The organism is Anderseniella sp. Alg231-50, assembly GCF_900149695.1.
In the GTDB taxonomy this organism is placed as follows: Bacteria; Pseudomonadota; Alphaproteobacteria; order Rhizobiales; family Aestuariivirgaceae; genus Anderseniella.
This window is the reverse complement of the sequence record NZ_LT703003.1, coordinates 1773429-2004114: the sequence shown is the minus strand read 5'-3', so window position 1 is coordinate 2004114 and position 230686 is coordinate 1773429. Positions and strand designations below refer to the sequence as shown.

217 protein-coding genes, 2 tRNA genes and 1 other RNA gene (2 of these 220 only partly in view) are annotated in these 230686 nt (G+C 58.1%); 95 read left to right on the top strand and 125 right to left on the bottom strand.

Going from position 1 to position 230686, the window contains the following annotated elements; translation table 11 throughout:
- Both DHN55_RS09445 and DHN55_RS09440 read right to left on the bottom strand, forming a co-directional pair.
- On the bottom strand, positions 1-533 hold the 5' portion of the coding sequence (locus DHN55_RS09445; RefSeq protein ID WP_337660100.1) for a hypothetical protein. Its footprint begins 496 nt before the window's first position; only the first 533 of its 1029 coding nucleotides appear in the window; its start codon is at positions 531-533; its stop codon lies beyond the left edge, outside the window.
- Positions 534-1111: 578 nt separating this feature from the next.
- The gene (locus DHN55_RS09440; RefSeq protein WP_337660099.1) at positions 1112-1549 is read right to left on the bottom strand and encodes a hypothetical protein; all 438 of its coding nucleotides are present in this window, start codon (positions 1547-1549) and stop codon (positions 1112-1114) included.
- A 105-nt stretch (positions 1550-1654) separates the two neighbouring features.
- Here DHN55_RS09440 and DHN55_RS09435 point away from each other — a divergent pair, with 105 nt between their 5' ends.
- On the top strand, positions 1655-2002 hold the full coding sequence (locus DHN55_RS09435) for a helix-turn-helix domain-containing protein (protein WP_108881037.1): 348 nt from the start codon (positions 1655-1657) through the stop codon (positions 2000-2002).
- Positions 2003-2471: 469 nt separating this feature from the next.
- The gene (locus tag DHN55_RS09430; protein ID WP_337660098.1) at positions 2472-2771 is read left to right on the top strand and encodes a hypothetical protein; all 300 of its coding nucleotides are present in this window, start codon (positions 2472-2474) and stop codon (positions 2769-2771) included.
- A gap of 169 nt (positions 2772-2940) precedes the next feature.
- On the opposite strand, the gene DHN55_RS09425 is transcribed toward DHN55_RS09430, so the two are convergent.
- The 4 genes from DHN55_RS09425 to mnmA all read right to left on the bottom strand — a co-directional run bounded on the left by DHN55_RS09425 (position 2941) and on the right by mnmA (position 7118).
- A complete protein-coding gene (locus DHN55_RS09425; protein ID WP_108881035.1) occupies positions 2941-4779 on the bottom strand; it encodes a tyrosine-type recombinase/integrase in 1839 nt (612 codons plus the stop codon).
- 92 nt (positions 4780-4871) lie between these two features.
- Positions 4872-4948: transfer RNA gene (locus DHN55_RS09420), tRNA-Met, on the bottom strand.
- A gap of 161 nt (positions 4949-5109) precedes the next feature.
- Positions 5110-5862, bottom strand: coding sequence for a CDP-alcohol phosphatidyltransferase family protein (locus DHN55_RS09415; protein ID WP_108881034.1), 753 nt, complete (start codon positions 5860-5862; stop codon positions 5110-5112).
- A gap of 86 nt (positions 5863-5948) precedes the next feature.
- Positions 5949-7118, bottom strand: coding sequence for a tRNA 2-thiouridine(34) synthase MnmA (gene mnmA, locus DHN55_RS09410; protein ID WP_108881033.1), 1170 nt, complete (start codon positions 7116-7118; stop codon positions 5949-5951).
- A gap of 276 nt (positions 7119-7394) precedes the next feature.
- Between mnmA and sciP the strand changes: the two genes are divergently transcribed.
- The 3 genes from sciP (at position 7395) to DHN55_RS09395 (ending at position 9412) form a co-directional block, all read left to right on the top strand.
- On the top strand, positions 7395-7679 hold the full coding sequence (gene sciP, locus DHN55_RS09405) for a CtrA inhibitor SciP (RefSeq protein WP_337660097.1): 285 nt from the start codon (positions 7395-7397) through the stop codon (positions 7677-7679).
- 300 nt (positions 7680-7979) lie between these two features.
- On the top strand, positions 7980-8576 hold the full coding sequence (locus DHN55_RS09400; RefSeq protein WP_108881031.1) for a tetratricopeptide repeat protein: 597 nt from the start codon (positions 7980-7982) through the stop codon (positions 8574-8576).
- A 110-nt stretch (positions 8577-8686) separates the two neighbouring features.
- Complete coding sequence (locus DHN55_RS09395) at positions 8687-9412, top strand: hypothetical protein (RefSeq protein ID WP_337660096.1); 726 nt, start codon at positions 8687-8689, stop codon at positions 9410-9412.
- A gap of 190 nt (positions 9413-9602) precedes the next feature.
- On the opposite strand, the gene DHN55_RS09390 is transcribed toward DHN55_RS09395, so the two are convergent.
- Positions 9603-10001 carry a flagellar export protein FliJ gene (locus DHN55_RS09390; protein WP_337660095.1) on the bottom strand — a complete coding sequence of 133 codons (399 nt, stop codon included), beginning with the start codon at positions 9999-10001 and terminating at the stop codon, positions 9603-9605.
- Between the two features lie 451 nt (positions 10002-10452).
- Here DHN55_RS09390 and ctrA point away from each other — a divergent pair, with 451 nt between their 5' ends.
- Positions 10453-11142: a response regulator transcription factor CtrA gene (ctrA, locus tag DHN55_RS09385; RefSeq protein WP_108881028.1), complete on the top strand. Its 690-nt coding sequence runs from the start codon at positions 10453-10455 to the stop codon at positions 11140-11142.
- A 217-nt stretch (positions 11143-11359) separates the two neighbouring features.
- A complete protein-coding gene (locus DHN55_RS09380; RefSeq protein ID WP_337660094.1) occupies positions 11360-11839 on the top strand; it encodes an L-2-amino-thiazoline-4-carboxylic acid hydrolase in 480 nt (159 codons plus the stop codon).
- Here the strand turns inward: DHN55_RS09380 and DHN55_RS09375 are convergent.
- Together DHN55_RS09375 and chpT are read right to left on the bottom strand one after the other, a co-directional pair.
- The gene (locus tag DHN55_RS09375) at positions 11820-12326 is read right to left on the bottom strand and encodes a GNAT family N-acetyltransferase (RefSeq protein WP_108881026.1); all 507 of its coding nucleotides are present in this window, start codon (positions 12324-12326) and stop codon (positions 11820-11822) included. The genes DHN55_RS09380 and DHN55_RS09375 overlap by 20 nt on opposite strands.
- 3 nt (positions 12327-12329) lie before the next feature.
- Entirely contained in the window at positions 12330-12968 is a 639-nt protein-coding gene (chpT, locus tag DHN55_RS09370) for a histidine phosphotransferase ChpT (RefSeq protein ID WP_108881025.1), read from the bottom strand.
- A 195-nt stretch (positions 12969-13163) separates the two neighbouring features.
- Between chpT and cysQ the strand changes: the two genes are divergently transcribed.
- From cysQ to DHN55_RS09355, 3 genes are all read left to right on the top strand, one after another.
- The gene (gene cysQ / locus DHN55_RS09365) at positions 13164-13973 is read left to right on the top strand and encodes a 3'(2'),5'-bisphosphate nucleotidase CysQ (RefSeq protein ID WP_108881024.1); all 810 of its coding nucleotides are present in this window, start codon (positions 13164-13166) and stop codon (positions 13971-13973) included.
- 158 nt (positions 13974-14131) lie between these two features.
- A complete protein-coding gene (locus DHN55_RS09360; protein ID WP_108881023.1) occupies positions 14132-14767 on the top strand; it encodes an EipA family protein in 636 nt (211 codons plus the stop codon).
- A 342-nt stretch (positions 14768-15109) separates the two neighbouring features.
- Positions 15110-16510 carry a hypothetical protein gene (locus DHN55_RS09355; protein ID WP_337660093.1) on the top strand — a complete coding sequence of 467 codons (1401 nt, stop codon included), beginning with the start codon at positions 15110-15112 and terminating at the stop codon, positions 16508-16510.
- A 17-nt stretch (positions 16511-16527) separates the two neighbouring features.
- Here DHN55_RS09355 and DHN55_RS09350 read toward each other — a convergent pair whose 3' ends face one another.
- Entirely contained in the window at positions 16528-16896 is a 369-nt protein-coding gene (locus DHN55_RS09350) for a hypothetical protein (protein ID WP_108881021.1), read from the bottom strand.
- Between DHN55_RS09350 and DHN55_RS09345 the strand changes: the two genes are divergently transcribed.
- The 3 genes from DHN55_RS09345 to DHN55_RS09335 all read left to right on the top strand — a co-directional run bounded on the left by DHN55_RS09345 (position 16895) and on the right by DHN55_RS09335 (position 21025).
- Positions 16895-17881, top strand: coding sequence for an RluA family pseudouridine synthase (locus DHN55_RS09345; RefSeq protein ID WP_108881020.1), 987 nt, complete (start codon positions 16895-16897; stop codon positions 17879-17881). The two genes, DHN55_RS09350 and DHN55_RS09345, sit on opposite strands and share 2 nt — an antisense overlap.
- A 149-nt stretch (positions 17882-18030) precedes the next feature.
- Complete coding sequence (gene rpoH / locus DHN55_RS09340) at positions 18031-18915, top strand: RNA polymerase sigma factor RpoH (protein ID WP_108881019.1); 885 nt, start codon at positions 18031-18033, stop codon at positions 18913-18915.
- A 265-nt stretch (positions 18916-19180) separates the two neighbouring features.
- Complete coding sequence (locus DHN55_RS09335) at positions 19181-21025, top strand: putative bifunctional diguanylate cyclase/phosphodiesterase (RefSeq protein ID WP_337660092.1); 1845 nt, start codon at positions 19181-19183, stop codon at positions 21023-21025.
- A gap of 15 nt (positions 21026-21040) precedes the next feature.
- On the opposite strand, the gene DHN55_RS09330 is transcribed toward DHN55_RS09335, so the two are convergent.
- Positions 21041-22342: an adenylosuccinate synthase gene (locus tag DHN55_RS09330; protein WP_108881017.1), complete on the bottom strand. Its 1302-nt coding sequence runs from the start codon at positions 22340-22342 to the stop codon at positions 21041-21043.
- 339 nt (positions 22343-22681) lie between these two features.
- The gene (locus tag DHN55_RS09325; RefSeq protein WP_108881016.1) at positions 22682-24361 is read right to left on the bottom strand and encodes a mucoidy inhibitor MuiA family protein; all 1680 of its coding nucleotides are present in this window, start codon (positions 24359-24361) and stop codon (positions 22682-22684) included.
- A gap of 173 nt (positions 24362-24534) precedes the next feature.
- On the opposite strand from DHN55_RS09325, the gene DHN55_RS09320 reads away from it, so the two are divergent.
- Positions 24535-24885 (top strand): c-type cytochrome, encoded by a 351-nt coding sequence (locus DHN55_RS09320; protein WP_337660091.1) that lies wholly within the window; start codon positions 24535-24537, stop codon positions 24883-24885.
- A 2-nt stretch (positions 24886-24887) separates the two neighbouring features.
- Here the strand turns inward: DHN55_RS09320 and serA are convergent, their stop codons facing one another.
- The 18 genes from serA to ruvC all read right to left on the bottom strand — a co-directional run bounded on the left by serA (position 24888) and on the right by ruvC (position 44476).
- Positions 24888-26474, bottom strand: coding sequence for a phosphoglycerate dehydrogenase (gene serA / locus DHN55_RS09315; RefSeq protein ID WP_108881014.1), 1587 nt, complete (start codon positions 26472-26474; stop codon positions 24888-24890).
- Positions 26475-26528: 54 nt separating this feature from the next.
- Complete coding sequence (locus DHN55_RS09310; RefSeq protein ID WP_108881013.1) at positions 26529-27695, bottom strand: phosphoserine transaminase; 1167 nt, start codon at positions 27693-27695, stop codon at positions 26529-26531.
- 273 nt (positions 27696-27968) lie between these two features.
- A complete protein-coding gene (locus tag DHN55_RS09305; protein ID WP_108881012.1) occupies positions 27969-28559 on the bottom strand; it encodes an outer membrane beta-barrel protein in 591 nt (196 codons plus the stop codon).
- 370 nt (positions 28560-28929) lie between these two features.
- Positions 28930-29691, bottom strand: coding sequence for an outer membrane beta-barrel protein (locus DHN55_RS09300; protein ID WP_108881011.1), 762 nt, complete (start codon positions 29689-29691; stop codon positions 28930-28932).
- A gap of 261 nt (positions 29692-29952) precedes the next feature.
- Positions 29953-31299, bottom strand: a complete 1347-nt coding sequence (glmM, locus tag DHN55_RS09295) for a phosphoglucosamine mutase (protein WP_108881010.1) — start codon at positions 31297-31299, stop codon at positions 29953-29955.
- Positions 31300-31397: 98 nt separating this feature from the next.
- Positions 31398-32456: a dihydropteroate synthase gene (gene folP / locus DHN55_RS09290; protein ID WP_108881009.1), complete on the bottom strand. Its 1059-nt coding sequence runs from the start codon at positions 32454-32456 to the stop codon at positions 31398-31400.
- A 118-nt stretch (positions 32457-32574) separates the two neighbouring features.
- Entirely contained in the window at positions 32575-34494 is a 1920-nt protein-coding gene (ftsH, locus tag DHN55_RS09285) for an ATP-dependent zinc metalloprotease FtsH (RefSeq protein WP_337660090.1), read from the bottom strand.
- A 132-nt stretch (positions 34495-34626) separates the two neighbouring features.
- Complete coding sequence (gene tilS, locus DHN55_RS09280; RefSeq protein ID WP_337660089.1) at positions 34627-35928, bottom strand: tRNA lysidine(34) synthetase TilS; 1302 nt, start codon at positions 35926-35928, stop codon at positions 34627-34629.
- Positions 35912-37240, bottom strand: coding sequence for a tol-pal system protein YbgF (gene ybgF / locus DHN55_RS09275; protein WP_108881007.1), 1329 nt, complete (start codon positions 37238-37240; stop codon positions 35912-35914). Before ybgF ends, tilS begins: the two co-directional genes overlap by 17 nt.
- A gap of 226 nt (positions 37241-37466) precedes the next feature.
- Positions 37467-37970: a peptidoglycan-associated lipoprotein Pal gene (gene pal, locus DHN55_RS09270; protein WP_108881006.1), complete on the bottom strand. Its 504-nt coding sequence runs from the start codon at positions 37968-37970 to the stop codon at positions 37467-37469.
- A 167-nt stretch (positions 37971-38137) separates the two neighbouring features.
- A complete protein-coding gene (gene tolB / locus DHN55_RS09265) occupies positions 38138-39478 on the bottom strand; it encodes a Tol-Pal system beta propeller repeat protein TolB (RefSeq protein ID WP_108881005.1) in 1341 nt (446 codons plus the stop codon).
- A gap of 22 nt (positions 39479-39500) precedes the next feature.
- Complete coding sequence (locus DHN55_RS22275; RefSeq protein ID WP_337660088.1) at positions 39501-40460, bottom strand: hypothetical protein; 960 nt, start codon at positions 40458-40460, stop codon at positions 39501-39503.
- A 31-nt stretch (positions 40461-40491) separates the two neighbouring features.
- Positions 40492-40956 carry a protein TolR gene (tolR, locus tag DHN55_RS09250; RefSeq protein WP_108881003.1) on the bottom strand — a complete coding sequence of 155 codons (465 nt, stop codon included), beginning with the start codon at positions 40954-40956 and terminating at the stop codon, positions 40492-40494.
- A 33-nt stretch (positions 40957-40989) separates the two neighbouring features.
- Entirely contained in the window at positions 40990-41697 is a 708-nt protein-coding gene (tolQ, locus tag DHN55_RS09245; protein WP_108881002.1) for a protein TolQ, read from the bottom strand.
- A 196-nt stretch (positions 41698-41893) separates the two neighbouring features.
- Complete coding sequence (ybgC, locus tag DHN55_RS09240; protein WP_108881001.1) at positions 41894-42313, bottom strand: tol-pal system-associated acyl-CoA thioesterase; 420 nt, start codon at positions 42311-42313, stop codon at positions 41894-41896.
- The gene (ruvB, locus tag DHN55_RS09235) at positions 42310-43353 is read right to left on the bottom strand and encodes a Holliday junction branch migration DNA helicase RuvB (RefSeq protein ID WP_108881000.1); all 1044 of its coding nucleotides are present in this window, start codon (positions 43351-43353) and stop codon (positions 42310-42312) included. The genes ybgC and ruvB overlap by 4 nt, the downstream gene beginning before the upstream one ends.
- On the bottom strand, positions 43350-43964 hold the full coding sequence (ruvA, locus tag DHN55_RS09230; RefSeq protein ID WP_108880999.1) for a Holliday junction branch migration protein RuvA: 615 nt from the start codon (positions 43962-43964) through the stop codon (positions 43350-43352). The genes ruvB and ruvA overlap by 4 nt, the downstream gene beginning before the upstream one ends.
- Entirely contained in the window at positions 43961-44476 is a 516-nt protein-coding gene (gene ruvC, locus DHN55_RS09225) for a crossover junction endodeoxyribonuclease RuvC (RefSeq protein ID WP_108880998.1), read from the bottom strand. The genes ruvA and ruvC overlap by 4 nt, the downstream gene beginning before the upstream one ends.
- Positions 44477-44648: 172 nt before the next feature.
- Here ruvC and DHN55_RS09220 point away from each other — a divergent pair, with 172 nt between their 5' ends.
- Both DHN55_RS09220 and DHN55_RS09215 read left to right on the top strand, forming a co-directional pair.
- Positions 44649-45380 (top strand): CBU_0592 family membrane protein, encoded by a 732-nt coding sequence (locus DHN55_RS09220; RefSeq protein ID WP_108880997.1) that lies wholly within the window; start codon positions 44649-44651, stop codon positions 45378-45380.
- A gap of 179 nt (positions 45381-45559) precedes the next feature.
- A complete protein-coding gene (locus tag DHN55_RS09215) occupies positions 45560-46291 on the top strand; it encodes a CBU_0592 family membrane protein (protein WP_108880996.1) in 732 nt (243 codons plus the stop codon).
- Here the strand turns inward: DHN55_RS09215 and DHN55_RS09210 are convergent.
- On the bottom strand, positions 46288-46704 hold the full coding sequence (locus DHN55_RS09210) for a Rid family hydrolase (protein ID WP_108880995.1): 417 nt from the start codon (positions 46702-46704) through the stop codon (positions 46288-46290). The two genes, DHN55_RS09215 and DHN55_RS09210, sit on opposite strands and share 4 nt — an antisense overlap.
- Positions 46701-47597 (bottom strand): LysR substrate-binding domain-containing protein, encoded by an 897-nt coding sequence (locus tag DHN55_RS09205; RefSeq protein WP_108880994.1) that lies wholly within the window; start codon positions 47595-47597, stop codon positions 46701-46703. The genes DHN55_RS09210 and DHN55_RS09205 overlap by 4 nt, the downstream gene beginning before the upstream one ends.
- 120 nt (positions 47598-47717) lie before the next feature.
- Between DHN55_RS09205 and DHN55_RS09200 the strand changes: the two genes are divergently transcribed.
- The 3 genes from DHN55_RS09200 to DHN55_RS09190 all read left to right on the top strand — a co-directional run bounded on the left by DHN55_RS09200 (position 47718) and on the right by DHN55_RS09190 (position 51446).
- Positions 47718-48704, top strand: coding sequence for a fatty acid desaturase (locus DHN55_RS09200; RefSeq protein WP_108880993.1), 987 nt, complete (start codon positions 47718-47720; stop codon positions 48702-48704).
- Positions 48697-49560 (top strand): xylose isomerase, encoded by an 864-nt coding sequence (locus DHN55_RS09195; RefSeq protein WP_108880992.1) that lies wholly within the window; start codon positions 48697-48699, stop codon positions 49558-49560. The genes DHN55_RS09200 and DHN55_RS09195 overlap by 8 nt, the downstream gene beginning before the upstream one ends.
- Positions 49561-49652: 92 nt before the next feature.
- Positions 49653-51446 (top strand): NAD(P)-binding domain-containing protein, encoded by a 1794-nt coding sequence (locus DHN55_RS09190; RefSeq protein ID WP_108880991.1) that lies wholly within the window; start codon positions 49653-49655, stop codon positions 51444-51446.
- Positions 51447-51543: 97 nt separating this feature from the next.
- Here the strand turns inward: DHN55_RS09190 and DHN55_RS09185 are convergent, their stop codons facing one another.
- Positions 51544-53385, bottom strand: a complete 1842-nt coding sequence (locus DHN55_RS09185; protein ID WP_108880990.1) for an adenylate/guanylate cyclase domain-containing protein — start codon at positions 53383-53385, stop codon at positions 51544-51546.
- A 67-nt stretch (positions 53386-53452) separates the two neighbouring features.
- Positions 53453-53809: a hypothetical protein gene (locus DHN55_RS09180; RefSeq protein WP_108880989.1), complete on the bottom strand. Its 357-nt coding sequence runs from the start codon at positions 53807-53809 to the stop codon at positions 53453-53455.
- 194 nt (positions 53810-54003) lie between these two features.
- On the opposite strand from DHN55_RS09180, the gene DHN55_RS09175 reads away from it, so the two are divergent.
- Positions 54004-55407, top strand: coding sequence for an amidase (locus DHN55_RS09175; protein WP_108880988.1), 1404 nt, complete (start codon positions 54004-54006; stop codon positions 55405-55407).
- A complete protein-coding gene (locus DHN55_RS09170) occupies positions 55408-56202 on the top strand; it encodes a hypothetical protein (RefSeq protein WP_108880987.1) in 795 nt (264 codons plus the stop codon).
- 6 nt (positions 56203-56208) lie between these two features.
- On the opposite strand, the gene DHN55_RS09165 is transcribed toward DHN55_RS09170, so the two are convergent.
- The gene (locus tag DHN55_RS09165) at positions 56209-56958 is read right to left on the bottom strand and encodes a YebC/PmpR family DNA-binding transcriptional regulator (RefSeq protein WP_108881801.1); all 750 of its coding nucleotides are present in this window, start codon (positions 56956-56958) and stop codon (positions 56209-56211) included.
- A gap of 270 nt (positions 56959-57228) precedes the next feature.
- Here DHN55_RS09165 and DHN55_RS09160 point away from each other — a divergent pair, with 270 nt between their 5' ends.
- Positions 57229-57498: a hypothetical protein gene (locus tag DHN55_RS09160; protein WP_337660087.1), complete on the top strand. Its 270-nt coding sequence runs from the start codon at positions 57229-57231 to the stop codon at positions 57496-57498.
- A gap of 15 nt (positions 57499-57513) precedes the next feature.
- On the opposite strand, the gene DHN55_RS09155 is transcribed toward DHN55_RS09160, so the two are convergent.
- Together DHN55_RS09155 and DHN55_RS09150 are read right to left on the bottom strand one after the other, a co-directional pair.
- Complete coding sequence (locus DHN55_RS09155; protein ID WP_108880985.1) at positions 57514-58332, bottom strand: YmdB family metallophosphoesterase; 819 nt, start codon at positions 58330-58332, stop codon at positions 57514-57516.
- Positions 58329-58925 (bottom strand): 5-formyltetrahydrofolate cyclo-ligase, encoded by a 597-nt coding sequence (locus DHN55_RS09150; protein ID WP_108880984.1) that lies wholly within the window; start codon positions 58923-58925, stop codon positions 58329-58331. The genes DHN55_RS09155 and DHN55_RS09150 overlap by 4 nt, the downstream gene beginning before the upstream one ends.
- 101 nt (positions 58926-59026) lie before the next feature.
- On the opposite strand from DHN55_RS09150, the gene ssrS reads away from it, so the two are divergent.
- Positions 59027-59188: non-coding RNA, 6S RNA (gene ssrS, locus DHN55_RS09145), on the top strand.
- A 26-nt stretch (positions 59189-59214) separates the two neighbouring features.
- On the opposite strand, the gene DHN55_RS09140 is transcribed toward ssrS, so the two are convergent.
- The 3 genes from DHN55_RS09140 to DHN55_RS09130 form a co-directional block, all read right to left on the bottom strand.
- Positions 59215-60771, bottom strand: a complete 1557-nt coding sequence (locus DHN55_RS09140; protein ID WP_108880983.1) for a trimethylamine methyltransferase family protein — start codon at positions 60769-60771, stop codon at positions 59215-59217.
- Between the two features lie 144 nt (positions 60772-60915).
- Positions 60916-61275, bottom strand: a complete 360-nt coding sequence (locus DHN55_RS09135) for a cell division protein ZapA (protein ID WP_108880982.1) — start codon at positions 61273-61275, stop codon at positions 60916-60918.
- 4 nt (positions 61276-61279) lie between these two features.
- Positions 61280-61558: a DUF4164 family protein gene (locus DHN55_RS09130; protein ID WP_108880981.1), complete on the bottom strand. Its 279-nt coding sequence runs from the start codon at positions 61556-61558 to the stop codon at positions 61280-61282.
- A 233-nt stretch (positions 61559-61791) separates the two neighbouring features.
- Between DHN55_RS09130 and tkt the strand changes: the two genes are divergently transcribed.
- The 9 genes from tkt (at position 61792) to DHN55_RS09085 (ending at position 71235) form a co-directional block, all read left to right on the top strand.
- Positions 61792-63840 (top strand): transketolase, encoded by a 2049-nt coding sequence (gene tkt, locus DHN55_RS09125; protein ID WP_108881800.1) that lies wholly within the window; start codon positions 61792-61794, stop codon positions 63838-63840.
- A 33-nt stretch (positions 63841-63873) separates the two neighbouring features.
- Positions 63874-65046: a phosphoglycerate kinase gene (locus DHN55_RS09120; RefSeq protein ID WP_108880980.1), complete on the top strand. Its 1173-nt coding sequence runs from the start codon at positions 63874-63876 to the stop codon at positions 65044-65046.
- 33 nt (positions 65047-65079) lie between these two features.
- On the top strand, positions 65080-66111 hold the full coding sequence (locus DHN55_RS09115) for a class I fructose-bisphosphate aldolase (RefSeq protein WP_108880979.1): 1032 nt from the start codon (positions 65080-65082) through the stop codon (positions 66109-66111).
- Positions 66112-66123: 12 nt separating this feature from the next.
- Entirely contained in the window at positions 66124-67155 is a 1032-nt protein-coding gene (locus DHN55_RS09110; RefSeq protein WP_108880978.1) for a trans-3-hydroxy-L-proline dehydratase, read from the top strand.
- 113 nt (positions 67156-67268) lie between these two features.
- Positions 67269-67877, top strand: a complete 609-nt coding sequence (locus DHN55_RS09105; RefSeq protein WP_337660086.1) for a thiamine phosphate synthase — start codon at positions 67269-67271, stop codon at positions 67875-67877.
- Positions 67874-68842, top strand: a complete 969-nt coding sequence (locus DHN55_RS09100; RefSeq protein WP_108880976.1) for a tetratricopeptide repeat protein — start codon at positions 67874-67876, stop codon at positions 68840-68842. The genes DHN55_RS09105 and DHN55_RS09100 overlap by 4 nt, the downstream gene beginning before the upstream one ends.
- Positions 68835-69713, top strand: coding sequence for a glycine/sarcosine/betaine reductase selenoprotein B family protein (locus DHN55_RS09095; protein WP_108880975.1), 879 nt, complete (start codon positions 68835-68837; stop codon positions 69711-69713). Before DHN55_RS09100 ends, DHN55_RS09095 begins: the two co-directional genes overlap by 8 nt.
- Before the next feature lie 89 nt (positions 69714-69802).
- Entirely contained in the window at positions 69803-70564 is a 762-nt protein-coding gene (locus DHN55_RS09090; RefSeq protein WP_337660085.1) for a sulfite exporter TauE/SafE family protein, read from the top strand.
- 44 nt (positions 70565-70608) lie between these two features.
- Positions 70609-71235 (top strand): LysE family transporter, encoded by a 627-nt coding sequence (locus DHN55_RS09085; RefSeq protein WP_108880973.1) that lies wholly within the window; start codon positions 70609-70611, stop codon positions 71233-71235.
- Positions 71236-71260: 25 nt separating this feature from the next.
- On the opposite strand, the gene DHN55_RS09080 is transcribed toward DHN55_RS09085, so the two are convergent.
- Entirely contained in the window at positions 71261-72388 is a 1128-nt protein-coding gene (locus tag DHN55_RS09080; RefSeq protein ID WP_108880972.1) for an iron-containing alcohol dehydrogenase, read from the bottom strand.
- 188 nt (positions 72389-72576) lie between these two features.
- Here DHN55_RS09080 and efp point away from each other — a divergent pair, with 188 nt between their 5' ends.
- The 4 genes from efp to DHN55_RS09060 all read left to right on the top strand — a co-directional run bounded on the left by efp (position 72577) and on the right by DHN55_RS09060 (position 76241).
- The gene (gene efp / locus DHN55_RS09075; RefSeq protein ID WP_108880971.1) at positions 72577-73146 is read left to right on the top strand and encodes an elongation factor P; all 570 of its coding nucleotides are present in this window, start codon (positions 72577-72579) and stop codon (positions 73144-73146) included.
- A gap of 9 nt (positions 73147-73155) precedes the next feature.
- Positions 73156-73956 (top strand): inositol monophosphatase family protein, encoded by an 801-nt coding sequence (locus DHN55_RS09070; protein WP_108880970.1) that lies wholly within the window; start codon positions 73156-73158, stop codon positions 73954-73956.
- Positions 73957-74180: 224 nt separating this feature from the next.
- Positions 74181-75200: a flagellar motor protein MotA gene (locus DHN55_RS09065; protein ID WP_108880969.1), complete on the top strand. Its 1020-nt coding sequence runs from the start codon at positions 74181-74183 to the stop codon at positions 75198-75200.
- A gap of 3 nt (positions 75201-75203) precedes the next feature.
- A complete protein-coding gene (locus DHN55_RS09060; RefSeq protein WP_108880968.1) occupies positions 75204-76241 on the top strand; it encodes a peptidoglycan -binding protein in 1038 nt (345 codons plus the stop codon).
- A gap of 44 nt (positions 76242-76285) precedes the next feature.
- On the opposite strand, the gene DHN55_RS09055 is transcribed toward DHN55_RS09060, so the two are convergent.
- Complete coding sequence (locus DHN55_RS09055; protein WP_337660084.1) at positions 76286-76729, bottom strand: BA14K family protein; 444 nt, start codon at positions 76727-76729, stop codon at positions 76286-76288.
- Positions 76730-76991: 262 nt separating this feature from the next.
- Positions 76992-78764: an ABC transporter transmembrane domain-containing protein gene (locus tag DHN55_RS09050; protein ID WP_337660247.1), complete on the bottom strand. Its 1773-nt coding sequence runs from the start codon at positions 78762-78764 to the stop codon at positions 76992-76994.
- A 443-nt stretch (positions 78765-79207) separates the two neighbouring features.
- Between DHN55_RS09050 and rpmE the strand changes: the two genes are divergently transcribed.
- Positions 79208-79429, top strand: coding sequence for a 50S ribosomal protein L31 (gene rpmE / locus DHN55_RS09045; RefSeq protein ID WP_108880966.1), 222 nt, complete (start codon positions 79208-79210; stop codon positions 79427-79429).
- A 103-nt stretch (positions 79430-79532) separates the two neighbouring features.
- Here the strand turns inward: rpmE and rcdA are convergent, their stop codons facing one another.
- Positions 79533-80036, bottom strand: coding sequence for a protease adaptor protein RcdA (gene rcdA / locus DHN55_RS09040; protein ID WP_337660083.1), 504 nt, complete (start codon positions 80034-80036; stop codon positions 79533-79535).
- 379 nt (positions 80037-80415) lie between these two features.
- Positions 80416-80601, bottom strand: coding sequence for a DUF1192 family protein (locus DHN55_RS09035; protein ID WP_108881798.1), 186 nt, complete (start codon positions 80599-80601; stop codon positions 80416-80418).
- A gap of 89 nt (positions 80602-80690) precedes the next feature.
- On the opposite strand from DHN55_RS09035, the gene DHN55_RS09030 reads away from it, so the two are divergent.
- The 4 genes from DHN55_RS09030 (at position 80691) to DHN55_RS09015 (ending at position 84373) form a co-directional block, all read left to right on the top strand.
- Positions 80691-81704 carry an NAD(P)H-quinone oxidoreductase gene (locus DHN55_RS09030; RefSeq protein WP_337660082.1) on the top strand — a complete coding sequence of 338 codons (1014 nt, stop codon included), beginning with the start codon at positions 80691-80693 and terminating at the stop codon, positions 81702-81704.
- A gap of 216 nt (positions 81705-81920) precedes the next feature.
- Positions 81921-82736 (top strand): cyclase family protein, encoded by an 816-nt coding sequence (locus DHN55_RS09025; RefSeq protein ID WP_108880964.1) that lies wholly within the window; start codon positions 81921-81923, stop codon positions 82734-82736.
- A 77-nt stretch (positions 82737-82813) separates the two neighbouring features.
- The gene (locus DHN55_RS09020) at positions 82814-83467 is read left to right on the top strand and encodes an RraA family protein (RefSeq protein WP_337660081.1); all 654 of its coding nucleotides are present in this window, start codon (positions 82814-82816) and stop codon (positions 83465-83467) included.
- A 120-nt stretch (positions 83468-83587) separates the two neighbouring features.
- Positions 83588-84373, top strand: a complete 786-nt coding sequence (locus DHN55_RS09015) for a cell cycle transcriptional regulator TrcR (protein ID WP_108880962.1) — start codon at positions 83588-83590, stop codon at positions 84371-84373.
- Between the two features lie 84 nt (positions 84374-84457).
- On the opposite strand, the gene DHN55_RS09010 is transcribed toward DHN55_RS09015, so the two are convergent.
- From DHN55_RS09010 to DHN55_RS09000, 3 genes are all read right to left on the bottom strand, one after another.
- Positions 84458-85420, bottom strand: a complete 963-nt coding sequence (locus DHN55_RS09010) for a DMT family transporter (protein ID WP_337660080.1) — start codon at positions 85418-85420, stop codon at positions 84458-84460.
- Positions 85421-85572: 152 nt separating this feature from the next.
- Entirely contained in the window at positions 85573-86049 is a 477-nt protein-coding gene (locus DHN55_RS09005; RefSeq protein WP_108880960.1) for a DinB family protein, read from the bottom strand.
- A gap of 23 nt (positions 86050-86072) precedes the next feature.
- Positions 86073-87980 (bottom strand): AMP-binding protein, encoded by a 1908-nt coding sequence (locus DHN55_RS09000; RefSeq protein ID WP_108880959.1) that lies wholly within the window; start codon positions 87978-87980, stop codon positions 86073-86075.
- 870 nt (positions 87981-88850) lie between these two features.
- On the opposite strand from DHN55_RS09000, the gene DHN55_RS08995 reads away from it, so the two are divergent.
- Positions 88851-90479 (top strand): long-chain-fatty-acid--CoA ligase, encoded by a 1629-nt coding sequence (locus DHN55_RS08995; RefSeq protein WP_108880958.1) that lies wholly within the window; start codon positions 88851-88853, stop codon positions 90477-90479.
- 130 nt (positions 90480-90609) lie between these two features.
- On the opposite strand, the gene DHN55_RS08990 is transcribed toward DHN55_RS08995, so the two are convergent.
- Positions 90610-91791 (bottom strand): tyrosine-type recombinase/integrase, encoded by a 1182-nt coding sequence (locus DHN55_RS08990; RefSeq protein ID WP_337660079.1) that lies wholly within the window; start codon positions 91789-91791, stop codon positions 90610-90612.
- A gap of 642 nt (positions 91792-92433) precedes the next feature.
- On the opposite strand from DHN55_RS08990, the gene DHN55_RS08985 reads away from it, so the two are divergent.
- A complete protein-coding gene (locus DHN55_RS08985; RefSeq protein ID WP_108880956.1) occupies positions 92434-92670 on the top strand; it encodes a hypothetical protein in 237 nt (78 codons plus the stop codon).
- 399 nt (positions 92671-93069) lie between these two features.
- On the opposite strand, the gene DHN55_RS08980 is transcribed toward DHN55_RS08985, so the two are convergent.
- Both DHN55_RS08980 and DHN55_RS08975 read right to left on the bottom strand, forming a co-directional pair.
- Complete coding sequence (locus DHN55_RS08980; RefSeq protein ID WP_108880955.1) at positions 93070-94140, bottom strand: FAD-dependent oxidoreductase; 1071 nt, start codon at positions 94138-94140, stop codon at positions 93070-93072.
- 109 nt (positions 94141-94249) lie between these two features.
- A complete protein-coding gene (locus DHN55_RS08975; RefSeq protein ID WP_108880954.1) occupies positions 94250-94429 on the bottom strand; it encodes a DUF465 domain-containing protein in 180 nt (59 codons plus the stop codon).
- 213 nt (positions 94430-94642) lie between these two features.
- Here DHN55_RS08975 and DHN55_RS08970 point away from each other — a divergent pair, with 213 nt between their 5' ends.
- The 5 genes from DHN55_RS08970 to DHN55_RS08950 all read left to right on the top strand — a co-directional run bounded on the left by DHN55_RS08970 (position 94643) and on the right by DHN55_RS08950 (position 98634).
- On the top strand, positions 94643-94822 hold the full coding sequence (locus DHN55_RS08970; protein WP_337660078.1) for a YdcH family protein: 180 nt from the start codon (positions 94643-94645) through the stop codon (positions 94820-94822).
- A gap of 169 nt (positions 94823-94991) precedes the next feature.
- Complete coding sequence (gene purE, locus DHN55_RS08965; protein ID WP_108880953.1) at positions 94992-95489, top strand: 5-(carboxyamino)imidazole ribonucleotide mutase; 498 nt, start codon at positions 94992-94994, stop codon at positions 95487-95489.
- A gap of 8 nt (positions 95490-95497) precedes the next feature.
- On the top strand, positions 95498-96586 hold the full coding sequence (locus DHN55_RS08960; RefSeq protein ID WP_108880952.1) for a 5-(carboxyamino)imidazole ribonucleotide synthase: 1089 nt from the start codon (positions 95498-95500) through the stop codon (positions 96584-96586).
- Between the two features lie 206 nt (positions 96587-96792).
- On the top strand, positions 96793-97020 hold the full coding sequence (gene rpsU / locus DHN55_RS08955; RefSeq protein ID WP_108881795.1) for a 30S ribosomal protein S21: 228 nt from the start codon (positions 96793-96795) through the stop codon (positions 97018-97020).
- A 273-nt stretch (positions 97021-97293) separates the two neighbouring features.
- Positions 97294-98634: a hypothetical protein gene (locus DHN55_RS08950; RefSeq protein WP_337660077.1), complete on the top strand. Its 1341-nt coding sequence runs from the start codon at positions 97294-97296 to the stop codon at positions 98632-98634.
- A gap of 62 nt (positions 98635-98696) precedes the next feature.
- On the opposite strand, the gene DHN55_RS08945 is transcribed toward DHN55_RS08950, so the two are convergent.
- A complete protein-coding gene (locus DHN55_RS08945; RefSeq protein ID WP_108880950.1) occupies positions 98697-99500 on the bottom strand; it encodes a class II glutamine amidotransferase in 804 nt (267 codons plus the stop codon).
- 17 nt (positions 99501-99517) lie between these two features.
- Complete coding sequence (locus tag DHN55_RS08940) at positions 99518-99736, bottom strand: DUF6356 family protein (protein WP_108880949.1); 219 nt, start codon at positions 99734-99736, stop codon at positions 99518-99520.
- A gap of 131 nt (positions 99737-99867) precedes the next feature.
- Here DHN55_RS08940 and DHN55_RS08935 point away from each other — a divergent pair, with 131 nt between their 5' ends.
- Entirely contained in the window at positions 99868-100326 is a 459-nt protein-coding gene (locus DHN55_RS08935) for an Lrp/AsnC ligand binding domain-containing protein (protein ID WP_108880948.1), read from the top strand.
- A 17-nt stretch (positions 100327-100343) separates the two neighbouring features.
- Here the strand turns inward: DHN55_RS08935 and DHN55_RS08930 are convergent, their stop codons facing one another.
- The 8 genes from DHN55_RS08930 to DHN55_RS08890 form a co-directional block, all read right to left on the bottom strand.
- Complete coding sequence (locus DHN55_RS08930; protein WP_337660076.1) at positions 100344-101171, bottom strand: alpha/beta hydrolase; 828 nt, start codon at positions 101169-101171, stop codon at positions 100344-100346.
- A 401-nt stretch (positions 101172-101572) separates the two neighbouring features.
- Complete coding sequence (locus tag DHN55_RS08920) at positions 101573-102979, bottom strand: NAD(P)(+) transhydrogenase (Re/Si-specific) subunit beta (protein ID WP_108880945.1); 1407 nt, start codon at positions 102977-102979, stop codon at positions 101573-101575.
- Positions 102979-103449, bottom strand: a complete 471-nt coding sequence (locus DHN55_RS08915) for a proton-translocating transhydrogenase family protein (RefSeq protein WP_108880944.1) — start codon at positions 103447-103449, stop codon at positions 102979-102981. Before DHN55_RS08915 ends, DHN55_RS08920 begins: the two co-directional genes overlap by 1 nt.
- Before the next feature lie 4 nt (positions 103450-103453).
- Positions 103454-104584, bottom strand: coding sequence for a Re/Si-specific NAD(P)(+) transhydrogenase subunit alpha (locus DHN55_RS08910; protein ID WP_108880943.1), 1131 nt, complete (start codon positions 104582-104584; stop codon positions 103454-103456).
- A 54-nt stretch (positions 104585-104638) separates the two neighbouring features.
- Positions 104639-104941 (bottom strand): aa3-type cytochrome c oxidase subunit IV, encoded by a 303-nt coding sequence (locus DHN55_RS08905; RefSeq protein ID WP_108880942.1) that lies wholly within the window; start codon positions 104939-104941, stop codon positions 104639-104641.
- 141 nt (positions 104942-105082) lie between these two features.
- Entirely contained in the window at positions 105083-106477 is a 1395-nt protein-coding gene (locus tag DHN55_RS08900) for an AarF/UbiB family protein (RefSeq protein ID WP_108880941.1), read from the bottom strand.
- Positions 106474-107397: a heme-dependent oxidative N-demethylase family protein gene (locus DHN55_RS08895; RefSeq protein ID WP_337660075.1), complete on the bottom strand. Its 924-nt coding sequence runs from the start codon at positions 107395-107397 to the stop codon at positions 106474-106476. The genes DHN55_RS08900 and DHN55_RS08895 overlap by 4 nt, the downstream gene beginning before the upstream one ends.
- Before the next feature lie 13 nt (positions 107398-107410).
- Positions 107411-109258, bottom strand: coding sequence for a M3 family oligoendopeptidase (locus DHN55_RS08890; RefSeq protein ID WP_108880939.1), 1848 nt, complete (start codon positions 109256-109258; stop codon positions 107411-107413).
- 275 nt (positions 109259-109533) lie between these two features.
- On the opposite strand from DHN55_RS08890, the gene DHN55_RS08885 reads away from it, so the two are divergent.
- The 3 genes from DHN55_RS08885 (at position 109534) to DHN55_RS08875 (ending at position 115349) form a co-directional block, all read left to right on the top strand.
- Positions 109534-111060 (top strand): sigma 54-interacting transcriptional regulator, encoded by a 1527-nt coding sequence (locus DHN55_RS08885; RefSeq protein WP_108880938.1) that lies wholly within the window; start codon positions 109534-109536, stop codon positions 111058-111060.
- Positions 111061-111466: 406 nt separating this feature from the next.
- Entirely contained in the window at positions 111467-113569 is a 2103-nt protein-coding gene (locus tag DHN55_RS08880) for a L,D-transpeptidase family protein (protein ID WP_108880937.1), read from the top strand.
- 391 nt (positions 113570-113960) lie between these two features.
- Positions 113961-115349 (top strand): DUF882 domain-containing protein, encoded by a 1389-nt coding sequence (locus DHN55_RS08875; RefSeq protein ID WP_337660074.1) that lies wholly within the window; start codon positions 113961-113963, stop codon positions 115347-115349.
- A gap of 39 nt (positions 115350-115388) precedes the next feature.
- Here DHN55_RS08875 and DHN55_RS08870 read toward each other — a convergent pair whose 3' ends face one another.
- From DHN55_RS08870 to DHN55_RS08855, 4 genes are all read right to left on the bottom strand, one after another.
- A complete protein-coding gene (locus tag DHN55_RS08870) occupies positions 115389-116147 on the bottom strand; it encodes a tetratricopeptide repeat protein (protein ID WP_337660073.1) in 759 nt (252 codons plus the stop codon).
- Positions 116148-116248: 101 nt separating this feature from the next.
- Entirely contained in the window at positions 116249-116536 is a 288-nt protein-coding gene (locus DHN55_RS08865; RefSeq protein WP_108880934.1) for a GapR family DNA-binding domain-containing protein, read from the bottom strand.
- Positions 116537-116687: 151 nt separating this feature from the next.
- Positions 116688-116990, bottom strand: coding sequence for a DUF1244 domain-containing protein (locus DHN55_RS08860; protein WP_337660072.1), 303 nt, complete (start codon positions 116988-116990; stop codon positions 116688-116690).
- The gene (locus DHN55_RS08855) at positions 116987-117796 is read right to left on the bottom strand and encodes an N-formylglutamate amidohydrolase (protein WP_337660071.1); all 810 of its coding nucleotides are present in this window, start codon (positions 117794-117796) and stop codon (positions 116987-116989) included. Before DHN55_RS08855 ends, DHN55_RS08860 begins: the two co-directional genes overlap by 4 nt.
- A 327-nt stretch (positions 117797-118123) precedes the next feature.
- Here DHN55_RS08855 and DHN55_RS08850 point away from each other — a divergent pair, with 327 nt between their 5' ends.
- A complete protein-coding gene (locus DHN55_RS08850) occupies positions 118124-118567 on the top strand; it encodes a DUF1036 domain-containing protein (protein WP_108880931.1) in 444 nt (147 codons plus the stop codon).
- A gap of 39 nt (positions 118568-118606) precedes the next feature.
- A complete protein-coding gene (pyk, locus tag DHN55_RS08845; protein ID WP_108880930.1) occupies positions 118607-120034 on the top strand; it encodes a pyruvate kinase in 1428 nt (475 codons plus the stop codon).
- A 69-nt stretch (positions 120035-120103) separates the two neighbouring features.
- Here the strand turns inward: pyk and DHN55_RS08840 are convergent, their stop codons facing one another.
- Positions 120104-120739 (bottom strand): hypothetical protein, encoded by a 636-nt coding sequence (locus tag DHN55_RS08840; RefSeq protein ID WP_108880929.1) that lies wholly within the window; start codon positions 120737-120739, stop codon positions 120104-120106.
- Between the two features lie 187 nt (positions 120740-120926).
- Positions 120927-121052 (bottom strand): type B 50S ribosomal protein L36, encoded by a 126-nt coding sequence (gene ykgO / locus DHN55_RS08835; RefSeq protein WP_108880928.1) that lies wholly within the window; start codon positions 121050-121052, stop codon positions 120927-120929.
- A gap of 179 nt (positions 121053-121231) precedes the next feature.
- Here ykgO and DHN55_RS08830 point away from each other — a divergent pair, with 179 nt between their 5' ends.
- From DHN55_RS08830 to DHN55_RS08815, 4 genes are all read left to right on the top strand, one after another.
- On the top strand, positions 121232-121447 hold the full coding sequence (locus DHN55_RS08830; RefSeq protein WP_108880927.1) for a hypothetical protein: 216 nt from the start codon (positions 121232-121234) through the stop codon (positions 121445-121447).
- Between the two features lie 85 nt (positions 121448-121532).
- Positions 121533-121754: a hypothetical protein gene (locus DHN55_RS08825; protein WP_108880926.1), complete on the top strand. Its 222-nt coding sequence runs from the start codon at positions 121533-121535 to the stop codon at positions 121752-121754.
- Between the two features lie 78 nt (positions 121755-121832).
- Positions 121833-123071, top strand: a complete 1239-nt coding sequence (locus DHN55_RS08820; protein WP_108880925.1) for an FAD-dependent oxidoreductase — start codon at positions 121833-121835, stop codon at positions 123069-123071.
- Positions 123072-123215: 144 nt separating this feature from the next.
- Complete coding sequence (locus tag DHN55_RS08815; protein WP_108880924.1) at positions 123216-123914, top strand: RraA family protein; 699 nt, start codon at positions 123216-123218, stop codon at positions 123912-123914.
- A 45-nt stretch (positions 123915-123959) separates the two neighbouring features.
- Here the strand turns inward: DHN55_RS08815 and guaD are convergent, their stop codons facing one another.
- Positions 123960-125267, bottom strand: coding sequence for a guanine deaminase (gene guaD / locus DHN55_RS08810; protein WP_108880923.1), 1308 nt, complete (start codon positions 125265-125267; stop codon positions 123960-123962).
- Positions 125264-126508 (bottom strand): urate hydroxylase PuuD, encoded by a 1245-nt coding sequence (locus DHN55_RS08805; RefSeq protein ID WP_108881794.1) that lies wholly within the window; start codon positions 126506-126508, stop codon positions 125264-125266. Before DHN55_RS08805 ends, guaD begins: the two co-directional genes overlap by 4 nt.
- A 114-nt stretch (positions 126509-126622) precedes the next feature.
- Here DHN55_RS08805 and DHN55_RS08800 point away from each other — a divergent pair, with 114 nt between their 5' ends.
- Positions 126623-127567 (top strand): LysR substrate-binding domain-containing protein, encoded by a 945-nt coding sequence (locus DHN55_RS08800; protein ID WP_108880922.1) that lies wholly within the window; start codon positions 126623-126625, stop codon positions 127565-127567.
- A 22-nt stretch (positions 127568-127589) separates the two neighbouring features.
- Here DHN55_RS08800 and DHN55_RS08795 read toward each other — a convergent pair whose 3' ends face one another.
- The gene (locus DHN55_RS08795; protein WP_337660070.1) at positions 127590-128618 is read right to left on the bottom strand and encodes a GlxA family transcriptional regulator; all 1029 of its coding nucleotides are present in this window, start codon (positions 128616-128618) and stop codon (positions 127590-127592) included.
- A gap of 143 nt (positions 128619-128761) precedes the next feature.
- Between DHN55_RS08795 and DHN55_RS08790 the strand changes: the two genes are divergently transcribed.
- Together DHN55_RS08790 and DHN55_RS08785 are read left to right on the top strand one after the other, a co-directional pair.
- Positions 128762-130156, top strand: a complete 1395-nt coding sequence (locus DHN55_RS08790) for an FAD-binding protein (RefSeq protein ID WP_108880920.1) — start codon at positions 128762-128764, stop codon at positions 130154-130156.
- 1 nt (position 130157) lies between these two features.
- Positions 130158-131114 (top strand): homocysteine S-methyltransferase family protein, encoded by a 957-nt coding sequence (locus tag DHN55_RS08785; RefSeq protein ID WP_337660069.1) that lies wholly within the window; start codon positions 130158-130160, stop codon positions 131112-131114.
- 95 nt (positions 131115-131209) lie between these two features.
- Here DHN55_RS08785 and DHN55_RS08780 read toward each other — a convergent pair whose 3' ends face one another.
- From DHN55_RS08780 to uraH, 10 genes are all read right to left on the bottom strand, one after another.
- Positions 131210-131977, bottom strand: coding sequence for a prephenate dehydrogenase/arogenate dehydrogenase family protein (locus DHN55_RS08780; RefSeq protein ID WP_108880919.1), 768 nt, complete (start codon positions 131975-131977; stop codon positions 131210-131212).
- 252 nt (positions 131978-132229) lie between these two features.
- Positions 132230-133102, bottom strand: a complete 873-nt coding sequence (locus DHN55_RS08775) for a GNAT family N-acetyltransferase (RefSeq protein WP_108880918.1) — start codon at positions 133100-133102, stop codon at positions 132230-132232.
- 161 nt (positions 133103-133263) lie between these two features.
- Complete coding sequence (locus DHN55_RS08770) at positions 133264-134337, bottom strand: BMP family ABC transporter substrate-binding protein (RefSeq protein ID WP_108880917.1); 1074 nt, start codon at positions 134335-134337, stop codon at positions 133264-133266.
- A gap of 40 nt (positions 134338-134377) precedes the next feature.
- Positions 134378-135301 carry an ABC transporter permease subunit gene (locus DHN55_RS08765; protein ID WP_108880916.1) on the bottom strand — a complete coding sequence of 308 codons (924 nt, stop codon included), beginning with the start codon at positions 135299-135301 and terminating at the stop codon, positions 134378-134380.
- Positions 135298-136380: an ABC transporter permease subunit gene (locus tag DHN55_RS08760; RefSeq protein WP_108880915.1), complete on the bottom strand. Its 1083-nt coding sequence runs from the start codon at positions 136378-136380 to the stop codon at positions 135298-135300. Before DHN55_RS08760 ends, DHN55_RS08765 begins: the two co-directional genes overlap by 4 nt.
- Positions 136370-137929 (bottom strand): ATP-binding cassette domain-containing protein, encoded by a 1560-nt coding sequence (locus tag DHN55_RS08755; protein ID WP_108880914.1) that lies wholly within the window; start codon positions 137927-137929, stop codon positions 136370-136372. Before DHN55_RS08755 ends, DHN55_RS08760 begins: the two co-directional genes overlap by 11 nt.
- A complete protein-coding gene (xdhC, locus tag DHN55_RS08750) occupies positions 137926-138792 on the bottom strand; it encodes a xanthine dehydrogenase accessory protein XdhC (RefSeq protein WP_108880913.1) in 867 nt (288 codons plus the stop codon). Before xdhC ends, DHN55_RS08755 begins: the two co-directional genes overlap by 4 nt.
- A 3-nt stretch (positions 138793-138795) precedes the next feature.
- Positions 138796-141120, bottom strand: a complete 2325-nt coding sequence (gene xdhB / locus DHN55_RS08745) for a xanthine dehydrogenase molybdopterin binding subunit (protein WP_108880912.1) — start codon at positions 141118-141120, stop codon at positions 138796-138798.
- The gene (gene xdhA / locus DHN55_RS08740) at positions 141117-142589 is read right to left on the bottom strand and encodes a xanthine dehydrogenase small subunit (protein WP_108880911.1); all 1473 of its coding nucleotides are present in this window, start codon (positions 142587-142589) and stop codon (positions 141117-141119) included. Before xdhA ends, xdhB begins: the two co-directional genes overlap by 4 nt.
- A 5-nt stretch (positions 142590-142594) precedes the next feature.
- Positions 142595-142954: a hydroxyisourate hydrolase gene (gene uraH / locus DHN55_RS08735; RefSeq protein ID WP_108880910.1), complete on the bottom strand. Its 360-nt coding sequence runs from the start codon at positions 142952-142954 to the stop codon at positions 142595-142597.
- A gap of 179 nt (positions 142955-143133) precedes the next feature.
- On the opposite strand from uraH, the gene puuE reads away from it, so the two are divergent.
- The 3 genes from puuE to DHN55_RS08720 are packed head-to-tail and all read left to right on the top strand — an operon-like array spanning position 143134 to position 145870.
- Complete coding sequence (gene puuE / locus DHN55_RS08730) at positions 143134-144549, top strand: allantoinase PuuE (protein WP_108880909.1); 1416 nt, start codon at positions 143134-143136, stop codon at positions 144547-144549.
- Positions 144546-145376, top strand: a complete 831-nt coding sequence (locus tag DHN55_RS08725; RefSeq protein WP_108880908.1) for a bifunctional allantoicase/(S)-ureidoglycine aminohydrolase — start codon at positions 144546-144548, stop codon at positions 145374-145376. The genes puuE and DHN55_RS08725 overlap by 4 nt, the downstream gene beginning before the upstream one ends.
- Positions 145373-145870 (top strand): ureidoglycolate lyase, encoded by a 498-nt coding sequence (locus DHN55_RS08720; RefSeq protein WP_108880907.1) that lies wholly within the window; start codon positions 145373-145375, stop codon positions 145868-145870. Before DHN55_RS08725 ends, DHN55_RS08720 begins: the two co-directional genes overlap by 4 nt.
- Positions 145871-146095: 225 nt before the next feature.
- On the opposite strand, the gene DHN55_RS08715 is transcribed toward DHN55_RS08720, so the two are convergent.
- Positions 146096-146965, bottom strand: a complete 870-nt coding sequence (locus DHN55_RS08715) for a LysR family transcriptional regulator (RefSeq protein WP_108880906.1) — start codon at positions 146963-146965, stop codon at positions 146096-146098.
- A 129-nt stretch (positions 146966-147094) separates the two neighbouring features.
- On the opposite strand from DHN55_RS08715, the gene DHN55_RS08710 reads away from it, so the two are divergent.
- Together DHN55_RS08710 and DHN55_RS08705 are read left to right on the top strand one after the other, a co-directional pair.
- Positions 147095-147955 (top strand): HalD/BesD family halogenase, encoded by an 861-nt coding sequence (locus tag DHN55_RS08710; protein ID WP_108880905.1) that lies wholly within the window; start codon positions 147095-147097, stop codon positions 147953-147955.
- A gap of 8 nt (positions 147956-147963) precedes the next feature.
- Positions 147964-148515 (top strand): isochorismatase family protein, encoded by a 552-nt coding sequence (locus DHN55_RS08705; RefSeq protein ID WP_337660068.1) that lies wholly within the window; start codon positions 147964-147966, stop codon positions 148513-148515.
- Between the two features lie 189 nt (positions 148516-148704).
- Here the strand turns inward: DHN55_RS08705 and DHN55_RS08700 are convergent, their stop codons facing one another.
- The 4 genes from DHN55_RS08700 to DHN55_RS08685 form a co-directional block, all read right to left on the bottom strand.
- Positions 148705-149577, bottom strand: coding sequence for a DMT family transporter (locus DHN55_RS08700; protein WP_337660246.1), 873 nt, complete (start codon positions 149575-149577; stop codon positions 148705-148707).
- A 394-nt stretch (positions 149578-149971) separates the two neighbouring features.
- On the bottom strand, positions 149972-150502 hold the full coding sequence (locus tag DHN55_RS08695) for a hypothetical protein (protein WP_337660067.1): 531 nt from the start codon (positions 150500-150502) through the stop codon (positions 149972-149974).
- A gap of 115 nt (positions 150503-150617) precedes the next feature.
- Positions 150618-151034: a nuclear transport factor 2 family protein gene (locus DHN55_RS08690; RefSeq protein ID WP_108880902.1), complete on the bottom strand. Its 417-nt coding sequence runs from the start codon at positions 151032-151034 to the stop codon at positions 150618-150620.
- Between the two features lie 292 nt (positions 151035-151326).
- Positions 151327-151782 carry a YHS domain-containing (seleno)protein gene (locus DHN55_RS08685; RefSeq protein ID WP_108880901.1) on the bottom strand — a complete coding sequence of 152 codons (456 nt, stop codon included), beginning with the start codon at positions 151780-151782 and terminating at the stop codon, positions 151327-151329.
- 275 nt (positions 151783-152057) lie between these two features.
- Between DHN55_RS08685 and DHN55_RS08680 the strand changes: the two genes are divergently transcribed.
- Complete coding sequence (locus tag DHN55_RS08680; RefSeq protein WP_108880900.1) at positions 152058-152564, top strand: hypothetical protein; 507 nt, start codon at positions 152058-152060, stop codon at positions 152562-152564.
- Between the two features lie 75 nt (positions 152565-152639).
- Here DHN55_RS08680 and DHN55_RS08675 read toward each other — a convergent pair whose 3' ends face one another.
- The gene (locus DHN55_RS08675; protein ID WP_108881791.1) at positions 152640-153986 is read right to left on the bottom strand and encodes an 8-oxoguanine deaminase; all 1347 of its coding nucleotides are present in this window, start codon (positions 153984-153986) and stop codon (positions 152640-152642) included.
- 178 nt (positions 153987-154164) lie between these two features.
- On the opposite strand from DHN55_RS08675, the gene DHN55_RS08670 reads away from it, so the two are divergent.
- A complete protein-coding gene (locus DHN55_RS08670) occupies positions 154165-155115 on the top strand; it encodes an EamA family transporter (protein ID WP_108880899.1) in 951 nt (316 codons plus the stop codon).
- A gap of 8 nt (positions 155116-155123) precedes the next feature.
- Here DHN55_RS08670 and DHN55_RS08665 read toward each other — a convergent pair whose 3' ends face one another.
- The 6 genes from DHN55_RS08665 to DHN55_RS08640 all read right to left on the bottom strand — a co-directional run bounded on the left by DHN55_RS08665 (position 155124) and on the right by DHN55_RS08640 (position 161160).
- The gene (locus tag DHN55_RS08665) at positions 155124-155450 is read right to left on the bottom strand and encodes a DUF2160 family membrane protein (protein WP_108880898.1); all 327 of its coding nucleotides are present in this window, start codon (positions 155448-155450) and stop codon (positions 155124-155126) included.
- A 32-nt stretch (positions 155451-155482) separates the two neighbouring features.
- Positions 155483-156283: an ABC transporter permease subunit gene (locus tag DHN55_RS08660; RefSeq protein ID WP_108880897.1), complete on the bottom strand. Its 801-nt coding sequence runs from the start codon at positions 156281-156283 to the stop codon at positions 155483-155485.
- Positions 156283-157146, bottom strand: coding sequence for an ABC transporter permease subunit (locus DHN55_RS08655; protein ID WP_108880896.1), 864 nt, complete (start codon positions 157144-157146; stop codon positions 156283-156285). The genes DHN55_RS08660 and DHN55_RS08655 overlap by 1 nt, the downstream gene beginning before the upstream one ends.
- Positions 157143-158219, bottom strand: a complete 1077-nt coding sequence (locus DHN55_RS08650; protein WP_108880895.1) for an ATP-binding cassette domain-containing protein — start codon at positions 158217-158219, stop codon at positions 157143-157145. The genes DHN55_RS08655 and DHN55_RS08650 overlap by 4 nt, the downstream gene beginning before the upstream one ends.
- A gap of 1 nt (position 158220) precedes the next feature.
- The gene (locus DHN55_RS08645; RefSeq protein WP_108880894.1) at positions 158221-159300 is read right to left on the bottom strand and encodes an ATP-binding cassette domain-containing protein; all 1080 of its coding nucleotides are present in this window, start codon (positions 159298-159300) and stop codon (positions 158221-158223) included.
- A gap of 123 nt (positions 159301-159423) precedes the next feature.
- The gene (locus DHN55_RS08640) at positions 159424-161160 is read right to left on the bottom strand and encodes an extracellular solute-binding protein (protein WP_108880893.1); all 1737 of its coding nucleotides are present in this window, start codon (positions 161158-161160) and stop codon (positions 159424-159426) included.
- Between the two features lie 180 nt (positions 161161-161340).
- Between DHN55_RS08640 and DHN55_RS08635 the strand changes: the two genes are divergently transcribed.
- From DHN55_RS08635 to glpK, 3 genes are read left to right on the top strand one after another with little or no spacing between them, the layout of a single operon-like run.
- Entirely contained in the window at positions 161341-162111 is a 771-nt protein-coding gene (locus DHN55_RS08635; RefSeq protein ID WP_108880892.1) for a DeoR family transcriptional regulator, read from the top strand.
- Positions 162108-163670, top strand: a complete 1563-nt coding sequence (gene glpD / locus DHN55_RS08630) for a glycerol-3-phosphate dehydrogenase (RefSeq protein WP_108880891.1) — start codon at positions 162108-162110, stop codon at positions 163668-163670. Before DHN55_RS08635 ends, glpD begins: the two co-directional genes overlap by 4 nt.
- 24 nt (positions 163671-163694) lie before the next feature.
- The gene (gene glpK, locus DHN55_RS08625) at positions 163695-165197 is read left to right on the top strand and encodes a glycerol kinase GlpK (RefSeq protein WP_108880890.1); all 1503 of its coding nucleotides are present in this window, start codon (positions 163695-163697) and stop codon (positions 165195-165197) included.
- A 33-nt stretch (positions 165198-165230) separates the two neighbouring features.
- On the opposite strand, the gene DHN55_RS08620 is transcribed toward glpK, so the two are convergent.
- Positions 165231-166082, bottom strand: a complete 852-nt coding sequence (locus DHN55_RS08620; protein WP_108880889.1) for a LysR family transcriptional regulator — start codon at positions 166080-166082, stop codon at positions 165231-165233.
- Between the two features lie 114 nt (positions 166083-166196).
- Between DHN55_RS08620 and DHN55_RS08615 the strand changes: the two genes are divergently transcribed.
- From DHN55_RS08615 to DHN55_RS08585, 7 genes are read left to right on the top strand one after another with little or no spacing between them, the layout of a single operon-like run.
- The gene (locus DHN55_RS08615; protein WP_337660066.1) at positions 166197-166691 is read left to right on the top strand and encodes a flavin reductase family protein; all 495 of its coding nucleotides are present in this window, start codon (positions 166197-166199) and stop codon (positions 166689-166691) included.
- Between the two features lie 10 nt (positions 166692-166701).
- Positions 166702-168177 (top strand): aldehyde dehydrogenase family protein, encoded by a 1476-nt coding sequence (locus DHN55_RS08610; protein ID WP_108881789.1) that lies wholly within the window; start codon positions 166702-166704, stop codon positions 168175-168177.
- Entirely contained in the window at positions 168143-169219 is a 1077-nt protein-coding gene (locus DHN55_RS08605; protein WP_337660065.1) for an LLM class flavin-dependent oxidoreductase, read from the top strand. The genes DHN55_RS08610 and DHN55_RS08605 overlap by 35 nt, the downstream gene beginning before the upstream one ends.
- Positions 169220-169245: 26 nt before the next feature.
- Positions 169246-169842, top strand: coding sequence for an amino acid synthesis family protein (locus tag DHN55_RS08600; RefSeq protein ID WP_108880887.1), 597 nt, complete (start codon positions 169246-169248; stop codon positions 169840-169842).
- On the top strand, positions 169814-170629 hold the full coding sequence (locus tag DHN55_RS08595; protein WP_108880886.1) for an alpha/beta fold hydrolase: 816 nt from the start codon (positions 169814-169816) through the stop codon (positions 170627-170629). The genes DHN55_RS08600 and DHN55_RS08595 overlap by 29 nt, the downstream gene beginning before the upstream one ends.
- Positions 170626-172314, top strand: coding sequence for a thiamine pyrophosphate-dependent enzyme (locus DHN55_RS08590; protein WP_108880885.1), 1689 nt, complete (start codon positions 170626-170628; stop codon positions 172312-172314). Before DHN55_RS08595 ends, DHN55_RS08590 begins: the two co-directional genes overlap by 4 nt.
- 5 nt (positions 172315-172319) lie before the next feature.
- Entirely contained in the window at positions 172320-172655 is a 336-nt protein-coding gene (locus tag DHN55_RS08585) for a hypothetical protein (RefSeq protein ID WP_108880884.1), read from the top strand.
- 22 nt (positions 172656-172677) lie between these two features.
- Here DHN55_RS08585 and DHN55_RS08580 read toward each other — a convergent pair whose 3' ends face one another.
- From DHN55_RS08580 to DHN55_RS08555, 6 genes are all read right to left on the bottom strand, one after another.
- Positions 172678-173652 (bottom strand): dipeptide ABC transporter ATP-binding protein, encoded by a 975-nt coding sequence (locus DHN55_RS08580; protein WP_108880883.1) that lies wholly within the window; start codon positions 173650-173652, stop codon positions 172678-172680.
- Complete coding sequence (locus DHN55_RS08575; protein ID WP_108880882.1) at positions 173649-174647, bottom strand: oligopeptide/dipeptide ABC transporter ATP-binding protein; 999 nt, start codon at positions 174645-174647, stop codon at positions 173649-173651. Before DHN55_RS08575 ends, DHN55_RS08580 begins: the two co-directional genes overlap by 4 nt.
- Positions 174648-174779: 132 nt before the next feature.
- Positions 174780-175325, bottom strand: coding sequence for a hypothetical protein (locus DHN55_RS08570; RefSeq protein ID WP_108880881.1), 546 nt, complete (start codon positions 175323-175325; stop codon positions 174780-174782).
- A gap of 4 nt (positions 175326-175329) precedes the next feature.
- Positions 175330-176241, bottom strand: a complete 912-nt coding sequence (locus tag DHN55_RS08565) for an ABC transporter permease subunit (RefSeq protein ID WP_108880880.1) — start codon at positions 176239-176241, stop codon at positions 175330-175332.
- A gap of 7 nt (positions 176242-176248) precedes the next feature.
- A complete protein-coding gene (locus DHN55_RS08560; RefSeq protein ID WP_108880879.1) occupies positions 176249-177259 on the bottom strand; it encodes an ABC transporter permease subunit in 1011 nt (336 codons plus the stop codon).
- 73 nt (positions 177260-177332) lie between these two features.
- A complete protein-coding gene (locus DHN55_RS08555) occupies positions 177333-178931 on the bottom strand; it encodes an ABC transporter substrate-binding protein (protein ID WP_108880878.1) in 1599 nt (532 codons plus the stop codon).
- Positions 178932-179183: 252 nt separating this feature from the next.
- Between DHN55_RS08555 and DHN55_RS08550 the strand changes: the two genes are divergently transcribed.
- A complete protein-coding gene (locus DHN55_RS08550; RefSeq protein ID WP_108880877.1) occupies positions 179184-180422 on the top strand; it encodes an MFS transporter in 1239 nt (412 codons plus the stop codon).
- Positions 180423-180464: 42 nt separating this feature from the next.
- Here the strand turns inward: DHN55_RS08550 and DHN55_RS08545 are convergent, their stop codons facing one another.
- Entirely contained in the window at positions 180465-181448 is a 984-nt protein-coding gene (locus DHN55_RS08545) for an aldolase/citrate lyase family protein (RefSeq protein WP_108880876.1), read from the bottom strand.
- A gap of 206 nt (positions 181449-181654) precedes the next feature.
- On the opposite strand from DHN55_RS08545, the gene DHN55_RS08540 reads away from it, so the two are divergent.
- The 5 genes from DHN55_RS08540 (at position 181655) to DHN55_RS08520 (ending at position 186424) form a co-directional block, all read left to right on the top strand.
- On the top strand, positions 181655-182080 hold the full coding sequence (locus tag DHN55_RS08540) for a hypothetical protein (protein ID WP_108880875.1): 426 nt from the start codon (positions 181655-181657) through the stop codon (positions 182078-182080).
- A gap of 13 nt (positions 182081-182093) precedes the next feature.
- Entirely contained in the window at positions 182094-183290 is a 1197-nt protein-coding gene (locus DHN55_RS08535; RefSeq protein ID WP_108880874.1) for a malate--CoA ligase subunit beta, read from the top strand.
- Positions 183287-184177, top strand: a complete 891-nt coding sequence (gene sucD, locus DHN55_RS08530; RefSeq protein ID WP_108880873.1) for a succinate--CoA ligase subunit alpha — start codon at positions 183287-183289, stop codon at positions 184175-184177. The genes DHN55_RS08535 and sucD overlap by 4 nt, the downstream gene beginning before the upstream one ends.
- A gap of 10 nt (positions 184178-184187) precedes the next feature.
- Positions 184188-184943 (top strand): NAD(P)-dependent oxidoreductase, encoded by a 756-nt coding sequence (locus tag DHN55_RS08525; protein ID WP_108880872.1) that lies wholly within the window; start codon positions 184188-184190, stop codon positions 184941-184943.
- Between the two features lie 68 nt (positions 184944-185011).
- Complete coding sequence (locus DHN55_RS08520) at positions 185012-186424, top strand: short-chain fatty acyl-CoA regulator family protein (RefSeq protein WP_108880871.1); 1413 nt, start codon at positions 185012-185014, stop codon at positions 186422-186424.
- Positions 186425-186492: 68 nt separating this feature from the next.
- Here the strand turns inward: DHN55_RS08520 and DHN55_RS08515 are convergent, their stop codons facing one another.
- The 3 genes from DHN55_RS08515 to DHN55_RS08505 form a co-directional block, all read right to left on the bottom strand.
- Entirely contained in the window at positions 186493-188748 is a 2256-nt protein-coding gene (locus DHN55_RS08515) for an EAL domain-containing protein (RefSeq protein ID WP_108880870.1), read from the bottom strand.
- A 131-nt stretch (positions 188749-188879) separates the two neighbouring features.
- The gene (locus DHN55_RS08510) at positions 188880-190274 is read right to left on the bottom strand and encodes a diguanylate cyclase (protein WP_108880869.1); all 1395 of its coding nucleotides are present in this window, start codon (positions 190272-190274) and stop codon (positions 188880-188882) included.
- 209 nt (positions 190275-190483) lie between these two features.
- Positions 190484-190915: a VOC family protein gene (locus DHN55_RS08505; RefSeq protein WP_108880868.1), complete on the bottom strand. Its 432-nt coding sequence runs from the start codon at positions 190913-190915 to the stop codon at positions 190484-190486.
- A 497-nt stretch (positions 190916-191412) separates the two neighbouring features.
- Here DHN55_RS08505 and DHN55_RS08500 point away from each other — a divergent pair, with 497 nt between their 5' ends.
- Both DHN55_RS08500 and DHN55_RS08495 read left to right on the top strand, forming a co-directional pair.
- A complete protein-coding gene (locus tag DHN55_RS08500) occupies positions 191413-192474 on the top strand; it encodes a pyridoxal-phosphate dependent enzyme (RefSeq protein ID WP_108881788.1) in 1062 nt (353 codons plus the stop codon).
- 427 nt (positions 192475-192901) lie between these two features.
- On the top strand, positions 192902-193693 hold the full coding sequence (locus DHN55_RS08495) for a methyltransferase domain-containing protein (RefSeq protein ID WP_108880867.1): 792 nt from the start codon (positions 192902-192904) through the stop codon (positions 193691-193693).
- Positions 193694-193782: 89 nt separating this feature from the next.
- On the opposite strand, the gene DHN55_RS08490 is transcribed toward DHN55_RS08495, so the two are convergent.
- Both DHN55_RS08490 and cpdR read right to left on the bottom strand, forming a co-directional pair.
- A tRNA-Val gene (locus tag DHN55_RS08490) sits at positions 193783-193857 on the bottom strand.
- Positions 193858-193976: 119 nt separating this feature from the next.
- Positions 193977-194336, bottom strand: coding sequence for a cell cycle two-component system response regulator CpdR (gene cpdR / locus DHN55_RS08485; protein ID WP_108880866.1), 360 nt, complete (start codon positions 194334-194336; stop codon positions 193977-193979).
- Between the two features lie 326 nt (positions 194337-194662).
- Here cpdR and DHN55_RS08480 point away from each other — a divergent pair, with 326 nt between their 5' ends.
- From DHN55_RS08480 to DHN55_RS08470, 3 genes are all read left to right on the top strand, one after another.
- Positions 194663-195553, top strand: coding sequence for an N-formylglutamate amidohydrolase (locus tag DHN55_RS08480; protein ID WP_108880865.1), 891 nt, complete (start codon positions 194663-194665; stop codon positions 195551-195553).
- The gene (locus tag DHN55_RS08475) at positions 195553-196044 is read left to right on the top strand and encodes a GNAT family N-acetyltransferase (RefSeq protein ID WP_108880864.1); all 492 of its coding nucleotides are present in this window, start codon (positions 195553-195555) and stop codon (positions 196042-196044) included. Before DHN55_RS08480 ends, DHN55_RS08475 begins: the two co-directional genes overlap by 1 nt.
- Before the next feature lie 372 nt (positions 196045-196416).
- Positions 196417-197223 (top strand): inositol monophosphatase family protein, encoded by an 807-nt coding sequence (locus DHN55_RS08470; protein WP_108880863.1) that lies wholly within the window; start codon positions 196417-196419, stop codon positions 197221-197223.
- Positions 197224-197245: 22 nt separating this feature from the next.
- On the opposite strand, the gene DHN55_RS08465 is transcribed toward DHN55_RS08470, so the two are convergent.
- Positions 197246-198193, bottom strand: a complete 948-nt coding sequence (locus tag DHN55_RS08465) for an alpha/beta hydrolase (RefSeq protein WP_337660064.1) — start codon at positions 198191-198193, stop codon at positions 197246-197248.
- A gap of 251 nt (positions 198194-198444) precedes the next feature.
- Between DHN55_RS08465 and DHN55_RS08460 the strand changes: the two genes are divergently transcribed.
- Positions 198445-198897, top strand: coding sequence for an Hsp20 family protein (locus DHN55_RS08460; RefSeq protein ID WP_108881787.1), 453 nt, complete (start codon positions 198445-198447; stop codon positions 198895-198897).
- A gap of 54 nt (positions 198898-198951) precedes the next feature.
- On the opposite strand, the gene DHN55_RS08455 is transcribed toward DHN55_RS08460, so the two are convergent.
- A complete protein-coding gene (locus DHN55_RS08455; RefSeq protein ID WP_108880861.1) occupies positions 198952-199344 on the bottom strand; it encodes a hypothetical protein in 393 nt (130 codons plus the stop codon).
- Positions 199326-200390 (bottom strand): beta-eliminating lyase-related protein, encoded by a 1065-nt coding sequence (locus tag DHN55_RS08450; protein ID WP_108880860.1) that lies wholly within the window; start codon positions 200388-200390, stop codon positions 199326-199328. The genes DHN55_RS08455 and DHN55_RS08450 overlap by 19 nt, the downstream gene beginning before the upstream one ends.
- Before the next feature lie 552 nt (positions 200391-200942).
- Here DHN55_RS08450 and gltB point away from each other — a divergent pair.
- A complete protein-coding gene (gene gltB, locus DHN55_RS08445) occupies positions 200943-205640 on the top strand; it encodes a glutamate synthase large subunit (protein ID WP_108880859.1) in 4698 nt (1565 codons plus the stop codon).
- Between the two features lies 1 nt (position 205641).
- Positions 205642-207060 (top strand): glutamate synthase small subunit, encoded by a 1419-nt coding sequence (locus DHN55_RS08440; RefSeq protein WP_108880858.1) that lies wholly within the window; start codon positions 205642-205644, stop codon positions 207058-207060.
- A 63-nt stretch (positions 207061-207123) separates the two neighbouring features.
- Here DHN55_RS08440 and DHN55_RS08435 read toward each other — a convergent pair whose 3' ends face one another.
- The 3 genes from DHN55_RS08435 to galE are packed head-to-tail and all read right to left on the bottom strand — an operon-like array spanning position 207124 to position 210517.
- Positions 207124-208248 carry a DUF459 domain-containing protein gene (locus DHN55_RS08435; RefSeq protein WP_108880857.1) on the bottom strand — a complete coding sequence of 375 codons (1125 nt, stop codon included), beginning with the start codon at positions 208246-208248 and terminating at the stop codon, positions 207124-207126.
- 11 nt (positions 208249-208259) lie between these two features.
- Positions 208260-209510: a lytic murein transglycosylase gene (locus DHN55_RS08430; RefSeq protein WP_108880856.1), complete on the bottom strand. Its 1251-nt coding sequence runs from the start codon at positions 209508-209510 to the stop codon at positions 208260-208262.
- A 20-nt stretch (positions 209511-209530) separates the two neighbouring features.
- Complete coding sequence (gene galE, locus DHN55_RS08425) at positions 209531-210517, bottom strand: UDP-glucose 4-epimerase GalE (protein WP_108880855.1); 987 nt, start codon at positions 210515-210517, stop codon at positions 209531-209533.
- Between the two features lie 179 nt (positions 210518-210696).
- Between galE and galU the strand changes: the two genes are divergently transcribed.
- Complete coding sequence (gene galU, locus DHN55_RS08420; protein ID WP_108880854.1) at positions 210697-211587, top strand: UTP--glucose-1-phosphate uridylyltransferase GalU; 891 nt, start codon at positions 210697-210699, stop codon at positions 211585-211587.
- Positions 211588-211621: 34 nt separating this feature from the next.
- On the opposite strand, the gene DHN55_RS08415 is transcribed toward galU, so the two are convergent.
- The 12 genes from DHN55_RS08415 to DHN55_RS08360 all read right to left on the bottom strand — a co-directional run bounded on the left by DHN55_RS08415 (position 211622) and on the right by DHN55_RS08360 (position 227219).
- Positions 211622-212068: an NfeD family protein gene (locus DHN55_RS08415; protein ID WP_108880853.1), complete on the bottom strand. Its 447-nt coding sequence runs from the start codon at positions 212066-212068 to the stop codon at positions 211622-211624.
- Positions 212069-212080: 12 nt separating this feature from the next.
- Positions 212081-213064, bottom strand: a complete 984-nt coding sequence (locus DHN55_RS08410; RefSeq protein ID WP_108880852.1) for an SPFH domain-containing protein — start codon at positions 213062-213064, stop codon at positions 212081-212083.
- A gap of 138 nt (positions 213065-213202) precedes the next feature.
- Positions 213203-214249 (bottom strand): ferrochelatase, encoded by a 1047-nt coding sequence (gene hemH / locus DHN55_RS08405; RefSeq protein ID WP_108880851.1) that lies wholly within the window; start codon positions 214247-214249, stop codon positions 213203-213205.
- Positions 214250-214306: 57 nt separating this feature from the next.
- Complete coding sequence (locus DHN55_RS08400; RefSeq protein WP_108880850.1) at positions 214307-215542, bottom strand: AMP-binding protein; 1236 nt, start codon at positions 215540-215542, stop codon at positions 214307-214309.
- Between the two features lie 50 nt (positions 215543-215592).
- The gene (locus DHN55_RS08395; RefSeq protein ID WP_108880849.1) at positions 215593-216438 is read right to left on the bottom strand and encodes an ATP-binding cassette domain-containing protein; all 846 of its coding nucleotides are present in this window, start codon (positions 216436-216438) and stop codon (positions 215593-215595) included.
- A gap of 100 nt (positions 216439-216538) precedes the next feature.
- Complete coding sequence (locus tag DHN55_RS08390) at positions 216539-217846, bottom strand: ABC transporter substrate-binding protein (RefSeq protein WP_108880848.1); 1308 nt, start codon at positions 217844-217846, stop codon at positions 216539-216541.
- Positions 217847-217978: 132 nt separating this feature from the next.
- Complete coding sequence (locus DHN55_RS08385; protein WP_108880847.1) at positions 217979-219058, bottom strand: ABC transporter permease subunit; 1080 nt, start codon at positions 219056-219058, stop codon at positions 217979-217981.
- Between the two features lie 21 nt (positions 219059-219079).
- Entirely contained in the window at positions 219080-220036 is a 957-nt protein-coding gene (locus DHN55_RS08380; RefSeq protein WP_337660063.1) for a branched-chain amino acid ABC transporter permease, read from the bottom strand.
- Positions 220037-220058: 22 nt separating this feature from the next.
- Positions 220059-220877 carry an ATP-binding cassette domain-containing protein gene (locus tag DHN55_RS08375; protein WP_108880846.1) on the bottom strand — a complete coding sequence of 273 codons (819 nt, stop codon included), beginning with the start codon at positions 220875-220877 and terminating at the stop codon, positions 220059-220061.
- Positions 220874-222850, bottom strand: coding sequence for an AMP-binding protein (locus tag DHN55_RS08370; RefSeq protein WP_108880845.1), 1977 nt, complete (start codon positions 222848-222850; stop codon positions 220874-220876). Before DHN55_RS08370 ends, DHN55_RS08375 begins: the two co-directional genes overlap by 4 nt.
- A 184-nt stretch (positions 222851-223034) precedes the next feature.
- Entirely contained in the window at positions 223035-223706 is a 672-nt protein-coding gene (locus DHN55_RS08365) for a cyclic nucleotide-binding domain-containing protein (RefSeq protein ID WP_108880844.1), read from the bottom strand.
- 27 nt (positions 223707-223733) lie between these two features.
- Complete coding sequence (locus tag DHN55_RS08360; RefSeq protein ID WP_108880843.1) at positions 223734-227219, bottom strand: indolepyruvate ferredoxin oxidoreductase family protein; 3486 nt, start codon at positions 227217-227219, stop codon at positions 223734-223736.
- A gap of 284 nt (positions 227220-227503) precedes the next feature.
- Between DHN55_RS08360 and DHN55_RS08355 the strand changes: the two genes are divergently transcribed.
- Both DHN55_RS08355 and chrA read left to right on the top strand, forming a co-directional pair.
- Complete coding sequence (locus tag DHN55_RS08355; RefSeq protein WP_337660062.1) at positions 227504-228313, top strand: chromate resistance protein ChrB domain-containing protein; 810 nt, start codon at positions 227504-227506, stop codon at positions 228311-228313.
- Positions 228314-228325: 12 nt separating this feature from the next.
- Positions 228326-229618, top strand: a complete 1293-nt coding sequence (gene chrA, locus DHN55_RS08350) for a chromate efflux transporter (RefSeq protein ID WP_108880841.1) — start codon at positions 228326-228328, stop codon at positions 229616-229618.
- 18 nt (positions 229619-229636) lie between these two features.
- Here the strand turns inward: chrA and DHN55_RS08345 are convergent, their stop codons facing one another.
- Both DHN55_RS08345 and DHN55_RS08340 read right to left on the bottom strand, forming a co-directional pair.
- Positions 229637-230464 carry a hypothetical protein gene (locus tag DHN55_RS08345; RefSeq protein ID WP_108880840.1) on the bottom strand — a complete coding sequence of 276 codons (828 nt, stop codon included), beginning with the start codon at positions 230462-230464 and terminating at the stop codon, positions 229637-229639.
- 99 nt (positions 230465-230563) lie between these two features.
- A protein-coding gene (locus DHN55_RS08340) for an acyl-CoA dehydrogenase family protein (protein WP_108880839.1) crosses the window boundary here: on the bottom strand, positions 230564-230686 show its final stretch. The gene runs 1101 nt beyond the window's last position; only the last 123 of its 1224 coding nucleotides appear in the window; its start codon lies off the right edge, out of view; the stop codon is at positions 230564-230566.

Below are 230686 nucleotides of genomic sequence, written 5' to 3'. Positions count from 1 at the left end.
TTAGCATAACAAACCAATTTCCGATTTGCATTCAGGGGAGCAATTCCAATCTGGGATTTCCGACCATCAGGTGTCCTTTCGCTTTTGACTTGTGCCCCGGGAGTGGCGTCAAGCATTGCATTCGAAACATCCCGAGCCGTCCTCAATGCTTCACCTGCCTTGCGGCATCGAAACTCCCATACTGCTTCAAGTTGCCTCAGTGTCCAGCCGTCCCATAGCAACTCCAATACGGGAGAACCGTCATCATAAGCAAACTCATCTTGCAGGAGTTCTGCGACAGCCTCCATGTAGCTGAGCATCACGGATGGCCAATCAGCGTTGTGAGCAGCTCTAGCCGCTTGCTCTCTCAAATGGTTGTCGTTCTTGTTGAATGTAATTCCTTCGATGGCCTCCCGGACACTCGACCGTCTTTCCAACAATTCGCAGATCTCAAATTCATCGAGGTTTGCAATGTAACGATAATTGTAAGCAAGAAACCTGATCCCATTTAGGATGAGGGTCACTTTCACAGTCAGGCAATCTTCCCGATCCATACTCCGTGTTACATCGATATAACCACCTACCAACCATCGCCCACTATCGACAGTCAGCCGAGTTCTGTTACCCCACTCAGTTAGTTCAAACACATCGCTTTGCCTGCCCAGCCGTTGGATATGCAACTGGAACTGGTCTACTTCGTCAGTCTGGATTGTTTGCGCAGCGAAGGCCACTTCAAATCGATCAATCCAACAACGATTTGGCTCCACAGAGTACCCAGGTACAAGCTGACGAAGAGGCGCTAGTCGATGTTTCGGTTTTCGTGACAATGATTGAAGATTTTGTTGAAGCTTGTTTACCCACTATAGAAGCAGGCGATACAAGCGATGTCACGAACTCATATTCGTTGGAACAACGCCTCCAGGTAAGACCAAGTTGGTTGCTGTTTTCACAGGCGCTTGACGCTCTGTTTCAGCGCAAACACCTCATGGTCCACCGGCAATCTAGAAGAACTAAGCCGAGCACGTTTGCTCTCAGTCTGCCACTTTTGCCATTTAGACGTTGCATGCGGCAAACTGCATTCACTGTCATCAAAGTGCTTTTGTTACGAGCTGATACTGCAAGGCCGCAAATCCTATTCCTTCGACATGAGCTTCTCACAGCTCGCGATTGCAATCTTGTATTTTGAAATGTGGTAGTCACGGGTTTCTGCAACTTCCGCATCATCAGGTTCTAGCATCAACTCCGCCATATTGCGCAGATGGTCAGCCGCATCGTTACAAGCGAAGAGAGGAATTTCCGTTTTTACCGCTTCCGCATATGTTGGCCAATCTCCCATCAGGCGGAGGAGCGGCCAGACTACACGGTCTTTGATAGCTGCGGCATCGCGGGATTTGATCGCGTAATACAAGACCTTCTCTGCGTCTTGGATGCCCTTCAGCGTTTTCTCGGCAAGCGGCCTTACGGACACTTCATTCGCGGCTTTCGCCGGGGCGGCGCTGCTGCCAATGACAACTGTTACAAAAAACATCGCCATCTTCAATTTCATAAAACTGCCTTTCACTCGCTTCATTAATCGGTGCCGGCACCATATTACCGGAATGAAAACACGAATGACAGTCTAAATACGTAGTTTAATTCGGTTCATACGTAATGTAGCCGGGTTCAATCTACGGATATGGACCTCAAACAAGCACTGGGAAACAGAGTGAGCACGCTGCGTAAAGAGCGCGGGTACACACAGCAGCAATTTGCAGAAAAGATTGATCGTTCGGTGGACGGCTTGTCCCTCATCGAAAGAGGAGAAACTTGGCCTTCCGTCATCACAATAGAAGCAATGTCGGACGCGTTATCCTTGGAGCCAGTTGATTTGTTTGATGGGCTTAGGCTCGGAGCACGAAAACATGAAAGCGATGCATTCACAAAAGCGAGTGACATTCTGCGCCAACTCAGCCAACAGGACCTGCTGGTTGCAGTTGGGTTACTTGAGGCGCTTCAGTCGCGCGACGATAGTGAAAGAGACTAACCGCAATATCGAGCATCGTGGTCCAAAGAGCCACCACGCCGATGGAGAATGCGCAGATGGGGCAGCGATTTTCTTAAGATTACCTGTTGTCCAGAGCTCTCTGTTTGCTTATGGCACTGCTCTCAGTCGGCCATAGCTGCCATAAGGAATGCTTGCTAGTCTGATATGTTCAGTCCAATTGTACCCATTTGATCTCTGAATGGACCATCTATTGTACCTAGGGTCATGGCCGTTGATCGAATAAGTGCGGATGACCGCAGCGCGGACAAACCTGCCACACTCATTGGGGTCTCCGATGTCCACCTTGGGTCGGAGCGGACATGTGAGCTACTCATCCACGCAGATCATTGTATGCTCTCATTCGAGCCTCGATGGGCTCACACCGATGGAATTTGCAACTCGTTCCAGGATGGATCACAACATGAACAGAGCTAATTTGTGAACAAGGTAACTTGGGGGCAGATCAATTGTGATCGATGATCGCACTGAAAACGCCGTCGCCTGGATGGCGTACAACACCTATCTCTACGGTATCTGGCCCCTAGGAGCAGTCCTATCGGGAATGTTGGGCGAGGGCATGGTCTGGTCAGCCATCGGCGCAGCTCCTTTAGTGTTGATCACCTTCTTGGATGATCGCCGTACCCAGAAGCTCAGTGACGACCCACGGTCGATCACAAACTCATTGGTCGTGGTATTGCTTCTGTTTGTATCGCTGACGCTGAGTCTTTACTTTCTTGGCAGATTGTTTGGTTGGCTGTTGAGTGAGTAGGCAGAGTTTCTAGACGGGTGGATAACTCGATGTCAGGCATGATGCACGCTTCATAGAAGGATGTCGAACGGCTGCATTGGGGCGGATCGCCAACTCGCATCCTAGTTCCCTAAGTCTGCGAAGGGCTCGGAGCGGTCGTCCGCGCCTGCCCGGTTATTGGATCTTGTTCCTAGTCCAATAACAGATGATGGTCCACGAGATGGTCAAGATCCGAGCCATCGTATGTAACTTTTACAATCTCTTTGTAGAGCATCGTCATCGGGAAACCTCGACCGTACTTCGCGTCCATCGCACGTTGCGGCTGCCAGCCATTCAGTGCTTCACGTATTTCACCGGACACACCAACCCTTCGCAGTTCGTCATTGAATGTGTTCCTGAAGCTATGAAACACCTTTCGCCTAGGGACGTACACACCTGCGGCCTTCGCAAAGGATCGATACTTCTTGGAGAAATTATCTGATAGTTTTTCGGCACCGCCTAAAACCGCTTCCGGGAACAATCGTCCGTCAACAGGCCGCCTTGCTACCCATTTTTGAAACCCTATCTGCAAAAGGAACGGATGAACTGGTATATCTCTGTGAGAGTTGTCCGTCTTCAACCGCTTGTTGTAAGTACCCTGCTCATAAGCACCCACAATTTCATCGTTCACACTGATGTACCAAATTCCTTCCTCTTGGTTTCGAACATCTGCGGTTTCAAGTTGGAGTATTTCGTTCAACCTCATTCCGGTGAACAGTGAGATGATAGGTGCCCAGTACCTGGCTCGTCGGATGATCTGGTCGCCGGGCCTGTTCACGCCGTTTCCGTCATTCAAGCAACCGCAATACAACGGCGTACTGAAGAGCATTCTTAAGTCCTCTATGTCGTACGGCTCATAAGTCTCACGCGATGCGGCAGATTTGGACTGCCTTGCAGGCGACCTTTTGAGCTTCAATCGCTCGACTGGTGAAGTTTCTATCCAACTTTGGTCAGCGGCAAATTCAAACATCTGCTTAATGACCTGAAGGTGTTTTCGAGCTTCTTTATGTCGATTGGCAGGCTCACCATTTTCCTTTTCAAAGGCCACTGATGCCTGCTCCAGTGAACAGTTTTTGTAGTGCCTTGTTACGTAGGCCGGTATCCGTGGCAACAATTCCAAAACCGATTTGAAGTCATTGGGCTTAAGCTCACTAATGTTACGAGTTGGGCCGAGACACTCCGATATCGCTCTGCCCGGAATGACATACTGATCCCGCCTAGAACGAGTTACTCCGTGTCCTTGATATTCAATGAATTCATCAACCAGTTGTTTCAAGGTTGTGGATGTTGGTGGTGACGATTTTCGCTGCTGTTCTAAATATCCGTCAAACAGCTCGTCAGAAATCGGCGCGATACTACCATTTACTAAAGATGTCAGTCGACGCTGCGCCAACTCGACATCCGCACGTGCAAGATAGTCGCTGAGTTTCCGGAAGCCGGGTTTTGATACCCAGAATTTTGAGAGTTCTCGATAATCTTTACTTCGTCGTTCTGGCAATGCATCCAGAAGCCCGGCTTCGTGCATTATTCTCAACGCTGCGGCCTCAGCGTATCGCCACTCTCCGGACTTGTTCAGCTCTGCTTCACGAAGTTCAGCAGCAACATCAAGGGCAATGTCGTCGAATGCCTCTTCATCTTCATCAACAACGTAAAAAGATGAACTCAACATCTCATCTTGACGAGAACCAAAATACCCAACTGCAAGCTCCCGAGCTTGATTATCAGATAGGTCCCAGTCATCGGAAATGGTAGGTGTGGAACTTTCACTCGCAGCCTTTGCCAAACGCCGTTCCAAAACATCGATCTGTTGATTGGTCTCCACTGCAAATAAGGGAGCTCGACGCTTCAATTCAGCGCTGGACAAATTTGAAACTCGCTCAACCCAAGCAGTTTTTTCAACAAATTTTCGCAGATGTTTTGGCACTGCACGCTTAAACTTTGCAGTTGGCCCTGAACCTGTCAGATAACGTAATTTTGGCACGTCTTCCATACCTCAATTAGTACCACAAAATGGTACCAGCAGCACGAAAAAAGACGTTCTAAATCAACGTTTTGATTGCCAAACAAACACTTAGGAAAATTTGGTAGCGGGAGAGGGACTTGAACCCCCGACACGCGGATTATGATTCCGCTGCTCTAACCACCTGAGCTACCCCGCCCCAATATACCGGTTCCTTGTGCAAAAACATCTGATCTGCAAGGTTTTTGAACCGGTGCCGGAGACAGAAAAACAATGGCCTCCGGCAAGGACATGCGCGGTATAATAGGCTCCGGCCATCCAAGTCAAGCACTGGTCACACAATGCCGGCCAACACTGTGCCTATTCCTCGGCCTCATCGGCTTCAGGGCGCAGTGACCGCACGATGCAGATCACCAGGAAATACGTCGACGCGGCCACCCACAGCCAGAAAATAATCGGCGATGCGTTCAGCGCCGTGTCATCCTTGGACACAATCAGCAGCCGCAGCGTCGTACCACCCCACAGCACCGTCATCGGAATGGTGACCGCGCGCCAGTCCCGAACCCGCAACGGATGCACGTACTTCCACGGCACGAAGGTCAGCACGCCACATATGGCGATCACCGTCAGGTTGACCCACGGATCGGTCTGCATGATGTGAAAATACAGCACCACCAGGTTCCACAACGCCGGAAAACCGGCAAAATAATAATCAGACGTCTTCATGCCGGCATTGGCAAAGGTGTATAGGGACACCGCCATGATACCGGCCGCCGTGGCGGTTTCCCAGCCTGCCGGCACCAGGTCGAACCAGTACACCATCATCGCCGGCACCACGACATAGGTGAAATAATCAATCACATTGTCCAGTGTCGCCCCGTCGAACTGCGGCGTCACCTCGCTGACCCGGGCGCGCCGGGCAAGGGTGCCGTCAATTCCGTCGACGAACAGGGCCAGCCCCAGCCACAGGAAAGCAGCTATGCGGTCACCTTCCAGGATGGCAACCAGCGCCAGAAAGCCCAGCACAATGCCGGATGCGGTAAAGGCATGCACCGCCCAGGCGGCAGCCACATCCTTCTTGGGCAAATCCTTGTGATCACTTTTGTCACTCATGGAACCGGGATGTCATATATTCGGTCAAATGTCACTAGTCGGCACGCCGCTCGACCACAAGCTGGCCATGCCGGCCCGCGACACTACTATCGAAGTGTGCCCGCAATATAGCCGCCGCCCAGCACCCGGGACCCCTGCCCCTGCGCTTCGTAGAATACACAGGCCTGGCCGGGGGAAATGCCAAAATCCGGTTCATCGAGCACCACCTGGACTTCATCTGCTTCGCCTGCAACGAGACGGGCCGCCACGGCCGGCCTGGTGGAGCGTATCTTGACGAACACATTCTCCGACCTGACCTGGCCGTGTGAACCGGTCGATCCAAGCCAGTTTACGTCGCGAAGCCTGATGACCCGCCGGGCCAGCGCGTCTTTCGGGCCGACAATTACCCGTGCCGCCGCCGGCTCAAGGCCGGTCACATACAACGGTTCACTGGCCGCCACGCCGATGCCGCGACGCTGCCCGATGGTGAAATGAATTATGCCGTCATGGCGGCCAAGCACGCGGCCGTCTTCATGCACGATATCGCCAGGCTCACCGGCTTCCGGCCGCAACCGCTCGATGACAGACACATAATTGCCGTCCGGCACGAAGCAGATGTCCTGGCTGTCCGGCTTGTCGGCGATTGAAAGCCCCATGGCGCGCGCCATGTCACGGGTTTCGTCCTTGGTGAACGACCCCAGCGGAAAGCGCAGGTAGTCGGCCTGGGCCTGTGTCGTCTGAAACAGGAAGTAACTCTGGTCACGGCCCATGTCTTCCGGGGTCCTGAGATCACGCGCACCGGTTCCGTCATCACGGGCGACCGACCTTATATAGTGACCGGTGGCCAGGCACGCAGCGCCCAGCGCCCGGGCACGCGTCAACAGGTCGGCAAACTTGACCGTCTGGTTGCAGGTAACACACGGGATCGGCGTTTCGCCACGCACATAGGCATCGGCAAACTCCTCGATCACGGCGTCCCTGAAGCGGTTTTCGAAATCCAGGACATAGTGCGGGATATCAAGCGCTGCGGCCGCCTTGCGGGCATCATGAATATCCTGGCCTGCACAACAGGCACCTTTTCGGCGCACCGCTTCGCCATGATCGTACAGCTGCAGCGTAATGCCGGCCACACCGTAGCCTGCCGCCTTCAAAAGCCCGGCCACAACCGTTGAGTCCACACCGCCCGACATGGCCGCAACCACAAGCGTGCGTCCACCATCCGGATCAAGCCCGATGGCGTCGCGCACTCGTTCAATTATCGCTCCGTCGATATTCATAATGCCTCGATGGTCGACTGGGCAGGCCTGACGTGCTGCACGCCTGTGAAAGGCGCAGGTCAGGACCCTTTGGTCAAGACACTAGATATGGTCAGCGCGTACCTGGCTGCAACAGTTTTCTTTTTGTCCGTAAGCACACGGTGTTTCAGTCGGACTGTACCGTTTTGATCCAGTTCCGCCGGTTTGTTTGCCAATTGTTCGTATCTGATTAGACCTTTATAAACGCCAACCCGGTAAATTGATCTCCAGTTAGTACCAGCGTATCAGGTGAAGTTAGTGAGTAATTCAGGTCAGTTGCGTTCCCGTATAAATTACGTCATCGGTCCAGATGGCAGTCCTCTTACGATTGCTGATTTGCCGCCGCCGGGCACCCATCGTTGGGTGATCCGTCGCAAGGCAGAAGTTGTCGCCGCCGTTCGCGGTGGGTTGCTCAGCCTCGAAGAAGCATGCGGGCGATATAAACTGACGGTTGAGGAATACCTCAGCTGGCAGCGTTCTATCGACCGGCATGGTCTTGCGGGTCTGCGTACAACACGCATTCAGGACTATCGCGTAAACTGATAGTCCCTGCTTCGGCAGATTAGAGGTTAAGGCTTGGTGGCGTGGCAGCTTCCCGAAACGGGGCTGCCGCGCCACTGTCATTTCAGCCATATGACGTCTTGCAGGCGTAACACTGTTCAGTGGGCGCAGAAAACCGGCCTTCGGTGGGCCCATCGGCAGCGTCGCAAAGCTTGTCCGATGCCCCCATATCGCGCTTCATACTGTGCCTGGCGGAGTGAGCTGATTTTCTCCATCAAACCCTTCTATTTAGGTCGGAAAGGCTCTAGGTTCACCTGCAATTTTCGCAGGAACGAATGACCCATGAAATCCGACAAACTCTCAATGTCCGGCGTCGGCACCCGTGCCGGCTCGCAGGAAATCGAAAACCTGATGAAGCAGCTGCACGCGTCCAAGACACCCGAGGCTGCTTTAAACCTCGCACGCCGCGCTGTTGAACTGCGGCCCAAGAACCCGGACCTGCGGCTGATGCTGGCCGTCACTCTGCACAACCAGGGCAAGGCGCAGGAGGCCGAACGCGCCTATGCAGAGTGCCTGCTGCTGGATTCGGAAAACCTGCTGGCGCTGGTGAACCTGGGCAGCCTGCAGATATCAGCCGGACAGCCCGCTGCCGGCCTCAAGGCACTGGAAGGCGCTCTGCATCTTGACCCGGACAATTCCCAGGCACGCTTCCACAAGGGCCGTGGTCTCGGCAAACTTGGCAGGGCAGACGAAGCACTGAAGATCTTTGACGAACTTGCCGCCCAGCAGCCCGACAATGTGGAACTCATCAAGGCGCAGGCCCTGTGCCACATGGATATCGGACACAAGACAAAGGCTGCCGAGCTGTTGTTTCGCGCCGCAGAACTGGCGCCGGACGACAAGGCCGTCAGAAACGCCATGAAAAAAGTCACCAGCTAGAAACCGGGCAACGGGTTCAGAACAGGGGTTCGTGCGGACATGTGTGAAGTTGTGAGCTCCGCACCCGGATTGCGCCCTCCATCACCGGTCTTCAACAAGGTCACGAACCGATGACAACTATCGCCATGTGGTCAGGCCCGCGCAACATTTCCACCGCGATGATGTATTCGTTCGCCAGTCGCGCGGATTGCAGGGTTTGGGATGAACCTTTCTACGCGCATTATCTGGCGGCGAGCGGCATCAGCCATCCCGTCGGCGAAGAGATAATTGCCGCCGGTGAAACCGGTTATGAAGCCGTCGTGGACATGTGCCTGGCAAAACCTGGTGCGGCAACACCGGTATTTTATCAAAAGCATATGACCCATCACATGCTGCCCGGTCAGGACTGGCGCTGGTGCCTGCCGCTTTCAAATGTCTTCCTGATCCGCAGCCCTGAACGGGTTCTCGCAAGTTATTCGGCCAAACGCGAGGAGGTCACGCTCGCCGATATCGGGTTCGAGCGTCAGCTGGACCTGTTCAACATGGTGGCGGACAAACTCGGTGAAGCGCCACCAGTCATCGACTGCGAGGATGTCCTTTCCAACCCGGCCGGCAGCCTGCGAACCCTGTGTGACAAAATCGGCATTCCGTTTGAGCCGGCGATGCTGTCATGGACGCCCGGTCCCAAGCCCTATGACGGCGTGTGGGCAAAACACTGGTACAACGCTGCATGGAAGTCGTCGGGCTTTGCTGATCCGAAAACCGATTATCCGGCACTCGGCGCGGATCTGGCCCGCATCGCCGACCTGGCGCGGCCGATATACGACAAACTGCGCCCCCACTGTCTGGTTACATAGACTACAACAGCCCCGGCACACAAAACCGTGTGAACCGGGGCCGTCGATGTTGAACCTTGAGGCGGGCTGACCCCGCCATAACCTGGAACTAGATCAGTATGATTTTTGATTGAATCAATCAAAAATCATAAAACTGATCGCTTTCAGAGTGCTAGAGCAACTTTATGGGTTCAAGTGAACCCATGTTGCTCTAGTGCTTCGTGCGGCTGGCAGTATTGTCTGCCGGGCGGCCGATCATCTTGATGTCGTTGCGGTGACTTGCATCTTTTTCCGCCAGCAGCTCGACCTTGCGAAGTTCCGATTCTTCTTCCGCAACCGCTTCATTGGCCCGGTCAAGCTGTGCCTGCAGATCGTCTATCGTTGCCAGCAGGTTTTCCCGCCGCTTGCGAATTGACTTGGCAGTCATTGAATAATTGAAATTTGCCGGATCGCTGACACCGGTCTTTTGCTCTTCATAAGCAATCTGCTGGTCCAGATCGTCCTGCTTGCGGCGAAAGTCCGCCATCATCATTTCTATATCGCCAACCTGGCGCCGTTTCTCCTCAACGTGGAAACGATGCAGGCGCAAAAGCGTGTCTTTAGACCGCATGGAATGCCTCACTCACTAAACGCAACAAACAAAATCAACCAGAAGAACCAGTATTTGAGAAACCTCCGCTGGCCAGATTCAATCGAATCAACTAGCGTCGGTTCATCCAGTTATCACGAGTATGATGAACGATCAGGCTTAAGGGGCGGTAAACGAAAACACCGTGCCTGGTTTTTTGATTCCGACTACGGCTTTTTGAGAATTCGGCCTTTATGAATATGCAATCCGCAAAATCAGCGACGGCGAGCTGAAAAAGTGACAAGCAGTCTGAACAAATGAACCCAACCGGTTCTAATTTTTGAGGGAATTAGGTTTTGTTAACCATTTGGCGTTTATCGTGACCATAGAGTTAATCAGGCGTTTTGATCTGGTCACGATGGCCAACTAATTCAGGCGGAAAGTTCCACAGGGCCGTCGCCCGGTGCGGGACAAGCATACTAAGGGGTTACGGATGAGAGTTCTGTTGATTGAAGACGACTCTGCAACAGCGCAGAGCATCGAGCTGATGCTCAAGTCGGACGGCTTTAACTGTTACACTACGGACTTGGGTGAAGAAGGCGTCGATCTCGGCAAGCTTTACGATTACGATATTATCCTTCTCGATCTCAACCTGCCCGACATGAGCGGCTATGACGTGCTCAAGACGTTGCGGGTGGCGAAAATCAACACACCGATCCTGATATTGTCCGGCATGGCCGGCATCGAGGACAAGGTACGCGGTCTCGGCTTCGGCGCGGACGACTACATGACCAAGCCGTTCCACAAGGACGAACTGGTTGCCCGCATCCATGCAGTTGTACGACGTTCGAAAGGCCATTCGCAGTCGGTCATCATCACCGGCGAGCTGCAGGTCAACCTGGATACCAAGACTGTGGAAGTCGGTGGCCAGCGCGTGCATCTGACCGGCAAGGAATACCAGATGCTGGAACTGCTGAGTCTGCGCAAGGGCACTACGCTGACCAAGGAAATGTTCCTGAACCATCTTTATGGCGGCATGGACGAGCCGGAACTCAAGATCATTGACGTGTTCATCTGCAAGCTGCGCAAGAAACTGGCTGCAGCAGCAGATGGCCAGAACTTCATCGAAACGGTTTGGGGTCGCGGTTATGTACTGCGCGAAACTGAAGACGTTGCCGCCTGACAGCACCGAAAACCGAGTGCGGACCTGAAGGGTGCCATGTGCACCATGACGGCACCAGAACACCCCCGGCGAGGCTCTGCCGGGGGTTTTTTGGTTGTTGGGGCACAATATCCATCTGGCGCGTGCACCGGCTGGTCCGCAAAAACCAGGCTTGTAACCCGCCCGCCCCCATGGCACTGGTACAACAAGCAATCAGAACCCCATGAGGTTTTCATCAATGAGCAAAACCGACCTGCCGATTCTTGAGCAACGCCGCATAGAAGCCAATATCATCAAGCCGATCTACGAAGAGATGAAGGCTGAAATCGGTGACGAAAAGGCCCGCAAGATCATTTCAGCAGCCATCACCAAAAATGCCATCGAGCAAGGTGCCGCTTACGCAAAAACCGAAGGTGGCGACACCTCTCTGGAAAGTTTCCATGCCCTGCTGCCCCAGTGGAAAGCCAATGGCGCCCTTGAGGTTGATATGCTGGAAGAAACCGAAAGCAACGTGAATTACAATGTAACGCGTTGCCAATATGCTGAAATGTATAAGGAAATGGGATTAGCCGACATTGGCCACCTGCTGTCGTGCGGACGCGACGGCACGTTCTGCAAAGGTTATGATGCCCGTATTTCGCTGATCAGAACCCAGACCATCATGCAGGGCGCATCCCATTGCGACTTTCGTTATTCGATCAGGGATGAGGATGCCTGAGCCACAATTGCTCGTGCACAGTCCGTCCCCAGGTCTCGCCTTCGACTTCGCTTGCCAGATGGAATCCGAAATCTTCATACAACCGCCGGGCCGCGCCCAGGCCGCGAAATGTTGTGAGCCACACCCTGCCGCCTGCAGCCTCGTCTGCAAATTCGACAGCCCGTTTCATGAGCGCCCGCCCGGAACCGGTCCCGCGCAGCCTGTCTGACATGATGAACCATCTGAGGTGCAGGCCATCATGCATTTCGCCGGACTTGTCATGGTCCAGTATCAAAGATCCTTCAATTGCGCCATCCCGGACCACCAGCCAGACCCGGTCGAGCCGCTCATCATAGCGTTGAAGGAACGCCGCACACTCAATTGCCACCTTGGTTTCAAACGCCAGCCCGAACCCCCATTCCTGGGCGTAATAGTTGATGTGGTGAGCGGTAATCGCCGCCACGGCTCCCGGCCTGTATCCTTCAACGATCTGAAGCTCAGGGTCCATTGCTCAAGCAGGCAGTGCTGAGTATTCAACCGCATCCTCACCGGTATTGGCGGCCGTGAGATCAAGCTCGCACTCATTTGCCAGTCTCAGAGTGTAGTAAACCTGGGCAAGACGGGCATCCATGGCATCTTGCTGCGCATCGCCTTCCAGCATGACCAGGGTCTTTTCGGGCACCTTGGCGTTCTTGCCTTCGGCCCGCGCGGTCAACCCGCCGCCATCAGCCACACCCATGGTGATCTTTCCGCCGCGGGGAATGGATGAAATCGCCAGCATGACCAGGTTCAGGATCAGCTTGACCTGGTTCTTCGGGCGAATTTCGCGCGGAACTTCCCATTCAAGCGTGATCTTGTCTTCACCGATGAACTTCTTGGCCACGTCTTCCGCGTCACCTGTATCGATGCTGGATCCCGCAGAGCCGGCGGCTCCAAAGGCGATGCGGCAAAACTGAAGCTTTGCCGATGCCTGCCGCGATGACCGGCGCACCAGATCAAAGGCAATGTCACGCATTTCAGCGTCCTGTTCGTCCTCCAGTACTTCGAGCCCGTTGGCAATGGCGCCAACCGGTGAAATGACATCGTGGCAGACTTTCGAGCATAGCAGTGCTGCAAGGTCGAGATCACTCAACACAGCGTTGAATTTCATGAAACAGGGTCCCTCTTACGGTTGTCTTCTGTTGATTTCCCGGCGTGAGTCTAGCGGGGTGTGCCAAGCCCTGCCAACCCGGCAATACCGGATTGCAACAACACCTTGTTCCGACTCAACAATTCAACTACAGAACATCCAGCGCCTTGTTTACGGCAAAGTCAAAATTGTGAAAATGTGAGCCGAATCAACTTCATGACCATCCCCGAACCATCACAGCACCTGCTGTCGCTGATGAAAATCGCGCATGCGGCGGGCGCGCGCATCATGGAAATCTACAATGACGATTTCGAGGTCGCCAGCAAGGCGGATGCCTCGCCTGTAACCGAGGCGGACATCGCAGCAGAGGCCATCATTCTGGAAGGCCTGAACGGGCTGGACCCGACCTCCAACATAATCGCGGAAGAAGCCGTATCTGCCGGTGCAACGCCTCAGGTCACGCAGGAATTTTACCTGGTGGACCCGCTTGACGGCACGCGCGAGTTCATCAGCCGCAATGGCGAGTTTACCGTCAACATCGCACTTGTACGCGATGCCGCCCCGATTGCCGGCGTGGTGTATGCACCAGCCCTGTCGACCCTGTACGCAGGTGAGTTGGTTTCAGGCGCCTTTGAAACTTCCTTGGAAGCTGACGAGAGTTTTCCGGCGGCCCCGGCGCTGCAGCGTATCGAATGCCCGGCATTGCCGGCATCAGGTATCAAGGTGGTTGCCAGCCGCTCACATCGTGATGAAACAACCGATGCCTGGCTGGCACAACGCGATGTTGCGGAAATTGTGCCTGCCGGTTCGTCCCTGAAATTCTGCCTGCTGGCCAGCGGCAAGGCCCACCTGTATCCGCGCTTTGGCCGCACCATGGAGTGGGACACCGCGGCCGGTCATGCGGTGCTGGCTGCCGCAGGTGGCGAGGTATTCGAGGCAGCCGGAGAACCGCTTCGGTATGGCAAGGCAGGCCGCGGTTTCGACAATCCCGCTTTCATTGCGTCGGTGTCGGCGCAAGGCTGCTGAACCTTGCATGCTGAACGCATTCTTAATCTTCTGTTTCAGCAATATTTTGTTAATCGTATACGGTCCATTAACGCCTCATCACGCATACTGATCTGAGTTTACTGCCCTTGATGGCTGGGCAGTTGTTTGAGTTTGTCAGTATCAGGTGAGTAAAACATATGAAACGTATCCTCGCGCTCGCTGCGTTTGCGAGCCTTTCCATCACAGCATTTTCAACATTGTCAGGCCTGGAAAACCGTGCCCAGGCGCGCGGCGCAGATGCCGACGACGGCACGTCATACTCGCGCTCGGGATATGAGCAGTCCGAGGCAAACACATACAGCCCGGAAGAAATTGTCCAGGGCGGCCATCGCTGGTTCGGCACCACCACCAAGGGCGTTGCCAAGGCTGTCGAGACCGTGTTTTCACAGGCAGGCCGTCCGTCCGGCTATATCATCGGTGAAGAGGCCTCCGGCGCATTCTTTGGCGGGCTGCGCTACGGGGAAGGCATCCTGTTCATGAAGGACGGCACCCGCAAGAAGGTTTACTGGCAGGGCCCGTCTGTCGGGTTTGATCTTGGCGGCAACGGCTCCCGGGTCCTGGTTCTGGTGTACAACATCAACCGCGAAACCCAGATTTATGACCGTTTCATTGGCATTGAAGGGTCCGCTTACATGGTCGGTGGGCTGGGTGTGAACTTTCAGTCGAACGAAGAACTCAAACTGGCGCCGATCCGCACCGGCGTCGGCGCTCGCCTCGGTGCCAATGTGGGATACCTAAAATACACCGAATACCCCACACTGAACCCGTTTTGACGCTCGCCATAGTTGTATGGTGCAGATAACGCCGGGATGGGGACAGGCGGAAGTATACTTGCCTTCGCACACGTCCCCGCCCAAGCCGGCCTTTGGGAAAAGGCATGGAATCCGGTTGTGAGTTACATGCTTGCTAAGTGGGAGTTTTGCTTTTCAACACGATAAACACGGGCTATCGCACAATTAACCTTCACACCAATCGTGCAGTGTACTACGATTGACGCTCTGGCAATCTAATTCGACAGGTAGGTTGCCGGAACTACCATTTGTTAGTCGTTTGTGGCGCACCGCATGTTTGGGTCCCATCCGACAATTGTGTGGTCATTGCCCTCTGGAGGACTCATGTCTCAAATTGAGACTATCATGCTGGTTGCACTGGGGTTTGTCGGTGCGCTTCTGGTTGGATTGCTGGTTGTACGCGGGCTTTGGACTTACGCAGTCAGTCTCGGGAAACGCCGGGTTGAACGTCGCGCGCCGTCGGCCATTGCCGAGCTCAGGGCAGACAGGGACCGGTTGAAGGCGGAATACGCCATGCAGGGCCGACGCCTGCAGCTGCGGCTCGATGATTTGAAAACCCGCATGGCCGAGCAGATGGCTGAAGCGTCCCGGAACAGAAACCGCATCGAACACCTGGCTGATGAAATCAGCCGCCGCGATGATGAACTGACCAAGCGTGACGAGGACGCCGACAATCTCCGCTTGCAGATAACTGCACTCGAGCGTGAATTGACGGACCGGACTGAATTGCTCCAGCAGGCGAAGGATCTTCTGCAGGCCAAGGAAGAAATATCCATCGAATTGCAAAGCAAGCTGAAAGTTGCCGAAGCCAAGGTCTCGGATCAGTGGTTCATCATTGAGACGCTCAAGAGCGACAACCCTCCGGCCTCGGCCGACCTGACGGGAATGGCGTCGTCAAAGTTCGAGAATGCCCAGGAAAGACTGCGCCAGCGTATTGAGGAAATGAACTCCCTCACCCGTCAAATTGACGAACAACGCCAGGATTTGTCAGTGCAGCAGGATGAACTGGCAATCTTGCGCGAGCAGATAAACCGGTCACGCGAAGCCGATGCCAGGGTCGCTGCCGCCGGCAAGACAAAATCCAAGCAGACGAATGAAAAGTCGGCCACTCCTAATCAGGACATGCTGCTCAAGTCCGGTCAGGTAAACGCGAGCGAGCAGCTTGAGCAGAAAATCATCGAGACCGAGCGTGAAACTGAAACCCTGACCGAAGAGTTGTCCCGCCTGGACGAAATGTGGAACAAGAACAACACCGATATGGATGCTGACGCCGCCGAAAACCCTGCCACTTCCGAAAAACCGGAGGATAAAAAGGCAGAGGATGAAAAGGCAGAGGCAACCAAGAAATCCACTAAAGCCCGCAAGGCGAATCCGAAGTCCGATCCCGCAGACACCGCCAAGGACAAGGCCGCAAAGAAACCGGCTGACGATGCGAAATCAGATGCTGACGGCCCGCAGGAAAAATCGGCTGAACAACAGCAACAGTCTGCGTCTGCGAAAGCCAGCAAGGCTAAATCTGGAGCTGAAACCGAGATTGCCGAACCTGTCGCAATGGCTGAAGTCAAGTTGCCGGGTTCGTCCATGGAGGTCACGGCGGTGGCCCAGGACAACAGTCAGCCTGTCGGCAAGACCCTGGCAGCAGGCGCGAATGCGGGAAACAACAATATCATCTCGCTGGCCCAGCGCATCAGGGCGCTGCACAGCGATGTGCCCGGAAATTCATGACGCAGCCGCTTTTGGCGTTACTGCGGCTTGATGTTGAGGCGCTGCACGATGCCCTGCCTGGCAAGGCTGTAGACAATAATGGCTTCGCTGCCGTCAGGGCGGCGCACATGAATGGCCAGAGAGCCTCTGTTCAGCGACACTGACTGCACTGTTTCTCCTGGCCCCACCGCGAGTTCTATCGCTTCTTCCGCACTCACCATCGGAGGCGGCAATGTACTGGCCCGATTGACCAGCGTGTAGATAAGAAACGCAAAACCCGCTACAATCATCAGACCCATCGTGTAGACGGCAATCTTGAGAAAGATAAACCCCGGTGAGTCTCCTACCGGCAGGTCATCATCATCATCTGGCTTTGTTGAATTTTTTGAAACCTGGTTATTGACCATGCCTGATCCGGAAGAAATATTCGAATTGACCCACGATGGACCAGCCACCGAACGGCTGGATAAACTACTTGGTCAGGCCAGTGACGACCATTCCCGCGCCCGCTTCCAGATGCTTATTTCGCAAGGCCATGTGAACGTGGACGGCACATCCATAGTCGACGCCTCATTCAAGGTCAAACCCGGATCTGTTGTTTCCGTCATTCTTCCCGAAGCGGAGGACCCCGAACCTCGTGCAGAAAACATCCCGCTGACAATCGTGCATGAAGACGATCAGGTAGTTGTTGTCGACAAGCCTGCCGGTCTGGTTGTGCATCCGGGTCCGGGCAACTGGACCGGTACACTCGTCAATGCACTGATCGCACATTGCGGCAGCAGCCTGTCGGGTATAGGCGGTGTCAAGCGGCCCGGCATCGTTCACCGCCTCGACAAGGAAACCTCAGGCCTGCTGGTGGTTGCCAAGACCGACAAGGCACACCGTTCATTGTCGGAACAGTTTGCCGCGCACGGGCGCGACGGCCGGCTGTCCAGACAATATCTCGCTATAGTGTGGCGCGAGCCCCAGCCGCGCCGCGGCACCATCGACACGCTCATCGCCCGCAGCACCGCCAACCGGATCAAGATGGCGGTGGCAAAGTCCGGAGGACGCCAGGCGATCACCCACTACGAAACCATACGTTCATTGCCGGCGTCCGGAGAAACAACAGCCTCCCTCGTGCGCTGCCGGCTGGAAACCGGCAGAACCCACCAGATCCGGGTCCACCTGGCCCATATCGGTACCCCCTTGCTGGGAGACAGGGTTTACGGGTCCAGCCACACGGCGTCCGCCAGCAAACTCAATGATGCAGCACGTGAGAGCCTCGCAACACTGTCTCGCCAGGCGCTGCACGCCGAAACTTTGGGTTTCGAGCACCCCGAAACAGGTGATCCAATGCTGTTCCGGTCTGCGTTACCAGACGACATGCAGGATCTTTTGGATAAAATTTGACCTTGACGTAAAGGTTTAAAGTCATGCAAACGTGACCAAACTGTAATGCTATTACGCCGCTGAAGCCTTTAAATCAGACGCTTCACTGCCTATATCGAGGTTAACTTAGGGCAGAAATTACCCCTGCCGGGGTGAAAGGTACAAAAACAATGACAACAACAGGTAGCAATCTGCCGGTACTGTCCGGTGAAAGCGGCTTGCAGCGTTATCTGCAGGAAATCCGTAAATTCCCCATGCTGCAACCCGATGAGGAATACACGCTCGCCAAGAACTGGCGCGATAACGAAGATCGTGACGCAGCGCACAAGCTGGTAACCAGTCATTTGCGCCTGGTGGCGAAAATTGCCATGGGTTACCGCGGCTACGGCCTGCCGGTGTCGGAAGTCATTTCCGAAGGCAATGTCGGGCTCATGCAGGCGGTCAAGCGCTTTGAACCTGAAAGAGGTTTCCGCCTGGCCACCTATGCCATGTGGTGGATCAAGGCATCCATCCAGGAATATGTCCTGCGCTCCTGGTCACTGGTGAAAATGGGCACGACTGCCAGCCAGAAGAAACTTTTCTTCAAGCTGCGCAAGGTAAAGGGCCAGATTCAGGCCCTTGAGGACGGCGATCTCAAACCGGATCAGGTGACCGAGATTGCAACCCGTCTTGGCGTGCCGGAACAGGATGTGATTTCGATGAACCGTCGCCTGGGTGGTGATGCATCGCTCAACGCTCCGCTGTCGAAAGACGGCGAATCCGGCGGCGAATGGCAGGACTGGCTGGTCGACGATACCGAAACGCCGGATGTGGCCTATGAGCAAAGCGAAGAACAGGATATGCGCTCCAAGCTGCTGCATCAGGCCATGAACGGGTTGAACGAACGCGAACGGCGTATTTTTGAAGCCCGCCGCATGTCGGAAGATCCATTGACACTGGAAGACCTGTCGCAGGAATTTGAAGTTTCGCGTGAACGCATTCGCCAGATTGAGGTGAAGGCCTACGAAAAAGTGGAAAAAGCCGTCAGGAAGGCATCAGCCGAAATGCTGGCCTGACCCCAGGGCGAAACGGTTTCGGCAGACCCCGTGCAGCTGCCCCGACACTCCGTACACGATCAAGGGATGATTTTTGGTTGATTCAGCCAAAAATCATCCTGATTTGATGCAAAATGCGACCCGGAAAGTTACTCTTTCGAAACCCCGATCCGCTATTGTTCAACGGCACGCATGAACAATCGGGGCGGTTGGCTCACCAGCTGAAATAGCTTTGCTGAAGGTTCTGGGATTCCAAAAAACACCGCGTTTTCTGACAAACGCGTTTTTGTTTTGTGTCGGTGCCCTGCTGCTGGTCGTCGGGATCAACTTCGCGCGGATTGAAATCAACCGCCTCTCTCATGAAAAAGCTGTTGAACTGGCCCACGCCTGGTCCACCCAGATCGCTGAAACCACTCCGTATCTTCCGCAACTCCTGACAACGCCACGACGAAATGCTCAACCGGTTCGAAGCCTTGGCAACGTCCAGTCTGTCGGCCCGATCCTGGGATATCGCATTTATGATAAAGCCGGAACTCTGAGGGTTCTGGTTGATGACGCCGCATCGCCGCCCAATGCGGCAAGGCCGGCATTCCACACCAGGATTACCTTGCCGATCACCAACGGTGGCAGGAAAATCGGCACGATCGTAACTGACGTGGACGCCAGTGGTTTCCATGATGTTTTGGTGGTTGGAGCGATCAAGATTGGCGCCATATTTTCAATCGCAATCAGTTTTCTGCTGTTTGTGAGTTTGATGGCCAGGCTCGCATCCCGCCAGGAAGCGCTGCGCAACTCGAACCGTTCGAACGAGAACGATTCAATAACCGGCATGCCCAACCAGCCCGCATTTCTGGAGATGCTGGCAACGGCTCATTCGCAGGAGGTGGCGCAACATACGACGACCAATCTGTACCTGCTCAACCTGGACCGCTTCACCCGCGTCAATGAACGGCTGGGCAACTCGGTCGGCAACATGTTGCTGAGACTGGTGGCGGAGAGACTGCGCCTTGCCTGCGGCAACTCCGTTGTTTGCGCGCACATCAATGGCGATACGTTTGGCGTCATCGCCGACGAGACAACCGGCAAGCGCATGCACAAGACGCTGCAGCAGGCATTCCTGCAACCCTTCAACTTCGGACAGAACGTTATTCGCCTGTCTGCCAGCATTGGCGCGGCAACATCAACCGCTGGTCTTCACAGCTGTGATGAACTGCATCACCACGCCGAACTCGCACTGCGCGCAGCAAAGACCAATGGTGGTCATCAATTGGTCACCTATGACAGCGACACCGTTTTGGAATTCCGTGAAATTGACCGTATCGCGGCAGCTGTCGAAGACGCCTGCCAGAACAATGAATTCGAACTGCACTATCAGCCTGTCGTAGAGTCCAGAACCCGCAAGCTGTGCAGTTTCGAAGCCTTGCTGAGACTGACCACCGCCGATGGTGAAAAAATCGGCCCGGACAAGTTCATCCCTGTCGCTGAACGCATCGGCCGCATTGAGGAAATCGGCCTGTGGACACTGCGCGAGGCCTGCAAAACTGTCGCCGGCCTCCCCAAACACATCGGCATGGCGGTCAATCTGTCGGTCCAGCAGTTCAACTCCGGAAATCTTGTTTTCGAAGTGCAGAAAATCATCAAGGACACCCGCGTCGATCCCGGTCGCATCGAACTTGAAGTGACCGAAGGCATCATGATCGGCGACACTGATCCAGTATTCAAGCAGCTCTCCGAGCTGCAGGCACTGGGCATCAAGATCGCACTGGACGACTTCGGAACGGGATACTCCAGTCTCAACTATCTGTGGCGCTTCACCTTCGACAAACTGAAGGTGGACCAGGCATTCATTCGCGCATCCGACCACAACCCAAAAGCCCATGCCCTGCTGTCCAAGATTGTCGAAGTTGGACGCCTGCTGGACATGAAGGTCACAGCGGAAGGCATTGAAACCGAGAACCACGCAACGCGGGTCGCGGACCTCGGTTGCGACTATTCACAAGGATATCTGTTCGGAAAAGCCATTCCGCAGACCTCGCTGGCATCGGTTGTTATCAGTGAATTCGCTGAATACATACGCCGCCAGACCGGCGGCCAGGCTGACGTCGATGGCGCCGAGGTGGTTTCAGGCTAGACGGGCCGGTTTTGGCTATCTTACCTGGTCCTCGAACGGATCGCGCATCAAGATGGTGTCTTCACGCTCAGGGCTGGTGGACAGAAGCGCAATCGGACAATCAATCAGTTCCTCGATCTGGCGTACATACTTCACTGCCTGGGCCGGCAACTCCGCCCACGAACGTGCGCCGGCTGTCGTATCACTCCAACCTTCAAAGCTGGAAAACACCGGTTCGACCCGTGCTTGCGCGCCCTGCCCCGCCGGCAGCCGCTCGATCGTTTCACCATCAAGCTTGTAACCGGTGCAAACCTTGATTTCCTCAAAGCCATCCAGGACATCAAGCTTGGTCAGCGCAATACCGGAAATACCGGCGGTTTTGATCGCCTGACGCACCATCACCGCGTCAAACCAGCCACAGCGCCGCTTGCGGCCGGTGACAGTCCCGAATTCGCGGCCGCGCTCGCCGAGCTTCTCGCCGGTTTCATCAAACAGCTCTGACGGGAACGGGCCTGAACCGACCCGCGTCGTATAGGCCTTGGCGATGCCAAGTACATAATTCAGCATATCGGGGCCAACACCGGAACCGGTTGCTGCCTGAGCTGCAACCGTGTTGGACGATGTCACAAATGGATAAGTGCCGTGGTCAATATCCAGCATGATACCTTGCGCCCCTTCAAACAGGACGCGCTTTTGCTGCCGCCGTGCATCGTCCAGCAAGCCCCATGTGGTATCCATGAAGGGAAGTATACGCGGAGCGATGGCCAGCAGCTCCTCGCGCAGCGCACGTCCGTCCACTTCGGCTTCGCCCAACCCGCGCCGCAGCGCATTGTGATGCGCCAGCAGCCGTTCGATCTTGGCGTCCAGCGTTGCCTGGTTTTTCAGGTCATACACACGGATTGCACGCCGGCCCGTCTTGTCCTCGTACGCCGGCCCGATGCCGCGCCCCGTGGTACCGATCTTGCCGGCACCGGCGGCGACTTCGCGCATGCCGTCCAGCTCACGATGCAGCGGCAGAATGAGCACTGCGTTTTCCGCGATACGCAGATTGTCCGGCGTTACGTCCACGCCCTGCGACACCAACCGGTCTATCTCGTCACCAAGTGCCCAGGGATCAATTACCACGCCGTTGCCGATAATCGACAACTTGCCGGGGCGCACAATGCCGGATGGCAACAGGGACAGCTTATAGGTCACTCCGTCAATGACCAGTGTGTGACCCGCATTGTGCCCACCCTGGAACCGCGCAACCACATCTGCGCGCTCAGACAGCCAGTCGACCAGCTTGCCCTTGCCCTCGTCGCCCCACTGAGCGCCAACCACCACTACATTTGCCATCTCCAGGCCCACCCAAGTTGCATTAAGAAAAGCGAACGGCCCTCACCGCGTTCAAGCAGCAGGGCCGTTGCAAGTCTTTACACTGCTACCAATACCAAAGGAACCGATTATTGACACCTTTGACCAATTTTTCGCGTTTACTGGCTAGGCATGCTTCACGCCGTGGCCTGGCCGACCACAAGTGGAGCATGACAATGTCCAGTGGACGCGAAAAACTGGCCTTTGGTATCACCCGTTTGGAAAGCAAAATGCCTGCTGCGCAGTGCCGCAGCGGCAATCCTGTGGACAGTCTGCGACCTTTATCCGCTGAACTGTACCTGAACCGGGCAGGTTTGTGGTCTAGCGCGGTATCGCCAGCTTCATCTGGGAGGGATGCACGACGGTGTAACCGAACCTGATTTCGGACTTTGCCTGAGGTTCAAGCGGCACATCCCATACCACAATCCCTTTTTTGTTGTCCGGTTCAGTCACGCTCGGCTCGGTTGTCTCACGCAACATGTCCACCACGACCTCTTCGTGGGTGGAATAGGGCATTCTGTCTGTAACGTGCACCTGGACAGCAAACGTATGCAGGTTTTCGATACTGGTCACATACAATCGCCTCAGGGTGCTCTGTTCGGTAATGATGCCACTGGAGCCTGCGGTGTTCTCAACTTCCCGTCGGATGACGCGAACCAGATCATCACGGCCAAACCCGAGTTCGGTTTCTTCTCCAGGTGCAATCTGGCGCATGCGGGCCTTGCCCGCAAACACGCCGTCCCGAAACAGCGAAACCTCACCGGCAAGCAACGGGGTCTCGCCCGCAATCGTGAAAACGCCTGTCAGGTAGCCGACCGGATCGACGTGCGGTGCTGTATCAACTCGTATTGCCGGTTCAACCGTCCGGGCACCAATGCGCACAGATTTCAAGGCACCGCTGTTGGGCACGCTTGTCTGCCCGGCAATTGAATAAACCGCATGAAACCCGGCATTGCTGACTTCGGCCTGACGCTGTCGAACCGGCGCTGGCGCCGATGCGGCAAGTCCAGCGGCAGTCTTTGACCGCATTTCCTGCGTACCGGTTGTATCGGAAAAGCTTTCAAGCGCCGGTTGAGCTGGCCGCACCTTGTCCGGCTGTGGCCCGATGGCGACAGGCTGCAGGATGGGAGAAGCCGTCCGCCCGGTCACTGTGGCTGTGGACAGCTTCAGGGCCACGCCGTCCCACGCCTCTCCGGACCGCTGATACACAAGGGCGCGCTGCACCAGCTTCAACTCCGCCGGTTTTCCGCCCGCCGGCAATTTCAGGCGAGCATCATATACCGGGCGCCAGCCTGCATCAGACACCGAATACTTCACGGACAATGTCATTTTCGCAGGTGCCGATGCGCTGACCTGAATAGCAACTCTCGTGCGTGCCTTCGGCGTTGTTGCAAGCAATTGCAACTGGCGCCGCAAAACCTGTTCGCGCTTGCCGATCTGCACAATCGCCTGGTCTGCCTCCAGCACCACGGAAGAGATTTCCGACAGCTCGCGACTGGTCAGCAGCAACAGGTTTCCGATCTGCTCAGGCGACAGCACCGGTTTGTCACCGCTGGCAAACGGTATCGCTGCAAAGCCGCCTGTCAGTCGTTCAAGCGTTGCCCGGCGAAACTGGGCATCGACACGTACACGCTCATGCCTTGCCCGGTCCCGTGCCAGCGCTTCCAGTTCGTCCTGCAAGGACTTGCGCTTGCCGGTTGCTTCCTGCTCGGGATCGAGCGCTATCCTTGAGACATCAACAGTTCCGATTTCAGCGTCGCTGACAGACACTGCCTCGACCTGCACCGATGCTGCCATGATCCCCTGCGGCAGCGTGTCGAGGACCAGTTCATGCGCCCCGGCCGGCAGCTCAACCAGCCCGGTTCGCGTCAATTGTGCACCGCGGGGGTTCACCGTCACTTCCACAAGATCAAGCTCGGTTCGAATTTCATCCGCCAGCGCCGGTACGAGACTTAACGACAGAAAAACACCAGACAGCAGTACGCAATGCAATTTCATCATTTGACTTCCCTCAAAGTCGCCACTCTCGACCTGAAGTAGGTTATGCTAGAGCATCATCGGCTCAATTGAACCCACAAAGTTCTTCCGGAACCTGGGCGGTGACCGAAATAGGCCGCCTGAATTGAAACATCTGGCCATGCCAGAATACCGCTTTGCGCCGGGAAAGTTACATCTTGCTGTCTTTCAAGTTCACACCTGTCATGTCCGGATTGGTGATCCTGGCAATGACCGTCGCGCAGGCACCGGCGCGCGGCGACGATGAAGCAGCCGTCATTCAGCGCGGCAAGGAACTCGCGCAACTGTTATGCATGCGCTGCCACGCAATTGAGGGTCCCGGGCCCGGTAAAGAGGAAAAATCCCCGCCGTTTTCCACCCTGGTGCCAAACCTGACACTGGAAGGCGTGGCCGACCAGCTGCTGGAAGGCCTTCCGCTGGGCCATGATCCGATGCCCAAATGGGAGTTTTCCGAACAGCAGGCCGAAGACCTGCTGTTCTACATTGAATCGGTAAAGGCCGAAGATTAGCCTCAGAAGGTCAGGCACTTGGCCTGTTGCACCTGAGGCAGCGCCTCGATCTTGGCAAGCAGGTCCGGCGTTACGCGACCATCTATCTCTGCCAGGCAGATGGCATTGCCGCCCGCTTCGTCACGACCGAGGTTAAACGTCGCGATATTGACATCTGCATCACCCAAAAGGCGCCCAAACGCGCCGATAAATCCAGGCTTGTCCGCGTTCGTCACATAAATCATCTGCTTGCCGAGTTCAGCTTCCATATTGATGCCCTTGATCTGGATGATACGCGGCTTGCCGTCGGAGAAAACCGTACCTGCCACCGAACGCCCCTGATTGGTGGTTCTGACGGTCAACCGGATATAATTCTCATAAACGCCGCGCTTGGTCTGGCGCACTTCATCCACCTTGATCGAGCGCTCCTTGGCCATGACAGGCGCAGACACCATGTTGACGTCGCCGAGAATGGGGCGGAACAGACCTGCCAGCAATGCAGACGTCAGCGCCCGGATGTTCATTTCGGCCACATCGCCTGCGTATTCAATCGCAACAGCCTTGATCGAGCTCTCCGTCGCCTGCCCTGCAAATGACCCCAACTGTTCGGCTAGCGCCACGAACGGCTTCAGCCGCGGTGCTTCCTCAGCCGAAATTGACGGCATGTTGAGCGCATTGGAAACGGCACCCTGCAACAGATAGTCGGACATCTGTTCTGCAACCTGCAGCGCAACATTTTCCTGGGCTTCCGACGTGGCCGCGCCAAGGTGGGGCGTGCAGACCACGTTCGGATGGCCGAACAGCGAATTCTCCTTGGCCGGCTCAACCTCGAAAACATCCAGTGCGGCACCTGCTACATGCCCGGCGTCAAGGGCCGCCTTGAGCGCTTCTTCGGACACCAGGCCGCCGCGGGCACAATTCACGATACGCACGCCTTTTTTCATCTGCGTCATCGCCTTGGCATTCAGGATGTTCCGGGTCTTGTCGGTTAGCGGCGTATGCAGCGAAATGAAATCCGCACGCTTCAGCAAGTCTTCCAGTTCAACCTTCTCCACGCCAAGCTCGACCGCTCGCTCTTCCGACAGGAACGGGTCAAAGGCGATGACCCGCATGCGCAGGCCCAGCGCCCTGTCGGCAACTATGGATCCGATATTGCCGCACCCGATCAGACCGAGCGTCTTGTTGAACAGCTCGACCCCCATGAAGCGCGATTTCTCCCATTTCCCGGCCTGGGTTGAGGCATTGGCTTCCGGTATCTGCCGCGCCAGCGCCAGCATCATTGAAATGGCGTGTTCCGCCGTGGTGATCGTGTTGCCGAACGGCGTGTTCATCACGATGATACCCCTTGCCGAAGCCGCCGGGATTTCAACATTGTCGACCCCGATTCCCGCCCGGCCGATCACCTTCAGATTGGTTGCAGCCTCTATGATCTTGGCGGTGACCTTGGTGGCAGACCTGATGGCAAGACCATCATAATCGGCAATGCGCGCCAGCAGCGCATCCTTGTCCTTGCCAAGGTCAGGTTCGAAGTCCACATCGATGCCGCGCGCCTTGAAAATTTCAATCGCGGCGGGTGAGAGTTTGTCAGATACGAGTACACGAGGTGCCATCGGGCTTGCTCCGGTTTTGGAAATTCTGTTTGTTCAGGTGAAATGTCGGGTTCTTCAGGCGGCAGTCGACGCAGATGCCTGCACGTAGGCCCAGTCAAGCCAGGACGTCAGTGCTTCCACATCGGACGTTTCAACCGTTGCGCCACACCAGATGCGAAGGCCAGCCGGTGCATCGCGATAGGCGCCAATGTCGAACGCCGCTTCTTCGGCCTCCAGAAGCCTGACGATTTTCTTTGGCAGGCCGGCTGCCTCGTCGTCACTCAGCCCGGATACCGCGGTCGCCGACAGTTTCAGGCACACGGACGTGTTCGAGCGGGTTGCTTTTGCCACGGCCAGGTTTTCAATCCAGTCAGTGCGATCGACCCAGGCGTTCAGCGCACCCGCATTGGCATCGGCACGCGCCATCAGTCCACCCAGGCCACCGGCGGACTGCGCCCACTCCAGTGCCTTGATGTAATCCTCAACACACAACATGGACGGCGTATTGATGGTTTCGCCCCTGAAGACACCGGTATTTATCTTGCCGGCCTTGGTCAGACGGAAAATCTTGGGCAGCGGCCATGGCGGCGTATAATGTTCCAGCCGCTCAACAGCACGTGGCGACAGGATCAGCATGCCGTGACCGCCTTCTCCGCCGAGCACCTTCTGCCAGGAATAGGTCACCACATCGAGTTTTGAAAAATCCAGCCGCTGCGCAAATGCAGCTGACGTTGCATCGCATATGGTCAGCCCTGCCCTGTCTGCCGGGATGAAATCGCCATCTGGCACTCGCACACCGCTGGTCGTGCCGTTCCAGGTGAAGACCACGTCACGGTCAAAATCAACTTCAGACAAGTCCGGCAGCTCGCCATAGCCTGCCTTGATCAGCCGCACATCATCCAGCTTGAGTTGCTTGACCGCGTCGGTCACCCAGCCCTCGCCGAAGCTTTCCCAGGCCAGCATGTCCACGCCACGCTCACCCAGCAGACTCCACATGGCCATTTCAACCGCACCAGTGTCGGAGGCGGGCACGATACCGATCAGGTAGTCGTCCGGCACCTGCAGCACGTCTCGCGTCAGGTCAATCGCGCGTTTCAGACGCAGCTTGCCGTCGCCTGCGCGATGCGAGCGTCCGAGAAAGGCAGATTTCAGGATATCGGTTGTCCAGCCGGGTATCTTGGCACATGGGCCGGACGAAAAACGCGGGTTGGCCGGCCGCGCTGCCGGTTTTGCAATAGTCATTTCTGGTCATCCTTCCAGATGAAAAGCCTCTCGTTGGGGAGAGGTGTCCCACTGACCGGGATACTGGAAGGCGTGCCTGCAATCAAGTGCGAATTCGACGCAGTGCTGATGCAGGTAAATGAGAAGTCAACAAAACAAAACGGCCTGCTCCGGGAGAAGAGCAGGCCGTCAGGTGCTGTGCCGCCACAAGACTGTCAGGCAGACATTCACGATCAGCGTGACGACTGGTTGTCACAACCAGATGTCACCTGGCTGATTTTTTTCGAAAGCGATCTAGAAGCTCCAGCGCAGACCGCCGGTCACGACATGATCGGCATAGTTGGGGCCTGAAACATCGATCTCACGGTAGTTATAGCCCGCGTCCAGCGTGATATTCTGGCTCATCTGGAATGCAACACCAGCGGTCGCTGTCCAGGCAAAGCCTTCGTCATCCGAAGGTGAACCCGCGCCGGAATAATCAACGAAGCCATAGCCCGCACCAATGCCGACATAGGGTGTGAAGCCCATGGACAATGGCACATCAACATAGGCGTTCCACAACACTGTGGTGGCGCTCACGTCAAATGGGCCCGCATCGTGGTCAAATGCATGATCAGCGCGCAGATCCGTACGGAAATACTGGTTGATCTGATAACCCACACCACCGCCTGCAACGGCAGCACCACCGTCACCAAGACCACTGATGTCGAGCCACGAAAATCCCGCATCACCCCGAACATACCAGCCCGACACATAATTATCGTCCTGCTGCACGAAAGGCGCAGGCGCCGGTTGCGGCGCTGTATCGATATCGGCGGCAATAGCTGCCGGCGCCATGAACGCAACAATAGTTGTGGCCAGAAGGCCCGTTTTCAGAAAACTCATCACCTCTAACTCCTTTTCCCCGATACTCTAGGGGTATCCCTGCTTTGTAGATGTTCATGCCTGATCTGTTGTTGCCCAACAGGTCATGAAACATGCACATCCGCCCACTCGCATGAGACAGAGAAATACCGGATCAAGGTGTCTGTTTGCGGTCGTCATTGAGGCATCAAAACGACGTCTTACCAAGGTTACCAAAATGACGTCAAATTCGCGCCGTTGCGACACGTTCGGGTTACTCACCCTTAACCATCAGCCAAAAAACAGGCCCGCATGCCTGGTTCCACCGCCGGAATCCTGAACATGCGAGCCTTCGTTTCCCCTCAAAAAATACGGGGTCTTTCTTTAACGGAGATCGCCCTCCGTAAGTCTGTTACCAGGTAGACTCTCCGAAATGATAGCGCAGGCCGACCTTTACTTCATGAGCTTGAATGCTGTCTACGCTCATGGCTCCAGAATCAACACCAACAGGTGGTGCGGTATCAATTCCCGAAATAACCTCTCCCAGATCAATGTAGCGATAGGCCAGATCAAACTTCAGGTTCGATGTAATGTCGTAGGCAACACCGATACTGACATGATAAGCGAAGTCGTATTGACTGCCGTCAGCCGCGCCTAACGGACCGGTCAATCCCGATATCTCATGCCTTGCTGCACCAATGCCGCCGCCGACATATGGTGTGAACCCGCCATAGTTGGTGATATCCCAGAATGTTGAGACAAATACGTGCTGTGATCCGATATCTGCACTCAGTGTATCCGGATCAACGCCTGTAAACGCATCGGTCAGGGATGATTTAAGATGGATGCCTCCGGTGACCTCGATGCGCAGGCTGCTGGACACCTGACAGCCGAGACCGCCTTCAAAGAAACCGGTCGGATCAATCTCCGGGTTAATCGCCGTAGAGGTATAACTCCCCGCGCCATCGCTGCTAAAGCCGTTGCCGATTGGCTGAATGACATTGGGGCGATCATACATCGATGCGCCGCCGTCAACACGGGCATACAGACAACCCAGAAAGCCACTAAAACCGTCATCCGGCAACCGGCCGTCATAGTCCGCGGAGTGAGCTGCCCCAGCAACGCTCAACCCCAGTGCAGCGAAACACACTCTCAGCAGCGTGCGACCCATCATTTGTACTCTCCATTCACTGAACGCTTCTCATGGTTGAGAAGCAAACTTGCCAATTGCCGTTCAATCCCGGTTTCATGTTCCGGATACCGTCTGGACCAAACCTTCAATGGAGATAATTAACCAAACCGCTTAAGAACCTCTTAAGCATGTTTGCAGTTTTTTCGAGGACGCCCGAAAAGTGCAGGACAACCGCGCAAAACAGGAGTTTTTCAGCTATTCAACCAGCTTAAAAACCGGATTCCGGATACTGGAGTGCCCGCGCTAGGCGGCGTGACGCTGAACCTCGGCGACGATGTCGTCGACCACGGAAGTTACCAGGTCGGCATTGTCGCCTTCCGCCATGACGCGGATCAGCGGCTCGGTTCCGGATTTTCGAATGACCAGCCTGCCCGAATTACCCAGCTTCTCTTCTGCCGCGGCAATCGCCTTGATGACCGGGTCCTGCTCCAGCGGCTTGCCGGCACCATAGCGGACATTTTTCAACACCTGCGGAACCGGTTCGAACATCCGGCAGATATCACTTACCGAACCGCCGTTCTGCACCAGCACCGCCAGCACCTGGAGCGCTGCAATCAGGCCATCGCCGGTCGTATTGAAATCCGACAGCACAACATGTCCCGACTGCTCACCGCCCACATTGAAACCGCCTGAACGCATGCGTTCCACGACATAGCGGTCGCCGACCCGGGTACGCTCGAGCGTCAGGTTGTGAGAGGCCATCAGGCGTTCGAGGCCAAGGTTGGACATAATGGTCGCAACCAGCCCGTCACCGCGCAGCAGGTCCTGCTTGTACCAGGAGGTCGCAATCAGGGCCATGACCTGGTCGCCATCGATGACATTGCCGTTTTCATCGACGAGAATGCAGCGGTCCGCGTCACCATCCAGCGATATGCCGATATCGGCGCGCATCTTACGCACCTGCGCGGCCACTTTCTGTGGATGGGTGGAGCCGCACTCGTCGTTTATGTTGAAGCCGTTCGGTTCGACCCCGACCGGTATCACTTCCGCACCAAGTTCCCACAAGGCTGTTGGCGCCACCTGGTAGGACGCACCATTGGCACAGTCGACAACGACGCGCAGACCATCAAGCGTCAGTTCCTTCGGAAACGAGCTCTTTACAAACTCGATATAGCGGGCCTGGGCATCTTCAATACGCTTGGCGCGGCCAATGTGTTCCGATGCCGCCAGTGAAATTGTATCGGGCGCCAGCACCAGTTTCTGGATTTCGTTTTCCTGGTCATCAGACAGCTTGTAGCCGTCGGGGCCGAATATCTTGATGCCGTTGTCATGGTAGGGGTTGTGTGAAGCCGACAGCATGACACCGAGGTCAGCCCGCATCGACCGGGTCAGCATGGCAACCGCCGGGGTCGGAACCGGCCCGAACAAAAACACATCCATGCCGGTGGACAGAAACCCGGCTGTAAGGGCCTGTTCCACCATGTAACCGGAAAGCCGGGTATCCTTTCCGATCACCACGCGATGACGGTGGTTGCCGCGCCGGTACAACGCGCCTGCCGCCATGCCGATTTTCAACACGGTGTCTGCCCGCATGGGATAGCTGTTGGCCTTGCCCCGTACGCCGTCAGTGCCGAAAAATTCCTTGTCCATTCGATAGTCCCTGCCAGCTGTGCACATCAGACCCAGTGTCTTTGATAGCGCACCAATGTACCCAAACTTCGGCTAAAACCAAAGCAAACCGTCAGCGTTTACAAGTCTTGGTCCCGAGCGGTTGTTGCTCGCCACATACTCAGTGCATGGCGCGTCGCCGGCACATCATGCACACGCACAAACTGGGCAGCCGACATCGCGCCCAGCAGGGCGGCTGTTGCAGATCCGGTCTGCCTGTTGGCGGCCACCTTTTCGCCTGTCACGGAGCCGATGAAACCTTTGCGCGACGCACCCAGCATAACCGGCACGCCAAGGCCGTGAAACAGGGCAAGCCCGGCTAAAAGCTCCAGATTATGGTCGAACGTCTTGCCGAAACCGATCCCGGGATCGGCAATGATACGGTCGCGCGAAATGCCGGATGCTTCAACTGTCTCAATACGCTTGTCCAGCCAGTCGTAAACGTCCAGCAGGACGTTGTCGTATTCAGGCTTCTGCTGCATGGTCTTGGGATCACCCTGCGCATGCATCAGGCACACCGGCAAACCCGACGAAGCGGTGGCAGCCAGGGCGTCAGTGTCATAGGTCAATGCGCTCACGTCATTGATCATTGCAACACCGGCTTCTGTCACCTTTTGCATGATAGCCGCTTTGCGGGTGTCGCATGACACGCTCAACCCGTCAGCAACGAGAGTCGTTATGACCGGTTCGATGCGCCGCCATTCCTCCATCTCGTCCACAGGATCGGATCCGGGGCGCGTTGACTCGCCGCCGACATCCAGCAGCACCGCGCCGGCATCTGCCATGGCCCTGGCGTTGACGATGGCCTTGTCAGCATCCGCATTGACGCCACCGTCGGAAAAACTGTCAGGCGTGGTATTGACGATACCCATGATATGGCAGGCATCCATCGCAAGACCCGCAACGGGTTTGCGCGGTGCGCTCAACCGATTTACCCAGCCTGCAACATCATGGTCACGCGACGCCTTGAGGGCGGCCACCTTGCGTGGTGTCCAGCTTGAACCGCGATCTTCGCTGACCAGCGCCATGGTCCAGCAGATGCGCCCGCCTGCCAGCGGCAGGCCCGCGCCGGCTTCGATCGCCAGGGCCGCGTCCGCGCCATACACCAGCCCGGCCGGGCGAACATACAAACTGGTCATGTTGAAATGGCCCTCTAGATCAGGATGGCATCACCTGCAAACCCAGGCTGACTTATACAAAAATCGGCCGGACTTTCCCATCGGGAAAATCCGGCCTGTAGCAACATGCATCGAAAACTCAGGTTTGTGGTTGCGGCTCCAGCTCGCCGGACCCTTCATCACCCTTTTTCTTCTTGGTAACCGGCACTGATGATCCCGGCTTCGCCTTCGGCTTGGCGCTGTCATCGTCATCGCGCGACGGCGGCTTGCCGTTCAGAAGGTCGGTAATCTCATCACCCGACAGGGTCTCGTATTCAAGCAGCCCTTGCGCCAGTGCTTCCAGATCCTTCTTCTTCTTGGTCAGGATCGTGCGGGCGGTCTTGTAGCCGTCATCCACCAGCCGCTTGATTTCACTGTCGATCTTGCGGGCTGTCTCTTCCGACATATTCTGGGTCCTGGCCACGGAGTGCCCAAGGAATACTTCTTCCTGGTTATCACCGTAAGACACCATGCCAAGTTCCTTGGAGTAGCCCCACTGCGTGATCATCGCCCGGGCGAGCTTGGTCGCCTGGTCGATGTCGGATTGCGCGCCCGACGTCACATTGTCGGCGCCGAAGGTCAGTTCTTCGGCCACGCGTCCGCCCATCATGATGGCAAGCCGCGACGTCATCTGCTTGAACTTCATGGAATAGCGGTCGCCCTCGGGCAACTGCATGACCATGCCCAGCGCCCGGCCGCGCGGAATGATGGTCGCCTTGTGAACAGGGTCAGCCGCCGGCACGTTCATGGCAACGATGGCATGACCGCCCTCATGATAGGCGGTAAGCCGCTTTTCTTCCTCGTTCATGGCCATGGAGCGGCGCTCCGCGCCCATCATGACCTTGTCCTTGGCGTCTTCAAAGTCCGACTGCGTCACCAGGCGCCGTGAGCGGCGCGCCGCAAGCAAAGCCGCCTCGTTGACCAGGTTGGCAAGATCAGCGCCCGAAAAGCCCGGCGTACCGCGGGCAATCGTCTTGGCATTGACATCCGGTGCCAGCGGCACATTGCGCATATGCACCTTCAGGATTTTCTCGCGGCCTTTCACATCCGGGTTCGGCACGACAATCTGCCGGTCAAAACGGCCCGGGCGCAACAGGGCCGGGTCCAGAACGTCCGGACGGTTGGTCGCGGCAACCAGGATGACACCTTCATTGGCTTCAAAGCCGTCCATCTCAACAAGCAACTGGTTGAGTGTCTGCTCGCGCTCGTCATTGCCGCCGCCGAGGCCTGCGCCGCGGTGCCGGCCGACGGCATCAATCTCGTCGATGAAGATGATGCAGGGGGCATTTTTCTTGGCCTGCTCGAACATGTCGCGCACACGGCTGGCGCCAACGCCAACAAACATCTCGACAAAATCCGAACCCGATATGGTGAAGAAAGGCACATTGGCTTCGCCGGCAACGGCGCGCGCCAGCAATGTCTTGCCGGTGCCGGGAGGCCCGACCAGCAGAGCACCTTTTGGAATCTTGCCGCCAAGACGCTGGAACTTGTGCGGATCACGCAGGAATTCCACAACCTCTTCCAGGTCTTCCTTGGCTTCATCGACGCCCGCAACATCTTCAAACATCACCCGGCCATGGCGCTCGGTCAGCAATTTGGCCTTCGACTTGCCGAAGCCCATTGCCTTGCCGGAACCGGCCTGCATCTGGCGCATGAAGAAAATCCACACACCGATCATCAGCAGGATCGGGAACCATGACAGCAGCATGCCCGGGAAGGCGCCATCGCTGTTGGCGGCCTGGGCACTGATGTTGACACCCTTTTCGCTGAGTGTGGTGACTAGGTTGGGGTCATTCGGCGCAAAGGTTTCAAACGCCTTGCCATCGTTCAGCTTGCCGGTAATCTGGTCGCCCGCAATGGTGACATCACGCACCGTACCGGCTTCCACCTTCGCAATAAACTCTGAATAGGTCAGGCTGTCGGCCCGGGTCGAGCTGCCGGGTTGTTGAAACAGGTTGAACAAAGCGAACAAGAGCATCGCAATGATCACCCACACGGCGAAGTTGCGGAAATTACCCACGGGCAATACATCCTTTCAGGAATGTGTCGGGATGGCCTATATAAACAGCACTGCCACCCAGATAGAAAATCTCGGTTGAACCTAACATAGGTACGTCTTTATCCTTTGCCAAGATTAACTCAAGCAGGATAATTAAGATTGAGCCGTTTTCGGGCCTGCAATGCGGTGGAACACGACATTTTGTTGACGTTGCGAGCCGGGATTGTCCCCATCAACCGGCATGATCACCTGATTTTCACCGGCAATTACCACCGGAAGACCCTGCCACACGAAATCCGGCACGGTTGCCGGCCGCGCCGGCAGCAGGTTTTCGTCCACATCACGCAACACCATCAACTCTGCCGGATCAGCTTTGATACCCGCTGAAACATTGTAGCGCCGGTCCCATTCGGCAATACACTGTCCCGGTTCAATCCGCACGGGCGCCTCATTGATCCGGTCAGCCTCTCGCCCGACCACAAACTCCACGGCCCTGCGCACGATGCGGCATCCGCCAAATGTCCTTGCCTTTCCCGTGCCCGCCTGCATCCAGGCCAGCAGTCCTTCCGCACCGGCAAGGCTCTGCACCATGCCGCCGCCATAGGCCCTGGTGGTTGCCAGCACGCATCGCAGCTGAATTTCATCCGGCGCCTGAAAAAATGGCTCCCGCCCGATACGCGCAAATCCGGACGCCTCGTGGACAACCGCATCGCGTGTCAGGGTAACTGCAGCCTGAACCAGCGCTTGCCGCGCCCGCGAAAGCCGGCGCGACGAACGCGCCAGGTCTGCGTGGCTCACCCCTTGCTGTTCCAGCTGCTTGAGGGCCTCACGCACCCGCACCCGTTCGTATGCGGCATCGCTATTGGTGGGATCTTCCACCCAACTCACACCGGATTGCATCAGTGTCGCACGCAACCGTGCCCGGGAAATTTCAAGAAGCGGGCGGATGACGGTCAGCCCGTTAAGTTCGGTTTCCGGTTGCATGGCGGAAAGCCCGTCGACACCGGCGCCTCTTGCCAGCGCCATGACGAGGGTTTCGGCCTGATCCTCAAGCGTGTGGGCTGTTACCAGCACTGCTTGCTGGTGCCGGCAAACTTCGGCCATCAGTGCATACCGCGCTTCGCGGGCGGCCGCCGGTACGCCCGTCTCGGGATGGGGCCCGTCCCATTGCAGTATCTGCGCCGACAGTCCCAGCGACGTCGCTTCGCGCACTACAAATTCGGCTTCCGCCGCCGCTTCCGGCCGCAAGCCGTGATCCACGGTTACAACATGAATGTCCGGACGCGCCTGGGGTTCCAGTGCGCTGTTCCAGCGCGCAGCCAGCCGCATGAGTGCCATTGAGTCAGAGCCGCCGGAAACGGCCAGGACGAGACCGTTTTTGCCTGCCAGGTGCCGGGAGAACAGTGCCGCTGCTTCGTGATCGTCAATGACCTCGATGTCAGCTACAGCCGGCACGCTGCATTTCTTTGAGCGAGGTATTGCGCAATGAGGCCTTCTTGCCGAACTTCTTGTTGACCTCGGCAAAAGTCGAACACGCCTGCTTCTTCTGCCCCAGCTTGTTCAGCGACATGCCCAGCTTCAAAAGGTTTGAGCCTCGTTTGTCGCTTTTGGGGAAATTCTGATAACCCACCAGATAAGTCTGGGCCGCCTGCTTCCAGTTGCCCTGCGCATAATAGGCTTCACCAAGCAGGAACTGGGCATCATCAGCCAGCTCATGTTGCCGGTGCTTGGTCACAAATGTGCGAAACCCGGAAACGGCCCCGGAAAAATCCCGTGACCGGTAGCTGGACTGCGCCTGCTTGAACAGGCCGTCAGGGCTGGTTGCAGCCAGATTGCCGGAGCCGGTCGATCCGGCACCGAGACTACTGCCACCCGCACTGCCGTCAAGCAGGGCGGTTTCCACTTTTTCCGGCGCCAGCGACGGACGTCCCTGAGCGTCGAAGCCTGGCTCCTGCACCGGCTCGGGCTGATAGGCTTGCGGGCCTTGCTGAAGCTGGTAGCGCGGCTGACCCTGAAGTTGTTGCTGTTGCTGAACACCGGCAGACTGGCCGCCGCCAATCGGCGGCAAGGCCTGCGATTGCACGCCCTGAACCTGGCGCGGCTGCTGATTGGCGTTCTGCTGCCATTGTTGCTGCACTCGCGGCTGCAGCGGTTGTGCCTGCGGCTGCAGCGGCTGTACCTGCGGCTGCAAAGGCTGTGCTTGCGGCTGTAATGGTTGCGCCGGCGGCAGGTAGGTCGGTTGCGCCGGTGCCGCAGGCACTCCCTGGTTGGTGTTCCGGTTCAGTGTTCCAAGCACCTGGGGTCCGGAGCCCAGTCCGCCGCGGGGAATTTGCCCGCCCGCTGATGGCACACGCTCAATCTCCACCGATTGCTCAAACCTGCCATAGTTCGGCGCTGGCGCAACCTGCCCCTGGTCCCATTGCCCGGATTGCTGTTGCGGCGCGATAGCCGTCGCCACCTGCCGCTTCTTCTTGAACAAAAGCCCCTGGCGTTCCAGTTCACGCAGCCGGTTCAGTTCGCGCTGCATGTCATATATCTGCTGGGCCATTGCATTCATCTGCGCTGACAGCTGCTGCAATTGTGCCTGTATCTGCACATTGCCGCCACCTGCCCCGGCGCCACCGCCCCTGCGGACTTCCGCTTCCAGCCGGATAATCCGGTCATACAGCGAATTCCATTGATCCGATTGCGCAAATGCGGAACCCGCCGGCAAAACGGCAAGTCCCAGCAACGAGATTGCCATAGAGCGTTTGAGCTGTTTGATCATGAATGCAGTCCCTCAAGCGAATTTGTGTGCCGATGGAATAGAATTGTAACGGTGTCCGGCTGATTTCTCAATCCGGGTTTGGTTCAGTCACAAGTCAATATCCGTTCAATTTGCCCGCTAAATCCGGTCAAACTTGGACAGATAGCCGTTTCAGGCTTGCTATGCAGAAAGGCCCGCGGGCGCGCCGCGAGCCGTTCAACACATAAAGTCGCCCGGTAATCCGGCATCAACCAGGGGATGCACCACCTGTTATGGCAGTTACGGCCCGGCGGTTCTGCGCCCAGCAGCTTTCCGCATCGCAAAGCGCGACGGGGCGCTCCTTGCCATAGGCAAGCGTGGCGACACGTTGCGCCGACACACCTTGTGATATCAGGAACTCGCGGGTCGCTGTGGACCGGCGGGCAGACAGCGCAATATTGTACTCACGCGTGCCGCGCTCATCGGCATGGCCCTCGACCTGGATGGTAACGTTCGGATATTGTGCCAGCCACTGGGCCTGGCGGCGCAGCGTTTCCATGCCCTCAGGCGTCAACGTGGTCTGGTCCACCAGGAAGTAGATGCGATCACCGACATTAACGATGAAATCCCGTTCAGAGCCCGGTGCAACCCGGGTCGCATTGTTAGGGCTTTGTGACAGCAAATCAGGTTTTTCTGATTTCGAGCACCCGGCCAGCACCAGCATTCCTACGAATGCAAGTGCGACCTTGCGGCCTGCATTGTTGCGAAACATTTATCCCACTCCTTGTGGCATCCAGTTGTCCACCCGCTTGTTGCAAAGCCAGCCCCACCAGGCTCAAACGCAACGCGGCAAATTCATGACGGGCCAATCGACCCTTGTGATGGCAGATTTATGACAATACATGCCAATATCTGTCCAGTGCGCAGTTCAATTTCCGGTTATCTGAGAAGAGGCGACCATGCCGGATCAGATGCAAAAGTCGGTGTCGGTACCGGGCGTTCGTTATAACCCGTCAGGTCCACCGAAAACATTTTTGCACCCCCGTTTTCTCCTCCCGATTCCCGGAAGAACATGATCACCCTCCCATTTGGAGACCATGTTGGCCCTTCATTATGGAAACCTTCGGTTAATATTCTCTCACCAGAACCGTCCGGACGCATCACACCGATGGAAAATCGGCCCGCGCCAAACCGGGTAAAGGCAATATTATCACCGCGCGGTGACCAGACAGGCGTCGAATAACGCCCTCTACCGAACGATATGCGCTGCTGGCCGGATCCGTCGGCATTCATCACATAAATCTGTTGTCCACCGTCACGGTCACTTTCAAATACGATACGGCGTCCATCCTGCGAATAAGACGGTGCAGTATCAATAGCTGCCGTGTTGGTCAACTGGCGCAGCCTCCGGGTCCGCAAGTCCATCTCGTAGATATTGGAGTTGCCGCCTTCCTGCAGGCTCATGATCACTTTCTGGCCATCGGGCGAAAATCTCGGGCTGAAACTCATATTGGGAAACTCGCCGACCACTTCGCGCTGGCGGGTATCGATGTTGTACAGATAAACCCGTGGCCGGCCGCCGGCGAAGGACATGTAGGTGATTTCCTGCGATGTCGGCGAGAAGCGGGGCGTCAGCACCAGATCATTGCCATTGGTCAGTTCGCGCGTATTGAACCCGTCCTGGTCCATGATGGTCAGAACCTTCTTGCGCTGGTTTTTCGGCCCGCTCTCGGCGATGTAGACGATACGGCTGTCAAAATAGCCTTCTTCGCCTGTCATCGCCTTGTAGATGGCATCAGAGATCAGGTGCCCGATACGGCGCCAGTTCTTTTGCGTCGTGACAAACTGCAGGCCAAGTATCTGGCTCTGGCCATAGACATCCCACAGGCGGAAATCAGCGCGGATGCGGCCATCGCCCAGGATGACGGCCTGCCCCGTAACAAGTGCACGTGCCTGAATGGTCTGCCAGTCGACAAACTGCGGCTGGGCATTGAAATCGACAACCTGCTGCAGGTACGAGTTCTGCGGCAGCGGCCGGAACAGGCCGGACCGTTCCAGGTTGTTGCCGATGATGGTGGTGATATCTATGCCATATTTCTGGGACTGCGGATCGGCGCCGCCGAAATTCGGCAAGGCGATAGCGATCGGGTCCACCTGCCCCTGGTTGATGTCAACTTCCAGCACCGCATGAGCAGGCAGCACCAGTCCGACCCAGATCAACGCTGTCGCAATAGCACGCTGCAGGATTGCCAGCGACAAACCGCTTGTTCTTACCGTCATTCGTTTCATAGAGGTTCCCTACTCAATTCAGCCCGACCATCACGCTGGGATCGAATTTCATTCTTATATCCGCCCACAAACTATGGGTTTCCTTGGGCATTCTGTCGTATGGCTGGCACTGGATCAATGCTGCAAGGGCAGAGCGTGCCGCCGCCTGGGCGGCCGGATGATTGGTCACCTGCTCGATCAGAGGCTGAGCCGTCAGGTTGCCGTTGATGTCGAGCTGGAAGCGCAAGGTCACGATCAAACCCGCCGCGTCGCGTGCGCCGGCCGGGATTGACCAGCACTGGCCCACCCGCTGCCGCAACCAGTCAAGCGCTGTTGCCGTTACCTGCCGGTCCTCGCCGCTCAGGTTTTGCAGACCCTGCAGGGGGGTTCCGGTATCGGTTTGGTCGCTGGGCGCAGCCTTTTCCTCATCGGTCTTGTTGAGCAGGGCAGCAATATCGTCCAGCTTGAACTCCTCCTGCTTTTTCTTCTTTACAATTTTCTTTGGCGGCTTGGGTTTCACCCGCGGCTTGGGAACCGGCTTGCGTTCCGCCTTCTTTGGTTCTTCGACCGGTTTCGGGTCTGGTGCAACTTCCTCTGTCTTCTTTATCAGTTCTTCAAGCGGAGTGGGATCGGGCGGTGTCGGTTCCGCCTGCTTCGGTTCAGGCTTGGGCTCAGGCTTTGGTTCCGGCTCAGGCTGGGCTTGCGGCTCACGCGCTGCCTGCTTGATTTCCTTGGCAGGCTTAGGCGTCGGGCGCTCTATCTTTTTCTCGACCCTCTGAACCTTGGGCTTGTCCTGCGGTTCCGGATCCTTCTTGACCTCTTCGGTCGTCTGGTTGGCCCGTTTGGCCACGTCCTGGAAGTCATCGATATTGACGGCAATCGGCGGCGGTTCGGGAATGTTATGCTGTTCCGGCGACGGCAACACCACGATCGCCATCAGCAGGATGGCGGCGTGCACCGCAAAGGAAGTCAGCAAACTCCAGTTGATCCGCATATGCTCTAGCTCACCTTTAAGGGTCCCGGCCCTAATTCTGAGGGTTGCTTAACAGGTCAATACGCCGAAAACCACTCGCGTTCAGTTCGCCGATGACCTGCATCACCAGGCCGTAATTCACCCCCTTGTCACCACGGACGCGAACACGCTGGTCCTTGGTTTCGGCCTCTGATTGTCTGCTTTGTGCAATGGCGGTCAATTTTGGCGCGAGTGTGTCGGCGGAAACCTCGGTATCGCCGATATAGATCTTGCCGTCTGCATCGATTGAAATGGTAATCGGGTCCTGCTTCTCGCCCGGCGTCTGCTCTGCCTTGTTTTCAGGCAAGTCAATGGGCACCGATACATTGAGCAGCGGTGCCGCCACCATGAACACGATCAGCAGCACCAACATCACATCAACGAAAGGTGTGACGTTGATTTCGCTCATCGGTGCGAAACCGGACGAACGCCGGCGCCGTCTGCCGCCGCTGCTCCCGCCTACCAATCCTCCTGCCATGATCTCTCCACTGTCTTAAGCCGACCGGTCGCGCTACATGCGCTCATCAAGCTGGCGCGAGATAATCGAGCCAAATTCGTCTGCAAAGTTCTCCAGCCGGGCGGCGATCTTGCCGATGTCGCTGGAATACTTGTTGTAAAACATTACCGCCGGGATCGCCGCCAGCAGGCCGAGCGCCGTTGCAAACAGCGCTTCCGCCAGGCCCGGTGCCACCACCGCAAGATTGGTGTTCTTGGATACGCCGATGGCCCGGAAAGAGTTCATGATACCCCACACCGTGCCGAACAGTCCAATGAACGGCGCAGTCGATCCGACCGTTGCCAGCACCAGCAGCCGCTGTTCCAGCTTCGACATTTCCTTTTGCAACTGTACGTCCATCACCTTGTTGATCCGCATCTGCACACCGGCAAAACCTGCCCGCATGGCCGAATCCTGTGACCGTTTCCATTCGCGCATGGCCGACATGAACAGCGCCGCCATGCCCTTGTTGTTGCGCGGGCCCAGCGTCAGGTAAAGGTCTTCCAGTGACTGGCCCGACCAGAACAGTTGCTCGAACTTGTCCATCGAGGCTTTCATCTTGCGCACGGCCAGCCATTTCTCAAAGACAATGCCCCAGCACAGGATAGACGCCACAACCAGGCCGATCATGACCAGCTTGACCATTGGCGACGCGATCAGGAACAGATTGAACAGCCCGAACTGGTCGGTCTGCGCCGCAAGGTCCCCCACTTTGACTTCCATATTGTGCCTGCTCTAATTCACGCGCCCACCCAAACGGACGACAATAAATGATTCTCTATGATTTGGCGGGCTTCAAAAGCCTGCTCACTTTGTCGAAACTGCGGCGTTGAAACCCACACAAACCCCTCTCCCGTTTCCACAGGCACTCAACGCTGCATTAGTTAACAGAAGGTTACTTTCAACGCCATCAGTGCATTCACGCTTGCGACATTGCGCGCATCATTTCAGGTGGAATTCGCTGTGGCCGCCCGGCGCCGTTGACCAGCGCAAGTGTTACTTCCGCCTCAAAAAGCACCTTTTCGGCGAGTTTTACCGTTTGCACCAGAACCAGTTTTGCACCAGATGCCCGCTTCAGCCGCGTGTCTACGCACACAGCGTCATCGATTCGCGCCGACGCCCTGAAATCGCACTCCATGCGCCGCACCACGAAATGCATGCCGTCACCGGCAAGGTCTGAGTGATGTACGCCTGCGAGGCGCAGCATGTCGGACCGGCCACGCTCGCAGAACTTCAGATAGTTGGCGTGATAGACAATGCCCGAAAAATCAGTGTCCTCGAAATAGACGCGGATATCGAGGTGATGAACACCGTCTTTGAGATGACCGGACAAACTCATGCCGGGTCATCATCCTCGAACAGTTCCACCTGCCGGGTGGCCAGCAGGTCAGGTGTTGCCAACCCCAGGTGCTTGAACGCATGCGGGGTCAGGATGCGTCCGCGCGGCGTGCGGTTCACGAAGCCCTGCTGGATGAGATAGGGCTCGATGATCTCTTCAATGGCATCGCGCGGTTCCGACAAAGACGCTGCAATGGTTTCAATGCCCACAGGTCCGCCGCCGAAGTTGATTGCGATGCACTTCAGGTAACGGTGATCCAGCGCGTCCAGGCCGAGACTGTCCACTTCCAGCCGCTGCAATGCCTTGTCGGCAGCCTGCCGGTCGACCTGCTCGGTACCGTCGACGGAGGCAAAGTCCCGCACCCGCCGGAGCAACCGCCCGGCGATGCGCGGCGTGCCGCGGGCCCGGCGGGCAACCTCAAGCGCGCCGTCTTCGGTCATGGCAAGGCCAAGCACCCGCGCGCCGCGTGTCACGATATCGAGCAGTTCATCTTCTTCGTAAAAGTTGAGTCTGACCGGAATGCCGAACCGGTCGCGCAAAGGCGTGGTCAGGAGCCCCGTACGCGTCGTGGCACCGACGAGGGTAAACTTGGCCAGGTCAATGCGCACCGAGCGGGCCGCCGGGCCTTCCCCGATAATCAGGTCAAGCTGGAAGTCCTCCATCGCCGGGTACAGCACTTCTTCCACCGCCGGGTTGAGCCGGTGGATCTCGTCGATAAACAGCACGTCACGGTCTTCAAGATTGGTCAGAAGCGCGGCCAGGTCACCGGCCTTGGCGATAACGGGACCGGACGTCGCCTTGAAATTCACCCCCAGTTCGCGCGACACGATCTGCGCCAGCGTGGTTTTCCCAAGCCCAGGGGGCCCGGCAAACAGCACATGATCCAACGCCTCGCCACGCGTGCGGGCCGCTTCAATAAACACTTTCAGATTGGACTTGGCCTGGCGCTGGCCGATAAACTCGTCCAGCACCTGAGGCCTGAGGTGAGTGTCAAACTCATCCTCACCGCGTTTGACGGGCTCTATCAGACGATCGTTCACCGCGCCAACTCCTTCAGACCGAGCCGGATCAGGGTTTCAGTGGCGGCATCCTCGCCCGCCTCGCGCATGGCGGCGGACACCGCCGCGCCTGCCTGTGACTGCCCGTAGCCCAGGTTGACCAGTGCCGAGACGGCTTCCGCCGCTGCGGTCGGGCGTGGTGCGTCAAGCGCGCCTGACACCGCGGCCAGCGCCGCATCTCCGCCGGAAAATGCCGGGGCCTTGTCTTTCAGTTCTGTGACAATGCGCTGTGCCAGCTTTGGCCCCACGCCATTGGCGCGGCCGACCATCGCCTTGTCGCCGAGGGCAATGGCATTGGTCAGCTCCGCCGTGGTCAAGGTGGACAGCAACGCCAGTGACACCTTGGTGCCGACGCCCTGTACATTATCCAGCAGACGGAACCAGCCGCGTTCAGCCTCGCTGGAAAATCCGACCAGCCGGATTGAATTTTCAGATACCAGCATTTCGGTGTGCAGCACCGCCGCCTCACCGGGCGACGGCAGCGCGGCCAGTGTTTTCGTCGAACACGCCACGTGATAGCCGACACCGCCCACGTCCAGGATGACATGATCATCGCCATACTCATCCACGATACCTTTAAGCCTGCCGATCATCCTGCTGCCTTCAATGCTGCGGCCAGTGATGCCGGTCCGCGATGCTGCGCATGACATATGGCAATCGCCAGGGCATCGGCCGAATCCGCAGAGTTCGGCGTACACTTCGGCAGCAGTATTTTCACCATTGCCTGTATCTGGTGCTTGTCGGCATGTCCTGCCCCGACCACGGTTTTCTTCACCAGGTTGGGTGCATATTCGGCCACCCGCAATCCGGCTTGCGCCGGCACCAGCATGGCGATACCGCGGGCCTGGCCAAGTTTCAGCGTGGCGCGGGCATCCTTGTTGACAAAGGTTTCCTCCACCGCTGCCTCATCAGGTTCGTAGCCGCTGACCACTTCTGAAAGCTTCTCGTGCAACTGCATCAACCGGTCCGAAAGCAAGGAGGTGGCATCAGATTTGATGGTACCATCCGCCACATAGGAAAGCCGTGTGCCTTCAGCCGTCACAATGCCCCAGCCGGTGTGCCTCAGCCCCGGATCAATGCCGATAATGCGAATCGCCTGTGTCATGAAATCCACCCTACCCGGCCTGTTCGCTTTGAAGCAAACCCGTGCATCGCCCGGCCTCGGATAAGTTCTGTACACTCGTCCATTCGACTATAGCGTAGATTGCAGAATTGCCGTAACGTACAACCCATAATTACAAGCCACGCATACAAGTGGCGCTTGAGGGAGCCGGGGAATGTCGGATTTTGTGGCCAACGCAGATTTGGTCAACGCTATCGGTATATTGGGTGTTTCACTATATCTGGGCTCGTACGCTGCTTTGCAGACAGGTTTCCTGCGCGGCCAGGGGTATCTCTATCCTGCCATCAACATGGCTGCAGCTTCCTGTGTCCTCATCAGCCTGATGCAGCATTTCAACCTGTCGTCCGCCATCATCCAGATTTCGTGGATCACCATCAGCCTCGTCGGCATTGTGCGCATGTACGTCGTGCAGTCACGCCTGAGTTTCAGCGACAATGAACTGTTGTTTATCGGTGACGTGCTGGCCGGCCTGCCTCGCCAGCGTGCCCGCGCTCTGCTGGATACCGGCCTGTGGATGACGGCGAAACCGGGCACCGTGCTGACCCGGCAGGGAAAACCGGTGGATGATCTGTGCTACCTGGCCTCCGGCGAGGCCCAGGTCATTGTTGACGGCAAGGCGATAGCCACAACGAGCACCGGCGCGGTGATCGGCGAGGTGACCTACCGGACCGGCGCTCCGGCTACTGCAACCGTGCAGGTGACCGGGCAAATGCAACTGCTCCGGTTCAACGCCGACAAGCTGCGTGCCTTTGTTCTCAAAAACGAGGACATCGGCGCCATACTTGAGCAGAACATGGCCAACCACCTGCGCTCCAAACTGGTCTCCATGTCGGAAACCGCCAGCAAGAAGCCGGCTACTGCTTCCAGGAAACCGGCAGCAGCCTAGCTCCGGCCTTCAAACGACCAGCCGCGACCGGCCGGAACATCGATGCAACTGTTCCCCCGCAGACACTTGCGTGGCATTTAGCACAGACCTGCCACCTGTGGTTGTGTTGACTGTCAGAGGTCGAACGCTCACCAAACGAAGCGTTCGCGTAACCAAAGCAGTTTCGAAGGTAACATTCGATGCGGGAGTTGTTTACCGACCTGGATATCTTCAACGCCATCGGCATCGTCGGTGTTTCCCTCTACATCGCCAACTATACTGCCTTGCAGACGGGCTTCGTCCGGGGTCAGGGTTATGTCTATCCCACTGTCTGCCTGATCGCAGCGTCCTGCGTGCTGGCAAGCCTGATGCAGGATTTCAACCTGTCGTCGGCAGTCATTCAGGTTACCTGGATCACGATCAGCATCATCGGCATCACCCGCATGTATGTGCTGGGTGTCACTTCACGCTTTTCCGATCAGGAACGCCTGTTCATCCGCCATATGGCAAACGGGCTGCCGGAGCACCGGGCCCGGGCACTGCTGGACAACGGCATGTGGCTGACCGCGGACCCGGGCACCGTACTTACTCATGAAGGCGAGCCGGTCGATCATCTCAGCTTTGTCGCGAGCGGAAAGGCCAAAGTGATTGTGGCCGACAAGACTATCGCCACGTCCGGCGCCGGCATGGCCATTGGAGAGATAACCTACCTGTCGGGAGAACCGGCGACCGCAACCGTCGAGGTCGCGGAGAAAATGCACCTGATCCGGTTCGAGGCGGACAAACTGCGTGCCTTCGTGCAGAGGAACCCGGACATCGGCGCCGTGCTTGAGCAGAACATGGCCAATCATCTGCGATCGAAACTGGTGTCCATGTCGGAAACGGCCAGCCGGGCACCGGTTCCCGCTTCAGCGGACGCAGCGGCTGCCTAGGGCGTGATGAACCGGTCTTCAGGCACCACCGCAATCGGCGCCAGTTCCACCAGAAAATCTTCGTGGCCCAGGCCCGCAACCATGATCGATGTGCTTGTCGGGGCATTGTTCGCATCGAGAAACTCAGCCCTCACCTGCTGGATCAGCGGCAGCTGTGACCGGTCGGTGTAATATGTTGTCACCGCGACCAGATCATCCAGCCTGCCGCCAACTGCGGCCAGCACTCGTTCAATGTTGCGAAAACACTGACGAGTCTGCTCGGCAACATCGCCCTCGCCGACGATCTGCTCGGTCTCGTCCCAGGCCACCTGTCCGGTAAAATGGATCACTTTGCCTTCCGGCTGCACGACACCCATGGCGAACCCGCGCCCGCGCGGCGACCATACGCCGTGTGCATCAATTGTCGTTTTCATGGCCTGCTTCCATCATCCAGTTGACTTTTGATCCAGCTTGCAAAGGCTTGCGCGGCTTCGCCCGCCGGCCCGGTATCGTTCACCCGCATGTAGTAGCTCCACCGGCTGGGGATCGACAAGGCGAACGGCCTGACCAGCTGGCCGCTTTCCAGTGCCGCGCGCGCCGTCAGAGCATCGCCGAGTGCAACCCCGTGACCCGACGCTGCCGCCATCTGCACCATCGGCATGTCGGAAAACACCAGCCCGCCGCGCGGGTCAACCTTTGTGGCCCCGGCCGCTTCGAGCCAGCGCTGCCAGTCGACATGAGTGACCAGGTGCAACAGGCGCATGCGTTTCATGTCCGACGGTTTCCTGAGGCCCGGCTCGGCGCTCAACGCGGACGGGGCACAGACCGGAAACAGTGCGACCTGCGCCAGCAGGTCGGCCTGGTCGCGCAGCTGGGCTTCGCCGCCGAAGGCTATCTGTACATCTGCTGTTTCATCGGCGATGTCCCCCAACACCCGCGCCGCCGCAAGATGAACGCTGATGTCCGGAAACTGCGCGATGAACGAGCCGATCCGGTCTGCCAGCCAGAAGGTGGCAAATCCGGGCGGAGCGACCACTTTCAGTTCGCCCGACAAGGCAGGCTCATCTGCGGCAGCGCGTGACATGATGTCGAGCGCACGCCTGGCCTCTTGCGCATAGCGCTTGCCGCGGACCGTCAGGCGGATACCGCGACCATCGGGTTCGGAAATGGCAAAGCCCAGGTCATCCTCCAGCCGGCGCAGCATGTGGCTGACGGCTGAGCGGGTCAGCGACATTTCTTCCGCCACAGCACCTGCGGATTTCAATCTGTCCAGCGCTTCCAGGGCCCGCATCGCCTTTACCGGCGGCAACCGTTTGAATTTGCTCATACAAACGCCCAACTCATTGACAAATAAACGTCAACAATAGCGCGAAAAAATTCACTTGTATGTCAAAATTTGTCACCTCATCATATTCAACAGACTTGATTCAGATGAGAGACAGTATTCATGGACGCCGAGTTTTCCCGCCGCAAACTACTGGAACGCAACCATCTTCGCGCGCTTTATGAGCGTTCCGATGCCCGCGGCGTGGTGCAGGCCGGATCGCATTTTGGTGCAATTGCGATCACCGGTTACCTGCTCTGGCAAACCTGGGGCACCTGGATGGCGGTGCCGGTATTCATGCTCCACGGCATCCTGATCAACTTCCTCTATGCCGGGCAGCATGAACTGAGCCACGGCACGGTATTCGCAACCAAATGGCTGAACGAGTGGCTGGGCCGCCTGATCGGGTTCGTGATGATATATCCACGTGACTTCGACAAGATCCAGCATTTCGCCCATCACCAGTACACCCAGAACTGGGACAAGGACGGCGAACTGATCCGCGAGCCCTACACGCTCACCTCCTATCTGTTGTGGTTCTTTGGCCCGGCCTACTGGTATTCCCGTATCCGGCGTATTTTCCGGTTTACGCTTGGCATCGTCACCGAACCTTATGTGTTCAAGACCCAGCATGACCTGGTCATCAGGGAAGCCCGTATGTCACTGATCGCCTACGTGCTTATTGCGGCGGTATCGGTGTACCTGCAGTCATGGGCGGCAGTGATACTGTGGCTGGCCCCGATGATGACGATGAAATTTGTGCACCAGTTGCAGAACACCATCGAGCATCTGGGCCTCAGCCATGAAGACAACACGCTCGTCAACACCCGCTCGACCGACACCAATCCTGTAATGAAGTGGATGTGCTGGCAGATGCAGTATCACACCGCGCACCATACGTTTCCCTCGGTGCCGTTCTGGAAACTGAAGGAACTGAACGACGAGATTGAGAGCAAGCTCGGCCATGAGGTCAACCGCATGGGCTATATCGAGTTCCAGCTTGAACTCATCCGCAAGCTGTCCGGCGGCAAGTCGGAAGCCGATTACCCCATGAACGAAGTCTGGATTACCCGGCGCAACGGCACTCTCGATCGGGTTGTGTATGACTAGGGTTACGAGACCGGACCTGCAGGTCTACCAGTCTTTATGGGCCATGCAGCCGCACTCGCCTGACGGCGTGAAACTGCCGTTGGCAGAGGTTTGCGACATGGTTGCCGCGGAAGGCTTTTCCGGCATGGCTATCGACCTTGGCGCTGCCGATGTGCAAACGGCTCATGATGTCCGCCCCCACCTTGAGCGCAACAACCTGACCCCGCTGATCGTCGCGTTTCCCAAGACAGTTGAATCTCTGCGCGACACGCTGAAAATGTCGAAGGAATTCGGGTCGCCCTTTGTCGATGTTATCGGCCAGGTGTTTCCGCTGTCGGTCGACGGCGGCATTCCGGTCATCCGCAAATGGATCGAGATGGCGGACGAGGTCGGCATCCCGGTGCAGTTCGAAACCCACCGCAACTGCATCACCAATGACCTGTTCTACACCCTGCAACTGCTCGATGCCGTGCCGGAAATGCGGTTGTGCTGCGATCTGTCCCATTATGTCGTTGACCGGGAATTCTGGTATCCGATCTCGGACGACAACCAGGCCCTCATCCAGCGCTGCATTGAACGCTCCGACAGTTTCCAGGGCCGTGTGGCGTCGCGCCAGCAGATCCAGCTGCAGATCAATTTCCCGCAGCACCGCAAATGGGTCGAGGTTTTTGAAGACTTCTGGCGCCGTGGCTTTGACTCATGGCTGAAGCGCAATCCCGAAGGATCGCCGGTTTTTCTGTGTGAGCTGGGCCCGCCCGAGTACGCCATGACCGGACCGGACGGCAGGGAACTGTCTGACCGCTGGGATGAAGCCAGGCAGATGCGCGATACGGCACAGCGCATCTGGGCGGAATCCTGTCAGGCGGAAACAGGCTGACTTCCAGACTTTCCGCAATTGCTGTTTCCTCATCCACAGTGCTAGCCTCATCCATGGGTTGGGCTGGGGAGCAAAACCCGGAGGAAACATGCATGCCTGATGCGCAGCAGACAAAGGTCGTCAAGGCCTGGCTCGAGAATCTTGAAACCGCCCTGAAAGCAGAAGACACAGACGCTGCAACCGCGCTGTTCGGCGAGGACAGTTACTGGCGCGATCTGGTGTCCCTGACTTGGAACATCAAGACCAGCGAAGGCCGTGACGACATTGCTGCCATGTTGAAGGCAACGCTCGGTAACGCGAAACCGCAAAACTTCCAGATTGAAGGCGAAGCCAACGAGGCGGACGGCGTCATTGATGCCTGGTTCACCTTTGAAACGGCCACCGGGCGCGGCAAGGGCCTGGTGCGGCTGATCGACGGCAAGGCGTGGACCATGCTGACATCGCTGCAGGAACTGAAAGGGTTTGAAGAAGCCAAGGGCGCCAACCGGCCAAAAGGCGTCGAACACGGTTCCGCCAAGGGACGCCTTACCTATGCCGAACAGCGTGACAAAGAAGCTGCAGAGCTTGGCTACAAGACGCAACCCTACTGCCTCGTGATTGGCGGCGGACAGGGCGGCATTGCGCTTGGCGCCAGGCTGCGCCGGCTCGGCGTGCCCACCATCATCATCGAGAAGAATGAACGCGCCGGTGACAGTTGGCGCAAACGCTACAAGTCCTTGTGCCTGCATGACCCGGTCTGGTACGACCACCTGCCCTACCTGCCGTTTCCCGATCACTGGCCGGTCTTCTCGCCCAAGGACAAGATCGGCGACTGGCTGGAAAGCTACACAAAGCTGATGGAGCTGAATTACTGGTCAAGCACGGTTGCCAAGTCGGCGTCCTATGACGAGGCCGCCGGCGAATGGACCGTCGTAGTTGAACGCGAGGGCAATGAAGTCACGCTCAAGCCAAAGCAACTCATCCTGGCAACCGGCATGTCGGCAGTCCCGAATGTGCCGCAACTGCCCGGCCAGGACATCTTCAAGGGTGAGCAGCAGCACTCCAGCCAGCATCCCGGACCTGACGCCTACAAGGACAAGAAGGTCGTCGTTGTCGGCTCCAACAATTCGGCACACGATATCTGCGCCGCGCTTTGGGAGGCAGGCTCCGACGTGACCATGGTGCAGCGCTCATCCACCCACATCGTCAAGTCCGAAACCCTGATGGACGTGGCCCTGGGCGCGCTTTATTCCGAAGAAGCGGTCAAGAACGGCATCACCCACGATGTCGCCGACCTGATCTTCGCGTCACTTCCCTACAAGGTATTGCCTGCAGTCATGCAACCGCAGGTCGACGAAACCAAGAAACGCGACAAGGCGTTCTACGACCGGCTGGAAAAGGCCGGTTTCGATCTGGACTTCGGGGCGGACGACACCGGCCTGTTCATGAAGTACCTGCGCCGCGGCTCGGGCTACTACATTGACGTCGGCGCGTCGGAACTCGTGGCAGACGGCAAGATCAAGCTCGCCAAGGGCCAGGCGGATCATCTCACAGAAACATCCGTTGTCCTCGACAACGGCCAGGAGTTGCCTGCCGACCTGGTGGTCTATGCAACCGGCTACGGCTCGATGAACGGCTGGGCCGAACGGCTGATTTCCAAGCAGGTGGCCGACAAGGTCGGCAAGTGCTGGGGGCTGGGATCGGACACGCCCAAGGATCCCGGTCCTTGGGAAGGCGAGCTGCGCAATATGTGGAAACCGACGCAGCAGGAAGCTCTGTGGTTCCATGGCGGCAACCTGCATCAGTCACGCCACTATTCGCAGTTCCTGTCACTGCAGCTGAAAGCCCGACACGAGGGGCTCGACACCCCGGTCTACGGCATGCAGGAAGTGCACCATCTGAGTTGATACGGACTGTCTGCACAAGCCGGCCCGCCGAAACCAGCGTCTGCATGACGGCCCGACAGGTTCCCGTCATGGATACCAGCCGCCTTTCCGGCGGGCCTCAGGCTTTTGCGTTCGCGCAGTCAATTACGGCCTTGGTCAGCTCAACCACTCGCTTGGCGCGGTCGGGATCCTGGTATGGTTCCTTTGCATGGATCCACTCGGTCCATGCTTCCAGAGTGAAGGCATCGCCGGTACGTTGCCTATGCAGCCGGTCAATGTGCTTGAAATACTCTTTGACCTTGTCCGGCTCGCCCAGTTGCAGGTACGACCGGGCCATGACCAGGTAGCTCCATGTGCCTTCCAGTTCGGTAAACCGGTTCAAAACTTCAACAGCGCGGTCAGGCTGGCCGTTCTCTTCGTAGGCCCAACCCAGGAACTCATCATACCATTGCTCGTGATAAGGATGCAGCCTGATCGCCTGGTTGAGGTTCATGATCGCCTGCTCGTAGCGCCCGGTCAGAATGAACAGCTGCGCCACTTCAGCAAGCAGCCTGCAATCTCCCAGGTTTAACTCGCGTGCCAGATTGTAATGATGCTCGGCACGATCATAATCGTGTTTGAAAAACAGGTATGCCCAACCGAGAACCCAATGTCCCAGGTGCAGGTCCGGTTCGTTTCTGACCGCCCTGAGTGCGTACTCGAACGCCTGGCGCCCGGACGCCTCATAGTCATCCGAGTAGTCCCAGTCAAAATCGATGGCATGCTGCCAGGCAAGTCCGGCAACCGCCGGCCAGTACGGCGGATCACTCATCGCAATGGTCTTTTCGAACTTTTCCTTTGCCAGCCGGCTCCAGTCCTTGCCCTTGTTCCATGGCGGCAGGAGCGATTTGTGAAAACAGTCTCTTGCTCTGAGATAGCGGTCATAGACTGTAAATTCCCTGGGCGCCTTGACCACTTGACGTTTCAGTTCCGCCTTGGCGATCTGACCGGAACTGGTCATCAGGGATGCTGCTATTGAGCGTGCAATTTCATCGACAACTTCGAGCAGATCAGGGTTCTTGCGGTTGTATCGGCTGGTCCACAGCTGGATACCGGTGTCAGCTTCGATGAGTTCCGACGTAACCCGGATGAGGTCTTCACCCTGCTGCAGGCTGCCCATCACCAGATATCGGACACCCAATTTGCTGGCGATGTCGCGCAGATCGGGACTGTGCCCGCTGAAGATGAAACTCGATCCGCGATCGATCACGAAAAATTCCGGCGATAACGACAGGTCAAATATCAGCTCTTCGGTCAGCCCGTCGACCAGGTGCTGATTTCCCTTGTCAGGCGACAGATTCGCAAAGGGAAGAATTGCCACAGACGGGCGGTCATTTATCGGTGCGCGAGACAACGAAACGGCTGGATTGAACGGCTCCGATTTCTTGCCCATCTCGAAACTGGACCGGTAAACCGTGACAGGCTCGACGATATTCTTGAGGCGCTGCTTGCCGATCGACTCAAACGACACGCCAATTTTGGCACGGACTTCGCGAAATACTTTTTCCGATATGCAGATACCGTCCGGCTCCGCCAGTGCTTCCAGCCTGGCCGCAATATTCACGCTGTCGCCGTAAATATCGTTGGTCTCCACTATGATGTCGCCATAGTTGATCCCAATACGCCAGCGCAATTTCCTGTCGGACGGCACGTCCTGGTTTTTTCTGATCAGCTGAGCCTGCAGTTCAACCGCACAATTAACCGCGGCAATCACGCTGGGAAACTCGACCATGACACCATCACCGGTGGATTTTACAATCCGGCCGGAATGAGCATCAACCTCGGGATCAACTATAAGCTCGCGTTGAGAAATCAGCAGGTCATGGGTGCCGGCCTCGTCCACTCCCATCAGTCCGGTATAGTTAGCAACGTCAGCGACCAGCACAGCTGCCAGCCGGCGAACAGACTTTGCCTTCATCATTACCTGTCAATCTCCCCGAACTGCTCAATGGAACACGCAGAGGCTCGGACAAAAGGGGCTTTCCGTTCTACTTGGCAGACTTGCCGTTCCGGGCCCTGTCGACCAGATTCTGGAGTATATCCCGCTCGCATGTGAGAAACTTCTCCCACGTTTCGGTATAGCTCGCGTCCGGGTCAGTCGCCTTGACATACTGCTCGACCTGGCATTTTTCTTCGGTCAGATCTATGACGAGCTCAAAATCGTCGACCTCTGCGAGAGACCTGTTCGTCCGGCATCGATCACCCAGAAACCTCGCCCAGCTATCCTTGATAAACTGCGCCTGGTTGGTGAATCCGCTGCCGTCAAACTTGTTCACCTCTGCAATCAGGTGATCCAGCAGTTCGGCTTCGTTCACCAGTGTTTTTCTGACTTCATTGGCAGTCATCACGCCCTCCAATTTCAACGTAATGCAAATGCCGTCCTGATGGCAGCTTACCCGGGTTACATCTGCAATCAAGCAGGATTCTTGACGATGGGTTAGGAGCACGAGCATGGCTGCTTCCCTGCCAGGCCTCTTGACGTGATCAAGGTAGCGGAAACACACTCACTGTTCGCATACTCACAAATACCGGAACCCGCATGTCTGAACTCTGGAAAAAACCCGCTGCTGAAATCGCCCAACTGGTCCGGCTCGGCGCCGTTTCGGCAGTTGAAGTCACGCGTGACGCCCTTGCCAGGCTGGACGCGGTCAATCCGGCCATAAACGCCGTTGTACAGTTCATGCCCGAAGAGGCGCTCGCAACTGCCGAGGCCGTGGATGAAGCTGTTGCACGCGGTGACCGGCTGCCGCCTCTTGTCGGTGTTCCGGTTACGGTGAAGGTCAACGTTGACCAGAAAGGGTTTGCCACGACTAACGGCCTGCGCCTGCAGAAAGACCTTGTCGCGTCTGAGGACAATCCGGTGGTGGCCAACCTGCGCGCTGCCGGTGCCGTCATCATCGGACGTACCAACACACCCGCCTTTTCAATTCGATGGTTTTGCCGCAACTCGCTGCATGGTCATACCAAGAACCCGCAGAATCCCGCCATCACACCGGGCGGCTCATCGGGTGGTGGCGCGGCTGCAACCGCTGCCGGTATCGGGTGCATAGGCCATGGCACGGATATTGGCGGATCGGTCCGATACCCGGCCTACGCCTGTGGCATCCACGGTTTGCGCCCGACGCTGGGACGCGTGCCGGCGGTAAACTTCACTGCTCCCGACCGCCATATCGGCGGCCAGCTGATGGCTGTCTCGGGCCAGCTTGCCCGCACCATTGCAGATGTGCGGCTGGGATTTGAGTCCATGGCGGCACAGGACCTGCGTGATCCCTGGTGGGTACCGGTTCCGGCTGTCCTGCCTGAACAACCCAAACGAGCCGCGCTGACGGTGGCGCCAGAAGGCATGAAAGTCGACCCTGCCGTTGAAACCGCCTTGCGTGACGCAGCGCAACGGCTGGCAGATGCCGGCTGGCAGGTGGACGAGGTCGAATGCCCGCCGTTCAGGGAACCGGCCCTGCTGCAGGCCACCTTGTGGCTGGCCGAGTTCCGTCGCGGCGCAGCTGACGCTGTCAGGAAAGAAGCCGACCCGGACGCAAGCTTCGTGTATGAACAGATGGTGCGTCTGTGCCCGGAACCGGACATGAACGGCATTCTGGATGCCCTGCAGCGCCGGGCCACCCTGACACGCGACTGGCAGATGTTCCTGGATCAGTATCCGGTGCTGCTGTGTCCGGTTTCAGGCGAACTGCCGTTTCCCGATCTGCTGGACGTTGAATCCCCGGAAGCATTTGACAGGGCCATGGAAGCACAACTGACCCAGGTAGGATTGCCGCTGATGGGCCTGCCGGGCCTCACTGTGTCCACCGGCATGACTGACGGCAATATCCCCGTCGGTGTTCAGCTGATCGGCGGGCGCTATCGCGAAGACACCCTGCTGGCAGCAGGTGAAGTGATTGAAGCCGGCGGCGTCCCAGCGCTTCCTGTTGATCCTGCTGCGGGCTGAATGAGCAAGTCAGAACAGTTTTTCTCCAGAGGCTGGTGCGCCTTCGAATCCGACCCTGCTATCAGAAGCTGGGTTGAATTCGCCTTACCTGCTGCCCGGGTAACCCTGTCCGACCCGGCACAGAAGGAATGGACACGCTATCAGGGCACCTGGTTTGCCGGCGTCAACGCGTTGCCGAACGACGCTTGCGGCCGGCTGCCGCACGGGCCCCCGCTGGCGGGCGAGGCGATTGACTTCATTGCCTCGGAGCTTGGGCTGCCAGTGTTCAACTGGGACCAGGCTCAGGTCTCCATCTGCTATCCGGGCTACCCGCAGCCAATGCAGGGTGAGACCGACGGTCAGCACAATTTCCGCAAGAACCGCGATGCCGCTCATGTTGACGGCTTGCGCGGTATCGGCCAGCCGCGACGGCGGTTCCTGGAAGAAGGCCACGCATTCGTGCTTGGAATTCCAATGGTGGAAGCCAGCCCCGACGCCTCGCCATTTGTGATCTGGGAAGGATCTCACGAGATCATGCGGCGCGCTTTCATGTCCGTGTTGGAAAATCTGCCACCCGCCGACTGGATCAAGGTTGATCTGACGGACGTTTATCAGCAGGCACGCAAGCAATGCTTTGATGAGTGTCGACGCGTCGTCATTCACGCCCGGCCCGGTGAGACCTACCTGGCCCACCGCCTTAGCCTGCATGGCGTGGCCCCTTGGGGCGAGGCCGCATCAGCAGGCCCGGATGGCCGCATGATCTGCTATTTCCGCCCGGAACTTGCTGACCGGGAAGGATGGCTGTCGCTGCCTTGAGCCCGCTTAGGCCGCCGTCAGCTTGGCCATCACCTCATCAGACACCTGGAAATTTGAAAACACGCTCTGCACGTCTTCATCGTCGTCAAAGGCCGCCATGAGTTTCATCAGCGTGCCGGCCTTGTCTTCATCAAGGTCGGTATTGGTCTGTGGCTTCCATACCACATTGACCGAGTCTGCCTCGCCGAGATCCTTTTCCAGCGCAGATGACACATCGCCGATGTTTTCAAACGTGCAGATGACCACGTGACCGTCGCTATCAGACGACACGTCATCGGCACCGGATTCGATGGCCGCCATCATCACGGTGTCATCATCACCGGCTTCCGGCTTGTAGACGATTTCACCGACCCGGTCGAACATGAAGGACACAGATCCGGTCTCGCCCATATTGCCGCCGTGCTTGGTGAAGTAGGAACGCACTGCTCCCGCTGTCCGGTTGCGGTTGTCGGTCAGGGTTTCCACGATCACGGCGACGCCGCCGGGGCCATAACCCTCATAGCGGATGGATTCATAGTCTTCCGCATCCCCGCCCTGCGACTTGTTGATGGCGCGCTGGATATTGTCCTTGGGCATGGACTGCGACTTGGCATTCTGCACCGCCAGCCTGAGGCGGGCATTGGAATCTACGTCGGGACCGCCCATTTTGGCAGCGACGGTTATTTCCTTGGACAGTTTCGAGAACATCTTCGCCCGCACGGCGTCCTGGCGGCCCTTGCGATGCATGATGTTTTTAAATTGTGAATGTCCGGCCATGGCCCTCATCCCTTCCAGAATTGCAAATCTGCTGAATTTTGTTGCTTCCGTCTAAACCAGCAAACCATGTGCTGTCCAGATGTACGAATCTGTCCCAGGCTCTGTTAACAAACCGCATTAAACTTGATTCTAAACCATTTACCGGGTGTTAGAGGTTGCCGCGTCACAGTCATGGTCCTGAAAGACGACGGTAATGGACGGCATAAATTGAAAACGGCTGATAAACTGGATCGCCATGTTTCCCAAACGGCGGATATGGCACGCTCTGCGATGGCATCACTTCTGACCTCGCTGCATGGTGTTGCGCACAACTCGATGCCTGGCGATGCGCTGAAAACCGCAGGAGCCATGCAGGCGACTGTTCACCGCATGGAAGACGCCATGTCGTCGGCCCGTCACCTGATAGATGACGGCGACGAGGCATCGGCAAGTGTTGATTGCGCCCGTGTGATGGCCCTGTCGGACTATGCCGAACGCATGGCCAAACTGCGCACCATCGCTGCCCAGATCGAGGCGAACACCAAACAAGGCGGCCATTGAGAACCGCTTACGGTTCTAAGCCCAATCCGGCACGGTTTCCTGAAGCTGCCCGCCGACGCGGACACCACTAACCCTGGTGGCAAGCCCGGTTGCGTCATCGGTTTCCACCAATACTCCACACAGCGTTGCCGGCCCCAGGGCGGGAGAAAACCTGCCTGACGGAATCCGGCGGGTAAACCGGTTCAACGGTTCGTTCTTGTCCATCCCGATCACGCTGTCATAGTCTCCGGTCATGCCGGCGTCGGTCTGGTATCCGGTGCCGCCGGACAGAATATGCGTGTCCGCTGTCGGCACATGTGTGTGAGTGCCCACCACCAGCGACGCCCGGCCATCACAGAAATGTCCCATGGCCATCTTTTCCGATGTCAGTTCCGCGTGCATGTCCACGATGACGGCATCGGCGACCTCGCCCAGCGGGCATGCATCAAGCTCCCGGTCCACAGCGGCGAACGGATCACCCAGCGGCTCCATCTTTGCAACGCCCAGGACATTCATGACCAGAACCCGCTTGCCGGACGCCGTTTCAAACAGGTTTGCGCCCTTGCCCGGTGTGCCGGCCGGGTAATTCACCGGCCGGATAAGCTCCGGTGCCCGCTCGATAAACACCAGGGCCTCGCGCTGGTCCCAGGCATGGTTGCCCAGTGTCACCACATCGGCCCCGTGGTCGCGGAACTCGTTGAAAATGTCTTCCGTTATGCCAAAGCCACCGGCGGAGTTTTCACCATTGACCACAACGAAGTCAGCCTGCAGCCGTTGGCGCAATCCCGGCAGGTGCGAGGAAATTGCATTTCGCCCTGCCCGGCCCACGACATCTCCGACAAACAACAGTCTCATATCTTCGTCCCGGGCTTGAGCGGGCCTTTCTCGGTTAGGATCCAGTCCAGCGGCTGGTCATGCTCGCCGCGTATCACCGCGTCCACCTGTTGTGCTGAATATGCAACCCCGATGGCGGTCACCGGCTTCATGGCCCGCAGTTTTTCCAGCGTGCGGTCATAAAACCCGCCACCGTATCCAAGTCGGTATCCGGACCTGTCGTAGGACAACATCGGCACCAGCAGCACATCCGGATCGACGACCGGCGATCCGTCCGGTGGTATCGGAATGCCCCAGCGTCCCGGAACCGTCGGATCCCCCGGTGCCCAGGTCCGAAACTCCAGCGGGGTATTGTTTTCAATCACCACCGGGACGCAAGTCTCGATACCTTGCGCGCCAAGCATGCCAAGCAGCGCTCGGGTATCAATCTCGCTGAGATACGGAATGAACCCGGATACGGTTTTTCCTGCCATTTCGCCGGCAAACTCCAGCCCGCAGTCAACAAGAGCCTGGGCGGCGCTAATCTTCAACAGCCCGTGCGCTGTCTTGCGGACGTCGCCCGCCGCCTTGCGCGCCAGCTTCTTGGCGTCTGAGATTGACTGATGATCTGTCATGATGCGTGGCTCTTACAGCTTCACCGGCGAGTTGTCACCTGCAGAGACGATGCAAACTTGCCTCTTTAAAATTGCCCCTGCCGCGCGTACATATAGCTCCAGACGGGCTGCCCGGTGCGTGATGGCGTTACTATTCTCTGGGGCCTATAAGATCTTCTAAGGGAGCTGTCTCTGTTTCTGACCGTGGTCTGAGACACGCGGCGCCCACCTACAACTGTAGGGACCCGAGATCTTCAACTCCCACGGCCAATGGTGGCTCGTCGCTTTTCCTGCGGATCGGATTCCTGGCCTAGTGCCACATGTCGGGCACAGACATCTTCCTGCGTGCGATGAAATCCTTCAGAGCTTCATCGGCGGCAGGATCGATCTCCGGCAGTTCGTAATCCGCCAGCATCTCTTTCCAGCGCTCGTTGGCGCGCTGTTCCATGTTCAGCCCGCCGGCTTCAGACCACTGCTCGAACGATGAGGTATCGGCCAGGTCGGACATGTAGTTTGCCGTCTCGAAATTCCGCAGCGTATGAGCAGTGCCAAAGAAATTTTCACCGGGCTGGTTTTCCAGAAACGCATCTGCCGCAAGAGAGTTGTCATCGATATCAAGACCGCACACCATTTTCAGCATCATGCCGCAATGATCCAGGTCCATGACGAATTTCTCGTAACCCAGCGTCAGACCGCCCTCCAGCCAGCCGGCGGAATGAAAGATGAAGTTCGACCCGGCCAGCACGCCGGTCAGCATGGAGTTGGCCGCCTCCTGCATGGCCTGGCCGTCTGCCACTTTCGACGCACACAATTGACCGCCGCAGCGCAATGGCAACCCCAGCCTGCGGCACAGCTGCCCGATGGCAAATGTCGACAGGTTGGCTTCCGGCGTCCCGAATGTCGGCGCACCGGTCTTCAGGTTCATGGTGGTGAGAAAATTGCCGTACACCATGGGCGAGCCCTTGCGCACAAGCTGGCTCAGGGCGATCCCCGCCATGGCTTCTGCATGCGACTGCGCCAGCAAGGCCGGTTGTGTCACCGGGCCCATCGCGCCGCCCAGAATGAACGGCGATATCACGCAGGACTGGTTGGCGCGCGCATAGGCCTTCAGGGCACCGGTCATGATGTGATCGTAGACCAGCGGCGAGTTCACATTGATGTTGCCCTGGATGACGCAGTTTTGCTCCATGTACCCAGACCCGAACACGATACGCGCCATGTCGATCGAGTCCTGCGCCCGCTCAGGCGCGGTCACCGCCCCCATGAACGGTTTGGTCGAGTAGCGAAGATGGGCATAGGCCATGTCCAGGTGACGCTTGTTCACCGGCACATCGACCGGCTCGCACACCGTGCCGCCTGAATGGCTCAGAACAGGCGACATGAAGGTGAGTTTTACGATGTTTTTAAAATCTTCCAGCGTGGCGTAGCGTCGCCCGTTATCGAGGTCACTGACAAAGGGCGGCCCGTAACTCGGCATCAACACCACATGATCACCGCCCAGGACAATCGCATTGGCAGGCTCACGCGCCTCCATTCGGAAACTGGCCGGCGCTGTCGCACAAAGCTGCCTGGCCAGCCCCGGTTCAAAACGTACCCGTTCCCCGGTGACGTCGGCACCGGCGCCGCGAAACAGAGCCAGTGCTTCTTCATCGCCCCTGAATTCAATACCGACCTGCTTCAGGATCCAGTCGGCATGGGCCTCGATGCGGCTCAGCCCCTCTTCGCCGAGAAGCTCGTAGGTCGGAATTTTGCGCGTGACAATCGCCGGGCTTCGAATCGTGTCCGCAACCTTGCGTCTTGCAGCACGGCCAGCCCGCCCGCCACCACGCCGTGGTGCGTGTACCTGCTGTTTGGCGACATCTGACATGCGGGTTTCCGACCAGAGTTTTCACTCCCCGGATGACACACCACTCACCGAGAGGCACACAAATCAAATAATTTGCTCCAATTGTGCAAAATAATTACACGCATGGAATGCACTGATTATTGAATGAAGTGGCGCCGGAACAGGTCAGCTTTGCCGGGCGGTTCTTGAAACCTGTTCCAGGCGTTTTGCCGCGGCTTCGATCCGGTCTGCCGCGGCGGCTTCTCTCTGCTTGGTTTGCTCGATGGCATCGGTGCCGGTCTTGTGGGCGCCTCTTATCTCGCCGGACAGTTCTTCGACGCGCTCCAGGGCTTCCGACAACTGGTCCGCAATGATAAGGCCCGCCATGACCAGAAGCCGGATATCGCCGACTTCACCGACCCCGGACTTGATTTCCCTGACCTGGGTATCGAGCAGTTTGGCCAGTTCGGTGAGGTGGTCTTCCTCACCATCGGCACACTCCATGCTGAAAGAACGGTCATTTACGTTGATGACGACTTGTCCCATGTGCTCAGGCCTCTTCGCCGATTACGGTTCTAACCCGTGCCATCGCCAATTCTATTCGCCGCGCCGCCTGCCGGCTGGCCTCGGTCAGCTCTTCGGCCCGCGCGCGAACTTCATCCAGTTCACTGGCGAGCCGGGCGCGATCATCCTTGAGCGCCGAGGCTTCCGTATTGAGTTTGGTTATTTTGCCCTGATTCTGCTCGGATTGCGCCCAGGCAGCCTCAAGCTGGCGCATGGCCTGTTCAAAGTGCGCAATTGCCTTGTCCAGCTGAGATGTAGACGCCATAGCTGTGTTCCCCGCAACCTGACGAGCCGACTCCCACGGTTCGTCAGTGCCAAATCCCTTCAATACTCTAGGGGGTTACCGGCAATACCGTCAACCGTACATTAATTCCGTTGTTGGCAACCATGTTTATTCACAGTATTCACAACTGCAGCGGTGCGGCCATAGTGCACCATTGACTCCAAATGCCGGAGTGCTATTGGTGGCGCCGAATTTCAACGGTGGAAAAGAAACAGATGACACCGGCTAATCCAGCCGCCGCATCCGGCACGTCCAGTGCCACTGCGGCCACTCCCGAAGATATTGCCAAATTCACTGAAATGGCAAACGCCATTCGAGCGCTTTCCATGGACGCGGTCCAGGCAGCAAACTCCGGGCATCCGGGCTTGCCAATGGGCGCTGCCGATGTGGCAACCGTGCTGTTCGCGCACTATCTGAAGTTTGACCCGCAAGCGCCAAACTGGGCCGACCGGGATCGCTTCGTACTGTCGGCAGGCCATGGTTCCATGCTGCTGTACTCGTTGTTGCACCTGCTTGGTTATGAAGACATGACCATCGAGGAGTTGCAGAACTTTCGCCAGATCGGGTCGCGCACGGCAGGCCACCCTGAATTCGGCCATGCATCAGGTATTGAAACCACCACCGGGCCGCTCGGCCAGGGCCTTGGAAATGCCGTGGGCATGGCCATCGCCGAAGCCCATCTCGCCGCCCGCTTCGGCGACGGCATTGTCAATCACAAGACCTACGTGCTTGCAGGCGACGGCTGCCTCATGGAAGGCATTTCACAGGAAGCCATAACGCTGGCAGGCCATCTCAGGCTGAACAAACTCATCGTGTTGTGGGACGATAACCAGATATCGATTGACGGGCCTGTCAACCTGACGGACTCAACGGATCAACTGGGACGGTTTGCAGCGTCCGGCTGGGACGTGATGCGCGTAGATGGCCACGACTATGCCGAGATCGCCAACGCCCTGTCGTCGGCCCAGACCGCAACCAAACCTGTGCTCATCGCCTGCCGCACCATCATTGGTTACGGTTCACCTGCCAAGCAAGGCACCTCGGGTGCCCACGGCGCGCCGCTTGGCGTTGATGAAATCAAGGCGGCCCGCGAACAGTTGGGCTGGACCCATAAACCGTTCGAAATCCCGACGTCGATAAGGGATATGTGGCGCATCACGGGATTGCGCGGCTGTCGCGAGCGCAAGGCCTGGGAAGACCGCGTCAAGGACATGGCGGCCGGTGAAAAGGTTGAGTTCGAACGCCGCATGGCCGGCACCTTGCCGGAAGACCTGCAGGAAACCATCCTGTCATACAAGCAGGAGCTTGCCGAGAAGCCAGGTTCAATCGCCACCCGCAACGCATCTCAGAACGTGCTTGAAGTCATCAACCCGGTGGTGCCGGAAACCGTTGGCGGATCCGCCGACCTGACCGGTTCGAACAATACCCGCACCAAGGCGATGGTACCGTTTACCGCCGATGACCCGTCCGGCCGCTTCATTCACTGGGGCATTCGCGAACACGGCATGGCCGCTGCCATGAACGGCATGGCCCTGCACGGCGGTGTCATTCCCTATTCCGGCACGTTCATGGTGTTCACCGATTACTGCCGTCCCTCCATCCGCCTGTCGGCACTCATGGAACAGCGGGTGGTTTATGTGATGACCCATGATTCCATCGGGCTTGGAGAAGACGGGCCAACCCATCAGCCCGTCGAACACCTCGCCGCGCTTCGAGTCATCCCCAACCTCAATGTATTCCGCCCCTGCGATGCGGTGGAAACCGCCGAATGCTGGCAGCTGGCATTGCAGGCAGACAGCACCCCGTCTATCCTTGCGCTTACCCGCCAGAAACTTGCACCGGCCCGCACCAAGTTCAAAAAAGAAAACCTGTGTGCCCGAGGTGCCTATGACGTGCACAGCGATGACGATGCCAGGGTGGTAATCTTTGCCTCGGGCTCGGAAGTCGAAATCGCCATGCAGGCATCAGCCAAGCTGGCCGAAAGCAAAATTTCATCCCGGGTCGTGTCGGTACCCTGCATGGACCTGTTCCATCAGCAGGACGCAGATTATCGCAAGCTGATAACCGGTGACGAACCGGTGCGCATCGCCATCGAGGCCGGCGTACGCCAGGGATGGGACCAGCTGATCGGCATTGACGGCACTTTTATCGGCATGTCCACCTTCGGTGCATCCGGTCCTTACGAAAAACTCTATGAACATTTCGGCATCACCGCAGACGCCGCCGTGAAGGCGGCCCTGTCGGGCCTCGAAGCCAGCGCCTGAAGACCAGGCAAGCCGCAGGAACCGCAATTCGCCATGACCACCTTCAGGACACTCGATGATCTGGATGTCAAATCCCGGCGTGTGCTTGTCCGGGTGGACCTGAACGTTCCGATGCAGGACGGCAGGGTTTCGGACACAACCCGCCTGCACGCCGTCTCGCCAACCATCCGTGAATTGTCGGACAAAGGTGCGAAAGTCATTCTGCTGGCACACTTTGGCCGTCCCAAGGGAAGGCCGGTCGCCGAGATGAGCCTTGCCCCAATTGCACAAGCGCTGGCGGATGTGCTTGGCCGTCCGGTGCAGTTTGCTGCCGATGATCCCGGCCAGTTGTCTGACGGCCAGGTCGTGCTGATGGAAAACACCCGGTTCAACGAAGGTGAAGAGCAAAACGATGCCGACTACGCGAAGTCTCTCGCGTCATTCGGCGATATCTATGTCAACGATGCGTTTTCCGCCGCCCACCGCGCCCATGCATCCACCGAAGCTGTTGCGCGGCTGTTGCCCGCCGCAGCCGGCAGGTCGATGGAAAAGGAACTGTCTGCCCTTTCAGCCGCGCTGACGGACCCTGCCCGGCCATTGGTCTGTGTGGTTGGCGGCGCCAAGGTTTCCACCAAGCTTGAGTTGCTGGGCAACCTGTCAAAGGTCGCCGACACCATTATCATTGGCGGCGGCATGGCCAACACCTTCCTTGCAGCCAAGGGAATTCCGGTCGGCAAGTCATTATGCGAACACGACATGGCCGCTACTGCGCTGGACATCCTCAAACAGGCCGATGCAAACGACTGCCGCATCTTGCTTCCGATAGACGCAGTTGTGGCGAAGGAATTTGCTGCCGGTGCGGCCAGCCGGGTCGTACCTGTCAGCGACATTGCAGAAGATGAAATGATGCTGGACGTGGGGCCTGCCTCGGTCGCCGAAGCGGCTGCTGTCTTTGACACCGCTGCAACACTGGTCTGGAACGGGCCTTTCGGCGCTTTCGAAATCGCACCGTTTGACGCTGGCACCGTTGCTGCTGCGCAGCATGCCGCCCAACTGGCAAAAACCGGCAAGCTGGTCGCGGTTGCCGGTGGCGGTGATACCGTGGCGGCATTGAACCATGCCGGTGTGGCAGATGATTTTACCTATGTATCCACCGCTGGTGGGGCATTTCTTGAATGGCTTGAAGGCAAGGCGCTACCCGGCGTCGAGGTCTTGCGGGCAGCCTGAACGGCCATTCGTTTCGAAAAGGGGCATATTGATATGAAACAGACACTCGAAGACATCGCCAACGCCATGGTTGCACCCGGCAGGGGAATTCTTGCCGCAGATGAAAGCACCGGCACCATCAAGAAACGGTTCGACAGCATTAGCGTTGAGTCAACCGAAGACAGCCGGCGCAACTATCGTGAAATGCTGTTCTCGACCAAGGCGGCGATGCGGAAAAACATCTCCGGCGTGATCCTGTTTGACGAAACCATCCGCCAGTCATCGGCCAGCGGCAAGCAGACACTGGTTGAAATGATGCAGGGCACAAACTCCATCCCCGGCATCAAGGTTGACGCCGGTGCACAGGACATGGCCGGTTTCAAGGGCGAGAAGATTACCGCCGGTCTTGATGGCCTGCGCGCGCGTTTGAAGGAGTACCGCAAGCTTGGTGCCGGTTTTGCCAAATGGCGCGCCGTGATCGATATTGCGCCCGGCGCACCGACATACGGCTGTATCCGCGCCAACGCCCATGCGCTTGCGCGGTATGCCGCGCTTTGCCAGGAAAACGGCATCGTACCGATTGTCGAGCCGGAAGTGCTGATGGATGGCCCGGTCGCCTCGCACTCCATCGAACGCTGCTATGATGTCACCGAGCGGACCCTGAAAATCGTGTTTTCCGAGCTCTATGAAGCGCGGGTCAACCTTGAAGGCATCGTGCTGAAGCCGAACATGATCGTGCCCGGCAAGAACGCCGCCAAGCAGGCAAGCGCGGTGCAGGTCGCCGACCTGACGGTGAAGTGCCTGAAAGCATGTGTGCCAACCGCGGTTCCCGGCATCGCCTTCCTGTCGGGCGGACAATCCGATGTCGAAGCAACCGAACACCTGTCACTGATGAATTCGCGTCACGACGTACCCTGGAACCTGACCTTCTCCTATGGCCGCGCCCTGCAGGCAGCAGCGCTCAAGGCCTGGGGCGGCAAGCCAGTCAACGTCAAGGCGGCGCAGGCAGCCTTTGCCCATCGCGCCGCCATGAACGGTCTCGCCTCGAAGGGCAAATGGACCAAGGCGGCCGAGAAGGCCAAATAGGGGTTTAAGCCCATGCGCACGTCCCGCATCATCCACCTTGTCTCCGCCCATGCCGAAGGCGAAGTGGGAGATGTCATCGTGGGAGGCGTTGCTCCGCCTCCCGGCGAGACCCTGTGGGATCAACGCGCCTTCATTGCAAGCGACCAGACGCTCCGCAATTTCGTGCTGAACGAACCGCGCGGCGGCGTATTCAGGCACATCAACCTGCTGGTGCCGGCGAAACACCCGGATGCGCAGTTCGGCTTCATTGTCATGGAACCTGAACATACGCCGCCCATGTCCGGCTCAAACTCCATCTGCGTATCAACCGTACTGCTCGATACCGGACTGGTTGAGATGACGGAGCCGGAAACCCGGTTCAATCTCGAAGCACCCGGCGGTCTTGTCGCCGTCACGGCGCACTGCGAGGCCGGCAAGGCAAAATCCATCACCGTGCACAATGTGCCGTCGTTCGCCGACAAGCTGGATGCCCAACTGGAAGTGGAAGGCCACGGCACGCTGAACGTCGACACGGCATATGGTGGAGACAGTTTCGTGATTGTTGACGCACCGGCGCTTGGGTTTTCCATCCTGCCTGACGAAGCAAGGGACATTGCAACCCTTGGCGCACAGATCACCAAAGCCGCCAATGAGCAGCTCGGCTTCACCCATCCCGGCAATCCCGACTGGTCGCACATTTCGTTTTGCCAGTTCGCCATGCCTTTGGAAGATGACGCCGGCGTACCGTCAGGCCGCAATGCAGTTGCCATAGATCCCGGCAAGCTGGACCGCAGCCCCTGCGGCACCGGGTGTTCAGCCCGCATGGCGGTATTGCATGCAAAAGGACAGCTGGAAGTTGGAGGCCGCTTTGTGGGGCGCTCCATTATCGGGTCCCGGTTCGATTGTCGGCTGGAGAGTGAGACCAGTGTTGCCGGTCATCGTGCCATCGTGCCCAGCATCTGCGGCCGGGCCTGGGTCACCGGCACGCATCAGGTCATGCTGGATCCCGAAGATCCCTGGCCTGAAGGGTACCGCCTCTCCGACACCTGGCCGGTGAAGCTGTAAGCCTCGATAGAGGCAGATCCGTTGATGCTGAATTCCATCGCCATTTGCTTGCTCCGGCAATTCCGCTATCACTGGCTCTCATCGTAGTCACCCTTACCGAATTGGTTCGTCTCATGAACACGCAACCTGCCGAAGATCTGCCCAACTGCCGCCTTTTCCTGGTGCCACCTTCAGGCATGGATGCAGACATCATCGCGGCATGCCTGGCGGCTGCAGCTGGCGCAGGCGATGTTGCCTGCCTGGTTTTACCGGCCGACAAGGCGCTAACGGACAAGGTCATGCCAATCGCACAGCAAGCAGATATTGCCGTCCTGATCACGGATGACAGCCGTTTTGCAGCTTACGAAAAAGCCGACGGCGTCCACATTACCACTGGCACCGATGACGCGGTGGCGGCTCACAAGACACTGGGCCGCAATGCCAGCGTCGGACTTGTCGCATCGGGTTCACGCCACGCGGCCATGGAAGCCGGTGAGACCGACATCGACTATATCGCCTTTGACCTGACTTCACCGGCAGGCGTCGATCTGCTCACTTGGTGGGTACCGCTGTTTGAGGTGCCCTGCGTTGGACTGGGTGCAACTGACGAGACTGCTTGCCTGGACGCAATTGCATCGGGCGCTGACTTTGTCATGCCGCCTGCCGCCATGTGGAGCTCTGCGGACGAGGCGGCGCGACTTGCCCGCACATTGACCGCCGCCGGAAACAGGAGTGCTGCATGAAACTGTTCCTGACCGGTTTACTGGCGGCTTGTCTGGCCTTTTCGACAGCAGACGCCACTGCGCAAACCAGCAAGCTTGCCCCGACCTTCAAGGAGGCAGCAGCTCTTTACTCCGATGAGAACTATCCAGCCGCATACGAGATCGCCGTTCCGCTGGCAACCAAGGGGGATGTCAAGGCGCAGATCATGCTGGGCGAGATGTACGAGCTGGGCCATGGCCGCAAGATCGACATGCCCAATGCACTGCAATGGTACGAAATGGCTGCCGCCCAGGACCATACCGGTGCCATGTTCCGGATCGGCATGCTGAACCTGACCGGACAGGCAGGCGCCGCAGACCCGGCGAAAGCCCGCAAATGGTTGTCCAAAGCCGCTGCCGCCGGTCACATGAAGGCCAGCAATGAACTGGGTCTTATTTACTATCAGGGCAATGGGGTTCTGCAAGATCCCGTTCTGGCCTCCAGGCACATTCGCAAGGCTGCCGACGCGGGCCTTGCCCAGGCGCAGTACAATCTCGGCCTGTTATATGTGAACGGCGACGGCGTCGAAAAGAACCTGACAACTGCCAGCATCTGGTTCCAGAAAGCTGCGGTGCAGGGCCTGCCGGAAGCAGCGCTTGACTATGGCCTGATGGTGTATGGCGGTGATGCAGGACTTCGCAAGGATTACAAGATCGGCGCACAATGGCTGCTGGTTGCCGCCAATTCGGGCAATGCGGACGCGCAATTGTTCATCGCCCGGATCCTGGCAGCAGGACGCGGCATGAAGAAAGACCGTATCGAGGCGGGCAAATATTATACCCTGGCCAGGCAGGCAGGCAGAACCGACGCCGATCTTGACGTGATGATGTCCAATCTGTCGGCGCCGCAACTGGGTGATGCAGAACGCCGCGCCCGGGTGTTCGCCGAAGACCTCAAGAACAAGCGCCTCAACGCAAACGACGGCAAGACTGACCGGAATGGGTGAGCCTCTCGCCTATATGCAGCGCACCCGGGAGTGGTACCTGGCTCTGGGCTACGGCAACCCATATAAATGGGCGCACAATGAAGACGTGCCGTTTTCCGGCCTTGGCCGTCCCATCGCAAAATCCCGCGTCGCTCTGGTCACGACGGCAGCACTGCTGAAGCCCGGCGCTGGCGATCAGGGACCCGGTGCGGCCTATAACGGTGCGGCGAAGTTTCACGACATGTGGTCTCATCCGGTCAGTCCCGTCCCCGACGTGCGCATTTCCCACATTGCCTATGACCGCAACCACACCACGGCTGAAGACCCGCGCACCTGGTTTCCGCTGGAGGCCCTGAAGCAGGCTGGACTATCAGGCCGCATTGGCTCTCTCACGACCCATGTCTACGGGTTTCCAACCAACAGGTCGCAACGCACGAATATCGACAAGGATGCGCCTGCCCTGCTCGAGGCACTGGCCGATGAAGGCACCCAGGCAGCCATCCTGGTTGCCAATTGCCCGGTCTGTCATCAGTCGATGTCGCTGGCCGCACGGCACCTGGAAACTGCCGGTATCGCCACAGTCATCATGGGCTGCGCCAAAGACATCGTCGAGCATTGCGGTGTGCCGCGATTTGTATTCTCGGATTTTCCGCTCGGTAACGCTGCCGGCAAGCCGTTTGACGAGGAAAGCCAGCACTTCACCCTTGGACTGGCTCTGAGCGCACTGGAGATTGTATCGCGCCCGCGCACCACACTTGTGTCGCCGCTGGAGTGGAAACCCGGTGACGACAGCTGGAAAGACGACTATTCCAACCCGGCCAAACTCTCACCCGAAGAGCTCGCCCGCCGCCGCGCGGAATTCGATACAGCCAAGCAGGCGGTCAAGTCGTAGCTCACGCGTCATGCGCAGGCAGACTGCATGTTATGCGTCGCGTAAAACCCACTGGCCATTACACAGCCACGCTGCTACTTCCTGCCCTCATGTGGACCCCCGAAATACTGGCGCTGCTTGCCGTTACGTTTGTTGCCGCCGGTTTCGTCAAGGGCACTATCGGGCTCGGCCTGCCGACAGTGACCCTTGCAGTACTGACACTGCCGCTCGGCCTGAAAACCAGCCTCGCCGTTGTTGTCATTCCACTGATGGTTACGAACCTCTGGCAAGCGCTGACCGGTCCGCATCTGAAGGAGATTTTGACCCGATTCTGGCCATTCCTGCTGACCGCCATTGTCGGCGTCTGGGGTGGTATTCAGGTATTGGCGGCGGCACGGTCCGATTATCTGGTCGCCATGCTCGGCATCATTCTGGTTCTGAACTCACTGATATCGTTTACCCGCTTTCGTACCCCGGCACCGGCACCGGAAAGAGAAACCCTCTGGTCGGTCATCTGTTCGGCACTGGGTGGCCTGATGTTCGGCATGACCGGCAACTTCATCGTGCCGGGCATCTTGTTCCTGCAGGCGCTCGGCATGCATCGCGACATGCTGGTCCAGGCCCTCGGCGTGACCTTCGTGACCATTTCGACAACACTTGCGGTTTCCCTGACCAGCCGGTCGTTGATGACCGGCGACCTGACGGTCATTTCGACACTGGCCCTGATCCCGGCCTTCTTCGGATTGTGGCTGGGCAGGCGTTACCGGCAGTCCATATCCGAAGCCCAGTTCAGCAGGCTGTTTTTCATCGGCCTGCTCATCATCGGCTGTTCATTGCTGTTCGGGTCGATTCGCAACCTGATGGCCGGCTGAGGGTTCAGGTTGAACACGGCATGAAAGACTGCCACCATCGGGTTATGACAAGTGAGATAGATCTACCGCTCATCCTGCTGGCCGCCTTTATCTCGACGGCCAGCCCCGGCCCCGCCACTCTGGCAATTGCCGGAACATCCATGACGTCAGGCCGCCGCTATGGTCTGGCTCTGGCAGCAGGTGTGACCAGCGGTTCCTGGGCCTGGTCGATTGCCGCTGCTTTGGGTATGGGGGCTCTCATGTCTGCGAATGCCTGGGCGTTTGAAGTGATCCGGTATCTGGGAGCATGTTATCTTCTGTTTCTGGCTTTCAAATCAGCACGGTCTGCAATTGCCGGTTCAGGTGAAGCGGCAAGGTATGCCGAAGTGTCATCGTTGAAAACGGCCTATGCCAGGGGACTGGCATTACATCTCACCAATCCGAAAGCCGTGTTGTTTTTCGGCTCGTTGTTTGCCGTGGGAATTCCGGCAGGCTCTCAAGCCACATCGCTGGTTCTGGTGGTGGCGGCAGTCGGCTTGCAGAGCCTGCTTGTCTTTCACGGCTATGCCTTGCTGTTTTCCAGCGCTCCAATGGTAGCCGGGTATAGGAAGTTACGGCGATGCTTCGAAGCAGCGTTCGCCGTTGCTTTCGGGTTCGCCGGCTTCAAAATATTGACGACACGCTTGAACTGACCCGTAAGACGCTGTCGCCGGATCACTACATGGCCTGTCTGAACAACGCAGCATAGTCTTCCGCAGACGCCTCACGCGGGTTGGTGCGATGGGCAAGGTCAGCCAGGGCATGCGGCACAAAATCCTCGATCATGTCTTCGCTGACCCCCATGGCGCCCAGACCCGATGGCAGGCCGATATCTGCGTTCAGTTCTTCAATAGCCACCGCCAGATCAGCCCCGGCAGTCAGTCCCATGGTAGACCGGAGGCGATCGTATTTGTCCTCACAGCCCGGTTCATTGAACCGCAGCACTGCCGGCAGGATCACTGCATTCAGCGTACCGTGATGCAGGCGTAAATCTTCACGTCGCCCGATGGCATGGCTCATGGCATGTACCGCGCCCAGCCCCATGGTGAACGCATGCGCGCCTTCGGTCGACGCCATCATCATCTCCCAGCGGGCATCCTTGTCTGAGCCGTCCTTCACTGCTTTGGCGAGGTTGCGCCATCCGCGCCACAGCCCGTCCAGCCCCACCCCGTCTGCCGGCGGGTTTATCGTCGGGGTCAGAAACGCCTCGATGCAGTGGGTAATGGCATCCATGCCGGTTGCCGCCGTCAGCAGTGGCGGCAGGCCCAGCGTCAGTTCGGGATCACATATGGCCACGGTAGGAACGAATTTCGGATTGCCGAAGGTCAGTTTGCGCCCGTCCTCCATGATGATGACCATGCCCAGCGACACTTCGGAACCGGTGCCAGAAGTGGTCGGGACAGCAATCACAGGGGCCATTTTCTTGACCAGCTTGTTGCCGCCCTGCAGCGGGTCGAACTGGCTCAGCGGCCCGCCGGAGCCGGCCAGCAGCGCTACCGTCTTGCCCAGGTCCATGGCGGAGCCCCCGCCGAGCGCGATCACACCGTCACACCCTTCTGCTTCATAAACTGCCAATGCCGCCATGACGGCACGCTCGGTAGGATTTCCCGGCGTATCATCAAACACCGGTGCGGCTGCGCCCTCGTTTATCGCACCGGTAACCGTATCCAGGATACCGGCAGCAACGATGCCCTTGTCGGTGGCAATCAGGGGTCGCTTGATGTTGTTGCGATCCAGCGATTTCTGCAATTGAGAGATGGCACCGTGATCAAAGTGCGTGGTGGACAGAAACGAAATGACAGGCATGCAGGCGGCGCTCCCGGCTCGGGTGAGTTGACTCTATGGCCCGCACAATCGCGGCTTGAAGTGCCCGCGTCAATTATAACTGCCACTTTCCGCTACCCATTACGGGCCAGCCCTGCTAAACCCCGGCCAACAGGACGGCATGAATTGCCGTCGGTTTCCGCGTTCTTTGAAAACTCCAGGTATCTCGAATGAAAATCAATGGCAATGAAATCAAGCCCGGCAATGTGCTTTTGCACAATGGAGACCTCTATATTGCGGTCAAGGTCGGTCACGTAAAACCCGGCAAGGGCGGCGCCTTTGCCCAGGTCGAGATGAAGGGCATCGTCAACGGCACCAAGCTGAACGAGCGCTTCCGGTCTTCGGAAACCGTCGAAAGAGTACGCCTTGAGCAGAAAGATTTTCAGTTCCTCTATCAGCAGGGCGACATGCTGGTGTTCATGGACAATGAAACCTATGAGCAGATCGAACTGCCGGAAGAATTTGTCGGCGAGCGCACGGCCTTCCTGCAGGATGGCATGATGGTCACCGTGGAAACATACGAGGAAAAGCCTCTGGGCATTTCCCTTCCCGACTATGTGACCCTTGAAATCACCGAGGCTGATGCGGTGGTGAAGGGTCAGACAGCGTCTTCGTCCTACAAGCCGGCGCTGTTGGAAAACGGTCTCAAGGTCATGGTGCCGCCGTTTATCGGAACCGGTGAAAAGATTATCGTCGACACCAGTGAGGTGACCTACGTTCGCCGCGCGTCCGAAGGCTGATATCGGACCATGCCAGCCTCCCCCCTTATTACCGTCATGACCGGCGCTGCCCGCAAGGCGGCGCGTGCCGTATCACGCGACTTCGGTGAAGTCGAAAATCTTCAGGTATCGCAAAAGGGCCCGGCAGATTTTGTCACCCGGGCCGACCGCAAGGCTGAAAAGGTTATCGTTGAGGAACTGAAGAAAGCGCGCCCGAAATGGGGATTCCAGCTGGAAGAAGGCGGCGAGATCGCCGGCACGGACGGGCAGCACGTCTGGGTGGTGGATCCGATTGACGGTACTACGAATTTCATTCACGGCATCCCGCATTTTGCCGTCTCGATCGGCCTGACCCGCAATGGCGAACCGGTTGCTGGCGTTATCTACAACCCGATCACCGACGAACTTTTCGCCGCTGAGCGCGGTGGCGGCGCCTATCTGAACGACCGTCGTCTGCGCGTATCCGGTCGCCGCGATATCTCGGACGCCGTCATCGCATGCGGCATCCCCCATCGCGGACGCGGTGATCATGCCGAGTTCAGGCGTGAGCTTGCCCAGGTACAGGCAAAGGCCGCCGGCATCCGCAGGGCCGGCACCGCATCGCTTGACCTTGCATGGGTGGCGGCAGGACGCCTTGACGGCTACTGGGAACGCGGCCTGCAACCCTGGGACATCTGTGCCGGCATCGTCATGGTGCGCGAAGCAGGCGGTTTTGCTGCCGACATCGATGGTGGCCCCGATGTCATGAACACCGGCGACATCATGGCAGGCAATGAGCATATGCAGTCCGGGCTGAAAGCCTGTATCAAGGCGGCGCGTGCCGGCGAGTAGCGAAATGCCGCAAAACGTCCACACGCCTCAACTACCGTCAACCGATTCTCTCAGCGCACTTCTCGCGGCAGCGGACCCTGTTTTGCGAAAAAGAAATACGCTGACAAAGGGATAGAGTGCGGTTTTGTTTCATTCAAAACCTGAATCGTTGTAGAGACGTGACAAGGTTGAATCTTTGGCTACACTGCGGATAAATTTGTGCTCGGGAAGGACATGAGATCGGCATGCTGGCATCGGATCATCTGAAAGTCTTGGAACTGCCGCGGGTGTATCTCGTCCGCATGGCGGTTTTCACCATTCTAATCTGTATCGGCTCAGCCGTTCTGTTTCCCAATATCCAGATTGCCTTCATGGCCAATCCCGGCCTTAACGGCCTCATCGTCGTGGTTCTGCTGCTGGGCATCGCCTACACGTTCCGGATGGTGTTTCGGCTGTGGCCGGAAGTAAACTGGGTCAACAGCTTCCGGATTGCCAATCCCGGCCTGGAGATTCCGCATCTCCCGCGCCTGCTGGCGCCCATGGCCGCCCAGCTTCGCGACCGTGAAGGCCTGACCATCCTGTCGCCGATAACCCTGCGCTCGCTGCTCGACTCACTGGCCTCGCGCCTGGATGAAGCCCGGGATATTTCGCGCTACATGATCGGATTGCTTATTTTCCTCGGCCTGCTGGGCACCTTCTGGGGCCTGTTGCAAACCGTTTCAGCCGTCGGAGAGACCATCCGCTCGCTCAATATTTCCACTGCCCAGTCCGGCACCGTGTTTGAAGAACTGAAAGCGGGCCTCGAAGCGCCGCTTGCCGGCATGGGCACGTCGTTCTCGTCCTCCCTGTTCGGCCTTGCCGGCTCGCTGGTTCTCGGCTTCCTGGAATTGCAGGCCAGCCAGGCACAGAATCGTTTTTACAACGACCTGGAAGACTGGCTCGCCACATTGACCGATATTGATGCCGGTGAATATGCCAGCAGCGTCGACCTGCCGCCGCACATTGCAGCCGAAATGTCGACACTTCGTTCAGGCATGGACCGGATCAACCGCACACTTGAAACAGCGGTGCAATCCAATGGCGGCGCGCCGCAGAATGCCGAATCCATGGAGCAGCTCGCCGGTGCGGTACACGGGCTTGTGCAGCAAATGCGTGAAGAACAGAAGGTCGTGCGTCAGTGGGCCCAGCAGCAGTCTGAGCAAAACGCCGAGATCAAGCGCATGCTGGCGCGCGTCGGCGCACCTCCGGGCCGGGGCCGGAGTTAGGCGGTGGCGGGTCTCGGCAGAGGACGCAGGCGTGGCCAGGACAGCTCCGGCTTTTACTGGCCCGGCTTTGTGGATGCCATGGCGCAACTGCTGCTGGTTATTACTTTCCTGCTGTCGGTGTTCATGATTACCCAGTTCCTGCAGGCACGCGAAATCTCCGGCCAGGACAGCGCGCTTTCGAGGTTGCGCTCTGAGATCAGCGAACTTACCGAGTTGCTTGCGCTGGAGAAGTCGTCAAAAGCTGAAGTTGAAACCACCCTTGCCGCACTGACCGACGATCTCAAATCCGCCCGCGACGAAACCAGCCAGTTGCAGGGCGTTGTCGACACTTTCAGGTCACAGGGCAATGAGGCAGGCACGCAATTGTCAGCCCTGCAGCAACGGCTCGAAGGTGAGAAGAAAGTTTCATCCGAAGCACTGGCGCGGGTTGAATTGCTGAACCAGCAGATCGCTGCCCTGCGCAGGCAGATCGGGGCCTTGAACGATGCGCTCGAGGCTGCCGAAAAGCAGGATCAGGAAAGCCGTTCGCAGATCGTCGATCTCGGCCGCCGGCTGAATGTCGCGCTGGCCCAGAGGGTACAGGAACTAAACCGGTTCAGGTCGGAATTCTTCGGCCGACTGCGCCGCATTCTGGCCAACCGCGACGATATCCGCGTGGTCGGAGACCGGTTCGTGTTCCAGTCCGAGGTGCTGTTTGCCAAGGGTGCTGCCGCCCTGTCACCGACGGGCCAACTGGAAATTGCCAAGCTGGCAGTAGCTATGCAGCAACTGGTGCGTGAGATACCGGAGGATTTGAACTGGGTGTTGCAGGTGGACGGTCATACTGATGACGACCCGATCAACACACCGCTGTTCCCGTCCAACTGGGTACTGTCGTCAGCGCGTGCCATTGCCGTGGTCGAGGCGTTGGCGGAACAGGGAATCCCGCCCCAGCATCTGGTTGCTGCCGGATTTGGTGAGTTTCAGCCCATAGACCCGGGCGTCTCGGAAGATGCCAAAACCCGCAATCGCCGTATCGAACTGAAGCTCACCACAAGATAAAAAAGGCAGGCTCCGGAGCCTGCCTTTTCACATTATTCTGTCAATCAGTCTCGGCCAAACGGACTGTTGCAGCGCCGCGTATTGCCGTCATAGTCGGTCCAGGTATCGGTGCGAACTTTGTATGAGCGATACTTCCTGCGGCACCAGTCTTCATGGTCGCCGCCGCCACGGGCATAATCCGGCTCGTCATAATCATCGTCGTCATAAAAGTCGTAATCGTCCTCGTAGAAATCTCCATAGGACCAGAACGGCTGTGCATAGTAAAAACCATTGTGGAAATGATTGAAGCCCCGCCGCCGCTTGCGAAATCTCCTGAGCCGCCTGCGCTTCTTTTTCTTGGCTATCTGCACAACGGAAGCCCCGTCACTGAATGCCATGACCGCCGAAAAATGTTGTGCGGCCGCAGGCGTTGCCTGCGACGGTGCACTCATCATCACCAACCCGGCAATACCGGCCAGCAGGGTTACAGTGCTCTTCTTGATTATCAATTCGATTTCCTCCAGTTCGGCGTTTCCGGTTCTCACAAAACAGAAACAGCCGCTTGCCATCAGATGCCAAAACACTAACCCGAGCCGGCATTATTGTCACGCCAGGTAAATTATCCAGTTAACTGACAATTAAACCGGCTCCGAATCGAAGCAGGCTCCGTACCGCGCTTCTTTCGCCTGCCGCCGATATTGTTCCGGGAGTGAATCGGTTGCCGGGCCGGGCACGTCCCGGTTCCGCCTTGTCCGGATTCACCGGCCAGGCTTATTCGCTGAACTGCAGCTTGGCGAGCCGGGCATACAATCCGCCCTTCTTCATCAACTGGGCATGGCTGCCTTCCGCTGCAACGCATCCGTCATCCAGCACGATAATCCGGTCGGCATTGCGGACCGTTGCAAGCCGGTGAGCAATCACCAGCGTGGTGCGGTGTTGCATCAGGTCTTCAAATGCGGCCTGCACATACTGTTCGCTCTCTGCATCAAGTGCGCTGGTCGCTTCATCCAGCAACAACAGCGGCGCATCGCGCAGCACGGCCCGGGCAATCGCGACCCGCTGGCGCTGTCCGCCCGACAGCGTTACACCGCGCTCGCCGACCTGGGTGTCAAACCCTTGCGACAAGCGCACGGCAAACTCATCGACGCGGGCCAGTTTCGCCGCCTGCATGACCTCGTCATCGCTGGCTGACGGCCTGGAAAACCGGATATTGTCGAGCACACTGGCAGAAAAGATAACCGTGTCCTGAGGCACCAGGGAAATCGATCCGCGCAAATCATTCAGCGCGGCATCGGCAACATCTACGCCATCCAGCCGCACCGTTCCCGACTGTGGATCATAAAACCGCAGGATCAGCGCAAACAGGGTGGACTTGCCGGCGCCCGACGGCCCGACAATGGCCACTGTTTCGCCGGGCTTTACCGAAAAACTCAATCCCTTCAGCACCTGGTCATCGGGGCGTGACGGATAATAAAACTTTACCTTATCGAAAGCCACAGCGCCCTTTGCCGGTAACGGTAACGCCACCGGTGTTGCAGGCTCTGCAATACCCGGCTCGGTATCCAGCAGTTCCGACAGGCGCTCCGCAGCCCCGGCTGCCAGCTGCAGTTCACCCCACACCTCTGACAGTGATCCCATGGCGCCGGCGGCAAAGGCTGCATACAGCAGAAACTGGCCCAGCGTGCCCGGCGTCATTGCACCGGACAGTACTTCCTGGGCACCGTACCACAAGATGCCGATGATCGCGCCGAAGGCCAGGAAAATGATTGCGGCCGTCAGGAACGCCCGTCCCCTGGCGCGCGCTGCAGCCGCCGCAAATGCCTCCTGGGTCGCCGCATTGAAGGTCTTGCCTATTCGCGGTTCCTGCCCGAACGCCTGCACGGCCTGCACCGAGTACAGCGATTCCTGGGCCAGCGCCGCCGAACTGGCAAGCGTATCCTGCGCATGGCGCGACAGTTTGCGCACCTTGCGTCCAAAGAACACCATGGGCAGCACAATCAGCGGTATCACCAGCAGCACCATGCCGGACAGTTTCAGGCTGGTGGCGATCAGCATGGCAATTGCCCCGACCAGCATCACCAGGTTGCGCAATGCGACCGAGACAGTTGACCCGAACACGTTCTTTACCTGTGTCGTGTCGGCGGTCAGGCGCGCCAGCACTTCACCGGACTGGGCGGTGTCGTAAAACGACGGTGACAGTTTCAACAGGTGTGAAAACACCGCATCGCGCAAATCCGCAACGACGCGCTCACCGATCCAGGTGACGAAGTAATAGCGGCCCGCAGACGACACCGCCAAAACCGCCACAACCAGCATCATGACCGAAAAATACTGGTCGACGAAGGCCGCATTCTCGCCGGAAAAGCCGTGGTCGATGACCCTGCGCACCGCAACCGGCACGACCAGTGTCGAGGCGGCGGCCAGGATCAGGAACAGGACAGCGATACCGATCTGGGGCCGGTAGCGAAACAGGAAAGGCAGCAGCCGTGACAAGGGCCTGAGACTTGAGGCTTTCGGCCGTCTGCCGGGCTCATCGGTTTCAATTGCCGGCTTGGCATCGCCGCTATCAGACACACCGGCGGGTGACTGAACATCCCGCGGCCCTGCCCGGCCCGTATCAACTGTCAACGTCTTCAATCCTCAATTCCATCGTCATGCGCGCCACATTAGAGCAACATGGCTTCAGTTGAACCCATAAAGTTGCTGGAACGGTTCAGCAGTGATCGTGTTCATGGGTTTTGTCGTGGCAACTAAAACTCATGCAGATCTATCAATGCCATGCTTGGCGCGGCAAGCAGGCGCTTATGTGGCCAGGTGCCGCAGTCCGCAAATTTCGCAATAGGATTTCAGGCATCCGCAAGCCCGGCAGTGGTTGCGCAAAAGGCTTCTGTCATGTATAGACCACGCCGGATTTCAGTTTTTCTCCAGGTCGTCGCCAAAACCGGTTATCGGATCGGGCGCGCTGGTTTGTTTGAAAGATACCTTCGATGAAAAAAGACATTCACCCCGACTATCACATGATCACAGTGACCAACACTGATGGTTCATCTTTCCAGACCCGTTCGACCTGGGGCAAGGAAGGCGACAATCTTCAGCTGGATATCGATCCTGCCACCCACCCGGCCTGGACAGGCGGCAACCAGAATCTGGTTGATCGTGGCGGACGTGTCAGCCGCTTTAACGAGAAGTTCGGCTTCCTCAAGAAATAACCCGTCGCCCGTTTCGGGCTGCAGACATGAAAAAGCCCGGCTGCCGATCAGCCGGGCTTTTGGTATTTGAATTCGAAAACCGGGTAACCGGCGTTGCGCCGGATCAACTGCGGCGCGCGTTGAACGCTTTCTGCAACTGGTCCAGATGCGTGTTCACTTCATTGGCAGCTTCACCGCTGAGAAGTGTTTCATCACGCTCGGCAATCATTACATCCAGCGTCACAATCCGCTCGTGCAGGCGCAGGGAGCGACTGACAAGGCCTTTAAGGGCTTCCGGCAAGCCATCCGCACCGGCAAGCGGCTGGCCTTCCCCGATCTCATCAAGCGAGATACGGCTCTTTTCCTGGTCCGCATCGTCACGGGTGATTTCGCCGGAGCTGACGGCACGCTGCAGCAAAAGCCAGGATGCCAGCTGCATGAGCCGCGTGGTCAGGCGCATAGACTGGCTCGCATAGGTAACCGATCCCTGCTTGTCGAGTTCACGAACGTCCTGACGGCCAGGTCCATCAAGGTAATTTGCAGTCTCTTCAATCAGGCTCATGCCTTCTTGAAAAACCTGTTGGAATTGTTTGGATGCTGTAAAGCGCGAAAGAAAATCTACAGGCATGAGACGCTCGGAACTACCACCAGTGACCATAAAAACAAACCTCGAAAATTCTGGGCCTCGAAACAGCCGGGAATCTTTGGTGCATCAATATGAACCACGAAGACCAGCCTGACCACCTTTCAAGCAAGTCCGGTGCCAAAAAAAAGAGCCACGAAATAATCGCGGCTCATAAAGTCTAACAGGGAGGCGTCAAACAGAGTGGAAAACCACTCGGGTAATCCCTAAGGACTACATTGACGACTATGCACCCAGATCCTTACCAAAAGGTTAACATGATTCATTTTGGGCATTATTGAAACAATTCATTCAGGTTACTTTTCAGATAACCGATTCGATTCAGTGACTTAGTTCGGGAATAAAATTGACCCGCAGGACACCGTTACAGCTTGAAAAATGAATCCGCGGCGACCTTCGAAGACTGTTTCCCGTCAATTTCAGCTTTCAGGCGCACAATTTCGTCCTCGAACTCCACCACCCGCCTCTGCAATTCCTCCACAGACAGTTCCGAGAGGTCTTCACCAACAGCAGGACCGGGGGGTTTCGGCTTGATGATTTCTTCGTCCATGACAATGACCTCCGCTTGCAACCGCCTGATTGCGCCACTACTAGTTGTTTCATAATGCCTAACCGGCAATTTCCTGACAACCTTTGCATATGAGGCACCCGCTTGTGACCAGTATTCCTTCTTCAATGACCGCAATTGAAATATCCCAACCCGGCGGCCCGGATGTGCTGAAACCAGCCACAATACCGACCCCGGCACCGGGTGCCGGCGAGGTATTGATCAAGGTTGCCGCAGCCGGTGTGAACCGCCCGGATGTCCTGCAGCGCATGGGCGCCTACCCGCCGCCGCCCGGCGCATCAGAAATTCCCGGACTGGAGATTGCCGGTGAGGTTGTGGCTCTCGGCGAAGGCGTTTCACTCTGGAAGGCAGGTGACAAGGTCTGCGCCCTGGTGGCTGGCGGCGGGTATGCCGAGTATTGCAGTGTGCACGAAACCAATGCCCTTCCGGTTCCTGACGGTCTCAGCATGGCGGAAGCAGCCGGAATCCCGGAAACATTCTTCACCGTCTGGACCAATGTTTTTGAACGTGGCGCCCTGAAACCGGGTGAAAGCCTGCTGGTGCATGGCGGATCGTCCGGTATTGGCACAACTGCCATCCAGATCGCGTCCCAACTTGGGTCAACCGTCTACACCACGGCAGGCTCCGCCGACAAATGCGCCGCCTGCGAAGCGCTCGGCGCCGAACGCGCCATCAACTATCGCGAACAGGACTTCGTGGACGTGCTGAAACAGGCCACCGGCAAGAAGGGGGTCGACGTCATCCTCGACATGGTCGGCGGTGACTACATCCAGCGCAACATCAAGGCGGCAGCACGCGATGGCCGCATCGTCAACATTGCCTACCTCAACGGTTCAAAGGCGGAAGTCGATTTCATGATGGTCATGCTCAAACGCCTGACACTGACCGGTTCCACCTTGCGCATTCGCCCCACCGCCGACAAGGCAGCCATCGCCAGTGCCTTGAGAACAACCGTGTGGCCATTGATCGAGGCCGGCAAAGTCAAACCGCAATTGTTCAAGACCTTTCCCCTGGCGCAGGCCGACAAGGCCCACACCCTGATGGAAACCTCGGCTCATATCGGCAAGATTGTCCTGGAAGTGTGAGATCCGCCGCTGATCACGTCAAATCGACTGGCCTCCAGCGCAACTGGTGTTAAGCTGCCGGGTTCCGGGTCATGTGCCCGGGATTATCGGGTTATCCAGAGCAACATGGGTTCACTTGAACCCATAAAGTTGCTCTGAATCTATCGAACCGATCAGGTTTATGACTTTTGGTTGCTTCAACCAAAAATCATCCTGATCTACAGAGGAGGAATTCAAATGTGTGATGCATGTGTAATCGAAAGCGTGAAGGCGCAAATGCTGTCGCGGCGCGCGCTGTTTCAGACTGCTGCGGCAGGTGTTGCCGCTGCAGCGGTAACCGCGCCCATGTCTGCACCGGCCCTGGCCGACGGGCATGAGAAAGTCAAGGACATGACACATGAACTGCACGAGGACTTCCCCACCTATTTCGGGGCGCAGCAATTCTTCAAGGACCAGAAATTCAAGTTCAAGGACAACGGTTTCAACCTGTTTGAACTGCGCGTCAACGAGCACACCGGCACCCACGTAGATGCACCGCTGCACTTTTCAGAAGACGGCCAGTCGGTTGCAGAGATACCTGTCGCCAACCTGATCTGCCCGTTGTGCGTCATCGATGTGAAGGCAAAAGCGGCAGAAAACGTGGATTACCAGGTCACTCCGGATGACGTGAAGGCCTGGATTGACGCCAATGGCCCCATTCCGGACAAGGCCTGCATTGCCATGAACTCAGGCTGGGCGGCGCATGTCGGCAGTGACAAGTTCCGCGGCGCGGATGCTGAAAAGAAGATGCATTTCCCGGGTTTCCACATTGAAGCAACCAAGATGCTGCTGGAGACCGGCGCTGTCGGCATGGCCGTCGATACACTGTCGCTTGATTTCGGCCAGTCCGCCGATTTCGCCACCCACTATGCCTGGCTGCCGACAAACCGCTGGGGTATTGAAAATCTGGCGAACCTGGATGCCGTGCCCGCCAAGGGCGCAACGCTTGTTGTCGGTGCGCCGAAGCATCGCGGCGGCAGCGGTGGTCCGGCCCGCGTCTTCGCTATGGTCTAGGCTCACCCCTGAGCAGCCTGAAAACCAAAAAACCGCCCCGGCCCTTGCGCCGGGGTGATGACATCAAGGTAGTTATCATGACCGCACTTCTGGACCAGCTCGCCGAGCTTGAAACGTCCATGCTTGCCGATATCAACAAGCATATCCGCGCAATGGATGCCGGCATCAAACGTATAAATCCGGGCCGCAAGCTTCTGGGGCGGGCCCGGACAGCGTCGTGCCGCAATGACTTTCTGACGGTCATGCGCATTCTGGCTGATGCCGAGGCCGGTGACGTGCTGGTCATTGACGGATGTGGCGGTCACCTGGCACTGGCCGGCGAGATGTTTGCCCTGGAAGCTCGCCGCAAGAATCTGGGCGGTATCATTGTCGACGGCATGGTGCGTGATTCCGCCGCCATGCAGGATATCGACCTGCCGGTCTATGCCCGCGCGGTACATCCGGTTGCCGGTACAATCCAGGCAATCGGCGATATTCAGACAACCATCTCGTGCGGTGGTGTCGTGGTTTCGCCCGGTGATATCGTATTTGCAGATGCAGACGGCGTTGTGTGCGGAACCGAGCAGGAACTGTCGGTGCTGGTAGACGATGCCCGCAACATAATGGCCAATGAAACCAGGGCATTTGCCGGGTTTGAGCGGGGAACCGGGCTCATGGACATGCTGAATTTTGAGGAGCACTACGCAAAACGCGCTGCCGGTGAGGCCAGCGACCTGACCTATATATTGTGAAAGGGAGAAAATCAGTAATTGCGTAATGTCTTCATCGGTTCTATATAGCAGCCATCCCAAGCAGCATTGATCCCACTGGATCAGCAGAACCACCGCTAAAGGTTCTGAAGGAGAGCACTTATGTCCGACACACCATTGATGCCGAAAGCCACTGCCGTCTGGCTGGTCGACAACACTGCGCTGACATTCAGCCAGATTGGCGAGTTCTGCAAACTGCATACGCTCGAAGTAAAAGGTATCGCAGACGGCGAAGTCGCCGTCGGCATCAAGGGCATGGACCCTATTGCGGCCAATCAGATTACCCGTGACGAGATCGAGGCCGGTGAAAAAGACTCAAGCCACAAGCTGCAGCTGGCCAAATCGAAAATCGTCGTGCCTGTCGCAACCAAGCGCAAGGGCCCCAAATACACGCCCGTATCACGGCGTCAGGACCGGCCCGACGCCATCAGCTGGCTGCTGCGGTACCACCCGGAACTCGCAGACAGCCAGGTCATGAAGCTGGTCGGCACCACCAAGACCACGATCAATGCAATCCGTGAGCGCACCCACTGGAACAGTCAGAACCTCAAGCCCGTCGACCCGGTAACACTGGGTCTTTGCTCGCAGCTTGAGCTGGACCTTGCAGTGCGCAAGGCGGCCAAGCGTGTCGAGAAGGCCGGTGGAAAACTTCCCGAACGGACCCTCATGCCGGCAGAAGAGACCGTACCACCGCCTTACGCGATCGCCGACGCACCCGCAGAGCCGGTTGAAGAAGATGCTGCTGCGCCAAATGTCGATGAAGCCTTCAAGGACTTCAAACCCGAAGAGGCCGAACCGCAGGTCGAGGAAGAAACGGATGTGGACGCAGATTCAGTGTTCGCCAAGCTGAAAGACCTGAAGACCGAAACGCCGGCGGAAGAAGAATAGGGATTTGCCTGCAGGCTTGTTCTGCGTTCGGTGAGCAGCGTTTTCGCTTATGCCGGGCCGCTTTTCAGTAACACCACCGATGGCCTAGTCGCGCAGTACCGGCTCTTTCACCATGGCCTGCTTGCGCGTCAGGTTTTCCCTGTAGAATACGTACAGGCCTGACAGGGCAATCAGCAGAATGCCTATGATGCTCAGCCTGTCCGGCAGGTCGCCCCATACGACAAACCCTAACAGCACGGCAAACGGCAGGCCGGCGTATTCGAACGATGCCACTGTGCGGACCTGCGCAATACGGTATGCGTGCGACAGCAGATAGCCGCCAATGCCGACCAGCAGGCCGCACGCGGTCATCATCGTAAAACCGAACGCATCCGGCACTTTCCAGGCCCTGAACAGAAAGTCGAGCGTCACATTGTTGCCGCTCGACATCCATCCGGAACCAAACACAAGGCCGAAACCGAGAGAAAACAGGATAAATGAAACCTGGACGTAAAACGCCATGACCGAGGCATTTTCGACCGCGCCCAGTTTGCGCGCCAGAATCTGAATCGACGCGTAACAAACCGCTGCAAACAGCGGCAGAAGCCCGACCAGCCTTATCGCATCGGTTCCCGGGCGCAGCATGATGATCACACCGATCATGCCCATCGACACCGCTATCCACCTCTGGATGCCAATCTTTTCTCCCAGGAACGGAATGGCAAGCAGGGTTATGATCAGCGGCGCGGAAAAGAAGATCGCAGCCGCATCACCCAGTGGCATAGACGCCAATCCCAGAAAATAGGCCATGTTGGCGCCAATCAACAAAATACCACGTGCCAGATGAGTACCGGGACGGCTGGACCGGAGCTGCCTGAACCCGCCTTCCATTTTCAGAAACACACAGGTCAGCAGAATGGCGAAAACAGAGCGTACAAAGCCGATCTCGTGCAGGGGATAGGTTCCCGACACCAGCTTGATGATCATGTCCTGGACGCCCAGCGCGAATGTCCCGCCAAGCACACACATGATACCGATCAGGTTCGTATTACCGCGTTGTTCAATCATGCAGAGATACATGCCCAAGATATATGACCTTGGGTCACACTAATGCATCCGGTCTTAACGAAGCGGAAATCTGCAGGCAGGTTTACGCTTACTCGTCAAAACACCGTTTCGGTAAACTGGAAGTGTTTGGGCCGAGGCCTTGTGCCCCGACCCTACATTCTCATAAAGAAGAGATCCGTATCATCCGGCTTGGCACCTGCGGCTGTCAGCATGGCGTGAACCTGGCCGCGATGGTGGGTCTGATGGTTGAAAAAGTGCATCACCAGAAAACCTGCCGGCTTGGTCACTTCGCGTTTCGCGGCACCGGAAAACCAGGTAAGGTCATCTTCCAGCCATGTGGCATCCAGATTTTGCGCCCAGCTTGAAATCGCCTGGTCCGTCGCCGTCCGCTGCTGCTTCAGTTCGCCCCAGCTTCCGCACATATCCGCGGACGCCTCAATCGAGGAAACAGCAGGAGCCGGGCTGCCGGAAAACCTGCTCAACCAGATCTGATCGCCCCACAACAGATGGCTTAAAGTGCCGCGAATGGAGCCGAAAAACGCGCCGCGATCCAGGTTGCGCGCTGTGTCATCCAATGTATCCGCAGCATCAAGGACGGACTGGTTCTGCCACGCATTGTAACGGGCCATTGTGTGAACATAACCTATATTTATCAAAGACTTCCCACGCTCCTGGCCGTCATTGCCTCGGTCAACTCATCGAGCACGGCCGGGTCGTCAATCGTGGCCGGCATCTTCCAGTCGGCCCCGTCGGCGATTGACCGTACGGTTGCGCGCAATATCTTGCCCGAACGGGTCTTGGGCAACCGCGGCACAACCATCACCGTACGCAATGCCGCCACCGCGCCGATCTTCTCGCGCACCAGCTTGACGCATTCACTTTCGACATCGGCAGGCGTCTTGCTGACACCGGATTTCAGCACCACAAAGCCAATCGGCAACTGGCCTTTCAGCTTGTCTGCCACACCGACGACCGCGCATTCTGCAACGTCCGGGTGGGATGACAGTACTTCTTCCATGCCGCCGGTGGATAACCGGTGACCGGCCACGTTGATGATGTCGTCGGTACGCGCCATGATGTACAGGTAACCGTCGTCATCCATGAAGCCTGCATCCGATGTCTCGTAATATCCGGGAAACGCCGCGAGATAACTGTCACGAAACCGCTCATCGGCATTCCACAAGGTCGGCAGACAGGAGGGCGGCAAGGGTAACTTTACGCAAACGGCACCCAGCTCGCCACGCGCCACCTCATGCCCGGCTTCATCCAGCACCTGAATGTCATAACCGGGCATCGGCACTGCAGGTGAGCCCAGCTTGACCGGCAGAGTGCCAAGGCCAACCGGATTGCCGGCAATGGTCCACCCGGTTTCCGTCTGCCACCAGTGATCGATCACCGGAACCTGGAGAACCTCCTGTGCCCATTCGATCGTGTCGGGATCCGCGCGTTCACCTGCCAGAAACAGTGTCCGGAAGTTCGAAAGATCGTATTTGCCGATGAATTCGCCTTTCGGGTCTTCCTTCTTGATTGCCCGGAACGCCGTCGGCGCCGTAAACAGGCAAACGGCCTTGTGTTCGGAAATCACCCGCCAGAAGGTACCCGCATCCGGTGTGCCGACCGGTTTTCCCTCAAACAGGATCGTCGTGCACCCATGCAGCAGCGGCGCATACACGATGTAGGAGTGGCCCACAACCCAGCCGACATCGGAGGCAGCCCAGTAAACTTCACCCGGCTTGACACCATACATGGCAGACATTGACCATTTCAGCGCCACCATGTGCCCGCCATTGTCGCGTACCACGCCCTTTGGCTGACCCGTCGTGCCGGACGTATATAAAATGTACAGGGGGTCGGTTGCCAGCACAGGCACGCACTCGGCATGGCGCTCTGCAGCGCGCACAGCATCCACCTCTGCCTGCCAGTCATGGTCGTAACCGGCCTTCATGTCCGCAGTCACTTCGTCCCGTTGCAGCACGACTGTGCCTGCCGGTTTTGACGTTGCAAGCTCGATTGCCTCATCCAGCAACGGCTTGTAGGCAATCACCCTGCCCGGCTCAATACCACACGAAGCTGATACAATAAGCTTCGGATTGGAGTCATTGATACGTGTGGCGAGCTCTGCAGCGGCAAATCCGCCGAATACGACAGAATGCACAGCCCCGATCCGGGCACAGGCCAGCATGGCGATGGCGGCTTCCGGCACCATCGGCATATAGATGATTACCCGGTCGCCCCTGGCGGCCCCCTTGTCGCTCAGGACCTGGGCGAAGCACGCGACCTCATCCTGCAACTGGGCATAGCTGTAGGTGCGCTTGGCACCTGTTATGGGAGAATCATAAATGATCGCGGCCTGATCGCCGCGCCCTGCCTGAACATGGCGGTCGACACAGTTCCAGCAGGTATTGCACTCAGCGCCCACAAACCAGCGGTCCAGCCCGTCGACCTTGTCGAAAACCTTGTCCCAGGGCTTGATCCAGTCAATCTCGCCGGCTGCATCTGCCCAAAACCCTTCCGGATCCGACTTCCACCCGGCATAAATCTCGTGATAACGGCTCTTCATAATGTCTGCGTTCCCTGCATATCGCGTTTGTTTTCACGCATTGTGGCCAAACCGGCCTTGGTTGCAAGGCACCAAATAGGCGTATGCCGGTCATTAAACGGCTAAGCTCACAGCTTCCTGGGCAAATTTACGCCCGATGTTCACCTTTTGGACGAGCTCTACAGCGCTGTTGAGCGCGGACGGCGGGCCCATATACGGCTGAACAGCACGAGAATGCTCGTTTTTGCGGGTGGATTTGGAGGTATTTGGCACCGTTACGACGCCAAAGGGCGGCCTGAACGGCCTCACAGCACTGCTGAAACCAGGTTGTGGACCCAATGCCGGACCATCGCCCTTCCCGCTTCCTGGAGCCGCAGAGCCGTTCCTGGTGGCCGCTGCCAGGCGCAATCCCAGCCATCCACCCCGGCACTCTACCACCGGTCCTGAGCCCGCCTGTGCGTCCGCCAGTATTGTTCTCCGGCTTTACAGAAGCCCTGGCATAGGGCTGGATTTCGCTGAAACGAGACGGGCCGCGCAGTTACCCGATACGCACCCCAGACACCGGCATCCAACAGCCAGGTCCCGAAATCATGCCCCGCCTTGGCGGCACGAGGCATAGGCGAACGGCGCGATCCGGCGCCTCCGATGGCTTATATGTCATCCTGAACGGGCCTGGTCTCGGCCAAACGAAAACCCCGGCAAGCCGGGCAAATCCTTAGTTTTCCCTTCGCCAGGGACGATGCCTGCCCGCCTTTGTCAGCGCAGGGATTTCCACAGGTTCTCGCCTTGGCGCGCCCAGACAGGTGAGGTTGAATTGCACGTGGGCCTGCTTCACGCTAGACAGCCACATCAAGCGATACCGCAAGCCTCTTTCCAGGACCTGACCCAGCCATGACCAACCCGTACGATACCGGCCTTGCCAAGACCCAAGCCAACTATCAGCCCCTGACCCCGACCAGTTTTCTGGCCCGCTCGGCCAGGGTATATCCGGATCATCCGGCAATTGTTCACGGCACCCAGCGTTTCAGCTACGCCCAGTTTTATGCCCGCTCGCGCAAGCTGGCGTCCGCGCTTTCGGCACGAGGCATCTCGAAGGGCGACACGGTTTCGGTCATGCTTGCCAACACTCCACCCATGCTGGAAGCCCACTACGGCGTGCCCATGACCGGCGGCGTATTGAACACGATGAACACCCGTCTCGATGCCCGGGTCATTGCCTTCACCCTGTCGCACGCTGAAACAAAAGTGCTGATCGTGGACCGTGAATTTTCATCCCTGGTCGCTGACGCACTCATCATTATGGATGGCGAGAAGCCTTTCATCATCGACTATGACGATCCTGAATTTGCCCAGTCGGGCCCGCTGATCGGCGACGTCGAGTACGAGGCTTTCATCGCCGGCGGTGACGAAGACTACCTGTGGAAAGTGCCTGACGATGAGTGGGATGCGATCTCTCTCAACTACACATCCGGCACCACCGGCAACCCCAAGGGCGTGGTCTACCATCACCGCGGCGCCTACCTGCTGGGCCAGGGGAATGCCATCACCGCCTCCATGGCCAAGCATCCCGTCTACCTGTGGACACTACCCATGTTCCACTGCAACGGCTGGTGTTTCCCATGGACCATGTCGGTCATCGGCGGCACCCATGTCTGCCTGCGCCAGGTTCGCGCCAAGGCAATCTGGGACGCCCTCGCCGACCATCGCGTCACCCATCTGTGCGGTGCGCCCATCGTCATGTCGACCATTCTCGGTGCACCCGAAGACGACAAGCGCGACATCGATCACGTCGTTGAATTCTTCACCGCTGCCGCACCACCACCCGAAGCAACGCTGGCTGCAATGGCCGAGGCCGGGTTCAACGTGACCCACCTGTACGGGCTCACCGAGAGCTACGGACCGGCCGTCGTCAACGACTGGTCAGCAGCCTGGGACGAGTTGCCTGCAGCAGAACGCGCGGCCAAGAAGGCACGCCAGGGCGTGCCCTATGCAGCCCTCGATGACCTCACCGTAATGGACCCTGAAACCATGGCCCGCGTGCCGGCTGACGGAGACACACTGGGCGAGGTAATGATGCGCGGCAACGTGGTCATGAAGGGCTACCTGAAAAACCCGGCAGCTTCCGACGAAGCCTTTCGCGGCGGCTGGTTCCACACCGGTGACCTCGGTGTCCTGCACGCAGACGGATACATACAACTCAAGGACAGATCGAAGGACATCATCATCTCCGGCGGCGAGAACATCTCGTCGATCGAAGTCGAGGACACACTCTACAAGCACCCCGGCGTTGCCGCTTGCGCAGTCGTGGCGAAAGCCGATGACAAGTGGGGCGAGACACCGTGCGCCTTCATCGAGTTGAAGTCCGGCCAGTCTGCCACCAGCGATGAGATCATCGAGTTCTGCCGGCAGCACATGGCCCGCTTCAAGGTTCCTCGCCACGTCGTTTTCACCGAACTTCCCAAGACCTCCACCGGCAAGATTCAAAAGTTCAAACTGCGCGACATGGCAAACGACACCTAATGTGGCGGCCATTGATTTCGAGATGCGGCATGTGATTATAATTCATCTGCCGTATACTCTGTAATTAGCTTTTTTCTGGTGTTTATTCGAGTCGATCAACGTTATGGGTTCCAACTCGGGTTCCACTCTTTCAGAGGCCCGATTGGGTACCAGTCATCTGTCTCACCTGCTCCGCCCAGCCATTCAGCAAGCGGCGCTTTTCATCCATCTCCGCGGCCAGCTGGTAGATGCCCCGCACGCCGCCGGCCGTGCCCGAGCGCACATTCAGCACCCGGTCCAGCAGTTCCGGCGCCGCCCCTAACCGCACCATGCCCACAGCCGCGGTCCGGCGCAGGTCGCGAAGTTGCCAGCCCTCCACCCCGGACAGCTTGCGCGACTTGGCAACGGCATTTGAATAACCGGTGACCGGTGTCGTTGCGCGCGGCCCCGCCGGAAACACCAGGCCGCTCTTCGAGCGCGGCAGTGCCGCCAGCAACTCCAGTGCAAAGTCGGACAGTGGCAACTCATGCGTGTGTCCGCCGTGACTGCGCGCGCCGGGCGGCGTCCACACTCTCGACTGAAACTGAATGTCTTCAAGGCGCATCGACGAGATGTCGTTGCGGCTCTGCCCGGTAAGCAGAAGCAGCTTGAACAAGGCCCCGAACGGCCAGCCCTGTTGTGTCCAGGCCGACCACAATTCCGCGATCTCGTTATCGTTCAGAAATCGCTCGCGGGCGACTTCGCGATGCGGCGCGGACACGCCCCTTCCAGGGTTGCTTTCGACCAGGTCGACCTCGCAACCCCAGGCAAACATTTTCCGGATCAGGGCCAGCAGCCGGTTGGCCGCATAGGGGTGACCGCGTGCCGCCACGCTCTCCACAATCTCGATAACGTCACGGCGCGCGATACCGGCGGCCCCCCGCCGGCCCCACGCCGGAATGATCTCGCGCCGGATCATGCCTTCGTCGGCCTGCCAGCTTTTCTTGTTCCGTCGTGCATGGCGTTCGAGATAACTCCTGGCCAGGTGGTCGACCGTCACCGCGCCGCCGGTGACCGCCGTGCGCTGGCGTGACGGGTCGTGGCCATCGCCGACTTGCTTGAGGGCTTGCGCGGCTGCCTCGCGCGCCAGCTTCAAAGGCAGCGCCGGCCAGTCGCCGAGCGACAGCCGCTTCCGCTTGCCACCGGTGCGATACATGATCTGCCAGCTCCGGTGGCCGGTGCTGGTCACCCGCAAGCCGAAGCCGGGCTGGGCCTTGTCCCAGTAATCAACGCGATCTTTCTTCGGAGGTTCGATCCTCGCAACTCCTGCTTCCGTAATCTTTATGACTGGCAACTGCTCACACCTGACTGACTGTTCGAACGCCCACCCGCGCGGCTCATTATAGATGCGTTGCAGCGAGTCGTGGCGCGCCGGAACAACAGCGCACCAGAAACACAAACTCGAAAAACTCACTGTCGGTGGTTGAGCGACATCACGGCCTTCGCCCTAACGCATGACCTTTGCATCGAGCAGTGATGTCAGTCCGATTACCGTCCGCTCACATTGTCCGCCTGATTGGTTTCCAAAAGGTTCAGGCCGACACACAGGCTGCAAAAGGCACTGCCAGGAAGGACAGCGGGCGCAGCAGGAAAAACCATCAACATGATACCGGCGGGCACCACAGCCCGCAAGGCGCACTCTTGAGCCACAGCCGGCCTGGCCCATCCCGCCTGTCCGGCACCTCATCCGGGATCAATCGTGCTGCCATTGCCCACCAAGGGTAACGCCGCCGTGACGCGCGTTCACATCACGCGTGATCAGCCACGTGCATTTTCTCACATGCAGGCAGGTAAGTGGCTTTCATTAGTGGGTAATTTTGTTGACTGAGCCGTGTAGCGACTTGATTGGATTTAGATCCCAAACAGCGCCATCTTCTAATCAACGAAACGGAGCCACACGGAAATTGGCTTCCACATAATAACAAGGACAAGAACAATGAAGAATATAGCTGTCGCACTCGCCGCCCTGACCATCTATGCCGCTCCGGCTCTGGCAGACACCATTCACACCGACGGGCCGACCAAATCCAAGTCCGCCACCGTTGTGGCCAATGTGGATGCAAAGCAGGATTTCGGCGCAACCATCACGCCTGTCCGCAGCAACACCACCAAGAAGACCAACTTCGGCAGTGGCCACGTATTCCAGCCGCACGATTTTCGCGGTGGTCGCTGATAGACGGCAAACCTTTTATCGCCCGGTCACTCCAAACGTCCCCCCTCTACGCCCGAGTGACCATGGCTAAACAGACGGCTCCGGATTCCCCTTCCGGAGCCGTTTTTCGTGAGGCGGCCAGTTTCCCGCCACCACACACAAAAAGGGTCCGCAGCGAATACTCGCGCGAACCCTTCGTGAGACATGCCGTGAGGGCAAATCCGGGAAAACCGGCAATGTGCCGGCTCCTGACACAAATCATCAGACCTTGGAGGCTGCTCCAATGCGAGATGCCTGTGTCCAGATTACCCCAACAACAGTTCTGATCTCACTCGACATAGGACCACCTCCTTTCAATTGTTAATGACAGGGCTGAGCCTATCAGCTGTTCGCAGGCCGTCAATCGCCAAATCGCCGGTTTCACGCATCATTAAACCGGCCGGGCCGGAAAGGCGTCAGCATGGCAACGTCCGCGCCTGTTGCGATCTCGCGGGCCACGAGTTCCCCCACCAGCGGGCCCAGCGTAACGCCTGAGTGCATGACGGCAACATAGACGTCGTTGTTCAGCCTGCCGATCGCCGGGTAGCTGTCTACGGGCATTGGCCGCACACCGTGGCGGACTTTCTCCATCTTCAGGCCTGCAGCAGCATTTGGCAGGCGCTGCTTCAGCCGCTCAAGCATGCGGTCCGCCACATCTTCCACCGCATCATCTCCCAGCGCCCCCGAAAACAGGTTGCCGCAGATCGCCCGGCCGTCCGGCAGTTGCTTGAAATGCACATCCGGTGACCAGATCGTATGCTGCAGCCGGAATGGCAGCTCATTGGTTTCGATCAATACTCCGGGTTCATTTTTCATTGGCAGCTTCTGGCCGCATTTTTCAGCCAGGTCACCGGTCATGATCCCGGCTGCGATGACAACGTCATCCACCTGGATACGTCCCGCAGGGCTGACGATCACATGACCGGCGTTCGCGTCTTGCTCGATAGCAGACACCGGAACACCTGCAAGAACGACAGCGCCGGCGTCCTGGGCAGCACGCAGCATCATCCGGGTGACATGGCTTGCCTCGACGGCACCTTCGTTCTCCATCAACAGCGCTTTTACCGGCAAATCCGCCAGTTCCGGTTCCAGCACCCGCAGATCGTCACGAGTGACCAGCTTCACCGGATGACCAAAGCGGCCAAGCTCCTCAACGAGCTCATCCAGCTTGTTTTCGCGTGCTTCCCAGTTCAAGGACCCGGTCCACTGGGTCTGCAGCGCCCCGTTGAATTCCTCGTCCAGCTTGCGGTGCGCCTGAATGGCTGCAATCCGCATCTCGTAATAGTCGATCCGGGTGACAAAACTGGCGTTTATCCAGCCCATTGATCGCGACGATGCCCCGGAGGCGGGCTCATGGGCTTCAAACACGGAAACCCGGCACCCGGCCAGCGCCAGTTCACGCGCAATACAGGCACCGATAATGCCTGCTCCAATGATACCGACATGTTTCAACGTGGATCCTCCGTCAGGCCATTAAAAAGGCCGCTCAACCTCTATGTCGAGCGACCTTCTGTAACTCATTTCTGCCCGGAGCGGCAGATCGAACCAACGGAATGACTGTCTAATTCTCGCCGATCTCGCCTTCGATACGTTGCATCTCGTCTTTTAGTTGTAGCTTTCGGCGCTTTATCCGCGCTATCTCCACACTGTCTATCGAAGGATGCTGCAGGGCGCTGTCCAGCTGATTTTCCAACGCCTGGTGTTTTGCGCTCAACTCCGACAAATGTGACTGAAGAGACATATTAAACCTCCTGCATGTTGTGATACGGATGACGAAAGTGTGGCATGCAACAAGCCCCAAGTCGATGCGATTTGTGCCCATTTGGAGTGAATTGTTCGTAAGTTACACAATGAAACCTTGCAAAATCCGCCCAATACCCGGAAAAATACTATCAGCCATGCACACAAGAGGATGCAGCTTTACATGACTAATGGGCCGGGAAAGGACAATTTGATGGCCTTGCTGAACACATTGAAGCAGCGCCATCGGGACCTGGATGTTGCTATTGATTCGCTGGTGTCCACCGGCAGCGCCGATCAGTTGCAGTTGCGCAGGCTGAAAAAGGAAAAACTGGCCCTGAAAGACCGCATTGCCAAGATTGAGGATGACTCCCTGCCGGATATCATCGCATGACATGGGCAGGTTCAAGGTCGCCCTGATGCCGGGTCCTGTTGGTAAAATACATTGAAGTTCACAGAATCAGCGTTGCGCTGATAAGCGTTATTCATATAATCGCGCGCTTTCTCAGGACCCCGGCAGGCGCCGCCAGTCAGGTATGGGGACAACGCGAAGGCAGTAAGACATGGCCAGTTCCGGCAAAAGCGACGTTGCCATCATCATGGGAAGTCAGTCCGACTGGCCCATAATGACCAATGCAGCCGATACGCTCGCAGCGCTCGGCATTTCCCATGAAGCCCGCATTGTATCGGCTCATCGCACGCCTGATCGCCTCTACGAATTTGCCAGAGGCGCCCGCGACGAAGGCTTCAGGGTCATTATCGCCGGTGCCGGAGGTGCTGCTCACCTGCCCGGCATGACAGCCAGTCTCACGCCACTGCCGGTTTTCGGGGTACCGATAGAGAGCAAGGCGCTTCATGGTGTCGATTCGCTACACTCTATTGTTCAGATGCCGGCCGGCATACCCGTTGGGACCCTGGCGATTGGTAAGCCGGGTGCGGTGAATGCTGCGCTGCTGGCAGCTGCGGTACTGGCTCTTAGCGACCGGGAACTCGCAGAAAAGCTGGATTCCTGGCGCGCTGCGCAAACAGAAGCGGTTGCTCCTGTCCCAGGTTCGGGTTGAGCGCGCCCGTGAGTGTCGCCCCGCTTCCACGCAGCAGTACTATCGGCATACTGGGCGGCGGTCAGCTTGGCCGGATGCTGGCCATGGCATCAGCTCGTCTCGGCTTCAAAGCCCATGTTTACTCACCCGCCGGAGACAATCCCGCCTTCGCTGTCGCCCACCAGACTACACAGGCGGAATTCGACGACGAGAGCGCTCTGAAAGCATTTTCAGGCGCCTGTGACGCCATCACCTATGAATGGGAGAACGTGCCTGTCGACACCTGCGATCTGATTGACACTATCTGTCCGGTTCGCCCGGGTGCGGAGGTGTTGCGCATTTCCCAGGACCGGATCGCGGAAAAGACATTCATCTCGGGCCTTGGTATCCCGGTACCGGACTTCCACCCGGTCGGCTCGCTGGCGGAGCTCGAGGAAGCCGTAAGCGCGATCGGACGTCCTTGCGTGCTGAAAACCCGGCGCCTCGGCTATGACGGCAAGGGACAGGCCCGCATCAAGGAAGACACCTCGCTGGCGGACGCCTGGGCGGCAATTGGCGGACAACCGGCGATTCTGGAAGCCTTTGTACCTTTCGACAGGGAAATATCGGTCATCGCGGCGCGCGGCGTGGATGGCGCTTTTGCAGCGTTCGATATTCCGCAGAACCGGCATGAAAACGGTATTCTGCGCTCGTCAACAGTACCGGCGCAGCTCAAATCCCGCACTGCCGGCCAGGCCCGTGAAATCACCTCTACCTTGTTGGAATCATTAAATTATATTGGAGTGATGGCGGTTGAACTGTTTGTGTCCTCCAAAGGCGGTACAGAGAGCCTGATGGTAAACGAGATTGCGCCGCGGGTTCACAATTCCGGCCACTGGACGGAAGCCGCCTGCCATGTCTCCCAGTTCGAGCAGCATATTCGCGCTGTTGCCGGTTGGCCACTTGGGGACACCACGCGAAATTCAGACTGCGTCATGGAAAACCTGCTTGGCGATGAAATTTTCGCCTGCCCGGAACTGGCCGCCCTGCCCGGCGCGGTGGTCCATGACTATGGCAAGGCAACAAGCCGTGACGGGCGCAAAATGGGCCATGTTACGCGCCTGGTTCTGAAAAAATAGCACCATTTTGCGGATCGATGCGTGTGTTTTGCACTCGACAGAAGCCGCTGGTTCTGATACTCACACCCTCAATCGGGACAGGCTTTCGCTTGTCCTGCTGTCGTCATTTGTTGCCAGCCTTGGTCATTTTTAATGTTTGAAGCCAGGTTTCGTGTCAGACAGCATCTGATCTGAAAAGTTTTAACGCCAACACGGGGTAATTGCCTGTGCATGTAATTGTACGCGACAACAATGTAGACCAGGCGCTGAAAGCGCTCAAAAAGAAGATGCAGCGCGAAGGTATCTTCCGTGAAATGAAGCTGCGTGGTCACTTCGAAAAACCGTCTGAAAAGAAGGCACGCGAAAAGGCAGAAGCCATTCGCCGCTCCCGCAAGCTGGCCCGCAAGCGTGCCCTGCGCGAAGGTGGCGTTGTCGCCGGACGGCGCGGCAAGTAAGCCGAAGCCCGACTTCGAGTATTTGAATTTAGCCTGCACGATTTCAGTCGGTGCAGGCTTTTTCGTGTCTGTTGTTCGGCCGCCCCATGAGGTCACGCGGCAAGCTCGCAGACGTTAAAGAAATGTTAACGTGCGTTCCAGGCGCTGGTCGGTTTATCTGTTTCGAGAATGCGAATGCATTTATGTGCGAATTGGCATCTTGCATCATCTTCCGCGGTGCCGGTTTCAGGAACAGGCACTCCGGGGCCAATCAACTCTGGAGGGTTCATGCGAATGACCGTGAGGTCCGACATGCTGCGCATGGCACTGCTCGGCGGTGTGGCCCTGACCGTGATCACGACCGGTGCGGCTGCAGATGAACTTGCCATCCTGAAGGCACAGCTTGCCGCGCTTGAAAACCAGGTGGACTCAATTCAGCCCGCGCCTGTTCCGGCACCGACCGGCTCTTCACTGCTGCGCTATGAACGCGGTCACGGTGGCAACACATGGGGGCTCGATGCTGTTCGCGACAGCGTTAATATCAATGATAACAGTGGCTTCACTATCGCAATAACACCAACCGCGGACCTTCCTGCGCCGGTGGCTGAGGTAACTGTGTATGGTTATGCGGCAGGTCACGTCGCTTACGATTTCGATCAAAGCCTCGGCACTGCCAGCTCGTTCAAGGCCAGCAACCTGTCCGCTGACGGCGCAGACGATATCGGCGACCATGTCTCCCTGAGCCACCGCCGGTCACGGTTCGGCATCAAGTCGAAAGTTGACACCGGCATCGGCCGCATTCGCACGCGGCTCGAATTCGACGCCAGCCTCGGTACTGACATTGACGACAGCGACGCAACCGACACCGCAGGCGCGGGCAGCACACGCATCCGTTCGCGCCACGCTGTCGGCCACTGGGACATGACCAGGGACTGGACCCTGTCCGTGGGCCAATGGTGGTTCACCGCAGCCCTGTTGCCCATCGGTGTCTCCACGGTCGATTCCGCCGGTGCGCTGCTGACCCACTCGCGCCGGCCGCAGGTTCGCCTGTCGTATTCGGATGGCCCCTTATCCTGGGCAGTTGCCATGGAAAACCCGAGTTTTGAGTCAGAAACCAACATGCCGAACATTGCAGGTTACCTGCAGTACGACATCAGTGGCGGTCACCGGTTCATCGTAACCGGTGAAGTGGCGGACTGGGAACCTGAAGGCGAAGACAACCTTGGCTGGGCCGTTCAGGCCGGCGCAAACATCAACCTGGTCGATGTCGCAACCCTGACCGCCGGCTTCGGCTATGGTGAAGGTCTTTTGACCCAGAAATTCGTGTTTGAAGAAAGCTTCGACAATGTCGAGGCAGGCGGTGATCCGCTGGAAGCACTTGCCTTCCTTGTCGGCCTGTCAGTCGAACTCAGTGAAACTGCAAGCTTCAATACCATGTTCTCCTATGTCGAAGCTCTAGCGGAGCAGGACGGCAATGAGGAAGAACAGGTGTACAAGGTACACGCCAACGTCATGTGGCGGCCTGTCAAGCAGATGCGCATGGGCTGGGAAGTTATCTGGGCCCGCAAACAGTTCGAAGAAGGCCAGGCCGAAGACGGCGTTCGTGCCACCTTCGCCACATGGTTCTTCTTCTAGAAACAGTTGCAAAGCCTGACGTTACGGACCGGACTTGTCCTGCAAGGGTTGTTTCGTGTCTGCTATTCGGCGGCCACATCCATGTGTTTGGGGCCGAAATCCGTCAGTTTCGGCGCGCAGGCGCGGCTGGATGAAAACGAAAGCACGCTTGCTTCCGGCACCTGTTTCCAGTTACCCGCCTCGTCGCTGTCCAGCGGTTCAGATACCACCACCAGGCCACCTGCCGTACATTTGTAATACAGGGACGGCGCATGTCCGTCGCTGGAGTAGCGAAACGCATGCAATGTATCGCCATCGCCAATGGCGGCTGCGAATTTCAGGGGATGCCTGATACCTTTCGAGCGCATCAGGTCTTCTGCATGCCCGATCGCATGCCGGAAGCCGAGGACCGGGTCCTCCCTGCCGCCGTGAGACATGGCCAGCAGAAACAGCAATTCACTGTCTGTCGTACCTTCGCGGTAGTCATAGATATCCTCAGAAACGGCATACTCGAGCTCACGCCGCAACCGGCCATAGCCGCCAATCTGCCCATTGTGCATGAACATCCACTTGCCCATCACGAACGGATGACAGTTGGCGCGTGACACCGGCGTGCCTGTTGACGATCTCACATGGGCAAAGAAAAACCTCGACCTGAGCTGCCGGCACAAACTGCGCAGATTGTCGTCATTCCAGGCCGGAAACGGCTCCCGGAACAGGCCCGGCTGGCTGAGATCGCCATACCAGCCAATGCCGAAACCGTCGCCGTTGGTCTCGATCTTTGCCTCATAAGCCTTGAGGCTCTGGGCAACCAGAGAATATTGCGGCTCGGTTATCAGCGTATCCAGGTATACCGGCTCACCCCGATACACAAGCCAGCGGCACATTTGCTGCTCTCCCGCCTTTATTGATCGCCGCGATTGGCAACTTTCGGATACAGCTCCTTTATGACGCTGCTGGCGGTTTTCTCGAAGGCACACGGCAGGATGCCGTGGACCATCGCCGCAAGGCCTGCGCCAATCAGCTTCAGCCCGAATCTCGACGCAAACATGAAGTGTTCCGGGTAGCTTTCGCCAACACTGGCCGGGTGATCAAAAAGCGCTGCATCCAAGGTGCGTTTCATGGGGCTGTTTCCTTCTCTGAAAAATCCTGGAGATAAGATAACCGCCACCACATCGAAATAGTTCCCTTTCTTCAACCATATAGACTATGTTTATGGGAAAATGTCCCAACACAGGAGAATTTGAGACAACAATGGACCAGATAGATCGAAAAATCCTCATGCTTATCCAGGAAGATTCCAGCCTGTCCCTCAATGACATGGCAGAACAGGTCCATCTGTCGCGCAATGCCTGCTGGAACCGTGTCAGGCAGATGGAGGACAAGGGCATCATACGCGCCCGTGTTGCCCTGCTGGATCCCAAGCAGCTCAACCTTGACCTGACCGTGTTCATTTCCGTGCGCACCAACAACCACACCAGCGCCTGGCTTGAGCGGTTTCACGCGGCTGTCCGCACCCTGCCCGAGATCATCGGTATTTACCGCACCACCGGCGATGTCGATTATCTGCTGCAGGCCGTCGTGCCCAGCATGAAAGCCTATGACGCGCTGTACCAGCGCCTCATTTCAAAAGTTGAACTAAACGACGTATCGTCCAGCTTTGTCATGGAGGAGATCAAGAGAACCACGGTGTTGCCGCTGGATTATGCATGACACAAGTGGGTGCTGCTCTAGTCCGGCGCAGCGCCATTTGCCTTCAGAAAATCCTTGATGGCGCCCCAGCTGACTTCAGTCAGCGGGTCGATATGGCCATTGCCTTCCATCCTCAGAAACTCCTTGGGGCCCGTGAAAGCTTCATAAAGCCGCTCGCCCTGCGCATATGGCACAACCCTGTCGGTGGTGCCATGGAACACGAACACCGGTGCCGTGACCTTGGGGGCAAAGTCGATTGACCGGTATTGATCCTTCATCAGCAGGTCAACCGGCAAGAACCAGTATCGTGTTCGCGCCACGTCCGCTGCAGAGGTAAAGGGCGCTTCAAGGATCACCGCCAGAGGGCTGGTGTCCGGATTGGCGGCCAACTGCGTGGCAACCCCGGTTCCCAGGGATTCCCCGAACAGGATCACCCTGGAGGCGGCTATGCCCTTTTGTTGCAGGAATTTCAGGGCGGCGCGCCCGTCTTCGATAAACCCGGTTTCGGTCGGGCTGCCGGTGGACCCGCCATAGCCCCGCCAGCTCAGCACCAGAACACCGAAACCTTCACGGTGAAACACCCCGAACCGTTCGGCCCGGTCACCCAGCGTGCCGGCATTGCCATGCATATACAAAATCACCGGCACATCCGGCTTGGGCGGCAGTGCCAGCCAGGACACCAGAGTCTCGCGGTCATCTGTTTCAATGGACGCGGCAACAAAACCGTCGAGCCCGAACTTGCCCGGTTCCTCAAAGCCCGTCCTGGCACTGTGTTGCGGAAAATACTGAAAATTTCTCTGCGCCACATACATGATCCCCGCCAGAGCGAGGTACGTGCCGGCAACAACAAAAATGAAACTGATCATGGTTTTCTTCATGTGGTGTCAGGGATTATGTCCAGCGCCCGGTCGAGCCTGTCCGGCAATGAACAGGAACAATAATCAACATGCAATACACGCCTGTGTGTCGGCTCTTTCGCTGCAATGGCCCGGTCCTGATGCCAGCCGAGATGCCGGTTGTCATGCGGTGCCTTGTCAAACGCCAGAACCCGGACCGGCCGGCCCCTACCCCCTGACAGGCCGGCGGCGACCCGTCCAATTCCGCCTGAGGGTGACAATAACGCCAAAACAATCGGGGACAGATCAAATGATCTGCCCCCGGCTTCGAGATACAAGCTGTTGAACTCATCCCGCAACAGCGCGAGTACGTCTGCTTCCACGACCGACACAAAGAGTTCGCGCCGTCGCGCTCAAACTCGAGCACTGGTCTAGTCCATCGCCTTGACGATACCCTCAACCATTTTCTTGGCGTCGCCCAGCAGCATCAGCGTGTTGTCGCGGTAGAACAGCGAATTATCGATCCCCGCATAACCCGATGCCAAAGAGCGCTTGGAGAACATCACGGTACCGGCGTTCCACACTTCCAGAACCGGCATGCCGAAGATCGGCGATTGCGGATCTTCCTTGGCCGCCGGATTGGTCACGTCGTTGGCGCCGATCACATAGGCAATGTCCGTGTTGGCGAACTCCGAGTTGATATCCTCCAGCTCAAACACTTCATCGTATGGCACATTGGCTTCCGCCAGCAGCACGTTCATGTGCCCCGGCATACGCCCGGCGACCGGATGGATGGCATACTTGACCGTAACGCCTGCCGCCTTCAGTTCATCCGCCATTTCGCGCAGGGCATGCTGGGCCTGGGCCACAGCCATGCCATAACCCGGCACGATGATCACTGAAGACGCGTTCTTCAGCATGAAACCTGCATCTTCCGCAGAGCCCTGTTTGACCGGTTTGACTTCCCCGTCGGCACCAGCTGCCGGGCCGGCGGTTTCACCGCCGAACCCGCCAAGGATCACCGAGATGAACGACCGGTTCATGCCTTTGCACATAATGTAGGACAGGATCGCCCCGGACGAACCCACCAAGGCCCCGGTGATGATCAGCGCCGTATTGCCCAGGGTAAATCCGATGCCCGCAGCTGCCCAGCCGGAGTAGGAATTCAGCATCGACACGACCACCGGCATGTCGGCGCCGCCAATCGGTATGATGATGAGAACGCCGAACACCAGGGCCAGAACCACGATCAGCCAGAACGCGGTTGTCGACTGCGAGGCCATCAGCCAGATAATGGCAATGATAATGGCGGCAAACAGGCCGATATTGATCATGTGCCGCGCAGGAAGCATGATTGGTGCGCCCGACACACGGCCCGACAATTTACCGAATGCGATAACGGACCCGGTAAAGGTGATCGCACCGATACCCGCGCCCAGCGCCATCTCGAGCAGGGAAGCTGCCGCTATTTGACCTGCAGCATCGGAAATCTCGAACGCGCCCGGCGAATAAAGCGCCGCTGCCGCCACAAATACAGCGGCAAGACCGACCAGCGAGTGGAAGGCAGCAACAAGTTCCGGCATCGCCGTCATCGGAATGTTCTTGGCCGTATAGGCGCCAATGCCGCCGCCGATGGCGATGGCAAGAATGATCAGGCCCCAGGTGGTGGCCGAACCGACACCCATCAGCAGCAGCGTGGTCACCACCGCGACCGCCATGCCGATCATGCCGAACTGGTTACCCTGTCTTGATGATTCAGGATGTGAAAGCCCGCGCAGCGCCAGGATGAACAGGACGCCGGACACGAGGTACAGAAGGGCCGCAATATTTGCTGACATCACTTGGCTTCCTTCTTCTTGTACATAGCCAGCATTCGCTGCGTAACCAGGAAGCCGCCGAATATATTGACGCTGGCAAACACCAGGGCAATAAAGCCGAACACCATGGCCGCCGTTGAACCGGACGCGACCGCACCGGCCCCCACCGCCAGCAGCGCGCCGACCACGATGACCGAGGAAATCGCGTTGGTTACCGACATCAGCGGCGTATGCAGTGCCGGCGTTACCGACCACACTACGTAGTAGCCGACGAAAATCGCCAGCACGAAGATGGCGAGGCGAAACACAAACGGATCAATGCCCGTCGCAGCTCCGGCCGCAGCTCCGGCACCTTCTGCAATCAGCTGCGCCTGGTCGGCAAGCACCTGCGCCTGTTCAGAGGCGGTCTGTGCGGTGTCCGCAGCGCTTCGCGCCGCTTCGGCTGCGGCTTTGGCCGCTGCTGCCACCTCTTCCGGGGTCATTCCTGCCATTGCTCTAGTTCCCCTTCTTTTCTGTCAGAACCGCATGCACAATTTCACCATCGCGCATCAGCCCGCAACCGGTGATGATTTCATCTTCCCAGTCGAGCTTCATCTCACCTTCCGGTGACACCATCAGGTCAACAAAATTCTGCAGGTTCTTGGCGTACAATGTCGAGGCGTTGCCCGCCAGCTTGCCCGGCAGGTTCTCGTGCCCCATGATCGCAACACCCTTGTGATCGACAATCTGGCCCGGCTTCGACAGCGGACAGTTGCCGCCGCGTTCCACTGCCATGTCGACGATGATCGAGCCGGCCTTCATGCTTTCGACCATTTGCTTGGTCACCAGCACCGGCGCCGGGCGGCCGGGGATCAGCGCCGTAGTAATGACGATGTCCTGCCCCTTGATGTGATCAGCAACCAGTTCGGCCTGTTTCTTCTTGTCTTCGGCGGAAAGCTCCTTGGCGTAACCGCCTTCCGTCGCCGCATCCGCCATGCCCTCGACAAACACGAACTTCGCGCCAAGCGAGGCCACCTGCTCGCCGGCCGCTGCGCGAACATCCGTTGCCGACACAACCGCTCCAAGCCGCCGTGCAGTCGCGATGGCCTGCAGGCCGGCGACACCGGCGCCCATGACGAAGACACGTGCCGCAGGAACCGTGCCTGCGGCCGTCATCATCATCGGAAAGGCTCGGCTGAAATGTTCGGCTGCATCAATGACCGCCTTGTAGCCGGCGAGGTTTGCCTGTGATGACAGCACATCCATGGATTGCGCCCGGGTAATACGCGGGACCAGTTCCATGGAAAACGCCGAAACGCCCTGCTTGGCCATGGCGTCGAGATTCTTGCGGTCGCCATACGGATCAAGCTGGGCGGCGACGATGGCACCCTTCTTGAGAGATTTCAGGCTTGCATCGGGCAGCCGGCGAACCGCCAGCACAATGTCGGCATCCTTGAGAACAGCCGCCCCTTTGGCAATCTTCGCACCTGCCGCCTTGAACGCATCGTCTGACATGAAGGAACCGGCCCCGGCGCCCTGCTCGACACACACGGTCAGCCCCTTCTTCACATAGGCTTTTACGGCATCCGGCGAAACCGCAACACGGCTTTCACCTGCCGCCGTTTCTGAGGGGACAGCTATCTTCATGGGCTACTCCAATCAATCTGCAGTGAAATACGCAGAGGTGCCTGTTCAGGCCAGTCAGGAAACCAGCATCGCCGCGAACAGCGCAAACAATCCTGCCACGCCGCCGGAAAGAAGCCAGTTGCCGGATCCAATCCGGACGTCGATGATCAGCGCGATCGCTCCGACAATCAAACCTGCAAAGCCGTAGAAAAGCGAACCAACAGGGCCGAAAGCAAACAGGCACAAGGATGTAAGGATGATAAAGCAGGCAATGCAAAGCGCCACGGAATACTTCACAAAGCCCTGGTAGGTTGCCGCATGATCGGTTGTACCGGAAGGGTCGAGAGTATCCGCGGTGAAACGGTCGTGTTCAGACATTTGTGAAAGCCCCTGAAAAGCTGAAGTTGAACAATTGGGAAGAGTGACCCGCCACAATACGGGCAGGCATCCCGAAAAATCAACTTGCAATAGCGCTCGCCGCATTTCCACTGGTTTAAACGCCGCACCTTTTTCCTGTCGTCACGCCGCTTCGATGGCAGGTGCAACGCCGGCTGCCTGCAACGCGTCTGCCTGTCGCTGGCCCACCGTTTCGAGCTCATGCGACTGCAGCGCATTTTCAAACAACTGATGGAAGTTCATCTCAGCGCGCAGGTGAATGAACACGGATCCCAGACCGATAGCCGCACGGTCCATGAACACGAACTCGCGCGGCACCCGCACCGGGCCTTTTTCCTTCAATTGCTTGTGCACCGTGAACGCCTGCTGGCGGCCATACTGGGCAGCGGATCCTGACCCGTCCGAAATTTTCATCACCTTGTCTGTCAGAAGCGGCCCATAGATGAAGCGTGCCCAGACGTTCAGAATATCGATCAGCTCATTGTTGAGGCCCTTGAAGCCCCAAATGTCGTAGGCCGAAACGATCCTGTCGCGATCGTCTGCCTGCAGGCCCCGGTAGAGCTCCACCACACCTTTTACGAACGACGGCGGAAACACGCGCACACAGCCGAAATCCAGCAGGTTCAGTCCCTGCGGCTGGCCTGCGCTGTCAGACCATGCCGTGTAGTTGCCGAGATGCGGGTCGCCATGGATGACGCCGTGGCTGGTGAACGGGCGCCACCATGCATCAAACATGTTGCGGCACAACATGTTGCGCACGTCCTGGCTGTCATCCTTGAACTCCAGCAGTTTGCGGCCGTCCAGCCACTGCATGGTAATCAGGCGGCTGGTGGACAGATCCTCATGCAGATCGGGGACATGAATGTCAGGCCGGTCGGCCAGCACCGTCTTGTACAACCGCATGTGGCCTGCTTCACGGACATAATCCAGTTCTTCACGCAACCGGGCACCGATCTCGCCGGCTATCTCGGTGGTGTCGATGGCCTTGCTGATCTGCCGGTGCAGCGCAAACAATACCTTGAGTTGCGACAGGTCGGCTTCCACAGCCGACGCCATGTCAGGATACTGCAGCTTGCAGGCCAGCGCCTCACCCGCATGCGATGTGGCGCGGTGTACCTGGCCCAGTGAGGCAGCTGCGGTGGCCTCGCGTTCAAACGAGGCAAACCTGCCCTGCCAGTCCGCCCCCAGTTCCGCCGCCATGCGGCGGCGTACGAATGGCCAGCCCATGGCCGGCGCCTCGTTCTGCAACTGTGCCAGTTCTTCCGCAAACTCCGCCGGCAGCGCTTCGGGAATGGTTGCCAGCAACTGCGCAACCTTCATCAGCGGCCCTTTCAGGGACCCCAGGGCCTGCCTGAACAGTTTTGCTTCCGCCATACGGTCCTTGTCGGAGGAGAATGCCCGGCTCGCGGCAACCCTAGCGGCCGCCGACCCGACCCCGGTCCCCACTTTCGCATAACGCGACAACCGGCCGGTCAGTGAATTGGCCTCAGTGTCTTTCTGGTTTGATTTCTCGTTCACTTTTCGCCCTGCTCCGCCAGCGAAGACAGTTCTGAAAGAACCACCTCGCGATGATCGGAAATTCCCTTGTAGGCAAGCTCGTCCGCGTCGAGGCCTTCTATATGGCCTTTCAGCCGGGCCGCGATTTCACGTCTGTCCGGATGTGTCATGAGCAGTGAAACGGGATCAACGACGATCTGGATTGTAAACAGCACATCACCTGATTTCGGCAACCGGGTCAGGGTCTGGCGTTCTGCGCGCAACCATGTCCCGGTAAAGAAGCCGTCGGACGTGTCGGTCCACCTTGTATGGGTGGAATGGCTGAACGGATGATGCAGGTCCGGCACTTCGTAGATGGACCAGTTGCATCGCTGTACCGGATGACCTGCTTTCAGGTTGTCGAAGATCCGGTCAATCAGGCTGGCGGTTCGCGTTCCCGGTCCGAACCCCGGCACCGGCGCGTGCACGTCCGCAATCGGCTTTGCAAACTTGTCCGCCAGCACCCAGGTCGACGGAAAACACACCGCTGCCGCTGAAATACGGTATCCGGCGCTGCCCTTGCGCATGATAACCAGGTCGTCCTGAACCAGCCGGCAGGCAAGTTCCAGCGGCGCGTGTGAATAGTCCGAAATATTCAGGTCCAGTTGAGCAGGCACCACCGTCACATGGTCACCGGATACCCTGTAGATGTGCGGATAGGCACGCGGAAGATAGTCCAGCAGAAGCGCCAGCGTCTCAGCCTGCGCATCAAGCGTGTCGTCCTCGGCCTGGAACACGGCCTCGCGCCGCTCCGCAAAATGCCGTCCCTTGTCGCGCAGCTGGTCGGCCAGATGAATGTCCGGCACAATCCAGTCCTTCGGATCAAGTGCCGACAGCCCCACAGAGAAGGGTCTCGGCAACTTGTCCGGGTTCAGCGCTGAATGGGGTGAAAGACCGGTCATCTCGCTTCCGGGATCAGGACCCGGCTTCCATTTGTTCCAGTTCGTCGATGAAGCCTTCCAGCATGGCAAGCCCTTTGCTCCAGAACCCCGGATCGGTTGCATCCAGCCCGAACGGCTGCAACAGCTCGGAATGATGCTTGGTGCCACCGGCCTTCAGCAGTTCAAAGTACTTCTGCTGGAAGCCGTCTTCCGCTTCAAGGTACCTTGCATACAGGGAATTCACCAGGCAGTCGCCGAACGCGTAGGCATACACATAAAACGGTGAATGAATGAAGTGCGGGATATAAGCCCAGAAATTTTCGTAGCCGGGCCCGAATTCGATCGCCTCGCCCAGCGCCTCCTTCTGGGTCTTGATCCAGATCTCGCCCAGCTGGTCGGGGGTCAGTTCACCGTCACGGCGCGCCTGGTGAACGTCACGTTCAAAGCAGTAGAACGCGATCTGGCGAACCACTGTGTTGAGCATGTCCTCAACCTTGCCGGCCAAAAGGATTTTGCGGGTTTTCGGGTCACTGGTCTGGTTGAGCATCGACCGGAAGGTCAGCATTTCGCCGAATACCGACGCCGTTTCCGCGAGGGTCAATGGCGTGGCCGCCATCAGCGCGCCCTGGTCCGACGCCAGCACCTGGTGCACACCGTGGCCCAGTTCGTGCGCAAGTGTCATCACGTCCCGCGTCTTGCCCTGATAATTCAGCATCACGTATGGATGCGCCGACGGCACGGTCGGGTGCGAGAAGGCGCCTGATGACTTGCCCGGACGCACCGGTGCATCAATCCAGCGCTCGTCAAAGAAACGACGCGCGATATCCGCCATTTCGGGTGCAAACCCCGCATAGGCATCAAGGACCGTCGCCTGTGCATCGTCCCAGCCGATCTTGCTGTCATCCTGGTCCGGCAAGGGCGCGTTGCGGTCCCAGTGCATCATCCGGTCCATGCCGAGCCACTTTGCTTTCATGGCATAGTAGCGATGCGATAGTTTTGGATATGAACTGCGAACTGCCTCGACCAGCGCATCAACCACGGGGCCTTCTACCCGGTTGGCCAGGTGGCGGCTGTCAGCCACGTCCTCAAAGCCGCGCCAGCGGTCCGAGATTTCCTTGTCCTTGGCCAGTGTATTGGTGATCGATGCAAACAGCGAAATATTGGCCTTGAACACCTTGGCCAACGCTTCGGCAGCAGTCCTGCGTTTACCGGCATCCTTCGACACCAGCATGTTCAGGGTCGGTTCAAGCGACAGCTCCTCTCCGTCGACATCGAATTTCAGCGCCGCCATTGTCTCATCGAACAGACGGTTCCAGGCCCCGGCCGCAGTAACGGACTTCTCGTGAAACAGCTGTTCCACCCGGTCTTCCAGCTGGAACGGCTTTTCCTTGCGCAGGTCCTCGATCCACGGGCGGTAATGAGCCAGCCCGGCTGACGCGCCCATTGCGTTTTCCAGCGCATCGCCGTCAAGCCGGTTGAACTCAAGTTCGAAAAACACCAGCCCCGTGGTTATGGCAGTCAGCTTCTGGGATACGTCGCCGTAGAATTTCTGCCTGTCTGCGTCCGTGGTGTCTCCCACATAATACAACATCATGAATGACCCGATGCGGCCAAACAGGTCGGACATGGCTTCATATTCCCTGATCACCCCGGCCAGCGCATCGCCGCCGGTGCCATCACGAAGGATGTCTTCCAGCTTGCCTTGATAGGTTTCAGCAAAACGTGTTGCCTCAGTTGCCGCCTTTTCCATGTCGGAGCTGAATTCGGCGGCATCGGGTCCAGAATAAAGATCCGCCAGGTTCCATTCCGGCAGATTTCCGAGTTCGGCCTCTGCGGCGCTTGAGGATGAAGATTTCTGCAGATTTTCTTTCAGCGTACGCATTTTAACTCCAGGAGGTCAGGTGCCGGAACCGGCAAAACAGGGCATGAACAGCACATATGACCGCTCAATCTGCCTCAAACAAGCTGATTTCACTAAGATTTCCAGAAAATCATCAACTTGTATCAAAGTGGCCCAATTTTAAGCTGCCATTTACCCCTCTAGGGCAAAGTGCTCTTCACAAAGCATATGGAGTGAACCCGTGGGAACATTCAGACAGGCCCGTTCATTGTGCGCTTTTGATTCTGAGACGGCTGTGAGTAAACAAAAGAGACAGCATGGCACATAAAATTCTGATTGTTGATGACGACCCGGCGCAGCGCCGCATCCTCGAAGAGCTGGTCAAACGGTACGGTTTTGAAACCGCCACCGCCGACGGCGCGAGCCAGGGCCTTGATATTCTCGAGGCGAGCCGCTCCAAACCGGTCGACCTGATTATTCTGGACCTGGTGATGCCGGAAATTGACGGGCTTGAATTTCTCGAGCGCCTTTCCGCCTATCGCACGTCCGTCCCGGTAATCGTGCAAACCGCACAAGGCTCCATTGAAACCGTGGTCAAGGCCATGCGTGCCGGAGCCGATGACTTTGTTGTCAAGCCGGTCAATCCGGAACGGCTGAAAGTTTCCATACAAAACCTTCTGAAGGTCAATGCCCTGACCGAGGAAGTGAAACGGCTGAACCAGAAAGTATCAGGTGAAATGTCGTTTGACGACCTGATCATCGCCAGTCCGGCCATGTCCAGCGTGGTCAGGCTCGGCAAACGGGCGGCTCACTCGAACATTCCGGTCCTGATCGAGGGCGAGAGCGGGTCGGGCAAGGAAATGATTGCCCGCGCCATTCAGGGTGAAAGCGAGCGCAGAGGCAAGGCGTTCGTGGCGGTAAACTGCGGTGCGCTGCCCGAAAACCTGGTCGAAAGCATCTTGTTCGGCCATGAAAAAGGGGCTTTTACAGGTGCGGTTGGCAAACACATCGGCAAGTTCCAGGAAGCTGACGGCGGAACCTTGTTCCTTGACGAAGTCGCGGAACTGCCGCTGGACATACAGGTAAAACTGCTGCGCGCCCTGCAGGAAGGTGAAATCGACCCGGTCGGTTCGCGCAAGCCGGTCAAGATCGATATTCGACTGATTTCCGCAACCAACCGAAACATGATCGAAATGGTCAAAAACGGCCAGTTCCGCGAAGATTTGTATTATCGCCTCAACGTGTTTCCGGTCATGGCGCCGCCATTGCGTGAACGCATTGAGGACATTGCACCACTGGTAACCCATTTCATCACGCGCTTTGCTGCCGAGGAAGGCCGCAGGGTGAAGGGCATTGACGCCAATGCGCTGGAATTGCTCAAGACCTACGCCTGGCCGGGCAATGTCCGCCAGCTCGAAAACACGGTATTCCGGGCCATTGTCATGTGTGAAGGCGATCAGCTTCATATAGCCGATTTCCCGCAGATTGCCGCCCTGACCGATGGCTTCGATGTTGAGGTGCCGCCGGCACCTGTACCCGAACCCGCAGCACCTGCTGCAAGCGGGGCAGATGCCATGATTGGCGGGCAGGCCAACGTCACCGACAACGCCGCACTTGCATCAACCGGGTCAACCAGCATGGTGTCCGACGGCTTTGCCATCGGCATCCCGGCTGTAACCGATGGCGGACACATCCGGCGGCTTGAAGAAATTGAAGCCGATATGATCCGGCTGGCCCTCAATCGCTATCGGGGTCAGATGTCGGAAGTCGCACGCAAGCTGGGAATCGGACGCTCAACCCTGTATCGGAAAATGCGTGAGCTCGGGCTTGAGGCGCGCGGCTAGGCACCTGTAGCGGCGTGGATTCGGATGAACCCCCTGTCGCTCTAACATTTTGAAAGCGATCAGGCTTGGGATTTTCGGTTGATTCTGCCGGACTTCCCAAAGCTGATCAGGGCACAATTTGGACACTTAAATTCCAAGATTTCATCATTTGGACAATAACGCAGGTGATGCTTGGGAGCAGGATGGTGATTGATTGAGTTCAGTCAGAAGCAAAAAGCGGATCGTATCGGAGAACGGGGAGCAGGGTTCGAGCGCAAAACCGGCAGTACAACGGCTCCGCACCCTGCTCGGGTGCCGGTGTCAGGACCTTCATTACGTAAAAGTTATGAACTGCCCCCAGTTGAAGTATTGCGATCATTGAAAGGCTGTGGCTTAACTCGCAGTCAATTCACCGGAGGTTTATGAAATGTTGAACCGTTTGAGTGCCGTATTGCTGGCGTCATGCCTGGCCTTGCCAGTTATGACCGTTTCTGCCAGTGCAGAAAGCCAGATAAGGCAGAAGAAGTTCAACTTCAATTCCGGCAGCAGCACCACACAGTCAAACGACAGTTTCTGGTCGCAACGCCAAAAGCGCAGCAGGCAGAGACAAAGAGCAAGACAGGACGAAGAGAGATTCAATTTTCTCGATCGGACACGCGGTTTCTTCTCCCGCTCCGGCGATTATTTTGATCGCCAGGTCCGGTATCGCAATGCCAGACGGTATCGTGAGCGGGTCAGGCTGTCGGACAATGACGGCCCGGACGCAGCCTCTACCGGTGAAAAATACCATAAGTATAAGGCCAGCTATCCGGTTGTACTTGCAGGTAAGAAGCTGAAACAGCCGCGCCCGAAAGGGGCTGTATTCGCATCCGCTTCAGGCACTGTTGTGGATGCAAACGAGTATGTGGAGACGGTCCAGTTGCCGGATCCGCTGGCCCAGGCGGTATTTGAGACGTTGAAACAGGGTTCCGCCGGCGCTTCGCTGTCGAAGAGCCAGGTCAAAGCGCTGGTGGCAGCATATGCCGAACGCGAGTTTGAGCCGATCTGGATTACAGACAGAAAGCCGTCATCGAATGCCCGTGCCGTACTCAAGGTGCTGGCCAATGCCGATCAGGAAGGCCTTGACCCGGACCTGTACCGGCTGGCGTCACTGACCGATGCAGGCAGCATCGACGATCTGGCGTCTGATCCCGAGGCTCTGGCGAAGTTCGAACTGCAGTTATCGGCCATGGCGTTGCGGTATTCAGACCATGCCGCGTCCGGCCTGGTTACCCCCAACAAGATTTCCGGCTACCACGATCTCAAGCCACCCAAGATTGCGGCCAAGGATGCCGTGGCCTCACTTGTCAATCATCCCGCGCCGCAGGACTGGCTGATGAGCCTGCATCCGAAACTGCCGGCTTACGCGGCCATGAAAGCCGAGTTGATCAAGCTTGGCGCCGGCGAGCCCGAAGTCGATCAGATCGTGGTTCCGGCTGGCCCACTGCTGAAGCTGGGCGTTGAAGATGACCGTGTGCCGATCCTGCGCGAACGCCTCAAGCAGTTGAAATTGCTGAAAAACAAGGACGAACTTGCGCTGTCGGACAATCAGGCCAGCGATGCGCCCCTGTTTGGCTCGGACGGTGCGGTACTGGCAGCCGAAAACGCATCTGACACAATGACGGAAACCGACGTGAAGGCGCTGCGGGCGTTCCAGAAGAGTGTCGGCCTCAGCCCCGACGGTATCGCCGGCAGGCGCACCATTAATGCGCTCAACGGCAAGAAGTCAGTCAGGCGGACCGACCAGATCGCCCTCAACATGGAGCGGCTGCGGTGGCTGCCGCGCAATCTTGGCTCGCGCTATGTACTGGTGAACCAGCCAGCCTACAAAATGCAGATTATCAACAAGGGTGAAACCGAATGGTCCACCCGCGTGATTGTCGGCAAACCGTCCAACCAGACCTACTTCTTCTCCGACCAAATGTCGCGGGTGGAATTCAACCCGTATTGGGGCATTCCGCAGTCCATTATCAAGGGCGAATACCTGCGCCGGGTGCAGGATAACCCGAGTTACTTTGAGCAGCGCGGCTATGAAGTTCTCAACAGTCGCGGCCAGCGAATTTCAGGCTGGGATGTGGACTGGTGGAACTATCGCGGCGGCATTGGCGTGCGCCAGAAACCCGGTCCGAAAAATGCGCTCGGCGAAGTCAAGTTCATGTTCCCGAACAAGCACGCCATTTACCTGCATGACACGCCCAAACGGTCCCTGTTCAGCAAGGACAGGCGCGCCTACAGCCATGGCTGTGTCCGTGTTCAGAACCCGCGTGAGCTTGCGACCCAGATTTTGGGCTGGTCGCAGAACAAGATTGCATCGACCATAGCGACCCGCAAAAATACGCCGGTACAGCTGAAACGGAAGTTGCCTGTGCATTTGACGTACTTCACCGCCTGGACCGATGAAACGGGCGATCTGGCCTATTACAACGATGTCTACAAGCGCGACATGTATCTCGCACGGGCATTGAAGGCGGAAAAAACCGCCCTGCGTTAAGCCGTCGGGCCATAGAATCACAACTGCAAACGGGCGCCTCCTGGGGCGCCCGTTTGTGTTTATCGCCGCCAGGAGACATGAAAACCACGATTTTCATGCGATCAGACGAAAACTGTCATCAATCTGACATATAATAACCGGTTTTTATGTCCGTGCTTAAGCAGGTGTTAAGCTGGCTATGCAATGATCAATTAGCTGAGTAAAAACAACGCCTAATAGCAGCCTTATTCTTGTGGTCTCTGACGAATTCGGTTACAAAGGCTTAAGAGATTCTGCTTTGAAGCAGTTTCTAGGGGATGCGGGGTTTTCCCGTGTGATGGTGGTTATGCAGTGCAGGGTTCCTTGGACCACGCTATTTGACAGTGTGGTTTCTCAGGCCAAACGTAAGGCTTTGACCGGCTGTTTCGCAGCAACCGTGGCGGTTGGCGCGTTCGCGGCAACGTCTGCTGTAGCGTCTGCTGAAGACCGTACACTTTCGATGTATTTCACGCATACCAAGGAATCCCTGACCATTACCTACAAAAGGAATGGCAAGTACGATCGCGCTGCCCTGAAGAAAATCAACTGGTTCCTGCGCGACTGGCGCCGCAACGAACCAACCAAGATGTCATTGGAAACAATTGACCTTTTGTGGGAACTGCACGCTGATCTTGGCTCGAAAAAGCCTGTTCACATTGTGTCCGGTTATCGGTCGCCTCGCACCAATGCCATGTTGAAGCGGATCGGGCGTAAGGTTGCCCGTACGTCGCAGCACATGAAGGGCCGTGCGATTGACTTCTACTTCCCGGACGTGCCGGTAGAGAAAATCATGGGCTCTGCCTTTGTGCGCAAGATCGGCGGCGTTGGTTATTATCCGCGCTCCGGCAAGTACGGCTTCGTCCATATCGACAACGGCAATGTCCGGCACTGGCCGCGCATGAGCGCAACCCGCCAGGCGAAGATTGCCCGCAAGTATTATAAAACCGTGGCTGCCCGCAGAGGCCGTCCAAACAACTTGCAGTATGCAGCTTTCCAGCCGGCTCCCGCCAAGAACAAGAAGAGCCAGTCCGGCCCGGTCAGCCTGATGCCGGCCAGCATGGCTGAAGCGGTTATTGCAGCCGTTGCCACGACACCGGCCCCAACAACTGTTGCAGCGTCCTTGCGCAGTGCGCCCAAGCCGCGTCCACGGCCGATTGAAGTCCTCATGCTCGCAGCGGCAAACATGCAGATCGAACCTGCTTCTGCTCCAGTCGAGCGCCAGAACTTCTCTGAAGACAATGTTTCACCGGTACGCGGCAGCCTTGGTCCCGTTACCATCGCCTCGCTGGCCGTGGAAGATCTGAATTCCGTCAACTCAACCGCCAAGGGCAGCCTTAACACGGCAACTGCACCGGCTGTCCAGGGAACCGGCATTCGTCCTTTGAGCGTCAGCTACGCCAACACATCCAGCTTGAGTGACCTGTTCACCAGCACAGATGCAATTGCACGCCGTGATGGCGCACCACAGCCGTTTGTTCACGACGAAGAGCACGAAATCCATCCTCTGAGCAAAGAGGACAAGTCAGCACTGGCGCGCTTGATCGAAGCGTTCATGCCGGGTTCAGAGCCAGCCGAACAGGCCGCAAGTACAGACAATGGCGTCAACCGCTCCGGCAAGGGCGACAGCCAGATTGTCAACCGTTCCGGCAAGGGCAACTTTACACCTGAAGCTGTTGGCACCCAGAAAATCTGGCAGCAGAGCGAAGCCCAGAGTTCAAAAATCCTTAAAGTCGTGGAAGCACCGCTGAGCTTCGGAAACTGATCGTTTCCCGCCTTCCTTGCTCGTCAGAAGTCAGTCTGATCAGAACTGGCACTTGTCACGTGCGCACGCCGAAAACACTTCAATGAGTTCGCTGTCACACTGGCCGTCCACCGGCCCCTTGTAACGGCCGATGGCAGCCAACCTCTGCTGCCAGTCGCTGGTCATCTCAACATCGGCAATCGCGCAGGTTTTCTCCCATTGCCGCTTCGCCGCCTGGATCTTTCCGCCATAATACAGGACGTCTCCGAAACTGTGCTGGACTTCCAGGTCGTCCGGCAGCAGCCGCATCGCTTCCTGAATATCGGCTTCGGCTTCTGCAAACCTGCCGCGCCGCAGATAAATATAGGCACGCTGCTTGTAGGTGCTTCCATAGGCAGGATCCATGTGCACCGCCGTCACATAATCCTTGAGAGCGGCGTCATCGTCTCCGGAAAACGCATACGCAACGCCACGCATGACATGGGCTTCAACCGTCGGATTGAATTCTATTGTCTTGTCGAGATCCTTGATGGCCAGCGCGTTCTTGCCCTGCAGCTGGTACAGGTATGCCCGCAGCAGAAACGCAACCCAGGACTTCGGGTCATACTCCAGTGCCCTGGTGTACTCAGCCAGTGCAGCGTTGTAGTTTCCGTTGTCCATATGGTAATTGCCGCGCAGCACATGCTCGGCCGAGGTCCTCAAGTCATCTGCAAGCGATGGTTCAGGTTCAGTGGAATTGGTGACGGCAACCTCGACAACAGAACCCGCCGGCTTCAACCCATGAAGCTCAGGGCCTGCCGCCAACCCGGCCCAGCCCAATTGTATACTCCCCAATACGGCGACTATACTAAGAGCTGCTGCGGTCATCGAATTCCAGCCTCGCTTATTGAGCGGCAATCATAGCCTTTATCTGCGTTCACTCATTCCGCTGCGGCAGCATCGTCCTGCCCGCCGCTGTCTGCCGGAAGCATGCCAAGCGCGCTGAGGTAAAGGTCGAGGATCGCCTCTTCCTCCTGGCGTTCCGCACTGTCTTTCTTGCGCAGGCTGACGACCTTTCGCATGATCTTGGTGTCGAAACCATTGGATTTGGCTTCACCATAGATTTCCTTGATATCAGCCGCGATTGCCTTCTTTTCTTCTTCAAGCCGCTCAATGCGTTCGATCAGGCTGCGAAGCTGGCCCTGCGCGAAACTTGTCTTGGTATCCATGGATTCAGGTCCGTTCTATCTACTCTGGGCGCTCGTTTGAACGTGTTGCACTAGATCAGTATGGTTTTGATTGAATCAATCAAAAACCATAAAACTGATCGCTTTAAAAGTGCTAGAGCAACTTTATGGGTTCAATTGAACCCATGTTGCTCTAGTGATCAGTATGCGACTTCGCAAACGCCTCTGCCTGGGCGGGAGTGGCCTCGGTCTGATAGGTGGCCTTCCACTGGGCATACGGCATGCCATAGACATGCTCGCGCGCGGCTTCCTTGTCCAGCGCAATACCTGATTCATCCGCAGCATCTTTGAGCCAGTTGGACAGGCAGTTGCGGCAAAACCCGCCCAGGTTCATCAGGTCAATGTTTTGCACGTCGGTACGCTCGCGCAAATGTGCGACAAGGCGGCGAAATGCAGCCGCCTCCAGTTCGGTCTTGGTTTTCTGGTCCATCTTCATCTGTCTCCCGCAGGTTGTTGCTGCACCGGTTCACGGTGCCTCAGTGGCTTGATCTGGCCATTGGCAATCATCGCTTCAATAGCACCCGCCAGCCGCTCAATCCATTGTGATACGCCCTTATCATCCGAGATCAGATCCTGACGGATCTCCAGCAGCGTATGAGGCAGCCCGCGCCTGACTGCATGCATGTTCATGGTGTCTCCGGAAAGCCCGCCTGCATAGGGTTCGTTGTCTCCGACAATCAGGTTGGGATCTGCCGACAATGCCTGAATGAACAGATCAGAACAGCGCCGGTCATCCTCCCACAAAAGGCCGGCATGCCAGGGACGGGCCAACCCTTTCCACGCCTGTGTAAAGCTGTGCACCGAGATCAGTACCGGAGGTGAGCCTTCTGCAATCGCTGCATCAATTTCCGCATCGATAGCGTCATGATAGGGCCGGTAGAAGTGAGACAGTCTGAAATTCCGCTCCGCATCGTCGATATCGCGGTTTCCCGGCACCACCGCTCCGTCAGACAATTGCATGATCAGCGTCGGGTCACTGACACCGCGGTTGGGGTCGATCAGCAACCTGGAGAAACACGACAGCACTGCCGGCAGGCCCAGCCTCGCCGACAAACCGTTTACAACGGCTTCGACCCCGATGTCATAAGCAATGTGCCGGTCAAACTCCGATGCCGGCAGGCCGAGATCACCATAGGCCGCGGGCAATGCACTTCTGGCATGATCACAAACCAGCAGAATCCCCGGGCCGCGGTCACCCGGCAACACGTAGTGACTGTCAAATCCGGAAACGTCTGCGGTCATGCGCGGACCAGTATGAGAAACAGGCGAGACTATGTTCATGATACGTTGGACTATAGAACTAGCCCTGCGATTGTCCACCATGCATGAAGTATGCTTGACCGGATCGCAGAACACGTTGATAAGTTGTAATGTCGCGATGTGTGATCATGTCATTGAACCGCCATTTTTGCGATGGCAATTTGGGGTTGGCCAAACCGGGGTTTCGCCGTCACAATACACTTGGCATCAATCGGTTATGTCGTCACACTGATGATGGCTGGACAGGATTCGAATAGGGATGGATGACGTAGCGCCTTGTTGTGCCTTCGTCACTGGGAAAGACTGCATATGAAGCGCTCACTTCTTCTTGCCTTGGCTGTTGCTGCTCCGGCATTTTTTGTACAGCCGGCACCTGCACACGCAGACCTCAAACTTTGCAATTTGACACCCAGCCGCGTTGGCGTAGCCCTGGGCTACAAGGACCAGCAGGGTTGGGCCTCCGAAGGCTGGTGGAACATTGCCGCCAATGCCTGTGAAACGCTGCTGAAGGGCCCGCTGATCGCGCGCTGGTACTACATCTACGCGGTTGACTATGACAATGGCGGGTCCTGGGGCGGAAACGCGCAAATGTGCAGCCGTGATAAACTCTTCACAATCCGTGGTTTAAAAAGCTGTCAGGAACGCGGTTACAAGCAAACCGGTTTCTTTGAAGTGGACACCGGTGAGAACACCGATTGGACCATCAGGCTTGAAGGCGCAAAAACCCAACCGGCTCCTGCTGCAACCCAATAGGACCCGGTCGGGTAACAAGAATAACAAGGTGGTAGGGACGTGAGGCGGCAAAGACAGGCGAAGATTATCGCAACCCTGGGGCCCGCGTCCGAAACCGAAGACATGATCGAGAAGCTGTTTCTCGCAGGTGTGGATGTGTTCCGCATCAATATGAGCCATTCCGATCATCCCAATCTCAAGGCCCGCTACGACATCATCCGCCGGGTCGAGAAGAAACACTCGCGCCCCATTGCCGTGCTTGTGGACCTGCAAGGCCCAAAGCTGCGCATCGACACCTTTGCCACCGATGAGGTCTCCATCAATGCGGGCGATACGTTCATTCTCGACATGGACGAGACGCCGGGCGATGAAACCCGTGTTCACCTGCCCCATCCGGAAATCTTCCAGGCAGTCAAGCCCGGTGAGAACCTGCTCCTCAATGACGGACGTATCCGGCTCGAAGTCACGTCTGCCAGTGATAAGAAAATCGAGACGCGGGTAATTTTCGGCGGCATCCTGTCGGCGCGCAAAGGGGTCAACCTGCCCGACACGATCATCCCGCTCACACCGTTGACGGAGAAAGACCTCGCTGACCTCGATTATGCCCTGACGCTGGACATCGACTGGGTCGCGCTGTCGTTCGTGCAACAGCCGTCTGACGTCGCCGAGGCTCGCGCCATTATCGGCGACAGGGCCGGCATCATGGTCAAGGTCGAGAAACCGTCGGCACTCAATTACCTGGACGACATTATCGAACAGACCGATGCCGTCATGGTGGCACGCGGCGACCTTGGTGTTGAACTGCCGCTGGAATCCGTGCCGGGCTGGCAGAAGCGCATGGTGCGGGCATGCCGCCGCGCCGGCAAGCCGGTCGTGGTGGCCACCCAGATGCTGGAAAGCATGATCCAGGAGCCTGTGCCGACCCGTGCTGAAGTATCGGACGTCGCAACCGCCCTGTTCGAAGGCGCCGACGCGATCATGCTGTCGGCTGAATCAGCCGCTGGCCAGTGGCCCGAGGAAGCTGTCGCCACGATGGACAAGATTGCGCAATCCATCGAGCGCGACCCGCTTTACGCCAACATCATCAAGAATGCCCGCACCGAACCCCAGCCGACCAGTGCCGACGCCATTTCCAATGCGGCACGCACGGTGGCTGAAACACTCAATGTGTCAGCTATCGTGTGTTACACCGGGTCAGGCTCGACCGGCCTGCGGGTGGCGCGTGAACGCCCTGACATGCCGGTCATTGCGCTGACACCCAACATTACCACCGGCCGCCGGCTGGCCGTCGTGTGGGGCCTGCACTGCATGCACACCGAAGATGCCCATGACCTGGACGACATGGTACAGCGCGCCGTCAAGATTTCACGCGATGAGAAAATCGCCAAGGTCGGCGATCACATCGTCATCACCGCAGGTGTCCCCCTGCGCACGCCGGGCAAGACCAACATGCTGCGTGTGGCCAGGGTCACCGCGCCGGCACAGTAATCCGCCATCCTGCCACGCAAGGCAGTGCTCCAGGATCAGGGCACGCGGGCGACAATCCGAAACCAACTGCTAAATCTTCTGGTCGAATTCCTGCTCGAGTTCGCGAATGCGTTCGTCCACGTTCTTCAGGCGCGGGTTCACCGTGCGGGCGCGGCGCAAGGCGCGCAGGGCCTTGCGACCGTCACCGCGCTGCTTGAAAATCGCTCCCTGGCCCGACAGGGCGCCATAATGGCGTGGTTCCAGCGACAGCACCTGGTCAATGTCACTCAAGGAGCTTGTGAAGTCACCGCGCAGGAAGTGCAGTGTTGCGCGCCGGTTCCAGCCTTCGGCGAAATCCGGGTTCTGCTCTACCACTGTGTCCAGGATAACCAGTGCCGCGCCATATTGCCGTTCGCTCATGGCATCGCCTGCCTGCTTCATCAGCAGGTCGGCTGTCGGACTGCCGGAACGCAGCCACAATGCCTGGATGGCGTTTTCCAGCAACTGTGCCGACTTCTCATCGTCTACCTGCCGCAACTGGCCAAACAAACGATCAAGCACTTCGGCGGAATCAGCGTTGGCATCCGGATTATGCAATCCCGGACCAAGGCCCTGCCCCGGCATCTGGTGTGCTTCTCCGGCCTGCTGGGCAAATACGGGCGCCAAAACTGCCGGCCCGGCAATGACGGCGGCACATATCAATGACTTCGCTGGACCTTTTATCATGACGAAAAGTCTAGCACCTGAACGAGGCAAGCAAAAGTGCATGTGGATTTGGACCGCCTCCAGCTTCAACCAGTTGAAAATACGATATATTTAGCCTCTCCAGCCAAACAAAAACGCCGCAGAAGCATCTGCGGCGTCTTCAAATTCAGGTGATGTCAATTGCCCGTTACGGGCAAAATTCAGCCAATCAGCCCTGGCGCGCCTTGAAGCGCGGGTTGACTTTGTTGATGACATACAAACGGCCACGGCGGCGAACAACGCGGTTAGCGCGGTGGCGCTTGGCAAGTGATTTCAAGGAATTGCGGATTTTCATCTGACCGGTCTCTCATAATCAAAGCCGCGCGAGCAGTTTTCAAACCCGGCGCGGCCTGCGAAATAATTGGGCGGAACATAGTTGCGCGAATGCCAAGTGTCAACTACTGCAAATTCAGTTCGTTCGCCTTATATCACACTTTCGACAACGACCACTTAACAGTCAGGCACTCGGTTCACATGTCATCGTTAATTCCAAGTGAGATCGCCATAACCTGGAGCGTATTCGGCTTCGGCGTGCTGCTTGTTGTGTTGATGTGCTGGCGTGAAAGCAAACCAAGCAAGTCGATGGACGTCTCCATCTGGCCGACCACGCCATTTCTGCTGGCCGGTGCTTTCCTGGCCGTTCTGGCCGTAGTCCATCTGCTGACGTTGTATGACGTCAATCCCCGCTAGATCAAAATGGTTGTCACCGCGTCCGAACATGAACGCCAGCTTGTGACATAGTTCACATCCGGTTCAGGTTGGCTGCGCTACATTCATGAGCATAAACAAACCCACAAAGGACCAGAGAAAGACCACCGCCATGTACCGCCCACACACAATCACAAGCTCGCCTGCCCGCTCAGCCGACGCAAACGTTGTCGGCGTACCTGAAAACTACCGCCGCCCCGGCCCGCACAGCGGCCAGGAGATCGGCCTGGGTCCTTCAACCTGCGAAGTTCTCGGTGTCCTGTCCGCCATGGAACGCCTGCTCCCCTGACACCCATTTTGGATATTGCGGCACACTGAAAAACAGTGTCAATTGACGCCTGCGGTTTGTTAGGGTCAAAGAAAAGACATGCGCGACGCGGCATCCACATCCGATGAAAAGACAGTCGTTATCGGCGCCGGACAATCCGGTTTTTCGTTCTGCGCACGATTGCGCGAACTTGGCTATCTCGGCGACATCACCCTGATCGGTGATGAACATCATGCACCCTATCAGCGTCCTCCCCTGTCCAAGGCCTACCTGCTCGGCGACATATCGCTTGACCGCCTGTTGTTGCGGCCATCTGAGTTTTACCCCGATCAGCGCATTGAGCTGAAAACGGATATGCGGGCAACCGGGATCGAACCGGACAACAAGACTGTCACATTCGGTAATGGCACCCGCCTCAGCTACGACAAACTCATCCTGGCCACAGGCTCAACGCCGCGCACACTGCCGCCCGGCCTGTCCGGCGGCCTTGACGGCATTTACTACATGCGCTCGATTGCCGATGCTGACGCCATTGCGCCTGAATTCAGGTCCGGCCGCTGCGGACTGGTTGTCGGCGGCGGCTATATCGGGCTGGAAGCGGCAGCCGTGGCAGCCAGGCGCGGTGTGAAAACGGTCCTGATCGAGGCCGCTGAGCGCATTCTGCAACGCGTCGCCTGCAGCCAGACATCGGACTATTTCAGGGACCTGCATCGCGCGCACGGTGTCGATATCCGCGAGAACGTCGGACTTGAGGCCCTGCACGGAAAAAACGGCTCCGTATCATCTGCCACCCTGTCGGACGGGACATTGCTGGACATCGACTTCGTCATTGCCGGGATCGGCATCCTGCCAAATGCCGACCTGGCAGCAGCAGCCGGCCTTGACTGTGAGAACGGCATCACGGTCGACGCCACCTGCACCACGTCGGATCCCGACATTCTGGCCATCGGCGACTGCGCCTGCTTTCCGCGCAATGGCGTACAACTTCGCCTGGAAAGCGTCGGCAACGCCATTGACCAGGGCCAGCTGGCCGCCTCCACTGTGATGGGAAGCGACGAGCCTTATAGGGCAAAACCCTGGTTCTGGTCCGACCAGTACGACACCAAGCTGCAGATCGCCGGACTGTCGACGGGCTTTGACTCAATCATAGTGCGTCAGGGCAAAGAAGCCTCATGCTCGCACTGGTATTTCGCCGGAGATGACCTGCTGGCCGTCGACGCCATGAACGATCCACGCGCCTACATGGTGGCAAAACGGCTGATCGAAGCCGGCAAGTCACCGCCTGCCCATGCGGTTTCCGACATCAATCTTGATCTGAAGGACCTGCTGAAAGCCTAGGTGTTTCATCCCGGAAATTAATGATGCGGACAAATTCAGGCACGTCCGTATGCGGGAACTGATCGCTGGACAACGTCAAAGCCGTTGCCTTGGTTCAAGGCACCTGCCATCGTTTGATTTGCACCACAACAAACAGGATGAGCCATGATTGAAGAGCCACCGATTTTGTCGATCAACGGCAGCATGAAACGTCCGAGCAGTAGCCAGGTCGAAGCATTCCAGGGTGTGCCCACCGGGTTCGTCGTCGATGCGCTTTTTGGATCAGGCGCGCTTAACAGGGCAATCCAGCCGCTCGGCGAAGGGCGCGACCTTAACCGTTCGGTTGCGGGGCCGGCGCTGACTGCCAATTGCGGTCCGGCAGACATCCTGGCAACGCTTGCTGCTTTGAAGTTCATACAGGACGGCGATGTGGTCGTATCCGCGTTTGCCGCACATCAGGGTTGCGCCGCGGCGGGCGACCGTGTGACCGGAATGATGAAGAACTGCGGCGCGGTGGGATTCGTTACGGATGGTCCCGTACGCGACTATGCCGGCATTGTTGAAGTGGGCATGCCGGTCTGGTGCTCGGGCCTGACCCCTGCTTCTCCCTATGCGAGCGGGCCCGGTTCAGTGGGTTTTCCCATACAGATAGGAGACCAGGAGGTAGAGACAGGCGATATGATCATCGCGGACCGCGATGGCGTTGTTGTTGTCCCCTTCGAAAGAATAGACGAAACACTGGCCAATCTTGAACGCGTCAGAGAGGCGGAGGAAGAGCTTGATGCGAAGGTGGCGAATGGTCTGAAAATTCCAGACAGCGTGGCTGAACTGCTGGATAGCGATAGAACCAGATTCCACACCTAAAGCATGAAATCTGCGAGAGAGCGACGTTCCGGTCGCTCTGATTGGTTAGCGGTCGGAGATGTCAGGATGCCTGGCCTTGCCTGCCGCATAAACGTCCGCAATGGCCCGGTCATCGGCCATGGTCTGCAAGACGAACAGTTCTTCAGAAAGCGTGCGCACGGTCTCCATGCGCAGGGACATGGCGGCGGTGGCCTGTGAATTCAGGACGACGAGGTCGGCTTCGCTGCCCTCTTCAAGCGTGCCGATCTGATGGTCAAGTTGCAGCGCGCGGGCATTGCCGAGCGTCATCATGAAGAACGATTTCAGCGGATTGAGCACCTGGTTTTTCAGCTGCAGCACCTTGTATGCCTCGTCCAGGGTTTTCAGCATGGAATAGCTGGTCCCGCCGCCGATATCGGTTGCAATCGCCGTGCGCACCCCGTGCTCGCGCAAACCGTCCTCATCAAACAATCCGCTGCCGAGAAACAGGTTTGAGGTGGGGCAGAAAACCGCCACGGACCCGGTCTCGGCCATGGCGGCGCGTTCGCGTCCACCCAGGTGAAGGCAGTGGCCGAACAGGCTCTTTTCGCCCAAAAGACCATACATCTCGTACACATCGAGATAATCCCGTGCCGACTGGTACAATTCCAGCGTCAGCTCGATCTCGGCCTGGTTTTCCGACAGGTGGGTCTGCAGGTAACATTCCGGATGCTCGGCGGCCAGCGCCTGGGCCATTTCCAGCTGTGTCGGGGTGGAGGTGATGGCAAAGCGCGGCGAGATGGCATAAAGCGCCCTGCCCCTGCCATGCCAGGCGGCAATCAGGTCCTTGCTGTCATCATAGGCCGACTGCGGTGTGTCGCACAGCGCATCGGGCGCATTGCGGTCCATCATCACCTTGCCGCCGACCATGCGCAGGTTGCGGCGTTCAGCTTCAGTGAAAAACGCATCCGCCGAGGCTTTGTGAACGGAACAATAGGCAACCGCGGTGGTTGTCCCGTTGCGCAGCAGATTGTCGAAGAAATGCGTGGCCATGCGCTCGCAATGCGTAGGGTCGGCAAATTTCTGCTCCTCGACAAACGTGTACGTATTCAGCCAGTCGAGCAGCTTGGTGCCGAACGACCCGATGACCTGGGCTTGCGGAAAATGCAGGTGCGTGTCGATGAAACCCGGCAGGATCAGATGCGGCCGGTGATCGACGACATCGGCATCGGCAAACCGAGCCCTCACCTGCTCATAGCTGCCGCTTGCCGCAATCAGACCGTCCCTGACAACAACTGCGCCGTCTTCTTCGTAAACATAGCTGGCTTCATCATCGTGTGACTGCGGTATGTCGCGAAACGACAGGGTGCGTCCGCGCAATAAGGTGGCACTCACGATTTCTGTTCCTTGCCGGCCATGGCATCCTTGTACCAGTCGATTATCGCCCTGCGCTCGGTGTCTTCCATGAACGACACATTGCCGGGCGGCATTGCGTTGGTATGGCCCGCCTGCAGGTAGATCTCACGGGCATTGGCCGCAATCTGTTCCGGCGTTTCCAGAACCACACCCTTTGGTGCGTGAATAATTCCGTCCCATGCCGGTTCGCGGGCATGACACATGGAACACCGGCCCAGCACGGTTTCGCTGACCTGCTCGAAGCCCGCTGCGGCGGCGAAGCGCTGTTGGGTCTGGGTCATTGCGGCCTGCTGTTCTTCCGCAACTTCGCCGGCGGGAAACGACGACAGCCACACAGCGCCGGCAAACAGGGCAGCAGTTGCTCCCCATGTCCACCACAACTTGCCGCCGCCCTGGTGCATGGTATTGAAAAAGTGGCGAATGGTGACGCCCATCAGGAACACCAGCGCCGCGATCAGCCAGTTGTACGGCGTGGCGAATGCAAGCGGGTAATGATTGGACAGCATCAGAAAGATGACCGGCAGTGTCAGGTAATTGTTGTGCGTTGAACGCTGCTTGGCGATAACGCCGTATTTCGGGTCCGGCGTGCCGCCGGCTTTCAGCACCTCAACCACCTTCTTCTGGTTTGGGATAATGATCGCAAACACATTGGCGGTCATGATGGTGGCGGTGAAGGCACCCAGATGCAGCATGGCGGCACGGCCCGAGAAAACCTGCGTATAGCCCCACGACATCACCACAAGAATAGCAAACAGCACGATCATCAAACCAGTGCTGCTGCGCCCCAGCGGCGACCTGCACAGCCCGTCATAGGCCAGCCAGCCGAACACGATTGACGCCAGTGAAATGCCGATTGCCTGGACACTGCTCAGTTCGAGCACGTCCTGGTCGATCAGGTACAGGTCTGCACCGACATAGTAGACAATGCACATCAGCGCGAAGCCCGACAGCCAGGTGGCATAGCTTTCCCACTTGAACCAGGTCAGGTGTTCCGGCAACCGTTCCGGCGCCACCAGGTATTTCTGGATGTGATAGAAACCGCCGCCGTGCACCTGCCATTCTTCGCCATGCGCCCCGGCCGGCATACCAGGTGCCTTGCGCAGTCCCAAGTCCAGCGCAATGAAATAGAACGAGGACCCGATCCACGCGATGGCCGTGATCACGTGCAGCCAGCGAACCGCAAACGACAGCCATTCCCACACTATCGGATATTCGAACATGAACGGACCTCCACCCGGTTTATTATCACCATCATGACAGACAACATTTCCAATGAAAACAGAGGCTATCACCAAACACTTTCAATATTTCATTGATAATAGTAGCCTCCCCGGATGTCGTACCTGGAGAACATCAAGGTCTTCGTCCGCGTCTTCGAGCTGGGCAGCCTGTCGGCCGCCGGCCGTGACCAGCGGGTGTCGCCTGCCGTTGCCAGCAACCGCATTCGCGAACTGGAGAAGTATCTTGGCGTACGGCTGTTCAACCGCACGACGCGCAAACTGACGCCGACCGAGCACGGCCGCGTGTTCTATGATGGAACGGTGAAGGTGCTGGAGGCCGTCAGGGAAGCGGAGGCTGCCGTTGCCGACATTTCCGGCAATCCGAAAGGCGTCATTCATGTCACCGCCCCACTGGGTATCGGCAAGCGCCTGATTGCGCCATTGATCCCGGAATTCCAGAACACATACCCGGACGTGCAGGTGCGCCTGCGGCTGTCAGACCGTCTTGTCGACATAACCACCGAGGCCATGGATGTGGCGTTCAGGCTCGGTATCATCGAGGATTCCAACCTGCGCATGCGCGGCCTGATGGAGTGCAAACGTGTGATATGCGCAGCACCGGATTATATCGAAAACCGCGGCGCTCCATCGCAGGCCGAGGACCTGCTCAGCGGCGATCACAATTGCCTGCTGCTCCGGTTTCCCGGCTCGAAGGAATTCTACTGGACGTTGCGGATGCCGGACGGTCCGGCACGCTTAGAAGTAACGGGACAGTTTGATTCCGACGACGGAGATGTGCTGATCGAGTGGGCGCTGCAGGGCCACGGCATCATCAACCGGCCGGAGTTCGAGATTGCCGGTCATCTGCGCGCGGGCCGGCTGGTGCCGCTGCTGACAGACACCCCGCCTGTCGATGCACAACTTGCCTGCCTGTATCCGCACAAGCGGTTTCAGGATCCCAAGGTAAGGCTGTTCATCGAATTTTCGGCCCAACGCTGCCAGGACCGGATTCGCGAACTGCTGGGATCAGACCCTGCAGGTGAAATACAAAACCGATGAACCTGCCATAGCTTTCGCTCGATCATTGTGAGCCAGCGATTTGGGAAATACGCTGAAACTTCTTCCTGTAGGCCGCTGGAGATAAACCGGTGCCGCGCTTGAAAACACGCCTGAAGGAAGCAGGATCGTCGTAGCCAATCGCAGCGCCCACGTCGTCATTTGAAAGCTGGTCTGTTTCCAGCATCTGCTTGGCCTCCTCGACCCTGAGGGCCTGGACATACTCGATCGGCGCAAAGCCTGTAGCCGCCCGAAACCGCCGTGAAAAAGTCCGTGCATTCAGCCCCGACCGTTCCACCATCTTCTCCACAGGGCTGGCGGATGCATAGTTGTCGGCGATCCAGACCTGGCAGTCGGAAATTGGCCCGTCACTGGATTCCATGGGACGTGTCATTACCGAATAGGGTGACTGGCCTTCTGAGTGCCCGCTAATCAAAAACACCTTGGCCGTCTCAATGGCGGTCTGATAGCCGCAATACCGGGCAATCAGGTAGATGGTGAGATCATGCCAGGCGCTGACACCTCCGGCCGTCACGATCCGGTCGGCCTCTGCAGCAAGGCAGAGCACGGACTCGTTGCGAAAGGTGATTTTCGGGAAGTGGCGTTGAAACATGTCCCGGTAAGCCCAGTGCGCAGTCGCCTGCTGGCCATTCAGCAATCCGGATTCGGCCAGCAACAACGAACCGGAACAAACAGATGTCAGCAATGTGCCGGCTTCATGCATCCGCTTGAGCCACCCGATCTCCCTCGGATAGCGGCCCTTGGGTACATCATAAATCGATGTATACATGTCACATACGACAATGGCGTCCGGCTGCTCGATCTCACCGATTGCCATATGCGGTTCGACCGGGATGTTGCCTATGCAGTGGAATGGTTTGCCATCGGCAGACACAATGCGAACTTCCAGCACCTCGTCGCCCGGCTCACCACAGACCATATCCGGGTACACCGCCCCTGCCGACAGCAGGAGATCGTAAAGTCCGTAGAGCACCGAAGCGGACGTTTCAGGCGCGGCCAGCAATGCGATGAGCGGCTTTTTGTTGGAAGTCATGAATTTTCCTGTCTGAAACAGCACGGAATTGGCAGGTTTGCCATATCCGTTTGTCCAGTATGCCGCGCCATTGGCCAAATTGCCACTGATGCAGACCATCCAGTTCGTGCAGCCTGCGAGCTAACTGAGACAGGAGTTTTAGAATGGATACCTTGAAATCAAACACAGATGCGTCGCCGGATGGAATTGACGCCGAGGTCCTTGTGCCCGGTCGGGCAGGATTTGATCAGGCACGTTCCGTGTGGAATGCAATGATCGACAGGCAACCGGCAATGATCGTCCGCTGCCGCAACGCGGACGACGTAGCCGCTGCTGTCAATCACGCCCGGGCGAATGATTTGCCAATCTCCGTTCGCGCCGGTGGCCACAATGTTGCAGGCCATGCGGTTTGTGATGAAGGCTTGATGATAGACCTCAGCCTGATGCGCAAAGTAACCGTTGATGCAGAGCGCCGGATTGCATCGGTGCAGGGCGGCGCCCTTTGGCGGGACCTGGATGCCGCCAGCCAGGCACACGGACTGGCGACCCCTGGCGGGCTCATCTCGGATACGGGCGTTGCCGGACTGACACTGTCGGGAGGTATAGGCTGGCTGCGGGCAAAGCATGGATTGTCGATTGACAACCTGGTTGCCGCCGACGTGATAACCGCAGACGGCAAGTTGATCCACACAAGCGCCAGTGAGAACCCGGATCTGCTCTGGGCGCTCAAAGGGGGTGGCGGAAATTTCGGCGTCGTCGTCCGGTTCGAGTTCGCCTTGCACCCTGTTGGACCGGAAGTCATGTTTGCCGCACCGATTTACGCCGTCGAAGATGGTCCCGAACCAATCCGCGCCTGGCGTGAGTTCATATCGCGGCACAGTGGTCTTGTCGGATCGATCTGTGAATTTTCCACCGCCGGCGGCGAGGATTTTCCGGAAGAAAGCTGGGGCAAGCGCGTCTATGCACTGGCATCTGTCTATAACGGCGATGCCGCCGAGGGAGAAGCCCTGCTGCAACCGCTTCGCGAGCTTGGCGGAATGGTGACCGATTTTTCGGGCAGGATGAACTATTGCGATGTTCAGCAGCTCTTTGACACCCTGATGCCCGCCGGCGAGTACCGCTGTTACTGGAAGGCGCGCTATCTGACGGACTTGTCGGATGACATGATTGACCTGGCGATGAAGAACGCACTTGCAGCACCATCGGACAATTCAATTTCATCCCTGTGGAACTTTGGCGGCGCCACCGCGCAAGTGGCTTCCGATGCGACCGCTTTTGGAGATCGTTCCATGGGCTGGATGTATTCGCTGGACGGTGTCTGGCCAGATGCCAAGGACGATGCGGCCAACATGGCGTGGTCGCGGGAAGGATGGGAGAGCGCTGAGCCTTATGGCCATCACGGGCGAACCTATCTGAACTTCCCCGGCCACGGGGAGGACGGCAACAAACTGACACGCGCCGCATTCGGCGACAATTACCAGCGCCTTGTGAAAATCAAGGCCAAGTACGACCCGCTGAACCGTTTCCGGTTCAATCAGAACATTCCCCCGGAGGTCTGACATGATCATGCAATCTCCAATTTCACCCATGGGATCAGGTGAGATTTTCCTGACCGAGGGCGGGTCTGAAACCGAGATCATGTACAGGCACGGGTTTGAGCTGCCGGAGTTTGCCATGTTCCCGTTGCTGGAGGATGCGCGGGCCGTTTCAGCGATGCGCGGGATATTTTCACAGCAATTGGATGTAGCGGCAGAATACGGCTTGTCTTTCCTGCTGACCGGGCTTGATTACCGTGCCAGTCCCGACTGGGGCAAAAAGCTGGGCTACTCGGCATCTGCACTGGCGGAGGCGAATCTGGCATCGATCGAATTTCTTCGCGACATTGCGAAAGGTTACGAAGATCAGGTTCCGAACCTCCTGATTGGAGGCATCCTCGGTCCGCGCGGAGACGCCTACAATCTCAATCGCGAGATTACAGCCGATAGCGCGGAAGACTACCATGCCGTTCAACTGGAAACCCTCAAGTCTGCCAACGTGGACTTTGCCTGTGCCATGACGTTCAACAACGTCGCTGAATCAGTCGGGGCAGCACGTGCCGCCGCCAGAATCGGTGTTCCGTTATCTGTGTCTCTGACACTTGACAGTACTTTCAGACTGAAATCCGGGCCGAGCCTGCCGGACGCGATCACCGAGATCGATGCCCTGACCGCAGATCACGCTCCCGACTTCTATCTCCTGAACTGTTCCCACCCAATTGAGTATGAGCCCGCACTTGAAGATGGCGACTGGATCCGGCGCTTGCGCGGAGTACGTCCAAATGCATCCAGGATGGAAAAGATCGCACTGTGCAAGCTGGGGCACATTGAAGACGGCGACCCCGTTGAACTTGGATCGCAGGTACTCGACCTTGCCAGTCGTTACCCGCACATGGACATCTTTGGCGGTTGTTGCGGTACCGGACACAGCCACCTGCGTGAGATCGCCAGAGCACTGAAGCAGTCCCGGTCGGGAAAATGAAACAGTCAACCAGCTTAACAACACGGCAGGCGGGTAAGAGCTGGCCCAAAGATAAGTCAATGGTTAGTGGCCAACCGGTGCCGCTGCAGGCCCCGTCAACCTCCATTTCTCTCCAGTTCCAGGTTCAGCTCGGATGCCCGCCTGAAGAAGCGTCGGCGAACGTCCGGCGCGTACGGGTTCGCCTTCTCGATTGCCTCGAAGACCTCAGGTGCATCATGTTGAACCAGCGAGATCGCTTCCACCAGCAGGTCGAAGCTTCTTGTGGTCATGCGGGTCGGTAACGGACCCATGTCGAGCAGGACTTTCGCGATCAGATGCGTCAGCCCCTGCACCGTAGCGGCTTCGCGGTCGTGTTCATGAGGGGTTGTTTCAATGACCTTCAGGCCGAGCTGCCCCCGCAGGAATGACGCAAGCCGCCGATGACGATGACCGCGGACCGGGCAGATCGCTATTTTCAACCCCTTGATGCCATTGCGCGCGCTTTCCGGTCCGAAGAGCGGATGTGTCGCGATGACATGCACGTACGTGGGAAGAATTTTCTCCATCACCTCGCAAGGCTGAACCTTGACGGAGCCGACATCGATCACGAGCGCGCCCGGACGGCACAAGGGAGCGATGGCCGTCGCGATTTCCGCGCAACTGGAAACCGGAGTGGCCAGTACAATGACATCACATCGTGCAACCGCTTCAAGCGAAGTGAGTGTTACGCCAAGTTCAATCGCCCTGTCCGCCAGGCCTGGCGACGTGTCATAGGCGAATACATCAAAATGGCTGCCGATATGACGCGCAATCAGCATGCCGAATGCGCCAAAGCCGATGATACCGACCGATTTCTTGTTAGATTGTGGATTTCCAGAATTCATTACGTCACCTCTATTTCACTGCCTGAAAAGAGGTCGTCTGGTGATTTTTGACCGCTGTCTGGGCAGCGGGAACAATCACGACAAAGCTTCCGCAGCTATGGATGCGGCGGATAATAGATGTCTGAAATCTGAAACAGCTTTGTCATGACACGCTTCCTAAAACACTTTCCCGCAAAAGGTCAATCACCTTGCGACTATCTGCTTGAGACATTCGCAGGGGGGCAGAGACCACGCCGGAACCAATCTGCCCAATCAGCCCAGTTCAAAAGTGGTGACACCGAATATGCGATTGTGAGCGATATCCGGAGGTGCTCCCAGGTACATGCGAGCGCATCCGAAAACCTCCTGCATCCCGTAGCGCCGGGCCAGCTCGGTTGCTTTCGGATTGTTCTCCGGCACATCCAGAAAAACCGGCGTTCCATCGGCAAAGGGGGCGAGGTGTGAATAGAGCGCTTGCGCCGCCCGTTCATCATCAGCAAACAGTGGACCAACTTTGCAGCCTGCAAGGCAGCGGCGAATGACCCCATATCCGCACAGCTTGCCCTCGCGCAAACAGCCAAGCGCGAGCGCGTCAGGCTGGCTTGTCCAGTCCCCCAGAAATACTGGACGTGGAGCGGGAAAGCATGTCCGGTCATAAGCTGCAAGGAATTCAAACGGCACTTCATCAATCGGAACAATGTGATCGCTTCCGCTCGCGCACTCCTCCACGCCGTCTGCAAATTCCACCTGATAGCGAATGTCGCGGTGGGAGAAATTGAAGCCGCCCTTCGCGTAGTAGTCCTGCATGTCGAAGACACCGTCCATGCCGATGCTGGCTCCGGGGCGCAGCCGTCCCAGCAACCGCTTGCGCCGGGCATGCCAGAGCGTATTGCCGAACCCCCGGCTGCGGAATTCAGGCCGGACAATGAAGAACCCCATAAAGCCGAACTCACCACCGTAGGAGGTTATGGCACCACCGCCGATCAACTCGCCGTCGAGTTCGGCTGCGATGAATGCATCACGATCATTGGTCCAGAACAATTCGGCATCGTGCAGGCCGGGATTCCAGCCTTCCTGGCCTGCCCAGTCAACGAGGTCATCCACCTCTTGTCTGGCCATCTGACGAATGTTGACATCACTGGTCATTTCACATCCTCAAGGACCATTAACTTGGAAGGTAGAGGGTAAAACCGCACGGCTTGCTTGGCAATGGTATCAAAACCATGGCTCCCATCGCGGCGCAGAAAACCGGACCAGTTACCTGATCCGGCTTGCTGAATTGTTGCAGGTTGCGGTGTGACGCAGCGCTAGCTCTGCACGCCTTCCACATACCAGTCCATCTTGTGCAGGTCGCCGTCACCCAGCACGCCTGACGCCAGCCTTTCCTTGCCGGTATTGTCCTTGATCGGCCCGGTGAACGGATTGATGCTGCCATCGGTAATGCCATTACGGGTGGCTTCGGCCGCCGCCTGTACATCAGCCGGGATGGACTCGTTATAGGGCGACATTTCCAGTACGCCTTCCTTGAAGCCCCACCACGTGTCGCCTGACTCCCACTTGCCGTCAAGCGCCTGCTGGATGCGGGCTTCGTAATAGCGCCCCCAGCGATTGACGATGGCGGTCAGGTGCGCCTTGGGAGCGAAGGTCGACATGTCCCAGGCTTGTCCGAATGCCATCAGGCCACGCTGTTCGCAGGTCTGCAGCGCAGCCGGTGAATCCGTATGCTGGGCGATGATATCGGAGCCCTGGTCGATCAGCGCCTTGGCGGCATCGGCTTCCTTGGCCGGATCGTACCAGCTTGAAACCCACAATACCTTGGTCTTGAAATCAGGGTTCACCTTGCGCGCTGCCAGCGTGAAGGCATTGATGCCCATGACCACTTCCGGGATCGGGAACGAGGCAATGTAGCCGGCCACGCCGGTTTTCGACATGTGCCCGGCAATGGTGCCGCACACCGCACGGCCTTCATAGAACCGTGCATTGTATGTCGACATGTTCGATGAGCGCTGATAGCCGGTCGCGTGCTCGAACTTCACGTCCTTGAAGCGCTTGGCGACTTTCAGGGTTGGGTTCATGTAGCCGAACGACGTCGTGAATACGAGCTGGTTGCCCTCTTCCGCGAGACGGCGGATGACCCGTTCGGAGTCAGGTCCTTCGGCCACGTTCTCCACGATCGTGGTCTTCACCTTGTCGCCGAATTTCTTGATCACATCCTGACGGCCCTGCTCATGGGCATAGGTCCAGCCGTGGTCTCCTATCGGGCCAAGGTAGACAAATGCCACCTTCAGCGGATCGGCAGCAAAGGCCGATGAACCGATGATCGGCAATGCGCCAGCAGCGGCGGTGGTTTTCAGTATCGTACGTCTGGTAATCGTCTTCATGGTCTTATCCTCCCGGGGTTAGTTCCTTTGGTACTTATTGTTACGAACTTGGCTTGAACGGTTTGCCAAGGCAGGCGGGCGCGAGAGACTTTCCGGCCTTTCGCGCAGATATGATCGCCAGCACCGCAATGGTGGCGAGGTACGGCATGGCAGCCAGGAATTCAGGCGCAACAAGCGAGAACCCGGCAGCCTTAGCGTGCAGTTCCAGTGTCATGACGGCACCGAACAGGTAGGCGCCCAGCAACAGCCGCATGGGCCGCCAGCCGGCAAACACCACCAGCGCCAGCGCGATCCAGCCGCGCCCGGCGGTAAGCTGTTCAGCCCACATGGGCGTCAGCACCAGCGAATAGAAACAACCGGCAATGCCGGCCATGGCGCCGCCGAACAGCACCGCCATGTAGCGCACGCCGATAACCGAGTAGCCGATGGAGTGTGCCGACAGGTCGGACTCGCCGACCGCCCGCAATATCAGCCCGCCCCTGCTCTTGCGCAGGAACCAGCTCACAGCGGCAACCAGCAGCAACGACACATAGACCAGCGGGCTGTAGCCGAAGATCACCCGCAATACCGGATGTTCTGACAGTGCGGCTGGAAATACCGAGCCGAACACATCAACGGTCTGGCCGACATAGTTTTCCCCTGCCAACGCCGACAGGCCGATACCGAAAATGGTCAGGGCCAGGCCGGTCGCCACCTGGTTGGCAGTCAGCGTGAGGGTCAGAAAGCCAAACAGCCCGGCTGACGCCGCTGCCGCGATCATGGCAGCGACAACGCCGAGAGGCGCATAACCGGTGGTCGCGGTAACCGCAAATCCGGTGACCGCGCCGATCAGCATCATGCCCTCGACACCCAGGTTCAGGACGCCACTTTTCTCGACGACCAGTTCGCCAAGGGCGGCCAGCAGGATTGGCGTCGCGGCCCCCACAATGGTCATGATGATCGGGATTAGGAGTGAATCAGTCATGCTGGGTCTCCTGCTTTGACGGCTGAGGCAAACTTGACGCGGTACTTCACCAGCACATCTGTCGCCAGCAGGAAGAACAGCATCATGGCCTGGAACACGCCGGTCGCGGCGGCAGGCAGTCCGATGGACGATTGTGCAAGCTCACCGCCGACATATGTAACCGCCAGTATGATGCCCGCAAAAATGATGCCTATGGGATGCAGCCGGCCGAGGAAGGCAACAATAATCGCTGTGAACCCGTATTGGGTCGGAAACTGCGGGACCATCTGGCCGAACGGCCCGGCCGCCTCCAGAATACCGGCAAAACCCGCCAGCCCGCCGCCGGCCAGGAGTGCGGCCCAGATCGTCTTGTTGGTATTGAAACCGCCATAGCGCGCGGCAGCAGGTGCGGCACCGACAACGCGGATCTGGAACCCGAAGACCGACCGCGACATCACGAACCATGCGGCAATCGCCACCAGGAACGCCAGCGGCACGCCGAGATGAACCACGGTGTTCGGTATGACGGTCGGCAAAATCTGGTCATCGGTGAACAGCCGCGTCTGCGGGAAGTTGAACCCTTGCGGGTCCTTCCACGGTCCGCGCATAAGGTAATACAGCACCTGTATCGCCACATAGGTCAGCATCAGGCTGGACAGGATCTCGTTCACATTGAGCCTGGTCTTCAGGAATGCCGGAATACCTGCATAGGCTGCACCACCGGCAATGCCGGCGATGCACATAAGAGGCAGGATCCACCACCCGGTCATGCCCCATGTCGCCAGCGCCACGCCGGTGCCGGCCAGGCCGCCCATGATGTACTGGCCCTCTGCCCCGATATTCCAGACATTGGCCCTGAACCCGATTGCCAGCCCGACCCCGATCAGGATCAGCGGCGCTGCCTTCACGCCGAGGTCCTGCCATTTATAGCTGTCCAGCAGCGGCGACAGGAATATCTTGCGCACCGCGCCAAACCCGTCATGGCCGATGAGGGAGAAGATGATGGCACCTGCCAGCATGGTTGCGGCAACGGCGATCACCGGTGCCAGGTACAGCATTGCCTTGCTGGGTTCTTTACGTTTTTCCAGTTCAATGAGCATGGACCGCCTCCGTCATTTCCGCTGTTGCAAACGGGTCACCGTGCACACCGCCCATCAGCAGGCCGATTTCATCGATGGACGCCTCGCCAACCTTCAGTGTTTTCGACAGCCGGCCTTCATTGATCACCGCCAGGCGATCACTGAGTGCCAGCAGTTCGTCGAGGTCCTGGGAAATCACCAGGATGGCCGAACCGTTTTCCGCCAGGTCAACGAGCGCCTGGTGAATGGCTGCCGCAGCACCGGCATCAACACCCCAGGTCGGCTGCGACACGATCAGGACTTCCGGTTTTTGCAGTATCTCCCGGCCCATGATGAATTTTTGCAGATTGCCGCCCGACAGCGAACCTGCCAGCGATCCCGGCCCGGTCGTCATGACCGAGAAATCATCGATGATCTGCCCTGCAAAGGTCGTGGCCGCCCCGCCGTGTACAATGCCGTTCCTGGCCAGTTCCATGCGGTCGCGGGCGGTCAGGATAGTGTTGTCAGTCAGGCTGAAATCCACGACCGCGCCATGACCGTTGCGTTCTTCCGGCACGGCGCAAAGCCCCAGGCTCCGGCGGCCCACCGCATTCATTTCAGCGATTGCGTGACTGTCCAGCCGGATGGCGTTTGCCGGAGATGACGGCTTTTCACCGCTCAGCGCCAGCAGCAGTTCATTCTGCCCGTTGCCGGCGACACCGGCGATGCCGAAAATTTCGCCTGCCCGTACCGCGAAACAGATGTCGTCCAGCGCCACGCCGAAATCGCCTTCGCCTGCAATGGTCAGCCCGTCGGCGACAAATCTGTCCTCGCCGAACTCACGACTTGCGGCCTTGCTGATCTGCTTGAGGTTGCCGCCGATCATCATCTCGGCCATGGATTTTGGTGTTTCCTCGCGTGGATCGCACTCGCCCACGACCTTGCCGCCGCGCAGGATGGTTGCTGCATCACACAGGTCCCTGATCTCGTGCAGCTTGTGAGAAATATAAAGGATCGAACAGCCGGTCTTCGACAACCTGCGCAAGGTTTCAAACAGCTGCGCCACTTCCTGCGGCGTCAGCACCGATGTCGGTTCATCCATGATCAGGAGCTGCGGTTCGAGCAGCAGGGCACGCACGATCTCGATGCGCTGGCGTTCGCCGACGCTGAGCGTGCTGACCACGCGATGCGGATCAAGTTTCAGGTCGTAGGTGTGCAGCACCTCGCGGATTTTTTCCTCCAGGCTGGACTGCGAGATGGAACCGTCCATGCCCAGCGCGATGTTCTCCAGCACGGTCATTGCCTCAAACAGCGAGAAGTGCTGGAACACCATGCCGACACCCATCTTGCGGGCGGCCTTCGGGTTGGCGACCATGACGGGCTCGCCGTCCCAGACAATTTCGCCGGCGTCGGGTTGCATGATGCCGTAGATCATTTTCACCAGCGTCGATTTGCCGGCGCCGTTTTCACCCAGCAGGGCGTGAATTTCGCCCGGCTCCACCTTGAAGCTCACGGCATCATTGGCCAGAACGCCGGGAAACGCCTTGGTGATACCATTCAGTTCGATACGATGCTTGATCTCGTCGCTCATGTATCCCCTCCCACAATCTTCAGTTGTGCCGATGCTTGCACAGCATCCCCTGCCTTTGCAGCACTCAAATGCTCCACCAGCTCAGCCGCCACCAGTGCTGCAATAACCTCCGGCCGCTTGTCGCGTAACCGCCCACCGCCGATCGGGCATACCAGGCGTTCAGTGTCGACCGTCTCGCCCGCATCGCGCCTGATCCAGTTGCGGAACGATGCAAGCTTGGTCTTCGAGCCGATCATGCCGACATAGGCCACGTCGCTGCGCGCCAGTGCTTCCCTGGCAATCAGGAAGTCCAGCGAATGTTCGTGGGTCAGGATGACATAGGCACTGCCCGGCACCGCCTTGCGAACGACACTTTCCGGCATTGCAACCAGCCGTGTCTCGATGCCCGGCGGCGCGGTTTGCAGTTCTTCGTGCCGGGTATCGATGAGAACCGGCTGCACCGGCAACAGGCTCAATGCTTCACACAGGGCATTGCCGACATGCCCGGCGCCGAAAACATAGACGTGCGGCAGGCCGGCAAGTTCTTCCTCCAGCCCACCTGCGATCCGGTCGATTTCAGCTTCGCCGAGCAACTGCAGCGACACCCCGACGGATCCGCCGCAGCACTGCCCGATCTCCGGTCCCAGCGGGACTTTCAGATGAACCGGTTTGTTGCCGCCGGAGGCGATCAGGTCGCGCGCCTTGTCTATCGCCAGCTTTTCCAGCTGGCCGCCGCCGATTGTCCTGAAAATCCGCTTCGGCGACACCAGCATCCATGTGCCCGCGTCACGCGGCGCAGAGCCTGCTGCGGTATCCACATTCACCAGCACGAACGGTCCGCCGCCGTGGGCAAACAACCAGATGTCATGACGATAACGGTACATGGTTCATGTCCCTCCAGATTCACGCGCCAGCCGCTCGAACGCCAACAGCACGCGTTCAGGCGTTGCCGGGCAATCAAGTTTCGGACAAATCCTGTAATCCGCCGCCGACGCCACCGCCATGGACAATGCCTCAAGCACCGAGATCGCCAGCATGAACGGCGGCTCGCCGACGGCCTTTGAGCGCCGGATGGTCATCTCCCGGTTTTCCGACCAGTCGGCCAGGGCAACATTGAATATGCGCGGCCGGTCCGATGCCAGCGGAATCTTGTAGGTAGACGGGGCATGGGTGCGCAGTCGGCCGTCGGTGTCCCACCACAGTTCTTCCGTCGTCAGCCAGCCCATGCCCTGCACGAAACCGCCTTCGATCTGGCCGATATCAAGTGCCGGGTTAAGCGAGCGGCCCGCATCATGCAGGATATCGACCCGGTCGACCTGGTACTCGCCGGTCAGGGTATCGATACTGACTTCCGACACGGCAGCGCCATAGGCGAAATAGTAGAACGGGCGGCCCTTGCCGGCTTCCCGGTCCCAATGGATATCCGGTGTCTTGTAAAAGCCCGCCGCCGACAGCTGCACCCGCGCCATGTAGGCAGAGCGGATGAAATCGGGAAACGGGATGCGCTGGTTGCCGACCAGCACGACATTGGGTTCGAACGCCACCTGGTCCGGTGTCACACCATGGGTCTCGCAGGCGAAGTCCACCAACCGCGCCTTGATCTGCTGGGCGGCGTTGGCCGCGGCCATGCCGTTGAGGTCAGATCCCGACGACGCCGCGGTGGCAGACGTGTTTGGCACCTTGCCGGTGTTGGTGGCAGTGATTTTCACATGGTTGAGGTCGATCTGGAACTCGTCGGCCAGCACCTGGGCGACCTTGGTATTCAGACCCTGCCCCATTTCAGTGCCGCCATGGTTCAGGTGAACCGATCCGTCGGTATAGACATGGACCAGAGCGCCCGCCTGGTTGTACCAGGTGGCGGTGAACGAGATGCCGAACTTGACCGGTGTCAGCGCGATGCCCTTGCGGATCACGCCTTTCTTCGCATTGAACGCCAGGATGGCCTCGCGCCGAGCCGCGTATTGGCTGGAGGCTTCCAGTTCTTCCACCAGACGGGCAATGATGTTGTCGTCCACCTGCTGGTGATACGGCGTTATGTTGCGCCCTTCGCCGCCATAGAAATTGGCCTTGCGGATGTCCAGCGGGTCCTTGCCGAGGGCATAGGCGATTTCCTCGATTATACGCTCGCCGCCCACCATGCCCTGCGGCCCGCCGAAACCGCGAAACGCGGTATTGGACACCGTATTGGTCTTCAGGGGTTGCGACTGCAGCAGGACGTTGTCGAAGTAATAGCAATTGTCGGCATGGAACAGTGTCCGGTCCGTCACCGGGCCCGACAGGTCGGCGGAGTTGCCGCAGCGCGCGGCAAAGTTTGCGTTCACGCCGGAAATAAGCCCGGCGTCATCAAAGCCGACATCATACTCCACCAGGAAGTCGTGCCGCTTGCCGGTGGCAACCATGTCGTCGTCCCGGTCCGGCCTGATCTTGACGGCCCGGCCATATTGCTTCGCCGCCAGCGCGGCCACTGCCGCAAACAGGTTGGACTGGGTTTCCTTGCCGCCGAACGCACCGCCCATGCGCCGCACATTCACCGTGACCGCATTGGACGGAACCGCCAGGACATGGCCCACCATGTGCTGTACTTCGCTTGGATGCTGGGTGGACGAAAACACGGTGACCTCGTCATCCTCGCCGGGGATCGCCATGGCGATATGGCCTTCAAGGTAGAAATGGTCCTGCCCGCCGACCCGCATTTCGCCCCGGATACGCCGGGTTGCGGCTTCCAGGGCCTTGGCGGCATCGCCACGCTTGAGCGTGAGCGGTTCGGTCACCAGAGGATAGTCGGCCGAGCGGGCATCGGCCACGTCGGTGAAATGCGGTTTCGCGTTGTAGTCGACCTTCGCCAGCGCGGCGGCATTGCGTGCCGCTGCCCGGGTCTCGGCCACCACCGCAAAGATCGGCTGGCCGTGAAACTCCACTGTCTGTGCAAATACCGGATCGTCCTGCTTGCCGGTGGGGCTGACATCGTTATGGCCGGGAATGTCGTCCGCCGTCAGCACCCCGACCACACCGGGCGCGGCGAGCACAGCCGACAGGTCCATGGCCTCGATATCGCCATGGGCGACCGTGGACAGGCCGAGATAGGCATGCAGCAGGCCTTCAGGCGCAGCCATGTCGTCGATGTAGTCGGCCCGGCCCGTGACATGCTTGTGCGCGGAATCATGGCGCTGGTCCACGTGCACGCCGCCGATGATCTGGGTTTGCTGTGTCATGCCACCGCCTCGCGCCGGAGCATGGTTTCGTTGGCGCCCTGCGTGGTTTCAAGCAGGAACCGGGTCAGCAGCTTGCGCGCGACCAGCGTCCGGTACTCCGCCGATGCCCGCCAGTCGCCGATCGGGGTAAAGTCATCCGCGAAACCGGCTTCCGCTTCTGCAATCGTTTCGGCCGACCATGGTTTGCCTGTGAGCAGGCTCTCGACCGTTTTGGCCCGTTTCGGCGTCGCCGCCATGCCGCCATAGGCAATCACCGCTTCGGCGACCTTGCCGTCGGCGATGCGGATATGAAATGCGGCCGCCACCGAGGAAATATCCTCGTCCCGCCGCTTCGACACCTTGTAGGCAGCGAACGAACAGTCTTCGCCGGGAAACGGGATGTGCAGCGCCTCCACGAAATCACCTTCCTGCCGGTCCTGCTTGCCATAGTCGATGAAGAAATCCTCAACCGGCACCGTGCGCTGCTCTATGCCCTTGCGCAGTGTCACGCTGGCGCCCAGCCCAATCAGCACAGGCGGTGTGTCACCGATCGGCGACCCGTTGGCGACATTGCCGCCGACGGTGCCCATATTGCGCACCTGCTCGCCGCCGATCCGGTTCCAGTAACCTGCAATCTGCGGAAAATGTTTGGCCACCGCGTCCTGGAATTCCGTATAGGTGACACAGGCGCCGATGGTCAGGCCGGTATCGGTTTGCTCGATACGGTGCAGCTCATCGAGATGGGAGATGAAGATGGCAGGCGTGATTCCGCGCATGAACTTGGTAACCCACAGGCCTACATCGGTGGCACCGGCCACAATAGTTGAGGCCGGGTGTTCCGCCCGCAGCACGGCCAGATCTGCCACCGAGGCCGGTACGAAGAACCGGTCATCGCCCTGCTCCATCTCGACCCGCGCGCCGTCCGCGAGGCCCTGCAGGGTTTCCACAACCTTGTCGCGTTCGCTGACCAGCACATCCTGGGCTTGCCCGCCTGCGGAAGCCGCGGCAACCGCGGCCCGGATGATCGCTTCATAACCGGTGCACCGGCACAGGTTTCCCTGCAGCGCTGTTTCGATGTCGGCATTGGACGGCGTGGTATTTGCCATCCACAGCGCATACAGCGACATGACGATGCCCGGTGTGCAGAAGCCACACTGGCTACCGTGCATGTCGACCATGGCCTGCTGCACCGGATGCAGCGCCCCGTCCACTCCTCGCAGGTGTTCGATGGTCACCACGTGACAGGCATCGAGAGAGCCGACGAAGCGGATGCAGGCATTCACGGTTTCGTATTTCAGGTCACCATCGGCAAGCCTGCCGACCAGCACCGTGCAGGCGCCGCAGTCACCCTCGGCGCAGCCTTCCTTGCTGCCGCACAGACGCTGTTCCAGGCGCAGGAAATCCAAAAGCGTATCCGGAGCTGCGACCGTGTCGAGATCGACTTGCCGGTCGTTGAGCAGGAAACGGATGGAATTTCGAACTTGCGCCATGTCTGTCAACTTCCCCTGTAGGTGGAATAACCGAACGGCGATACCAGCAATGGCACGTGATAGTGAGACGCGGGATCAGCAATGCCGAACCGCACCGGCACCTGGTCAAGGAAGGACACTTCATCGGTCCGGCCCAGATAGTCGCCCACATGGAACACCAGTTCGAACACACCTGCAAACATCGCATCACCCGCCAGCAGCGGTTCGTCGCAGCGCCCGTCGTCATTGGTCGCAACCGATTTGATCAGCTCGCGGGCAGTACCGTCGAGACGATAAAAATCGATCTTCAGGCCCGCGGCCGGTTTTCCGGCGGCAGTGTCCAGCACATGGGTGGTTATTCGCCCGGCGCTTGTGGCGGCATTCATGCTCGTTTCCTCCTGTCCCCTTTTGGCGGGGCTTAATCACTGACTATCAAGCCATCGCGGCGGCGGGGGTAGTGTTCAGGCAATATATCTCTTTCAAGAAAAAGTTGAAAATGCAGCCTATTTCTTTTCTATACAACTGTAATCACTTGTGATGTCGAGGCGACCCCTGGAGCGCATAAATGACCTATGACCGCGATCTTCTTGGCTACGGAGCCATCCCGCCGACTGTAAAGTGGCCGGGTGATGCCGCCATCGCCATACAGATTGTCCTGAACTATGAAGAAGGCGGCGAGAACTGCATTGCCCATGGCGACGCGGCATCCGAGGCGTTTCTGTCGGAAATCGTCGGCGGCACGCCGTGGCCGGGCATGCGCCACTGGAACATGGAATCCATCTATGAATATGGCGCGCGAGCCGGTTTCTGGCGGCTGCACCGGCTGTTCACAACGGCCGCCGTGCCCGTCACCGTCTATGGCGTGGCGACCGCGCTCGCGCGCTCGCCCGCACAGGTGGCCGCCATGCAGGAGGCTGACTGGGAGATCGCCAGCCATGGCCTGAAATGGATCGACTACAAGGATTTCTCAAAGGCCGACGAGCAGGCCCACCTGGATGAAACCATAAGATTGCACGCTGCGGTCACCGGCGAACGTCCGCGCGGCTGGTATACCGGGCGCTGTTCCACCAACACCGTCGACCTTGTCACCGAGGAAGGCGGTTTCGACTATGTGTCGGACAGCTATGCCGATGACCTGCCCTACTGGCGCCGCCACACCGGGCGCGACCAGTTGGTCATCCCCTATACGCTGGACGCAAACGACATGCGCTTTGCCACGCCGCAGGGATTTAATTCCGGCGACCAGTTCTTTGCCTACCTGAAGGACTCATTCGACGTATTGCATGCCGAAGGCGTCGAAGGCGCGCCGAAAATGATGAATATCGGGCTGCACTGCCGCCTGGCCGGGCGTCCGGGCCGGATCGCCGCGCTGAAACGCTTCATCGACTATGCCAAATCCCACGACAGGGTGTGGTTTGCCCGGCGTATTGAAATCGCCGACCACTGGCACAAACATCACCCCGCCCCGCCACCCGCCGATGAGCCATGCCTCATGGACCGCAAGACCTTCGTCGGCAGCTATGGCGGCGTGTTCGAGCACTCGCCCTGGATTGCCGAGCGCGCCTGGGATGCCGACCTTGGCCCTGCCAACAATACCGCAGACGGCCTGCATGCCGCCTTGCGCACCCAGTTCCGGCTGGCCCGCAGGCAGGACCGGCTCGACGTGCTCAACGCCCATCCCGACCTGGCCGGCAAGCTGGCCGCTGCAAAACGGCTGACGGCGGAGTCCACCCGCGAGCAGGCGGGCGCCGGGCTGGATGCCCTGACCGATGAAGAGCGCGAGCGTTTTATAAAACTCAATACCGACTATGTCGACCGTTTCGGCTTCCCGTTCATTATCGCGGTCAAGGGACTGGACAAGGCCCGCATACTTGAAGCTTTCGAGCAGCGGATTTCCCATGAACCCGATGTGGAGTTCGCCGAGGCCTGCCGGCAGGTTGAACGTATTGCACTTTTGCGTCTGAAGGACATGCTGCCATGACCGATCCCACCTATTATGCCCCGACCGGTGGCCTGCCGCCGCAGAGCCAGTTGATTGACGGGCGCGCCGTGTTCAAACCGGCTTACGCATTTATCCCCAAGGGCGTGATGAGCGATATCGTGACCAGCAACCTGCCGCACTGGGCAGGCGCACGGTTCTGGGTGCTGGCCCGGCCAATGTCGGGTTTTGCCGAAACCTTCTCGCAATATATCGCGGAAGTTGAGCCCGGTGGCGGCAGCGACACACCGGAAACCGAAGCGGGCGCGCAGGCCGTGCTGTTCGTGGTGGACGGCGAATTGTCCCTGACCATAGGCGGTACCGGACACACACTGACATCCGGCGGCTATGCCTACATTCCGCCCGGTAGTGACTGGCAGGTGCACAACACATCGAAGGCGCCAGTGCGCTTCCACTGGATCCGCAAGGCCTATGAAAAAGTCGAAGGCGTCGATGTACCCGAAGCCTTCGTGACCAGCGATCACGACGTGACGCCCATCGCCATGCCCGGCACGGATGGCAAATGGGCGACCAGTCGCTTCGTCGATCCGGACGATGTCCGCCATGACATGCACGTCAACATCGTCACCTTCGAGCCCGGCGCGGTGATCCCGTTCCTGGAAACCCATGTCATGGAACACGGGCTTTATGTGCTTCAGGGCAAGGCGGTCTACCGGCTCAACGAGGACTGGGTCGAGGTCGAGGCCGGCGACTTCATGTGGCTGCGCGCCTTCTGCCCGCAGGCATGCTATGCCGGCGGCCCGGGCAAGTTCCGCTATCTGCTCTACAAGGATGTCAACCGCCACATGACGCTGAAGGCAGGCAGATGAGCGACCGCCGCATCACGCTGCAGCCGTTGACCGCGAAAGCCTTTGCACCCTTCGGCGATGTGCTGGAAGCAACAGGCGAGCCCGACAAGATCATCAACGCCGGCCAGTGCGGCCGCTTCCACGACCTGGCCAACCTCGACTTCACCGGCAAGGACGCCCGCCCCGGCATAAGCCTGTTCCGCTCCAAAGCGAGAACCCTGCCCTACACCCTGGACATGATGGAACGCCACCCGCTCGGCTCCCAGGCCTTTATCCCGATGTCCGCCGACCCGTTCATGGTCATCGTCGCACCTGACCATGATGGCGTGCCGGGCACGCCGCTGGCCTTCCTGACCAGCGTCGGACAGGGTGTGAACTACCACTGCAACACCTGGCACGGGGTGCTGACACCGCTGGTGGACGACGCGCTGTTTGGGGTGGTGGACCGTATTGGAGAAGGCGGCAATCTGGAGGAGTATGTCTTCGAGGAGCCTTGGCTAATCTGCGAAACATAAGGTCAAAACCCTTGGGTCTGGCCAATTGTCACTAAATTCTGCGAGCGGTTGCTGTCCGGACAAAGTGGCCAAGGCTGGAGTTTTTTGAAAGTCTCGAAAGGGCGGCAAGCTGACCTTCGCAGCGGACCGCATGAACGGCAGCAATGCGGCCTTTGCTGCCATTAGGTCAATGAAACACAATGTCCGGTTCGAACAATCCTGCGACATCTGTGTTCAGAAAAGAACTCAGAATTGGTGCCGAAGCCACGATTCAAACGCTTCTACTTGTGCTTGCACAGCAGCGCGTCGTTCAGTTCGCATAAGATAGTGTGACTGTCCCAATGCTATCGGTTCGCCAACGATACGAACTTTCTGTCCGGTCTCGATCGCCGCTTGCGCAAATCGTTCAATGATCACGGCGCAGCCCAGACCTGCGGCAACCATTTCGATTGCGGCGGTTGAGGTGTCAGTGATCAAACGTCCGCCAGAGCCTGCCGGCTTCAATGCCTGGGCGGAAAGGTATCGCGCCCAATGGTCGTCGAAACCCATGATGTGAATTGGGGGCTGCCGCAGCAAGTCCCGGGGAGTTGTTATCTTGCGGTCGGACGTGGCACTGAAAATAGGTACAATCGTTTCATCCGACAGTAGTTCCAGATCCGATCTTGCATGCCCTTTCGGGGCAAGGATGATATCGACATCGACGGGGTGTTGGTCAGACGGATTCTTCCAGATGGAGGTCACCAGTTTGATACTGATACAGGGATGGTCCCGCAGGAAACCGTCCAGTTTAGGCGAAACCCACATGATGAACGCCATCGAGGCACGCAAAGTGATCGTGCGAGCCTGGCGCGGCCCAAACAGCCCAGTGGTCGACATCTCGATAGTATCCAGCGCCTCGCGCACCGTCAGCAGGTAGGCTTTGCCCACATCGGTCAAGTGCAGGCTTTTGGGGCGGCGTAGAAAAAGTTTGTCACCGAGTTGCGTCTCAAGCGCCTTGATGTGTTGACTGACGGCAGTTTGCGTAAGGCCAATCTCACGGCTGGCCGCAGTGAAGCTCAGCAACCGTGCGGCCGCTTCGAAACTGCGCAGCCAGTTGAGGTTCAGGTTGTGATGCATAATTCAACCATAAGTAATTTTGGTTCATGAGTGCTTTTTATTTCGTTTTATCTGGTCAGACGTTCTCTGCATAGTGTCTTGGATATCACCATCCCCTGACCACCTGGGTCGCTGCCACAGGAGTTCATCGTGACCAACGTCAACCAAGCCCGACACGACATCGCCTTGGATCTGATTGACCTCGACCGCTATCCAATAGCGGATTTGGGCAGCACGGCAGGTGCGCAATTCTTGACGGAATGCCAGCGCAACATGGAAGATCGCGGCTGGTGCAATCTGGGCGGGTTTGTTCGTGCCGATGCTCTTGAACGGTTGAACACCGAGGCCAATGATCTCTTGCCGACCGCCGAAGTGCTGCATGTCAAACGCAACATCTATCAGGGCGCTATTGATCCCTCGCTACCTGAAGATGACCCGCGACGGAGAGAATTCACCCACATTGCCGTCCAACTCGCAGACGATCAGATACCCGCCGAAACACAGCTCAAACAGCTCTATCGCTCAGATATCCTGACGAACTTCGTGCGCCGGGTTCAGAGAAAAGACCAGCTCTACCGCTGCGCTGATGAGTTCCAGGCGCTCAATGTCGTCGCCCTGCATCCCGATAGCTGGCACGCCTGGCACTACGATACGACCGAATGCACCGTGACTTTGCTGCTGCAGGCCGCTGAAGAAGGCGGCGAGTTTGCTTTTCTTCCCAATTCCCGTACCGACGAGAGCGAAGACAGCAAGGCGGTGGACCAACTATTGGCCGGGGACATGTCTCAGGCGCAGACATTCTCACGGGAGGCAGGTACCTTTACCTTGTTCCGTGGCGGCTATTCGCTGCATGGCGTGACAAAGGTGGAAGGTAGCCGCCCGCGCATTTCAGCCATCCTGACCTATGACGAACAGCCTGGCCGGGTGATCGATGACGAAATCAATGTCCGTATTTATGGCAAGCGGGTGAACAACATACTGGCCAGTCGCAAGGCCAAGGCAACCGCATAAGGACGAGAATGATGAAAACAGCATTGCTGGTGATCGATGTGCAGATGGCGCTGGCCCACGATGATGCCTCTGGCACGGAACGATCCTGCCCCGGGGCAGAGGACAACATCGCTTCGCTTCTGGAAAAGTACCGTCTCTCGGGGGGCACGGTTGTTCATATCCATCACAACGGCACCGAATCCGATGATCCGTTTCATCCCAACGCTCCCGGTTCTGCGGTTCAGCCGGTTGCAAGCCCATTACCGGGTGAGCCTGTCGTCATCAAAACCGGCAGTAGCGGGTTTGTGGGGACGCCATTGCAGAGTATTCTTCAAGAAGCCGGTGTCGAGCGTGTCATCCTGTGCGGCGCAACCGCCAATCACTGCGTAGAATCGACCACCCGCAGCGCGGCTGATCTGGGGTTTCAACCAATCTATGCAGCCGATGCGGTCTGGACTTATGGCATTAAAGGGCCGGATGGAGTGTCGCATACGGCGGAGCAGATACACTCGGTCAGCATGGCGACGCTTGAAGGCGAAATTGCTGCTGTGAAGAGCACGAAAGACATTCTGTCGATGTAACTCTCATCAGCTGCCAACTGCATGTCATGCGTCGCCAGCTTGATGCCAGCCCGACGTTTCAATCCGGGCCTTGGCTGCGTTGCAGAAGCCTTGCAGTTTGGGCTCAAAGCCACCTTCCGCTGCGCGAAACACGAAGGCCCGCTATGGGCCGTCCTCGAACTAACTGATTGGGACGAATGTCATTTGCGATCAGAGCGGCGGCTGGATACCAGCTTTACGACGCTTTCGGTTGCTGGTCAGTTCCAGCCCGGCGCGTATAGCCACTGAGCCAATCACGATTGCACCGCCAGCAATCGTCGCTCTTGTCGGAGTTTCAGCGATAAACAGCCAAACCCAGACGGGGCCGAGGGCAAACTCCAGCAACATGAACAATGTTAGCTCAGCGGCGGCGAGATGTTTTGAGGCGGCGATGAACAGCGAGTTGGCCAGCCCCGACAGGATGCCTCCTAACAGAAAGCAATACAGTATGTCGCCTAGCGGGATTGCCAAATCGCCCCAACGCAGCACCAGCGATATCACGATGATGGCACAGCCTGACACCATCAGCGCCGGCAGCATCTCGATCCCGCGGTGGTGGCGCACGATGATCGTGTAGCACGAGAAACAGAACGCTGTGAGAAGACCCATCATGTTTCCATAAAGCGATCCCGCACCGATCCCGCCCGAGACCATTACCACGATCCCGACAGCGGCGGCGCACATTGCCATCACGGTCGTGCGCATCAACCGCTCGCCCAAAAACACTCGAGCTAGCGCGGCAGTGAAAAATGGGATGGCGCTCAGCATGAAAAGCGTGTTTGCGACAGTGGTGTTCGTAATCGACTGCAGAAAGCAAATTCCAGCTCCAGCCAGCATAACGCCTGCCAACAGGCCGGGGCGCCCGATGCCGCGGGTGCGAGTCATAGCGGCGCGGCCGTGGCGCAGCGACATGATCAGCGCGACCACGACTACTAGCGCAATCGAGCGGTAGAAATTGATCTGCCAAACATCCGCTGTTTCGATCGCGCGGATCACCAGCCCACCAAAGCTGATGCCGACGGAGCTGACGATCATAAGCCCCATCGCCCAGGCACGTCGTGAGGGTTGCGGCAGGGTTTCGGGTAGAGCGGTCATCGGGGTGCGAGCCGATGGGGTCGGTTGGTCGAAGGGAACATCAACTCCAGCAGTAACACAGGATGATGCCCCCCAGACCAAGGTCTGCGACGGGTTACGTCTGTTTTACACCGAAGTCTGATATCGCCGTCGCAACTGATAAAGGGACATGCTTTTATGCTGCATTGTGCATGAAGGTCCGTTTCGGGGAAATTGGTATGTCGAAATTGTGGACTGCTGGAGGTCCGCTAAGCGCCGGAAGCGACTGCACGCACATCGGGCGGATTACGGACATTCGCTGGATTGCGGATGAAATTCAGCAATGCGGCAGAAGCCACGGAACTCATTCCGCGCCCAACGCGCTCTATTTGGATTTTCGCAGTTCGTGCATGAGCCTTAACTGCTCCCAGGACTCCTTGGAGTACAAGTCCATAAATGGCAGCAAATCTTCGATCTTTTGTGTACCCAACTGACCGTGGATATAACTTCTGTCAAGTTTACGTTCTAAATATTGCTGTGCGGTGCTCTCGAGAACGTTCAGATACCGAACAAGTTCGGTCCTGAGTCGATTGGCTTCGACACCGGGAATGACCCCATTCTCGTTGACTAAGAACCCATATACCTCGGACCGGTGTTTTTCGCCCGACAGCTGCAAGTCCTGAGATTGCTTTAACGCCGTCAAAAGATCCAGATTGTCGTTGTTGGCACGAACAAACTCTGTTGCCGGTTTCGTCAGTTCTGAAACTCCGGCGTCCCACTCACGCACAACACTTACCGCAAACTCCCGACGTCGGTGTGCGATCGATTTTCTAAATTGAAGCAGTGCCACTATTCCAACCAGCGATGCCACAGCAAATCCGGCAATCTGTGCGATGTACGACAGTTGTTCCAGCATGGAGTGAGCCTCATTCATGTGAGCATTTTCAGGCGGCGATCTATCTGAGAAACAGCATTGACTATAAGGCAAGATCAATTGGGCCAGGAGCAATGCCGACACGGCAACCAGGGTTCTAGGCCGTCGCCGCCTCCACAGCAGCGTGTGTGTCGAAATACTCCATGAATTCAGTTGCTACCCCGTTCTCGAGATACCAGACATCCACTTTCGGGAGTGTTATGGATTTTCCGGTTCGTTTGTTGGTCCAGGAGCATTCGCACAGAACCACGACACGGCCTCCCTGCGCCACCATCTCATTGACGTGAAAAAACTCCATCGACCACTCATTCACCAGTTCCTGGAAGTAACCGGCAACTTCTTCCTTGCTGGCACGCTTTTTTGCAAAGTCCATCCCGGGCTTGCCATCTGCCGCTGATCCCCAGCGAATCTCATCAGCTAGAATTTCGAGCACAACAGACGGATCGCCTTTCGTTTTGTGCCATTTGGAATAAACGTTCTGCAAGATAGTGACATTTGGATTTTCACTTGCCATTGGCTAGCTCCGGCATTTGGTGACCTGGCCCGGAATTACAGAAGCACAAACATGCATTCTGCATTCCCGGGGAAATTCAAGTAACGCACGTTAAGTAACGCTAGGTCAAGAATATGAAAATCTGCAAGGGAAGTTCATCGATCTGTCTTGCGCAGACGGCATCAGCCTTGCGACACGCTTCAGCGCCGGCTCCGCAAGCTTGCGCTCACAAGCCCCTGCCATGGGAGAAACATCAATCGGCTACCGGCCAACCCAACGGGTTGGCACGGCATTCAAATGCAAACAGGCAAACTTATTTCAACACCTTGGGCCAGTTCTTGTCGGCCGAGGTGATGTGACCGGGCACATCCTTTTCCCAGTTTTTCTGTACCGACTTGCTGTAGTTCAGGTACAGCTTGCCATCGACGATGGACCAGGCTTCCGGAACTGTCGAGGCGGTGTAGCCCTGCGACACGGCCCAGGCGCAATAGCCGCCAAACTGGGGCGCATACTTTTCCGGTGCCGCGGCAAAGCGGTCGCGGTTTTCCGTGCTGGTGAAGCGCCACGTGGCGCCGTTCCATTTGTGGGTGATACCTTTATCGCCTGCGACCGGGCGGCCTTCAGTGAAATAGCTGGTCGGGTCGGTGCCGTCGATCGCCGTGCCGGAGCCGCTCTGGTAGATCGGCGCCTTGTCGGCCCACGCCGGGGTCAGGGCGAACTGGGCCAGGACCAGAGCCAGCACGGCAACCAGGGTTTTTAAATGTCGCATGGGATGCTCTCCTAATCGATTTGCAAAAGACTGACAGAGGTTACTAGCGGTTCAGTTGGGCAAAAGTAATGACACTCACGGCATCTTGATGGTTTTGTTATCGCCTGTCTCAAGATAGGCCGGATGCCGTTTTGTCGGGGTCGGGATGGCAGCCAGCCATCGGCGAAGCGCCCAACTGCCACTTGAACGGCGCATGAACGGCTCGTTAAGATTACGTTCGGGCAGCAAAGTGTTTATGGGGGTCAACCGGCAAACAAACAACAACAGGAAACGCCATGACCAGGTTCAACCAGACCGCCATTTTCGCGGCTGCCACGCTGCTGATCCTTGGCGCAGGCGCTGCCAACGCAGGCCCGCAGCACAATTGCGACAACTATGCATCGTTCGCGGTGTCCGACGCATACGCGGCCAAGAACAAGGGTTGCGGCTTCAAGGGCGGGCGCTGGAGCACCAATTTCAAGAAACATCACGCCTGGTGCAGCACGCAGAGTGTCACCATGGCCATGCTGACAACCGAAGACCGCGCCCGCAAGAAATCGCTCAACAGCTGCAATGCCACGGGCGGCAAGCCGACGGCTGCACAATGCAACAAGTATGCACAGGCAGCGATACAGCAGCAGAACACCAACCTGGTGAAGAAGTGCGGCTACACCGGCAATGCCTGGCAACTCAAGTTTGCCGCGCACAAAAACTGGTGCATGGGCGCCACGAAAAAAGCAATGGCGGCAGAACAGATCTCCCGCTATGCACAACTGTCAAAGTGCGTCGCCGGCAAGCCGTAACACGAGACACCGATCACTTACGACCACTTCTCCCGCATATGCCTTGAGCATTTGCGGGAGAAGTGTGGGAACTGTCTAGGACATCAGCCTCGCAACGCGCTTGTGCGCGTGCTCCGCAATCTTCCGCGCATCAACGCCTGTCAACTCGCCGCCACTGACCACCCGCCTGCCCTCGACCAGCAGGTCGCGCACCTTAAGCGGACCGCACAACAGAAGCGCCGCCACCGGGTCCCAGGCCCCTGCCGCCTCCAGACCTGATACATCCCAGATGGCGATATCGGCGCGCTTGCCCGGCTCGATTGAGCCCAGTTCGTTAGCCCGCCCCAGCACGGTTGCGCCGCCCAGTGTGGCGATCTCCAGGGCTTCGCGCGCGGCAAATGCATTGGCCCCGTGCCTGACCCGCTGCAGCAGCATGGCCTGGCGCGCCTCCGACAGCAGGTGGCCTGCATCATTGCTGGCCGACCCGTCCACCCCCAGCGCCACCCGCACGCCCTCATCGCGCATCTCGCGCACCGGCGCAATGCCGGAGCCAAGACGGCAGTTGGAGCACGGGCAATGGGCAACGCCGGTTCTGGTTTTCGCAAACAGGTCGATTTCCTGCTCGTCCAGCTTGACACAATGGGCGTGCCAGACATGGTCGCCGGTCCAGCCGAGGTCCTCGGCATACTGGCCCGGCCGGCAGCCGAAATTCTCAAGCGAATAGGCAATGTCCTCGTCGTTCTCGGCCAGATGGGTGTGCAGCATGACTTGCTTGTCGCGCGCCAGTGCTGCCGCCTCCTTCATCAGGTCGGTGCTGACAGAGAACGGCGAGCATGGCGCCAGGCCGACACGCACCATGGCGCCGTCCGACGGATCATGAAGGGCATCCACCACACGGATGAAATCCTCCACAATGTCCCGTTCGTTTTCGACCAGCGTGTCCGGCGGCAGGCCGCCGTCGCTTTCACCCACGCTCATCGCACCGCGCGTCGGGTGGAACCGCACGCCCACTGTTGCCGCTGCATCAATAGTGTCCTCCAGCCTGACGCCGTTGGGGAAGATGTAGAGATGATCCGAACTCATGGTGCAGCCGGACAGGGCCAGTTCGGCCAGGCCAAGTTGCGTTGAAACAAACATGTCTTCCGGCTGCATCCGCGCCCAGACCGGGTACAGCGCCCTGAGCCAGTCGAACAGCAGTGCGTCCTGACCGGCCGGCACGGCCCGGGTCAGTGTCTGGAACAGGTGATGATGGGTGTTGACCAGGCCCGGTGTCACCACGCATCCGCGCGCATCGATTGTCTCGTCGCAAATCTGGCCTTGGCCGGACGCACTCACGGAGACAATCGCACCATCTTCAATCAGGATGGTGCCACCGGCAATTTCGTGCCGCCCGGCATCCATCGTCACAACCACATCGGCATTGATTATCTGCAGTTTCGTCATGGGCACATCGTGCATTGGCGACCGGCAATCATACAAGCGGAAATCCGGCATCGCTTGACAGTGCCTGCGCGACACACATGGGTGGCGTGCACGGCCTGCACCGCTCAATGCTTGATCGCGGTGGCCCATTACTGCTCTAGTCACAGTTTCCGCAACGTCGTGTTGGAGACGGGTTTACATGTCTGAGGATCGTCCCGCTTTGGCCGCGTCACTGATGGTGAGCGCCCTGTGCATGCTCGCCCTGCAGGATTCCCTGGTCAAGCTGGCCAGCGCCGACGTGTCGTTGTGGCAGTTCCAGACACTGCGCGCCCTTTGCAATCTCACCATGCTGTTCGTGCTGTCGCGCTTCATCTGGGGCAATGCCTCGGTCTGGCCGAAACGGTTCTGGACGGTGGCGCTGCGCAGCGGCTTTCTGGTCGGCGCCATGCTCAGCTTCTTTGGTGCCATTCCGTTTCTCAGCCTGTCGGAGGTTGCAGCAGGCCTGTATGTGTTTCCGCTGTTTGTCGCCGTGCTGTCCGCCGTGATCCTGGGCGAGCGTGTCGGCCCGCGCCGCATCGCCGCGGTGGTGGCGGGATTTGCAGGGACGCTTCTCATTCTCAAACCGGCATCGGCCTCGTTCCAGTGGGTATCGCTGGTCCCGGTCCTGGCCGGCCTGTTCTACGCCGCCACCGTGCTGACCACCCGGAAACTGTGCCGGGAAGAAAGCCCTGCCACCCTGGCGCTGGGCGTGTCGGTGGCGTTCGTGACGGTTGGCGCACTGGGACTGGCAACCATGGAGACACTGAAGCCTGCGGAACTGGCTGCCAGCTGGCCTTATCTGTTTGTCGGCTGGAACCCGCTGGCGCTGGAAATAGCCGCCCTCATCGTGGTGTGCTCGATGCTCAACCTGACCGCCAACATCAGCCTGGCCAAGGCCTACCAGAGCGCCGAATCGAGCTGGCTGGCGCCGTTCGACTATTCCTACCTGATCTTTGCAACCTTCTGGGGCGTGGTGATGTGGGGCGACGTTCCCGACCTGCTGTCATTCACCGGCATGGCCATGATTGCCGGGTCCGGCTGCTACGTTGCATGGCGCGAACGCAAGGAGAGCCGGCTGCGCGAGGCTGATCTCAATCGGGCATTGAGATAATATCCGGCTCACACATACCGGAACACGAACACGAACCACAAAACCGCAATGCCCATCGGCCACCACAGCGGCGAGCCGATGAAAAACAGCCAGGCGATGAAGATGAAGGCGCTGCCCAGCAGCGAGATGAACAGCCGGTCGCCGCGGGTCGTGTCTATGGCAAACACGCCGCGGCGCGGATCGCCGCCGGGACGATAGTATTCCCACACGCCCATGACCGTTATGGCCAGCACGATGAACAGGAAGAAGCTGGCCGTGGCCGGTGTCCACGCCATCCAGGTCTTGCCCAGCGGCAGGGTCCACCACTTGGCGGAGAACATGACAACATCTTCCATCGCGGTTTATGTCCTTTCCGGTTCGCCTGCGTCTAAACCCGGCCCAGGGCAAAGCCCTTGGCGATGTAATTGCGCACGAAGTAGATCACGATCGCGCCAGGTATGATGGTCAGCGTCCCGGCTGCCGCCAGCAGCCCGAGTTCATAGCCCGACGACGAGGCCGTCTTGGTCATGGTCGCCGCAATCGGCTTGGCCGCAACCGCCGTCAGTGTCTTGGCCAGCAGCAATTCCACCCAGGAGAACATGAAGCAGAAGAACGCCGCCACGCCGACCCCGGCAGCGATGGTGGGCACGAATATCTTCACGAAGAACGCCGGGAACGAGTACCCGTCCACATAGGCAGTTTCATCAAGCTGCTTCGGTACGCCCGACATGAAGCCTTCCAGGATCCACACCGCCAGCGGGATATTGAACAGGGTATGCGCCAGCGCCACGGCCAGGTGGGTATCAAAAATGCCGATTGCCGAATAAAGCTGGAAGAACGGCAGGGCGAACACCGCAGCCGGCGCCATGCGGTTGGTGAGCAGCCAGAAGAACAGGTGCTTGTCGCCCAGGAAGCGATAGCGTGAAAATGCATAGGCCGCAGGCAGCGCCACCGTCACCGACAGCACCGTGTTGATGGTCACGTAGATGATCGAGTTGATATAGCCGTTGTACCAGGTCGGGTCGGTGAAGATCGTGCGGTAGTTCTCCAGCGTGAAATTCTGCGGCCACAGGGTGAACGAGCCGAGGATTTCATTGGTGGTCTTGAACGACATCGACACCAGCCAGTAGATCGGCAGCATCAGGAAGATGATGTAAATCGTCGGGATCAGCCACTTGACTCTTGCCATCACTGTTCCTCCCCTCTGGTCATTACCGTGTAGAAAATCCAGCTGAACAACAGGATCACCAGGAAGTAGATCAACGACATGGCAGCCGCCGGTCCGAGGTCAAACTGGCCTAGCGCGATCTTCACCAGGTCGATGGACAACAACGTCGTCGAATTGCCGGGGCCGCCGCCGGTCAGCACCGATGGCTCGGTATAGATGTTGAACGAGTCCATGAAGCGCAGCAGGACCGCAATGGTCAGCACCCGCTTCATCTTGGGCAACTGGATGTAGCGGAAGATCGCCCACGAGCTTGCCCCGTCAATGCGCGCGGCCTGGTAATAGGCGTCGGGGATCGACACCAGCCCTGCATAGGCCAGCAGCACCACCAACGAGGTCCAGTGCCACACATCCATCAGGATGAGCGTGAACCAGGCATCGCCGGGCTGGCGGGTATAGTTGTAGTCGAAGCCCAGGGTATTCAGCGTCTTGCCGAGCAGGCCAAGCTCCGGCAGGCCGAAAATGTTCCACATGGCGCCGACCACGTTCCACGGGATCAGCAACGGCATGGCCATCAGCACCAGGCAGACCGAGACCCACGGGCCCTTTCGAGGCATGGCAAGCGCGATGATGACGCCCAGCGGCACTTCGATGGCCAGGATGGTGCCGGTGAAAAACAGCTGGCGGCCAAGCGCATCATGGAAACGCGGCGAGCGCAGGATTTCCTCGAACCAGCGCAGTCCCGCCCAGAAGAACACGTTGTCGCCAAAGGTTTCCTGGACCGAGTAATTGACAACGGTCATCAGCGGCACGATGGCGTTGAAGGCCACCAGGATGAGAACCGGCGCGACGAAGAACCAGGCTTTCTGGTTGACGGTCTTGTTCATGGCTGACCCTCCCGGCCCGCCAGCCATCCGTCGCTGTAGATCCGGGTCGCTGCGGGGTCGAATTCGAGATGGGCGGACTCCGACGGGATCGTGCCGCCCTCTTCCACCAGCAGCCTGATCCGGCCACCGGCGCTGTCGGCCTCCACGACGGAAAACCGGCCCGCATCGGAAACTTTCACCACGCGTGCCTCAAGGCCCTGCCGGGCAAATTTCACGAACTCGGGCCGCACGCCGATTTCCGATTTACCGGCCTTGGCAACAGCCTTGTTCGCCGTGGCAATCCTCTTGCCGGCAATATAGGCGTGACCGTTTTTCACCTCGCATGCCAGCACGTTCATGCCCGGCGATCCGATGAAGTGTCCGACAAAGGTATGGTGCGGTTCTTCAAACAGTTCCTTGGGCGTGCCGACCTGCACGACCTCGCCGACGTTCATCACCACCACCTTGTCGGCAAAGGTGATCGCCTCGGTCTGGTCGTGGGTCACGTAGATCATCGTGTTGGGAACCCGTGTGTGCAGTTCCTTCAGCTTCGACCGCAGCTGGAATTTCAGGTGCGGGTCGATCACCGTCAGCGGTTCGTCGAACAGGATGGCGTTGACATCGGTGCGCACCAGCCCGCGGCCCAGCGAGATCTTCTGCTTGCCGTCAGCCGTCAGCCCGGACGCGCGATTTCCGAGCGTCGCGGTAAGGTCGTTCATCTCCGCCACCTCGCGCACCCGCTTGTCCACGGTTGCCTCGTCGACGCCGCGGTTGCGCAACGGAAACGCCAGGTTGTCGTAAACGGTCATGGTATCGTAGACGACGGGAAACTGGAAAACCTGCGCGATCTTGCGCTGCTCCGGCGGCAGGCCGGTGACGTCCTGGTCATCGAACAGGATGCTGCCGTGCGACGGTGTCAGCAGGCCGGAGATCAGGTTGAGCAGGGTTGTCTTGCCGCACCCCGACGGACCCAGCAGCGCATAGGCCCCGCCGTCGTCCCAGTCCAGATTGAGCTCCTTCAACGCCCAGTCTTCGTCGTTCACCGGGTTCGGCATGTAAGCATGTTTGAGGTTTTTAAGGGTTATCCGGGCCATGTCACGCTGCCTTCCCTGCCGGAGCCAGATCGACCAGCCTGCCGTCTGCATCAAAATAGAAGCACTTCGACATGTCGGCATAGAACCTGGCGAACTGGCCGGTCTCGAACGGATGCACGCCGTGTGACAGGGACACCCAGGGATAATCATGGGCGTGGAAATGAATGATGCTTTCAGACCCGGTGAGTTCTGCCACCTTGACCTTGCCCTCGATGACAACGGATTTGGTGGACTGACGCACCGGCGACACATGGTGCGGCCGGATGCCGATCGTGTAGGCCCCGTCGGCAAGCCCCTTGTCTGCCTTCCATGAAACCCCTTCATCCAACCGCACCCAGCCGGATTTCACCGCTGCGTTGGCCAGGTTGATCGGCGGTTCGGAAAACACCATGGCCGACGTCAGGCTGGAGGGCTGCCGGTAAATCTGCGCGGTCTGACCGAAGTCCACGACCCGGCCCTCGTGCATGGCCGCAGTCTGGCCTCCCAGCAACAGGGCTTCGGTCGGTTCGGTCGTCGCATACACCACCACGCAATTGCGTTCCGCAAACAGCCTGGGCAGTTCGTCGCGCATTTCCTCGCGCAGTTTGAAATCAAGGTTGGCCAGCGGTTCGTCGAGCAGTATCAGGTCACTGTCCTTGACCAGCGCACGGGCCATGGCGGTGCGTTGCTGCTGGCCGCCCGACAGTTCCGACGGTCTTCGGTCCAGCATGGCCGAAATCCGCATCAGTTCGGCCATCTCGCCGACGCGGGAGCGGATTTCCCCGGCCGGAAGCCTGGCAACGCGCAAGGGCGAGGCGATATTGTCGAACACCGACATGTTCGGATAATTGATGAACTGCTGGTAGACCATGGACACATTGCGTTTCTGGACCGCGGTGCCGGTGACATCCTTGCCGTCGAACCAGACCTCGCCGGACGTCGGTTTTTCAAGGCCTGCCATCATCTGCATCAGGGTGGTCTTGCCGGCAAGCGTGGTGCCAAGCAGAATGTTGAAACTGCCCGGCTCAAACGTCAGGTCGGTCGGGTGGATATGCGTATCCGCCCCTATTTTCTTGGCCACGTTTTTCAGTTCAAGCGCCATAGCGCATCCTGCCGCCGCTTAGAGTTCCGACTCAAGGTTTAAAAAAATTATTCGGGTATGGGGGAGCGGTCCGGCGTCTGAAATGCCGGGCCGCTCATCACGCACGGGAGAAAATGCGCTACCCTACTGCGCCCAGCGCTTGACGATTTCTTCGTAAGCAATCGTCTTGCCTGGCTCCTTCTCATTGGCCAGCTTGGCAGCCGGGCCGTTCTCCTTGCCGAGCCAGTCGGCAGGATCCTTGGCTTCGTTCAGGCGCGGACCGCAACCGCCGTAGATCTTGGCCTGCTCGTCGGCAGCCTGCATGCGGCCCATGACCTGGTCCATTTCACCGGCCAGGCGATCCATCGCCTGCTGCGGTGTAAAGGCACCGGAGTTCACGTCACCGATGTTCTGCCACCACAACTGCGCCAGTTTCGGATAATCCGGCACGTTGACGCCGGTTGGAGTCCAGTTGACCCGGTCCGGTGAGCGATAGAACTCGATAAGCCCCCCCAGTTTCGGGGCGCGCTTGGTGAAGTGATCATGACGCACGGTGCTGTCGCGAATGAAGGTCAGACCAACGTCGGACTTCTTCACGTCCACTGTCTTGGACACCACGAACTGTGCGTACAGCCATGCAGCCTTGGCACGATCAACCGGAGTGGACTTCAGAATTGTCCATGATCCGGCATCCTGGTAACCCAGCTTCATGCCGTCCTTCCAGTATGGCCCGTGCGGGCTCGGTGCCATGCGCCATTGCGGATTGCCGTCATCGTCAACGGTGTTGTTGCCGTCTGCTTTCGGCGCAACCATGGATGCGGTAAACGCTGTGTACCAGAAAATCTGCTGGGCCACATTGCCCTGCGCAAGCGCCGGCAGGGACTGGTAGAAGTCATAGTCAGCCGCACCGGGAGGCGCATATTTGCGCAGCCACTCGTCCCACTTGGCGATAGCGAAAACGGAAGCCGGTGCGTTGGTGCCGCCACCGCGGGCAACTGATGCACCGGATGGATTGCAGCTGTCTGCCTCCATGCGGATGCCCCATTCGTCGATCGGCCGGCCGTTCGGCAGGCCCGGAGACGTGGCACCGGCCATGGACAGCCAGGCATCGGTCATGCGCCAGCCAAGGTCAGGGGCGCGTTTGCCGTAATCCATGTGACCGTAGATGCGGACACCATCGATTTCCTTGACGTCTTCACTGAAGAATTGCGCAATGTCTTCATAGGCTGACCAGTTGACCGGCACACCCAGCTCATAGCCGTACTTGGCCTTGAACTTTTCCTTCAGTTCCGGCTTGTCGAACCAGTCCTTGCGGAACCAGTACAGGTTGGCGAACTGCTGATCCGGCAGCTGGTAGAGTTTGCCGTCCGGGCCGGTGGTGAATGACTTGCCGATGAAATCTTCCACGTCGAGGCCGGGATTGGTAACGCCCTTGCCTTCTCCTTCCATCCAGTCGGACAGGTTGACCGCCTGCTGCAGGCGCGAATGGGTGCCGATCAGGTCGCTGTCATTGATGTAGGCATCATACAGGTTGCGGTTGGTCTGCATCTGGGTCTGCACCGCCTGCACCACCTCGCCTTCTCCGAGAAGCTGGTGGTTGACCTTGATGCCGGTGATCTCTTCAAACGCCTTGGTCAGCGTCTTGGATTCGTACTCATGCGTCGGAATCGTTTCCGACAGCACATTGATCTCCATTCCCTTGAACGGCTCCGCCGCCTTGATGAACCAGTCCATCTCCTTCAACTGGTCTTCTTTCGAAAGCGCGGATGGCTGGAATTCGTCGTTTACCCACTTCTCTGCCGCGGCCTTGTCGGCCTGCGCAGGAAGAGCCGCAGCGCCCAGTGCAAATACCGCAACTGACGCTAAAAGCAGCTTTTTCATGATCTCTCCTCCAACTGATTTGTGTGCGCACTCATTTACGACAGCGGTGCATCACATCGCTAGGACATAACGAATAAAAACGAAAGTCAATGGTTTTCTAATTGATTTATTCGAAAAAAATCGCAACTATTATGAAAACAACCGAAGGGATGCGTCGTGACGGCATTGCCGCCAAGACAGATGGATATTCTTGAGATCGCGCGGCGTGAAGGCCGCGTGGATGTGGAAACGCTTGCGCTTCGTTTTGAGGTCACGCCGCAGACAATCCGTAAGGATCTCAATGACCTGTGCGACATTGAAAAACTCAACCGGGTTCACGGTGGCGCGGTGTTTCCGTCCAATACGGTCAACATGGCCTATCAGGCCCGCCGGGACATTTCCGCCGACGGCAAGGCCCGCATTGCCCGTGCCATTGCCGGACTGATCCCGGACAATTCGTCGCTGATCCTCAATATCGGCACCACAACCGAACAGGTAGCTTACGCCCTGCGCCGCCACCAGGGGTTGATGGTGATCACCAACAATCTGAATGTCGCCTACATATTGTCCGACGCGCCGGGCGTTGAAGTCGTGGTGTCTGGCGGCATGGTCCGCAAGAGCGATGGCGGCATTGTCGGTGCCGCGGCAATTGACCTGATCCGGCAGTTCAAGGTCGACTTCGCCGTGATTGGCGTATCGGCAATCGATGAAGAAGGCTGCCTGCTTGATTTCGATTATCGCGAGGTTCGTGTGTCACAGGCCATTCTGGGCCAGGCCCGCACCAGCATTCTGGCAGCCGACACCAGCAAGTTTGAACGCCGCGCGCCAGTGCAGATCGGGCAGCTCGAAGACCTGGATGTTTTCGTTACCGACGAGCAGCCTCCCCGCAGCATCAAGAAGATCTGCAACGTCGCAAAAGTTCACCTCAAGGTTGCAGAAGCCGACCTGGCAACCGGAAAGGCGGCTGAATGAACAGGCAGTCGCAGCACGCCGGCCTGACGCCTCACTATGATGTTCTGATCATCGGCGGCGGCATCAATGGCTGCGGTATCGCCCGCGATGCGGTTGGCCGCGGCTTTTCCGTCTGCCTGTGCGAGGCGGGTGATTTCGGCGGCGGCACGTCTTCAGCCTCCACAAAGCTCGTCCATGGCGGTCTGCGCTATCTCGAGCACTATGAGTTCCTGCTGGTGCGCAAGGCGCTGATGGAACGCGAAGTGTTGTGGAAAATGGCACCACATATCATCTGGCCGATGCGGTTTGTCCTGCCGCATCATGCAGGCCTGCGCCCGGCCTGGCTGCTGCGGCTGGGCCTGTTCCTGTATGATCACATCGGCGGGCGCAAACTCCTGCCCCCGACAACCAGCGTGAACCTGGCGCATGACGAAGTCGGCAAGCCACTGAAGCCGGCATTCAGCAAAGCCTTTGAATATTCCGACTGCTGGGTTGAGGATTCCCGGCTGGTGGTATTGAACGCGCTCGACGCCGCAGACCGCGGCGCCAACATGCAGCCGCGCACGAAAGTCGTGCACGCACAACGCGTCGACGGTCAGTGGCGGGTCGAGATGGAAGACACATCCAACGGCCACAGAGAAACCGTTACCGCCGGCATCATCGTCAATGCCGCTGGCCCCTGGGTCGACAAGGTGCTGAAGCAGGTGTTCGGCTACAACGACGCCCGCAATGTCCGCCTGGTGCGCGGCAGCCATATCGTCATTGCGCGCAAGTTTGCTCACGACAAGGCCTACATATTCCAGAATGACGACAACCGCATCATCTTCGCCATTCCCTATGAGGGCGACTACACCCTGATCGGCACCACAGATGCTGAACATGGCGATGACATGGACAAGCCGGAAATATCTGCCGAAGAAATCGGCTACCTGTGTGACATGGCCAGTGAGTATTTTTCTGAACCTGTAACCAGATCGGATGTCGTGTGGACCTATTCCGGCGTCCGTCCCCTGTATGACGACGGGGCCAGCAAGGCGCAGGAGGCCACCCGCGACTATGTCATACGTACGGACGGCGATAACGACACCGGATTGCTGCTCAACATCTTCGGCGGCAAGATCACCACGTTCCGGGTGCTGGCCGAACAAATTCTCAAGAAAATCGAAGACGCCCTGGGCACCCGCGACCCGGCCTGGACTGCGGATGCCGCCCTACCCGGCGGCGACTTTGCCGTGCAGGGCTTTGACGCGCTGGTCGATGAATATGTTGCCGCCCGCCCGCTTCTGGACCGCAAGCTGATCACAAGGCTTGTGCGTCAATACGGCACCAGGGCACTGATGGTACTCGGCGATGCACAAAAATCCGATGATCTCGGCAAGGAATTCGGCATTGGCCTGCATGAAGCGGAAGTGCTCTACCTGATGCGCCATGAATGGGCAGCCACGGCGCAGGACGTCTTGTTCAGGCGCACCAAGCTGGGCATCGCCTATGAGCGCAAGCAGATACAGGCCTTGCAGGAATTCATGGATCGTGCTGCAAAAACCATGCATACGACAACAAGCCAGACCGCCGTCCGTTAGGCGGCTGCAGTGACGGGGCAAGCAATGGGCAATTTCGTTCTAGCCATTGATCAGGGCACGACATCTTCACGGGCCATCATTTTTGACGCCGACCAGAAGATTGTCGCCGTCGGCCAGCAGGAATTCGCACAGTATTTTCCGAAATCCGGCTGGGTCGAGCACGATCCCGAGGACATCTGGTCAAGCGTCGTCGCCACCTGCAGGGACGCGATCAGCAAGGCCGGGATCAAGCCGTCAGACATTTCAGCAATCGGCATCACCAACCAGCGCGAAACCACCGTCATGTGGGATCGCGAGACAGGCAGGTGCGTGCACAAGGCGATCGTCTGGCAGGACCGGCGCACGTCGGACTTGTGCACAAAGCTGAAGAAGGCCGGACACGAGAAGAGCTTCAGCACCAGGACCGGGCTGCTGCTCGATCCTTATTTTTCCGGCACCAAGGTCTCCTGGCTGCTGAACAATGTGAAGGGCCTGCGCAAAAAGGCCGAAGCCGGACGCATTGCCTTCGGCACCGTCGACAGTTTCCTGATCTGGCGGCTGACCGGTGGCGCCTCCCACGTCACGGATGCCACCAATGCCTCGCGCACGCTGATGTTCAATATCAGGACCAACAAGTGGGACAAGGGCCTGCTCAAGGTGCTGGACGTGCCCGCAAATGTGTTGCCGGACGTGCTTGACTGTGCTGCGGATTTCGGTGTCACCGATCCTGCCATCCTCGGCGCGGCCATTCCCGTCCTCGGCGTGGCCGGTGATCAGCAGGCGGCGACCATCGGCAATGCCTGCTTCAAGCCCGGCATGCTGAAATCCACCTATGGAACCGGATGCTTTGCCCTGCTCAATACCGGGTCGGACATGGTGCGCTCAAAAAACCGGCTGCTGACCACCATCGCCTATCGCCTCAACGGCAAGACAACCTATGCGCTGGAAGGTTCGATTTTCATGGCCGGCGCGACCGTGCAGTGGCTGCGCGACGAGATGGGGTTCCTGAAATCAGCCAGCGACAGCGGCGCCATGGCTGCCAAGGCCGATCCGGAACAGGATGTCTATCTGGTCCCCGCCTTTACCGGCCTTGGCGCACCCCACTGGGATGCAAATGCCCGTGGCGCGATCTTTGGCCTGACACGCGCATCAGGCCCCAATGAGCTGGCCCAGGCCGCCCTTGAAGCGGTGTGCTATCAAACCCATGACTTGCTGTCGGCCATGCAGAAGGACTGGAAGTCGCAAACCGCCCGCAAGACCGTGCTGCGGGTAGACGGCGGCATGGTCGCATCGGACTGGACCATGCAACGCCTTGCCGACGTGCTGAATGCGCCGGTGGACCGGCCGGAAGTGCTGGAAACCACCGCCCTGGGTGCCGCCTGGCTTGCCGCGTCACGCGTCGGCCTGTGGCCGACCGCTTCCGGATTTGCTAAATCGTGGGCATTGGATCAGCGCTTCAGGCCGAAGATGAAACAGGCTGTCCGGCAACGCAAGATTGCCGGGTGGAGCGACGCGGTAAGACGTACTTTGAGCAAACCGGACAACTGACGCTGTTCGAGGCTCCGACCCGCTGCCCGGGCATCACGCGTCATCGTCATCCGACATCAGATCGTTCAGACAGTCATCAAACCAGGGCCATGTCTCCAGTGCCGATTTGTTGACGACCATAAATGCATTTCGCTCGAAAACCGGCCCCTCGGCCAACCGGAACAACCTGCCGTCGGCGATGTGCGGCTTCACCATTCGCAAGGGCAGGTAGGCGCTGCCGCCATTGATTAGCAGGTGTTCGAGGCCAAGCTGGGCCGACCCGAAACTGATCCGGGCTATGTCCGCATCAGCATAAGCCTCAGCATGCTGCTGGCCGAACTCTTCGCCTGCCTCCACGAAGATGTACCCGGGATCAAACTTGATCGGGCTGTCTTTCCGGGTCGACACCAGAACCAGTTGATCCGTGGCGATTGGATAGACCACCTGTTTCTGGTTTGAATTCGGCCAATAGGTCAGCGATATGTCGGTCAGCCCATTGCCCAGCCAGTCATGCATGTCGGCCTGGCTGCCGTGCCACACCGCCAGCGCAACCTGGGAGTGATTTGCGCGGATGTAATCAAACATCCTGGTGCCGAGATGCGGCCACAGGTCGGGATGACTGGCAAGGTTGCAGACCGAACTCATCGCATCCGGCAATGCCGTTTGCTGGCGTGCCTGACGCCAGAGGTCGGAAATCGTATTGGCATAGCGCTGCAGGCGGACGCCGGCACCGGTCAGCGAAGCCCCGGATTTCTGGCGGTTGATGAGGACTTGGCCCAGCTCATTCTCGAGTGAATTCAGCCTGGCGGTTACCGTGGACTGGGTCACGTTCAGCTGTTGCGATGCACGCACCAGGCTGCCGGTTTCGATAATGGTCAGAAATGTGCGCAGTTCCGAGAGATTCATCGCATTCCTCAGTTCGGATTTTTCGAATATTCTATATAAAATAATTCAATTTTCAAAATATAAAATCCCCCATAAGCTGCTGCCTTCCATTTGCCATTTGTGGAGAGCGGTGAAATGAACATGGACAGAAGCGCCTTTATCCGTGCAATGCGGCGAGTGGCCAGTTCCGTGTCGGTAGTGACCACAAACGGCCCGTCGGGCCGTCATGGTGCAACCGTATCGGCATTCTGCTCGGTATCCGCAGACCCGCCCACCGCACTGGTGTGCCTCAATGCGCAATCACAGATTGCCCGGCTGGTCATGGCCAATGGCAGCTTTAACATCAACATCCTGCCGCAACACGCCAGGCACATTGCCGACCGCTTTGCCGGAGCCCATGATTGTGCCGTTTCAGACCGCTTTGACGGCATCGACATCGAACCTGCCGAGGTGCCGGCAATTTCCGGTGCCACAGTATTGAGTTGTGAACTGGATCAGTCGGTTTGTTCGGGCAGCCATCAGGTTCTGATTGGCAAGGTCATCGCAGCAAGCAACGGCCCCGGACAGCCCCTGACCTATCTGGACGGCGCCTATCACCAGGTATCCGCACTGACTGAAACCGCAAGCTGAGAAAATGACAATGGCAAAAGTCGAAACCTACGCAATGCTCATTGACGGCAAATGGCAGCCGGCATCGGACGGTGCGACCTTCGACAGCATCAATCCTGCCGATGGTGAGGTCTGGTCACGGATACCCGAGGCGACCGAGCAAAATGTCAATGAGGCCGTCGAGGCTGCCAACCGGGCGCTCAGCGGTCCGTGGGCGGACATGACACCGACCCAGCGTGGCAAATGCCTGCGCAAGCTCGGCGACCTGCTGGCGGAAAACTCCGAGCAGCTGGGCCGCCTGGAAACCCGTGACACCGGCAAGATGTTCAAGGAAACGGCCTGGCAGGCAACCTACATCGCCGAGTTCCTTCAGTTTTATGCAGGCGCCGCCGACAAGATACACGGCGAAACCCTGCCTATAGACAAACCGGACATGTTTGTTTTCACAAACCGTGAACCTTTGGGCGTGGTCGCGGCAATCGTACCCTGGAATTCCCAGTTGTTCCTCAGTGCCGTCAAGATCGGACCGGCTCTTGCAGCGGGCAACACGATCGTCCTCAAGGCATCTGAACACGCATCAGCGCCATTGCTCGAATTCGGCAGGCTGATTGCCCAGGCCGGCATTCCCGATGGCGTCGTCAACATCATCACCGGACACGGCGATCCATGTGGCCGGGCACTGACGTCACATCCGCTGGTTGCCCGGGTCGCCTTTACCGGGGGCCCGCAGTCCGCCCGCCACATCGTCAGGAATTCAGCGGAAAATTTCGCCGAGGTCTCGCTTGAACTGGGTGGCAAGTCGCCTTTCATCGTCTTTGACGACGCCAATATTGAAAGCGCTGTCAACGGCTCGGTTGCCGGGATTTTCGCCGCGGCCGGCCAAAGTTGCGTGGCGGGATCCAGGCTCTATTTGCATGAAGACATTGCCGACGGGTTTCTTGAAAAAATGGTCGCGATCGCGGGCAATATCGCAATTGGCGACCCGCAGGCCGATGAGACAGAAATGGGACCGCTGTGCACCGAGGCGCAGCTGGAGCATATCGAACAGCAGGTTGCGCTGGCCCGGGAAGAAGGCGGTACGGTACTTACAGGTGGCAAACGGCCGGATATGGACGGGCTCTATTTTGAACCCACGATTATCGAATGCCCGCATCAGGACATGACCATTGTCGACACTGAACTGTTTGGCCCGGTGTTGAGCGTGCAGCGCTTCAAGACGGAAGATGAGGTTGTCGCACTTGCCAATGACACGGTTCACGGTCTCGCCGCCGGAATCTTTACCCGCGACAGCGCGCGCGCCCTGCGCATGACCCGCAAGATCCGGGCCGGCATTGTCTGGGTGAACACCTACCGCGTCATTTCACCCATCGCCGAGTTCGGCGGTATGAAAAACAGCGGCTACGGCCGCGAAAGCGGTTTCCAGGCGATCTATGATTTTACCCGGCCGAAGACCGTGTGGATGAACCTGTCCGATGATCCGATCGCCAATCCATTCAAGCCACGCTGAAGGGGAAGACATGAAGTTCCATATCGCCATCAATCTCGAGCGCATGGATGACGCGGCCGACATGGCCGCGGTGCGTGACCACACACTCCAGATGGTGCAGATGGCGGACAAGGCGGGGTTTGAAATTGCCTGGGCCGCCGAGCATCACGCCGTCGAGATGACCATTGCCCCCAACCCTTTTCAGGTCATGACATGGTGGGCTGACCACACCGACAACATCCGCCTTGGCTGCGGTGTTGCCAATGCCGCCTACTGGCATCCCATCAACATCGCCGGCGAAGCCGCGCTGCTCGACCTGATCTCCGGCGGCAGGCTTGAAATGGGACTTGGCTCCGGCGCCTATCAACGCGAATTCGACCGCATGAAACCGGGATTGCAGCAACCGGACTCCTGGCGATACATGCAGGAAATGCTGCCGCTGGTCCGCGAACTGTGGAAGGGAGACGTGGAACATGACGGTGAATACTGGCAGTTCCCCAAAGCGACGTCCTGTCCGAAACCGTTGCAGGAGACCGTGCCGATGTGGGTAGCGGCCCGCTCGCCCATCACCTTCGATTACGCCGTCGCCAATGATTGCAACATCATGTGCTGGCCGTTGACCATGCCGATGGGCGAGGTGGAAAAATACAAAACCCAGCTCGACGCGTCGATTGCAAAGGCCGGTGGCTGGGACGGCACGTTTGCGCTCATGCGCCACTGCGCCGTTTACGACAATGAGGATGACCGCGCTGCAACCATGGGTGCCATCCGCAATGTGCTTGGCAAATTCGGCAACCTGATGATGAAAAAGGGCGATGTCGTCAACGGGTTTCCCGACAATGTTCCCCTGGAGGAACTGGAGGGAAATGTGCGGGTGGACCCTGCCATGCTTGAGGAAAACCTGATGTTCGGCGATCCCGGCACCGTCATCCGCAAGCTGAAACAGCATGAGGAAATCGGCATAGACGCCTTTATCTACTATGCTTCCATGGGCCTCGACATGCCCCGGCAAAAGCGCTCCCTGGAGCTCTTTATCGACGAAGTCATGCCCGCATTTTCCTGATATTTCATAAAGATAGAGGATAGTTTATGTCTACCGAAATTCGCCGGACCCTGCTCAATATACAAACCACCTTTGAAGAAGGCGGCAAAAAGGTTGATACCCCGACCAAACTGATCGCGGCCCTCGCCATCATCAGGAATCCCTGGTTCGGGCGCGGCTATGTCGAGGACCTCAAGCCGGAAATTCGCGAAACCGGACCCGAGGTCGGCAAGCTCCTGACCGATATGATCCTCGACGTAACCGGTGATGATCTGGAGGGCTATGGCAAGGCTTCGGTCGTCGGCATGGGCGGTGAACTCGAGCACGCCCAGGCACTGACCCATACACTGTGGTTCGGCAACCAGTACCGCGAAGCCGTCGGCGCCAAGACCTACCTGGTGTTCGCCAACACCCGGGGGGCCGCCGGCACCTCCCTGATGATCCCGCTGATGGACAAGCATGATGGCGGCCGCCGGTCGCACTACCAGACCATTCACCTGAACGTACCGGACGCGCCGGCGGAAGATGAGATCGTTGTTGCGTTGGGTGCCTCGATCGGCGGTCATCCGAACCATCGCATCGGCAACCGCTACGAGGACCTGAAAGACATGGGCCATGACGTGGACAACCCGGCCGGTGTCTGACGTTGCACCGGATGGAACGGCGTTTGACTTGACAGGACCGGACAAAGCGCCGGTGATGGCGCTTGTGCATGGCCTCGGCCTGTGCCGCCATTTGTGGACAGACCATCTGCCGGCGTTTTCCGAACGGTTCCGGGTCCTGAACTACGACCTCTACGGCCACGGCGACAGCGCCCCCTCACCCGGTGCTGCATCACTGGAAACATATGCCGGTCAACTGGTCAGGCTGATGGATCATCTGGGAATTCCGCAAGCCGCCATTGTCGGGTTTTCCATCGGCGGCATGATCAATCGCAGGTTCGCCATGGACTACCCCGACAGGGTTTCGGCACTGGCCATATTGAATTCACCCCACGACCGGGGCAACGAAGCCCAGGCACTGGTTGAAACAAGGGCCCGGAAGGTGCGCGAGCAAGGTGCGAACGCCACGCTGGATGATGCGTTGAAGCGCTGGTTCACGCCGGCATATCTTGCTTCGGGCGACGGTGTTCACATGGTCCGCAGGTGGCGCGGGATGGTAGATCCGGAGAGCTATGCCGAGACGGCCTGGGTATTGGCAAACGGGGTCCGCGAACTGATCCGCCCGCCGGAGGCAATACGCGTGCCCGCACTGGTCATGACCTGCGAAAACGATAGCGGCAGCACTGTGAAAATGAGCCATGACATCGCGTCCGAAATAGACGGGTCTGAAACTGTTATCGTGCCGGGATTGCAACATCTCGGTCTGATGGAGCAGCCACAAGCCTTCACGTCTCCGGTTCTGGAATTTCTTGAGAGGACATTGCAATGACAAACCTGCTATCCGGCGGACAGGCCGCAATCGAGGCTTTGAAGGCTGAGGATACTGAATATGTGTTCGGCCTGATCGGCTCGGCGACGATGGAAATGTTTGATGCGCTCTATGACGCAGACAGCATCCGCTTTGTCGGCGTTCACGATGAACGGACCGGCACCCACATGGCCGACGGTTATGCCCGTGCATCGGGTAATGCGGGGGTCGTGCTTGCCGGGCAGAACGGCCCCGGAGCAACCAACCTGGTTACCGGCCTGTCACAGGCCATGGCAGCATTTTCTCCCGTGGTCTCCATCGCCGGCGCGCTGTCTTCCGGCCATGTCTATCGCGATGCTTTCCAGGAAGTGGATCAGCAATCCCTGTTTACTCCTGTCACCAAGAAAACCTGGACGGCTCCTTCAGCCGACCGTGTGCCGGAACTGTTTCGCGAAGCCTTCCGCACCGCATTGACGCCGCGCCGGGGCCCGGTCCAGCTGAACCTGCCGCGCGATGTGCTCTCGGCACAGGTTGATTTTCCGGCCATGCAGTCACCGCAGGCCTATCGCAACCAGTCGGTGCCTGCCGCGCATCCTGATCAGATTGCAAAAACTGCGCAACTGCTGGCAACTGCGTCACAGCCGGTCATCATTGCCGGCGGCGGCATCAAGAACACACACGGCCATGACGCCGCGCTTGCCCTGGCGGACATGCTGAACTGCCCGGTCGTCACCTCACCCGGGCACGGTGATGCCATTCCTTTCGGCCATCCCTTGAATGCCGGGCAGATGGGCCCGCGCGGCAATCCGGTCGCGTCGCGGCTGGTGAAGGAGGCTGACGTCATACTGGCGCTCGGCACGCGTCTCGGTTTCAATTCCACATTCTACACCTATGACAATATCAATCGCGACGCGAAGATCATCCAGGTGGAGCTGGAACCAACCGCAATCGGCCGGTTTTTCCCGGTGGAACTGGGCATCTGGTCGGATGCACCGACAGCCGCCACCCAGCTTGCCGCTGCGTTGAAATCTATCGCCGACCGGGCAGGTGCTGACGCCTGGACCTCTGCGTTCCAGCAGGAGCGTAAAGCCTACCTGTCACAACGCGATGCCGACGCGGTAATGACACACCCCACACAACCTTCAGGCCTGTTCAAGACGTTGCGTGATGTCCTCCCCCAGAACGCAGCCATCACCATGGACGCCGGCACACTGTGCCTGCAGGCAACCGACGCCTTGAACTACTGGACCCCCAAAAGCCTGTTTACACCGCTTGATTTCGGACTGGTGGGCTTTTCGTTTGCCTGTGGCCTGGGCGTGAAATGCGCACAGCCCGATCGCCCGGTGATCAGCCTGATGGGCGACGGCGGCTTCGGCATGACCATGTCCGAACTGAGTACCGCTGTGGATCACGGTATCAACACCGTAACCGTCGTCATGAACAATCAGTGCTGGGGAGCGGAAAAAGCCTACCAGCGCGACTTTTTCAACGGCCGCTATATTGGCGCGGACGTTTCCAGCCCACCGTTTGACAAAGTGGCCGAACTCTATGGCGCATGCGGTTACAAGGCGGAAACCCTCGCCGATGTCGCGCCCGCCATTGAAGCAGCCCTCGACTGCGGCAAACCGGCCGTCGTGGACGTTTCCGTCGATCCCGCCGCTCTGTACAGCTTTCGCCGTGACAGTTTCAAGCACAGGGGTGGCTAGTTCACATGATCACCCGATATGCATTTTTCGCCGGAACCGTAAAACCCGGACAGGAAGCGGCAATGCGGGCCTTCGTGGACGAGCGGCTTGCACCCCTATGGCGTAAATTCGCCTGCGCCGAACAGGTCGAGGTCCTGTTTGGAATGGAAAGTGATCCCGCCGGACCCGCCATTCCGCTGGTTCTTGCCATCACCTATGCTGATCATGATGCGATGTCCAGGGCCCTGGACAGTCCGGCCCGGTATGAATCCCGCGACCTGCTGCCGGACTTCTACGAGCGCTTCTTCGAGGACATTCATCTCTGGCATTACGTGTTTGAGCGTAACCAACACCTGGACTGAAGCACCAGGTTTGCGGTTTATCCTACTGCGCTTCATCCATCAGGTGACACGAGACCTGCGCAGAGTGTGTCGGTTGCAAATGCGGTGTTTCGGCTGCACACCTGCCAAAGACCACAGGGCAGCGCGGATGAAAGGCGCAGCCGGTCGGTGGGTCGATCGGCGACGGCAACTCCCCCTTTAACAGGACGCGCTCTTTCTGTCGGCCCGGATCAGGCACCGGCGTGGCCGACAGCAGCGCCTTGGTATAGGGATGCCTGGGATTATCGAACAGCACCTCGCGGGACGCCTGCTCCACCGGCTTGCCGAGATACATCACCATCACCTCGTCGGCGATGTGCTTCACCACCGACAGGTCGTGAGAGATAAACAGGTAGGCCAGTTGCAGCTTGTCCTGCAGTTCGCCGAGCAGGTTCAGAACCTGCGCCTGGATTGAGACGTCCAGCGCCGATACCGGTTCATCCAGCACCAGTATGTCAGGGTCCAGCATCAGGGCGCGCGCGATGGCGATACGCTGGCGCTGGCCGCCGGAAAACATGTGCGGATAGCGGTCATAGTGTTCAGGGCGCAGGCCCACCGCCTGCATCATGTTCTTGGCCTTGTCGCTTCTTTCCGCCTTTGAAAGCGGCGTGTTCATCATCAGGGGCTCTTCCAGCGCCGAACCGATTTTCTGGCGCGGATTGAGCGACCCGTACGGGTTCTGAAACACCATTTGCACCTTGGGCCGCAGTTTGCGGCGCACCGCCTTGTTACCGTCCGCCAGCTCCTCTCCGGCGATCTGCAGCGATCCTGCGGTGGGGTCCTCGATCATGGTCACCAGCCGGGCGAGCGTTGACTTGCCGCAGCCGGACTCACCCACCACCGCCAGGGTTTTCTTCCGGCTCAGCTCGAAACTGACACCGTCCAGCGCCTTTACGGTCGCCGGCTTGGCATACAGGCTGCCGGGCAGCATGTAGTGCTTTTTCAGGTCATTTGCGCGCAGGACGATTTTCTCGCTCATGCCGTCACTCCGTTTCCGGGATGATTTTGCGGCGTGCCCTTTACCAGCGGATAATGGCAGAACGCAGAGCCGAGTCTGGCAGGCGCACGGGTCGGTGACTGGCTGCGGCAATGATCGGTGGCATGCGTACATCTTGGCGAAAACAGGCACCCGTCCGGCCGGTCGAACTGGCCCGGCACGACGCCGGGTATGGACGGCAGCGTCTGCGACCTGGCGCGTTCCGGCAACGCCGCCAGCAACGCAGCGGTATAGGGATGGTGCGGTTCGGAAAACAAATCCACCACCGGCTGCTCCTCGACCTTCTGTCCGGCATATTGCACGGAAACCCGTTGTGCCGTTTCAGCGACAACCCCCATGTCGTGCGTGATCAGAACCAGGGCCATGCCGGTTTCCTGCTGCAAGCTGAGCAGCAGGTCGAGGATTTGCGCCTGGATGGTCACGTCAAGCGCGGTTGTCGGTTCATCGGCGACCAGCAGTTTCGGGTTGCATGAGATCGCCATGGCGATCATGACCCGCTGGCTCATGCCGCCTGACAATTGGTGTGGAAACGCACTGAGGCGTTTTTCCGGTGCCGGAATGCCGACCAGGTCCAGCAGTTCAATGCTGCGTGCCTTGCATTCGGCTCGTGACATGCCCAGATGAACCCTGAGTGCTTCACCCAGTTGAAAACCGACGGTGAAACACGGATTGAGGCTCGACATGGGCTCCTGGAAGATCATGGCGATGTCCTTGCCGACGACCTCGCGGCGCTGGCGGGCCGACAGCGTGAGCAGGTCTTTGCCGTCAAAATTCAACCGGTCCGCCGTGACAGTCGCCGTCCACGGCAACAGGCCCATCATGGCCAGCATGGCAACCGACTTGCCCGATCCCGACTCACCGACAATGGCCAGCACGTCGCTGGCATCCAGGCTGAGCGACAAACCGTCCACGGCGCGAAAAGCACCGCCTGCCGTGGCAAATTCTACTGTCAGGTTTTCAATCTCTAAAAGCGGCATGGTTGTTGAATTTTCACCTTTGCAGTATTATCTTGAGGTACGGAGACAAAATCATGAGCACGAAACCACTTCCAATGCCGCCAATGCGGCCCATAAACGGTCCGACAGGCCCTAAACCGGGTTATTGAGCAGTTATTTATCGTCACTTGACTGCTCCAGAGCATCTATTGCATCGATCGCCAGACGGCCCGCTTCGCTGCGCAATTCAATAAAATCCCTGTAAACATCGATCTTGCGCTCAGCCTCGAGTGCCGCATAGCGCTCTCCGCGCATATCTTCGGCCAGCTGCGCGATCACATCTACCTGCTGGTAATACCGTATCACCGGTTCAATGACATCGCCGGGCAGGATTTGTATCTCACTGACAATGGCCTCGAACGCGGGGTTCGCCGTTTCCTTCGGCACGAATGGTGTGAACGGCGGCGTGTCGCCCGTACCGGCGATTATCTGCTTTGCCATCTCTTCAACGTGCCCGGTTTCATCCTGCATTATCCAGCGCGGCACATGGCAACTGATTTCCGCACGCAGGGCAATCTTGCAATCCCTTATCCGCTCGGCACGCCGTCCGTTATCCAGCCGGCGCTCGCGCTGATACGCCACGTACCAGCCGATCATGGTCACCAGGGCCGCAATGACGGCGGCTACCAGTGCCGGTCCTATCAATGTCGACCCGTACATCGCCTCAACTCCGCTTCAGCTTGGGATCAAGCGCATCACGCAGGCCGTCGCCCATCAGGTTGATGGCCAGCACCGTGAGCAGGATGGCAAGGCCGGGCAGCGTCACCACCCACCAGGCACGCAGGATGAACTCGCGCGCCTCGGCCAGCATGGTGCCCCATTCCGGCGTCGGCGGCTGAGCCCCCATGCCCAGGAACCCCAGCGCCGCCGCATCAAGTATGGCGGTGGAAAACGACAATGCCGCCTGCACAATCAACGGCGCCATGCAGTTGGGCAGGATGGTGTAAAACATCAGCCGCAACGGCCTGACACCGGCCACTTTGGCCGCCGTCACATAATCCTTGTTTCGTTCACCCAGCACCGCAGCCCGCGTGAGACGCACATAGTGCGGTTGCTGGACAATGGCGATGGCGATCATGGCGTTGGTCAGGCTGGGGCCGAGTATGGCGACCAGCACCAGTGCCAGCAAAAGGCTTGGGAACGACAGGATAATGTCCATCAGCCGCATGATCAGCGTATCAACCGCACCGCCTACGAAACCTGCGATCAGTCCGACTGTCACCCCGACAGCCATGGCGCCGACCACGACGATGCAGCCCACGAACAGCGAATAGCGGCTGCCGTGTATCAATCTCGACAGCATGTCGCGGCCCACCGCATCGGTGCCCAGCAGGAACCTCCAGTCGCCGCCTTCCTGCCAGACCGGCGGCGTAAGCAGCGCATCGCGGTACTGCGTGGTGGCGCCATGCGGCGCAATCAGATCGGCCAGCAGCGCAACGACGCAGACACCGATGAAGAACCACATGCCGATAACAGCACCGCGGTTCTCGCTGAAATAGTGCCAGAATTCCTGCAACACCGCGCGCATGCCGGTGCGTCGGGTATCGGTTGAGGTTTCAATCGCCTGTTCACTCATGGTCCTGTCACCTCACATGCCGGATACGCGGATTGACCAGCCCGTACAACAGGTCGACCAGAAGGTTCACCGTCATCACGATAACGGCAATCATCAGGAGACCGCCCTGAACCGACGGATAGTCGCGCCGGAAAATGCTGTCCACCATCCACTTGCCGATACCCGGCCACGAAAAAATGGTTTCCGTCAGTATGGCGCCGGCAAGTAACACGCCGACCTGCAGGCCAATGGTCGTGATCACCGGGATCATCGCATTGCGCAAGGCGTGAACGCCGACCACGCGCACCGGTGACAGGCCCTTGGCCCGCGCCGTGCGCACGTAATCCTCACTCAAGACTTCCAGCATGGCAGACCGGGTCTGACGCGCCACAACGGCCAGCGGGATGGTGCCCAGCACGATGGTCGGGAGAATGAGATGAGACAGCGCAGACGAGAAGGCGCCCTTCTGGCCGGACAACAGGCTGTCGATCAGCATGAAGCCGGTGACCGGTTTGAAGAAGTAAAGCAGCGATATGCGCCCTGACACGGGCGTCCAGCCCAGGGTGCCGGAGAACAGGATGATCAGCAACAGTCCCCACCAGAATATCGGCATTGAATAGCCGACCAGCGCGGTTCCCATAATGGTCTGGTCCGGCCATGATCCGCGCCTCGTGGCTGCGTAAATACCGGCTGGCACCCCAATGAATACGGCAAATATGATGGCGCACAGCGACAGTTCCAGGGTGGCCGGAAACAGGGTGAAAAACTCGTCCCACACCGGTTTCTTGGTCACCAGCGAATTGCCCAGGTCCCCCTGCAGCGCAGAAAAAAAGTAGTCGAAATACTGTTCGTAGATCGGCCGGTCGAAACCGAATTGCTTCATCAGTGCAGCGTGGCGCTCAGGTGATACCCCGCGCTCGCCCGCCATCAGCAACACCGGGTCGCCGGGCAACACCCTGATAAAGGCGAACGCGGCAATGGTTACCCCGATGAACGTCGGGATGATCAATCCGATGCGCCGGATAAGAAATTGAAACATGAAAGCCCCACCTCCCGCCGTGACCTGCGAATATCAGGACACGGCGGGCACTTTTGTTGTCAGAAGTCCAGGCTTATTCGGCGAGGTCCACGCCGTCGAACCAGTGACCACCCAGCGGGTCCATCACATAGCCTGAAACCTTTTTCGACATCGGCATGAACACCACTGAATGGGCAATGGTTGCCCACGGTGCTTCACGCTTGAACACAACCTGTGCGTCTTCATAAAGCTTGGTGCGCTCAGCCTTGTCCGACACGGTCTTGGCTTTCTGGACCAGGGCTTCAAAGTCCTTGTTGCACCATTGCGCGCGGTTTGAGCCGCCAACGGCGTCACATCCGAGCAGCACGGCCAGGAAGTTGTCCGGATCGCCATTGTCACCGGTCCAGCCCAACAGCACCGCACCGTCACGGTCCTTTGCCTTGGAGAGCTTGAGATACTCACCCCACTCATAAGATACGATCTCGACCCCGACCCCGATCTTGGAGAAGTCAGACTGGATCAGTTCAGCCATGCGCCGGGCGTTGGGATTGTAGGGGCGTTGAACCGGCATCGCCCAGATCTTCATCTTCAGGTCCTTGACGCCGGCTGCTTCCAGCATCTTCTTGGCGGCGTCCGGGTCGTAGCCGTCGTCGTTTACCGCATTGTTGTAGGACCACATGGTCGGCGGAATCGGGTTCTTGGCTTCCTTGCCGGCGCCCTGGAACACCGCATCCAGAATCGACTGCTTGTTGATCGCCATGTTCAGCGCCTTGCGCACTTCCGGCTTGTCGAACGGGGCGACCAGGGAGTTGTAGGCAAGATAGCCCACATTGAGGCCTTCCTGTTCCATTACCTGCAGGTTCGGGTCTGCCTTGAGGTCGGCCAGGTCCGCCGGGTTCGGATAAGGTGCCACATGGCACTCTCCGGCTTTCAGTTTCTGCTGGCGCACCGACGCATCGGTTGTGATGGCGAACACCAGGTCATCAATCGGCTGTTTGCCGGCCCAGTATCCTTCATGCGCGGCATAGCGGATGACGGCGTCTTTCTGATAGGCGACGAACTTGAACGGGCCAGTGCCGACAGGCTGCTGGTTGAGCAGTTCCTTCTTGCCGTCAGCTTCCAGCTTGGCCGCATACTCGGCCGACATGATGGAGGCGAAATCCATTGCCAGATTGGCGATCATCGGCGCTTCAGGCCGGTTCAACACGAATTTGACCGTGTTGTCGTCAACCTTTTCAACCGACTTGAGCAGGTCAGGCATCGACATGCCGTCAAAATACTCCCACGCGATACCGGCGGTATACTGGTTCCAGGGATGATCCTTCTTCAACTGGCGCTCGAACGAGAACACGACATCATCAGCATTGAAGTCCCGGCTGGGAGTGAAGAAGTCGGTGGTCTGGAACTTGACGCCCTTGCGCAATTTGAAGGTGTACTCGAGCCCGTCACTGGACACTTCCCAGCTTTCAGCAAGGCCGGGCATCACTTCCGATGTGCCGCGCTTGAATTCTACCAGACGGTTATACAACGGCTTCGACGACGCATCGAAGGTTGTGCCCGCGGTAAACGGCGCCGGGTCAAAACCCTCCGGTGAACCTTCCGAGCAATAGACCAGCGTTTTTGACTGAGCCGCTCCTGATGCCAGCATGGTGGCGCCGAGCAGAGTGGCCATAAGTAATTTCGTTTTTGTCATTGTTGTCTTCTCCCTGTTTTACAGACTGACAATTCATCCGATTACGGCGGATATTGCATGAAAGCATCTTTCCGCACCCGTGCCTACAGCAGAAACCGGTCAATTACTTATCGTGAAACCCTATCTCAGCGCGGGCCACTCAACGTCCGGCACACGGGTTCGATTTGTCAGAGATTTGCCTGACCGGGCTTGACGATCACGGCGGGAAAAAATCAAGGTGGGCACAGGCAAACTGTTTCCGGGTCAGGTTTCATGAGTGCGATTGAAAAGAACTCTCCTCGCACCATTGCGACCCTGCTGGTTGGCGCCGGGCTGCTGCTGACAGCGGTCGCCCTGTTCCAGACACTGCTGCCGCTCAGGGCCGGCATCGAGCAGTTCTCGCCCGCGCTGGTCGGGTATCTCGGCACCATCTATGCCACCGGTTTCGTTTTCGGCTGCGTGTTCGGCCCGGCACTGGTGAAAACCGTCGGGCACATCCGTACATTTTCAGGCGTGGTGGCGATTGCAGCCGCAGTATCCCTGCTCTATCCGCTGTGGCCGAATGTATTCCTGTGGCTGGCATTGCGGTTCTTTTCCGGCGTGGCGCTGGCCATTGCCTACATGGTGATTGAAAGCTGGCTCAATGACCAGTCGGACAACACCACCCGCGGCCGGGTCCTGTCGATCTACATCATCGTCGCCAATGTAACCACGATGGCGGGCCAGTTGCTGGTCAATGTCGCCAGCACCGCCGGGCAGACCCTGTTTGCGCTCGTAACCTTTCTGCTGTGCCTGGCCGTGGTTCCCATTGCGCTGACACCGACCAGCGAACCCAAGCCGATCCCGACCGCCAGGCTGGAACTGAAAGGACTGCTGTCGATATCGCCGGTCGGCACCATCGGCTGTCTGCTGGTGGGGGCCGTCGAAGGCGCGTTCTGGACGCTCGGGCCAACCTTCGGGCAATTGCGCGCCATGAGCGTCTTCGAGATCACCTTGCTGATGGCCGCCTTTGTTCTCGGCGGCACGCTGTCACAGTGGCCGCTGGGCAAGCTGTCGGATCACTACGACCGGCGGCTGGTGATCCTGCCGGTTGCACTGGGAACGGTCGGAACCGGGTTCCTGATAGCCTTCTGGCCGCTGTCCGATCTGTGGGCCATCCTGGTGCTGGCAACCGTGCACGGCGCCCTCATGGTGCCGCTTTATGCCTTGTGCCTGGCGCATGCCAACGACAATGTCGCCAATGACAAGCTGGTGCAGACCAGCGGCGGGCTGCTGCTGATCTACTCGATCGGCGCCGCCATCGGCCCGACCGTCGCGGCGCAGCTGATCGAGCACACCAACGAGAGCGGCTTGTTTGTATTCATATCAGCCGCGCTTGCCGTGTTCGCGCTGTTCATTCTGTACCGGCTGGCGTTTGGCCCCGCCTATGACCGGCTGGAGCGCAGCCCGTTCGCCCCGCTGCCCAAGACATCGCAGTCGGTGTTTGAACTTGAAGTGGACGATGAACAGTAGAGTGCCGCCTCCGTGGCCATGCACGCAAGCGGCAATCAGTGATCAGGCTGCAGCAATCTGGTTGGCTTTTTCCACCAGCACTTCCGCCTGCCGGATCGAGGCGTAATCGATCAGACGCCCGTCCAGCGAAACAGCCCCCTTGCCCTGCTCTGCAGCTTCCTTCATGGCAACAAGAATACGCCGCGCCCGGTCGACTTCCTCGCTGCCCGGGCTCATCACCTGGTTGGCCAGTTCGATCTGTGACGGATGAATGGCCCACTTGCCTTCATAGCCAAGTGCTGCTGCACGCTTTGCCGCTGCGGTGTATCCTTCAGGATCGGAGAAATCTCCGAACGGTCCGTCAACCGGCCGCAGCCCGTTGGCACGCGCGGCAACCACCATTTTCGACAGCGCATGATGCCACATGTCGCCCCAGTGGCATTCGCGCGCAGCGTCACCGCCCGGTTGCGGGTCGGTCAGCACCGAATAGTCCTTGTTGACACCGCCGATAACAGTGGTGCGGGCGCGGGTTGAGGCTGCGTAGTCAGCAACACCGAAATGCAGGGACTCATTGCGCGGGCTGGCTGCGGCAATCTCGTTGACATTCTGCATGCCAAGCGCGGTTTCGATAATGTGCTCAAAACCGATGCGCTTGTCTGATCCCTTGGCTGTTTCGATCTGCGTGACCAGCATGTCCAGCGCATAAACATCGGCAGCCGTGCCGACTTTCGGGATCATGATCAGGTCGAGGCGGTCTCCGCCCTGCTCAAGAATGTCAACCACGTCGCGATACATGTAGTGGGTATCCAGGCCGTTGATCCGGACCGACATGGTCTTGGTGTTCCAGTCAACATCGTTCAGGGCCTCTATGATGTTCTTGCGCGCCTGCACCTTGTCATCCGGCGCAACCGCATCCTCAAGGTCCAGAAAAATCACATCAACGTCGGATTGCGCTGCTTTTTCAAACATTTGCGGCTGACTTCCCGGCACAGCCAACTCGCTGCGGTTCAATCGGGCCGGGGCTTGCGTGATGGTATGAAAGCTCATGTCTGGTGCTCCTGATGTGAAGAATGCCGGTCAGCAAAAGGACGCTCAAAACCATTTGTCAAGAACAAAACAAATAACTTTACAAAAATGACAAAAGTAAATTTGAAAATTACTCATCACACATATTGACGCGAATTTACTTCCCTGGAATGCATCCATTTGCGTAGCTTCCGGTCAGCGAAAACGACATTCAGGGAGCACCGAAAATGCAACACGATACCGAAATCACGATAGCCAACGACCTCGATGTGCAGAACATGCAGCGCGCCAGTGACCTGCCATGCGCGGCGGTACTGGATATCCGCTTCACTGCTGCTACCGGTGCCCGGCCGGTTGAGGAGGAAGTCCTGCTGCGGTTGAGGAACCTGCAGGTGGATTATGAGCAACTGCCGATTGACCTGAGCAAGCCACATGGCTGGCAGAAGAATGACCTTATGCGCCGGATTACGGAAGGCCGCGGCCGGATGATGGTTATCACCGACCAGCCCGAAGCTGTGAGCGCGTTCTGCCGTGATATCGAGGTACCGGAAGCACATTTCGCACGCGATGCACAGACCGCAGTTCCCGCGGTTCCGCATCAGCACGCCCCGCAACCCGGCACTGCCGGTTTCCAGCGCTCCGCAGCAGCCTGAAAGACCCAAGACCATGGACATTCATGAGTATCAGGCCAAGGACCTCCTTAGAGACTTCGGCGTAAAGGTGCCATCCGGCGGGCTGGCCTACAGCCCGGAGCAGGCGACCTACAGGGCTCATGAAATCGGTGGCGACAAATGGGTCGTAAAGGCCCAGGTTCACACCGGCGGACGTGGCAAGGCAGGCGGCGTAAAGGTCTGCGGCAACGAGCACGAGGTATTTGATGCCGCCGATGAGATGTTCGGCAAAAAACTGGTCACGCATCAGTCCGGGCCTGCCGGCAAGATCGTCTACCGCGTCTATATTGAAAGCGGTGTCGAAATAGAACGCGAGCTCTATCTCGGATTCGTGCTTGACCGCTCGAGCGAGCGCATCATGGTGGTGGCTTCGTCTTCAGGCGGCATGGAAATTGAGGAAATTGCCCAGGATCAGCCGGACACGATCATACGCAGTGTGGTTGACCCGGCTGTCGGCCTCACTGAATTCCAGGCACGTGAAATCGTTTTCAAGCTCGGACTTGACGCCAGTCATGTTCAGGGCGCCGTCACCACGATCAGGGGCTGTTACCGGGCTTTCCGCGACCTTGACGCCACCATGGTGGAAATCAACCCGCTGGTTGTGACCTCGGACAATTCGGTCATGGCTCTCGATGCCAAAATGGAGTTTGACGACAACGCTCTCTTCCGCCGCCAGCAGATCATGGAACTGCGTGACAAGAGCCAGGAAGATCTGCGCGAGACGAAAGCGGCTGATCAGGGACTGAGCTATGTGGGCCTGGACGGCAATATCGGCTGCATCGTCAACGGCGCCGGCCTGGCAATGGCGACCATGGACATGATCAAGCTGGCGGGCGGCGAACCAGCCAATTTTCTTGACATAGGTGGCGGCGCCTCGCCGGAAAGGGTGGCAAAAGCGTTCAACCTTGTTCGTTCCGATGAGAACGTCAGCGCAATTCTCGTCAACATTTTCGCCGGTATCAACCGCTGCGACTGGGTTGCCGAAGGTGTTGTGCAGGCACTTCAGTCAACCGCCATGGACTTGCCGGTAATCGTGCGCCTGGCCGGTACCAATGTGGAAAAAGGCATGGAGATACTGGAAAACAGCGGCCTGCCGATAGCCACGGCCACCACCCTGGCGGAGGCCGCCGAAAAAGCCGTGACAATCTGCAAGTCCGGCCTCACCCCTCCAACCATTGCAGCAGCATCATGAGCATCCTGATCAACAAGACCACACCACTGATCGTTCAGGGCATTACCGGACGCATCGGTCAGTTTCATACCCAGGAAATGATCGACTACGGCACCAATGTAGTTGGCGGCGTCGTTCCCGGCCGCGGTGGCGAAACGGCCATGGGCAAGCCGGTTTTCAATACCGTCAAGGAAGCAGTCGACGCCACCGGGGCAACGGCGAGCCTGGTCGTGGTGCCACCACCCTTCGCCGCGGATTCGATTATGGAAGCAGCCGATGCGGGCATTGATCTGTGTGTGTCGATCACCGACGGCATTCCCGCTCAGGACATGATGCGCGTCAAGCGCTTCATGCGCAGATACCGCCAGGACAGACGCATGCAGCTGCTCGGGCCGAACTGCGCCGGCATCATCACGCCGGGCGAAGCACTGGCCGGCATCATGCCGGGCCACATCTACCTTCCCGGCTCGATCGGCATCGTAGGCCGCTCCGGCACGCTTGGTTATGAAGCCGCCTCGCAAATGAAAGAGCTGGGCATCGGCGTGTCCACCAGTGTCGGCATCGGTGGAGACCCGATCAACGGCAGTTCGTTCAGGGACATCCTGGAACTGTTTGAACACGATGATGACACATCCGCAGTTGTCCTGATCGGCGAGATCGGCGGCCCGCAGGAGGCACAAGCGGCAGAATTCATCCGTGATCACATGACCAAACCGGTCATCGCCTATGTTGCCGGCCTCACCGCGCCCAAGGGTAAACGCATGGGACACGCCGGTGCGATCATTTCGGCATTCGGGGAAAGTGCACCGGAAAAGGTTGAATTGCTGCGCCAAGTCGGCGTTGCGATCGTGCCCAACCCATCAGAGATCGGCGCAACCGTACACAGCGTGCACAGCAGGGCGGCATGAAGAATTGCCGATGGCAAACCAGATATCCTTGCGCGCCGACGAACCCACATTGAACTCAGCCATGAAAGGTTGTGACGCCATGTTTCCGACTTTAGCGGACACCCTCGGTTCATCTGTTCCGGGCGGCCAGGGTCCTGCCCTGAAAATGATTGAACGCTGTGCCGCCGGCACAGGTCACGTCAATGCCGGCATGGCGAGGGACAAGGCCATTGCAGCGCCCGGCACACCCGACGAGGTAACGGAAATCAAGGCCGAGCTCGCGATGAAACTTCTGCTGATAGCAGGCCGGGAACTGTCAGGCAAAACCCTGGGTATAGTCGGATATGGGCGTATCGGACGCGAAACCGCCCGCAGGGCGCACCTTGGCTTTGGCATGAAGATCGTGGTTCACAACCGCTCAGTGGTGCCGGAAGACGACCTCGACCAGCTCAGTGCCGAACAGGTTGACGACATAGACCACCTGCTGGGGCAGTCGGATTTTGTCTCCCTGCACTGTCGCGCAAATGCAGACAACCATCATCTCATCGATGCCCTGCGGCTGAACAAGATGAAACCGGACGGCTATCTGATAAACATCGCCGGAAGCGAACTGGTAGATGAAGAGGCGCTGGCCGATGCGCTTTGGTACGGCACGATTGCCGGTGCTGGCCTGGATGCGACACCTTCCATGTGTGATCGTATCAGGGGTTGTGAAAACGTGGTTCTGCTGCCGTGCACGGGCAGCAGAAGCCAACAAGCGCGCGCGGCAATGTCAGCCCCCTCGTAATCAGTCAACAAGTCAATCTCATAAATTACAAACTTGACTAAACCTGCAATTACAGGCTCCATCACCAGATGGCTGGACAAAAAATATTCATCGGCCCCAAGCTGAGAGAACTGCGCCAGAATGACGGCCTGACGCAGGCCGACCTTGCCAAGGCACTGGGCGTAAGTCCCAGCTATGTCAATCTGGTGGAGCGAAACCAGCGCAGTGCCTCGCTTAAGTTCCTGATCAGCCTGGCCGACAATTTCGGCATCAACTGGCGCGACCTGACCAACTCCGATTCCGCCATGCTTCTCGGCGAGCTGCGTGAGGTCACCAGGGACCCTGCATTCGGCGACAAACCGCCTGACGTCGAAGAATTGCGCAGTGCGCTTGAGGGATCGCCCAACCTGGTTCGCGGCATGCTGAATATCTTCAACGCCTACCGCACCTTCGGCGAACGGCTGGCGGAACAGAATGAAGCCATGTCGGACTCCATGAATGCGTCGTTTTCCATCGAACACGGCGTGCACGATTTCTTCCGCAGGAACAACAACCACTTCCCCGCACTTGAACAGTGCGCCGAGCAGTTCTGGGTACCCGACATTCCCGACCGCCAGGAAATGTACGGCGCGCTGAAATCCCACCTCAAGGACCGGTTGGGCATTGACGTAAAACAGGTACGTGCGGAGCTGCTCGGCATGTCGCTGCGCTACTACAATCCGGACAAGAAGCAGATCCTGCTGTCCGACGGGCTTGACCACAACAACCGGGTGTTCCAGCTGGCCCACATGATCGCGCTAATCGAGTTTCCTGATCTTCTGGGAGAACAGCTGTCAGACAAACTGCGCTCCAGCGAGCGCATGGCGGCGCGCTGCCGGGTTGAGCTGGCAAACTACTTCGCAGCTGCGCTGATGATGCCGTATGGAGATTTCTTCAAGGAAGCGGTCCAGGCGAAGTACGATATTGACCGGTTGTCAGCCCTGTTCTCCGTGTCATACGAGCAGGTCTGTCACCGTCTGACGACACTGCAGAAGCCGGGACAGAAAGGCATTCCGTTCTTCTTCCTGCGGGTCGACCGGGCCGGAAACATTTCCAAGCGCTTCAACGTCACACCGATCCAGCTGGCGCGTTATGGCGGTGCCTGTCCGCGCCTGGACATCCATTACTGCTTTCGCGTGCCGGGCCGCATCATGACCCAGATCGTCGAAATGCCGGACAACAGCCGGTACCTGACCGTCAACCGGACCGTCGACCGGCCAACCACGAAATACTCGACCGAAGACAAGCGCCTGGCGGTGTCGCTGGGGTGCTCGATCGAATATTCTCAGGAAACCATCTACGGCATTACCATCGACCCCAAGGCAACGCGAATGGTCACGGAAATTGGCGTCAATTGCCGGCTGTGCCCGCGCCAGCAGTGCGAACAGCGCGCCCACGATCCGTTTTATTCAAACCTGCCACTGGACGAAAACCGCCGCGGCGCCACACATTTCGAAAGCTAGACCGGGTTTGTCTGTCACCTGCGATATTGTCGGTGACCGGCTCATTGATGCTTTTCCCGGCGTACCGCTCAAGCGGTCAGCCCTTTCACCTGACAATCCTGCAGCCAGGGCGGTGCAATCAGGAGCCGGGTCGCTTCATCGACCGAGACCGGTTTGCTGAAATAGTAGCCCTGAAGACAGTCACATCCCAGACCGGCAAGCAGATCCGCCTGCTCTATCGTCTCGACGCCTTCTGCAATGACTTTTTTCTCAAGACTGTTGGAAAATTCGGTCAGCGCCTTGACGATGCCAAATGACGGCCTGTCCTCAGGCAGGCCCATGACAAATTCGCGGTCGACCTTGAGTACGTCGTAATTCTCGGTTCTCAGATGCGACAGGCTGGCGAAGCCTGTTCCGAAGTCGTCGAGGGATAGGGACACACCCATTTCGTCCAGCTCGCCCAGCGTCTTTCTGACCTGGGGGTTGCGTCCCGACAGCAATACATTTTCCGTGATTTCGATCGTCAGGGTCTTTGGCGAGATATTGCCTTTGCTCAACAAATCCTGAACAAACGAGGCGAACTCCGGCCTGGAAAGCTGCGAAGTCGACACGTTGACCGAAATGTAGTCAACCGCAATTCCCTTGCGCAACCAGGCAGCCATGTTTGAAATTGACTGGTGAATGATTGCATCACCAATCTCGATTGACAGCACCGGATCTTCCAGTGCCGGCCAGAACATTGCAGGGGGCAATATCACGTCGTCGGATTTTTTCCATCTCGCCAAGGCTTCAAACCCGACTATTCTGCGATCTGTTGAATTGACGATCGGCTGCAGGAATCCGGTAAACTCATCACGCTTGACCGCCCGACCGACTTCTTCAAGAAGCGCTTGCGCATCAAGCCGCTTTTGCCGCAATTCGGGCGAGAAGACCTGCACGGCGCGGAGTTCCTTGCTCTTTGCCTGCAGCAGGGCAGCATCTGCGAAGTCGTACAAGGTCGTCAGGTTTTGCGAGTGATCGGGATACAACGCAGCCCCGACACTGCCGGAAACCGCCAGTTCGGTGCCGTTGAGTTCAAAAGGTTTTGAAAACAGGTCACTGATTTCAGCCAGCATGGTTTCAGGATCAGTTTCCACGGGCACGATGGCGCTGAACTCGTCACCGGCCAACCTGTAAACATCGCCATCCGTACCGATTGTGCCGGCAAGGCGATGGCCGATTTCCATCAGCAAAGCATCCCCGGATGTATGACCCAACCTGTCATTGACGTTCTTGAAATCGTCCACGTCGATTGCGATGACCGCGTACCGGTCCTTGTCCGGGTCCAGGGTCGAGGTATGGTTTTCAAGGGCCTCGTAGAAACTGCGCCGGTTCTTCAGGTTTGTCAGGTCGTCAGTGTAAGCCATCGCAATGAGTTTGCTTTTGAGAGTGTGCTGCTCGGTGACATCTTCAAATGTCCCGAACACCTGCTTGTTTCCCTCATTGTCTATTGCAATCTCTCCCAGCGAGCGCACCCAGCGCTTGGCGCCGTCCGCCCTGGTTATCTCCGCGTGAAAATCAAACGGTTCCTCGGTGAGGATCGTGTTTTTCAGGCAGTTCGAAACGGTTTCCCGCCATGGCGGCGAATAAAACTCGATAGCTGTCTCAATCTGCGGCTGATAATCAGGCTCAACCCCATGAATTTTCCTGGTTGCGTCAGACCAGACAATCTCGGAGGTATCCGGGCTGAATTGCCAGGTTCCGATACTGGTTATGCGCGATATCTGATCAAACAACCTGGTCTGGCGATGCAGAATTGACGCCTGCTTTTCGAATTTTTCCGCCTGTTTTTTCCGGTCCGCCAGGGCTTGCCGCCGCTGCCGGTTGGCCCGCTCCTTCATGAGCAGGCTCACTGCCAGATCAGCGAAATCCGTCAGGGCTTCAATATTGGTGCTGTCGCCTGAAAGCGGCGCGTCGTTGACCAGCAGCAAGGCACCAACAGTATGCCCCGGCCTGAGGTTCAGGGGGGCGCCGGCAAATCCGACAACTTTACCACTGGCGATCTGCGAATAGTGTTTGAGGTGCGGCCGCGTCGTGGCGTCATGGACAAGCAGGGGCTTGCCGGCATCCACAATCAGATTCGACAGGGATTCGCGGCGTGCAACCCGCATCATCTCGTAGCCGAACGACGCTTTGCCCCAGGCCGCCGTGTCATCCACAATCGCAACGACACATCCCGACACGCGCATGGTCCTGGCGACCAGTCTGCACAGGTCGGCGAGAGCGGGATCAGCGCCGGGTTCAACCACCTGAAGGCTGTCGACAACCTTGTGGTCCAGTGTTCTTAATGCCGTGATCGTCGCCATCTGTTTTGCATCCCGATTGTTTGCTGGAGCAATGCTCCCGGGGACACAATGGTCAAAGTCAATTAAAATATTGTGAAAACAACAACTCAGGAAAATTGGAGTATACTAAAAATAAACCCTGAATTTGTCGCTTAAACGGGTTTTTTTGCCTGACTCAGGGTAATGTTTGCTTCAACGCGATTTCGACCTGAGCTTTTTGCCTTGTACAGGGACCGGTCCGCCCGCTTGATTACCGAGGTTATTGTATCAGCGATGTTTTCATACACAGCTGTTCCAATGCTGACAGAGACATCAATGGCCTCGCCGTCATAGGAGAGTTTCTGCAGTTCGGTGACCTTGCGCAGCCTTTCGGCCACAACCAGGGCATCATCGCCGCGGGTGTCCGGCAGCAGCACACAGAACTCCTCACCGCCAAGCCGTCCTATCAGATCACGGCCCCGAAGCTGTTTCTGCCAGCTTTCGCAGGTCGCACGCAGCACATGATCTCCGGCAGCGTGTCCGCGGCAGTCATTGATCTTTTTGAAATTGTCCAGATCCAGCATCAGCAGGGACACATTCCGGAAATGGCGCTGCGAATGCGTCAGTTCAGCTTCGGCGAGCTCCAGGAACCGGTGCCTGTTGAGCGCGCCGGTCAGGGAATCTGTCCATGCAAGCCGGCTCAGCTCGCGTTCCTGGCGCTTCAGCTCCGTGACATCAATCCGGAAACCGACCAGGCCGCCGGTGTTTGTCCGGCGCTCCTGGATTCTGAGCCATCTGTCACCGGGCAATTGTTGCTCGATCGGTTTTCCCGGGTTTTGATGCTCGTGAATTCGTTGTGCAATCCATTCTTCTTCCTTGCCGATCGCATCCGAATACTGGCCGGCATAAACACCTTGCCGGATCAGGTCACTGAATTTGACACCCGGCACACGCAGGTTTCCGCTTTCCTTGTAAATCTCGCGATATCGCCGATTGCAATGCACCAGCCGGTCGTTTTTGTCATAAAGCACAAAGCCGTCCGGCAAGGCTTCCATGGCATCCTTCAACTCCACCTCCGCAGCCTGATGATCCGCAGCAGCCTGGTGAAGAACCGCCAGCCCGGAAATATTGACGGCACTGTCTCTCAAGACAGCACGGTCCGAAACAGTGAACCGCCGGGACTTTTTATCAAGGACAGCGATTACACCTATGGTCTCACCTTGTCCGTTCACGACAGGCACCGCCAGGACTGCACGCACTGACTTCATGGCGGAGGCAATTTTCCGCACCCCGCTGCGTTTTGCACTCTTGAGATCACCAATCTGCAGGATACCGGCGCGGGCCACTTCCGGCCCGATCAACTCGGCGCATGTTTTCACATCAGCCTTGCTCACACCGGCGAAACAGCGGACCTCATCATCCTCGCTGACCGACACGGACAAAAACACGCCCGGCACATTCAGCGCAGCACACGTGACTTTGGAAATGGCGTCCAGGGCTGGATAGACGTCCGGAAGCCCACAGCCAGCTATGTCAAAGCCTGTTTCGTCACCAGATTTTTCCGTCATAACAAGTTCCTTGCACACCACAGTTCGACTAATCGCGGATTTCTACATTGTGCAGATCAAGTCCTGCTGCATTCCTAACCGGTATATTTGCATTTGTATCTTTTCTAAGATATTCGCCCGGCCTGATGTGGAAGCGACAGGACATTTGATTTGCCTGGGCCAATGTCCGTTCAATGCCCAACGGTGTTCTCGGTAATGCGATCCGTGCTCTACTTCTGCTCCAGTTCCACGACATTACCCTCGGGATCGCGCACATAGACACAAAGCACCGGGGCTTCCGCAGTTCCTAAATCGGTTATCTCGCCAAGCGCCGCGCCACCCGCTTCAATCACCGCATCGAGCTTGGCCTCGATATTCTTCACTTCAAAACATATGTGCCCGTAGCCAGGCTGGTTTACCGATGGCGTCGGGCGATCCTGGATATTCTTGTACTGAAAAATCTCGAGGAACGGGCCGTCTGCGCCGGGCAGGCTCAACCAAGCTGCATAGATCTCGGAGTTTGGGACGCCGTTGCCCCGGGACAATTGTTCGCCGGACATGTGCCATCGTTCAACAGTGTCCTCACAGTCGAAGACCGTTTTGTAAAACTCCGCGAGGCGATCAGTATCGCGCGCAACCATGCTGACATGGCTGAACTTCATTGATTGCTCCTCCAGCACTGGCCAACGGTCTTGAGTGAAAATAGTGCCGCATGAGCCGCATTTGAACAAGGTGGCTCTCAGGGAATTGGCGCGGCCTGCGTCCTAATGCCCGGAGAGATACAAACTCAGCAGTCCGGCATTCGTGGCGGACGTCCGTCGGGAGTTCCGGCTTGTCGTTCTGCACCCAGCATGTACTCGGCCACGCGCAATTAATGACTGATCGAGAAATGGTGGGCGGTACTGGCTACGGGCCAGTGGCCCCTATGATGCCAATTCTCGAAAAAACAGATGGACCTTATTTTTTCCTGAGTAATTGCAATATCTTACCGATTCTAGAAATCAAGCACTGTTGTTCATTTGTGGTTGGCCTGGGGGTTCAGTTGGCACTCAAAATGGCAACAGATTGGCAACCGCAGCTAAGTGGACAAAACGGGCGTTGAAGACAAGCAGACGAAAGGCCACACTTGATATTGTTTCTGCGGCAAGGAGAGCGTGTGATGATCAAAGTTTCTGCTCTGGCAGATTTAAATAAGCGCCTGGACATTCTGCCGAGGTTTCGATTGGCGCAGCTGCCGACCCCGCTACATCCCCTCAACAATTTTGCTGCTTTGCTGAATGGCCCCCAACTCTGGATGAAACGGGATGATTTGTCAGGTTTGGAGGGAGGTGGCAACAAAACCCGCAAGCTGGAGTTTTTGGTTGGAGATGCCCTTCGTCAAGGATGCGACATGTTGGTCTCAGTTGGAGCCATCCAGTCGAACCACACCCGCCAGGTGGCAGCATCTGCAGCCCGAGCGGGGATGAAATGTGCCTTGCTGCACTGTGCGTGGACTAAGGATGCAGGACCCAATTATCGTCAGGTCGGCAATATCCTTTTGAGCGACCTAATGGGGGCCGAGCTTTATGTAGACGAGATAGAACGCCCTATCGAAGACCAGGGACCGCTTGAAGAGTTCATGGCTCACCTGAGTGAGTTGGGTCATTCGCCATATCTTATCCCTGGCGGTGCATCCGAGCATCCGCTTGGGAGCATGGGGTATATTAACTGTGCGGCGGAACTTGCGGTTCAGATGGAGCAAACGGGGATCATTTTTGACCATCTGCTGCACACCACCGGGTCCAGTAGCACCCAGGCGGGCCTGCTGGCAGGTTTCAAAGCATTGGGCGTCGATACTCACATCATAGGAGTTGCGGATGACGGCGAAACAGAGATCAAGGCGCGGCGGGTACGTGAACTGGCCAATGAAGCATTGGAGACCTTGGGACTATCCGATAGGGTGAACGAAAGTGATGTGCATGTAATCGCTTCGAACAACGCGAGTTACGGGTTTGCAGATGACGCAATCAAGGAAGGCATCCACCTTATGGCGACCAAAGAAGGGTTGATTGCTGATCCGGTGTATGAAGGCCGCGCCATTCGCGGTTTGCTTGACCTGAATGCATCGGGTCACTTCGAACCAGACGCCAAGATATTGCTGATGCATCTTGGCGGAACGCCCGCCATTCACGCCTATGCAGAACAGTTCGGCGCTATAGAACTCAAGCCGTTCAATGTTTAGCCGAATTCGAACATTGAGTGCAGCACACCCGTCTAGTCATTGTGGCTCGCTGCACATAATCAGCCCGAGTGAGCGCCGCGCTACGCTCAAGCTTTATAAAATGAGAAAATGGTGGGCGGTACTAGGTTCGAACTAGTGACCCCTACGATGTCAATTCTTGGAAGTGCAGATTGACGCCGTCCTGCCCTCATTGATTTCAATGACTTAAACATTCAAGAATTCGAACAATGTTGTTCACTTGTGGTTGGCTTGGGACTGAGTTGATTCTCAAATTGTCAACAGATTGGCAACAACAGCTAGGCGGACCAATATACCATGGATCTTTACTCCGCCGAAGTCCGCTCATGACCCGAAGGGGAAATTTGATCCATCGACAACAGCCCGCTACCCTTGACTAACTACTGTAACCTGTTGAGGCGGCGCATTCATGGCTAACGATCCTTTTTACAAGGACCATTGGATTAACATCGACAGGGACAGGTTGGAACGATATCAGCGCATGTTCCAATGGAACCCGGCGTCATCCATTCTCTATGAACCGGCTGACATTGGCCCGGGGCATGTTGTTGGCGATTTCGGCTGCGGACCTGGCTACACAGCAATTGAAATCGCTTCATGGGTTGGGGTCGATGGACATGTTCACGCGCTGGATATCAACTCGGATTTCATTTCTCAAACCAGAAACAACGCAATGGCTGCCGGAACCGACGATAGGATCAGCGCGCATCAGTGCGATGGTTCCAGATTGCCATTGCCGGATGCTTCTCTGGATCGCTTAACCACTCGAAACACTCTCATCTACGTTGACAATGCAGAACATGTGATCCGTGAGTTCCGGCGCGTCCTGAAAGCCGAGGGCAAGGTGCACGCCATCGAAGGTGATTGGCCGATGATGATTGTCGAGCCTGTACCCACCGAGACCTGGGCCGCCCTCGTCGACGCTGCAAGTCACGCGTGCCGGACGCCAGACATTGGCAGAAAACTTCATGGTTTGATGGCGCTTGCCGGGTTCTCCGAAATAGATGTTCAAGTCGTTGCCCGACCTGACACTGATGGAAGACTGTTGCCCATGATCAAGAACATGGCCGGTTATGCCCGGGATCGCGGGCAAATGAGCAATGCCAGTATTGAAGAAATTCTCTCTACAATCGAGCAGGCGTTGGTGGGCAGAAGCTATCTGGCGCTCGCACCGCAGTTCGTTGTGACAGCAACGCGCTAACCGAGAGGTCTGGCGATTTGCACCTCATAACAGTCACTCTGTAGACGCAGAGTTCCGAGGTGCTCGCAATCAGCGACTGATGTAGAAAATGGTGGGCGGTACTAGGTTCGAACTAGTGACCCCTACGATGTCAACGTAGTGCTCTACCACTGAGCTAACCGCCCGAAGACTGCCTTGGTTGCTGACCCGGTTTACAGGCCTTCGGCAGATCGGCGCGTCTTGAACGCGAAGGTTTCTATATAAGGTTGGCAACGCCCATGCAAGGCCCGTTTGCAGGCGTCTGTCAGGCGGCAATCATCCGGTCGACTTCATTGACCAGATCGCGCAGATGAAACGGCTTCGACAGTATCTTGGCGTCGCGCGGTGCCTCGGAATCAGGATGCAGGGCCACGGCCGCAAATCCGGTGATGAACATGATCTTCAGGGCCGGGTCCAGTTCGGCAGCCCGTCGGGCAAGCTCTATGCCGTCCATTTCCGGCATCACGATATCGGTGAGCAGAAGATCGACCTCGCGCGATTTGAGTTCTTCGAACGCGCTGACGCCTTCTGCAAACGAATGCACCTCGTGACCGGCACGCTCCAGCGCTCGGGCAAGGAAGCCCCGCATGTCGTTGTCATCTTCAGCAAGTAGAATACGAGCCATTGCCGCTTACCAGCCTCCAGCAATTTCCAATGGCCAGCATAGCGCACTGCCCACCCACACCGCGGCACCATACTGTCAAAGAGTAAACCGCATGTGAAGACGCACAATGTGATTTCGTTGAATTTAAATGCCGTACAAGTTGTATTTTGCCCCGCATGGCATACTCAACCGGACCGGATTTTTGCAATACCGCTTCAACTGGTGAAATACACAGCGCCGGACAGACAATCGGCGTTGACGCGCCACCTGCGACGAGGGCTTAATGGGTCTGGTTGTTGCTACAACCGCAGATTGTTCCTCCAACCGCACAGCGACCTGTCCTGCTTATGACACGTAAATCCAAATCAGATCAGGTCGAGCCCGGCTTCCAGATTGATGCGCCAGGCGTGCAAACCTCTCCGGTCGTGTTCAACTCACCGCATTCCGGCAGCAATTACGGTGCCGAGTTCCAGGCATCGTCGCGGCTGGACCTGCACAATCTGCGCCGCTCCGAAGACTGCTTCGTCGACGAGTTGTTCGGCACCGCGACGGCGCTCGGGGCGCCGCTGATGAAGGCCCGGTTCCCGCGTGCCTGGCTGGATGTCAACCGGGAACCGTTCGAGCTGGATCCCAATATGTTTCATGACCCGCTGCCGGCCCATGTCAACACCGCGTCGGCGCGTGTCGCAGGCGGCCTCGGCACCATTCCGCGTATTGTGAGTGAAGGCGAGAACATATATCTGGACACCTTGAGCTGGCCGGACGCCGATCGCCGCATTCAGCACTTTTACATGCCCTATCACGAGGCGCTCAGGGACCTCATGGCCAACACGTTCAAGCGATTTCAGACGGCCATCCTGGTAGACTGCCATTCGATGCCGTCGGTGGCCGGGCTTTCAGGCTCCGGGCGCCCGGATATCGTGCTCGGCGACAGGCACGGAACCAGTTGTTCGGCCTGGATCGTCCGCCACCTGGAAGAACAATTACGCGCCCACGGCCTGAAAGTGTCGCGCAACCGGCCTTATGCCGGCGGGTTCATAACCCAGAAGTACGGCCGGCCGCGTGAAGACGTGCATGCCGTACAGATCGAGGTCAATCGCGGCCTCTACATGAATGAAACCACGCTGAAGAAGACCCGTGGATTTTCACGGCTGCAGACCCTGATGCTTGACGTCATGTCACGGTTCATCGCCCGCGCCTCCGATGCAACACCGCCGCGTTCCATCGCTGCCGAGTAATGGCTACGTCTGCCGCCCCGCCGCCAATCGAGTTGATTGAAGCCGGCCCGGAACAGGCGGCCGAAATCGATCACCTTGTTGCGGCTTTTCACCAGCACGAAGGCGTTGACGTGGCAGCACGGGCACGGCGCGCCTCGATCGACAGCCTGCTTGCCATGCCCGCACAGGGACGCATTCTCCTGGTGCAGACGCCGGATACCGTAACTGTCGGCTACGCAGTGCTGGCATTCGGGTTTTCCCTGGAATTCGGCGGTCGCGATGCGTTTCTGGATGAATTGTTCATCGCCGAGGCATTTCGCGGGCAAGGTATCGGCCGCGCCGCACTGGCAGCCGTGTGCGCATGGGCCCGGCATGAAGGGTTATGCGCGCTGCACCTGGAGGTGGAAAGGGACAACACGGCGGCAAAAACCCTGTATACCGAAACCGGATTTGAAGATCGCAGCCATTACAATCTAATGTCGCTGCACATCGCCAATGTCAGGGAAAGATAGCCCGCGCAGCGTTCAACAGAAAAAAGGGCCGCACATGCAAATGCACGGCGGCCCAAGTCTAGGGAGGAAACGCCCTAAAAAGGGCAAGTGAGAATAAAGGAGTAATCCTTCGTAATCACCATGGCCTATATTGCACTGCACAGTGACAGATTCAAGGCTGTGTCGATAGAAAGTTTTTCGGCCAATTACAACAGGAAACGATTTTTGCAGAGGTTTAAGTTATTGAATTTAAAATATTATTTTGAATAAAATTCGCAAAAAAGCTTTCAATTGCCGTTTAACTGCATTACAGAAATGCACAGGCTGCATAGCTGAACAACAGCGATATGATCGCTTATTGTGCAACTGCAACATAAATATGAGTTTCATTCCATGACCCTAGACGAAGCCCCAGCCGGCGGTTCAACTGAAGCCTTTCTGGCCTTTGCCGTGGAACTGGCACAGGCAACCGGACCGATCGCCCTTCCCATGTATCGAACCGCCATGGCGGTCGACAACAAGCAGGCCGACGGGTTCGATCCGGTCACCCAGGCCGACCGTGCCGCGGAAGAGGTCATGCGCACCATGATCGAGGAACGATACCCCGATCACGGTATTCTGGGCGAGGAATTCGGCGAAAAAGCCGGCAATGATGATTTCACCTGGATACTGGACCCGATCGACGGCACGCGCAGTTTCATCTCCGGAACCCCCACCTGGATGACACTGGTCGGCCTGAAGCATGACGGCCGCATGATCGCAGGTGCTGCCGGGCAGCCGTTTACAGACGAGATTTTTGCCGGCAGCAAAGCTGGTGCCCACTTGCTGCACGCGGGCCGAAAAACCGAGTTGCGCTGCACCAGTGAAACCGACCTCTCCAAAGTGCTGGCCGGCACAACGGCACCGTACCTTTATCGCAAGCACGGCCATGAAGAACGCCTGGCGCGCATTGAGAATGCGGTTCAGCACCTGCGCTTTGACGCGGATTCATATTTTCACTGCATGGTTGCTGCGGGCCAGCTGGGTATCAGCATCGACACCGGCCTGCAGTCCTATGATATTGCCGCCCTTGTCCCGATCGTGGAAGGAGCCGGCGGCATCGTCACGACCTGGGAGGGAAAGGACCCCGGCAACGGCGGCGATATTCTGGTCGCTGCCAACCGGGCGCTGCATGAACAGGCGATGGCCCTGCTGGCTTGAGTGCGGACACGGCGGCCGGCTGTTACTTCACCCGGTCAGCCACGAAAGCATCAAATGCCGCAAAGAACTGGTCCCTGATCGTGTCGATTTCGGCCAGGATATCGTGTTTCGCCCCGTTGATGGTAATGGTGGCGGCGCCCGGCACAAAGCGGGCAAACTGCTGGATTGTCTCATTGGCCACCACAACGTCCTGGCCGGCGATGACCAGCAGTGCAGGACAGCGCAGGGGCGTGGAATCGTTCAGCGCGCGCAGTTTCCGGCACGACCTCAACGCCGCGCTCACCCAACCGACAGTCGGCGCGATGGCAGACAGATGCGGCGCTTCCTGCCACAACCGCATGTTTCGCATAAACCGGGTCTTGTCCGTTGTCAGCGGATTTTTGGGAAAATCTTCCGGCCGGATGAGCCGGGACACATGAAGCGGCACCTTCAGCCTGCCGAGCCCTGCATAGGTCATGGCTGTGACCACGGCCACCTTGACCCATCGCGGCAGGTGGCTTGAAGGAATATCAATCAACGGTGCGACCATGACCGCCGCGGCAAACCAGTTGTGCTTGACGATCGTGCGCAGGCCGATGTGCCCGCCCATTGAGTTGCCCAGCAGGATGTATGGCGGCCTGCAATCTGGCAACACCACCTCTTCCATGAATTTTGTGAAGTCGGACAGGTAATACGAGAAGGTGGATATGTGACCATGCCGGTTGGGCCCGTTGGCAGCAGGCGAACCGCCCTGCCCGCGCCAGTCAAGGGCTGCAACCTGGTAGCCGCGTTCGGTCAGGTCCCGGATGGTTTCAAAATTGCGCTCCATGCATTCGCCACGGCCCTGCAGGAAGCACACGGTGCCACGGGCTTCTCCTTGCGCCGGGAACAGGCCATAGCGCACCTTCACTTTGTCGGAGACGTCAAGATACCCACAACTGGCATTGGCAGGCACGGGGTTGCCGGCAACCAACACAAATCCGTCTGCCATACTGGTCGCCATTCCTCTGCTGATTCCCCTCACTGGCCATTTGATCACATTTCACCTGACCCGTCTCTTGTATTCTAGGCAACCCGCCTAGTGAATTACAGCAACAAGGCAGCAGGACTTGAAACCGGAAAAAGGTCTCCTAAATATCAATTGTGGACGCCAGAACGGGTCCACATAGCTGAAAGTCACTCTGCCCGGATTATGGGAGAGTGCATCAACAAACTGCATCGCTTATGGAAAGGATGACCATCATGTTTGATTTGACCCCACTTTATCGTACCGGCGTTGGTTTTGACCGTCTGGCCAAGATGCTCGACGAAGTAAACACCGTGGATACGCCGACTTACCCGCCCTACAACATCGAGCGCACCGGCGAAGACACCTATCGCATCACCATGGCTGTCGCCGGATTTACCCCTGGTGAACTGGCCATAGAAGTGAAAAACCATTCGCTGACTGTGACCGGTCAGAAGCAAGACCGCACCGAGCAGGTCAATTTCCTGCATCAGGGCATTGCGGCACGCAATTTTGACCGCCGCTTCCAGCTTGCCGATCATGTTGAAGTAACCGGCGCGGAAATCGAAAACGGCCTGCTTCACATCGATCTGAAGCGTGAGCTTCCCGAAGCAATGAAACCACGCACCATTGAAATCAAGGGTGCCGGCAAGAAGGCCAAACTGATCGAAGACAAGAAAGCCGCCTAACGGGCAGGGTTTTCTGCAGACCGAGCGGGCGCTGAAGATTTCATCTTCGGCGCCTCACTTGTTTCTGCGCTTGCGCCGCTTCTTGCGCTTCTTGCGGGATTTGGGATCCGCCCGCACCACGTCCAGTATCTCGCCGTCAAACTGGCTGATCGTCACCCGGTACCGCTTGCGGTCGCGAACCGCCAGGTACACAAATGGCAGATGCCGTTTGCAGCGAATGGCGTCGATGACCCGAAACCCGTCCTCGCGCAACAACTTGGCCGCGCCAACACAATTGAGATCAAAACGCGCATATCCGTCACGGTCAGGATAGGGATACTGATACGGGTTATAGCCCGGATGTCCGAAATAATAGAAGTGACCCGACTGCGCCTCGGCGCGCGGCAACGGCCCCGTAATCACAAGTGCCAGGCCGGCCAGTAATAGCGTCAGGTGGCGCCGTTCCATGTCTCAACCTCTTTCACCAATGCATCGCAATCAGCCTTGCTGGTCAGGAATGAACACACAAAGCGGGCCAGTATCTCGTCTTCCGCCGCCACATCATTGCCTGGACCTTCGCCTGGCCACTGATAAGTGACCACACCCTTTGACAACAACATGTCGAACAGGGGTCTCGGCATGATCGGAAACACCTCGTTGGCCTGGACAGGCAGCGGCATCCGCATCTTGCCGGTCGCCTGCAGAATTTCACCCAGATATGTGGCCATATCGTTGGCATGACGGGCATTATCAAGCCACAGGTCATTTTCCAGATAGGCATTCATCTGAGCACCCAAAAACCGCCCCTTCGAAAGCAATTGCGCAGCCCGCATGCGCCGGTGGGAGAAGTCAGCGGCAAGTGCCCTGTCGAAAAACACCACCGCTTCCAGCATCATCGTTCCGTTCTTGGTGCACCCGAACGACAGCGCATCGACGCCTGCTTTCCAGGTCATTTCGGCCGGCGTGCACCCAAGCGAGACCAGCGCATTTGCAAAGCGCGCACCATCCATGTGCAGTTTCATGCCCCGCGAATGGGCAAGTCCTCCAATCGCGGCAATTTCATCAACCGAGTAAACCGTCCCCAGCTCGCTTGCCTGGGTTATGGAGACAGCCGCCGGTTTCGGGTCATGTTCGCCGCGCGTAAAACCGTTGAGTACTTTTTCAACGCCATCTGACGTCAATTTGCCCATTGGGTCATTGACACCAATCAATTTGGCACCGCCGGTGAACAGTTCCGGAGCGCCGCATTCATCGACCAGTATATGTGCGTCTCCATGGCAGATAACCGCACCGTATGGCGGGGTCATGGCGGACAGGCACAAACTGTTGGCTGCAGTGCCGTTAAGCACCAGAAATGCATCCAGGTCACATTCAAACACGGCCGACAGCTGTTCCTGCGCCTTGCGTGTGTAGTCATCCGTGCCGTACGAACTCTGCGTGCCTGAGTTCGCCGCCACGACTGCATCCATGACCACTGGATGTACGCCATACACATTGTCGCTGCCAAAATTCATCGATTGATTCCCACACTCGCGGTTACGTCGGTTTTCGCCGCCTGAGTACCACAGTCGCTCAGGCAGGCACACCCGCGATCAAACAAATAAACCTGCAATACCAGAGGAAGTAGTTGTCGGCCGCCTTGGTATAAACCACTGGCACCAAGACCGCTTGCATATTGGACAGATTTCTGGCAATACAACTGACAGTTTAGGTCAGCACAACTGACCTAAATTATGGCAGACCACCGAATGAGATCGAGCAGCAGCACGATGACGGCTAAAACCAAACAGAAACGTCAAGGCACGGTCTGCCTGACCCCGGGAAAACGCACGACGCTCAAACGCTTCTAGAACGTCAACCACGCAGTTCTCCCGAAAAGCGGAGGGATTTGCAGGCGAAACGTTCAAGACAGCAGGCTGGATGCGGAAACAGTGTCCGTTCAGATAAAGCCCTGCCAGCGGACATTAGCCGGAATTCTCCAGACATAAGAGTTCTACACCCGCGTCGTGCGGTCTTCGTCAGGCACGAAGGACCAACTTTCGCAAAACAGGCAAGGATCGCCGGACATGACATACCAAGTTTCTGCACGCTCGAAGGCTTTGACCCAGGCCGGCCTGCCCGCAAAAACCGGGCTCTATGATCCTGCCAATGAACACGATGCATGTGGTGTAGGCATGATCGCCAACATCAACAATGACAAGAGCCACCGGGTCATTGCAGACGGCTTGCGCATTCTCGCCAACCTGGAACACCGCGGTGCGGTGGGCGCGGATCCGAAAGCCGGAGACGGTGCCGGTATTCTGCTGCAGATCCCGCACGACTTTTTTGCCGCCGAAGCAACACGGCTCGGTTTCAAGCTGCCGGGTGCCGGTGACTATGGCGTGGGCTTTGTGTTCCTGCCGCGTGACCCGGCGGTGCGTGAACGTATCGAACAGATTTTCGCCAAGGCCGCCCTAGAGGAAGGCCTGGAAGTCCTGGGCTGGCGCGACGTGCCGGTCGACAAGGAAGTTCTCGGCGCCTCGGTTCTGCCGACGGAGCCGTTCCACCGTCAGGTGTTCGTGGCCCGCGGACCCGGGTTCAAGGATACCGATCCGCTCGCCTTTGCCCGCAAGCTGTTCGTCATGCGCAAGGTGGTATCCAACCGCGTCACCTCCATCACCGACACCGACAGCTCCGGCTATTATGTGGTGTCCATGTCACCTGACACCATCATCTACAAGGGCCTCGTGCTGGGCGTGAACCTGGGCGATTACTATACCGACCTGAAGAACCCCAAGGTCACCTCCGCCCTGGCCCTGGTGCATCAGCGGTTCTCCACCAACACTTTCCCCTCCTGGCCGCTGGCCCATCCCTATCGGATGATCTGCCACAATGGCGAGATCAACACCTTGCGCGGAAACTACAACTGGATGGCGGCACGCTACGCCACCATGAGTTCCGACCTGTTCGGTGCCGACATGGAAAAACTGTGGCCGATCTCCTATGAAGGCCAGTCAGACTCGGCTTGTTTCGACAACGCGCTGGAGCTCCTGCAGTTTGCCGGCTATCCGATGTCCCATGCCATGATGATGCTGATCCCGGAAGCCTGGGCCGGCAATCCGCTGATGGATGAAAATCGCCGCTCGTTCTACGAATACCATGCCGCCCTGATGGAGCCCTGGGACGGGCCTGCCGCAATCGCATTCACCAACGGCCGCCAGATCGGCGCCACGCTGGACCGCAACGGCCTGCGCCCGGCGCGTTACCTGGTCTCCAATGACGGCTTTGTCATGCTCGCGTCCGAAATGGGCGTGCTGGATTTTGCCGAAGACACCATTACAACCAAGTGGCGCCTGCAGCCGGGCAAGATGTTGCTCATCGACCTGGAAGAAAAGCGCATCATTTCAGACGAGGAACTGAAGGACACCCTGTCCACCAAGTACCCCTACCGCGAATGGCTGGACCGCACCCAGGTGCTGTTGAAGGACATGCCGGCGTCCAAGCCGCGCGCGCCGCAGACCAATGTTGCCCTGCTCGACCGCCAGCAGGCGTTTGGCTACACGCAGGAAGACCTCAAATTCCTGCTCGCGCCAATGGCCCAGACCGGCCAGGAAGCCATCGGCTCCATGGGCACCGACACGCCGATCTCGGCCCTGTCGTCCAGGCCGAAGCTGCTGCATACCTATTTCAAGCAATTGTTCGCCCAGGTGACCAACCCGCCGATCGACCCGATCCGCGAGGAACTGGTCATGTCGCTGGTGTCGTTTATCGGCCCACGTCCGAACCTGCTCGACCTGAAAGGCACTTCGCGCCAGAAGCGCCTTGAGGTTCCGCAGCCGATCCTGACCAATGAGGACCTGGAAAAAATCCGGGTCATCGGCGACATCAAGGACAATGACTTCCTGACGATCACGCTGGATATTACCTATGCAGCCGCCGATGGCGCTCTGGGCATGCAGCAGGCACTGGATCATCTCTGCGCCCGGGCCGAAAGTTCCGTCCACGAAGGCCACAACATCATCATCCTGTCGGACCGGATGGCGTCGCAGGACCAGGTCCCGATCCCGTCACTGCTGGCAACGTCAGCCGTGCATCATCACCTGATACGCAACGGTCTGCGCACGTCCGTGGGCCTGGTTGTCGAAACCGGCGAGGCCCGCGAAGTCCACCAGTTCGCAACGCTGGCGGGATTTGGCGCGGAGGCGATCAATCCATACCTCGCTTTTGAAACCATCGAAGACATGCTGCCGAAACTGGCCGAGGAAGTCAGCCGTGAGGAAGCGGCAAAGCGCTACATCAAGGCCATCAACAAGGGCCTGCTGAAAGTCATGTCCAAGATGGGCATCTCGACCTACCAGTCCTATTGCGGTGCACAGATTTTTGATGCCGTCGGCCTGAAGCAGGCTTTTGTCGATCGTTTCTTCACCGGCACTGCCACCCAGGTTGAGGGTGTCGGGCTTGCAGAGATCGCAACAGAAACCGTTGAACGGCACCGGCTTGCCTTTTCCGACGCTCCGATTTACCGGAATGCGCTGGACGTCGGCGGCGAGTATGCCTTCCGTTTCCGCGGCGAGTCACACGTCTGGGGCCCTGAGATAGTCGCAGACCTGCAACACGCGGTGCGTGGCGACATTCCCGAAAAATACCGGGCGTTTGCCAAGCAGGTGAATGATCAGGCAGCCCAGCTGATGACCCTGCGCGGCCTGTTCAGACTGCGCCCTGCGGAGGAAATGGGCAGGCAGGCTGTCCCGCTGGAAGAGGTTGAGCCGGCTGCTGACATCGTCAGGCGGTTCGCCACCGGTGCGATGTCGTTCGGCTCGATCAGCCGCGAGGCCCACACCACGCTGGCCATGGCCATGAACCGTATTGGCGGCAAGTCCAACACGGGCGAAGGCGGCGAAGAGCCTGACCGTTTCAATCCCATGGCCAACGGTGATTCAATGCGCTCGGCCATCAAGCAGGTTGCCTCCGGGCGCTTCGGCGTAACCACGGAGTATCTTGTCAATTCGGACATGATCCAGATCAAGATGGCACAGGGAGCAAAACCCGGCGAAGGTGGCCAGTTACCCGGCCACAAGGTCGACAAGACAATCGCCGCAGTGCGCTACTCAACCCCGGGAGTCGGCCTGATCTCGCCGCCGCCGCATCACGACATCTATTCGATCGAGGATCTGGCACAACTGATCTACGATCTGAAGAACGCCAATTCGAAAGCCGACATATCAGTTAAGCTGGTGTCGGAAGTCGGCGTTGGAACAGTGGCCGCCGGCGTATCCAAGGCCCGTGCCGACCACCTGACCATTTCAGGGTTTGAAGGTGGTACCGGCGCTTCCCCGCTGACCTCCATCAAGCATGCCGGATCGCCCTGGGAAATCGGGCTTGCCGAAACCCAGCAGACGCTCGTTCTGAACGAGCTGCGCAGCCGTATCGCGGTCCAGGTCGACGGCGGTCTGCGCACCGGCCGTGACGTGATCGTGGGCGCCCTTCTGGGCGCCGATGAATTCGGTTTTGCAACCGCGCCGTTGATTGCAGCCGGGTGCATCATGATGCGCAAATGCCATCTCAACACCTGCCCTGTCGGCATCGCGACCCAGGATCCCGATCTGCGCAAGCGCTTTACCGGCAAGCCTGAACACGTCATCAACTATTTCTTCTTCGTGGCCGAAGAGGTGCGTGAGCTGATGGCTGCCATGGGTTTCAGGTCGCTGGACGAGATGATCGGGCGCACCGATTTCCTCGACAAGGAACAGGCCATCGAGCACTGGAAAGCCCGTGGCCTGGATTTCTCGAAGATATTCGCGAAACCGTCTGTTTCAAAGGATATCGCCATCCGCCACAGTGAGGCCCAGGATCATCATCTTGAAAAGATACTGGACCGCCAGTTGATCGAGCACGCAGCACCTGCGCTTGAAAACAAGAAGCCTGTAAGCTTTGAACTGCCGATCCGCAATGTGGACAGGTCGACCGGCGCCATGCTGTCTGGCGAAATTGCCCGGCGCTACGGACATGCCGGTTTGCCCGACGACACGATCTCGATCACCCTGCGCGGCACTGCCGGCCAGAGTTTTGGGGCATTCGTTTCAAAGGGCGTGACCCTGGACCTGATCGGCGAGGCCAATGACTATGTCGGCAAGGGCCTGTCAGGCGGTCGCCTGGTGGTTCGCCCGCCGGAAAACACTGCAATCGTGCCGGAGAACTCGATCATTGTCGGCAACACGGTCCTGTATGGTGCCATTGCCGGTGAATGTTATTTCCACGGCGTTGCCGGCGAACGCTTCGCCGTGCGCAATTCCGGCGCGCTGGCGGTTGTCGAAGGTACCGGCGATCACGGTTGCGAGTACATGACCGGCGGTATAGTCGTGGTTCTGGGTCAGACCGGGCGCAACTTCGCTGCCGGCATGTCGGGCGGCATAGCCTATGTGCTGGATGAGGCGGGCGACTTCCGTCAGCGCTGCAATCTGGCCATGGTTGATCTTGAGCCTGTACCGGAAGAAGAAGAGCTTCTGCAGCGCATTGCCAACCAGTCCGGTGACCTGGAAAGTCATGGGCTTGTGGATGTGCAGGGCGACATGACGTCTCATGATGCAGAGCGGCTGTTTCAGTTGATCAGCAACCACTCCCATTACACCGCATCGGCACGTGCCAGGGAAATTCTCGACAACTGGCAGGCCTATCTGCCGAAATTCGTCAAGGTCATGCCGGTCGATTACCGCCGCGCACTGAAGGAAATGGAAGCACAAAATGCCACCGGCGAAATGCTGATTGGCGTAAGAGAGGGCAAGTAAGATGGGCAAGATTACCGGCTTCAAGGAATTTGACCGCCAGGAACGGCCCTACAAACCCGTCGCCGAGCGTGTTTCCAACTTTGACGAGTTTGTCATCCCCCTGGCCGAGACCGAGGTCAAGACCCAGGCAGCCCGTTGTATGGATTGCGGCATACCGTACTGCCACAGTGGCTGTCCGGTGATGAACCAGATTCCCGACTGGAATGACCTGGTATATAGCTCGGACTGGGAAGAGGCGTCCCGCAACCTGCATTCGACCAATAATTTTCCCGAGTTTACCGGCCGGATTTGCCCGGCGCCTTGCGAAGCGTCGTGCACCCTCAACATTGATGACAACCCCGTTGCCATCAAGACAATCGAGTGTGCGATTGTCGACAGGGCCTGGGAAGAGGGCTGGGTTGTACCGGAAGTGTCGGAAAGCAGGACCGGCAAGAAGGTGGCCGTCGTCGGTTCAGGCCCCGCCGGACTGGCCGCGGCCCAGCAGCTTGCCCGCGCCGGACATGATGTCCATGTCTATGAAAAGCAGGCCAAGCCCGGCGGACTGTTGCGCTACGGCATTCCCGATTTCAAGATGTCCAAGCATTTGATCGAACGCCGCGCCAAGCAGATGGAAGCAGAAGGCGTCGTATTTCATTGCAACCGTCATGTCGGCGTCGACACCGACGTAACGGACCTGGAGCGCAGCCATGATGCAGTGCTGCTGTCCGGCGGTTCAGAAGACCCGCGCGACCTGGCTGTACCGGGCCGTGACCTGGACGGCGTGCACTTTGCAATGGATTTCCTGCGCCAGCAGAACAAGCGCATCGGGCGGGAAGACCTGGGCGACGTCACTCCCATTCTCGCCGGCGGCAAGCATGTCGTTGTGATCGGCGGCGGCGATACCGGTTCAGACTGTATCGGCACATCGTTCCGGCAGGGCGCATTGTCCGTGACCCAGCTGGAAATCATGGCAGCGCCGCCGGAAATGGAAAACAAGGCGTTGAGTTGGCCACACTGGCCGTTGAAAATGCGCACATCGTCAAGCCAGGCCGAAGGGGCTACGCGTGACTTTGCCGTCATGACCACGCACTTCTCCGGCGACAAGGGCAAGGTCAAGACACTGCACGGCACCCGGGTGGACAGCACCATGAAACCGGTCGAAGGCAGTGAGTTTGAACTGCCGGCTGACCTGGTGCTACTGGCAATGGGCTTCGTGAACCCGGTGCATGACGGCATGCTGAAACAGCTCAGTGTCTCGCTGGACGGGCGTGGCAATGTCAAGGCGGACACAGTGGCCTACCAGACAAACCGCTGGAAAGTATTCAGCGCTGGCGACATGCGCCGCGGTCAGTCACTGGTGGTATGGGCCATCCGCGAGGGCCGTCAGGCCGCACGGTCCATCGACGAATTTCTGATGGGCACATCCACTCTACCCAGGTAGCCGCCGGAGCAATATGGGCTCAGAAGACCCCCTGAACCTGATCCAGACGCTTTCAGGCTCGAGTTACTGTGCTGTGTTGGCCGGATCCTTGGCAACGCTGAACGAGTCAAATCGGTCGGCGGGGGCCTCAGGCCAGATGCCGTCCCTGAACAACAGCCGGGCGGCGCTGCCGTCTACTGTCGAACTGCGAACCTTGTCAAACAGGGTCAGCCCTTCCCTGGCGGCCCGCTTGATCGCATCTTCATTGACCCGGGCAATCTCTGTATAATTCAGGCCCGGCAACTGGGCCGGCTCAATCTTCACCGGCGCCTCGGTTCCGGGCCGTTCCGCCACAAAGGCAGGCAGTGCTGCAAGTTCTTCGGGTGTCAGAATGATTTCTTCCTGCAGGGGGACAACCGCCGGACCGCCGCCGGCACCGTCTCCGATGGCTATGTCGGCACGAACCAGTTTCATCAACTCAACCGCGAGCCGGTCATTGCCGCCTGCAATGAACTTGACGCCATTGCGCGAGCGCAACCGCACGATCGTGCCTGTACCGTCGTCACCGCGGTCGGTGTAGTTGTCGTCACTGTCCGCCAGCAACAGTCGCAAGTCGATATAACGCACGCCTCTTTCCGCCATGACCTGCCTCTCGACATCTGCCACAATCTTCATGGCATTGTCATAGCTTTTGCGCCGCATCGGCGGCACGCCTATCCAGTAGATCGCAACGCGATGTTTTTTCAGTGCGCTCACCAGAGCGTTGATCTGTTCACTATAGGCTTTGCGCCACTCGTCGCTGCCGAACCTGAGAAATCCCTCTGGGCTATTGATGTCACGGGCGTCATTTGCCCCGAGCATGATTGCAGCAATATCAAAGGGCCGCGATTCAAGCAGGTTATCCGCTGCCTTGGCCCAATTGTAGAGCTTCAGACGGGCGAGTCCGGAGTTCTCCTGGATACGGCCTGTAACGGTGACCCGGTCTTCAGTCTCCACAAACCGGTTCATGCCGGCCCACAGTCCTGTCCCCAGGACATCTCCCATGATGACGATGTCATAAACCTGCTTGCGCGCCGGCAGATAACTGGATTGCGCACTTTCCACCACCGGTGCTTCATCAGCCTGCTGGCCGTAAGACGGCACGTTCACCAGGCCAACCAACACCGCAACAGCGACTGCTCGCTGACAGATTTTCAAAAACTGATTCATGGTCCGGCAGTCTACAGGCCGCGACGCAACCGCTCAAGTAATCTTGCATCGGCATACCCGTCCGGCGTCAGGCCGATGCGATGCTGGTAGTTGCTGATGGCGCTGCGGGTGCGCGGACCGATGGTGCCGCTGGTGCCGCCGGTATTGAACCCGCGCGCGCTCAACAGCTTCTGCAGCTCGCGGTTGTCGGACCGCGACAGAAGTTTCAAATCGGTTGGCCAGTTAGCCACAAACGGCCCCTGCCCGGCCAGCCTGTCTGCCAGGTGTGCCACAGCCAGCGCATAGGAATTCGACCTGTTGTAGGCCAGAATAGCGTCAAAATTCCGCGTCACAAGGAATGCCGGTCCATGTCTGCCGACCGGCAGCAGCAGCCTGGCGCGGACATCGGCAACGCCGTATTTCCCCCGCCCCGCCGGCCGCACGCCCAGCTTCGCCCACGCTGCGACGGAACGCGTTCCCTTCTTGCCCGCCATGCGGTAATTGAAACCGCGCGGCAAACGCACTTCCCATCCCCATGGCATATGGTTCTTCCAGCCGCGTTTCTTAAGGTAGTTGGCTGTTGAACCCAGCGCGTCCGGTATCGAATTCCAGATGTCCCGCTTGCCGTCTCCGGTCATATCCACCGCATAGGCATTATAGGTCAGCGGAATGAACTGGGTGTGGCCCATTGCACCAGCCCAGGATCCCTTGAACTGATCCAGCGGAATGTCCCCGCTTTGCAGAATATCAAGTGCACCCAGCAACTGCTTGCGGCCATATTTCTTGCGCCCGCCGGAAAATGCCATGGTGGCGAGTGAGCGAATAACGCTCATCTTGCCGGTAAAACTGCCGAAATTCGTCTCCATGCCCCAGATCGACGCAACAACGTACTTGTCGACGCCGTAGCGCCGCTCAACGGCCTGCAGCGCGCGCGCATGAGTGCCCAGCATCGATTTGCCCCGGGCTATCCGGTCGGCAGACACCCGTTTGTCAATATATGTCCAGATCGGCGTTGAAAACTCAGCCTGGCTGGTCTGGCGCGCAAAGATGCGCGGGTCCGGCGTCACACCGGCAAATGCTTCCCTGTAGAGTTTCGGCGATATTCCCTTGCGCCGCGCTTCCGGCCACAGGTCTTCAACAAACTGGTCAAACGCCGCATTGCGGCTCAGGGCTTCCAGTGCCCCGATATCCAGGCTGCGTGATGTGGTCGCGCCGAGAACCAGGCACGCCAGAAAAACCGGCATTGCCGCAAATCCACGAAGAGAAAGTCCAAATCTTTTCATGCTTCCACCAAGTTCCTGTATCAGCTGTTGCGGCTCAGCAGGTGTTTTTCCCACGCCAGCGCACTAGCCACGATTAAATCCAGATCGTCATGCCGAGGCCGCCATTCAAGTACCGAACGTGCCCGATCTGCATTGGCGATGATTTCCGCCGGATCACCAGGCCGTCTTGGCGCATCACGCACGTCCAGGTCGAGACCCGCCGCCCTCTCCACTGCGCCGACCACGTCCAGGACTGAGTAACCCCGGCCATAGCCGCAGTTGAACACCTGGCTTTCTCCGCCACCGCGCAGATAGCTCAGCGCATCAAGATGGGCCCGGACCAGGTCGCTGACATGGATGTAATCGCGCAAACAGGTGCCGTCTCGGGTTTCGTAGTCCTTGCCGAAGACCTGGAGATGATCGCGTTTGCCCAGGGCAGCTTCACACGCCACCTTGATCAGGTGGGTTGCCTGCGGTGTCGACTGGCCGCTGCGGCCCTTTGGATCGGCGCCTGCCACATTGAAATATCTCAGCGCCACAAATTCAAGATCATGCGCAATGGAGGCATCGCGCAACATCAACTCGGTCATCAGCTTGGATGTGCCATACGGTGAGATTGGCAAAAGGTCGTCATCTTCGGTTACCGGAACAGTCTTCGGGTTACCGTATACGGCGGCCGTAGAGGAGAAGATGAAGTGCGGCACACCGGCCTTGACGGCACTGTGGATCAATGAGCGCGACTTGACGGTATTGTTGAGATAATAGCCCAGCGGATCGGACATGCTTTCCGGCACAATTATAGAACCGGCAAAGTGAACAATTGCGTCCACGCTGTGCTCTTCGATGATGTTCAGCGTCAGCTCTTCATCCCCGATATCGCCTTCAATCAGCCTCGCTTGCGGCGCAACTGCCCAGGACATGCCGGTAGACAGGTTATCGAGCACAACGACGTCATGGCCGGCGTCACACAGCGCAAGCACCATGTGCGAGCCGATATAGCCTGCCCCGCCTGTAACCAGAACACTCATTCCAGATTGCATCCCCGGATTGCATCAGTTGGTTTACGCCCGAATCACGGACCTGCGTCGAAGGCTGATTGTGCTAACAAAACCCAAACAAAACGTTTAGAAAGCTTTACTGTTGATGCCTGATATTGAGTGAGTTTTCACACAACATCGGGGCGATTGAGGGGATAGGTATCGGAGCGATGACCAGCAAAATTAAAAAGGCGGTGTTTCCGGTGGCAGGACTTGGCACGCGGTTTCTGCCGGCGACCAAGGCTGTTCCGAAGGAAATGCTGACGATTGTGGACCGTCCGGTCATCCAGCTTGCCGTTGACGAAGCACGCGAAGCCGGTATCGAACACTTCATTTTCGTCACCGGCCGCAACAAGGCGGTTATCGAGGACCATTTCGACAAGCAGTTTGAACTGGAAGAAACCCTCAAGCGCCGCAACAAGGACATTGAGCTCGAAATTCTCCAGTCAGACCTGCCCGGCGCGGGCCAGACCAGTTTTACCCGTCAGCAGGAGCCCCTTGGTCTCGGTCACGCCGTGTGGTGTGCACGTGACCTTGTCGGCAATGAGCCGTTCGCCCTGTTGCTGCCCGACATGTTCATTCACGGCTCGCCCGGCTGCCTGGCGCAGATGAAGAATGTCTATGACGCGCGCGGTGGCAATGTGATTGCTGTGGAGGAAGTGCCGCAGGACCAGGTACACAAATATGGCGTTGTCGGGGTCGGCGCTGACGCCGGTGAAGGCTTTGAAATCACCTCGATGGTCGAAAAGCCGAAGCATGAAGATGCCCCGTCCAACCTCATCATTTCCGGCCGTTACATTCTGCAACCGGAGATATTCGCCCTGCTCGACAAGCAGACCGCCGGTGCCGGCGGTGAAATCCAGTTGACCGACAGCATGCTCAAACTGATGGATGAGCAGGACTTCTACGGCCTGAAATTTACCGGAACCACCTACGATTGCGGCGACAAGGTCGGCTTCCTGGCGGCCAATGTTGCACTTGGCCTGTCACGCACCGACATAAGCCCGCAATTCACACAGGTGCTGAAGCAGATTATCGCAAGAAACGGCGGGCTGGATTAGAACTTTCCGGCCCGGATAGAACTCGCCGGCGTACTCACGCGGGCTCGGTTTCCAGCACCATGTTGGAACCGCCGGTAATGCGGACCCTGGAGCCGGCCGGTGCATCGGTGCCGGTAACCCGCCACAACGCATCATCGATGCGCACCTTGCCCTCGCCGTTGACGATGGGTTCGTGCAACGTTGCGGTACGGCCGACAAATGCATTCACGCGCTGGTTCAGGTAGGGCAGGTTGTCCTCACCGGTGGCCCGCGTCCTGACATAGCGCCGACCGAGCAGCAGGTAGACCACCGACAGCACGACGAACAGGATAATCTCCATCTGCCAGGTCAGACCCAGAAACAGGTCGGCGAGGCCGACGCTCAATGCAGCCAGCCCGAACCAGACAAGAAAGATACTGGTGGCAAGCAACTCGCTGACCAGCAGCAACCCGGCTATGATCCACCAGGTCCAGTCTCCAAAAATACCCAGAATTTCAGCCATCAGCCGTCGCCCTTATTGCTTCACTTTCGGTACGCTCGCGCCACGCTGCGCGCTGCCGGAGCGCTGTGCGCCACCACCACCTTCGCCGAACGCTTCCTTGGCAATTTCGGCAACGCCTGCAATCGACCCGATAACGCTGGAGGCTTCCACCGGCAGCATCAGCAATTTCTGGTTCGGTGACTTGGCAATGCTTTCCAGCGCCGTGATGTAATTGTTGGCGACAAAGTAGTTTACCGCCTGGACATCGCCTTCAGCAATGGCAACCGACACCATGCGTGTGGCGTTTGCCTCCGCCTCGGCCGCACGCTCACGCGCCTCGGCATCGCGGAACGCAGCTTCACGCCTGCCCTCGGCATCCAGCATGATTGCCTGTTTCTCGCCTTCGGCCTTCAGAATTGCAGATTCACGTGCCCCCTGGGCTTCCAGGATGGCGGCACGCTTGTCACGCTCTGCCTTCATCTGCCGGGCCATGGAATCAACCAGGTCACGCGGCGGGTTGATGTCCTTGATGTCGATGCGGGTCATCTTAACGCCCCACGGGGAGGTCGCCTGGTCGACCACACCCAATATGGCATGGTTGATGTCATCGCGCTGCGACAACAGGCTGTCCAGGTCCATCGACCCCATGACGGTACGTATATTGGTCATGGTTATATTGAGAATCGCATTTTCCAGCCGGTTGACTTCATATGTCGCCTTGGCTGCATCCAGTACCTGAAAAAACGCCACGCCATCGACCTGCACCATGGCATTGTCCTTGGTGATGACCTCCTGGCTCGGCACTTCCAGCACCTGTTCCATCATGTTCATTTTCGATCCGACCCGATCGATGAACGGCAGGATGATGCCAAGGCCGGGGCCCAGCGTCTTGATGTAGCGTCCAAATCGTTCGACGGTGTACTCAAAGCCCTGGGGCACGGTCGTGATCGACTTGAACAGGGTGATGACCGCCAGTGCAAGCAGCACCAGAACGAAAACACTGAAACCTTCAAGCATGAAACCAATCCTTATTTGAAAAGACGCAAGCGCCTGCCGTTTTGCGGCAGAGTGGCGGAAATTGGTTAAAAACTACTTTGATTCGCCTGTTTCACGTCGCAATTTCGTCAACTCACAGAAGCAACGCAAGGATAAGTCTCAAATCCAGCCGGCAAGCTCCCGGTCAATCAGATGCTTGAGCATTTTTATCGATGCCTTGCTGTCGTTCAGGCATGGTGCCACGGAGAAATTCTCGCCGCCGTGTTCGATAAAGGCTTCCTTCACTCCGATGGCGATTTCCTCAAGTGTTTCAACACAATCGGAAGAAAAACCCGGCGTAATGACGACGACGTTTTTCACTCCGTCCGCCGCCAGTTTCTCGATTGTCTTGTCGGTATACGGCTGCAGCCATTCCTCGGTTCCGAACCGCGACTGGAAGGTGATGATCAATTCGCCTTCCTTCATACCCATTTGCTCGCGCAGCAGCCGCGCGGTCTTCTGGCAATGGCAGTGATAGGGATCACCGCGCATCAGGTACGACTTCGGCAACCCGTGGAACGATGCCACCACGACATCGGGCTTGTAGTCGATGGCTTTCAGGTGCGCCGTCAGGCTGCTTGCCAGCGCATCTATATAGGCCGGGTCATCATGATAGGGCGGCACGGTGCGAATGGCCGGTTGCCACCGCATCTGCTTCAGCGCGTCATAGCATTTATCCAGCGCCGTTGCCGTCGTGGTCGCTGAATATTGTGGATAGAGCGGAAACAGCACGATCTTGTCGCAGCCCAGGCTCTTCAGATGCTCGATACGCTCCTTCACCGGCGGCATGCCATAGCGCATGGCCCAGTCAACCACTATCTCGGCATTACCCGAATACAGCTCTGCCAATTGCCCGGACTGTGACCGGGTTATGGTTTTCAACGGAGACTCGTTGCGCTCCTTGTTCCAGATCAGCTCGTAGGCATGGCCGGACTTTTTGGGCCGAAACGTCAGGACGATACCGTTGAGGATAACCCACCATAACGCCCGGTTTGTTTCGATCACCCGCGGGTCCGAGAGGAACTCCTTCAGATAACGCCGCATCGGCCAGTAGCTGGTGGCCTCAGGGGTTCCAAGGTTCATGATGAGAACGCCGGTCTTTCCGCCGACGACTGGCGGATGGTCGGCAGGCAGCGCAAATTCGCGATTTTTGGAATTGTCCGGCATGGTCTTCCTGATGTTCTGGATAACGCTTTAGAAGTACGTCTTGTACCAGATAACAGATCAGGCAGCAGCAGGACGATCGTCTGAAATCACCTTTCCGTCATTTGCCAGACTACCTACGGCAACCAGCTCAACCTGTCCACGTATCTTGCAGATCTTTTGCATGGTCCCGGCAACGGCTTCCGCCAGACCGTCAGCGGCATTGGCGCATTCTGCCTGCAATACCAGGGTATCCTGTTCATTACTGCGCCCGACGACCAAGCGCAACTTGCCAAGCTCCGGATGGGCCTTGCCGATGTCCGCAACTTGCGACGGGTGTACGAACATGCCCTTGACCTTCGTGGTCTGGTCCGCCCGGCCCATCCAGCCCTTGATACGCTGGTTGCTGCGTCCGCAGGGGCTGGCGCCTGGCAGGATTGCCGACAGGTCGCCGGTGCCGAAGCGGATCATCGGGTAGGTTTTGTTGAAGTTGGTGACGACCACCTCACCGACTTCACCTTCCGCAACCGGCTCGTCGGTGCCGGGTCGAACAATTTCCAGGATGACGCCTTCATCCACAATCATGCCTTCCATTGCCTCGCTCTCATAGGCAATGACCCCGACGTCGGCCGTTGCATAACACTGCAACACGCTGACCCCGCGGCTGGCATACTCTTCGCGCAGGCTCGGAAACAGCGCCCCGCCTGATACCAGCGCCCGCTTGATCGACGAGACGTCGCGACCGGCCTCTGCGGCCTTGTCCTGCAGGATTTTCAGAAAATCCGGCGTGCCGGTGAACCCGACCGGTTTCAGTGCCTCGATATTGTCCATCTGCAGTTCAGTATTGCCGATACCGGCGGGAATAACCGAACATCCCAGTGCACGCGCGCCTTCGTCGAGAATGAACCCGCCCGGCGTCAGATGGTAGGCGAAACAATTGTGCACCATGTCACCCGGCCTGAAACCGGCGGCAAACAGCGCACGCGCCCCGCGCCAGGGGTCGGCTGCAAGTCCCATCGGTTCGAATATCGGTCCCGGCGACATGAACACCCGGCCCCAGGTCTCCGGGCCACCGGGCGTAAATCCGCCGAACGGCGGCTCTGCCGCCTGCAGGTCTTTCAGGTCGGTCTTGCGCAGCACCGGCAACCGGGCCAGGGCTTGCCTGGAAGTGGTTCCGGACGGTTCGGCACCTGCCAGGAAGCGTTTCCAGCCGGGAGCGGTCAGCGCATACTCGATCTGAGCAGGCAGGTCCCTGAACAGTTGTGCCTCGCGCGCCTCGTGGTCACGCGTCTCCAGCTCATCAAAGTACGAAGTCATAATGTCAGTTCCAACTTGCCTTATGCGGCTCAACGTCAGGCAACCAATGGTCAGGCCAGCCAGCGTTTGCGTCTCTTGTAGGCCTTTACATTCTTGAACGAACGGCGGTTTTCGCCCGACACGCCAAGATAGAATTCTTTCACGTCTTCATTGTCACGCAGGGCGGACGCTTCCCCGTCCAGCACCACCCGGCCGTTTTCCAGGATGTAGCCGTATTTGGCATAGCGCAGTGCAATGTTGGTATTCTGCTCGGCCAGCAGGAAGGACACGCCTTCGTTTTCGTTCAGCTTCTTGACGATCTCGAAAATTTCCTCGACCAGCTGCGGCGCCAGCCCCATGGACGGCTCGTCCAGCAGGATGGTCGTCGGGCGCGACATCAGCGCCCGGCCGATGGCGCACATTTGCTGTTCGCCGCCGGACGTATAGCCGGCCTGCGAGGTGCGGCGCTCACGCAGCCGCGGAAAATAGTTGTAGACCATCTCAAGGTCCTGGGCGATTGCCGCGCGGCCGTCGCGCCGGGTAAAGGCGCCGGCCAGGAGATTGTCTTCGATGGTCAGGTGTTCAAAACAGTGACGGCCTTCCATCACCTGGATGCAGCCACGCTTCACCATTTCGTTGGGCGTAAGCTGGTCGATCCGCTCGCCCTTGAACTCGATGGTTCCCTTGGTCACGTCCCCGCGTTCCGCGCGCAGCAGGTTCGACACCGCTTTCAGCGTCGTGGTTTTTCCGGCGCCGTTTGCACCCAGCAAAGCCGTGATACCGCCCTGCGGCACATCGAGCGATACACCTTTCAACACCAGGATGACGTGATTGTAGATCACCTCGATATTGTTGATCGACAGAACAGGTTGTTCGGTCTGTGCTTCAGTGTCTTGGGCAGCAAGGGTTTCGGCCATGGGCAAACGCCTTCAATTGGATAGCGGGGGTGATCAGCCCCGCCTGCCCCGATAAGGCAGGCGGAGTATTATCGTTAAATTTCAGAGCACATCACTGCAATCAGCTGCAGGTCTGGGTCTTCCATTCAGGCTTGTCGGACAGGTACTTGTCTGCAGCTGCTTCCAGAAGCGGCCGTACGACAGCGGTATCAGGTGCGATCGGATCGGAAATCTTGACCCAGTCCTTGCCGTCCCACTGCTGGATGAACACTGAACCGGCGCCTTCATGGTCCTTGCAGGATCCCTTGATCGGAGCGGTAAAGCCTTCCAGGCCAAGCTCTTTCAGGCGCGCTTCCGACAGGTCGAAGTTTTCGAAGCCATCACGCAGGTCTGCACCTGTGATGACTTTCTTGCCGGTCTTGGCCTGGGCCGCGCGGATGCCTTCGGCAATCAGCACGGAGTTGAACAGGCCGCGATTGTACAGGACGTCGCCGACGAGGTCTTTACTGGCAACCTGGCTGCCACCCTTGTCAACAACATGCTTGATCACATCCTGAAGCGCCGGGAAGTCAGTTCCCACTCCGGAGAAGTTGGCGGCTTTGTAGCCCTTGCCAGCTTCACCGACCGAACGCAGGTCTGCGTGTGCGCCGGCCCACCAGTTGCCGATGAACTTGTCCAGCGGATACTTGATCTTGGCCGCTTCCTTGACAGCCGTAGCGTTCATCGCACCCCAGCCCCACATGACCATGTAGTCAGGGCGTTCCTTGCGGACGTTCAGCCATTGCGAACTCTGGTTCTGCATTTCCTTCACGCCGACCGGGAACTTGGCAACTTCAAAACCCTGATCCTTGGCCAGCTGTTCGAGCAGCGGGATAGGCTCCTTGCCGTACCCGACATCAAGATAGATGAAGCCGACTTTCTTGCCCTTGAGGCCGCCATTGGCATCGATGTACTTGAGGATCGATGACAGCTGGCTCCAGTAGCTTGTCGGATAGGTGAAGGTCCACGGGAACTTCTCGCCGATAGCAGCTGCCGACAGGCCATAACCCATCGAGAGCACCGGAATCTTGTCAACCGGTGCTTTTGGAATGAGCTGCAGGGTGATGCCGGTTGAATACGGGTTGTACACCAGCGCGCCCTTGCCCTTGGTCGACTCGTAGCACTCGACACCCTTCTGGGCATTGTAGCCGGTTTCGCATTCTTCGACGACAATCTTGACGCCGCCAATGCCGCCATCACGGGCATTCAGCATGTTGAAGTAATCGGCATAACCGTTGGCCAGCGGTGTGCCACCACTGGCGAATGGCCCGGTGCGATAGCTCAGCGAAGGCACGAACATCGTGTCTTCGGCATGCGCCACCGGGGCCGCAGTAAATGTAGTACCTGCCAAGGTGGCAAAGGCTACACCAGTCATCAAAAGCTTCTTCATTGGTTTCCTCCCTGAATACCGTCCCGTCGTGGATCCGGTTGCTTTTGTTTAAATTTACGCCATCTGATCCGTGCTCCCGGATTGATGACACTTCAGTTTCTTGCTCCCAAAAAAAATGCCTCATCTCTCAGATCAGGAGTAGGGGAACGGCCACGTCCTGAGTTTTTCTTTTGCTATCTGCCACAGTCGCGCAAGCCCGTGTGGTTCAACGATCAGGAAAAAGATGATCATACCACCAATAATCATGAAGTTGATGTGCTCGACGGTTGCAGCGTTAATGTCCAGGCCCAGCGTGCCCGGCAGCGCGCGAATAATGATCGGCAGGATCCAGATGAAAGCAGCCCCCATGTAGCAACCGATCAGCGAACCAAGCCCGCCGATGATGGCCATGAACAGGAACAGGAACGAGTGGTTGATATCGAAGCTCTCAACTTCCGCCGCACCCAGCCAGAAAAACACGCCCATCGCGCCCGCGACACCGCAATAGAAAGACGACACCGCAAACGCCGACAGCTTGGCATATAGAGGGCGCACGCCCATCAGTTCAGCAGCGATATCCATGTCGCGGATCATCATCCAGGACCGGCCGATGCGGCCGCGGATGATGTTGGACGCAATCCATGTCATCACCAGCACGATGGACAACACCACCAGGTAGCGCGTCACGGGCTGCGCGGCGGCACCCGACAGGATCACGCCGAAGCCCTCGCGTTGCGGTACCTCGATGGCACCGGAATCATTGTAGTTGTACAGCCACGGTATCCGGATAAACGCCCACTCCAGGAAGAACTGGGCGGCAAGCGTGGTCACGGCCAGGTAAAAACCCTTGATGCGCAGCGACGGCAAGCCGAACAGGATGCCAACACCGGCGGCAAAGAAGCCGGACAACAGCACCATGATGATGATGTTCACATCAGGGAAAATGGTGGTCAGCTTGTAACACGAATATGCCCCTACCCCCATGAAGGCTCCTGTACCCAGCGACAATTGCCCGGTATAGCCAACCAGGATGTTCAGGCCGATTGTGGCCAGCGTAAATACCAGAAACGGGATCATCACAGTGGTGATGAAAAAGTCATTGCCGGCCATCGGTATGATCACATAGGCAATCACCAGCATGGCGATAATGCCGAGCTTGTCCTGCAGGATCGGAAACACCTGGCTGTCGGCGGTGTAGTTGGTCTTGAACTGGCCTACTTCACGATAAAACATTTTCTTGTACCCAGCCTCGCCCTAAATTCGTTCGATGATTTTTTCGCCGAACAGCCCTTGCGGCCGGAACAGCAGGAAGATCAACGCAATCACATATGCAAACCAGCCCTCGACACCACTGCCCAAAAGCCCGCCCCAGTAAATTTCAAACAGTTTCTCGCCAAATCCGATCACCAGGCCGCCGATGATGGCGCCGGGTATCGAGGTGAAGCCGCCGATGATCAGCACCGGCAGGGCTTTCAGCGCAACAATCTGCAAGGCAAACGACACATCCGACTTGGCCCCCCACATGATGCCGGTTGCCAGCGCCACGATACCTGCTGCAAACCACACGATAACCCAGATCTGGTTGAGCGAAATGCCGACCGACAGGGCCGCCTGATGATCATCAGCAACAGCACGCAGGGCCCGCCCGATGCGGGTCTTGTTGAAGAAGATCGCCAGCGCCGTCACCAGGATGATCGCCATGATGACAGCGGCCACGTCGAGGTGTTCGATGATGACAATACCGCCGAAAGGCTCGAATGTGGTGGACCCGGTGGGCAATCCCAGCTCCGAGGCAATCATCGGTTTCGGCTCGCCGCCGAACACGTATTCGCCAAATCCGATCAGGAAATAGTTCAGCCCGATGGTCGCCATGAACAGGATGATTTCCTCCTGGTTCACAAGGTTGCGCAGCACAATGCGCTCGACCAGCCAGGCCAGCGCAAACATCGCTCCGATGGTCAGGATCAATGCAAGCCAAGCCGGCACGCCTGCCTGGTAAAGGCCAACCAGGGTCAGTGCCGCGAACACCACCATGATGCCCTGGGCGAAATTGAACACGCCGGATGCCTTGAAAATCAGCACGAAACCCAGCGCAATCAGCGAGTACAGCGTGCCTGCCACAAACCCCGACCACAAAACCTGCAGGAAGAAGTCCGGCGCAGAACCCATCTGCACAAACGGGTCGATCAGAATGTTGTAAAGAATATCCATTATTGCCTGTTCCCCTGATCTGTCAGTGCGCTACGCCGAGATAAGCATCAATCACATCCTGATTGGAGCTGACCTCCGCCGGTGTGCCGTCGGCGATTTTTTCACCATGATCCAGCACCACCACCCGTGTCGACAGATCCATTACCACCCCCATATCGTGCTCGATCAGCGCAATCGTTGTGCCGAACTGGTCGTTCACATCGAGAATGAAGCGCGACATGTCTTCTTTTTCTTCCAGGTTCATGCCCGCCATCGGTTCATCAAGCAGCAAAAGTTCCGGCTCCATGGCCAGGGCCCGTGCCAGCTCAACCCGTTTTTGCAGGCCATATGGCAGACGGCCGACCGGTGTCCGCCTGATATGCTGGATTTCCAGGAAGTCGATGATTTCCTCGACCCGCTCGCGGTGTTCGACCTCTTCCTGCATGGCCGGGCCGTAGCGCAGCATCTGCCAGAAGAAGTTCTTGTGCATTTTCAGCGTGCGGCCGGACATGATGTTGTCGAGCGTCGACATGCCGCGAAACAGCGCCACGTTCTGGAACGTGCGGGCAATGCCCTGCGTGGCGGCCACGTAAGGCCGCATCTGGGTGCGGGTTTCGCCCTTGAAGGTGATCTCGCCGACCTGCGGATGATAAAAGCCGTTGATGACGTTCAGCATCGAAGTCTTGCCGGCGCCATTGGGGCCGATGATCGCGCGGATCTCGCCCTTGTTGATATTGAAGCTCACATCCTTGATGGCGTGCACACCACCGAACGACAGTGACACATTGCGAATATCAAGCATGACTTCCGGCGCGTTGGCACGGTCGTTGCCCGTGTCAGCCGGTTTAACCGCCACATTCATTCTGCAGCCTCCTTGAAGCTTGCCCGGTCAATGGCATGCAGCTGCATGTCCCTGATTTCGACATCACCTTCAATATCGCCACGCCTGCCGTCCTCGAAGGTAACCTCGGTCTTGATCTTCTGGCGCTTCTTGGCCGGATCGTACAGCGCGTCGATCAGCACGGCATAGCGTTCGTTGACCAGCGAGCGACGCACCTTGGCGGTGCGGGTAATCTCGCCGTCATCAGGGTCGAGTTCCTTGTGCAGGATCAAAAAGCGAGAAATCTGAGCACCGGCAACACGCTCTTCTCGCGACAGTTCCTGGTTCACCGCATCCACATGTTCCTCGATCATCTTGTAAACGTCGGAATGACCGGCCAGTTCCTGGTAGCTGGCATAGACGACGTTATTTCGTTCAGCCCACGAGCCCACCGACGTCAGGTCGATATTGATGAACGCGGTCACCGTGTCCCGCCCGTCACCGAAAGCAACCGCTTCCTTGATGTTCGGGAAGAATTTCAGTTTGTTCTCGATGTATTTCGGCGGGAACAGCGTGCCGTCATTCAAGTGGCCGACATCCTTGGCCCGGTCGATAATCTTCAGATGACCGTTTTCATCAATGAAGCCGGCATCACCGGAATGTACCCAGCCTTCCGCGGTCTTGGTATCCTCGGTCGCTTCCTTGTTCTTGTAGTATTCGGTGAACACGCCCGGCGAGCGGTACATCACCTCGCCGCTGTCGGCGACCTCGATTTCCACACCACCCATGGGCGTACCGACAGTGTCGGCATAAATCTCGCCGTCGGGCTGGCCGGTAATGTAAACGGCCGCTTCAGTCTGTCCGTAGAGCTGCTTCAGGTTGATACCGAGCGCCCGGTAATATTTGAAAATCTCAGGCCCGATCGCTTCACCCGCCGTATAACCGATGCGCACCTTGCTCAGCCCGTAACGGTTTTTCAGCGGTCCATACACCATGAAATTGCCGAGCCAGTATTTCAGCCTGGCCATCAGCGGCACCGGCTTGCCGTTGAGGATGTCTTCGCCATATTCCCGCGCCACGCCCAGGAAATATTCGAACATTTTCTTCTTGATCGCGCTGGCGTCTTCCATGGCGACCGTAGTGTGGGTGATCAGGTTTTCGTAAATTCGCGGTGGTGCGAAAGCATAGGTCGTGCCTACCTCGCGCCGGTCGTCGATAACCGTTTCCGGGCTTTCCGGGCAATTCACGCAATATCCCGAAACATAAGACTGCGCATACGAGAATATGTGGTCTCCGACCCAGGCCATCGGCAGGTAGGCGATCACCTCGTCATTCTCGGTCAGATTGTCGAATTCTTGTGCCGTGTCTGCAGCCCAGACACACGCGCCCTGCGTCAGCACAACGCCCTTGGGCCGCCCGGTCGTGCCTGACGTGTACAGGATGATTGCCGTGTCAGCGGTCTTGCCCTTGGCAATCTCGGCACGCCACACATCTTCGCTTTCACCGCTTTCGCGGCCAAGTTGCTGCACCGCTTCATACGAGCGCACGCCGTCAACATCATAGTTCTGCAGGCCGCGTTCCTCGTCGAAGACGATTTCCTTGAGGTCCTTGTAGGTTTCCTGGATTTCCAGCAGTTTGTCGACCTGCTCCTGGTTTTCCACCACGGCAAACTTGACCCCGGCATGGTCCAGCACATAGCCCATCTCTTCGGCCACGGAGTCCTGGTACACCGGCACCGGAATTGCGCCGAGCGACTGGGCCGAACAGATTGCCCAGTAAAGTCGCGGCCGGTTGTCGCCGACAATCGCCACCCGGTCACCGCGCTTGAGACCCAGGGCCCGCAAGCCCATTGCCAGGTCACGGATTTCAGCCAGCGTGTCAGCCCAGCTCCACGTCTGCCAGATGCCAAGATCCTTTTCGCGCATGGCAGGACGTGCGCCTCTGATCTTGGCATTTCGCAATAGCAGTTTCGGAATTGTGTCGTGCACCGACGCGTCATGCGCTTCAGCATTCATATGTCATTTCCACCCTGACAGGCAGCCCTCAGCAAGCTGCTTGTTCACTTCCAGTTACCGGTCTTGATGCCGACGATTGAGGGGGAGTGTGCCGAAAAAAAATGCTGTGCACCAGTACTGAGTTGACAGACAGACCATATTCTTGTGTTCTATGGTCTCAGATTGGGCCTTGGTGAAGCCGTCTTCATCCGCCATAGTCTTTCAAACCCTCGACATCCAGCACTTTCAGGCCACTAGGCATGAGTTTTATCAGGCCGTCATCAGCCAGTTTGTGCAGCGACTTGTTGGTGATCTGGCGTGAAATTCCGGCAAACAGGCCGAGATCTTCCTGTGGCATTTCAATTTCATCAGGCGTGCGTGGAAACAACACCGGATTGTACATTGCCGCTATTGTATGCGCCAGCCGCACCACTGCGCTGCTGGTCCGGTCCCGGCTGACAATGGCAATAAACTGCCCCAGCCGTTCATTGAGCAATTGCACAAGGAAGCGGTTGAACCCGACAGAGTTGGCAAACAGCCAGCGAAAGGTGTCGCCGCGCATGATTGCCACGTCGGCATCGGTTACTGCGGCAACGTCATAGCGCCGCGCCTCGTCCTTGATGATCGAGCCCTCGCCAAACCAGCCGCCGCCTAAAATGGCAGACACGCCGGCCACCTGGCCGGTGTCGGATACATGGCCTATGCGCAGGACGCCGCCAATGACGCCGTGCCATGCATCGACCCGGTCGGAGAAATGCGCCACATGCTGGCCCCGCTCAAAGGTCTTCATCCTGACACCGGGTGCTACGTGCGCCAGTTCTTCCTGTGTCAGTTCGCCTGCCCAAACGGCAATGTCGGCCAGTTCATCGGGGGTCATGATAGTGCCGTCGCGATTAGGTTCACCTCACTCTGCAGCCAGAAACACCGGTGCCCGTGACTTGCCGGCCTTGTAGGCATCAAGCAGCGTTGCCTCGCTGGTCTTTGCTTCGGCGACATGGCGTTCCTTCACATGCCCATATCCGCGGATGCCTTCCGGCACCGAGGCAATCTCGACGGCAAGGTCCAGGTTGGCAGGCTTGAGGCCCGACAAGACCACGGACAGCGTGTCGCGGTAATCCGCGATCAGCTGACGCTCCATGCGGCGTTCCTCAGTGCGGCCAAACGGATCGAACGCCGTACCGCGCAACCCTTTCAGCTTCGCCAGCACGGAAAACGCCTGCATCATCCACGGGCCATATTCCTGTTTCAGCAAATGACCGGTCTCCGGATCACGCTTTGCCAGCAGGGGCGGCGCGAGATGGTGGCGAACCTCGTAGTCACCCTTGAACTTGGCCGCGACCGACTTTGCAAACGACCCGTCCGAGTAAAGCCGGGCAACTTCATACTCGTCCTTGTAGGCCATCAGCTTGAACAGGTAGCGGGCGACCGCCGCAGTTAGCTTTTCAGATCCCTTGACGGCTTTCGCTTCGCGTGACCGCACATCGTCAAGAAGGCTCTTGTAGGTATCTGCATAAGCAGCGTTCTGGTAGCCGGTCAGAAAATCCACACGCCGGCTGATCTCATCATCCAGTGTCCTTGGTTGTTCCTCGGTGTTTTTGGTTCCGGCGGACAATACCGCCTCGACCGCAGCAAGGTCGTGCGCCGCCCGCCTGCCCCACAAAAACGCCTGCTGGTTCATCTTGATGGCAACACCATTGAGTTCAATGGCGCGTATGATTGCGTCCTCGGAAACCGGCACCAGCCCATGCTGCCAGGCATAACCGAGCGTGAACAGGTTTGAGGCAATGGAATCACCCAGCAAGGCGGTGGCAATGCGGGTCGCGTCAACGAACTCGGTCGCACCCTGCTTCGTGCGGGCCTCGATCTGCACCTGCATCTGCGAGCCCGGCAGGTTGAAGTCGGCATCACGGGTAAACTGAGCCGGCATCACTTCGTATGAATTGACGATGGCGTGGGTGCGCGCACGAGAGGCGCCGGACAGAATCCGCTCCGACGCCGATGTCACAATATCACAACCCAACAACACATCCGCGCCGCCAGCGGCAATTCGGATGGAGGCAATGTCGTCCTGTGTCTGCGCCAGCTTCAGGTGTGTCACCACCGCGCCGTTCTTCTGGGACAGGCCCGCCATGTCGATCATGGCAACGCCCTTGCCGTCCAGGTTTGCCGCCATGCCGATCAGGTGGCCGATGGTGACAACGCCGGTGCCGCCGATACCGGTAATCATCATCGCCCAGGGTTGATCCAGCGCCACCTGCTCCGGCTGCGGCAGGACCGGGAACGGTGTCCCTTCCGTGTTGACCGGGTTCGACACCCCCTTGATCAATTCACCGCCTTCAATGGTGACAAAGCTCGGACAGAAGCCTTTCAGGCAGGAAAAGTCCTTGTTGCAGGCAGACTGGTCAATCTGGCGCTTGCGGCCAAACTCGGTTTCCTTCGGCGCGATGGCCACACAGTTCGACTGCACGCCGCAGTCACCGCAGCCTTCACACACCAGTTCATTGATAAACACGCGCCGGTCCGGATCCGGAAATGTGCCGCGCTTGCGCCGTCGGCGCTTTTCCGCCGCACAGGTCTGGTCGTAAATGATGCAGGAGATGCCAGGCACCTCCATCATCTCTTTCTGTACCGTCTGCAGTTCAGACCGGTGATGCACACTGATACGATCCGGGAAGCCCGCATTGGCCGGGTATTTCCATGGCTCGTCGGTAACGATGGCAATGCGGTCCACGCCTTCCGCGCGCACCTGGTTGGCAATCTGCGGCACCGTCAATCCGCCTTCATGGGTCTGCCCGCCGGTCATGGCGACCGCGTCGTTGAACAGGATCTTGTAGGTCATGTTCACCCCGGACGCGACAGCGGCCCGGATGGCCATCAGGCCGGAATGATTGTAGGTACCGTCGCCAAGGTTCTGGAACACATGCTTGCGGGTTGAAAACGGTGCCTCGCCGATCCAGTTGGCGCCTTCACCGCCCATGTGGGTGGCACCTTCGGTATTGCGCTCGGGGATGTACTGCACCATCCAGTGACACCCGATACCCGCATAGCCGCGGCCGCCTTCGGGCAGGACAGTCGATGAGTTGTGCGGGCATCCGGAACAGAAGTACGGAATACGCTCGGCAAGGTTCGGCGAGTTGCTGACACTGGCCATGGAAGCCTTGATGATACCAAGGCGTTCTTCCACCGGTTTAGACTTGCGCTTCTTCAGCAAGCGGTCGGCAATCGTTATGGCTATCTGGTTGGGCTCCAGTGTGCCCCAGGCCGGAAACAGCGTGTTTCCCTTTTCATCCTTCTTGCCGATGACGATCGGCGCTTTTCCGTCGTTGCACAGCTGTTCACGAATCTGGGTTTCCAGCAGCGAGCGTTTTTCCTCTACCACGATCACCAGGTCGAGGCCGCTGGTAAACTCGTCAACGATCTGCGGATCCAGCGGCCACACCATTGCAACCTTCAAGAGCCGCAGGCCCAGTTTCGACGATGCCACTTCGTCAATACCCAGGTCGTCAAGCGCCTGGCGCACATCCAGGTAGCTCTTGCCTGTCGATACGATGCCGATCTTCGCTGTTCTGCCACCGGACATGATGATCTTGTCGAGCTTGTTGGCCCGCGCAAAGGCGACAGCGGCATAGCGCTTGTGATTGTGCAGCCGGTATTCCTGCTCAAAACGGTCATCGGAAGCACGGATGTTCAGCCCGCCTTCCGGCATGTCGAAATCCTTGGGCAGGTTGATCTTGACGCGATCAACGGCGCCGTCGGCGATGCCTGCAGACTCGATATTGTCATGCACGCACTTGAGTCCGACCCAGCATCCCGAATACCGCGACAGGGCGAACCCATAGACACCGTAGTCCAGAATTTCCTGCAGGCCTGCCGGGTGCAGGATCGGGATCATGGCGTCCATCATGGCAAATTCGGACTGGTGCGGAACCGTCGAGCTTTCAGCGCCATGGTCATCGCCCATCAGGGCCAGCACGCCGCCATGTTCGGAAGACCCTGCAGAATTGGCATGCCGCAGCACATCACCTGTCCGGTCTACACCGGGTCCCTTGCCGTACCAGATCGAGAACACGCCGTCATAAGCGCCCTCACCGCGCATTTCCGCCTGCTGGGCGCCCCAGATCGCGGTCGCAGCCAGGTCTTCGTTGATACCCGGCTCAAAGCGGACATTGGCAGGCTCGGTATACTTTACCGACCTCATGAACTGCTGGTCGAGCCCGCCGACCGGCGAGCCGCGATAACCCGTCACATAGCCGGCGGTATTCAACCCTTCACGCTCGTCGCGGGCGCGCTGCATCAGCGTCAGCCGCACGATTGCCTGGGTTCCCGTCATGAAGACATGCGATTTCGAAAGGTCGAATTTATCGTCGAGTTTTACCGGCTTCAATGCCATTACTCATACTCCGTATAATTCGAAAAGGTCAGTAATGCTGACATATTTTTCCAGCGCCCGTCAAATCAACTTTCATTACAAGTCCGAAAGGGTTTCTGCTGAACCTGTAACATGATCCAGTCTGTGCCAAAGCCCGGGCTTCGGCAAGCGCCGGCTCCGCCTGATGAAATGGCTTGCCGCTGGATAGTTAATGCTCTAAATACTGCGTCACGGGGTTCTATTGGCCACCCCGTCAGGCATGTCGCCCAAGCGCCGTTCACTCTGCTATGGAGGGAACCCGCATTATGGGCGACTTTTTTATCTCCGCTGAAGATCTTTCACACCGGCTGGCAACTGCCGAACCGGTTCGCATTTTTGACGTTCGCCGACCGCAGGCCATCGAACCGGGTTCACGGTTTCTGCCGGGCAGCCGCTGGCGCAACCACATTGAAGCTCTGGACTGGTCCGGCAATCTGTCCCGCGACAACCTGATCGTGCTGAACTGCATGCACGGTCACAATGTATCGCAGATCGCCACTGCCCTGCTCAGGCAAAGAGGCTATAATGCCCGCGCACTGGCAGGCGGCGTAGACGGCTGGATTGAAGCCGGCCTGCCAACCGTCGGGCAAAGCCGGCTTTGTCCCGTGGACGCCGGGCCGAGTACCTGGGTAACGCGCATGGAGCCCAAGATTGACCGTGTTGCATGCCCATGGCTTATTTCCCGCTTCGTTGATCCCGACGCCGTGTTTCATTTTGCCGAAGCCGAGTGGGTGATTGATATAGCGGACGAACTGTCAGGCGTCGCATTTGATACACCGGGGGCGGTTATTGAACATGATGGCGATCTTTGCAGCTTTGACACATTGCTGCGCGAGTTTGACCTGAACGACCCGGTTCTCGCTCAGCTGGCAAGCATCGTGCGCGGTGCCGATACCGGCCGGAATGATCTGGCGCCGGAAGCTGCCGGCCTGCTGGCCGTCATGTTGGGTAATTCCATTGTGGGCAAATCCGACCACGATGTGATGCGCCTCGGATTTCCGGTTTACGACGCGCTCTATGCCCGCCTAAAACTGGCCGGCAGTGAAACCCATGGCTGGCAGCCGATGACAGATTGAGAGGCAACAGCAATGACAAATGACCCTTCAACTTCATTCCGTGAAGCCATGCGTGTTTTTGCGCGCATCGGCTGCCTCTCGTTTGGTGGCCCGGCGGGGCAGATTGCCCTGATGCACCGCGAACTGGTGGAACAGCGCCCGTGGCTGAGCGAGCAGGACTATCTGCGTGCCCTCAATTTCTGCATGCTACTGCCCGGTCCGGAAGCCATGCAGCTTGCAACCTATGCCGGCTGGCGCCTGCACGGGGTGCGCGGCGGCCTGATGGCAGGTCTGCTGTTCGTACTGCCCGGCGCCGCCGTCGTGCTCGTCATCTCGGTTCTGTATTCGCTGTTCGGCAGGTTGCCGCTGGTTGAAGCCGTCTTCTTCGGCATCAAGGCGGCTGTGCTGGCCATCGTCCTGGAAGCCCTGCTGAAAGTCTCGCGCCGCGCCTTGAATCTGCCCTGGCACTGGATGATCGCCATTGCGGCTTTTCTTGCGCTGTTCGTATTCAACATACCGTTCCCGGCGGTAATTGTGGTTGCCGGCATCACCGGCTATGCAATGACAAAAGGCCAGGCGGCCGACACCGCCTTGCATGAGGTCACGCCGGTACCTGCGCTGCAGACCGTACGCACCATAGCGACCTGGCTGGTCATCTGGTTTACACCGATTGCCGTCATTGCTCTGGTAACCTATCCCGATCACCTGCTGGTTTCCGTCGGGCTGTTCTTCTCCAAGCTGGCCGTCGTGACCTTTGGCGGTGCCTATGCGGTGCTGGCCTATATGGGTCAGCAGGCGGTTGAAAATCACGGCTGGCTCACCGCACCGCAAATGGTCGACGGGCTCGGCCTGGCGGAAACCACGCCCGGACCCTTGATCCTGGTGACGGAGTTCGTCGGCTACATGGCGGGTTTTCGCGCGTCCGGCTTGCAGGGTTCGGTAACCGGCGGGCTGGCGGCGGCTGCAGTGGCCCTTTGGGTGACCTTTGCGCCGTGCTTTTTATGGATATTCGCCGGCGCTCCCTATATTGAGCGCCTGGCCAACATGCCACGACTGTCAGGTGCGCTGAGCGCCATTACCGCCGGTGTCGTCGGCGTAATAGCAAACCTGGCGCTGTGGTTCGGACTGCATGTGCTGTTTGGTGACCTGACAAGGATCGAGACAGGCCCGGTGACAATGACATGGCCGGTCTGGTCCAGCGTGAGCATCTCCGCGGTGGCACTGTTCATGGTGTCTGCAGTGATGCTGTTGAAGCTGCATGCCGGCCTGGCAAAGACACTGGGCGTCTGCGCGATATTGGGGGCGTTAATCGGCCTGATGAGCTGACGGGTTATACCGGCAGAATTACATGTCCAGAACGAATACGTGCATCAGTATTGCCCGGTATCCCCGACGCATATTGAAGGCGCCGGACACATCAAGGAAATCGTCGAGAGGGGCAATCTGCCTGCCGTTCTTGTCAACGTGGAATGCATTGCGGATGCGCTCGGGATGCAGGTAACGGCGCTGCACATTGGCCCTGTGACCATCATCGGGATCATGCAGAATGATAACATCACGGTCGGTTGCGCCGTTCTCGTTGACACCGAACCCGGCCATGGTTGTCATATGTCCGCCGACACGCTGAAGCTCACCTGACCGGTTGCCTTCCTTGAAGAAACCGACCGAAACCCAGACACCTGCGCCGCGAGCGAATTCCGACCTGATTTTGAACATGTCCGGCGCACCCTTGTGGTTGCGGGTGACATTGCGGTAGCGCCGCGGGCTATGGGCTTCGAGCGACGCGCGGTAGCCGGACTTCCGGATGAACTCCGACAATCCGTCAACGAATTTCTGCAGGTTGGTGCCGCCCTTCGGCGCTGTCGACATCAGCCTGGCGCTGCCCAGTTCGGTTGCGACACTTGCCACTTTCTCGATGGTCGTGAGGCCCTGTACCGGCAGCAGCTTTTTGTATCCACGCTGTTCAGCCAGCCAGACCAGTACATTGGCGGTTGCAACCGGCACACAATAATGCGACCCGCCGCCAGGCAGGTTCAACCTTCGGTCTGTCTGGGAAAAGTCCGGCATCCTGTCCAGTCGCGACGTGTCGTATGCGGCCGCTTGCACCTCCCCGGTCATGCCGGCAACGGCAATCCAGGTCGCCGCAGCAACCGCAAGCACAACATCTATCATCCGGCCAAGTACCATCTTCCTGCAAAATCCCTTCTGGAAATCCTGCAATCAGAATACTGCACATCCTACCAAGCGGCGCTTAACCCGACAGGTACAATTTTAACTATCGCCCCCGCCGTCGACCGGCCAGTCCCAGAAATCATTGCCACGCTTCTGGTAATGCCGGGACAACACCATCTTGTGGACTTCAGACGCACCGTCCACCAGCCTGGCGCACCGTGC

Excerpts from the sequence above, each read along its gene's own strand:
- DHN55_RS08915 (WP_108880944.1), bottom strand. The coding sequence starts at position 103,449 with ATGGCAGGAATGACCCCGGAAGAGGTGGCAGCAGCGGCCAAAGCCGCA.
- DHN55_RS08535 (WP_108880874.1), top strand. The coding sequence starts at position 182,094 with ATGGACATTCATGAGTATCAGGCCAAGGACCTCCTTAGAGACTTCGGC.
- DHN55_RS09070 (WP_108880970.1), top strand. The coding sequence starts at position 73,156 with ATGCCAGCCTCCCCCCTTATTACCGTCATGACCGGCGCTGCCCGCAAG.
- ctrA (WP_108881028.1), top strand. The coding sequence starts at position 10,453 with ATGAGAGTTCTGTTGATTGAAGACGACTCTGCAACAGCGCAGAGCATC.
- DHN55_RS08945 (WP_108880950.1), bottom strand. The coding sequence starts at position 99,500 with ATGTGCCGCTGGCTTGTGTATCGGGGTGAGCCGGTATACCTGGATACG.
- DHN55_RS08995 (WP_108880958.1), top strand. The coding sequence starts at position 88,851 with ATGACCAACCCGTACGATACCGGCCTTGCCAAGACCCAAGCCAACTAT.
- DHN55_RS08720 (WP_108880907.1), top strand. The coding sequence starts at position 145,373 with ATGAGCGACCGCCGCATCACGCTGCAGCCGTTGACCGCGAAAGCCTTT.
- glpD (WP_108880891.1), top strand. The coding sequence starts at position 162,108 with ATGAACAGGCAGTCGCAGCACGCCGGCCTGACGCCTCACTATGATGTT.
- chpT (WP_108881025.1), bottom strand. The coding sequence starts at position 12,968 with ATGAAATTCAACGCTGTGTTGAGTGATCTCGACCTTGCAGCACTGCTA.
- tolB (WP_108881005.1), bottom strand. The coding sequence starts at position 39,478 with ATGACGGTAAGAACAAGCGGTTTGTCGCTGGCAATCCTGCAGCGTGCT.
- DHN55_RS09195 (WP_108880992.1), top strand. The coding sequence starts at position 48,697 with ATGACTAGGGTTACGAGACCGGACCTGCAGGTCTACCAGTCTTTATGG.
- DHN55_RS08605 (WP_337660065.1), top strand. The coding sequence starts at position 168,143 with ATGATCCGATCGCCAATCCATTCAAGCCACGCTGAAGGGGAAGACATG.
- tkt (WP_108881800.1), top strand. The coding sequence starts at position 61,792 with ATGACACCGGCTAATCCAGCCGCCGCATCCGGCACGTCCAGTGCCACT.
- DHN55_RS08975 (WP_108880954.1), bottom strand. The coding sequence starts at position 94,429 with ATGTCTCTTCAGTCACATTTGTCGGAGTTGAGCGCAAAACACCAGGCG.
- DHN55_RS08620 (WP_108880889.1), bottom strand. The coding sequence starts at position 166,082 with ATGAATCTCTCGGAACTGCGCACATTTCTGACCATTATCGAAACCGGC.
- DHN55_RS09380 (WP_337660094.1), top strand. The coding sequence starts at position 11,360 with ATGAGCAAAACCGACCTGCCGATTCTTGAGCAACGCCGCATAGAAGCC.
- DHN55_RS08550 (WP_108880877.1), top strand. The coding sequence starts at position 179,184 with ATGAGTGCGATTGAAAAGAACTCTCCTCGCACCATTGCGACCCTGCTG.
- DHN55_RS09175 (WP_108880988.1), top strand. The coding sequence starts at position 54,004 with ATGTCTGAACTCTGGAAAAAACCCGCTGCTGAAATCGCCCAACTGGTC.
- DHN55_RS08435 (WP_108880857.1), bottom strand. The coding sequence starts at position 208,248 with ATGAATCAGTTTTTGAAAATCTGTCAGCGAGCAGTCGCTGTTGCGGTG.
- DHN55_RS22275 (WP_337660088.1), bottom strand. The coding sequence starts at position 40,460 with ATGCGGATCAACTGGAGTTTGCTGACTTCCTTTGCGGTGCACGCCGCC.
- DHN55_RS08580 (WP_108880883.1), bottom strand. The coding sequence starts at position 173,652 with ATGAGCGAGAAAATCGTCCTGCGCGCAAATGACCTGAAAAAGCACTAC.
- DHN55_RS09065 (WP_108880969.1), top strand. The coding sequence starts at position 74,181 with ATGCTGGCATCGGATCATCTGAAAGTCTTGGAACTGCCGCGGGTGTAT.
- DHN55_RS09025 (WP_108880964.1), top strand. The coding sequence starts at position 81,921 with ATGTGTGATGCATGTGTAATCGAAAGCGTGAAGGCGCAAATGCTGTCG.
- DHN55_RS08370 (WP_108880845.1), bottom strand. The coding sequence starts at position 222,850 with ATGAATGCTGAAGCGCATGACGCGTCGGTGCACGACACAATTCCGAAA.
- xdhA (WP_108880911.1), bottom strand. The coding sequence starts at position 142,589 with ATGGCGCAAGTTCGAAATTCCATCCGTTTCCTGCTCAACGACCGGCAA.
- hemH (WP_108880851.1), bottom strand. The coding sequence starts at position 214,249 with ATGCCGGACAATTCCAAAAATCGCGAATTTGCGCTGCCTGCCGACCAT.
- ruvC (WP_108880998.1), bottom strand. The coding sequence starts at position 44,476 with ATGACACAGGCGATTCGCATTATCGGCATTGATCCGGGGCTGAGGCAC.
- DHN55_RS08465 (WP_337660064.1), bottom strand. The coding sequence starts at position 198,193 with ATGGCAGACGGATTTGTGTTGGTTGCCGGCAACCCCGTGCCTGCCAAT.
- DHN55_RS08855 (WP_337660071.1), bottom strand. The coding sequence starts at position 117,796 with ATGACCGCAGACGTTTCCGGATTTGACAGTCACTACGTGTTGCCGGGT.
- DHN55_RS08760 (WP_108880915.1), bottom strand. The coding sequence starts at position 136,380 with ATGCTCATTGAACTGGAAAAACGTAAAGAACCCAGCAAGGCAATGCTG.
- DHN55_RS08660 (WP_108880897.1), bottom strand. The coding sequence starts at position 156,283 with ATGGCAAGAGTCAAGTGGCTGATCCCGACGATTTACATCATCTTCCTG.
- DHN55_RS08595 (WP_108880886.1), top strand. The coding sequence starts at position 169,814 with ATGACGTGGACAACCCGGCCGGTGTCTGACGTTGCACCGGATGGAACG.
- DHN55_RS08525 (WP_108880872.1), top strand. The coding sequence starts at position 184,188 with ATGGCAAACCAGATATCCTTGCGCGCCGACGAACCCACATTGAACTCA.
- DHN55_RS09350 (WP_108881021.1), bottom strand. The coding sequence starts at position 16,896 with ATGGTCAATAACCAGGTTTCAAAAAATTCAACAAAGCCAGATGATGAT.
- DHN55_RS08885 (WP_108880938.1), top strand. The coding sequence starts at position 109,534 with ATGGCACATAAAATTCTGATTGTTGATGACGACCCGGCGCAGCGCCGC.
- DHN55_RS08700 (WP_337660246.1), bottom strand. The coding sequence starts at position 149,577 with ATGGGGCTTATGATCGTCAGCTCCGTCGGCATCAGCTTTGGTGGGCTG.
- purE (WP_108880953.1), top strand. The coding sequence starts at position 94,992 with ATGGCCAGTTCCGGCAAAAGCGACGTTGCCATCATCATGGGAAGTCAG.
- DHN55_RS08430 (WP_108880856.1), bottom strand. The coding sequence starts at position 209,510 with ATGAAAAGATTTGGACTTTCTCTTCGTGGATTTGCGGCAATGCCGGTT.
- DHN55_RS08460 (WP_108881787.1), top strand. The coding sequence starts at position 198,445 with ATGTTTGATTTGACCCCACTTTATCGTACCGGCGTTGGTTTTGACCGT.
- DHN55_RS09080 (WP_108880972.1), bottom strand. The coding sequence starts at position 72,388 with ATGCCTGTCATTTCGTTTCTGTCCACCACGCACTTTGATCACGGTGCC.
- DHN55_RS08650 (WP_108880895.1), bottom strand. The coding sequence starts at position 158,219 with ATGGCCCGGATAACCCTTAAAAACCTCAAACATGCTTACATGCCGAAC.
- DHN55_RS08920 (WP_108880945.1), bottom strand. The coding sequence starts at position 102,979 with ATGTCAGCAAATATTGCGGCCCTTCTGTACCTCGTGTCCGGCGTCCTG.
- DHN55_RS08545 (WP_108880876.1), bottom strand. The coding sequence starts at position 181,448 with ATGAGCTTTCATACCATCACGCAAGCCCCGGCCCGATTGAACCGCAGC.
- DHN55_RS08715 (WP_108880906.1), bottom strand. The coding sequence starts at position 146,965 with ATGCATCACAACCTGAACCTCAACTGGCTGCGCAGTTTCGAAGCGGCC.
- DHN55_RS09085 (WP_108880973.1), top strand. The coding sequence starts at position 70,609 with ATGACAAGTGAGATAGATCTACCGCTCATCCTGCTGGCCGCCTTTATC.
- DHN55_RS08575 (WP_108880882.1), bottom strand. The coding sequence starts at position 174,647 with ATGCCGCTTTTAGAGATTGAAAACCTGACAGTAGAATTTGCCACGGCA.
- DHN55_RS09325 (WP_108881016.1), bottom strand. The coding sequence starts at position 24,361 with ATGATGAAATTGCATTGCGTACTGCTGTCTGGTGTTTTTCTGTCGTTA.
- DHN55_RS08825 (WP_108880926.1), top strand. The coding sequence starts at position 121,533 with ATGAGCATAAACAAACCCACAAAGGACCAGAGAAAGACCACCGCCATG.
- DHN55_RS08880 (WP_108880937.1), top strand. The coding sequence starts at position 111,467 with ATGTTGAACCGTTTGAGTGCCGTATTGCTGGCGTCATGCCTGGCCTTG.
- DHN55_RS08940 (WP_108880949.1), bottom strand. The coding sequence starts at position 99,736 with ATGAAACGCACCTTGGATGCAGCGCTTTTTGATCACCCGGCCAGTGTT.
- DHN55_RS08610 (WP_108881789.1), top strand. The coding sequence starts at position 166,702 with ATGGCAAAAGTCGAAACCTACGCAATGCTCATTGACGGCAAATGGCAG.
- DHN55_RS09110 (WP_108880978.1), top strand. The coding sequence starts at position 66,124 with ATGCGCACGTCCCGCATCATCCACCTTGTCTCCGCCCATGCCGAAGGC.
- uraH (WP_108880910.1), bottom strand. The coding sequence starts at position 142,954 with ATGAATGCCGCCACAAGCGCCGGGCGAATAACCACCCATGTGCTGGAC.
- DHN55_RS09395 (WP_337660096.1), top strand. The coding sequence starts at position 8,687 with ATGACAACTATCGCCATGTGGTCAGGCCCGCGCAACATTTCCACCGCG.
- DHN55_RS08905 (WP_108880942.1), bottom strand. The coding sequence starts at position 104,941 with ATGTCTGAACACGACCGTTTCACCGCGGATACTCTCGACCCTTCCGGT.
- DHN55_RS08360 (WP_108880843.1), bottom strand. The coding sequence starts at position 227,219 with ATGGCATTGAAGCCGGTAAAACTCGACGATAAATTCGACCTTTCGAAA.
- DHN55_RS09180 (WP_108880989.1), bottom strand. The coding sequence starts at position 53,809 with ATGACTGCCAATGAAGTCAGAAAAACACTGGTGAACGAAGCCGAACTG.
- DHN55_RS08680 (WP_108880900.1), top strand. The coding sequence starts at position 152,058 with ATGACCAGGTTCAACCAGACCGCCATTTTCGCGGCTGCCACGCTGCTG.
- DHN55_RS08560 (WP_108880879.1), bottom strand. The coding sequence starts at position 177,259 with ATGTTTCAATTTCTTATCCGGCGCATCGGATTGATCATCCCGACGTTC.
- DHN55_RS08910 (WP_108880943.1), bottom strand. The coding sequence starts at position 104,584 with ATGAAGATAGCTGTCCCCTCAGAAACGGCGGCAGGTGAAAGCCGTGTT.
- DHN55_RS08380 (WP_337660063.1), bottom strand. The coding sequence starts at position 220,036 with ATGGATATTCTTTACAACATTCTGATCGACCCGTTTGTGCAGATGGGT.
- DHN55_RS09155 (WP_108880985.1), bottom strand. The coding sequence starts at position 58,332 with ATGAGACTGTTGTTTGTCGGAGATGTCGTGGGCCGGGCAGGGCGAAAT.
- efp (WP_108880971.1), top strand. The coding sequence starts at position 72,577 with ATGAAAATCAATGGCAATGAAATCAAGCCCGGCAATGTGCTTTTGCAC.
- DHN55_RS08820 (WP_108880925.1), top strand. The coding sequence starts at position 121,833 with ATGCGCGACGCGGCATCCACATCCGATGAAAAGACAGTCGTTATCGGC.
- tolR (WP_108881003.1), bottom strand. The coding sequence starts at position 40,956 with ATGGCAGGAGGATTGGTAGGCGGGAGCAGCGGCGGCAGACGGCGCCGG.
- DHN55_RS08590 (WP_108880885.1), top strand. The coding sequence starts at position 170,626 with ATGACAAACCTGCTATCCGGCGGACAGGCCGCAATCGAGGCTTTGAAG.
- DHN55_RS08670 (WP_108880899.1), top strand. The coding sequence starts at position 154,165 with ATGTCTGAGGATCGTCCCGCTTTGGCCGCGTCACTGATGGTGAGCGCC.
- DHN55_RS08830 (WP_108880927.1), top strand. The coding sequence starts at position 121,232 with ATGTCATCGTTAATTCCAAGTGAGATCGCCATAACCTGGAGCGTATTC.
- DHN55_RS08935 (WP_108880948.1), top strand. The coding sequence starts at position 99,868 with ATGGACCAGATAGATCGAAAAATCCTCATGCTTATCCAGGAAGATTCC.
- DHN55_RS08600 (WP_108880887.1), top strand. The coding sequence starts at position 169,246 with ATGTCTACCGAAATTCGCCGGACCCTGCTCAATATACAAACCACCTTT.
- DHN55_RS09400 (WP_108881031.1), top strand. The coding sequence starts at position 7,980 with ATGAAATCCGACAAACTCTCAATGTCCGGCGTCGGCACCCGTGCCGGC.
- DHN55_RS08850 (WP_108880931.1), top strand. The coding sequence starts at position 118,124 with ATGAAGCGCTCACTTCTTCTTGCCTTGGCTGTTGCTGCTCCGGCATTT.
- DHN55_RS08375 (WP_108880846.1), bottom strand. The coding sequence starts at position 220,877 with ATGAATGTGGCGGTTAAACCGGCTGACACGGGCAACGACCGTGCCAAC.
- DHN55_RS08890 (WP_108880939.1), bottom strand. The coding sequence starts at position 109,258 with ATGCGTACGCTGAAAGAAAATCTGCAGAAATCTTCATCCTCAAGCGCC.
- DHN55_RS08695 (WP_337660067.1), bottom strand. The coding sequence starts at position 150,502 with ATGCTGGAACAACTGTCGTACATCGCACAGATTGCCGGATTTGCTGTG.
- DHN55_RS08770 (WP_108880917.1), bottom strand. The coding sequence starts at position 134,337 with ATGAAGACGATTACCAGACGTACGATACTGAAAACCACCGCCGCTGCT.
- DHN55_RS08440 (WP_108880858.1), top strand. The coding sequence starts at position 205,642 with ATGGGCAAGATTACCGGCTTCAAGGAATTTGACCGCCAGGAACGGCCC.
- DHN55_RS08415 (WP_108880853.1), bottom strand. The coding sequence starts at position 212,068 with ATGGCTGAAATTCTGGGTATTTTTGGAGACTGGACCTGGTGGATCATA.
- DHN55_RS09330 (WP_108881017.1), bottom strand. The coding sequence starts at position 22,342 with ATGGCAAATGTAGTGGTGGTTGGCGCTCAGTGGGGCGACGAGGGCAAG.
- DHN55_RS08500 (WP_108881788.1), top strand. The coding sequence starts at position 191,413 with ATGATCAAAGTTTCTGCTCTGGCAGATTTAAATAAGCGCCTGGACATT.
- DHN55_RS08950 (WP_337660077.1), top strand. The coding sequence starts at position 97,294 with ATGACCGTGAGGTCCGACATGCTGCGCATGGCACTGCTCGGCGGTGTG.
- DHN55_RS09000 (WP_108880959.1), bottom strand. The coding sequence starts at position 87,980 with ATGAAGAGCCGTTATCACGAGATTTATGCCGGGTGGAAGTCGGATCCG.
- cysQ (WP_108881024.1), top strand. The coding sequence starts at position 13,164 with ATGACCATCCCCGAACCATCACAGCACCTGCTGTCGCTGATGAAAATC.
- DHN55_RS09310 (WP_108881013.1), bottom strand. The coding sequence starts at position 27,695 with ATGACTATTGCAAAACCGGCAGCGCGGCCGGCCAACCCGCGTTTTTCG.
- galE (WP_108880855.1), bottom strand. The coding sequence starts at position 210,517 with ATGAGTGTTCTGGTTACAGGCGGGGCAGGCTATATCGGCTCGCACATG.
- DHN55_RS08475 (WP_108880864.1), top strand. The coding sequence starts at position 195,553 with ATGGCTACGTCTGCCGCCCCGCCGCCAATCGAGTTGATTGAAGCCGGC.
- sucD (WP_108880873.1), top strand. The coding sequence starts at position 183,287 with ATGAGCATCCTGATCAACAAGACCACACCACTGATCGTTCAGGGCATT.
- ybgF (WP_108881007.1), bottom strand. The coding sequence starts at position 37,240 with ATGATCAAACAGCTCAAACGCTCTATGGCAATCTCGTTGCTGGGACTT.
- DHN55_RS08800 (WP_108880922.1), top strand. The coding sequence starts at position 126,623 with ATGTCGTACCTGGAGAACATCAAGGTCTTCGTCCGCGTCTTCGAGCTG.
- DHN55_RS08755 (WP_108880914.1), bottom strand. The coding sequence starts at position 137,929 with ATGAGCGACGAGATCAAGCATCGTATCGAACTGAATGGTATCACCAAG.
- ykgO (WP_108880928.1), bottom strand. The coding sequence starts at position 121,052 with ATGAAAATCCGCAATTCCTTGAAATCACTTGCCAAGCGCCACCGCGCT.
- DHN55_RS08495 (WP_108880867.1), top strand. The coding sequence starts at position 192,902 with ATGGCTAACGATCCTTTTTACAAGGACCATTGGATTAACATCGACAGG.
- DHN55_RS08970 (WP_337660078.1), top strand. The coding sequence starts at position 94,643 with ATGGCCTTGCTGAACACATTGAAGCAGCGCCATCGGGACCTGGATGTT.
- DHN55_RS08865 (WP_108880934.1), bottom strand. The coding sequence starts at position 116,536 with ATGGATACCAAGACAAGTTTCGCGCAGGGCCAGCTTCGCAGCCTGATC.
- serA (WP_108881014.1), bottom strand. The coding sequence starts at position 26,474 with ATGGCACCTCGTGTACTCGTATCTGACAAACTCTCACCCGCCGCGATT.
- DHN55_RS09185 (WP_108880990.1), bottom strand. The coding sequence starts at position 53,385 with ATGATGAAGGCAAAGTCTGTTCGCCGGCTGGCAGCTGTGCTGGTCGCT.
- DHN55_RS08785 (WP_337660069.1), top strand. The coding sequence starts at position 130,158 with ATGATCATGCAATCTCCAATTTCACCCATGGGATCAGGTGAGATTTTC.
- DHN55_RS08675 (WP_108881791.1), bottom strand. The coding sequence starts at position 153,986 with ATGACGAAACTGCAGATAATCAATGCCGATGTGGTTGTGACGATGGAT.
- DHN55_RS08790 (WP_108880920.1), top strand. The coding sequence starts at position 128,762 with ATGGATACCTTGAAATCAAACACAGATGCGTCGCCGGATGGAATTGAC.
- DHN55_RS09190 (WP_108880991.1), top strand. The coding sequence starts at position 49,653 with ATGCCTGATGCGCAGCAGACAAAGGTCGTCAAGGCCTGGCTCGAGAAT.
- DHN55_RS08640 (WP_108880893.1), bottom strand. The coding sequence starts at position 161,160 with ATGAAAAAGCTGCTTTTAGCGTCAGTTGCGGTATTTGCACTGGGCGCT.
- DHN55_RS08780 (WP_108880919.1), bottom strand. The coding sequence starts at position 131,977 with ATGAATTCTGGAAATCCACAATCTAACAAGAAATCGGTCGGTATCATC.
- DHN55_RS09360 (WP_108881023.1), top strand. The coding sequence starts at position 14,132 with ATGAAACGTATCCTCGCGCTCGCTGCGTTTGCGAGCCTTTCCATCACA.
- mnmA (WP_108881033.1), bottom strand. The coding sequence starts at position 7,118 with ATGAATATCGACGGAGCGATAATTGAACGAGTGCGCGACGCCATCGGG.
- DHN55_RS09345 (WP_108881020.1), top strand. The coding sequence starts at position 16,895 with ATGCCTGATCCGGAAGAAATATTCGAATTGACCCACGATGGACCAGCC.
- DHN55_RS08395 (WP_108880849.1), bottom strand. The coding sequence starts at position 216,438 with ATGGCCGAAACCCTTGCTGCCCAAGACACTGAAGCACAGACCGAACAA.
- DHN55_RS09440 (WP_337660099.1), bottom strand. The coding sequence starts at position 1,549 with ATGAAGCGAGTGAAAGGCAGTTTTATGAAATTGAAGATGGCGATGTTT.
- DHN55_RS08400 (WP_108880850.1), bottom strand. The coding sequence starts at position 215,542 with ATGACTTCGTACTTTGATGAGCTGGAGACGCGTGACCACGAGGCGCGC.
- DHN55_RS08455 (WP_108880861.1), bottom strand. The coding sequence starts at position 199,344 with ATGGAACGGCGCCACCTGACGCTATTACTGGCCGGCCTGGCACTTGTG.
- DHN55_RS09355 (WP_337660093.1), top strand. The coding sequence starts at position 15,110 with ATGTCTCAAATTGAGACTATCATGCTGGTTGCACTGGGGTTTGTCGGT.
- DHN55_RS08450 (WP_108880860.1), bottom strand. The coding sequence starts at position 200,390 with ATGAATTTTGGCAGCGACAATGTGTATGGCGTACATCCAGTGGTCATG.
- DHN55_RS08895 (WP_337660075.1), bottom strand. The coding sequence starts at position 107,397 with ATGACCGGTCTTTCACCCCATTCAGCGCTGAACCCGGACAAGTTGCCG.
- DHN55_RS09200 (WP_108880993.1), top strand. The coding sequence starts at position 47,718 with ATGGACGCCGAGTTTTCCCGCCGCAAACTACTGGAACGCAACCATCTT.
- DHN55_RS08860 (WP_337660072.1), bottom strand. The coding sequence starts at position 116,990 with ATGAAGATGGACCAGAAAACCAAGACCGAACTGGAGGCGGCTGCATTT.
- DHN55_RS08565 (WP_108880880.1), bottom strand. The coding sequence starts at position 176,241 with ATGAGTGAACAGGCGATTGAAACCTCAACCGATACCCGACGCACCGGC.
- DHN55_RS08480 (WP_108880865.1), top strand. The coding sequence starts at position 194,663 with ATGACACGTAAATCCAAATCAGATCAGGTCGAGCCCGGCTTCCAGATT.
- DHN55_RS08805 (WP_108881794.1), bottom strand. The coding sequence starts at position 126,508 with ATGTTCGAATATCCGATAGTGTGGGAATGGCTGTCGTTTGCGGTTCGC.
- DHN55_RS08505 (WP_108880868.1), bottom strand. The coding sequence starts at position 190,915 with ATGAAGTTCAGCCATGTCAGCATGGTTGCGCGCGATACTGATCGCCTC.
- DHN55_RS09375 (WP_108881026.1), bottom strand. The coding sequence starts at position 12,326 with ATGGACCCTGAGCTTCAGATCGTTGAAGGATACAGGCCGGGAGCCGTG.
- DHN55_RS09020 (WP_337660081.1), top strand. The coding sequence starts at position 82,814 with ATGACCGCACTTCTGGACCAGCTCGCCGAGCTTGAAACGTCCATGCTT.
- DHN55_RS08840 (WP_108880929.1), bottom strand. The coding sequence starts at position 120,739 with ATGATAAAAGGTCCAGCGAAGTCATTGATATGTGCCGCCGTCATTGCC.
- DHN55_RS08775 (WP_108880918.1), bottom strand. The coding sequence starts at position 133,102 with ATGACCAGTGATGTCAACATTCGTCAGATGGCCAGACAAGAGGTGGAT.
- DHN55_RS08985 (WP_108880956.1), top strand. The coding sequence starts at position 92,434 with ATGAAGAATATAGCTGTCGCACTCGCCGCCCTGACCATCTATGCCGCT.
- DHN55_RS08470 (WP_108880863.1), top strand. The coding sequence starts at position 196,417 with ATGACCCTAGACGAAGCCCCAGCCGGCGGTTCAACTGAAGCCTTTCTG.
- DHN55_RS08635 (WP_108880892.1), top strand. The coding sequence starts at position 161,341 with ATGGATATTCTTGAGATCGCGCGGCGTGAAGGCCGCGTGGATGTGGAA.
- cpdR (WP_108880866.1), bottom strand. The coding sequence starts at position 194,336 with ATGGCTCGTATTCTACTTGCTGAAGATGACAACGACATGCGGGGCTTC.
- DHN55_RS09150 (WP_108880984.1), bottom strand. The coding sequence starts at position 58,925 with ATGACAGATCATCAGTCAATCTCAGACGCCAAGAAGCTGGCGCGCAAG.
- DHN55_RS08520 (WP_108880871.1), top strand. The coding sequence starts at position 185,012 with ATGGCTGGACAAAAAATATTCATCGGCCCCAAGCTGAGAGAACTGCGC.
- DHN55_RS08665 (WP_108880898.1), bottom strand. The coding sequence starts at position 155,450 with ATGGAAGATGTTGTCATGTTCTCCGCCAAGTGGTGGACCCTGCCGCTG.
- DHN55_RS09010 (WP_337660080.1), bottom strand. The coding sequence starts at position 85,420 with ATGATTGAACAACGCGGTAATACGAACCTGATCGGTATCATGTGTGTG.
- DHN55_RS09160 (WP_337660087.1), top strand. The coding sequence starts at position 57,229 with ATGGCATCACTTCTGACCTCGCTGCATGGTGTTGCGCACAACTCGATG.
- DHN55_RS09210 (WP_108880995.1), bottom strand. The coding sequence starts at position 46,704 with ATGAAAACGACAATTGATGCACACGGCGTATGGTCGCCGCGCGGGCGC.
- DHN55_RS08365 (WP_108880844.1), bottom strand. The coding sequence starts at position 223,706 with ATGACCCCCGATGAACTGGCCGACATTGCCGTTTGGGCAGGCGAACTG.
- rpoH (WP_108881019.1), top strand. The coding sequence starts at position 18,031 with ATGACAACAACAGGTAGCAATCTGCCGGTACTGTCCGGTGAAAGCGGC.
- DHN55_RS09095 (WP_108880975.1), top strand. The coding sequence starts at position 68,835 with ATGGGTGAGCCTCTCGCCTATATGCAGCGCACCCGGGAGTGGTACCTG.
- DHN55_RS09435 (WP_108881037.1), top strand. The coding sequence starts at position 1,655 with ATGGACCTCAAACAAGCACTGGGAAACAGAGTGAGCACGCTGCGTAAA.
- DHN55_RS08685 (WP_108880901.1), bottom strand. The coding sequence starts at position 151,782 with ATGCGACATTTAAAAACCCTGGTTGCCGTGCTGGCTCTGGTCCTGGCC.
- DHN55_RS08725 (WP_108880908.1), top strand. The coding sequence starts at position 144,546 with ATGACCGATCCCACCTATTATGCCCCGACCGGTGGCCTGCCGCCGCAG.
- ybgC (WP_108881001.1), bottom strand. The coding sequence starts at position 42,313 with ATGAGTTTGTCCGGTCATCTCAAAGACGGTGTTCATCACCTCGATATC.
- DHN55_RS09205 (WP_108880994.1), bottom strand. The coding sequence starts at position 47,597 with ATGAGCAAATTCAAACGGTTGCCGCCGGTAAAGGCGATGCGGGCCCTG.
- chrA (WP_108880841.1), top strand. The coding sequence starts at position 228,326 with ATGACAAATGACCCTTCAACTTCATTCCGTGAAGCCATGCGTGTTTTT.
- rpmE (WP_108880966.1), top strand. The coding sequence starts at position 79,208 with ATGAAAAAAGACATTCACCCCGACTATCACATGATCACAGTGACCAAC.
- DHN55_RS08515 (WP_108880870.1), bottom strand. The coding sequence starts at position 188,748 with ATGGCGACGATCACGGCATTAAGAACACTGGACCACAAGGTTGTCGAC.
- DHN55_RS08930 (WP_337660076.1), bottom strand. The coding sequence starts at position 101,171 with ATGATCAGTTTCATTTTTGTTGTTGCCGGCACGTACCTCGCTCTGGCG.
- puuE (WP_108880909.1), top strand. The coding sequence starts at position 143,134 with ATGACCTATGACCGCGATCTTCTTGGCTACGGAGCCATCCCGCCGACT.
- DHN55_RS09090 (WP_337660085.1), top strand. The coding sequence starts at position 69,803 with ATGTGGACCCCCGAAATACTGGCGCTGCTTGCCGTTACGTTTGTTGCC.
- DHN55_RS09135 (WP_108880982.1), bottom strand. The coding sequence starts at position 61,275 with ATGGGACAAGTCGTCATCAACGTAAATGACCGTTCTTTCAGCATGGAG.
- DHN55_RS09105 (WP_337660086.1), top strand. The coding sequence starts at position 67,269 with ATGAACACGCAACCTGCCGAAGATCTGCCCAACTGCCGCCTTTTCCTG.
- DHN55_RS09100 (WP_108880976.1), top strand. The coding sequence starts at position 67,874 with ATGAAACTGTTCCTGACCGGTTTACTGGCGGCTTGTCTGGCCTTTTCG.
- DHN55_RS08795 (WP_337660070.1), bottom strand. The coding sequence starts at position 128,618 with ATGACTTCCAACAAAAAGCCGCTCATCGCATTGCTGGCCGCGCCTGAA.
- DHN55_RS09220 (WP_108880997.1), top strand. The coding sequence starts at position 44,649 with ATGTCGGATTTTGTGGCCAACGCAGATTTGGTCAACGCTATCGGTATA.
- DHN55_RS08410 (WP_108880852.1), bottom strand. The coding sequence starts at position 213,064 with ATGCTTGAAGGTTTCAGTGTTTTCGTTCTGGTGCTGCTTGCACTGGCG.
- tolQ (WP_108881002.1), bottom strand. The coding sequence starts at position 41,697 with ATGGAAGTCAAAGTGGGGGACCTTGCGGCGCAGACCGACCAGTTCGGG.
- DHN55_RS09300 (WP_108881011.1), bottom strand. The coding sequence starts at position 29,691 with ATGATGGGTCGCACGCTGCTGAGAGTGTGTTTCGCTGCACTGGGGTTG.
- DHN55_RS08645 (WP_108880894.1), bottom strand. The coding sequence starts at position 159,300 with ATGGCGCTTGAACTGAAAAACGTGGCCAAGAAAATAGGGGCGGATACG.
- galU (WP_108880854.1), top strand. The coding sequence starts at position 210,697 with ATGACCAGCAAAATTAAAAAGGCGGTGTTTCCGGTGGCAGGACTTGGC.
- glmM (WP_108881010.1), bottom strand. The coding sequence starts at position 31,299 with ATGGACAAGGAATTTTTCGGCACTGACGGCGTACGGGGCAAGGCCAAC.
- DHN55_RS08510 (WP_108880869.1), bottom strand. The coding sequence starts at position 190,274 with ATGACGGAAAAATCTGGTGACGAAACAGGCTTTGACATAGCTGGCTGT.
- DHN55_RS09005 (WP_108880960.1), bottom strand. The coding sequence starts at position 86,049 with ATGGCCCGTTACAATGCGTGGCAGAACCAGTCCGTCCTTGATGCTGCG.
- glpK (WP_108880890.1), top strand. The coding sequence starts at position 163,695 with ATGGGCAATTTCGTTCTAGCCATTGATCAGGGCACGACATCTTCACGG.
- DHN55_RS08655 (WP_108880896.1), bottom strand. The coding sequence starts at position 157,146 with ATGAACAAGACCGTCAACCAGAAAGCCTGGTTCTTCGTCGCGCCGGTT.
- DHN55_RS08615 (WP_337660066.1), top strand. The coding sequence starts at position 166,197 with ATGAACATGGACAGAAGCGCCTTTATCCGTGCAATGCGGCGAGTGGCC.
- DHN55_RS08690 (WP_108880902.1), bottom strand. The coding sequence starts at position 151,034 with ATGGCAAGTGAAAATCCAAATGTCACTATCTTGCAGAACGTTTATTCC.
- DHN55_RS09425 (WP_108881035.1), bottom strand. The coding sequence starts at position 4,779 with ATGGAAGACGTGCCAAAATTACGTTATCTGACAGGTTCAGGGCCAACT.
- xdhB (WP_108880912.1), bottom strand. The coding sequence starts at position 141,120 with ATGACACAGCAAACCCAGATCATCGGCGGCGTGCACGTGGACCAGCGC.
- rcdA (WP_337660083.1), bottom strand. The coding sequence starts at position 80,036 with ATGCCTGTAGATTTTCTTTCGCGCTTTACAGCATCCAAACAATTCCAA.
- DHN55_RS09305 (WP_108881012.1), bottom strand. The coding sequence starts at position 28,559 with ATGAGTTTTCTGAAAACGGGCCTTCTGGCCACAACTATTGTTGCGTTC.
- DHN55_RS08345 (WP_108880840.1), bottom strand. The coding sequence starts at position 230,464 with ATGATAGATGTTGTGCTTGCGGTTGCTGCGGCGACCTGGATTGCCGTT.
- DHN55_RS09415 (WP_108881034.1), bottom strand. The coding sequence starts at position 5,862 with ATGAGTGACAAAAGTGATCACAAGGATTTGCCCAAGAAGGATGTGGCT.
- DHN55_RS08705 (WP_337660068.1), top strand. The coding sequence starts at position 147,964 with ATGATGAAAACAGCATTGCTGGTGATCGATGTGCAGATGGCGCTGGCC.
- DHN55_RS09035 (WP_108881798.1), bottom strand. The coding sequence starts at position 80,601 with ATGGACGAAGAAATCATCAAGCCGAAACCCCCCGGTCCTGCTGTTGGT.
- DHN55_RS09165 (WP_108881801.1), bottom strand. The coding sequence starts at position 56,958 with ATGGCCGGACATTCACAATTTAAAAACATCATGCATCGCAAGGGCCGC.
- DHN55_RS09115 (WP_108880979.1), top strand. The coding sequence starts at position 65,080 with ATGAAACAGACACTCGAAGACATCGCCAACGCCATGGTTGCACCCGGC.
- DHN55_RS08585 (WP_108880884.1), top strand. The coding sequence starts at position 172,320 with ATGATCACCCGATATGCATTTTTCGCCGGAACCGTAAAACCCGGACAG.
- DHN55_RS09030 (WP_337660082.1), top strand. The coding sequence starts at position 80,691 with ATGAGGCACCCGCTTGTGACCAGTATTCCTTCTTCAATGACCGCAATT.
- DHN55_RS09130 (WP_108880981.1), bottom strand. The coding sequence starts at position 61,558 with ATGGCGTCTACATCTCAGCTGGACAAGGCAATTGCGCACTTTGAACAG.
- DHN55_RS08570 (WP_108880881.1), bottom strand. The coding sequence starts at position 175,325 with ATGTACGGGTCGACATTGATAGGACCGGCACTGGTAGCCGCCGTCATT.
- DHN55_RS09390 (WP_337660095.1), bottom strand. The coding sequence starts at position 10,001 with ATGCGGTCTAAAGACACGCTTTTGCGCCTGCATCGTTTCCACGTTGAG.
- DHN55_RS09215 (WP_108880996.1), top strand. The coding sequence starts at position 45,560 with ATGCGGGAGTTGTTTACCGACCTGGATATCTTCAACGCCATCGGCATC.
- DHN55_RS08390 (WP_108880848.1), bottom strand. The coding sequence starts at position 217,846 with ATGAAGAAGCTTTTGATGACTGGTGTAGCCTTTGCCACCTTGGCAGGT.
- DHN55_RS09015 (WP_108880962.1), top strand. The coding sequence starts at position 83,588 with ATGTCCGACACACCATTGATGCCGAAAGCCACTGCCGTCTGGCTGGTC.
- DHN55_RS09140 (WP_108880983.1), bottom strand. The coding sequence starts at position 60,771 with ATGTCAGATGTCGCCAAACAGCAGGTACACGCACCACGGCGTGGTGGC.
- DHN55_RS08385 (WP_108880847.1), bottom strand. The coding sequence starts at position 219,058 with ATGTTTTATCGTGAAGTAGGCCAGTTCAAGACCAACTACACCGCCGAC.
- folP (WP_108881009.1), bottom strand. The coding sequence starts at position 32,456 with ATGACCAGTTTGTATGTTCGCCCGGCCGGGCTGGTGTATGGCGCGGAC.
- DHN55_RS08540 (WP_108880875.1), top strand. The coding sequence starts at position 181,655 with ATGCAACACGATACCGAAATCACGATAGCCAACGACCTCGATGTGCAG.
- DHN55_RS08355 (WP_337660062.1), top strand. The coding sequence starts at position 227,504 with ATGGGCGACTTTTTTATCTCCGCTGAAGATCTTTCACACCGGCTGGCA.
- ruvA (WP_108880999.1), bottom strand. The coding sequence starts at position 43,964 with ATGATCGGCAGGCTTAAAGGTATCGTGGATGAGTATGGCGATGATCAT.
- DHN55_RS08765 (WP_108880916.1), bottom strand. The coding sequence starts at position 135,301 with ATGACTGATTCACTCCTAATCCCGATCATCATGACCATTGTGGGGGCC.
- DHN55_RS08815 (WP_108880924.1), top strand. The coding sequence starts at position 123,216 with ATGATTGAAGAGCCACCGATTTTGTCGATCAACGGCAGCATGAAACGT.
- DHN55_RS09120 (WP_108880980.1), top strand. The coding sequence starts at position 63,874 with ATGACCACCTTCAGGACACTCGATGATCTGGATGTCAAATCCCGGCGT.
- gltB (WP_108880859.1), top strand. The coding sequence starts at position 200,943 with ATGACATACCAAGTTTCTGCACGCTCGAAGGCTTTGACCCAGGCCGGC.
- xdhC (WP_108880913.1), bottom strand. The coding sequence starts at position 138,792 with ATGTACCGTTATCGTCATGACATCTGGTTGTTTGCCCACGGCGGCGGA.
- DHN55_RS08555 (WP_108880878.1), bottom strand. The coding sequence starts at position 178,931 with ATGACAAAAACGAAATTACTTATGGCCACTCTGCTCGGCGCCACCATG.
- DHN55_RS09170 (WP_108880987.1), top strand. The coding sequence starts at position 55,408 with ATGAGCAAGTCAGAACAGTTTTTCTCCAGAGGCTGGTGCGCCTTCGAA.
- pal (WP_108881006.1), bottom strand. The coding sequence starts at position 37,970 with ATGTTTCGCAACAATGCAGGCCGCAAGGTCGCACTTGCATTCGTAGGA.